This window comes from Marinobacter sp. THAF197a, assembly GCF_009363275.1.
Taxonomy (GTDB): Bacteria; Pseudomonadota; Gammaproteobacteria; order Pseudomonadales; family Oleiphilaceae; genus Marinobacter.
The window spans coordinates 3,215,359-3,443,504 of sequence record NZ_CP045324.1; the positions used below are offsets into that span (position 1 = coordinate 3,215,359).

The following is a 228,146-nucleotide window of genomic DNA, read 5'->3' on the forward strand; positions in this document are numbered from 1 at the left end:
GCTGGGCCATGGATCGCATCTCGGGCACGCGCCAGATCATGTTGAACGAACGTTCGATTTTCTGGACCAGCGAGATGACGGTGTACACCAGCAGAGCCAGGCCAACAGAGCCCAACACGCCAACTCTCATGTTATCGACAAAACCCAGGATGCGCTCTGCAACCTCCATGCCCTGGGGGCCCATCGGCTCAAAAAACTGGTATAGCAAGGGCTCCATACGCTGGTGCACACCCATCGCTTTAAGCACCGAAAAGCTTAGAGCCAGCAAGGGCACAATGCTTAGCAAGGTGGTGTAGACCAGGCTCATGGCGTGAAGGGTCAGCTGCCCGCTGATGACATCCCGAGCCACGGCATATACAGAACGCCCGGTTTTATAGAGCCAGGTCCAGGGCCATTTCTGGGGTGGATTGGGGTTGGCGAGAATCCACTTCTCCGCCGCCTGAAGCCGCTCTTTGGTTTGAATTGATGCCACGCAAGATCCTGCTTGTCAGTGTTTTCTACAGCTTATCAGCCGAAAGCCAGTAAACAAGGGGATTATGATGGCACCACCTCCTTGCCAGGCCGGCACGCTGGTGCCAGCCGCTGGCGGCAGTCCAGTCCCTGGTTAGTTGGCAACATAGTGCCGGCGCGTCCATCCCCGCATTTCGTCCAGCCGTTGCAGCCGGACAGCTGCCTGGCTAAGGGTTGGACGAATCGGCGCATCGCCTTCCAGCATGGTCGAGAAGCGGCGCGTCATCAGGTCCCAGAAACGTTTCATTTCAGGAATATTGGGCATGATTTCGCCACCACGGGCAGACCGGAAGGTGTGGTCGATAAACGGGTCCTGACTCAGCGTCTTTACTACTTCAAGGTGGGCGACCGCTCCGAGTGGTTTGTCATCATTGACTGCGTGCAGCCCCTCCTCCGTCAGCAGATAATCCTCAATAAATTGCCGGGCAAGGACCTGATTTGTGGAAACCGCACTGATGCCTGCCGCCAACACCCCCACGAAGGGCCGGCCCACCGTTCCCTCCACTGTGGGCACATCGGCAATACCTACATCGATCCCGGAGGCCCGTAGCTCGCTCCAGGCCCAGGGACCATTGATGATCATAGCCACCTTTCCGGCCTTGAAGCCTTCCATCATGGTTCCATAGTCTGAATCCCGTGCCAGCACCCCTTGCTCCAACAGCCTGCGAATGCCAGCCACGGCGCGAATCGCACCGTCTGTGGCGACCCCCACATCAGACAGGTTGTATACGTAGTCATCAACACCAAAACTGTAGCCGCCGGAACCGGCAAAGATCGGCCAGGAAAAATAGACATTGCGATAATCCCAGGCGATAGCCTGGATACCCTTCCCGGCCAATTGTCGGTGTACCTCTGCCACCTGCTCCAGAGTGGTCGGCGGTTCCGACACCAGTTCCCGGTTGTAGAGCAAGCTCACCACCTCCATGGCGATAGGGTACCCGTAAACCCGTTCACCAACCGACACCGACTGCCAGGCAAATGGGGCAATCACGTCACGGACAGCACGGGAAGGTTCAATAGCCGCGAGGTGGCCTTCATTAATCCAGCTGCCAAAACGATCGTGGGGCCAGATGATGATATCGGGCGCCTTGGCAGTGTAACCATAGTGATCATACTGGGTGGTGAGGTCATCTGGCGTCTCAACGGTCACGGGCACGCCGGTTGCGGCCTCAAAGCGCTTACCGACTTCGGCAAGCCCCTGATACCCCTTGTCGGAATTTATCCAGATCAACAGTTCGCCGCGTTCAAACGCCTGTACGGCATGGGATTGGAAAAACAGGCAGACCAACACTGCCAGAGTGGTTCGGATCATCGCGCATAGCCCTTTTGTTGTTATTCGGGTTTTGCGCCATGAAAGCAGATTGCGTCAACGATCGCGTCATACACCTGTCATGTTCGAAGGGGTGAACGAGGGGGCGTAAGTTCTCCGCCCCCGGCAGGAGCCTACCGTGCAAGATTGCCAGCAGTGATCTCCACAATCCGCTGACGGGCCTCGCGGCTGGCCCAGGCGGAGTGGGGAGTGAGAATCAGATTCGGAATATCCTCCGCCAGCAATGGATTCCCATTTCGTGGCGGCTCCTCAGTCAACACATCAAAGCCCGCCCCGGCGATCTCGCCTTTGCGCAGGGCCTCCGCCAGCGCCACTTCATCTACCAGACCTCCCCGGCTGGTGTTGATCAGCAACGCTGTGGGTTTCATCAACCCCAGTTCCCTCTTACCAATCATATTCCGGGTTTCGTCGGTCAGCAGGCAGTGCAGAGACAGTATGTCGGCCTGCGCCAACAGGCTGTCCAGCGGAACCCGGGAATAACCATCGACCTCTCCGGGCTCCTGCCCCGGCCGACAACCCAGCACAATGTTCATACCAAAGGCCTTTGCCCGTTCCGCCACGCCCTGGCCCAAGTCGCCATAACCGACAATACCCAGGGTTTTGCCCTCCAGCTCCATAATCGGGTAATCCATCAGGCAAAACATATCACTCTTACCCCAGGTACCATTTCTGGCATCCCGATCGTAATCCAGCAACCGCGTAGCCAGCGCCAGAATCAGCGCCATAGTGTGCTGGGCCACAGTGGAGCGGCCATAGTTGGTCACGTTCATCACGGTGATGCCATGTTCCTTTGCTGCCGCCAGGTCAATGTTATTCAGGCCCGTGGCCACCACCGCAATCGTCTTCAACTCCGGGCAGGCTTCAAAATGCTCGCAGGTCAGCACCACCTTGTTCACCAGCACGGTATCAAAACCCTGAATCCGCTCCACAACCTGCTCAGGCGAGGTTCGGTCATAACAGGTCAGGCCACCGGTCACCTGCTCCAGCGGAGACAGATCCACATCACTGCCAAGGGTTAGGGTATCCAGAAAGACCGCCTTCATACTTTTCTCCCAACTCATGATCGGCACAGATTAAGGTAGACTGGGTAAAACGAGCAAATTCAGGGAGGCAAACCATGGAACACGAATTCTGGCACGAACGTTGGGAAAAGAGCCAAATCGGCTTCCACGAGGGCACGGTAAACCAGTACCTGCACGACCACTGGCCGGAACTGGCCGGCCAGGGCACCGAAGCCGTGTTCGTACCCCTGTGCGGCAAAGCCCATGACATGTGGTGGCTCCACGACTGCGGCCACCCCATCATCGGCGTGGAACTCAGCGATATCGCCTGCAAAGACTTCTTCGAAGAAGCCGGCGAAAAAGCCAAGGTCCATCCGGGCGAGCCTTTCACCACGTTCAAACACGACGACCTGCAAATCTGGTGCGGCGACTTCTTCCAGCTGGTGCCCGATGACCTCAAACACATCCGCCTGGTCTACGACCGCGCAGCGCTCATCGCCCTGCCCCCGGAAATGCGCAAAGGGTATGTGGACCACCTGACCGCCATCATCCCGGACGGCACCAGAATCCTGCTGATCACCCTCGATTACGACAGCAAGGAAATGCAAGGCCCGCCGTTCAACGTCAGTGATGAAGAAGTGTTCCAGCTTTATAGCGAGGATTACGAAGTCAACCACGTACTCAAACGCGACATGGCCCACGACAACCCCTTCGCCAAGAGAAGAGGCCTGAGAAACGGCGCCGCAGAAAGCGTGTTTACACTAATAAAGAAATAAGTGGCCCACCGCAGTCCAAAAGCGGCCCCTTCGAGGTCTCGATCGACGTATGCCGGGGCAGGATTTTTTTGGGCAAACTGAATGTCTGAGCAAAGCGAGTTTCAGTTTGCCCAAAAAAATCCTGCCCCGGTGTACGTCAGCCCCCCAACCCAGGATGCCCAGAAGGCCACCAATCCGATACGCCCCGTAACATAATTTAATGAACCTTAGGTGAACCCCACCTGTCCAACCCCCGAACTCTGAACTAAGCTCAAATTAAGCAGGCCGGAAAGCTCCGGATAACGTATACCTGTTTAACAGAACCATCCCATCAACCTATCAACCAGAGCACACCGCCCGGACCGGCGGCGTTTCAGCAACGGGGATATTGCGTGAGTTGTTAAAGTGGTTTTATAACAAGCAAGAGCAAGCGAGGGGCCATCTATGAGCATTCTGCAGCACTTCAAAGACCGGTATGCATCCACTCAGGAGGAAGAATACTCCCTTGAGGAATACCTGGAGATCTGCAAAAAGGACCCAACAGCCTACAGCACCGCCGCCGAGCGAATGCTGATAGCCATAGGCGAACCAGAACTGATCGACACCTCCCGTGACCCTCGCCTGTCACGCATTTTTTCCAACAAAGTCATCAAACGTTACCCGGAATTCTCCGAGTTCTACGGCATGGAAGAAGCCGTGGAAAACATCGTGTCGTTCTTCCGCCACGCCGCCCAGGGCCTGGAAGAGAAGAAGCAAATTCTTTACCTGCTCGGCCCAGTGGGGGGCGGTAAATCCTCCCTGGCGGAAAAACTCAAGGCACTGATGCAGAAGGTGCCGTTCTATGCCATCAAAGGTTCGCCGGTCAACGAAAGCCCCCTGGGCCTGTTCGACCCGGACGAAGACGGCCCGATTCTGGAGGAAGAGTACGGAATTCCCGGCCGTTACCTGAAAAACATCATGTCGCCTTGGGCCGTCAAACGCCTGCATGAATACGGCGGCGATATCAGCCAGTTCCGCGTAGTAAAGCGTTACCCATCGGTACTCGACCAGATCGGCGTGTCCAAGACCGAACCCGGTGACGACAACAACCAGGACATCTCTGCGCTGGTGGGCAAGGTCAACATCCGCATGCTGGAAGACTTCTCCCAGGACGACCCGGACGCCTACAGCTTCAGTGGCGGCCTGTGCAAGGCCAACCAGGGCCTGATGGAGTTTGTGGAGATGTTCAAGGCCCCCATCAAGGTGCTGCATCCGTTGCTGACCGCCACCCAGGAGGGCAACTACAACACCACCGAAGGCATGGGTTCAGTCCCCTTCGACGGTGTCATCCTGGCCCACTCCAACGAATCCGAGTGGCAAACCTTCCGCAACAACAAACACAACGAAGCCTTCCTTGACCGGGTATACATCGTCAAGGTGCCCTACTGTGTCCGGGTCACCGAAGAAATCGAGATCTATCGCAAACTGTTGAAGAACAGCTCACTGTCCGGCGCGCCCTGTGCACCAGACACCCTCGACATGCTGGCCCAGTTTTCGGTGCTGTCGCGCATCAAGGATCCGGAAAACTCCAGCATTTTCTCCAAGATGAAGGTGTACGACGGCCAGAGCATCAAAGACACCGACCCGAAAGCCAAGTCCATCCAGGAATATCGGGACGCCGCCGGGGTGATGGAAGGCATGGACGGCTTATCTACCCGCTTCGCATTCAAGATTCTGTCCAAGGTATTCAACTTCGACACCACCGAAGTAGCAGCCAACCCGGTTCACCTGCTGTACGTGCTGGAAAAACAGATCGAGCAGGAACAGTATCCGTCTGAGATTCAGGAAAAATACCTGAGGTTCATCAAGGAATACCTGGCACCGCACTATGTGCAATTCATCGGCAAGGAAATCCAGACCGCCTATCTGGAAAGCTACAGCGAATACGGCCAGAACCTGTTCGACCGTTACGTGACCTACGCCGACCTGTGGATACAGGACCAGGAGTTCCGGGATCCGGAGACCGGGGAAATTCTGGACCGCGCCTCCATCAACGACGAGCTGGAAAAAATCGAGAAGCCTGCGGGCATCAGCAACCCGAAAGACTTCCGCAACGAAGTGGTCAACTTTGTGCTGCGGGCCAGGGCCAACAATCAGGGCCAGAATCCCAGCTGGCTCAGTTACGAGAAGCTGCGCAGCGTCATCGAGAAGAAGATGTTCTCCAACACCGAAGACTTGCTGCCGGTGATTTCCTTCAACCCGAAAGCCAGCCAGGAAGACCAGAAGAAGCACAAGCAGTTTGTCGAACGCATGGTCGAGCGTGGGTACACGGAGAAGCAGGTCCGCTTGCTCGCCGAGTGGTATCTGCGTGTGCGTAAGTCCCATTAACGGCCAGCGGGAGCAGTACCATGGGTATGACCCACATAGTCGACCGGCGACTGAACGGTAAAAACAAAAGCGCGGTGAACCGGGAACGGTTCCTGCGCCGCTACCGCCATCACATCAAAAAAGCGGTGTCTGAAGCGGTTCAGAAACGTTCCATCACCGATATTGAACGGGGTGAGAAGGTCAGTATTCCGGCCCGGGATATACAGGAACCCATTTTCCACCATGGCCCCGGTGGCCGGCGGGAAGTGGTGCATCCGGGCAATCAGGAATGGGTAGCCGGTGACACCATTCCCAAACCTCCGGGCGGTGGCGGCAAAGGTCAGGGGCAAGGCCAGGCCAGTCCGGACGGTGAAGGCATGGATGAATTTGCCTTCCAGATCACTCAGGAGGAATTCCTGGAATTCCTGTTTGATGACCTGGAATTACCCAACCTGGCCCGCAAGAAACTCAAGGATACTGAAGCCTTCAGTTACGTACGCGCCGGGTTCACCAGCCAGAGTGTGCCCGCCAAGCTGGATGTGGTGCGCTCCCTTCGGGGCGCCCATGCCCGCAGGCTCGGTCTCGGCGGCGCCCGAAAGAAAAAAATCAAGGATCTGGAAAAGCAGCTGGAAGCGCTGAGAAGCGCGCCTGAAGATCTGGACCCGGCATTCAGCCACGAGGACCAGATAAAGGTGCTGGAAGAAGAAATTGCGCGCCTGAAAGCCAACGTCAAACGCATTCCGTTTATCGACGAAATCGACCTGCGTTACCGCCAGCACCAGAAGCAACCGAAACCAGCCACCAGCGCCGTGATGTTCTGCCTGATGGACGTATCCGGCTCCATGACCCAGATGCACAAAGACATCGCCAAGCGCTTTTTCATCCTGCTGTATCTGTTCCTGAAGAAGAATTACAAGAAGATTGATGTGGTGTTTATCCGCCACCACACCAGCGCCAAGGAAGTGGACGAAGAAGAATTCTTCTACAGCCGGGAAACCGGCGGCACCATTGTTTCCAGCGCCCTGAAGCTGATGCACCGGATCATCGAAGCTCGATACTCGCCGGCGGAGTGGAACATCTACGCCGCCCAGGCATCGGATGGTGATAACTGGAACGATGACTCCCCGGTTTGCAGCAAGCTTCTGACCAACAGCATTCTGCCGCTGGTGCAATATTATTCCTATATCGAGATTACCCCCCAGGATCACCAGATGCTCTGGTACGAGTACGAGAAAATCCTGGAACAGTTTCCCCAGAGTTTTGCCATGCAACAGATTGCAGACCCTGGTGATATTTACCCGGTATTCCGACAGTTGTTCGAGAGGAAAGCGGCATGAGCAGCCTGATTGATCGCCCGAACGCACCGGAGAGCGAACAACCCAAGGCAGGAACGCCCATTTCCACGGGCTCGGAGTGGACCTTTGAGCTGATCCAGAAGTACGACGAGGAGATTGCCAAGTGCGCCGCCGAGTTCGGCCTGGACACCTACCCTAACCAGGTGGAAGTGATCACCGCAGAGCAAATGATGGATGCCTACAGCTCCGTGGGCATGCCTGTGGGTTATCACCACTGGTCTTTCGGCAAGCAGTTCCTGCAGACCTCCAAGGGATATCAACGCGGGCAGATGGGGCTGGCCTACGAGATTGTGATCAACTCCAACCCCTGTATCGCCTACCTGATGGAAGAGAACACCCTGCCCATGCAGGCGCTGGTGATTGCCCACGCCAGCTATGGCCACAATTCGTTCTTCAAAGGCAACTACCTGTTCCGCACCTGGACCGATGCCAGTGCGATCATCGACTACTTGGTGTTCGCCCGCAATTATGTCGCCGAATGCGAGGAGCGCCATGGCGTGGATGCGGTGGAAGAGATCCTGGACTCTTGCCACGCCCTGATGAACTATGGCGTGGACCGCTACAAGCGCCCGGCGCCCATTTCCGCCGCCGAGGAAGCCCAGCGCCAGAAAGAGCGGGAAGAATACCAGCAACGGCGCATCAACGATTTGTGGCGCACCATCCCGAAACCAGAGGAAGATGACGACCCGATCAAGCGCAAGCCCCGGTACCCGGAAGAGCCCCAGGAGAACCTGCTGTACTTCATCGAGAAGAACGCGCCCTTGCTGGAGACCTGGCAACGGGAACTGGTGCGCATTGTGCGCAAGCTGGCCCAGTACTTTTACCCGCAACGCCAGACCCAGGTAATGAACGAAGGCTGGGCCACCTTCTGGCACTACACCCTGTTGCATCGGATGTACGAGAAAGGCCTGGTGACCGACGGCTTCATGCTGGAATTCCTGCAAAGCCACACCGCCGTGGTGTACCAGCCACCATTCAACAGCCCCTGGTATTCCGGCATAAACCCCTACACTCTGGGCTTCTCCATCTTCACCGACCTGCGCCGCATCTGCGAGAACCCCACTGCTGAAGACCGGGAGTGGTTCCCGGACATCGCTGGCAAGGACTGGCTGGAAACCGTGCACTTCGCCATGCGCAACTTCAAGGACGAAAGCTTTATCCAACAGTTCCTGTCGCCCAAGGTGATGCGGGACCTCAAACTGTTCGCCATCGAGAACGATGACGAGGAAGACCACTACATGGTGACCGCCATTCACGACGACCCGGGTTACCGGCCGTTGCGGGAGAAGCTGGCGCGCCAGTACAACCTCAGTTACCGGGAACCGAACATACAGGTGTGGAATGTGAATGTGCGGGGCGACCGCTCACTCACCCTGCGGCATATTCCCGTGGACCGGGTACCGCTTGGCAAGGAAACGGACGAAGTGCTGAAACACGCCCACCGGCTGTGGGGCTTTGATGTGCACCTGGAAAGCGTGGATGATGGCAAGGTAGTTGAGGAACATCACTGCCCACCCAGAGGCGCTGAAGAGGAGTGACCACAATGGGCCACCCCTGAGATCACAAATCAGAAAGTCAATTCAATGCCCGCATAAAAAGTTCTTCCGGCGCCGGGTTCAAAGTAACCTCTGTCCTCGATGGGCCGGTTTGCGTTGGCATTAATGCGCACATTGCTGAAGTAATCCTCATCCAGCACATTCCGGACACCGGCGTAGAGATTGAGCGTCTGATTACCCAGGCGCACGGAGTCACCCGCGCGGGCGCCCAGCAACCAGTAATCGCTAACCTTGGTCTGGTTGCTGTTCTCGGCATAAAAGCTGCCAACGTACTGCCATTCCAGCGCTGCGAACCGGCCAGCCATACCCCGCCACTCCAGTTCAGACACCCAGAGCGTGCCGGGCAAGCCGGGGATCTCATTGCCATCAGCCTCATTGCCCTGTTCGTCAGTGAATTCGCGCAGCTCGTAGTCTGCCAGGGTCAGTGCTGTGGTCGCCCGCCAGGCATAGGAGATATCCCAGCCCAGGCCCAGTTCAACACCGTTGCGCCGGGTTTCGCCGGCATTTTCGTAGAAGGTACGGCCATCCAGTTCGTAGGGCAGGATTTCATCCTTAACCCGGATGGAGAACAGCGCCAGGTCATAGCTGAGCGCGTTGCCCCATAAACCACGAACACCGATCTCCCGGTTCAGCGCCTTTTGAGGTTCCACATCCGGGTTGAAGCCCCCGGCACCGGAGGGGTTGGCAAACTCGGTAAACGTGGGCGACTCAAACGCCGTGCCAACGGTGGCGTATACCTGATGCCGGGGCGCCAGGCGATAGCTCAGGCCAACCACGCCGCTGACTTCCCGGAACGTTCGGCTGCCGGAATCATCACCATCTTCAAGCCGGTCATCATCGACCGACAGGCGTAGATGATCCCAGCGGGTCCCGAGCGAAAAATTCAACCGATCCGTCAGCGCCAGATCCCCTTGGGCGAATACAGCCACATTTGTCGCGTTCTGGGTTTCTGCCTGGGTTTGCCCGGTAATCTCGCCCATGGGTGACACCTGGTAGCGCCGGCGGTCATCCGACTGCCGGTGGACATCCGCACCGGTAACCCAGGTCAAAGGTCGCCCGGCCAACTCGGAACCTTGCTGGTACTGGGAACTGATTCCGTAAAAATGGCGGTCATAGGCCACTCGGCTGGCGCCGGGAAAAGGCAATTGCTGGGCGAAATCCCGATGACTGTAAAAGGTGTTCACGGTCACCTCACCGGGCAATACTGCGGCATCCTGATACTGCAGCCCCAGGGTTTGCTGATTCACCGTCTGGCCGCTGTCCAGCCGCTTGGCCATAAAGGTGGCCTGGTTTGGGTCTTCCTCTACCTGGGCCAGGGTCAAGCCACCCGGGTCCTGGGCTTTCGGGTTATGCAAGGCGTTGAAGGTGGCGGTCAGCTCACGCTCCGAATCCAGCTCGTGGGAAATGCGGGCGTTGAACAGACCCTTTTCCGCCTGACTCTGTTCCCGGTGGCCGTTTACATTCATCCAGGACAGCGTTGCGATGGCACGGGTGTCGCCGCGAACGCCATTACCCTGAATGGCGGCCTTGCGGTAATCATCGCTGCCGCCGTCAAGGCGCAGCCGGGCACCGGGGGGCAAATCATCGCCACGGGCGGTGGTGATATCCAGCACGCCACCCGCTGCATTGCCATACTGCACAGAGGATGGGCCCCGAATAACCTCAATACGCTGGGCGGAATCCAGATCAATGGCATCAATCTGAGACTGGCCATCCGGCAAGGTATAGGGAATGCCGTCAACCTGAATGCGGATACCGCGAATACCAAAGGGCGCGCGAGCCCCAAAACCCCGGGTCGACAGTCGCAGATTCTGGGCGAAGTTATAACGGTTCTGGAAGAACAGGCCAGGCACGGTATTGAGGGATTCGTCCAGTTGCAGGCGCTGCTGGCCCTGGCGGATGGCGGGAGCGTCCACTACGCTGACCGCAGCGGGGGTATCGTACAGGTCACGAGCCAGGCGAGGTGACGTCACTTCCAGAACGATTTCCCCGATCGCCTCGTCCTCGTCCGCAACCTGTGCCGCCAGCTCGCTTGACGGCATCATGACCGACACAACTGCGAACATCATCACCAACCGCTGTGAGTAAACATGCCCCCGGGCTTCCTCATTCACTTCGCTTCCCCCCCTGCCATCAGTTGCATGATACGTACCAGCCGCGAACCCGATCACATCCGCGCAGGCCTGAGCATAACGACTAAGCTGGAGACTGAATACCCAACAATAGTTGGAATATTGTGCTCCCAAAGGCTGGCAGGTAAGTCACCATCAACAGCGTAGTGCCCATGACCAGCACCGGAAGAATGAAGCGGAAATTGCGCTGCCAGAAGGTACCATGCAGGCTCTCCGGCGATGTGGGCACACCCACCACCTGACGAGTCAGCAAATGGTTGAGCGCCACCGGTGGAGTCAGATACCCCATTTCAAATGCCAGCACGGTCATCACCCAGAAGTGAAGCGGATCAATGCCATTGTTCAGGGCGATGGGTGCCAGCGTGGCGTTCACCAACAGTACCGCGCCATAGGGGTCCATGATCATGCCTATAAACACAAGCAAAGCCATCAGCAGCGTGAGTGTCAGCCACACCGATCCCAATTGTTCAGGGAATAACTCGAGCAGGCCCGAACGTTCGATCAGGCCGCCGACACTGACGGACAGCGCCATTAACATCAGCAGGGCACCGATCAGGGCACTGGATTCGCGGGTAGCGCGCAACACAGCAGGTGAAAAGCCGCTTGCCAGCGGACCACGGGCATCCTCCGGCAAATCATCAGCGTCCGGATCCGGTGATCTGAGCACCCAACGCTCGAACGCTAGCACCAGCAGTAAAATCAACGGCAGAATGGCTGGCGCAGAGAACTCATCCAGTCCACGATTCAGCAGTAGATTCCACAGCAGAATGACGCCCGCGAAAATGGCCACGTAAGGCAGCAGTGGCAACAACGCACGCAGCATGCCGGGCACCGCCTCCCGCAGTGGGGCGATCTCTCCTTTCGACGGCCCGCCAATCAGGAACACATAAATCGCGTACACCGACGCGGTCAACAACAATACCCTGGCGCCGGCGCTGAACATTTCGTCGGTGGTCACACTGTTGTTGAGGGTGGCAACAATGACCACCAGCAGACAGGGACGCAGCATGGTTCCCATGGAGCCGGAGATCGCCGTGGTCGCCAGTGCCAGTTGCTCCGATGTACCTGCGCGCCGCAGCTCCCGGTAAAGAGTAAGGCCCGCCGCCAAAATAAAGATACCGGACGCGCCGCTGAACGCCGTGGGCAAGGCGGTGAGCAACAGCACCGCCACCCCGAGCCATTTCGGAGGCAACCGCCAGGGCCGCAGAACATTGAATACCTTCCTGGGAAGATGGGTGCGCGCCAGCAACATACCCACCCACACGTAGAGCCCAAGATTGAGGAACAATGCCGATAACTCCGCCATCATGGTGAGGTAGACGGCAATACCGTGGTAGAAGCCGTGAAACGCAAACTGGATGGAGGCAGAAATACACATGAAGCTGTAGAGAGGCACGCTCAGCATGGCCCGAGACCAGCTTCTACCCGCGGGAAGGTCATCCCTCCGCCGGCGCAACTGCCAGAGGGAAATCAGGGTAAGCGTGCCAAAACCGGCCACCCAGATATCATGCATGAACAGATGGGCCAGGGGCATGCCGGCGTCTGCCTGGGCCAGCTCCTGTTGCCGATAAAGCCAGGTAGAAGCGGTCAGCAACCCGTTGGCCACCAATTGGGAAACGGTGGCAACCCGATCATCCAGACGACTTTCTACAGGGCGAAGGGCAATGTGCTGGCGCCCCAGAGTGGCGGCCGCGGCACAGAACAGCAACATCAGCCCCAGCAGCACCCGGCGGTTTCCGGTGACCAGCAGTACAGCCTGAGACAGCCCTGTCTCTATCAGAACGAAAGCCTGAACCCCTGGACCATTGAGCGACTGTAAGCGTTCCCAATTAGCAAGACGACTCTCGCAGGCGCGGGATGCGGCCAGCACCGAAGCGCGGACCTGCTCACGGTCGATCTGTTCGCCGAACACATCGGCGAAGGGGTCGGCAGATTTTTCCGCTTTTTTAACCGCAACTGCCTGTTCTACGGCCGCTTCTTCATCGCTCACGACCTGGCAACCCGGCGCACTGACCCGGTCGATCACCCGCAGGTTGAAGTAGTCGGGCCAGGTTTCCCCGCCGATCTCCAGTAACCGCGAATGCAGGGTTTCGCCCACCGAGGCCAACAACGTCAGCACAAGAATCGCCAGCATCGGCACGCTGGCCAGGGTCATTGACCAGGTGCGACTGGCGGATACGGGGGCGGTCCGGGAGTCAGTGGTCATGACTTACTCCACCGGATTACCGCATTCCTCCCGGCTACCGTCAGCGCGGCAACGGATCTTGCGCTGCAGGGTTAACATGTCCCCGCTATAGTAGCCTTGCTCACGCAATTCCAGCCGCGCCGCCTGCATCATCGCATCGTATTCCCGGCGGTCATCAGCGGGAATCCTTATCCACCACTTGTCCGGCACCTTTTCCTCTTCCATCCGGACACGACTGATGATTTCATCCGACCCCTGGAAAAAAGCCTCCCGCACAAGCTGCGCCAGTTCATTGGGGATGACCTCGGCGCGGCCAATCAGCTGCATGGTGATATGGGTCAACGGCAGGTCGATAATGCCACCGTCCGGCTCCAGCCCCTTGTGCAGCTCCAATACCTCATAGGCTGCCAGCGGCGCTGCCAGCACGTCGACCACCCCGGTATTGAACATATTGGGGGCATTAACAATGTCAGCGACCACCGGTGTTGCCCCCACCCCGGAAATCATCTCCGCCTGGGTAGGATCGTAATCCAGCACCACCACTCGCTTGCCGGATGCCTTTGCCAGGGTATTGATACTGCGGTCGTTCACGAACACGTGGGCGGCGCCTGCCGGAGCAATCCCCATCACCACATAACCGTTGCTGACCATGCGATCCGCACTGCGGGGATCGGCCATCAGCTGCAAACCCAACTGCATTTGCTCGTGATCCGGGAAGCCGCCAATCGAATCCAGGGTGCCGGTGTATTGATTGAACAATCGCGCACGCAGCCCACTCATCAGGGCGGCGTCGCAGGTACCGGATTTGAGCTCTTCTACCATCACCGATTCGCTGGTGTAGGGCACCATCTCTACGTTGATACCGTACTGAAGAATTCTGTGCCGCTGATCCTGGGCTGCGCCATAAATAGGGCCGGAGCGCCCAAAGATATCCCAGACACATACTCGGTAGGTCCGGTCTGGATCGGGCTGCAGGCCGGTCAATTCCTGCATGGCGTTGATACGCTGTTCCAGGGGAAGGCTCTGGTCATAAACCTTTGCCCGCAAGTCTTCATTGGCCCAGGTCAGAACCGGGAGGCAAGACATCGCCAAGGTGGTAGCCAGTAAAAGACACCGGGTGATCCAGTGGCAGGAAGGGGGCGTTTGAAGGGCAAGAGGCATCATTATTGTTATCCCGAGCTGAAAATCAGTGGACTCAGGGTAACAGTGATGCCTTCATGCCCCTCTGTCTCTGGCGGCAGCGGGCGGCTGGCAAATATGTCAATCGATTGGCTGGGAGGCGGTGGTCTGCACATTGGATTTGGGAATAATGCTGCGGCCATACACCGCCAGCAAGAACCCGATGGGGAACATAAGCACACCGTATACGGCAGCGGGGATGGACATGGCACTGGATTCCAGCAGCGTCAGGGTAACCATCAGGCCAATGGTCGCGTTCTTGACGCCCAGCTCAACCGCCACGGCCAGTGACTCGCGCTGAGTCAGGCCCGCCGCACGCCCGGCAAGCAGGCCCAGAACAATGCCCACCACATTGAGCATGATGGTTGAAGGGCCAGCCTGCTTCAGCAAATCGCCAATCTGGTCCCGAACACCGAACAGCAGTGCCACAATCAGAACCGCCAGCACCACGCCCCCGAAAATGCTGACCACACTCTCAGCTTTACGTGCCAGCTCAGGCTTGCGAGTGCGCACAATCATGCCAAGAGCCACCGGGAACAACACGATGCCCACCAGCATGCCGATGGTTTTTCCCACTGGTAGCGAGATGTCCTCCGCCGTGCCCATAAAATGCTGCAGGGCCATATTGGCAAACAGCGGCAGGGTTATGATGGTGATCAGGCTGGCTACCACGGTCAGAACAATAGACAGGGCAATGTTGCCCCTGGCCAGCAAAACGAACAGGTTGGATGTGGTGCCGCCAGGGCAGGCTGCAATAATCACTAGCCCTACCGCGATGGCAGGCGACACCCCAAACAGGTAAGCCAGCGCAAACGCAGCCAGTGGCATCAGAAAAATCTGGGCGATGGTGCCGACCACCATGCCACGCGGGTAAACCGCCACCTGGCGAAAGTCCCGAACGGTCAGGGTCATCCCGATACCGATCATGATGATAAAGAGCGCCACCGGCAAACCTGCCGAGATCAGCGGGCTGGATTCCACGAAACCTCCGTCATTCTTTGTTATTCATTGTTTGCAGAGAGAAATTAGCACACTACCCGACAGATCGGCAGCGCCGGATGGCTACATTGTGTAACTGCAAAACCCCGTAAAAGCCAGAACTAAATGGGCGTTTTGATCGTGTGTTACTGCGGTAATCAGTATACTTGCATGTAACAATCAAAAAATGACTAAGTGACGGAGATACACAAGGAATGAAACGTCTCGGAACACTGGACGCCTCATGGTTGGCGGTAGAATCTGAAGACACCCCGATGCACGTGGGTAACCTGCAGATATTCTCACTGCCGGAGGGAGCCCCGGAAACTTTCCTGCGGGACATGGTGACCCGCATGAAGGAAGCAGGAGATGTCGCAGCCCCCTGGGGATACAAGCTGGCCTGGTCCGGCTTGTTTGGGCGACTGGTGGCCCCAGCCTGGAAAATCGACAAGGACATCGATCTCGACTACCACGTGCGGCACTCAGCCCTGCCCCGCCCGGGCGGCGAGCGGGAGCTTGGTATTCTGGTATCGCGCCTGCACTCCAACCCCCTGGATTTTTCCCGCCCGCTGTGGGAATGCCATGTCATCGAGGGGCTCGAAAACAATCGCTTTGCCCTGTACACCAAGATGCATCACTCCATGATTGATGGCATCAGCGGTGTGCGCCTGATGCAGCGGGTGCTGACTACAGACCCGGAACGTACCAACATGCCACCGCCCTGGACGGTACGCCCGGAGCGGCGCCGGGGCAGCAAAACCGATAAAGAAGCCAGTGTGCCGGCGGCCGTCTCGCAAGCCATGGACGCGCTGAAACTGCAGGCCGATATGGCGCCAAGACTCTGGCAGGCCGGTAACCGCCTGGTTCACTCTGTGCGGCACCCGGAAGACGGCCTGACGGCGCCCTTCACCGGCCCGGTCTCTTTGCTGAATCACCGGGTAACCGGTCAGCGCCGTTTCGCCACCCAGCACTATCAGCTGGATCGCCTGAAAGCTCTGGCGCACCAGTCCGGTGGCTCGCTGAACGATATCGTACTGTATCTATGCGGAACGGCATTGCGCCGGTTTTTGCTGGAGCAGGGCCAGTTACCCGACATACCCCTGACGGCCGGCATTCCAGTTAACATCCGCCCGGCAGATGACCAGGGTACGGGTACCCAGATCAGCTTCATGATTGCCTCTCTCGCTACTGATGAAGCCGACCCGCTGAACCGGCTTCAGCAGATCAAAACATCTACCCGACGGGCCAAAGAGCACCTGCAGAAACTTCCAAAAAGTGCACTCACCCAGTACACCATGCTGCTGATGTCTCCGTATATCCTGCAGCTGATGTCTGGACTGGGCGGGCGCATGCGGCCGGTATTCAACGTGACGATTTCCAACGTACCTGGGCCGGAGCGAACGCTTTACTACGAGGGCGCAAAGCTGGAAGCCATGTACCCGGTGTCTCTGATTGCCCACGGCGGAGCCCTGAACATTACCTGCCTGAGCTATGCCGGCTCACTGAACTTCGGTTACACCGGTTGCCGCGACACTCTGCCCAGCATGCAGAAACTGGCGGTGTATACCGGGGAAGCCCTGGATGAGTTGGAGAGCCTGATCCTGCCTCCGCCCGCTAAAACGACAAAGGAAAAACCCCAAAGAAGCAGAAAAGCGCCGAAAGCTACGGGCACCAGAAGCCAAAGCTGATCTCCGGGCAGCCCTCCCCGGCGCTAATCCAGAATCTGAAGGTAATCCTGCAAGGCGGCCGGATCGGTGAGTTCGATACGGCCGTAGGTCAGTTTCAGCAGCCCCCGCTGCTCAAAATGCTTGATCCACTGGTGCACGCCCTGTCGGGTCATGCCCATCATATTCGCTATGTGTTCCCGGGTAATACGGATAGTCACCGGCTCGGTGCCAGCGTCTCCATCGCCCTGAATCTGGGCCAGAAACAGCAACCTCCGGCCAATCCTTGCGGCAACGCCTCGAAGTGCATCGTCCTCGATAATCGACATCGCCGCCCATAAGCGGCGGCTCACCATGTCCAGAACCACCGGATAGCCGTCCGGGTACTTTGCCATCACACCCCGGAATGCATCGCCGGGCAGCTCCACCAGGGTTGTCGCTTCATGAGCCGTGGCGCCGTAAACCCTCTTCATACCGGGAGAAAAAACTGAATCGCCGAACCAGACTCCGGCGTTGAACATGATCAGAGTGGCTTCCCGCCCTGCGGAATTGACGGAACTTATCCGGACCACACCCGAAGCAATCACATTCAGAGTGGATGTGGCGGATCCCTTGTCGTAGATCGGCTCATCCGCATCGAAGGTTCGAACTCGGGCGATCTCGGCCAGGTCGTTGAACGCTCGCGCAGGGAAACCGGCAAACAAGGGACAATCAGCAAGGATCATTTTGATATTGGTCATAACGTTAATTGTAAACAATTTGACAGTCTTGGCCGATCACTTATCCCTACACTCACGGCTAACGAGGATGAACACCACAAGAACAACACCCACAGAGAGAAATGCATCATGTCAGAACAGCTCTCCATTCCGTCAAAGAAAAACAACGTCAGTGAACAAGAGTGGCAACTGCGAGTCGACCTTGCAGCGGCCTATCGCCTTGTGGCACTCCACGGTTGGGACGACCTTGTCTTTACCCACATCTCCGCAAGAATACCCGGCGACGAGCACCACTTCCTGATCAATCCCTACGGGATGATGTTCGAGGAAATTACCGCATCCAGCCTGGTACGTGTTGACCAGGACGCCAACAAAATTGACCCTGACGATTTCGACATCAATCCCGCCGGCTTTACCATCCACAGCGCCATTCATTCGGTGAGAGAAGACGCAGCCTGTGTGATGCACCTGCACACCGCCGATGGCATCGCGGTATCCGCACAACGGGATGGCCTGCTACCACTTTCCCAGCAAAGTCTGTTCGCGCTGGCCAGCCTGTCCTACCACGACTATGAAGGTGTGGCATTAAGGGAGGATGAGAAGGCGCGTTTACAAAGGGATCTGGGTGATGCGAATTTCATGATCCTGCGTAACCATGGCCTGCTGACCACAGGCACCAGTATTGCCGACGCGTTCCTGGCCATGTATATCCTGCAGACTTCGTGTCAGATCCAGATCAAAGCGCTCTCAGGCAACCAGCCACTAACGCCCATTCCACCCGGCATTGTCGATACCATCAAACAGCAAGCCGAACAGGTCACCAAAGGCCTGGGTGGCAAACTGGCCTGGCCAGGATTGCTGCGTAAGTTGGACCGAATTGACCCAGGTTTCCGGGACTGACAGGAGCTCACATGCTTGCAAACCTTGGCCTTCTGGCCGGTCTGATTCTGCTGATTGTGATGGCGTTGCGCGGAATCAACATTCTGGTCGCAGCGCTGGTCTCCAGCCTGATTGTTGCGGTGACCAACGGGTTGGGCCTATCCCCGACCCTGCTGGAACACTTTCCTTTTGGTCCGCTAGGCGCCTTCAGCTTTGCGGGCAAGTTTTTTATCCTGTTCCTGACCGGCGCCATCTTCGGCAAGATGATGGCCTCAAGCGGGGCTGCCGGCTCCATCGCCAATGCCATCACCCGCAGCCTGGGGGCAAAACGTACCATCCTGGTCACCATACTGGTATGCGCGCTACTGACTTACGGCGGTGTGGTGGTCTTTGTGGTGATCTTCACCATGTATCCGCTCGGTGTCGCACTAATGCGCGAGGCCAATCTACCCAAGCGGCTGTTCTGTGGCGCCGCTGCATTGGGCTCTGGAACATTTACCATGACCGCGCTCCCAGGCACGCCCTCCATCCACAATGTTATCGGTGCCTCAGCACTCGGCACTGACCTGTTTGCAGGCGCCCTGATCGGATTGACCGCTGGCGCTGTCATGTTTGTCTTGGGGCTGGTGTACCTGGAGCGGCAGTGGACCCGGGCTCGCGCAGCCGGAGAGGGCTACCAGGTGAATGCCCAGGACGAATACATGGAGAACATGGCGCCCGCGCTGCAGCACGGTCCCAAGTGGCAGCGTAGCATCATTCCGCTACTTCTGGTTCTGGGCACCATCATTCTTCCAAGACTGCTGACTGCACTCGGGATAGCCGATGGGGAAACGCCGTTTCTGGGCACCTTTATTGCGTTCGCCGGCAGCGAGCCGATCGTCTGGCCAAGCTTTGCATTGATGATTGGTGCAGGCAGCTGTGTGTTGCTTTTCCCTGACTTTCGCAGCAAAGCCATGGAAAGCCTTGGCGTGGGTGCTAACGATGCCATCATGCCATTGCTCAACACCGCCGCAGTGATCGGGTTTGGCAGCGTGGTGACTCAGACCACCGGCTTCAACAGCTTCGCACAATGGGTACTGGAACTGCCTCTGCCACCGCTGCTATCTGCATTTGCCTCGGTCAGTGTGGTATCGGCGATTGTAGGCTCCGGGTCTGGCGGGTTGCAGATCTTCATGCAGACTTTCGCGGAGAAATACCTTGCGATGGGTATTGAGCCCGAGACCCTGCACCGAATTGCCACCCTCGGTTCCGGCGGTATCGATTCACTGCCTCATTGCGGCGCGGTGATTGCCATGCTGACCATCATGGGCCTCAAGCACAAGGAAGCCTATAAGGACATCTTTGTGGTGACGGTCGCCATTCCAGTTATCGCCACCTTGGTAGCCATTGGCGTGGCCTCGGCAACCTAGTGTCCCGTCTCAGGCGCTGTCGCTATTCCAGTTGGCAGCGCCGACAAACACCATCTGCAGGAAACGGGTGGTGCGCTTACGCACCTGGCCTATCTGGTAGTCGTCATCTTCCGAGATGCTGAGCAGATCCGTCAGGCTGAAGGCCACGGTTCGCACTACCAGATCGCAGGTTACATCCAGATCGGCGTCACTAAGATGCTCCATTAACCTGAGTCGGCGAAGATCGTTGGCCAGCTCGCTGGCGAAGAAACGCATTTCACTGCGAATCCCCTCCTGTACCGCCCGACTTTCCCCCGCCAGGCCCTGAGCCATAAAAAGGAAGAAACTGCGGTTGGCCTGGGCATGGGCCACGAAGATACCCACAGACTCTTCAATCAGTTTGTCTGCCTGCAACACATTGGCTCGCGCTTCCCGCATCATTCGGCGCAGCACCAGGCCCAGCTCATCCACCAGCTGCAAACCCAGATCGTCCATGCTCCGGAAATGCCTGTAAAAGGATGTAGGCACCACACCGGCCTGCCGGGTGACTTCCCGAATGCCCAGGCTGGCGAAATGCCGTCCTTTACCGACCAGCGCCAGGGCGGCGCTCATCAGTTTTTCGCGGGTTTCCCCAGGCTTGCGCCTTTGCTTGTCTGCCATTCCTCTGCCCGTACCGCCTATACCAGGTTCACAAGTGTACACATTAGACCGGAGAAAGAACCACCAGGCTTGTCATTTCGAGCCAACCATCACGCCGGGTAATTGTTGAAAGTCAAACTTGTGTGTACAGTCGTACACATTAGTGAACACTTGTACACATGCAGTGGAACAAGCACCAACAAGTATGGAGAACCAATCATGCTGGCACGACTTTCAAACACCAAAGCACTTCACTGGCTTGGCCGGCAGTTACTGAACCGGGACAACCCGGCCGGCTATTTCGACCCCCTGGCCGAAGCCATCAACCCGATGTGGGTACAAGAGTACACACCGGCACGGGTAGAGAACATTATTGACGAAACAGCTGACACCAAAACCTTCGTTCTGAAGCCGGCAAAGCGCTGGGCAGGGTTCCAGGCGGGTCAGCATGTGAACATCTGTACCGATATAGAGGGTGTTCGCCGCACCCGCACCTTCAGCCTGTCCAGCTCACCGTTGTTGTGGCAATCCGAGGGGCAGATCACCCTGACCATCAAGCGCCTGCCCGGTGGGCTGGTCACCAACTGGATGCACGACGCCCTGCAACCGGGCGACGTGATTGGGCTTACAGAGGCGTTTGGGGAGTTCCTGATTCCCGAGCCGGCGCAACCCGTGCTGTTCATTGCCGGCGGTAGCGGCATCACCCCTATCCTGAGCCAGCTTCAGACCATGGCCGCAGAGGACTATCGGGCCCCCGTTACCCTGCTCTATTACGTGCGCACCCAGAATGACGTGATCGCCCGGGAAGCACTGCAGGCCCTGGCAGCACGCTGGCCTGCGCTGTCACTGACCATCATCGCAACCAATGAGAGCGACGAGCCGCGTTATCTGCGGGACAGCGACCTGGAGACCGTCGCCGGCATCAAGGCCAGAGAAGTATTCCTGTGCGGACCCAAAGGCCTGATGGACCTGGCCACGGACCTTCTGACCAAGCGCGGCCTGAAGGAGAAGCAGATGCACAGTACCTTCTTTGCGCCCCCGGCACAGGCATCTCTGGATAGCGATCAACTGGGTGGTGAGGTGACCTTTTCCAACAGCAACCTGAAAGTGGGCTCAGAAGGCGATGCCAACCTGCTGGAGATTGCCGAGGCCGCAGGCCTGAAACCCCAGTACGGCTGCCGCATGGGCATCTGCCACCAGTGCAGCTGTCGCAAAACCAGCGGCATCGTGGTCAATCGGCTTACCGGCAAGGTATCCGGCCCGGGTGAAGAGCCTGTTCAACTTTGTGTTTCGGTTCCCCAAGGGCCTGTCGCCCTGGACGTCTAACCCCATTCTTTTGTATTGCGGCGATTATTGCCGCAGGGAGTCATCGATATGAAAAAGCTTAACGAAGACCAACTGAACGAGCTGCAGAAAGATCTGGACGCCATCCGTGACGAGGTCATTGCAGACCTGGGCGAGCGGGATGCCAAGTACATCCGCAAGATCATCCGCCTGCACCGTACCCTGGAAGTGGGCGGCCGGGTGATGATGCCCTTTGGCTTCATTCCACCCGTATTCGTGGCCGCTACCGCAACGCTGGGTATCGCAAAAATCATAGAGAACATGGAAATCGGCCATAACGTCATGCATGGCCAGTACGACTGGATGAATGACCCGGCCCTTAACTCTCAAACCTATGAATGGGACACCGTTTGCACCAGCGATTCCTGGCGCCGGACCCACAACTACGAACATCACACCTACACCAATATCATTGGCAAAGATCGGGACTATGGCTATGCAGTGCTGCGCCTGAGTGATGACGTGAAATGGCACCCGGGCCACCTGTTGCAGTTCATCAACTACATCCTGCTGACCGTGCTGTTCCAGTGGGGCGTCGGCGTACACGAACTGGAGAGCGAGAAGATCCGCCGGGGTGAGTTGCGCTGGCGCGACAAGCTGCCGTTCCTGAAGGATTTTGCCCGTAAGGGCGGCCGCCAGGGATTCAAGGATTACGTATTCTTCCCGCTACTGACCCTGCCTGTCGCTCCTATCGTTCTGGCAGGCAACGTGGGTGCTAACCTGATTCGTAACATCTGGGCATCCACCGTTATCTTCTGCGGGCACTTCACCCAAGATGCGGAGACCTTTACCGAGGAAGAATGCGAGGGTGAAAGCAAAGGCCACTGGTATCTTCGCCAGCTCACCGGTTCATCCAACTTCACCGGCGGTAAGTGGCTGCACGTGTTGAGTGGACACCTGAGTTACCAGATTGAACACCACGTATTCCCCGACCTGCCGGCTCACCGCTACCCGGAGATTTCCGAGAAGGTTCAGGCAGTGTGCGAGAAATACGACATTCCGTACAATACCGGGAGCTTTGCCAAACAGTATGGCACCGTCCTCAAACGTATCGGCAAATTCTCGCTGCCGGACGTGGTAAGAACCCGATTGGAAGGAAAGCGCGAGCTTCAGGCGATCTGAAGCAAGCGCACCAGCTGTGGCCGGTGTTTATCCTGGATGACATCGGCCAGAGTGTATTTGTCGAGTGTTTCAAGGAATGCCTTCAAGGCTTCGGCAAACATGGCCTTCAGGCCGCACACCGGGGTGATCTTGCAGGCGTTCTTTGATGAAAAGCATTCAACAATGCTGAGGTCCTGCTCCGTTTCCCTGACAAGAACACCGATGTTGATCTCATTGGGCGCCATGTGCAGGCGCATACCACCTTTCTTGCCCCGAATGGTCTCGATGTAGCCTTTCTTGTTGAGCTGATGAACCACTTTCATCAGGTGATTCTTGGAAATTTCGTAGCTGTCTGCAATTTCCTGAATGGTGGCCAGACGATCACCCTGTTCAGCCAGATAAATCAGAACTCTCAAGGAATAATCTGTATAGCGGGTGATGTGCATTCATAACTCCATAAATATGACGGAAAACTTTAACAGGATGGCCTCGTGAGCAGATAACCTGCAACGCTCAGCAGGAACAGCCCCGAAACCGTCAATACAAATACCGTTGAACCCAGCCAGACCAACATGCTCCAGCTCAACGCCATCATGGCGCAGGCGAGAATCTTCGCCTTAACCGGAATGGCCCTGCGCTCTTGCCACTGGGCAATTGCCGGGCCGAAAGTCGGGTGTTCTTCCAGCCACCGGGCAAACTCCGGAGACCCTTTACTGGCAAAGTACGCCGCCAGTATGACAAACGGCGTGGTCGGCAACAGCGGAAGAACAACCCCCGCGGCACCAATCGCTACAGACATATACGCAAGTATCCGGAAACCGGTTTTACAGGGGAGTGCTTTCATGGCACGGGTCTCGGAACGATTCATAACTGCATCTATTCTACCGTGAATCAGTGTACGGGTCTGCCCAACTTGCTCAGAAAAGCCAGGCGGGCAACGTAGGCAATTTTCACCCCAACAGCGAACAACAGGGTTCCCATGTGGGCGGCAATTTGCACTGGCAGTGCCAAGGCATCGGCCAGCGGGTAAGCCAGCATCACCGTAAGCAGCAATCCCAGGAACGACACCAGAACCGCGGTATTTGATATGACCAGCCATTTCTCAAAGCGTTCCATAACGCCCTCCACCCAATTACATTTATTTCAACTGTTTCTTTAAGGCTATACCGAGCGGAACCGGAAATCAAATTCAAAAAAATATCCATATTAATCAATTATCAGAACAACTTTAACGACTTAAAACACAGACTCCTTGAACTTTATATTTGACATTCAACATACCTCTACATGAAAATCCTATTCCGTAACATTTATTTTCTGTACATGTTTAGGAGCGCGTAATCATGAACCTGACGAACCTTCCACTCGGCCAGCTGGCCCGTGACATTCTTGGGGCCTCCGCCGTGCTGCATCGCCACAAGCTCGACTTTTGCTGTCATGGTGACGCCTCATTGATGGCTGCAGCCACGGCAAAAGGACTCGACCCGAACGCTATTGCCAGCCAGCTGGGCGCCTTACAAGCCCGGACTGACGAGCCTGCGCCAGAAGAGCAAACCAGTAACGAAGCGCTGATTGAGCACATTCTTACTCGCTTCCACGATGTACACCGTGAACAACTCCCTGAGTTGATCCGATTAGCTCGGCGCGTAGAGCGCGTTCACGGCAAGCACCCCCGCTGCCCTTCAGGGCTGGGCGCACACCTTGAAAGCATGCAGAACGAGCTTGAATCGCACATGCAAAAAGAGGAACAGATCCTGTTTCCGATGATTGCCCGTGGAATCACTGGCATGGCCGCAGCACCGGTTTCGGTCATGCGCAATGAACATGAGGACCATGGTGCCGCCCTGGCTGAAATCCACAGCCTCACCTTCAACCTGACCTTACCAGAAGGTGCATGCAACACCTGGAGAGCGCTCTATCTGGGCCTGACCGAACTGGAAAATGACCTCATGGAACACATCCACCTGGAAAACAACGTGTTGTTCCACCGGGTTGATGGCTTGCTGGGGGGCGCACAACGTGGCTGACTATCGAAAACTCTGGTGGATTCTGATCGCCATTCTGGCAATCACTTTTACACTGCTTGGTTACTTTGGTCGGGAGGTCTACCGCGAGGCTCCCCCCATACCCGACCAGGTGGTATCTGCCACTGGCGACCTTCTGATGACAGAAGAGAGCATTCTTGATGGCCAGACTGCCTGGCAGTCCATGGGCGGAATGCAAGTTGGATCTATCTGGGGACATGGTGCCTATCAGGCGCCGGACTGGACTGCAGACTGGCTTCACCGCGAACTGGAAACCTGGCTGGAAATTGCCGCACAGGAGGAGTTCGGGCAGACCTGGCACAGCCTGAGCGGCCAGCAACAGAACGCTCTGCAGTACGACCTGAAAACCGAGTACCGTACCAACACCTATGATGATGCCACCGGTACCCTTCACCTCTCAGACCGGAGAACCCGCGCCATTGCTGAAACGGCCGACTACTACAGTCGGTTATTCAGCGATGCGCCGGAGCTACAATCCACCCGCGCAAGCTATGCGATGAAGGAGAACACACTGCCCAGCCCCGAGCGCCGGCAGCAAATGACGGAGTTCTTCTTCTGGACGGCCTGGGCTGCAGCAACCGAGCGGCCGGGAAGCAACGTCACCTACACCAACAACTGGCCACACGAACCGTTGATTGACAACAAGCCCAGTGGCGAGAACGTGGTCTGGTCAGTGATCAGTGTCATTCTCCTGATCGCCGGGGTAGGAGGCCTGATCTGGGCCTGGGCATTCTTGCGCAAACACGATGAAGATGAACCTGCGCCGCCGCTTAGGGATCCCATCAGCGTCCTTGCACTTACTCCCTCGCAAAGGGCACTGGGAAAATATCTGCTGCTGGTCGTCGGTCTCTTCACCTTCCAGGTCATGCTGGGTGGATTTACCGCGCACTACACAGTCGAGGGTCAGGGCTTCTATGGAATCAACACGTCGGAATGGTTCCCCTACTCACTGGTCCGCACCTGGCACATTCAGGCGGCGCTGTTCTGGATCGCCACCGGCTTCCTCGCAGCCGGCCTGTTCCTTGCGCCCATCATCAACGGCGGCAAGGATCCAAAATTCCAGAAGCTGGGCGTCGACGTTCTGTTCTGGGCACTGGTTGTGGTCGTTGGCGGCTCATTCATCGGTAACTTCCTCGCCATTGCCCAGATCATGCCCCCGCATCTGAGTTTCTGGCTGGGCCACCAGGGCTATGAGTTTGTCGACCTTGGGCGCCTCTGGCAGATCGGAAAATTCCTGGGCATCGTTTTCTGGCTGGTCTTGATGTTACGGGGCATTGTGCCAGCACTTCGCCAGCCCGGTGACAAGAACCTGCTGGCCCTGCTCACCGCCTCAGTGGTTGCTATTGGTCTGTTCTACGGGGCCGGTTTCTTCTACGGAGAACGTACCCATATTTCCATCATGGAATACTGGCGCTGGTGGATTGTTCACCTTTGGGTAGAAGGCTTCTTTGAAGTATTCGCCACGGCCGCCCTGGCGTTCATCTTCTGCAGCATGGGGCTGGTCTCGCGCACCATCGCAACGTCGGCCAGTCTGGCCTCCGCCAGCCTGTTCATGCTCGGTGGCGTACCAGGGACCTTCCATCACCTGTACTTCTCTGGCACCACAACACCGGTGATGGCCGTCGGTGCAACATTCAGCGCACTGGAAGTTGTGCCATTGGTTGTCCTTGGCTATGAAGCCTGGGAAAACTGGCGGCTGAAGACCCGCGCTCCGTGGATGGAAAATATCCGCTGGCCGCTGATGTTCTTCGTTGCTGTCGCGTTCTGGAATATGCTCGGCGCGGGTGTTCTGGGCTTCATGATTAACCCGCCGATCGCCCTTTATTACATTCAGGGCCTGAACACGACGCCCACCCATGCCCACGCAGCGCTGTTTGGTGTCTATGGGTTCCTGGCCCTGGGCTTCACGCTGCTGATCCTGCGTTACATCAGGCCGAGCATTGTCTTTGACGAACGACTGATGAAGATCAGCTTCTGGTGGCTGAATATCGGGCTCGTCCTCATGCTGTTCACCAGTCTGTTGCCCATCGGCATCATCCAGTTCCTGGCAAGTGCCAGTGAAGGCCTCTGGTACGCCCGAAGCGAAGCCTTCCTGCAGAGCGATGTTCTGCAAACCCTTCGCTGGATCCGGACTATTGGCGATGTTGTGTTTATCGTTGGGGCGCTTGGGGTCACCTGGCAGGTGGTAAAAGGCATTTTCTTCCCCAATCTGGAGCCAGCGCCCTACTCTGATGATGAGGCCATCTCCGAGCGGGCATAGAGTGTCTTGACCGTTTTCCCCGGGGCCTTTTCTGGCCCCGTTTTTTTGGTTCATACAGGGATTACCCCCCGAGAGGTATCGGACTGGGTTGGGATATCTGTGATACTTTGACTATCCTTTATACATATGACTCCAGACAGGGAAACCTGCCCATGCCGCAAGCCAAGCTGACCGATCGATTTGGCCGCACCGTCAATTACGTGCGCCTGTCGGTAACTGACCGCTGCGACTTCCGCTGTGTGTACTGCATGGCGGAGGACATGACCTTTCTGCCCCGCCAGCAGGTACTGACGCTGGAGGAGATCGCCAGGCTGGCTCGAAACTTTGTTGCCCTGGGTACGGAAAAAATCCGCCTGACCGGTGGCGAACCCCTGGTCCGCAAGGACATCCTCGAGCTGGTTCGGGAAGTAGGCACATACGGTTTGCGGGATTTTGCCATGACCACCAATGGCAGCCAGTTACCGACCATGGCGGAAAAACTGCGTCAGGCGGGCCTGCACCGGCTCAATATCAGCCTGGATTCACTGGATTCGGAAAAATTCCGCTCCATTACCCGCACTGGCAATCTGCAGCAGGTGTTGGACGGCATTGATGCCGCCCGGGACGCCGGTTTCCGTGGCATCAAGCTGAACACGGTAGTGATGAAAGGCCGCAATGATGAAGAGATTCCGGAGCTGATTGAGTTTGCCCGCAAGAAGCAGGTGGATATCAGTTTTATTGAGGAGATGCCGCTGGGCGAGATTTCGGAGCATGACCGGGGACTTGCCTTGTGTACCAGCGAGGAGGTGCGGGATATCATCCGTCAGCGCCATGAGCTGATTCCGGTGGCCAAGGATTCTGGCGGGCCGGCACGTTACTATCAGATGCCGGACAGCGATGTTCGGGTCGGGTTTATTTCACCGCATTCCCATAATTTCTGTTCGACCTGTAACCGGGTTCGGGTGACGGTTGAGGGGCGGCTTTTGCTGTGCCTTGGCAATGAGCATTCGGTGGATTTGCGGCGGGTTCTGCGCGGTAATCCGGTGACGGATGACAAGCTTCAGCAGGCGATCATTGATGCGATGGATCTGAAGCCGGAGCGGCATCACTTTTCCAGCAATGGTGAGGTTCAGATTCTTCGGTTTATGAATATGACTGGGGGTTGACCTCAGCCTGTTCAAAACCCAGCCTTCGAGTTTTGGTGCTGGAGCCGATGAGGGTAGTCCTTCCAAAAAACGCTCCTTCGGCACTTCCTTGTGGCGCTTGGGCTCCGCCATCCATGGCTCCGCACATTTTTGGAAGGACTACCCTCACCGGCTCTTTCTGACTCTCGTTGGTTCGCTCTAAAACGCCTTATTTGTTCACCGAAACCTGATCAACCTCAGCATCTCAGTGCCCATGGTGGTCGCTATGATTTACGGGTGTTGAGTTCCCTTCCTCTGTTTCGTTCTGATCATGCATAGGATCCATCTCACCCATTTCTTCCATGCCGTGCATGGTCATACCTGCGTTTAAATGCTCCAGGGTGATGTCGTCAAAGCTGAGGATTTCTCCGCCGTAGGTCGCTGCAAAGTCGGTCGCTTCGGATTCTGTTTCGAACGACGCCAAGGTCGGGCCCATGGCGCCGGTGCGTTCTGAGCCGACGACGTAGAAGGCTTCACGGGCGTCGATCAGGTGGGTGTCGTCCGGATGGTCCCAGTGGGTTTCGGCCATGTTGTGAACGTACAGGGTATGGTCCCGGTTGACGTTTTCCGGCTGCAGGAACCAGGCGAACATGTCTTTGGTGGAGCAGAACTTGCGGGTGTGTTGCTGGCGTTCGGTGAAGGCCTGGCCTTTGGGGCCGGGGAAGTTGGTGATGACCATACCGCAGACGTGGCATTCGTCGCCGGAGTCAAAGTGAACCGGGTCGGGTTTGGCGACGGCTTGCTGTTCGCCGTTGGAGCAACCCGCGAGGGTGATCGCCATCAGGGCCGCTGTAAGCCATTTGGTGAGCGGTGTGGGCATGGTTCTGTTCTCCGGTGGTATCAGATTTTTCGGTTTTTGAATAACAACAGGGCGCCAACCAGCGGTGTGGCACACCAAAGCGCCAGGCCCAGCCAGAGCCCTCCGGTGCCGATGGGCAGGTCTGAGCCCAGGCTGAGTACACCGCTAAGCTGGTTGCCGTCGCCAAAGGCGACGATGTTGAGCAAGCGGTAGATATCGGTGGGATTCAGCATCAGCAGCCATGGCAGCAGCTCCGGGTTGAGCTTGCCCTCGCTGGCAACCAGGATGCCCAGTAGCATCAGGTCAAAGATCAGCACGAAGAAGAACCAGATGGCCAAGGCCAGGCCTGCGGCGACCGGTTTCTCGCTGACTCGGACGCTGACCAGGTACGCCAGGGCGATGAAGCCCCACCCCAGCAGAACGGTTGAGCCGATGAACCGGCCCATGGCGGCCGCCAGGGCGCCGACGGCGACATCATCCACCAGTACGGCGATGGCGATGGCGGCAACGCCGAAGCCGATGAGGGTCGCCAGGGCCAGGGTCAGGCCGTGGCCGAGGAATTTGCCGAGCAAGAGCTGGTTTTTACTGAGTGGGTAGGTCATCAGCAGCAGGAGCGTGCCGCCCTCTTCTTCACCCACGATGGCGTCGTAGGCCAGCAGCAGCGCTATCAGAGGAATCAGGAAAATACCAAGGCTGGCCAGGCTGGCAATGGTGGCCGGCGTGGATGCGTAACCCACCTGCCCGGACGCCGCGGCGCCGAACCAGGCAATGCCCAGGGCCAGGGTGGCAAATACCAGGGAAATGGCTACCAGCCATCGATTGCGGAAGCTGTCGCTGAGTTCTTTACGGGCAATGGTCCAGATGGCGTTCATTGGCTGCCTCCCCGGTGGGCTAGTCCGCCCGATCCGATGAAGTGGACGTAGATATCTTCCAGGCTGGGCTGGTGTATTCCCAGGTCCGCCACCTCTCCGGAGTTCATCAATGCGTGTATCAACGCCATTTTTTCCTTGGGCCTCACATCCACTTGCAGTCGGCCGTTGTTGCTTTTCATCATCAACCCAGCCTTGGGGCTTGCACCGTCAATCGCTTTCTCCAGAGCGGTCATGGTGGTGGCCGGCTCCAGGCTGAGGGTGACCGGCATGTTGGCTTGCCGGCGCAGCGCGGGCAGGTCTCCGGCGGCTTTCAGGGCGCCATCGGTCAGAATCGCGGCGCGGTCGATATAGGGCTCTACCCCCGGCAGCACGTGGGAGCACAACACAATGCCCGTGCCCTCATCCCGCAGGCGCCGCAGCAACCGGTACAGATCGGCTGTTGCCACCGGGTCCAGACCAACCGTGGGCTCGTCCAGCATCAATAGCTTCGGCTTGCCGAGCAACGCCTGGGCCAGGCCAAGGCGCTGGCGCATGCCTTTGGAGTAGGTTTTGGTACGGGCATCCATGGCGTCATCCAGCCCGACTTGCTCCAGAAGTTCCGGCACCTGCTTGAGACTGGCCCCTTTGAGCCGGGCAAAGTGACTCAGGATTTCCCGCCCGGTCAGCTGCGGGTAGAACATCACGTTCTCCGGCAGGTAACCGATATGCTGGCTCACCTGGGGATCACCGGCTTCGCCACCCAACACCGAGACCTTCCCCTGTGTCGGTTTCATCAAACCCAGAATGAGTTTGATCGAAGTGGTTTTACCCGCCCCGTTGTGGCCAAACAGCCCAAGAATTTCCCCCGGCTCCAGCCGCAAGTCCACGCCGTGGAGCACCGTCGCCTTATCGTAGCGATGACTCACATTGTCCAGTCGAAAGCAGTTCATCGGATCTCCGATTGCAGGTGTTCGGGAATTCGCATCAACGGTTTGGGATCACTCACCCCGGCAGACTTCACCACCGGGAACGCGTCCTGCACCCAGCGCAGGGTATCCACCGCCGGGCTGAACATCAGCACCCGCGCCTCCGGGTACTTCCACAACAGGCGGTCCACGTTATCATTGGGCTCGTAGGGCACATCACCAATGCCATCCTGGTTACGATCCCAACCCAGATAATCACTCCAGAAATTCCCCCGCCCATCCTTCACCCAGGACTGGGTGCGGGTCGCGACATACTTCACCTGCCGCTCGTTGTTCACAAAGGCATTATCAAACACCTCGTTTTGCTCAGAACCGGCGGTCAGGTGAATCCCGATATTGCTGTGACCGAAATAATTGCCCTCAAAGGTGTTGTACAGCGAGTTGTAGATGAACACCGCCTTACCCTCGCCCCCGGAAATCATCACACCGCCGGTTTGCCCCTGAGACACCCCGGTCACCACGTTGCCCTTGAGAGTAGAATTGGTGATGAAATTCATCAGAATCCCGTAATTCTCATCGTTCTCCGACCGGTTATTCACCACCGTCAGATACTTGCTCTGCATCAACGCGTACCCCGTGCGAGTGCCACGGGTCAGATTGCCTTCCAGCAGATTGTGCATCGAATACATGTAGTGAATGCCGTAACGCAGATCCGACATCACGTTATTGCGAATCTTGTTGTTATTCGCCGTCTCGATATAAATCGCATCCCGGGTCTGGCGGATGTCGTTGCCCTCAATCAACGCCCCGGTGGTATTGAACAGATGAATCCCGTTGCCCCGATCCTGGGACCGAAGGCTGGTCTCGCCGCGTATCTCGTTATTCCGGACAACCACATCCGGCGTCGCATCCAACCACACCCCAAACGCCGGCCCCTGAAGCCGGTTATCCGCAACAACCGCCCCCCTCGCCTCCCGAGCCACAAAAATCCCCGCATCCAACTTATTCAGATCCTGCCCCCAGTTACGCACCACGCAACCGGAAAACGACACCCCCTCCGCCAGAATCTCCACAGCATGCCCTGCCCCGCCGGCATCAATCACCGAATCGTCAACACAGGACACAGAAACGCCGGGCACCCGGATAACCAATGGCGGAAGCTGCTCGGCAGGAAGCTCGAACGATGCGCCTGGCTCCAGGGCATCCAGCTGATCTTGCAGGTTGGCACTTGCGGTCAGCGAAATCAGAGCGACTGACAGGGCCACCCCATAACGCAAAAGTTGATACATCAATCGTTCTCTGAGCGATGAAAGTTTTCGAATCCCCGGCCCAAGGTCCGGCAATCCGAGAGGAGACTGCTTTCCAAAACTGTGCGGAGCCATGGATGGCGGAGCCCAAGCGTCACATGGATGTGCCGAAGGAGCGTGTTTTGGAAAGCAGTCTCCTCTTGGATTGCTCCTCCCAATCCAATGGGAGGAGCCGGGACTCCGAGAAAGAGCCCCGGAAAAGAGAAGGTCAGGCCTTCTCGACCAACATGCGACCACCCATCTCCATATGCAGCGCATGGCAGAACCAGTTGCAGTAGTACCAGTAAACCCCAGGCTTACCAGCCGTAAAGGTCACCGATGCCGTCTGCTGAGGACTGATCTCCATACTCACACCATGGTTCACCATACAGAACCCGTGAGTCACATCCTCGATGGAGTCCAGATTGGTCACAACCACCGTCACCTCATCACCCTCCTTGACCTTGAACTCCAGCATCCCGAACTGAGGTGCCACAGAGGTCATGTACACACGAACCTTCTTGCCATCCCGGATAACCTTGTTATCCGCTTCCAGCGTCACGCCGTCTTTCTCAGCCTGCGCACGGGTAGAGGCAAAATAAGGATCGTTCCGGTCCCAGATCTTCTTCGGACGGATCTGGTCACGGCGCACCAAAATACAGTCATGCGGTTCAGCGAAAGCCGGACCGTCGTGCACCAGCTTCATCTCCTCACCGGAAATATCGATCAGCTGATCGTTCTCCGGGTGCAGAGGGCCTACCGGCAGGAAACGGTCCTTGGAGAACTTGGACAGCACCACCAGCCACTTGCCATCGGCATCGCGTGATTCGGTCAGCGACGCGTGGTTGTGGCCCGGCTGATAGTGAACGTCCAGCTTCTGGCGGATGTAGTTCACGTCTTCGCCATTGTAGTGCTTAATCGCATCCGCAATGTTCCACTTGGCCACCTGGCTGTCGATAAACAGCGTGGTGTAGGCATTGCCGCGGCCATCGAACGTGGTATGCAGAGGCCCAAGACCCAGCTCCGGCTCGCCCACAATCGGATCACGATCACCGATCTTGTCGTCGAACAGGTCATCCAGCCTATCGATGGCAATAATAGACACCGTCGGAGACAGTTTGCCGTTGGCGATGAAGTACTTGCCATCCGGCGAGGTGTTCAGGCCGTGCGGGTTCTTCGGCACCGGAATGTAACGGGTAACGTCGGAACCCTTGCGCCCCTCTACCACCGGTACGTCGGAATCACCGATGGTTTTGAAGTTACCGGCCTTTACCGCAGCTTCAATGCGTTCAACATTGAACACCACCACCCAGTCGCGATCGTTACGCATGGTACCGGCCAGGTCTACCGCCTTCTCGGAGTTGTAGCAGGTAGAGGCTGCGTACTTGCCGGTGAAGTCCGCATCGGTGTTATCCAGGTTGCCGTCGACAATCACCTGCCAGGCTACTTCCATGGTGTCTGCGTCTACGGCCGTAAACATGGTGTAGCTATTCTCCAGGCTATAATCGCTGCCATCATTCGGCTGCGGAATTACGAACTCCGCGTTACAGAAGACGTACTTGGTGCGCGGTACTTTCTGCAGACGCAGGCCGTGAATCGCCTGGACGTTCGGGATATGCGTGACCTTGTCGGTCTTGAAGATATCCAGGCGGATACGGGCAATCCGGCTGTTGGCCTTGTCATTGATGAACAGGTACTTGCCATCGTAGTGGCCATCGTCCATGGAGACGTGCGGGTGGTGACAGTCGCCATTCAGATACAGCTTGTCTTTGCCCAGGATCTCCTTACTTTCGTCGGTGATACCCCAGCCGGTGGCAGAGTCCACGTTGAACACCGGAATCCGCATCAGCTCGCGCATGGACGGAACACCCAGAACACGCACTTCACCCTGATGCCCACCGCTCCAGAAGCCGTAGTACTCATCCAGCTCACCTGGCCCAATATGAGCCTTGTTGCGGGCGTCTCGGGCCGCGGCGGCGAACGATTCGCGGGTCATCATGGTGGTACCCAGGCCGGTTGCACCAGCCACGCCGGCAAGAGCTGCAGCGCCCATAAAGCGACGGCGGCTCAGACCACTTTCCGGCACCTCCGGCGTACCTTTGTTCAGATCATCTTGCTTACTCATAGCTTCAACTCCGTTATTGGTTATGGCGGTTTTAGCTTCTCATGGCTTTTTATGTGTACTGCTTACAGGTACTGCTCAATTCACCTGAACCACGGGAATCTCTTCCGGGTGGCCCGGTGCGTTGTGACCACGGCGTTTGCCCCGTCGCTTGACGATCAGCGGCGGACACTTGTGGTCATCGAAATAGGTCATCTGGCAATCCAGGCAGTAGTGGCATTCCATGTAATTGATGTGCCCATCCGGATGGATAGCCTGCACCTCACATTCGTGGTCGCAGAGGCGGCAGGGGTTGCCGCACTCTTTGCGGCGCTTGAGCCAGTCGAACACCCGCAACTTGGACGGCAGCGCCAGGGCGGCTCCAAGCGGGCACAGATAGCGGCAGAAGACTTTACGGGTGAACAAATTGACCACCAGCAGCAACACTGCGTAGGTCACAAACGGCCAGGTACGATCGAATTTAAGGGTAATAGCGGTTTTGAAGGGCTCCACTTCCGCCATTCGCTCGGCGGTGGCCAGAGAATCCAGCGAGACGCCAAACAGCACCAGCAAGATGATGTACTTGATCGCCCATAGGCGCTCATGCACGGCAAACGGCACGGTGTACTGCGGGACTTTCAGTTTGCGGGCAATTTCGTTGGTCAGTTCCTGCAGGGCGCCGAACGGACACAGCCAGCCGCAATACACCGCCCTTCCCCAAAGCACCACAATGCCGGCCACCACAGACCAGAGAATGAACAGCATGGGATCAATCAGGAAGGTTTCCCACCGGAAGCCGCTGATCAGGCTGTTTACAAAGGTCAGCACGTTGACGATCGACAACTGCCCCAGGGCATACCAGCCGATAAAGAACAGGGTGTAGGTCAGAAACGCGTGGCGAATCCAGCGCATCATGCGCGGCTTTTGCACCAACCAGTCCTGGAAGAACAGGATGAACATCAGCACGCCAATTCCCAGACCAATGACGATGATCTGAAACTGCTTCTGGTACCAGACCTGAACCCACATGGGCTGCTCTTCCAGCCACTCTTCCTGGGTCAACTCCGGTTCCGCACGGGTGTAATATTTGTCAGGCAGTTGGTATTCTAGGGGGAACACAGCAAATTCGCTGTCCAGAGGGCCGGTCTGGCGTTTTACTGTCAGCTCCAGGGACCAGGGCTCACCGGGGTCAAAGCTGTACTGCTGGCGAATGATGAAAATGGCCATTTCCGGCAGGCGCGGCATATCGCCCAGATACACATCGCTCAGGCGATAGTAGTCCAGATCCCGGAAGTTGAAGGTGTCTCCGAACTGGCGAATCTGCAAGCGATCAAAGATACCGCCACGCACATAGCCTGAACCACGGAAGGAGTAGGACCCGGTGGCCAGCACCGCAATGGCATGCTCGCCTTCCTTCAACTCGGACATCAACCACTCATATTGGCGATCACCCAGCAGGTTACGACCAATGGATGGCGCATCCAGGTAGGCGGCGTACAAGTCGATCAGCGCGTCATCCCGCTGATCCGGCGCGGCCGCCTCAACGCCCTCGGCAGGGCTACCAACAAAGGCGTCATCCACCTGGCCCCGGCTCAGCAACATCCGGCGAATTGAGCCGTCACCGGTTAATTCTGTCCAGGAACGTTGCCGGAAGCGGTCTTTGATCACTTCAGCCTTGGGTGGCCGTTTACCAACGCCAACGCCTTCGACCAGGCCAAGCTCCCCGCCAACTCGATGCGCCGTGCGCATAATGACTTCGTTGATGACCATGACCGTGACGGTGGCACCGGATAAACCATCTACTGCCACCCTACGTTCGGACGATTTCCCCCCAACGGTTACTCGCTGGTCAGCTTTCAGGCCGGCGTATTGGTCAGTGAACTCATGCATCTTGGCTTCGGGAATACCGATCAAGAGAATCGGTTCATCGTGATGGATCACCCGTGCGCCTTTGATCTCGCCTTCGGTATCCAGCACCACCATGGCGTTCAAGGGTTTACCGGAGTATGCCGGGGTTTGCACAAAATCGAGGGTCTGGTAGGCGTAGCCCACCAGTTCATCGCCGGCGTAGAGTTCCTGGATGGCCCGGTTGTCTTCCCGGGGCTCATAGCGAGTGACCGACGGAATGGCAACCTGGATCACCTGCCGGCCGGCAACGGGCTCGTATTCACTGAGCGACGTGGCGCTGGCAACCGATGCAAGAAGCATCAATGCCAGCATTACGAGAACAGATTCCCTGAACACTAAAACCCCCAATCCAATCGGAATACAACTAGGGTGGACAATGATTGATAAAAATCACATACCTCTTTTTGGATACGCCAGCGGCGTAACCGGACCGGACCGGTTCAGCCCAGGCTCACGGCCTGGCCGGATTGATCGAGAGGCAGGTAATTGCCAACGTTACCCATACGGATGCTCTCGACCATCATGGTCATGGGTTGCTGGGCTTCATCACTGGAGGGTTCTATGCCGCCACGGCCAGACATGGCCGCCACGAACACCATGTCCCAGTCCTGGCCGGTGGTTCTGGACTCTTCCGCCAGCACGCTGAACTCGGAGGCTTCAGATGGCGTTTTGTCAACGCAGATCACCGGAGTCAACGCCCCACCCTCACCACGTTCGAAGGCGGCCCGCTCGGCAGCAGATGCATCGTCCGGCAGTTCGACTTTGCAGAACACAAACAGGAATCGCTGAGGCTCATGTTCGTTCTGGCTGGCCTTCACAAGGTCCTGGTAACTGCTGATCATAAAAATGCCCCTGACTTGGCGAAAATTGGGAAAAAGGGCCCGGAGGGGCCGAAAACTACTGACTGATTTCAATCAGTCGCTGAGGGTCGGAAATAAACAGTTTGCTGCGGTTTACCCGGACCAGTCCGTTGGATTTGAGATCGGCCAGAATGCGTGAGAAGGTTTCCGGCTGCATGGCCAATCGCGAGGCCACCAGGCACTTGGGCAGGGGCAGTTCGACTTCGCCTCCTTCCAGGGTGCCATTAGGCAGCAGGTCGATCAGGTAACGGATCAGGCGGTCACGGGCGTTCTGGACGGTCATGATTTCCAGGTCGTGGAACCGTGTTACGGCACGCATGGCGTAATGGCGAAGCGCGGCCTGGGCGTATTCCGGGTGCCGGTCGAGCAGTTCCTGGTAGGCTTTAACCGGGATCATCAGTACTTCGCTGGATTTGAGTGCTTCGGCGTAGCAGGCGTACCTTGGCGGATCGGCGTAGATCATGACTTCAGCGAAGCAGTCGCCGGGGGCGATGCTGTCGAGGGTTCTGTCGATGCCGGAGGAGTCCAGGCGATAGAGTCTGAGGCGGCCGCTGATCACAAAGAAGAAGTGGTGCGCTGGCATGTCCTGGCGGTAAAGCAGCTGGTGGTGGCCCAGGCGCAGGCGCCGGGACTGCTGGATGAGGTAGTCCAGATCGTGGGCTTTGAGGCTGCGGAACAGGGCGTGGCTGCGTAGTGCTTCCAGGCCGTCTTCTTCATCAAGCGGTTTGTTGATGGCGACGAGTACGGGTTTGCTGTATCGGCTTTCGGCGCTTTGGGTGACGGCCATTGGGGTATCCTCTCTGCATATTCATGCATTCAATATCTTGTTTTAAATAGTAGAGGGATAGTGGTGAAAAATCGCTCCCCCGATGGGGGTATAAGGTGGGTTCTTGTTGAGTAGTTGACGTAACTCAATTATTCGCCCTGCTAACTAGTTTGGGGTTTGGAGCGCCGTCATTGGGCGGGATCAGCTTTCCAAAACACGCTGTGAATACTTCCCTGTACGCTCTGCTCCGCCATCCATGGCTCCGCAAGGTTTTGGAAAGCTGATCCCGCCCAATGCCTCCAGACTCAGGTGAAATCGCCAGGCTTTCTCCCCCGGGACGAATCCGTTTCACCAGAGTTCTTATTGCATCAACGGCGAATCCGGCAGCTCCAGGTCGACGCCTTCTATGCCGGTTTCAACGGCCAGGACTTGCAGGTACTGGCGGAAGGCGCGGCGGGTGACACTTTCGCTCAGGTATTGGCGAATCTGGGGTTTGACGTGTTCGTACGGGAGCTGTTCGCCGTCGATTCGTTGGTCTACCCGGACGATGTGCCAGCCGTAGCGGGTTTCGATGAGTTCGGGATTCAAACCTTCGGTGAGGCTGAGGACCGGGCGTTCGAATTCTTCGACGGTCTGGCCTTTGCTAATCTGGCCTAGGCTGCCGCTCTGGTGGCGGGATTCGCAGGCGGAGTATTGTTTGGCCAGTTCGTTGAACTGTGAGCGGCCGTCCAGGAGGGCGGTCAGGAGTTGTCGGCCGGCTTCTTCCTGGCGCATGCGTTCTTCGATGTCGTCCGGGGCGGCAGCCAGGAGGATGTGGCTGACGGCCATGATGGTGGGGCTGCAGAATCGGCCGGGGTTGGCGTTGTAGAAGCGTTCGCAGTCCTGTTCATCGGGGTCCGGGACGTTGAGTTCGAGTTCCAGTACCCGGGCTATGCGGTCTTCTTCGTCTTCGATGTTGTCCAGGTTCAGGCGGCTGGCCTGTTGCAGGAGTAACTCGCGGATGACGAGGCTTTTGGCGGCTTCGTGCCAGGCTTCGGCCAGTTCTTCGGCGGGGTGGTGCTGCATTTCCCGGGCGATGTCGTCTTCGTGGATCAGCGTGTCACCCACATACACCGGAGGGAACTGGTTTCTGGGTTTGCCGGCTTCGCCGACGGGGATTATTTGCATGTTGCTTCTCCAAAAAGATTCTTTGCCACGGACGGCACGGACATTCACGGACAAAGACGAACAGGAACTTGTATAAAATCATTCCTGTCCGTGTGAGTCCGAGCCGTCCGTGGCTGCTTCAGATTCAGGCGCGCTTGCGAACCACCTGGTACTTCCGCCCGAAGTACTCCACCGGCACGCTGAGCATGTGCACCAGTCGGGTGAACGGGAAGAGCACGAAGAGGGTCAAGCCCAGGAAAATGTGCATCTTGAAGATCCAGTGAGCGTCAGCGACGTAAGCCGCCACACCGCCCTGGAAGGTCAGCACCCCCTGAGCCCAGGCGGAGAACTTGAGCATCTGGGAGCCATCCAGGTGACCCATGGTGGGGATAATGGTCAGCAAGCCCAAAGTAACCTGTACCACAAGGATGCAGATAACCAGGTTGTCGGCCATAGTGCTGCTGGCACGTACTCTGGGATCAGTCAGTCGGCGCCAGGCGAGCATGGCGCCGCCAATCAGACACATGACGCCGGCGATACCGCCAACCACGACTGCCACGATTTGTTTCTGGCCCGGGGTCAGCAGCCATTCGTAGGCCCATTTCGGAGCCAGCAGGCCAACCAGGTGGCCGAAGAAGATCACCAGGATACCCACATGGAACAGCACGCTGGCCAATACCATGTTCTTCTTTCGTAGCATCTGACTGGAGTGGGCTTTCCAGGTGAACTGACCGTGGTCATAACGCGCCCAGGTGCCGATGAACAGGACGGCCAGGGCGATGTATGGGTATACCCCGAAAAACAGTGTGTTTAGATAGGACATTATCATTTCCTCCTGCGCTTACGCGCGTCCTGTCTGACGGGGTGTGGCGTCCGTCATCAGCTGATCGCTCAGGTGAATGGTCTGGGTCTGTTCCAGCTCGCGGCGGCGTTGTCCAACCACGCCACCGGTGCCGCAGGAGCTGCCCTGGTCATCCACAAATTTCACCATTTCTTCTTCCCAGACCTTGTCGAGGGCTTCCGGGGTATCGTCGCGCTCTTCCGAGGCAACGATACGGGCCAGTTCCTGACGATCCGCCTTGCGACCGGACAGCACCAGCAGTGCGTCCATGATCACGTGGTACACGCTCTCGCGCTGGTACAGGCGCTCGCCCAGCAGGCCGAGAATGTGATGGATATCTTCAAGCCAGTTCTGGATTTCGTCCCAGGGCCGGGTCGACAGGTATTCCAGAAACAGCGGCAAGTAGTCCGGCAGTTCCTTGGCGTCAATTTCCAGGCCGTTGGCGCGGTATTGCTCCATCAGGTCGACCATGGCCTGGCCGCGGTCACGGGATTCTCCATGAACGTGTTCGAACAGCAGCAGGGAGGTAGCCCGGCCCCGGTCGAAGGTGCCTACGTAGGATTCCTGAAGGTCCAACAGGTCTCCATCGCACAGTCGGTCGATGCAGGTCAGCAGCTGTTCCTTGTTCTGCCGGGGCAGCCGGCTGTCCTCCAGGACAGCGGCGACCAGGGCGTCTTTGGATTGCTGCAGTTCGTCGGTGGGGTACTCGAGTACCCGCGCCAGTACTTTCAGAAGTTGCATAACTTGCTCCTCAATCCTGCAGCTGTTTCGGGTCGACCTGCTTTACGGTCGCCAGCTTGCTGACCATGCTGGTGGTCTGCTTCTTGCCACCGAACAGGCTGAACTCGCTGTCGCCACCGTTGCAGCCGTCGCCGAAGCTGAAGCCACAACCACCACGCTCGCCGTAGGCGTCCGCATCCGGGAAAGCTTCCTTGGCCAGCTCGCGATGGCTGGTCGGAATCACGAAGCGGTCCTCGTAGTTGGCGATGGCCAGGTAGCGGTACATCTCATCCGCCTGGGCTTTGGTCAGGCCAGCTTCCTCAAGGGCGCGCAGGTCTTCTTTGCCTTCCACGGTCTCTGCACGCTTGTACAGACGCATGGCCATGATCCGCTTGAGCGCGCGAACAATGGGCTTCTCGTCACCGGCGGTCAGCAGGTTGGCCAGGTACTTGACCGGAATCCGCAGGCTTTCGATCTTCGGCAGCACGCCGTCGAACTCGACCTTACCGGCTTCCGCCGCAGACTGGATCGGGCTGAGCGGCGGCACGTACCAAACCATGGGCAGGGTGCGGTATTCCGGGTGCAGCGGCAGGGCCAGTTTCCAGTCCACCGCCATTTTGTAAACCGGGCTCTGCTGGGCGGCTTCGATCACGTTCATCGGGATGCCGTCTTTCTTCGCCTGCTCGATCACTTTCGGATCGAACGGGTCCAGGAAGATTTCCAGCTGCTTTTCGTAAAGCTCGTGCTCGCCCGGGGCGCTGGCCACTTCTTCAATGCGGTCTGCGTCGTACAGCAGCACACCGAGGTAGCGGATACGGCCGACACAGGTCTCGGAGCAAACGGTCGGCAGACCGGCTTCGATACGCGGGTAGCAGAAGATGCACTTCTCGGATTTGCCGGTTTTCCAGTTGAAGTAGATCTTCTTGTACGGGCAGCCGGAGACACACATCCGCCAGCCGCGGCACTTGTCCTGGTCGATCAGCACAATGCCGTCTTCTTCGCGCTTGTAGATGGCACCGCTGGGGCAACTGGCTACACACGCCGGGTTCAGGCAGTGCTCGCACAGACGCGGCAGGTACATCATGAAAGTGTTTTCGAACTGGCCGTAGATGTCTGCCTGCACCTGATCAAAGTTCTTGTCTTTGCGGCGCTTGGCAAACTCGGTGCCCAGGATTTCTTCCCAGTTCGGGCCCCATTCGATTTTCTTCATGCGCTCGCCAGAGATCAGCGACCGGGGCCGGGCGACCGGCTGGTGCTTCACATCACCGGCGGTGTGCAGGTGCTGGTAGTCGTAGTCAAACGGTTCGTAGTAGTCATCGATTTCCGGCAGGTCCGGGTTGGCGAAGATATTCGCCAGTACCCGGAACTTGCCGCCGATGCGGGGGCGGATTTTGCCGGAGCTGTCGCGCATCCAGCCGCCCTTCCACTTGTCCTGGTTCTCCCATTCTTTCGGGTAGCCGATGCCAGGCTTGGTTTCGACGTTGTTGAACCAGGCGTATTCCATGCCTTCACGGCTTGTCCATACGTTTTTGCAGGTGACGGAACAGGTGTGGCAACCAATGCACTTGTCCAGGTTCAGCACCATGCCGACTTGGGAACGGATTTTCATTTTACTGCCTCCTGAGCATAGTCATTGCCTTCACCGTCGAGCCAGTCCACGTTCTTCATCTTGCGGACCACCACGAACTCGTCCCGGTTGGAACCTACGGTGCCGTAGTAGTTGAAGCCGTAGGAATACTGGGCATAGCCACCGATCATGTGGGTCGGTTTCGGGCACACACGGGTGACCGAGTTATGGATGCCGCCCCGGGTACCGGTAATTTCAGAGCCCGGTACGTTCACGTTGCGTTCCTGGGCGTGGTACATCATCACCATGCCAGGCATCACCCGCTGGCTGACCACCGCCCGGGCCGCAATGGCACCGTTACTGTTGAACAGCTCGATCCAGTCGTTGTCTTCAACCCCGATGTCTTTGGCATCGTCTTCACTCATCCACACGATGGGGCCACCGCGGGAGAGGGTCAGCATCAACAGGTTGTCGCTGTAGGTACTGTGAATACCCCACTTCTGGTGCGGCGTGATCCAGTTCAACGCTTTCTCCGGGTTACCGTTGCTGCGCTGATCCTGCATGCTCTCAATCGCCTTGGTGTTGATGGGCGGGCGATACACCAGCAGGCTTTCACCGAAGGCGCGCATCCACTCGTGGTCCTGGTAGAACTGCTGGCGGCCGGTCAGGGTGCGCCAGGGAATCAGCTCGTGCACGTTGGTGTAGCCAGCGTTGTAGGACACATGCTCGTCTTCCAGACCAGACCAGGTCGGGCTGGAGATGATCTTGCGCGGTTGCGCCACGATGTCCCGGAAGCGGATTTTCTCCTCTTCCTTGTTCTTCGCCAGATGGGTGTGGTCCAGGCCGGTCATTTCAGACAGTGCGGCCCACGCCTTCACGGCAACCTGGCCGTTGGTTTCCGGCGCCAGGGTCAGAATCACTTCCGCGGCATCAATGGCGCTTTCGATCTTCGGACGACCCGCGTTGGCACCTTCCAGATGGGTGTAGTTCAACTCCTTCAGGAAGTTGACCTCCTTCTCGGTGTTCCAGTTGATGCCTTTGCCACCGTTACCCAACTTGTCCATCAGCGGGCCAAGCGAGGTGAAGCGTGCGTAGGTGTTCGGGTAATCCCGCTCAACGGTGATGAAGTTGGGCGCAGTCTTGCCCGGGATCAGGTCGCATTCACCTTTTCTCCAGTCCTTCACATCGAACGGCTGGCCCAGTTCCGCCGGCGCATCGTGCAGCAGCGGCAGGGTCACCACATCTTTCTCGACACCCAGGTGGCCCTCGGCCGCCTTGGAGAAGGATTTGGCAATGCCCTTGTAGATTTCCCAGTCACTGCGCGCTTCCCAGGCCGGATCAGTGGCGGCGGTCAGCGGATGGATGAACGGGTGCATGTCTGAGGTGTTCAGGTCATTCTTCTCGTACCAGGTAGCGGTCGGCAGAACGATGTCTGAATACAGGCAGGTGGTGGACATGCGGAAGTCCAGGGTCACCAGCAGGTCGAGCTTGCCCTGCGGGGCTTCGTCGCGCCACTTAACCTCTTGCGGCTTGGCACCGCCTTCCACGCCCAGGTCTTTGCCTTGCAGGCCGTTTTTGGTGCCCAGTAGGTACTTGAGCATGTACTCATGGCCCTTGCCGGACGAACCCAGCAGGTTGGAGCGCCAGATGAACAGGTTGCGCGGGCAGTTCTCCGGCGCTTCCGGATCTTCACTGGCGAAGGCCAGGGAGCCGTCCTTCATGGACTTGGCCACATAGTCGGAGACTTCCATGCCGGCCTTCTCGGCTTCCGCCGCGATACCCAGCGGGTTGCGGTTCAGCTGAGGTGCGGACGGCAGCCAGCCCATGCGCTCGGCGCGCACGTTGTAGTCGATCAGGCTGCCACTGAATTTGGACTTGTCCGCCAGCGGCGACAGGATTTCGTCCACACCCAGTTTCTCGTAACGCCACTGGCCGGAATGGGCGTAGAAGAAGGAGGTAGAGTTCATGTGGCGTGGCGGGCGCTGCCAGTCCAGGCCAAACGCCAACGGCTGCCAGCCAGTCTGCGGGCGCAGTTTTTCCTGGCCAACGTAGTGGGCCCAGCCACCGCCGCTCTGGCCGATACAGCCACACATGATCAGCATGTTGATCAGGCCACGGTAGTTCATGTCCATGTGGTACCAGTGGTTCATACCGGCACCCACGATGACCATGGAACGGCCCTTGGTCTTGTCGGCATTATCCGCAAACTCACGGGCAATGCGGATCACTTTCTCGGCGGGTACGCCGGTGATCTTTTCCTGCCAGGCCGGGGTGTAGGGCTTCACTTCGTCATAGGAAGTGGCGCCGTCGTCCTCGCCCAGGCCACGGCTGATGCCATAGTTGGCCACCATCAGGTCGTAAACGGTGACCACACGGCCTTCGGTGCCGTCAGCCAGCTGGACCTTACGGGTGCCCAGCTTGTGCTTGAGGATGTCCTTGATTTCCACGTGCTTGAAGTGATCGTGCTCGATACCACCGAAGTATGGGAAGGCCACGTCGACCACGTCGTCGTGCTTTTCAACCATGGAAAGCTGAAGGTTTACATCGGTGCCCTTGGCGGTCTGCTTCAGATTCCACTTGCCCTTCTCGCCCCAGCGGTAACCGATGGAGCCATTCGGTGCAGTCAGCTCGCCGGTGCTCTCGTCAATGGCGATGGTTTTCCATTCCGGGTTGTTTTCTTCACCCAGTCCGTCCACCAGATCGCTGGCCCGCAGGAAACGGCCCGGCACATAGCTGCCGTCGTCTTTTTCATCCAGCATGACCAGGTACGGCATGTCGGTGTAACGGCGCACGTAGTCGGTGAAGTATTCACTGGGTTTGTCGACGTGGAATTCTTTCAGGATCACGTGGCCCATGGCCATGCCCAGGGCGGCGTCGGTGCCCTGCTTGGGGTTCAGCCACTCGTCCGACAGCTTGGAGACCTCGGCGTAGTCCGGGGTGATGGCAACGGTCTTGGTACCCTTGTAGCGCACTTCGGTAAAGAAGTGGGCGTCCGGGGTACGTGTCTGGGGCACGTTGGAACCCCAGGCAATGATGTAGCCGGAGTTGTACCAGTCAGCGGATTCCGGCACGTCGGTCTGCTCACCCCAGGTTTGCGGGGAAGCCGGCGGCAGGTCGCAGTACCAGTCGTAGAAGCTCATGCACACGCCACCGATCATCGACAGGTAGCGGCTGCCGGCGGCGTAGGACACCATGGACATGGCAGGAATCGGCGAGAAGCCAATGATGCGGTCCGGGCCGAACTTCTTGGCGGTGTAGACGTTGGAGGCAGCAATCAGCTCGTTGACTTCGTCCCAATTGGAACGAATGAAACCACCCATACCACGGCGGGGCTTGTACTCGGCGGTTTTCTTGGGGTCTTCAACAATGGACGCCCAGGCTTGCACCGGGTCGTTGAACTGAATTCGGGCCGCACGCCAGAGCTTCATCAGGCTCTTGCGCATCAGTGGGTACTTCAGGCGGTTAGCGCTGTACATGTACCAGGAATAGCTGGCACCCCGGGGGCAGCCGCGGGGCTCGTGGTTTGGCAGGTCCGGGCGGGTACGGGGGTAGTCGGTCTGCTGGGTTTCCCAGGTGACCAGGCCGTTCTTGACGTAAATCTTCCAGCTGCAGGAGCCGGTGCAGTTTACGCCGTGGGTGGAACGCACAACCTTGTCGTGCTGCCAGCGCTGGCGGTAGCTGTCTTCCCACTCGCGGCTGACTTCATGGGTTTCGCCGTGGCCGCCCGCGAACGGCTCGCGCTTCTTCCTGAAGTAACTCAGTTTGTCGATCAAATGACTCATGGTCTCTCTCTCCGTCTGCCGGATCGTTGCTCCGATTTGAGACCATTGTGTGTGAGAAAAACCGCGAAATCTGCGTGGTTACTACCACATAACCGGGCTGTACCACCGAGGTGGTAGCAGAGCTATATCCCCGGGTGGAGAAGGGTTCTGCGCTCCTCACGACGGGTGTCGCGGGCAAACATCAGCAGGCTGCTGCTGAGCAACAGGAACAGAATCATGAACACTGCCGTGCGCACCCCCAGCCACTGGTTGACGGCACCAAACAGGACCGGCAGAACAAACGCAACGGAACAGGCGGAGACCAACAAGAAGCCTGCGAACAAGGCGGCCTCGGCACGATTGACCAGTATCACCATTCGTTGCAGGCTCCCCATGGCACTCCCCATGGCAACACCCAGCACCACGATCAAGACACCCTCAATCAGCAAAGGCAAGGCGAATTCCACGGTGATGATCTCATGTACTCCCCTGACAAATAAGGTCATGGGTGGGTAGGACAATACAGCCAGCGCCACCAGACACAGCACTAGGGAGCGCGTGGCAACCCTGGCGCTGCCAAACCGGTCAGCCAGGCCTCCACCCAGAATCTGGGCCAAGGCCCCGGGAATAACGAACCACTGGGCCTGGCGGGCGCCCGCGTCCAGGGACAAACCGAACTGTGCCGACAGAAAATCAGGCAACCAGAGCGCGAGCGCAAAAAAGCTGCCGGCAACCACACCAAAATAGGCCGTGAGCGGGAGAGAACGACCGCGCCGCAGTATTCGGACCACCTGCCCCACAGACCAGGGTCGGTCTGCGCCTGGTTCTTGGGATTCCGGATCGGTCAACATCACCAACAAGACAATCACCAACAGCAACACAATCAGGTAGGCCAGAGGCACTCCCTGCCAGGAGAACGCATCGTGAAACAGCGGTACCAGGTAATAGCTGAAGCCGGCACCGGTGACTCCCGCACCAAAAACGCCAAGCACCAGCCCCAACCGTTTCGGCTTACAGTGACTGACCACAAACTGCAGGCCGGCACTGTAGAACCCACCGGCCAGCCCCAGCCCGCCGGCAACCAGCAGGTAACCATAGAAACTATCGACTAGCAGGAGTAACCCCATACACATTGCCAACCCTGCCAGGCAGGCGAGCATCACGGCTCGGGCACCGAAACGCTGGGCGGCCAGCCCGGCCGGAATTGCCAATACGGCACTGACGGCCATGGGCGCAGCCAGCAATATGCCGAACTGCAGACTGCTCAGGGCAAGGTCGGCCCTGAGATGCACTCCCGCCACCGCAAACAGCGTCCAGCATCCGGCCGCAACAACAAAGCCTGTCACTGCCAGCGGCAGAATTACCACCAGCGATGCCAGCCTGTCATCATCCTGCTCCAGTCGGGTTTGCATCCAGTCACCTCGAAAAGCCAACCTTTAGTGTCGGCTTTTGCTCTCATAGGGGTCAAAGGCTATGATGGAGGATTAACCGTTGGGGTAATTGACTATCCTCAAGGAGGTATCGGAACCGAGGTTCCTCAGCCATAATCTGGCCTGAATATGCGCCTTTTCCAGACTCGCCAGGCAGAAAGTTTCCATGACATCCAGAAGTCCGCTAGTAAACCGACTCGCTGTGGTGATCGGCGCCATCGTGCTGACTGCTATCGTCAGCATGTCTACGACACTGGCGGTGTCCAACAGCATTGAGGGCAATGCCACGGCTATCAACCTGGCCGGAGCACTGCGGATGGGCGCCTTCCAGTTGATTGCCCGCTCCGCTACGGAAGATTTTGAAAACGGGCGGGCTACCGTATCTGCGCGCATCAATGATTACGAGGGGCGCCTCGAAGACACGGCCATTCTCCGCTCGGTTCCCGGCTCAGACGATCACCCTCTGGCCCGACAGTACCGTCAGATGCTGGCGGCATGGCAGGACGAACTCAAACCTGCCCTTCAGCAGCATGAAGTAGGCACGCCCATCACAACGGCTATGGTCCAGGCTGTGGAGGACTACATCCAGGAAGTTGACCGCCTGGTGACTATGCTGGAACAGCGCACAGAAGCACGTGTTGATCTGCTGCACCTGATTCAGATCATCAGCATGGTGTTCTCGGTGCTGATCGTGATCGCCCTGTTCTACGACCTGAAAAACCGGATCCTTCGCCCCCTGCGAAAACTCGTGGACATCGCCGGCGCTGTTGGTGAAAAAGACTTCTCCCGGAAAGCCGACCTGAAAGGTGCAGACGAGCTGGCACAACTGGGCCAGGCCTTCGACCAGATGACCAGCGAACTGGCCCTGACCTACTACGAACTGGAAGCCAAGGCCCGGCAGAAAACTGAAGAGTTGGAAGTCAGCCACCAGGCCCTGCAGGTCATGCATTCGGCCAGCAGAGACCTGTTTGCCAAGCATGATCTGTGTAATGGTGCCATTCCCATGCTGCAGGAACTGGAACTGCTGCTGGGCATTGGTCCCATCCGCCTGTTCTTGCACGACAAGGAGTCCGCAGAGCCTGTCGAGGCCATTACCACGGCCACGGACAAACGACCGTTCTACTGTCGCGACCATCACTGTAATGCCTGCCTGGTGACCCCCGAGGTCTACGATGAAATGCCATTGGAGAACAACGACGGTCGCCGTTTATTACTGCCCATCCGCACCCCCGGCCAGTTACTTGGCACCCTGGAAGTTTGGTACCCGGCTGCCAAAGGGTTGCCCGCCACCTCTCGCCGGCTGCTGGAGACCCTGACCGACCAGCTGGCAACCGCCATTTTCCTGGAACGGCAAATAACTGAGCAACAGCAACTGACCCTGGCCGAAGAACGCACGGTGATCGCCCGGGAGCTGCACGATTCACTGGCCCAGTCGTTGTCTTACCTCAAGATGCAGGTAACCCGGCTGCGCAGGCTCAATATCACGGGCGACCAGAAACCCGTTCACGATGACATTCTGGATGAGCTCAGTACCGGCCTGAACAGCGCCTACCGACAACTGCGTGAGCTACTGGCCACGTTCCGCCTGAAACTGGACACACCAGACCTGGCCACGGCCCTGCGCAAGACCATCGATGAGTTTTCCGAAAGGCTGGGCCACCCGGTGGACTTTGAATACAACCTGCCCCCACAGACCCTGTCGCCAAACGAGGAAATCCATACCCTGCAGATTATCCGCGAGGGGCTGGCAAATGCCGTCAAGCATGCCGACGCTACGGTCATCTCCGTTAAGGTGCTGTTCGAGTCTCCACAGGTTCGGGCGAGTATTCGCGACAACGGCAAGGGCCTGCCCGGCGGCGACCAGCCGGTTAACCATTACGGCCTTGTGATCATGCAGGACCGTGCCCGGACACTCGGGGGTAAGGTAAAGGTTGATAACCGGGACGAAGGCGGAGTGGAAGTGACATTAACATTCGTACCCAAAAGCCGTAACCTGATTCCTACCGAATCTTCACCGGCCTGACCCAAACACCAACATCAATGAGAGAGACCATGGCTGAGACACCCGCAAGCATACTGCTGATTGACGACCACCCCCTGCTGCGACAGGGCATCAAGCAGTTGATCGGCATGGAAGACGACATGGAAGTGATCGGCGAGGCAAGCAACGCCGCCGACGGCATCAAGCTGGCCCTGGAAACCGAGCCGGATTTGATCCTGATGGACCTGAACATGCCGGAGATGGACGGCATTGAAGCTCTCAAACACCTGCGGGACCAGAACATCAGTTCGCGTATTGTCATGTTTACCGTGTCTGACCAGGAAGACGACGTGGTTGCCGCCCTGCGTGCCGGCGCCGACGGCTACCTGCTGAAAGACATGGAGCCGGAAGATATGATCGCCCAGTTACACCAGGCGGCTGTTGGCAAAATGGTCATCAGTGACCGGCTAACGACGCTGCTGGCCCAGGCCCTGCGCTCCAACAAACCGCAGCAGTCATCCCGGCCGGACTTCGACAGCCTGACGCCGCGAGAAAAAGACATTTTGCGCCTGATCGCCGAGGGCCTCTCCAACAAGATGATCGGCCGCAAGCTGGACATCAGCGACGGCACGGTAAAAGTGCACGTAAAGCACTTGCTCAAGAAACTAAACCTGCGCTCGCGGGTTGAAGTGGCCGTTTGGGCCGTGGAAGAAGGTCTCCACAAGGGCTGAGTTAAATCAAGTCGCCGCTGGCGACCTTTTGATACTCTGGGCGGGTTGTCGTCCTGCCCGGAGTTGAACATGGCCTTTTCACTGCCTCCCATCGCGTCTTTGCACAGCCCATTACTGGAGCAATCAATCGCGGTTCTGAAAGAATACCTGCCTTCCCCGGCGCCACTGCTGGACACCATCGACCGCAACGTACCCGTCAGCTTCAAACAACTGGTTGCCGAAGCCCCGCTGAACCGCCTGTTTGCAGAAGCGCTGGCTGAGGGCGAGTTCGATGATTTTGAAGGCCGCACCATTCGGCTGGAGGTCAATGGAGGTCAACCAGGCATTACCATCGGTTTCTGGGCCGGCCGGCTTCGCGTTGTGGAAGGCCCAGGCGAAGCGACCATTCGGGGGTCCCTGGCAGCCTTCAAGACCCTGGCAGAGCGCCGGCAAGACCCGGACCAGCTGTTTTTCCAGCGGCGCCTGGTGATTGAGGGGGATACCGAGCTGGGGCTGGCTTTGAAGAATCTTCTGGATAGTCTGGAGTGGGATTTGTCACCGCGCCGCCTACTGTTTCTCGAATCAGTCTGAGTCAGCGGGCTATTGATGTGCAATTAACATGCGCATAAAATTGGCGCATCGATCTGTGCAAGGACTGAACCATGCAATCCGCCCAAGCTACCAAATCCATACGAAAGCCAACGAACCTGTCGCTAGATAGTGCCCTCCTAAAAGAGGCGAAAGCTCTGGGAATCAATGTTTCACGATCAGCAGAGGCAGGGATCGCGGAGGCTGTGAAGCTACATAAACAGCAGAAGTGGTTGAAAGAAAATGCCACAGCCCTCGCAAGCTCTAATACATACGTTGAAGCTAACGGCCTGCCTCTTGCACGGCACCGTCAGTTCTGATGGCCCGTTTCGATATCTTTGAAAACAAGGATGGAGCTGGCTATCTGCTGGATGTTCAGTCAGACCTTCTCAGTGGCTTGAACACCCGAGTTGTTGTGCCACTGCTGCCCAAATCTTCGGCGCCTTCCCCTGCCCAGAGGCTGAATCCTGTCTTTAACATTGAGGGCCAGGAGGTAGTCATGGCGACTCAGTATATGGCTGCTGTGCCTGAAGGCGAATTGCGTTTTGGCGCTGGCAGCCTTGCCGGGCAACAAGATGAAATTTCCGCGGCGTTGGACATGCTGTTTTTAGGGTTTTGAGACAGGAACTTCATGTTTTCAGTGGTTACAGGCCGTCATCAGGCCACACCGGCACACATCACGAAACAACCAAATCCATCCCCGGCCTGCCATACCAATACCCGTTGCACGGCGGCGCTTCCACCAGCTGCAGCGGATCAGTGGCTGGCACTTCCCCCCGGCGTACCTGGTCAAAGCGTTTGACTACCTCATCCATGCCCTGATGCTCCGGGCTCAAGCGCACGGTGCTCACGCCCATTCGTTCCATATCCGGCAACTCCCGCATCAGGTCATAGCGGGAGCCAGACAGGGTGGAGATGCCGTTCAGGCGGAACAACTCCTGACTTTCCCGGGATCGGAGCTCCATGCCATCCGGATGCTCCAAACATCGGAACTCGCAGTTGTCCTTGGGCAGGTTGTAATGGCGGGCAGTGAAGCAACGGGACGACCAGGCCAGCGGCAGGAAGCCCCAGGAGAATACCTCGGCGGGCAGATCCAGGCCTTCGGCCTTCAACTCCCTGATCAGCTGTTCCAGGGTTTCCTTCCCAAGCTCCACCGGCAGGTTCCAGCCCTGCAACCCCTGCCTGGCCAGGATTTTCAGGGTGGCGGTGTTGTAGATGTTCATGGACGGGCCGGTCACAAACGGAATCTTGTTGCGGATGGCCACCTGCAGGGCGCTCTGGTCGTTGGCTTCCACCAGGAAATCATCCTGTTCGCAGAACCGGCGCAGGCGGCGCAGGTCGGCTTCGGATTCAATCAGCGTGAGGGTGGAAAGCACCACGTTCTTGCCGCAGGCTTTCAGGTCCTGGGCCAGGTCAAGCCAGTCATCCGGTTTCAGTTCCCGGCGACGGGAACAGACCACCTCGCCAAGATAAATCGTATCTACCGGCCATTCAGCGGCCTTGGCGTAGAAGTCGAACACGGACTGCTTGGACCAGAACCACAGAATCGGGCCAAGGGATAGTTTCATCATGATCAGCTGAACCTTATTTCCACTTGCGGTGATAAGCGCCAATGGTGGTCAGGCCACCCTCGGACAGCCCGGCCAGCGTCTGATTCCACTGGCTCTCTACGGAAAACACGCCCGGTGTTGCCTCCAGCCGATCCAGCGCCTGGCGCCAGGTGCGGGCCACGTCGGCAATGTAGGCAGGGCTGCGTTGGCGCCCTTCGATCTTCACCGCGCTGATGCCCAGCTCTTTGAGCTCAGGCAGCAGGTCCAGGGTATTGAGGCTGACCGGCTCTTCAATGGCGTGATAGACACTGCCCTCCACTTCAAAGCGGCCCTTACACAGGGTTGGGTAACCGGCCGACTCGCCCTGGCCATAACGGTCGATCAAGACATCGTTCAGGCGGGATTCGAGACCTTGCGGGGTTTCCTGCCAGCGCACGGCTTTGGCGGGCGAGCAGGCGCCTCGTGTGTTGGGAGACTCATCGGTGAGATAGGAAGACAGGTAACAACGGCCCTCCGCCATGATGCACAGACTGCCGAAGGCGAACACTTCCAGCTCCACCGGGCTGTGTTTGGCAACGCCCCTCACCTGATCAATGGACAGTACACGGGGCAGAACCGCCCGGCGGATATCGAAGTTGTCTTTATAGAACGAGAGGGCTTCGTGGCTGGTGGCAGAGCCCTGTACCGACAAATGGCGAGGGGTGTCCGGATATTTGCTGGCGGCGTACTCCAGCAGGCCCATATCGGCCAGGATGATGGCGTCCACACCCAGATTCGCGGCGCGGTCCACCGCACCCTTCCATTGTTCCCAGCCATCAGGCTGCGGATAGGTATTGATGGCACAGAATACCCGGCTGCCCTTGGAGTGGGCGTATTCAATGCCCTCCCCTGCGCGTTTTTCGTTGAAGTTCAGGCCAGCAAACTGGCGGGCATTGGTGCTGTCGCGAAAGCCGAAGTACACCGCATCGGCGCCGTTATCGATGGCGGTTTTCAGTGCGGGAAGGCTACCGGCGGGGCAGACAAGTTCCATGGTTTTCTCCGCTGAAAGACGTGCCGGCACCATACCCGCCATGCCACTAAGGCACCTTGACCTTTGTCAGCGGAGCGGGCGATAACCGCCTTCTACCCCAAAAGCAGTACTCTACGCAGTTGCCCGTACAGGACCATTTTTTCTAACCAGGCCATACAGATAGCATTACTTTACAGGCACTTACAAAGCCCAACCTACCCCATCAGCTACCCCGATTCGTGAATACCCTCGGCTGCTACACTTGCCCACAATGGACGAATTAATTTAGTGAAGGGGATCTTCCATGTCATTCCTTAATAACCTCTCCATGCGGGGCAAGCTCATTACCCTGGTGCTACCCGCATTGCTGGTCATTGTGTTCTTTGCCGCTTTCAGCATCAGCCGTAATGCTGACGATCTAAGCAACATGCGACAACTTCAGGCCATGGTGAATCTGGCAGAACTGGGTGACCCCCTGATTGAATCCCTGCAGAAGGAACGTGGGCGATCCGCTGTTCTGCTTTCCAGTGCTGCCGGAAGCAATGGCGAACAACAGGCTCGGAGGGAACTCAATGCCCAGCGGCAAGAGACCGACCGGAGCCTGCGAGACTACCGCCTGGGCGTTCAGCAACTGGCGTCGGATTCCGAGTTTGATGGAGCCATCAATGCCAGTATTGACCAGTTTGAGCAGCAGCTTGCCGCCCTTGGCCGGCTGCGCCAGAGTCTGGACAACCGCAGCATCAGCGGTGCTGAATCCGCCAGCACCTATACCCGGATGATCATGGAAGTGCTGAACCGGGTTCCGCTGCTGGTTCGCCGGTCAACCGACCCTGACCTTACCCGGCAGATCAATGGCTACTTCGCTCTGGCTGAAGCAGCCGAGATGGCCGGGCGGGAGCGTGCCAACGGTGCGGCTCTGGTCCGTTCCGGTGACTTTGACCTGCCCACGCTCGGGCGAATCACCGGCATGAGCGGGCAACAGGATGCTTATCTGAATTCGGCCATCAGCATGTTGCCGGCGAACTCCGGCATTCGGGCCGATATTGCCCGGCTGCCAGAACTGCCAGCCAGCCGTGAGTTTCAGAACCAGCGCGAAACTCTGTTGAGCAGTCCTTCCGGCATGTATGCTCTGGATGCCAGCGAGTGGTTCAGCACCGCCACCAAGCGCATCGAAGCCATGAACGGCATCCGGAGCCAGATGCTGGCAGAGGTAGAGAGTTCCTCTGTTGAGGCCGTTACCGATGCCCGAACCGCCTTGATCGGAGCATCCGTGATTGCCGCCGGTGCCATCGCGCTTGTGATCATTCTGATGATGGTGATTATCCACGCCATTCATAATCAGGTGTCTGCCCTGTTGAACGGTGTGCGCTACGCCATGGACAACAAGGATCTGACCCAGCATATCCCGGTGTCCAGCCAGGACGAAACCGGCACTATTGCCAAGGCCGTCAACGAACTGTTCGGCCGGTTCAGCGATGCCCTGATGCAGATCGATAAGGCCAGCGTGCAACTGGCCACGGCCACCGAAGAAACCAGCTCCACCGCGGGCCAGAATTCCAGCCAGATCAAGAATCAGCAACAGCAGATTGAGCAGGTGGCGGCGGCCACCGAAGAAATGTCCGCCACCTCGGAGGAAATCTCCCAGAACACCCAACAGGTTGCAGACGCTTCCAACAGCGCCATGGAGAAGAGCCGGACCGGTGAGCAGGTTCTGCACTCAAGCGTTAAGCAAATCCGCACCCTGGCGCAATCGGTTCAGGAAGTGAATCAGGTGATCGAAGAGCTGGAGGAACGCAGCGGCACCATCAGTGAAGTGGTGGATGTCATCCGTAAAGTAGCCGACCAGACCAACCTGCTGGCTCTGAATGCTGCCATCGAGGCGGCACGGGCTGGCGAGCATGGCCGCGGCTTTGCGGTAGTAGCCGATGAGGTACGGACCCTGGCACAACAAACTCATGAATCGACCACCCAGATTGAAGACATTATTAACGGCTTCAAGAACATTACCGACAGCGCCAGCCGATCCATTGTTGCCAGCCACAAGCTTGCCAACCAGACCAGCGAACAGGCCTCTGAAATGGAGAAAACCTTCGCTGACATCCTTACCGATGTGAACAGCATCTCCGACATGGCCACCCAGATTGCCACTGCGTCGGAACAGCAGGTTGCTGTAACACGGGAGCTGGCCAGCAGCATGGAGTCGGTCAGCGAAGCGGCCATTCTGACCCTGACCGGATCACAGGAGATCAATCAGGTGACCCAGGAGCAGGCCAGGCTTGCCCGAAAACTGCAGGATCTGGCCAACGAGTTCAAAGTGGCCAGTTAAGTCTCCAGTTAAAACCAACAAGGGCTGCCATTTGGCAGCCCTTGTTGGTTCTGTTTACAGCAAACCCGGTCAGATAATCCGGGAGAACCGCTGGCTGGCGCCTTCCTTGCGGTAAAGGTCAAAGATCTGGCAAATCGCCCGGATCAGCAAGCGGCCTGCCGGCTGCACCTGCAGCACGCCACCATCATCACCAATCAGTTCGTCCTGAATCATCGGCTTCAGGCGATTCAGTTCATCCGCGAAGTACCGATCAAAGTCTTCGCTCCATTTATCTGCAAACAGTTTGCGATCCAGGCGGAACTGGCAGATCAATTGTCCGATCACCCACCGGCGAATCCGGTCATCCCGGCTCAAACCAACGCCACGAACGATCGCCAGTTGCCCCGCATCAATGGAGGCTTCCCAGGACGGCAAGTCATGGTTGTTCTGGAAATAGGCGTCGTCAGTCTGGCCGATGGCAGACACCCCCAGAGACACCAGATCGCAATCCGAATGGGTGGTGTAGCCCTGGAAGTTCCGATGCAACCGGCCTTCGCGCTGGGCCACGGCCAGGCTGTCGTCCGGCTTGGCAAAGTGGTCCATGCCGATATATTCGTAACCGGCTTCCAGCAGGCGGTTGATGGTGTTGTGCAGAATGGTCAGCTTCTGCTGCGGGCTTGGCAGAGTGTCGGCCTGAATCCGGGTTTGCGGGTAGAAGCGGTCCGGCAGGTGCGCGTAGCTGAACACGGAGAGCCTGTCCGGGGACATCTCGATCACCGATTCCAGGGTTTGTGCAAAGCTTTCCGGGGTCTGGTACGGCAGGCCGTAGATCAGATCCAGGTTAATGGAGCGGAAGCCAATGCGACGGGCTTCGCTCAAAACCGCCTCGGTCATGTCCCTGGGCTGAATACGGTTAACCGCCTTTTGCACTTCCGGGTTTACATCCTGAACGCCAAGGCTGATGCGATTAAAACCCAACTCCCACAGGGTCGACAGGGTATTCTGGTCCACTTCCCGGGGGTCAATCTCGACGCTGTAATCCCGCTCATCGCCAGACTGCAGGTTAAACAGTTCAGCGTAACCGGCCATCAGGTGCTGCATCACATCCCTGGGCAGGAACGTCGGCGTGCCGCCGCCCCAATGCAACTGTTGCACCGGGCGATCAGCCCCGAACAGTTTTGACTGGATAGCGGCTTCTTTCAGCACACGCTCCACGTAAGGCATGGCCTTGTCGCGCTTTTTGGTGATCACCTTGTTGCAGGCACAGTAGTAGCAAAGGTGCGCGCAGAACGGCAGGTGCGTGTACAAAGAGATAGGGCCACCAGACGCCTTGCTGCGGCCGGCCGCTTTCACCATGTCTTCTATGCCGTACTTCTGGGTGAACTCGACCGCCGTGGGGTAAGACGTATAGCGGGGACCACTGAGGTCATAGCGGCGAATCAGTGCCTCATCCCAGATGAAGGCGGGCAGGTTGTTTTCTGCAGCGTTGTTGGAAGCCATAGTTAAAACTCTGTCGTCAGAAAAGATCGGCAAGCCGGAAAGCATCCATTATGCCCTATCGGCCCCGAGCATCAGTTGATGCGTATCATCTGGAGTCTATCAGCATAGCCACTGAACCACCCTTGCGCCCATGGCGTATTCAGCCTACCCCTTTGGGATAATGCCAACACCGGAGCCGATGCCATGGCCAACCTGATTCTGATTCTCGGCGACCAGCTGAGCCACCAGCTTTCTGCACTCGAAGGCGCAGATAAAGACAACGATCGGGTGGTGATGGCGGAAGTCCATGACGAGGCCAGCTACACCAATCACCACAAGAAAAAGCTGATATACATTTTCAGCGTCATGCGCCACTTCGCCCGGGAACTGGAACAACAAGGTTGGCACGTGCATTACCAGCGCTACCATCCGGATAACCCGGAGAAATCCCTGGAAGCGGTTGTTTCAAAACTCGCAGCAGAGCACAGGCCCGAGAAACTGATCACCACCGAGTGCGGTGAATGGCGGCTGCACTCGCAGATCAGCCAGTGGCACGAACACCTGGGTATTCCAGTGGAGATTCGGCCAGACACCCGCTTTGTGTGCCGCAAACAGGAGTTCGCCGACTGGGCCAAGGGTCGCAAACAACTGCGCATGGAATTTTTTTATCGGGAAATGCGCAAAAAAACCGGTCTGCTGATGACACCCGAAGGCAAACCGGAGGGCGGCCAGTGGAATTTCGATTCCGACAATCGCAAGAAATGGTCCGGCAAGCCGCCAGCACCGGCGCCGTTTCGCATAGAGCCCGATTCAATAACTCGTGAAGTGGCCCAACTGGTGGAGGAACACTTTCCCGACCACTTCGGCACCACGGAAGACTTCCACTTTGCCGTTACTGCAGACCAGGCCCAGGCAGCACTGAAACACTTTATCGACTTCGCCCTGCCCTGTTTCGGTGACTATCAGGATGCGCTATCCGACCACGAAGACTGGTTGTTCCACTCCATCCTGTCGCCCTACCTCAACACCGGGCTGCTGGGCCCGACCGACGCTTGTCAGGCGGTGGTTCAAGCCTGGTATGCCGGCCGGGCGCCGCTGAACGCGGTAGAGGGGTTTATCCGCCAGATCATCGGGTGGCGCGAGTTTGTGCGCGGCATCTACTGGTTGCTGATGCCGGGTTACGCCAAAGAGAACCGACTGAACAACCAGCGCAGCCTGCCCTGGTTTTACTGGACCGGCGAAACCAAAATGCGCTGTATGCACAAGGCCATTGATGCCACCGCCCGAAACGCCTATGCCCATCACATCCAGCGCCTGATGGTGACCGGCAACTTCGCCCTGCTGGCCGGCATACACCCGGAGGAGATCTGTGACTGGTACCTGGCGGTCTACATCGACGCCTTCGACTGGGTGGAACTGCCCAATACCCTGGGCATGGTGATGCACGCCGATGGCGGCTATCTGGGCTCCAAACCCTACGCCGCCAGCGGCAAATACATCCAGCGGATGTCGGACCACTGCCAGAACTGCCATTACCGGGTGCAGGATGCCACTGGAGAGAAAGCCTGCCCGTTTAATGCACTTTACTGGCATTTTATCGACCGCCATCGGGATGACTTTGCCAACAATCCGCGAATGGCCATGATGTATCGGAACTGGGATAAACAGCCAGATGAGCGACGCAGTGCCATTCTACGCCGCGGGGAGTGGCTGCTGGCCAATCTGGAGCATCTGTAACCTGACTCAGCTTAACGGCTAAGGGATAATCGGCCGATTGGCTGCTATGCTGTAACATCAGTAAATTGTCAGCAACAAGGACGCTGGAGAGCGGCATGTCTATCAGGCCCCTGACAACAGCACTTTTTCTCGCCTTGATCCCCCTGGGCGTTTTTGCTGATCATGAAACCTTCAGCCTGTATACCTTTGATTCCCCACCCTATCAGCAGGCAAGCGCCTCACCCGGGGGCCAGGAAGTTACCGGCGAAACCGTCGATACCGTCCGATGCGCTATGGTGCATGCCGGCGCCCAGGTGCATGTTCGCTTGATGCCCCAGAATCGCGCCCGCTTTGCTCTCCAACGCCATCTGGTTGACGGCTACTTCGCCGTGGACCCATCACAGGAGCTGGATGAAGCAGCCGTGATCAGTCACCCGGTGGCGCTGGAAAAATGGTACTGGTTTTACCTTGGCACACGCCCTGACCCAGCAACCGCAAAAATAGGCGTTGTCAGCGGCAGCAACGAAGAGGTCTGGCTTAAACAAAATGGCTTTGAGCCCTTTGTCACTGTGAGCTCCACAGAACAGCTGCCCGCCTTGCTTAAACGCCAACGGATTGACATAGCACTGATGGACCAGCGGGTGATGGAGATTCTACAAACCGAAACTCCGGCACTCGGCCAAACCTTGAGCCGGGAGTTCCTCCGCTACGCGCCGCTGCATTTGTATCTGAACCCCAGATTCGTCAGTCAGCATCCGGGATTTCTGGCCCGCTTCAACCAGCAGCTGCCAGAGTGCATGGACCAGCACACACTCTTATCTGACGACGAGTATCAACACATCGCTGTGCAAGCGCGCAGGTTGATCGCCTCGCTCGGTCAGCGTATTAACCTGGCCCAGGCCATTCACCAGGGACCGAGGTTTGACACCTTCACGGAAATTCTGACTCAAGACACCCTCTGGCAGGCGCTGGCACCGGAGCAGGAAACGCCCTTGGCCTCCGAGATTCAGGCTTTGCCCGCCTCACAGGCATTGAAGCAGTGGAAAGTTGAGCAAGACGGGCTGGTCACGGAACTTCTGTTAACGGACAACCGAGGCGCTCTGGTTGCCATGAGCCAGCTGTCCTCCGATTACTGGCAAGGCGACGAACCGAAGTATCAGGAAATAGCTGAAGAAACGGAACATGGCGTGAAGCGGAAATCCGATTTGTGGATATCACCCATTCGCTACGATGCGTCTACCCGCCAGTTCCAGATTACGGTCAGCGTACCCATTCCTCTGCGGGAACCGAACAATGGCCTCGAGGGCATTCTGGCCATCGGCCTCGCCATCGAGAAAGCCCTGCACAACTACGAACGGCTGGCGCGGGCTCGCTCTGAGCAGGTCCCCATGGAGTTACCGGTAACCGAGTAACACCCTCAGGCCGGCCCCAGCTCACAGGCCAGCACCAAAGCCCAGAACTCGGAAAAGTCATTCACCACCACGTCCGGTTTGTCCGGGTGTTTGTGAGTGCCCGGAAAAATCCGGTTCAGCCAGGGCAAGTCCCACTGGGCACCGTTGAAGAACACCGACGTCATACCTGCCCGCTTCGCGGCAATCACATCGGTAGTAGAATCTCCCACGTACCACACACTCGGGTCCGGCGGGTAATCCAGTTTCTGCACCGCCAGCAGCAGCTGGTCCGGATGCGGTTTTCTGAGCGGGGTATCATCGCCGCAAACATCCACATCGAACAGGTGGGTCCAACCGGTGTCTTCCACGGCGGCCAGCTCGTGTTCAAAGAACTCCCTATCCCGGTTGGTGATCACGCCCACCTGCATACCCAGTCGTCGCAGCCCCTCCAATACTTCCCGGACTTTCGGCTCGAAGGCCTTCACCGTGCCGTAGTGATTTCGGTAGTGATGGTTAAACGCCTTGTGGGCAACCTGCTTGGCTTGCTGATCGTCCCCAAACAGCACCTCGAAAATATCGGTGCGGGAGATTTTCCGGTCTGCCTTTACCTTGGGGTGCAACTTGGCGTACTCCCGTACATAGGCCACCAGCCGAGCATCTTCCGGAGTTTTGCTGTCTTCCGGCGCCACCATCCGGTTCATCAGCCCCAGCGTGTGGAAATCCGGCAGCATATCGTCTACCGCGTGGTACATGGCGTCCAGGGTGTCCACTAGGGTGGCATGCCAGTCAAACAACACCACCGCAGGGCGAATCAACTTCACCACCGCCGGGTGCCAATCCGGCTCAATACGCGGCTCCGGCCGTTCGGGTGGCGGGAAGGGTTTCGGGCGCACTTCCGCTGGGCTGGCGGCGAACGCCTCAGGCTGTTCCCGCTCCAGCAACGCCAGCAAATCCATCAGGTCTTCAAAACTGTCGAGCACCGCCGCCGGTGCATCCCGGGAGGTGAACCAGCTCGAAATCCGGTCTGGCTCCCAGCAGGCGCCGTTGTAGAACACGCCGGACACCCCGGCACTGTGAGAGGTGAGCATATCGACGTAGCTATCGCCCACATACCAGGCCCGGGCATCGGCCGGCAGCCCCAACTTCTCCAGGGTTCTGAGAATCACCTGCGGGTCGGGCTTGTATTCGGTCACATCATCGGCGCATACCGTTGCATCGAACAGATGGTGCCATCGGCCCTCATCCACCGTTTGAAGTTCCTTGTCCAGAAACTCCCGGTTGCGGTTGGTCGATACCGCCAGCTTGATGCCCATGGCTTTCAGCGCACACAGATACTCATAGGCGCCGGGCTGAAAGGGTTTCACCTGGCCAAAATATTTCCGGTAAGCGTTGTTGTAGGCTTCGTGGGCAACCAGCTTGGCCGCTTTGTTATCACCGAAGATGGCATTGAAGATATCGGTTCTGGACACCCGCCGCTCCGCCAGAATCCTCGGATGCAGGCGCCGGAAGATACGGATGTAACGCACCAGCCGGGCATCGTCCTGCGTGCGGCACTGATCCTCCGGCAGCAACTTTTCCACCAGCCCCAGATCTTCCAGCTGCGGCAACATATCTTCCATGGCGCTGAACATGGCATCGTGGGTGTCCACCAAAGTGCCGTGCCAGTCAAAGATCAGAACCGAGGGGGGTTGAATGCCTTCGTTCAGTGTGGTCATAACAAAACCTTTGCCGTTTCAGTCACGTATATCTGCCCACATTCATTCAGTTAAAACCAAAAATCGCGAATGCACAAAAAACCACACTTGCCCGAGAAAACCTGCCCGGTGTGCCAGCGCCCCTTCAGCTGGCGCAAGAAATGGGCAAAAGACTGGGACCAGGTTCGCTATTGCAGCGAACGATGCCGCCGTAACCGGAGCCTGCAGCCATGACCACCGTGGTCTGGTTCAAACGGGATTTGCGCACCCGCGATCACGCCCCGCTGGTAGCGGCCGCCAATCTGGGTGAGCCGGTTATTGCACTGTACGTGATTGAAGACAACTATTGGCAGCAACCGGATACCAGCGGGCGCCAATGGTGTTTTATCCAGGATTCCCTGGATGACCTCGATAAGCAGTTGCGCAAAGCGGGCAACCAACTGGTAGTGTTGCGAGGGTCCGTCATCGCAGCCCTGAGAGAGCTCAAGGCAAGCCATGCCATTGAGCGTGTGTTTTGCCATCAGGAAACCGGTGGGCAATGGACCTTCGAGCGCGACAAAGCGGTTATAAAGTGGTGCTCCGACAACCAGATTGAGTTCAGGGAGTGGAACCAGTTCGGGGTGGTACGCCGGCTCAAAGACCGGGACATATGGGACAAAGCCTGGACCGAACTGATGAGGCAGCCCGTACTTGAGGCACCTGGCTCCGTGCCGTTTGCCGGCGCCATCCAAGGTGTAGCCTGGCGCGGTATCGAACCCGGCGCCACCGCAGCAGACCGGTGCCCGGATCGACAAACCGGTGGCAGCATTCGCGGCGAGACGTTACTGGCGTCGTTTCTTGAGCGCCGCTGCGTGGGTTACCAGTACAATATTTCCAGCCCCAATACCGCCGTGCGCGCCTGCTCCCGGCTGAGCCCTCATATCGCCTATGGCACGGTCAGCCTCCGAGAAATTTACCAACAGGCCAAGGCTGCCGGCATTCACCGTAATACCCTGCCCCGGAAACAGAAAAGCCTGACCAGCTTTCGCTCCCGGTTGCACTGGCATTGTCATTTTATCCAGAAACTCGAAGACGAACCGGAGCTGGAATTTCGCGCCATGCACCGGGAACTGGAGGGCATGAAAACCGGGCCGAACGATTCCGAACGGCTGCAGCGCTGGCAGCAAGGGCAAACCGGTTGGCCTCTGGTAGATGCCTGCATGCGCAGCCTGCAACACACCGGCTGGCTCAATTTCCGAATGCGGGCAATGCTGATGGCGGTAGCCAGCTACCAACTGTGGTTGCACTGGCGTGAACCTGCCCTGCACCTGGCGCGACTGTTTACCGATTTCGAGCCGGGCATTCACTATTCCCAGACCCAGATGCAATCCGGCCTGACCGGCATCAACGCCCTGCGCATCTATAATCCGGTGCTGCAAAGCCAGAAGCTGGACCCGCACGGCGAGTTTATCCGCCGCTGGATTCCTGAGCTGGCCGGCGTACCCACTGAGATGATTCACACCCCCTGGCTGATGACGCCGGTACAGAAAGCCCGCTTTGGCGGCAATACCTACACAGCCCCGGTGTGTGACCATGAGCAGGCCGCCCGGGCCGCGCGCAAGGCGGTGGGGGATTTTCGCAAGCAACACGTCAGCCGGGAAGAGACTGGCCGGGTGCTGCACCGCCACGGCAGCCGCAAGGGGCCGCATCAAGCACGGCCGAAACCGGCAAGCCAGCCGCCGGCGGACAACCAGCTATCGCTGTTTGACTGAACGCCAGGCCAGCGCCGCGATAACCGTGGCCACCAGAATGGGCCAGAACAGGCTCCAGGACTCATGAACCATGGTGGCTAGCCAGGCTTTATCCGGCACGGCCCCGGGCCAGGGCAACCACCAGAACAGTACCAGGCTGCCAGCCGTGGCCAGGCCCCAACCCAGACACATAAACGCAGGATTGCTGCCAACACTGGCAGCTGCCCGCTGCACCCACAAAAAACGCCATACCAGCAGCATGGTGGCCACAGCCCCCGCGCTCATCAGCATGGGCAGGTAGGGCGCCATGGCAAACTCGAAGTTGCCCGGCTTGAGCAGTTCCTTCATGGCCAGCTTGCTGGCAGCGCCACTGGTAAACGGCAGCCCCGCCAGCGACAGCCCCGGCAATGCGATCAACAGCCACAACAGCCATTGACCACCCCGTCCCGCCGGCAACGCCATGGCAGTAGAGAGGAACAAGCTACCTTTGGCCAGGCCATGATGCAGCACGTACAGCGCCATCACCGCAAACAGCGGGCCCGCATACTCGGTATTGGCCAGCGCTGCGCCCACCATCAGTGTCATCAGGCCCATCTGGCTAATGCTGGAATAGGCCAACACGGTTTTCGGGCGCCGCTGGCGCACACCCAGCACAGCACCACCCAGGGAACCGACAGCGCCCAGGATCACCAGCGCATTGCCCCAATCCGGCAAAGACACCTCACCAAACGGCAAAGTGACCAGCCAACCCAACAGGCCGGCTTTGATCATGGCGCCACTGAGCACCGCACTGGCTGGCGTCGGCGCGACCGGGTGCGCCAGGGGCAACCAGAAATGCAGCAGTGGCAGGCCCGCCTTCACCCCGAATCCCGCCAACAACAGGAACATGATCAACCAGCGCCGGTCGGCCTCCGCCACGGCGGCAGGCAGATCGGCCAACAAGCCACTACCGGCCTGTTGTGCGGCCATCAGAAGCCCCGACAGAATGGCCATTTCACCCACCACCGCCATGGCCAGGTAGACGCGCCCCGCGTGGTTGGCCTCTCCCGTTCCCTCGTGCACCACCAGGCCATAACCGGCAAAGGTCATCAGGGCGAAGAAGCTATAGAAGCTGGCAATATCCTGGGCCATCACCAGCCCCAGATTCCCGGCCAGGGTGAGCGCCCAGAACACACAGAAACGCCGCAGGTAATGTACCTTCAGATAGCCGACGGCGAAGACACCGGCCACCAGCCAAAGCGTTGCCGTCAGAACCAGGAATACCTGGCGCAGCTCATCCAGCCCCCACCGGCCGCCTAACAGCAGCCCCGGCAATTCAAGGGACGCGTCTGGCCCCAATGTCAGGCCTGCCAACAAGGCGGGCAAGGGCAACAAGGGCAAACAGTAACGATAAGCCTGCTGCCAATCGGGTCGCAGCGCCAGTAACAACGAGGCCAGCGGCAGGATAATCGCCAACAACAGCAAGAGGTTTGACGCAAACATCACAGCGCCACCTCCCTTGCCACAATCAACTCAGCCCAACTCAGGGGGCTGAATGGCAGGTTGGCAATCAGCCCGGCTACCAGCATAAGAGCGGCAGTAATCAACGGCGGCCATAGCAGCCAGGCGCTGGTTTCAAGGCGCCCCCAACGGCGCTCGTGGGGCCACGGCTCGCACTGTTCAGCAAACCAGAGCCGGTGCAGTATCGGGAGAAAATACGCCGCATTGAGCAGGCTGCTGATCACCAGCACCGCCACTACCCAATCCATACCGACCGCCAGTGCACCGCTGCCCATGGTCCACTTGGTAATAAACCCCGCCAACGGTGGGGCACCAATCATGCCAAAGGCGCCCAGGGTAAACGCCACCGAGGTGCCCGGCATGCGTTTGCCGGCGCCATCCAGTTCATCGATGCGGTGCACTCCGAGGGTTTCAGCGTAATTACCGGCACAGAAAAACAGGGTGATCTTCATGATGCCCTGATGCACCAGATGCACCAGGCCACCGGCCACGCCCACGGGCCCGAACAGGCACAGCCCCAGCACGATGTAGGACACCTGGCTGACCGTTGAAAACGCCAGTCGACGTTTCAGGTCAACCTGGTACAGGGCACGGGTGGAGCCATAGATAATGGTGAAGGCTGCCACGACCGAAAGCCCGGCCAGCAGCCCCATGTCTTTGGCCGCTTCCAACCCGTAGATCTCAAAGACCACGCGAATAATGCCAAAGGCACCAGCTTTCACCACCGCCACGGCATGCAACAGGGCACTGACCGGTGCCGGCGCTACCATTGCCTGGGGCAGCCAGCCGTGGAATGGTACCAGGGCTGCTTTTACCCCCAGCCCGACAATCATTAGCACGAAAATGATCGTCAGAGGCCCCTGCATGGAGGGGGCAATGTCTGAGAAGTAGCCCCCTTCCTGGAACCTGAGATCCCCCACCAAGCCGTGCAGCCAGGCAATGGCAAACAGCAAAACCGCACCACCGGTCAGGGTGTAGATAATGTAGTTACGCCCGGCTCGTAGCGCTTTGGTCGTGCCACGATGGACCACCAGCGGATAGGTGGACAGGGTGAGCATTTCGTAGAACAGAAAGAAGGTGAACAGGTTGCCCGCCAGGGCAATACCCATGGTGCTGGCCACACACAGACTGAAAAACCCGAAGAACCGGCTCCGGTTCGGGGAGTCCTCCAGATAACCCACGGCATAGATGGTGGTCAGTAACCACAGCAGGGCAGACAACCCGGCAAACAGCATCGACAGCGCATCGGCCCTCAGCACGAATTCCACACCGGGTACCATGGTGAACGCGGCCTCGTATTCGCGCCCCTGGGCCACACCCCAGATCATCATGCCCACCAGTGCGATCTTCAGGATGGCAGCGACAAGGTTGATGGTGGTCCTGAGCCTGAACCCTCTCTCCGGCAGTGCAAAAAGGACCACCGAAGCCACCAGCGACGTCATCAGCGCAAAGACCGGCATTAAAACGCTCAGATTCATGGGCCAGCCCCCTCAAACGGCAGGGACATCACCGACAACACCGGCTCCGCCACCAGGCCGAGGCCAAGCGACAGCAACGCCAGAATCATCGGTATCACCTCCAGGCTCCTGGATGGGTGATAGAACTGGTCCGTGTCTGTCGCTTCAATAAACGACGCCCGGTAAACCCGGAAGACATAGGCAGCCGAAAGCAAGCCACCCGCCAGCAAAACGCCCAGCCACCACCATTGACCACTGGCCAGGCTGGCCTGGAGGAGCAACCACTTCGCGGCAAAGCCCCCGGTAGGCGGCAGCCCCATCAACGACACCCCGGCCAGCCCGAAAGAAAACAGCGAAAACGGCAGGAACCGGCTGACACCCGCCAGGGCATCTACCCGGTTGCTGCCTACCGACATGATCAGATTGCCGGCCGCCAGGAACATCGCGGCCTTGGCCAGGGCATGGCTGACCACCTGCAGGGTAATGCCCTGTTGCGCTTGCTGGGAGATGGCCTCGGTCACGCCCCAGGTGAGCGGGAACAGCAAAAACAGATAGCCAATCTGCGCCACGGAGGAATAGGCAACCACCTGCTTCAGTTTGACCTGCCGGAACGCCAGCCAACTGCCCCAGATAACCGCCAAACTACCCAGCACTCCTATCAACTGGGCCAGTACATAGCCGCCCAAGTGGCCGCCCAGGTCCAGCCATAGCCTGGCGGCGATATAGAACGAGGCTTTGACCACTAACGCAGACAACAGCGCACTGACCGGCGACCTGGCGATGCCATGGGCCGGCGGCAACCAACCGTGCATCGGGAACAGCGCGGTTTTCAGGGCCAGGCCCAGCAGCATCAGGATCAGCGGGAAGGTCAGGCCCGACTGAACATCACCGCTATTCATCAGCTCGGTCACGCCTGCCAGCGACAGGGTGCCAAACTGGCCGTAAATCAGGGCCACACCAAGCAGGTACGCCAGGGAACCCAGCAAAGCCGCCATCAGGTAGCGAATGGCAGCCCTGAGTGCGTCCGCCTGGCCGCCCAACGCCACCAGCCCCACGGCGGCAAGGCTGATCAGCTCCAGCCCCACATACAGATTGAACAGATCGCCGCCCAACCAGACCGCATTCAGCCCGGCCCACAGAAACCAGAACAGCGGCCAGAAATATCGGTGCCACGGCTTGCCAGGGTCCAGGTAGATGCTGGCGTGCCAGCCGCAAGCGGCCGCGACCAGGGCCGTCAGCAACACAAAGGTTACCGCCAGGCCATCCACCCGCAGCTCAATGCCCAGGGGCGCCTGCCAACCGCCAAGCAGGTAAAGAAACCCGCCGTCGCTGGCCACGGCGGCCCACAAGCCCAGAGACACCAACACCTGCACCAGGATTCCAAGCCAGGTCACCACCCGGCCTTTGCTGAAATCCAGCAACAGGGTCAGCACCGCCCAGGCCAGGGGTGTGAACAACAATCCCGCCATTAACCACAAGGTCATTCGGGAGCACCCTCCCGGTTCACAGCCCGAGCCTTGGGCCGGGCATTTTCCCGGGCCGGCTCAGCCAGCGTAGTCTGGCCTGACAAATGGTAGTACCGGCGGATTAACACCACGGCCAGGGCCGTCGCGGCAATAGCCACCACAATGCCCGTGAGCACCAGGGCCTGGGGCACAGGATCTGGCTGACCGTTGCGCTGGGCCAGACCCACCATGATCAGGAAGACGCCGGAACCGATCAGGTTGAACGCCATCAACTTGCGCAGCAGGTGCTGCAGGCGTAAAAACCCGAACAGGCCAATACCACATAAGGCAACGCCAGCGAATGCATACAACAAGGCCGAGGTCATCCGCGCTCCCCTTCTTCCGGCTCTTCAGCGCCGTTAACCGGTGCCGACACAAACAGAGCCAGCAATACCATCGCAATGGAGAACGTAAGCACGGTTTCGATGACCAGGATCAGAGGTTTGTTAAAGGCTTCCGGGTACGCCAGGAATGCATCGCCAGCCATGGCACTGGCCACTGCCACCAGAAGGAATACGGAAAAGCCCAGGGCCAGCCCCAAACGCAACAACACGCCGGGGCGCAGAAACTCCATCGGAATCCCGCCAAGGCGCATCATCACGCCCGACGCCGCCAACACGGCCCCGGCCTGAAACGCTCCCCCGGGGCGGTCGGAACCCGCCCACAACAGGTAGCCGGCAAGTACCAGCATCAGCGGCACAAACCAGCGCTGCAGGGCATACAACAAGGAATCTGAAGTGCGCAGGAGAGGATCTTCCAGGGACGTCGTTTTCGCCATGGAGATACCCGCAATCCCGGCGATGACCAACACGCCGATCTCAAGTAGCGTGTCGTAACTGCGAAAGTTCAACAACACAGCGGTGATCGGATGCTCTACCCCACTGGCCTCCAGGTTCTCCGCCAGCAGTCCGGGCAGGTCGACCGGCGCCTGGGTACCGGAAATGTGCCAGACCGTGATCATCAGGGCACCGGCAAAGGCCAGACACACGGCGGCGAGGATGGTAACGCCAAAAAAACGCCTCATCCCGACGCCCCGCCCTTGTCATTGCCTTCACCACCACAACGCCGGTTGTAGCCCAAATGCCTGGCTGCATCCAGCAGCAACACGCCGGTCAGGCCGGCACCGATGGCGGCTTCTGCCAGGGCAATGTCCGGCGCCTGCAGGCGAACCCAGGCCAGTGCCATCAGCAGGCCAAAGGCGATAAACATCACCACCGCCCGAAACAGGTTTGCAGACCACAACACCCCGATCGCGGTCGACAACAGCGCCAGCACCAAGATGGAGTCCACCAGCCAGTCAATCATCAGCTGCCTCCTGAACCGCGGAATGCTCCGGGCGCACATGAACGGCGCGGGCAATCAGGTGCGCAGACGTTGCGCTGGCAGCCAGAGCTGCGGCCCAGATCAATACCATTTTTACGCCACCCGCCAGCGACGGCGCCAGTGGCAAAAGCGCCAGCACAATAAAGCCCAACCCGAGGTTGTCCACCTTGGTCAGGGCATGGATACGAGTCAGGGTGTCGGAGAATCGGAACAGGCCGAGGGTGCCCACGGCAAAAAACAGACAACCGAGAACCAACAACACCACCTGAACCGCAATCACGGCAGAATCAATCATGGCGGCCTCCGTCATCATCCACGGGCTGTTCGATGCGCACCACCCGGGTCACAAACGCCACGATCGCGAGTACCGACAACACCGCCAGTGTCAGCGCCACATCCATCAGGGCAGGCATGGATTGGGCATAGGACAGCACCAGTAACAGGGCCACGCCGGTTGTGCCAAACAGTTGTGATGCCAACATCCGGTCTGCCGGCTCCGGCCCCCGCCAGATGCGGATCAGGGCAATCAACAGGGTCAGCAACAGGAAGGCCGCAACGGCATTGAGTATCAGGGTCACTGCACCGCCCTCCCGATGTCGTTCAGGGAGAGCCCGAAAACCCGCGCCACCTGCCGCTCAGTCTCCCGCACGTCCTGCTCTACTGGCTCTCGGGTATCCAGGCAGTGCAGGGTCAATTGATCGCCCTCAAGCAAAGCGCTCAGGGTGCCGGGCATAAGGGACAGGGTGTTGGCCAGCAGCCAGCGAGGGCTGCCCTCGGGCAAGTAAAGGGTCAGGGTGATTTCACCGGGGTGAACCGGCAAGGCCGGTGACAGCAAACGCCGGGTGACATCCAGACCGGCCACCACCGAGCGGCTGAGAAAATAGCCGAGAAACAACATCAGCCCGAGGGGCCGGAGGTGATAACCGGATGGGGGAAACAGGCGTACCGACAGCCAGGTCACCAACGCGGTCACCCCCAGGCCAAAGCCCAGGGCAGACGTTTCACCGAGCGTTAGCGCCCACCAAACCACCAATAACGCAGCGCCACGGAGCAACAAACTGAGGGCGGGTAACGATGGCGCTGACTGCATAGGGTCTCCTGTCCCGGGGTTCAACAGGGTCTTGGTTCGCTAACTCCCTGTTAAAGTTCCCAAAAGCCTAACACAGTCTGCCCGCCGGCCGGAAAACAAGCCCCGCAGGCAGCCCAGTCACCCGCCCACTACCGCCGGCTTACCAACTGTAGACGCCCCGGTTCAAACCATCACGAAAAGCACTGATCACCTTGGCACCACGAAGTGTTGCGCCGGTGTAGCCGTCAATATCATCCACCACGTTCTCTGGCTCATACAACCGGAAAATCGCCTCCATCGGCTCGCCTTCCAGGCGCTCCGTGATCTGCTGATACTGACCCAATACCGGGTAAAGCTCGGCGGAACTGTCCATCTTCAAATAGTCTTCATCCCTATAGAACAGGTGGCGGTAGGACATCCCCTTGATTCGCCCGCCTTCAAGCCGGAACTGCAGGCTTACCTGAATCTGCCCACGGTCGATGAAGTTGCCCCGGTAGGTGCCATCCAGATAATTACCCGGCGCCAAACCCAGCAGCATTCGGCCAAGGCGGTCATCAACAGTCGCGGGTTTTGTGGCCGAATCTGCGGTTTCAACCGGCACTGGTGCCGGGGCGCCGCCGTCAATCACGCCGATCCGATAATCCTCCAGCCGGGCAGCGGCCCGAGGGCTGTGGGGGCGACCGTTGCCCTTATCGAGCCAGGCCGACGTTGCTTCTTTGCCGCACCAGCGGGTGAAGACCTCTTCCTCCGTGGGGTGATTCGGCAGGTACTCGGTGAGGTCGTATACCACACCGTCAATCACCTTCCAGCAGCTGCCGGCATGATTGTGTTCAGCCACATCATCGAGCCGGAAAACCGACTCACCATTTGCGTTCTCAGCGGTACCACCTGCTGTGGGTTCGGGGTTGCCCTGAACCAGGTTAACCACCACCAATGTCAGAACCACGCTGACAAAGGCAACAAATCCTGTATAGGCAATTCGGTTGCTGGTCATAGGAAATCAAACGCCTCCGTGTGAATGCGATGGGCGGGCACGCCTTCGTGCCTGAGCAGGGTTTGCAGGTGATTGATCATGCCCGGCGGCCCGCACAGGTAGATGTCCCGTTCGGCGAAATCCGGGCAGCGCTCAGCCAGATAATCCCGGGTGATCACGCCGTGTTCGTTCATGTAGTGCGTGTGAACCTCAAAGCCATCACAGGCCTCGGCAATGCGGACCAGCTCGTCCTGGTAATAGGCCCTTTCCGGCCGGTTGGCCAGATAGAACAAACAGGCATCCGGCGCCTGAACCGCACTGTTCCCAACCCTGTCCCGCGCGCCAGAGACAAACGGCGTGATGCCGATACCGCCGGCCAACCACAACTGCTTGCGCGGTTCACCGGGCAGGCCAGCACCCTTCTGCGCCAAAGCCTCATTCTCAAAAAAGGTCCCGTAAGGGCCTTCGATTCGCACCTCTGCCCCCGGCTTGATGTCCAGCAACGCCCGAGTGGCATCGCCGACCGCTTTAATGCCGATTTTTAGTTCATCATCCCCGGGGCCCGAAGCGATGGTGTAAGGGTGCTCTTCCTTGTACCCGGCCACCAGGGAAGAGTCCATCGGTGTCAGATACACAAACTGACCAGCCCGCCAGCGAATCCCCTTGCCCTTCGGGCGCAGGCGAAGCTCCACCACATCCCGGGCAAGTTTGTCGATGCCGTCTACCACATAGGGTTTCCTGGCCAGCCGGGGTGACAATAACTTACGCCAGGCGATGGCCGCCAAAGCCAGGGCCGAGAGCAACCACCAGACCCAGGCTGTAGCTGAAAGCATCAGGGTATGCACCAACGCCAGCACCAGTGCCGGCGCCGACAGCAGGTGCAGGCGTTTCCAGTTTTGATAGTGCAGAGTGCCAAAGAACCCCAGCGTGGGCGCGATGAAAACCAACATGGTGAGGAAGGCGGCCCAGCCAACCCAGACCTCCCAATGACTCAGGGGCGGGAACAGCGTGGCAACGCTGGCGCCAACAGACGCCGGCAAGATGGCCAACGCCAACAACAACACATGAGCCATCACCAGCATAAAGGCCGAGAACCCTAGCCAGCGGTGAATGGTCCATAGCCGCACCAGGCCACCAAACCAGGGATCCATACCGGGAACACGGGCCGACAAGATACCCGCCAGCAGAAACGCTGACAGGGCAAACACCCCGGCTAGCTCCGCCAGCGAATACAGCCAGCCCTGACTGCCCCAGGGCAAAACCGGAGCAACAACAACGACAGGCAGTAAAAAGAGCCCCAGCAACAACAGGTCGCCGGGGTATTTTCTGAAGGTCATAAACGCTCCATGTCAGTGAGCTATTTAACGTCCTCTCTGGCCCTGCGCCTGGTGCTCCAGCATTTGCTCCATCATCATCTGCATATGCTCCAGGCGCTGTTCCATCATTTCCATTCGCTGCTCGGGGTCCATACCAGCACCACCGGAACGAGACCCCATACCGCCTGCCTGTCCCTTCGGCTGGTTACCCATGCCCTGGCCGCCACCCATCTGGCCCTGGCGCTGTTCCATCATGCCCTGGCCCTGCCCCATACCTTGGCCCATCATGCCGCCACGCATCATCTGCATGTGCTGCTGCATGGATTCCATGTGCTTCTCGCGAATACGCTGGCGCTCGGCATCCGACTTGGCGTTGCGCATTTCCTGCATCATTTCCTGCATCTTAGACATGTTCTGATGGATCTGCTGCATCTGTTCCTGGTTCATCATGCCGCCCCGGGACATTTGCCCGGAGTTGCCCTGGGCGAAAACGAAAAGGGGCGCGGAAACCAGAACGGAACATGCGATTAACCGGGTAAACCTGTTCATGACATTCTCCTTTTCATCAATGTTGATGAGCGTCCACTACAGTTAAGACCATAAAGCTGAATCGAACCTGAAATAGTGGCCAAACCGGCTTCCTCTGTTGGTAAGAATTGACTCAGGTCATCTGCGTGCAAGGCCCCTTCGTTTCCAGAGGTAGAACAATACGGGAATGACCAACAATGCCAGCAGCATAGCACTGACCATACCACCCACCATCGGGGCTGCGATGCGCCCCATTACTTCCGAGCCCGTCCCGGTGCCGAACATGATGGGTAACAGCCCAATGATGATGGAACTTCCGGTCATCATGATCGGCCGAACCCGCAACCCGGCACCATGCAGAACGGCATGCCGGAGAGTTTCACGCCTGGGCTCAAGACCTTTTTGCTCGCAACTCTCAAGCATCGCCTGGTAAGACTGGTTAAGGTACACCAGCATGATGACCCCGATCTCTACGGCAACCCCCGCCAGGGCAATGAATCCCACTCCAACGGCAACCGAAAAGTTGTAACCCAATAGATACATAAACCAGACTGCGCCCACCAGAGCAAACGGCAGTGTGCCCAGGATCATCGCCACCTCAGCAATGCGGCGGAAGCTCATAAACAACAGTATGACAATGATCGCCAGGGTCAGCGGGACCACATAGGTCAGCCTTTCCTTGGCCCGGAGCATGTATTCATATTGGCCGGACCAGGCCACGGAGTAGCCTGCCGGCAGCTGCAGTTCATCATTTACAGCCGCCATGGCCTGTCCTACGTAGCTGCCAACATCAACACCCTCGATGTCCACAAAGGTCCAGCCATTAAGCCGGGCATTCTCACTTTTTATTGCTGGAGGGCCGTCCTCAATCCGAATGTCGGCCACATCCGCCAAGGCAATGCGTTGGCCGGATGGTGTCACGATCGGCAGCTGCCGGAGCTTCTCGGGGGAATCGCGGTAATCCTGAGGGTAACGAACATTGATAGGGTATCTTTCCAGCCCCTCGATGGTTTGAGACACGTTAATCCCGCCCACCGCCGAAGCGATCACCTGCTGAACATCGGCAATGTTGAGGCCATACCTCGCCGCCCGTAATCGGTCGATATCAGCTTGAACGTATCGGCCACCGGCAACGCGCTCGGAATACACAGATGCCGTACCGGGAACCTTCGAAAGAATGGCTTCCAGTTGCTTGCCCACTGCCTCGATGGTTGCCAGCTCAGGCCCGGCAACCTTGATGCCAACCGGCGTTTTTATCCCGGTCGCCAGCATGTCAATCCGGGTAATGATCGGCATCACCCAGGCATTGGTAACGCCGGGAAATTGGATAAGGGCATTCAATTCCTGCTTCAGTTTTTCGGTGGTCATGCCCTCACGCCACTGGTCGCGTGGCTTGAGTTGAATAAACGTTTCAATCATCGTCAGCGGGGCGGGGTCTGTCGCGGTCTCTGCCCGGCCAACCTTGCCAAAAACCGTTTCCACTTCCGGCAGCGAGGCAATCAACCGGTCGGTCTGTTGCAGCAATTCCCGGGCCTTGCCGATGGAAATCCCTGGGTAGGTGGTTGGCATATACATCAGGTCACCCTCATCCAGAGGCGGGATGAATTCGCTGCCTATCCGGGATGCAGGCCACAACCCCAACGCCAGAATCAGAACCACCACTACCAGGGTTGTCACCGGATACTTCAGGACACCCTTCAGCATTGGCAGATAGCCCGACACCAACAACCGGTTTACAGGATTTCGATGCTCCGACAGCACCTTGCCACGGATGAAGTAACCCATGAGCACTGGCACCAGCGTGACCGCCAGAGCGGCACTGGCCGCCATGGCATAGGTTTTGGTGTAGGCCAGCGGCGAGAACATTCGGCCTTCCTGGGCTTCCAGCACGAACACCGGGACAAAGCTGACGGTAATGATCAGTAATGAGAAAAACAGCGCCGGCCCCACTTCGGCCGATGCCTTTGCCACCACCTGCCAGCGGTTTTCACGGGTCAGCGGTGTACGCTCCATGTGTTTGTGCATGTTCTCGATCATCACGATGGCACCGTCAATCATGGTGCCTATGGCAATGGCGATACCACCCAACGACATGATGTTGGCATTGATGCCCTGCCAGTACATTACGATGAAGGCTGTCAGGATGCCGACTGGCAGGCTGACCATCACCACCAGTGACGAACGCACGTGGAACAGGAAGATCACGCACACCAGCCCCACAACGAGAAGTTCTTCCAGTAATTTGTTCCAGAGGTTGGTCACAGCGCGATCGATCAACCCGGAGCGGTCATACACCGTGACCACCTCGACGCCGTCCGGCAGGCTGCTCTGCAAAGACTCCAGTTTGGCTTTCACCCCCCTTATGGTCTCCTGAGCGTTTTCACCAAAACGCATCACAATAACGCCGCCGACCGTTTCGCCCTCGCCATTCAACTCGGCAATGCCCCTGCGCATCTGCGGCCCAACTTCTACGCTGGCCACATCCTTTAACAAAACGGGGGTGCCGTTGTCGTCGAGACCCAGCGGAATTGAGAGCAGGTCTTCCCGGGACTGGATATAGCCCGAGGCCCGCACCATGTACTCGGCCTCGGCCATTTCAATGACAGAAGCCCCCACTTCCTGATTACCGCGTTTTATGGCGGTTTCAATGTGGGACAAGGGAATCCCCAGGGTACGCAGCTTTTCCGGGCTCACCTGCACCTGGTACTGCTTGACCATGCCACCCACCGTGGCCACTTCCGAAACACCGGGTACCGTCTGTAACTCATACTTCAGGAACCAGTCCTGAAGGCTTCGGAGCTGGCTCAGGTCGTGCTGGCCAGTGCGGTCTACCAAGGCGTACAGATACACCCAGCCCACGCCGGTGGCGTCAGGCCCCAGTTGTGGCCGGGCCTGCTCCGGCAGATTCGGCGCCACCTGCGACAGGTATTCGAGCACCCGAGAGCGGGCCCAGTACATATCGGTGTTTTCGTCAAAGATCACATAAACGTAGGAGTCACCGAAGAACGAATAGCCTCGAACGGTTTGCGCCCCCGGCACCGACAGCATGGCGGTGGTCAGCGGGTAAGTAACCTGGTCCTCTACCACCTGAGGCGCCTGTCCCGGATAGCTGGTTTTAATGATGACCTGGACATCCGACAGGTCCGGCAGTGCATCCACTGGCGTGTTCTTCAGGGAGTACAGTCCCAGACCGGTCAGCAGCAGTGCTGCCATGACAACCAGAAAACGGTTACGAACCGACCAGTAAATCAGCGACGCGATCATCAGTGGCCCCCTTCATGCTGCATGCCATGGGCGCTGTGATCCATCTCCGTCGGTCGGGGCGACATACGCAGAAAGTCAGAGGTTTTGCTGGATTCTGAATCGATCAGAAACTGCGCCGAGGTGACCACCGTGTCGCCGGGGCTTACCCCCTGCAGAATTTCCACATACTCCTCACCTACGCGCCCAACATCGACGTTAACCGATTTGAACGCTCCTTTTTCCAGAGCCAGCACCAAACGGTCACTCTGGCCGGTACGGATCACGGATTCCCGGGGCACTAACATTCGCCGGTCACCACGCTCTCCCTGTATGTTCAGCCGGGCGAACATACCCGGGCGCAAGGCACCGTCGGTGTTATCAAAGCGCAGTCTGACCCGGGCCGTGCGGGTTGTTGTGTTGATCTCCGGATAGACGTAATCCACCTGCCCCCGCCACTGCCGGTCCGGCATATAATCCAATGTCATCACCGCCCGATCACCGGGCTTAACTGCGGCAATCTGGCTCTCGAACATCTCGCCCAGAACCCAGACCTCGTCCAGCGAGGCAATGGTCACCACCTGGTCGCCGGGTTTGATGAACATCCCTTCGCGCACATTGAGACTCTCGATAACCCCGGTCGCCGGTGCGTAGACCGTCAGTGTACGGCGCACTTCGCGGGTATCCTTCAGGCTCCGTACCAGGCTGGTTGGAACATTCAGCGCCAATAGACGCTGCTCTGCAGCACGGACCAGATTCTCGTTGCCCCGGTTCAACGCCAGAACCAGTTCCTCCTGAGCGTTAACCAGGGTGGGCGAATACAACGAGTACAAGGCCTTGCCCTGTTCAACCGGCTCCCCCTCCGCCTTCACATACAGCGCCTCAATCCAGCCCTCAACACGGGGATGCACATGGGCCATGGCGTCCTCGTTATACTGGACGTGCCCGACGGTGGTGATGTTTAGTGGCAGGCGCCCCTGGATAACCGTGCCGGTCCTCACACCCAGGTTGTTGGTCACGGCGGGCGATATCCGGACGGTGCCCGCTGGGTCATCCGCGGCTCCGCCGTCCGCATAAACCGGCACAAGGTCCATCCCCATGGGCGACTTGCCCGGTTTGTCCCTTCTGAAATCAGGGTCCATGGGGGCCACCCAGTAAAGCGGCTCCTGGGCCTGTGAATGTGCAGGATCAGCGGTGTGATCCATGCTTGCGCCAGCCGCCAGCCACCAGCTAATGCCGGCACCGGCAAAACCACCCAGCACGAGAAAGCCCAGAGGGCGAATGAAATTGGCCATAGTTGTCAGTCCTGATATCGAGTCGATGAAGAGGGTGAGGCGTTGTCCGCGCCGGCGGTGACGTAATCGAAACTGGCTTGCGACCTGGCGCGCTCGGCCACCATCTGAACCAGCTCGATGCGGGCATTCAGCTCGGCAATACGCGCACGCACGGCTTCGGCAAAATCACCATCGTCAGAGTTGTAAGCACTCAGGGCGGCTTCGGCCTGCTGCTCCATCTGAGGCAGCAGGGTTTCCCGGTAACGTGTAATGCGCTCATCCAGGCGCTCAATGCGCGCCAGTGCACTGCGGGCTGACGCCTGCAACTGGCGCAGCTGCAGCATACGTTCGGTTTTAACGGTCTCTGCCCGGGCCACGGAGGCTTTGAGGTTCCGGTCTTGGCGGTTACTGGTGAATAGTGGGAGATCAACACTGATACCGACGGAGAAAAGGTCGGCCCTGTCCTGGCCATTGGGGGCTCTATCGCGGTATCCGTACTGTGCAGACAGTGACCATTCCGGTTTGTAGGCCTGTCTCGCCAGGTCCACCTCCAGAGTCCGCACCTCAATCAGTTCATCCGTGGCACGAATCATCGGGTGGTCGATCGCCAGTGCGCTATCGACCTTCGGACTGCCGTTCGCAGACAGTGCTGTCAAATACGACGGTATGGCATCGTCAACAGCCAGGAGGTCGGCACGGATTCCAGCTATTTCGTCAACCCATGCTCCCACCCACTCCGCCAGCGCCTCACGGCTGGAACTGAGCTCTGCTGACAGCGCGGTTAGCCGGTCGTCCAGCCGGGTCAGCTCGACGGATGCGCGAATCACGTCCTGCTGCCGGGCGCTCATTGTGGCCGAGCGGTAGCCCGCCTGGGCAACGTCTTCCAACTGCTCGAACAGGCCACGACTGCTCTCGATCAGCTGCACACTTTGCTGGGCGCGCCAGACATCGAGCCACAGGTGGGTGACTGTTTCGGTCACCTTGAGTTCACGATTGTCTCGCTGGCGGGGTTGTATTGACGCCATCTGCAGTACCCTGGCTTTGGCAATCCGGCGGCTGTCCCCCCGGGGAAAGCGCTGGGTAATGCCAACGGTGGTCTGGGTCATTGCCTCTTGCCCGAGATCGAAAGTGTCTGTGGGCAGGTTTGCCAGCCCGAGCGTCAAGCGGGGGTCAGGCAGCGAGCCCTGTGCCACCGCTTCTTCCCTGAGGGCCTGTTCCTGATAAACACTGCCTTGCAGCCAGGGGTCATTCCGTATGGCGATTTCAATGGCCGACGTCAGGCCCAGCTCCTGCTGGGCCGCTGCGGGCAAGGCTGAGATGGCCAGCATCGTGGCCATGCCCAGTTTTGGAAGGTGTCTGAGATAACGCAAAGTGAATTCTCCGCAAAAGGCTGTTATGCGGAGAATGCTAGAGGGGCAACCTGAACTGTGACTGAAAGATTTATCCTAAATAATGGATTTTTTGATCTCGCTCAAAACAATCAGACACGTGCTCTGATCTGGCTATTGAATTTACATCAAACCAACGCCGAATCGTTTCATTACGAGTGCCAGGGAAACAAAACAGATCATGGTCAGCACGGCACTGACCGCCAGCGACAACCAGAATCCCAAACGGGGTAACAGGAACGGAAACAACAGAAACATCGGCAAGGTGGGCAGCACATACCAGAAGGTGTACCAGGCATGGTTGGAGATCTTGTCCGCAGGCTGATGCTCAACATACATCCAGACCATCGCCAGCACAGTCACCATGGGCAGCGCCGCAATCAGTGCGCCGAGTTTGTCGCTGCGCTTGGCAACTTCCGAAATCAGTACTACCAGGGCGGCGGTGATGGCGTATTTGGTTATAAGCCAGGTCATTGCATTGCTCTCCACGAAGCTCCAGCAGGTGAGACCCCTTCGGAACATTTTTGACATTTAATTGTTATCCGTTCGGCGAGAAAGGTATCCTCATTCGCTCAAGCAATACAACTACCGAAGCTGGGTTATCCCGACGATGCCCATGACCGAGCCAGTGCACTGACGCCCATGATCGCCACCATTCGCCACAGAACACTGTTGCCACTGATGGTTATGCTCATCGCACTGGCTGGCATGACGCTCTCCACCATTGGTGAAGCATCTTCCCATGGTATTGCCGAACTCACAGGGTTGGACGTGACTGATCATGGTGATCATTCCCACAGTCATAGCCTGGAGGATCACGGCGAGAGCTCACACGGCTCTCACCAGCACCACGACTCTGGCAACCACACCCATGAAACGGCAGATCGGCTGACCATTACGCTCACAGCTGCACTAGTAGTTTCACACCGGCAACCCCTGTCTTTCGCCGGTGCCTCGCCCCAGAATTTTCGTTATCGCCTTGAACGCCCTCCAAAACCCGCTCTGATTGCCTGATTCTCGCTGCACTGCAGCTGACTGAACGAACACAATTGGAGTCTTTATGTTGTCAACTTTGCTTGGCGGCGTTCGGCGTAGGCGTCATGCCACCGGCGGATACCGTCTGTTATGGATTGTTCTGACCCTCGGGCTATTCGGCATGAGCGCCGATGCACTCGCCCACGCCGTCGCCGAGGGCGATAAAGGTTATATCCAGGAGATCACCGGGGTTAACCTGATAGCCTTCATGTATCTGGGGGCCAAGCACATGGTCACCGGCTATGACCACCTGCTGTTCCTGCTGGGTGTCATCTTCTTCCTCTACCAGATGAAACACATCGCGATCTATGTGAGCCTGTTTGCGGTAGGGCACTCCACCACCATGCTGCTGGGGGTGTATTTCAACATTGGCATCAACAGTTACATCATTGATGCCATTATCGGTCTGTCCATCGTGTACAAGGCGCTGGACAACATCGGTGCCTATCAACGGTGGTTTGGTTTCCAGCCCAACACCAAGGCCGCCACGCTGATCTTCGGGTTCTTCCACGGCTTTGGCCTGTCTTCAAAAATCATCGAATACGACATCTCGCCGGACGGCCTGGTGCCAAACCTGCTGGCGTTCAACGTCGGGGTGGAAATCGGCCAGCTCATCGCCCTGGCCATGATCCTGATCGCCATCAGCTTCTGGCGTAAAACCGACGGCTTTTTCCGCCACGCCTACACCACCAATGTAGCCATGATGAGCGCGGGCTTCCTGCTCTTCGGTTATCAGCTCACCGGTTATTTTATCGCCTAATTCTGGAGATTCGTTATGTACAACACCAATAGACCAAACCGTGAAGAACTACCCTCCACCGCCAAACTGATTCGATCCACCATCATCGCCGCTATTGTTGCACTGGTGCTGCTGGTGACGGTGGTCATGCCCGCCGAGTATGCGCTGGACCCGACCGGTGCCGGCCGGGTTCTGGGCCTGACCGAGATGGGTGAAATCAAGGAACAGCTGGCCGAAGAAGCGGCCGCCGATGCCGCCGCGCAAATGGTGGCGGTGCAACCCCAGACAGAAGCGCCGGCGCCAGCATCGGTTGAGCCCGCCGCCACTGCCGAAGCAGCTCCGGAAGCCGAGCCTGCGCCGGAAGAGCCTGCTCCAGCAACCGCCGACGAAACCGAATGGAAAGATGAGGTTCGTTTTGTGCTGACGCCGGGCCAGGGTACGGAGTTCAAGCTCACCATGAATGAGGGCGCCATCGCCCGGTTTTCCTGGGAATCCGAAGGTGGCCCCGTTAACTTTGACACCCATGGCGATGGTGCCGGCCGGTCCATCTCTTACGAAAAGGGCCGGGGCGTTCCGGAAGACGAGGGCGAACTGGAAGCCGCCTTTACCGGCAACCACGGCTGGTTCTTTCGGAACCGCAACAACAACAATGTGACCATGGTACTGCGCACCGGCGGTGATTACGGTGAACTGAAGAAAATGCTGTAACTGGTAAAGTACGCACCACTGCGACAGCCTCAGGGACGAGGCACAAATAAACGATATTGAATAATGTAATCAAGGAAAAGGGCTAATGAGTGAAGTTTCTTTCAGGGAAGCGCTGATAGTCTGGATTAGGATCGGTCTTCTCAGCTTCGGCGGCCCGGCAGGGCAGATCGCGCTAATGCACCGGATTATTGTAGACGAGAAGAAGTGGCTGGATGAGTCTCGATTTCTACACGCCCTGAACTATTGCATGCTGTTACCCGGGCCTGAGGCTCAGCAACTTGCCACCTACATCGGTTGGCTAATGCATGGTGTGAGGGGCGGGGTTATTGCAGGCCTGCTGTTCATCATTCCCGGTGCCCTGGCGATTTTCCTTTTGTCCTGGGCGTATGTCACCATCGGTGACCTGACTCTTGTTGAAGGTGTTTTTTTCGGCCTGAAAGCGGCGGTGCTCGCAATTGTTGTTCAGGCCTTGATACGAATCGGGCAACGAGCACTCAAGGGCACCTTGAGGCCGTTCCTCGCCGTTGCCGGTTTTCTGGCCTTGTTTGTTTTCAGCGTACCGTTTCCGATCGTGGTTCTGACGGCGGGCATTACGGGCTACCTGATAGCACGTAGACTTGGGCCGGACAATACGGAGGCTAATCAGTCGTTAGTCAGCACCGAAACCATTGTGCGCCCGGGCACCCGGCGTGCCGCCCTGACCTGTCTGATACTTTGGGCACTAACCGTGTTCGGGTTGCTGGCCGCCCTGGGCTACGGCCATGTGTATTCGCAGATTGCCGTGTTTTTCTCAAAGATGGCGACAGTCACCTTTGGCGGCGCCTACGCAGTGCTGTCTTACGTGGCCCAGCAAGGGGTTGAGAACTATCAGTGGCTCCAGCCCGGTGAAATGTTGGAGGGCCTCGGCCTGGCGGAGACGACGCCAGGGCCCCTTATTCTGGTCACACAGTTCGTTGGATTTCTCGCAGCCTACCGCGATGCTGCCGGCGAGTCTGCGCTCCTCTTCGCCTCTATTGGCGCCCTGCTGACCACATGGGTGACGTTTCTGCCCTGCTTTCTGTGGATCTTTGCCGGTGCGCCCTACGTGGAGAAACTACGCGCAAACCAAGCCATTTCTTCCGCCCTTGGGGCCGTCACTGCCGTCGTCGTTGGAGTGATTGCCAACCTGGCACTTTGGTTTGCGATCAGCGCACTGTTCGCCGAGCAATTCCTCTTCTCGGAGTATGGTGTCAACATGCAACTGCCCCATCTTGCCAGCGTAGATGTGCCGATGCTGACACTCTCAGCCGTGGCGTTTCTCTGTGCGTTCCAGTTCAAAATGGGGGTTATCCCCCTGGTGAGCACATTGGCCAGCCTTGGGGCCGTCTGGATGCTGATGGCGGGCTAACCCAAGCTCGCTGCTGACAACGACAGCGGACGCCCCGGTGCAGCCTCCGGACGGAACCTGTTCAAAGGAATCCATAACGATGTGACTGTGCAGCGTCATCGTAAACGCATCGCCTTTATGATCACGAGGACAGAGAACAGAAATAAGCGAACACAAAGTCCCTATGTACTTCCGATAGGTCAGTTCAAGCCCCTTACTTCGTATTGTTCGGCGACACAGCCTATTTAACAATAAAATAATTATATCCGCATACCCCTCGCACAACCCAATCAATTTTCGGCCGTTGACAAATATCAAAAATATATTTTTTATATTTCAGCTTCATTTCAGAAACTAATGATTAACTGCATTCACCAACCAAACAGGAGGTGTAATTATGAAAAAATTATTTGTGTTTGCAGCAGCAGTTACTTTTTCAACATCCGTACTTGCAGGCAACATATCAGAAAATAAGAATATGAAGGCCACGCACAACCAAGTGATGGACACAAAACCCGTTGAAAACATTCTTCAGAATGAGGATATGCAGCGTTTACACAGGGACATGACGCTTTATGCAATTTCTGAGTTGGGTATGGAGGCTCGCGTGAAAATGATGACGAAAGAGGGCCGAGCCTATCATAAGGCACTAGAACAAAGGGAGAAAAACACCGCAGGGTAACCCCTGCGGGAAAGTCAACTCGCGGAGACACAAGCACCGGCTAACTCAAATGTTGAGCAGTCGATGCCCTGATCGCGGACAAGTAAAACACACAAACCTGAAACCGAGCTGAATTACTGAGCCTGTTTATGGCAAGAAAGGAAAATATCATGAAGAAAGCAATTATCGCTGCTATGGTGAGCTGAAAAAGATGCTTTGAGCAGGCCCTGAGCTGTAGAGGAGTAGCCTGAAAAAGTGGAAAACCTCCCGGCAACAGCATCCGGGAGGTTTTTAACGTTTCAGATCGCCTGAACAACCTCAGAAAGCATATCCCTGACCTTGCCGGCAACCTGCTTGAGTTCGTCATTATCAATGGCGGACATGGACACCACGGGGTCGATTGCGCTGACCTCCACACCCTCCGACACCTCACGGAGAATGACATTGCAAGGCAGCATGGCCCCCACCCGCGGTTCAACTCCGATGGCCTCCCACGCCATGGCAGGGTTACAGGCGCCAAGAATCCGGTACTGAGGCATATCCTTGTCCAGTTTTTTCTTCATGGTGGCTTTGACGTCGATTTCCGTCAACACCCCGAAGCTGTGGTCAGTAAGTGCCTGCCGCGTCCTTTTATCGACCTCTTCAAAATCAGCATCTTTGATCATTCGATTGATTGTGTATGACATGGTTTTCTCCAATGATTCGCATGTTTATTGCTTGAGTCCGACTTTGGCCGGAACGTCGACGTATTTTCATGACCAAAGAATAGTTCAATAGGTTAGGAATATCGAGATTCTTTGTTTTTTATTAAAATTCAGGGTCATTTCAGAAACCGATGTTTCAATAGAGCCATCAAACAACCCGGAGGTGTAATAATGAAAACGTTATTTGTATTTGCAGCAGCCGTCACGATTTCAACATCCGTACTTGCAGGCAACATGTCAGACAATAAGAACATGAAGGCCATGCACAGCCAAATGATGAACACCGAGTCCGTTGAAAAGATTCTTCAGAATGACGATATGCGGCGTTTGCACAGGGACATGACGCGCCATGCCATTTCCGAGGTAGGTATGGAGGCTCGCCTGCAAATGATGACGAAAGAGGGTCGCGCCTATCATAAGGCATTGGAGAAAAAGCAAAAAAATACCGCAGGGTAAACCATGCGGCAAAGTCAGCTCGCGGAGACGCAGGCACCGCCTGACTCGAATGCTGAGCAGCCGGCGTTCTAACGCCAGCAAGTAAACCATACCAACCTGAACCTGACTTGAATTACCGAGTCAGCTTATAGAAAGAGAGATCAACATTATGAAAAAACTAATTATCGTTACTGCAATCATGGCTGCATTTTCAACCATGGCCACGGCCGGCGGTTTGGCCGATCGCATCAATGAAGAACGCAGTTACCCTAACAAAACAGAGCATACTAAAAGCATGCACATGCACTGTATGCATGAGAAACAAAACCATGGGATGGTAAAAAAATCTCAGGCAAACCAGGATGAATCACGCGAAGTTAATTACGGAAAAGAACAATCAGAGAGAGCGCCTATTAACCATAATCATCACTAAATCGGTGCAGCGAACATCATGTTAAAACATAGCCGGTCATCTTACGAAAAGATCATCGGCTATTTATCATATAATTCCTAACTATATGTTCAGAAAAACCATTGTAACTCCATTAGCCCGACCGGCTCTAATCTCCCATATTCGCTGTCGTCGTCACCTCCGAACCACTGGGCTCCTGCCGTGAGATAAATTTCCCGTTTGAATGGCAGCGTCCATGTGGACCGGGGGTAAAGTACCCAACTGGCATCATCGGCATTGCGGATGACCACCACGCGATACTGCCAGAACGGATTTATATCCTGCCATGCCAGCAGCCCGATATAATGGCGCCCGGTATACAGTGGGCGGGTGGAAACCAGCCTCAAAAGGTCCAGGTTTCCGGGCCGTGCGGGCTGACCGTTGTAGAAATACTCCAATGCCAGGTTAAAGCCGTTGCGATACGCCCAGTTCAGATCTGCCACGCCCTGCCAGTAACCATCGCCAGTATCTGCTTCGCTCCAGACGAGTTCAGTACGCCAACCGGTGCCGGCCACTGAGCTACTGCCGCTGACACCCGCTTTGGTCGTGCCTGCAAAATCGCCGATCATCACACTGGCATCGACCCCGGCAACAAAACGCTTGGCCCTCGCCGCCGTGCTGGCCTCCTTGTCACTGTGTTGCAGTGCATGAACAGCGCTGATTCGGCCGGTTGCCCCCCAGGGGCTGTCCCATAACACGGCGTCCACGCCAATCCGTTCATCAGGTTCAAGGTTGAGGGGGCTGACAGGATTGAGGATGTCCATGGGGTTCCAGATCAGGGCGGTGGACCAGTTCACCTGTTGGCGCCCAAATCGGAAATCCCCGGCTGGCGAGCGCCACTGTATCGTGCCACGGTAGAGTTGATGACGCGCCAACACATCCCCTGACTCATAGACGTCGCCCTGAAGATCCCAGTAGCGTGGATCGGGAACCTCTCTGAGCAGGGCGAATTCCGGGCTGTCCAGAAAACTGCCTGTCACCAGCTCCAGGTCGTAGGCCGCATCCAGAACCCAGTCTTCATATCGATAGCGGGGCTCCAGACGCAGGCGGGTAAGGTTCGAGAAGTAACGATCCTCATCAACCAGCGAGCGCGACCCGGCACTGAGATTCTTGAGCGATCCGGAATGGCTGAAATCAGCCGCAGCGTTCGAAGCCAGCATCAGCCAGGCCAGGCCCACCGCCACCAGTGGAGTGCGATCAACCATGCCGAATGGCCTCAACCGGGTCCAGTCGTGAGGCCCGCCACGCCGGGTACAGCGCTACCAGCACGGAGCACAGGAACAACAGCAGGCTGGGAAGCCAGACATGATCGAAAATCAACACCGGATAGATGCGGTCGATGATACCGGGGATGGCTTCCAGAGAGCGACTGACCGAGGACAGATCAATACCGGTCTGGCCAAGCCAGAACACAAGCAGGCCGCCAACCACCGTTCCTGCCACCATACCCAACACCGCAAGAAAGAATGCCTCAAACAGAATCGTCAGCTGTAATTGTCCACCTCTCGTACCCAGTGCCAGCATGACGCCCAGTTCCGGGGTACGCTCCATCACCGACATCACCATGGTGTTCATGACGCCAATCGCGACCACCACAAAGACCACCGACAGAATGAGGTAGAAATCCACCTGGCTCATTTGCACCATCTGCACAACCACCGGCAGCAAGGTTTCCCAGTCCTGGGCCACCAGCCCGTGGTTGGTCAGAGGCGACGACTGGTTCAGGGTCTGTGCCAGGGCCACACTGTCTGAGCGATCTGACAGCCTCAGCACGATCCGTGAAACTTCGTCCTCCTGCAGGCCGCCCAGTGTTCGGGCTGTATTGATATCGATGAATGCATACTCTGTGTCGAACAGGTCACTGCCGGTGCGGTAGATGCCGCGAATGGTCTGGGCGCTGGAGGCAAGATCTCCACCAGCCAGCCCAGGACCTCCACATTGCGTTCCTGCAGCTGCTTCCGCAGGCTTCCAACCACCGCTTCGAGCTGGTCAGAGTCCTCTACGCGGGCCGCAATCTCGGTAAACCGACCTTCAAAGGCATACAGCGTCTGGGCGGATGCCAGGGGCATCTGGGCTACAAATCCATCAATACGTTTGATGCCGGTTTCGAAAACACCCACCACCTCGAACCGGTCTGCGCCAATGGAGCCGTCCGCTGCCTGAACCACCAGCACCAGCTCATCTCCCGGGGAGGTACTCAGGGCACTGGCGGCGTCCACGCCCATAACGATCTCATTGTCCCCCTCCAGATAGCGCCCGTGGATGATCGACCGATCAAGCCGGGTTACCTGCGGCTCTGTTGTGCTGTCGACCCCCATCACCTGCAAGGCCCGTGACTGGTCGGCATGGCTGGCCAGCGCATTGCCCGTCACCCTGGGCGTGGTCGCTGCGACACCGGTTACGGAGGACATTTCCTCAGCAAGGTTCCAATGCTCGGCAACGGCAATGTTCATTTCCCGGTCGTCGTGAAATCCGCGCTGGTGCACTTTCAGGTCGCCGGTTACATAACCGGTCATGTTGTTGATCATCTGGGCATTGATGCCATCGATAAAAGCCCAGAGAAACACCAGACCTCCGACGCGCTCGCTCCATCACCATCGGATCGTGGGTGGAAAACACAAAGGTAATACCGCGCTCCGAGTTCAGACCCCGCATCAGGTCCAGCAGGGCCGCACCGGTCGCGGAGTCGAGATTGGCGGTTGGCTCATTGGCCAGGACAATCGCAGGCTTACTGACGATGGCCCTGGCCACCGCGACACGTTGTTGCTGGCCGCCGGAGAGTTCATGGGGCAGACGCTGTTCCATCCCCTGCAGCCCGACCTCCGCGAGAATGCGCCGGGCCTCGGCCCGTCGTTCCCGAAACGGAATGCCGCGAAGCATCAGCACGTACTCCACATTCTCCTGAGCCGACAGCACACCGATGAGGTTGTACTCCTGGAATACAAAGCCAATTTCCCAAAGTCGCAGAATGGTGCGTTGCTTGCGGCTGAGCCCGGTGATTTCCTCACCCGCCACCTGAATGCGCCCCGTATCCGGTTCATCCAGGGCCCCGATCTGGTTTAACAGGGTCGTCTTGCCCGAACCCGATGGCCCCACCAGCGTTGTGAACTCACCGGGCTCGATCGCCACGGATACATCGTTCAGCGCCTTGACGGCGATGGAATCCTGCTGATAAATCCGCGACACATGCTGGACATTGACGATGCTCATAGCGGAGCCTCATTCCGGGTTGCGCAGGCGACGCAATGAGAAAAGCGCCTCGTCTACAGGAATATCGAATTCAATGGATTCAATGTGGATGATCGTTCGGGACACGGGAATAGCGTCCGCGCGGATCTCGAATTCAAGCTGGCTCCAGACCACCGGCGCGTCGGGCCGTGGTGTTGAGACGACCCGGTACACCGGCACCTCGCCTGAATCATCGACCCCGGCAACCTCATGGGTGTAGTCGTCGACAAAGGAGCTATCCTTGACCAGATCATCATTGCTGAAGTTGGACCCCATCCATGGCTGCAGCATCATTGACGGCGGGATCTTGATCGTGCGATCAACTTTGGGAAGGTAATTCCACATGGCATCGCCGATTCTCAGCGAGCCAACGCCAGCCTCTTTTTTCGGTGAGTGAATCCGGATCAAGGTGTGATCGGGCCGATTCATCCAGGCTTCCAACTGCAGCTCCCGAGTCCAGTAGTCACTCTCGATACGCATGGTGGAGCGGCCGTGACTACTGTCTGACCAAAGCAACTGCTCCATGCGTTCAATTAAAGAAACCGCCGAAGTCGTGCTCGCCAGAAGAGGGGCAGAAAACAAAACAATTAGAAGAAAGCAGGAAAGCCTGTAATGAATCACAGATCGTCCATCCGTCCTATTTGCCGGGCCAGGCGCATAGACTCGTTCGTTTCCATCTCCAGTAGTCCTTCCAGCAACTCTCGAGCTTCCGGGATTTCCGCTTTACCCAAAAGATTCTTGTACAGATTCATGACTTGCTCATGGAAATCCATAACCTCGCGGTAGATTCCCTGGAAATCCAGTTTGGCGTATGGCTCGTCGCAGGTGCGGTGTGTTTCTATCGGATTGTGTCTGAGGTAGTCATAGACCCGTGTTTCCAGTGTGTTACTGGCACTCTGACCCTCAAACTCTTCGACGATCCGTGCAAGTTCCGATTCGTGAGATGCAAGATACTCCAGTAACACTCCTGCCCTTTCCTCCTCATGCCGCGTGGCGCAGTGCCCGAGACACTGGGCCAGATGCGTGTGCAGGTCTCGGGTCCACTCGATCAACTCACCAAAGCTTTTGATATCCATGATGGCTTACTCTCCTTAAGTTGAACGCACGTCGTTGCGATGCCAATTCAGCGCCCTGGCCATGAAGCTAAATCCGTTGTCGAAAATCCCGGAAACTTGGGATAAACCGTGGTGTTTTAGCCGCATAGTCGCGCCACGCCTCCCCAAACTCTTTCTCGATATCTTTCTCCTCATGAATGGACAAACGTGAGTACATCCATAGGAGTACCGGAAACATTGCCAGGGTAAGCAGCGTCGGCCATTGCAGGAGAAAGCCAAACATGATCAGTGCAAACCCGACATATTGCGGATGACGAACCCAGGCATAAAGCCCACTGGTGGCGAGTTTGCTCTCTTTCTGAGCGGTGTACAGTGTGCGCCAACCGGCCGCGATCAGATGTAGGATCGTAAAAAAGTTGGTAACTAAAAGTCTCTCCAGGGGGCGTATTTTCCCCTCAGAACCGATGCGATGGAAATAAAGTCGGTAACTTTGAGGTAGGTTTAACTAGAATGGCTGCCCCCTGCATAATAATAAAGTCAGTAACTATTAAAAGCCTGACTGGCACCAAATTCCAATCCTATTCCGTTTTTGCCTCTCAGCTGAGTCTTATTGCTCGCCTCCGTTCCTTTCCATCATGAAGGCATGTTCCACGTGTGATCCATAGCTGAAGGGCTGAAGGAAATATTGGGGATGACGCATTTGAGTGACTTATGTCTGCACGAGTGTCTCCAAAGATCTAGTGGTTTGATCTCAACCTTTCAAAAATCTTTGGAACTGCAAGTGGAGTTCGGGGGCAGAAATTGCCCCCGTTTAAAGTTTCTATCTCGTTTTTACCAGATAGGGTTCTATTGCGGCTTTTAGCTCTGGTGATGGAGCCTTGATTACCAGCTTCTCCATTGGGAGTTCGTGAACGACCATTAGCGATAACGCTTGATGGTCAAGAACGTGGATCGTTACTCGGTTACCCAGGTTATCCTTCGTCGCGGTGGCCAATTGGTTTCTTCCACTTGGTGTGAGTTTCAGCCAAAGTGTTCCTTCCGAAAGAACGGCTGCCTCAATCGCGTCCCCAGTCAAATTGATTGTGACCGCATCGCTCTCTTGAGCATGTGCTTGCTGCGACTGAGTACTACAAGCCGATCCGATAATGACGAGAGTCAAAACAAACAGTCTTAGAAGCATGGATTGGGTGGCATCCCGTCAGTCCAGGTAGATTCGATGCCATATGAAACTATGAATGCATCGGAATTGGTCGATACCTCAAAATTCCATCCCATAGGCTCGTCCCCACCGTTTACAAAAGTGAAGGTGACGCTCTGCTGAGGCAGAATAATCGACTCCTTCGTTTGTCCAAGCGGGTCAGTATCCTTGACAGATATTGTCGTGCCAAGAAGGTTCTGGTTAGTGAATGTCAGTTTAACCGCCTGGCCAAATGATCCACTGATCGTAGCATCGCCGGTCAATGCACCACCTTGTCCTTCGACGGGCACAAATTGCTCTGTACGGAGGACCTGCACGGCGTCCACGGCCAGGGCCGAGTCTACGATCGTATCCCCTACATCCTGTACTTCATACGCTAGCTGTACCGTCGTGCCTACCAGCCCGGAAAGATCCGTGTTGTAATTGATCTCAGGCGTAGCCCCGTTATACCCAAGCAGACCTGATGACCAGGTAGAACTGTTGACGTTTCCGTTCGCTATGATTTCGACCTTACCGGGCGCAGTTAAACGTGCGAGATAAGTGTCATTATACTCTGTACCGTAGTATTGCGGCCACTCGTTAGAAAGAAACCGAAGACGGCCAGAGACTTGCTCGTAAGCAGGTGGAACAACAAACGCCTGACTCAAGGTACCCTTTGCTGATTGCGAGCCAGCATTGCTGACAACAGCCGCTTGGGTTACCGGACAGCCAGCTGCAGCTGCGCTTTGCGCACCGGCGAGAAGCATCACTGCTGTGCAAGGGATCACGACGCTTAACTTTGGCGCCACTTTCTTCATGATATCCATATTACTCAATCTCCCTTAGTTGCCTGAGTCCGGTGTGGTGAAAACAAGGTTTCGGTCAATGAGGGTGACTGAGCCTTCCGTAGACCATCCTTCTAGGCCATTCTCGAAATTGCTATTCAGGAACTCGGCATTTACAGTCTGAGGCGCAGTTATTGTCAGGTTGCGCGTGATCTGGGAGGAGTAACTCGACAGGACTCCAGTGGTGGATCCGCTAGCACCAGTATCGTTTTTGAAGCCAACGAGAATCAGAGTTCCATCTCCATGGACATTCGTCAGTGCAAAAGATCCATCGCTTGACGAGATTGTTGAGTATTTTCGGTCAGTATCGGGAAAGATAGCTGTTACCAGAGCGGCGGGAGCAGGCAGCCCAGATTCATCATAAACAGTTCCGTAGATGGCACTGCTACCTGCGGGGTCAACAGTAACGAGTACAGAAGATGTGTTTTCGGTTTCAAGCAAACTGCCTTGAGCGCTGCCTGTTCTTCCATCCTGAGTTGTTACGTCTACAACGTAAACTCCAGCTTCCGTTAGATCTGAGATTGAAAACAGACCATTGCTATCGGTGGTGGCTGTGAACGTAGATCCCGACTCGATAAAGCTAACGTTAACGATTGCGCCGCCGATAGGTGCCTTATCGTTGAAGCCGAACACACCGCCATTTATAGCCAATGTCTCTGGTTCAAAGTTACCAGAAATAATGGAAACGACTCTCTCGGCTTCAGATATCAATGCAGCCGCGTAACTCTCCCCAATAAATTTTCCGCTTCTCTTACTAACGCCTGCGATATATTTTTCCAGCTCTTGAATCGCCTTATCGTCAGCCTCTTTTGCGTAGTGCTTTTCAGCATTAGCAACACGGTGGCAGAGCCCAGTTTGAGGGGGATTCCCCACGGCTGGGTCTAACGTCATTGTTGCAAGCTGACGAAAAGGTTCTGGAAGAGTCTCACAAGCAGCAGTTCCGTTGTTGCTCGCATGTGTCTGGATGGATATGAGTGCAATGGATAATAAAGACGCGAATAAGACAAATAGTCTTAGCATTTAAAGCCTCCGTGTTTTCGTTTAGTCCCTAACGGCTACCACCTTCTGAAAGGCGTTGAAGCAGTGCCGTCGTGGGTAAAATACTAGGAGAGGATTTCAGCTTCTGTGTAACAGTGCGTACTTATAAAGTTATTTTTTGTCGAGCCGACTCCAAAGGCATACCAGCATCGAATCCCATGAAGCGGCATTCGTTGATCCGGTTACTCTCTTCATTTTTTGATGAGCGGTTTGACCAAGCGGACACCGGAAACGAGTTACCAACTCTATTAGTAAGTTACCAACTTTATTATGTTGTTACCGACTTTATTACGATCCCACATCAGATAAAATCCACCCGCAATGAAAGCGGTACTCAGCAAATGGAATGGCCCGAAGTGGGGAGAACCCTGCCACCCAAACAACATTTCCAGTAAATGCCCGCTGTCATGGGAAAACCAGTCAACATCTGGGTAGCTGCTTTGTAACCAGCCCGCAAGGAAGTAAATAGTTACTAATGGGTTCGAAAGTAAGCGAACATCATTTATAATGTAGGCTCCGTTCGCCAAGCTTATCGGATATTTACACACATGCGCCACGATGACGGTCGTAAACTTGATCACAAAACATTAGAAGCCATTCGCGTTCGCGCCGTTCAACGGGTCATGGATGGCGAGAGTCCAGAAGTCGTCATCAAAGCGCTGGGGATGAGCCGAGCACGAATCTATGAATGGCTGGCTGCCTACCGCGAGGGTGGCTTTGACGCGCTCAAGGCCAAGCAGATTTCCGGTCGTCCCAAGAAACTGAGCGGTGCTCAGATCCGGGAGCTGTATATCTGGATAACGACCTTTACGCCGGACCAGTTGAAGTTTGATTTTGCCCTGTGGACTCGGGGCCGAGTGCGTGAGCTCATCCGGCAAAAGTTCAACGTCCGGTTAAGCGATGTCTCGGTCGGTCGTCTGCTTCGAAACCTGGGGCTGACGCCTCAGAAACCCCTGCATCGGGCCTACCAGCAAAAGCCAGAGGCCGTGAAACAATGGAAAGAAGAGACCTACCCGGAAATTCGCAAGGAAGCAAAAAAAGTCGGCGCCACCATCTATTTCGGCGATGAAGCCAGCATTCGGTCTGATTATCACAGTGGCACCACCTGGGCACCCAGGGGTGAAACTCCGATCATCCGTAATACGGGCAGTCGCTTCAGCATCAATCTGATCTCGGCCATCTCGCCTCGCGGCGAGCTTCGCTTTAAGACCATTCAGGGCAACATGAACACCGATGCGTTTCTTGGTTTCCTCAAGGCTCTGGTGCAAGACGTTGACAAGCCGGTTTTCCTGATCCTCGATAACCACCCGGTTCATCATGCTCGTCGGGTTCGAGACTATGTTGAGAGTCTCGACGGCAAGCTCAGGTTGTTCTTCCTGCCGCCGTACTCGCCGGAGCTGAATCCTGACGAGTCTGTTTGGGGCTATATCAAATACCATCACGTCGGTAAAAAGATCATTAACAGCAAAGAACAACTTCGGAGCACTGTTTACCGGCAGCTTCGACGTTTGCAAAAATTGCCACGACTATTGAAATCGTTTTTTGGCCATCCGGATTTGGCTTATATCTCCGGGCAATGTTCGCTTACTTTATTTCGAATTAGTAACGGGAAACCGTACATTTCAGTAAACAACGCGACCAGAAACGCACTAAAGGCACCAAACGAGCGCCAGTCGCGCTTAGTTTTAGGCTTGAAAAAGCTGAACGCAAAAAAGATAAAAACAGCAGAGTTCAGGACGACGAGACTCCAGAGCCCGTAGTCAGTTGCTTCATTGCTCATGGTGATCTTCCTTTTTCGGACCATGTTGATGTCCGGAATGGCCTCCGTGCATAAATATATGCATTAGCGGGCACAGCAGGAGAATCAACCACGGCAGTGCGCCGAGAATATGAACCTTGTGCTCGCCCCAAAGGAGAACCAGAGCAATCACACCGAAGAAAGAAAGCGTAATCCAATATCGACGGCTAAATTCCATAACGAATTCTCCTGAAGCTGTGACAAGCAATTTTTACTTACCAGCTCCTAAACCCAAGTGATAAGTCTAGGTAATCACAGAAGTCTGAATTCAAACTGAACACTTCAGTCAGCTTGGAAAAAGAGTTGATCTCAATCAATTCCTGGACGAACTTCGCGCACCCTCCCGCCTTCGCCCGGTGCTTTCATGACGATAATCAGACCAATAATTGTGATACTAATGCCGGTGATTTCCACAACAGTGAAGGTTTCCCCAAACCACAGTAGCCCGATAACAACACCTATGGCCGGCGTAAGAAAGGTAAACGAATTGAGACTGTTCAAAGGAGCGCTTGCCAGCAGGGCATACCACAACACGACCATCAGTGCCGTAGCGGGAATGGACAGCATTAAAGCAGCGGTGGCAAACGACCAGGTCCAGTTAATGTCCATGCCTTCGCCCAGGATGACAGAAGCAAAACCCAGAAAAACTGAACCAATTACAAGCTGAATGCCCATTGACCAGTAGATATCATCGCTGCCGGCCTGGTATTTAAGCAGTACGTTTCCAATGGCAGTACCAACGGCGCCACCAAGAATATAAACCGATCCTATGAATCTGGAGTTACTTACTTCCATGTCAGGCGCTGCGAGCACCACAACACCGATAAAGCCAATGAGTAATCCGGCAAACAGACGCCCGCTCACAACTTCCCTGATGAAAAAATAGGACAACACAGCTGCAAAAAGTGGTTGTGCGTTTGCCAAAACGGTTGCAAGCCCGGGGCCCAATTCTCCGGCTCCGAGAAACATCCCGCCAAGCCCCATACCGGTGTAACTGAAGCCGATAGCCGTCAACACAAAAAACTGTCGGGGGGGAGTATCGGACGCGACCGCCCCTTGCAAGGGCGATCAGAACCAGGCAGATACCCGCCAGCAATGCCCGTAACGCCGCAAAAAGCAAGGGTGGCGCGTCTGGAAGACCCACCACGATAAAGGGAAAGCAGATTGCCCATAACACCGTGACAAGCAACATGCCGACAATTGATCGTATCGACATCAACTGACCCGACGCCAACCACGGTTCACCATGTTAGCGGCGCACTTTATCGTAACGCCGACGCAGCAACATCGAATTACCAATGACGGACAGCGAGCTGGCGGTCATTGCCACCACACCGATCATCGGGTGCAACAGCCCCGCCGCGGCGATAGGAATAGCCGCAGCGTTGTATCCACTGGCCCATAGGAGGTTCTCAACGATCTTTTTGAAGGTCGCACGTGACAACACCATGGCGTCGACAACACCGGACAGTTCTCCACGAACCAGAGTGACGTCAGCAGCTTCGATAGCTACGTCCGCGCCGGCGCCTATGGCAATGCCCACGTTTGCCTGTTTCAGCGCCGGGGCGTCGTTGATGCCGTCACCCACCATGGCGACGTGGTTGCCGTATTTTTCCTGAAGTTCCCGAATGGCGTCCACCTTGCCCTCGGGCAACACGCCGGCACGCACCTCATCAATACCGACTTCTTTGGCCACGGCGTTGGCGGCCCGCTCGTTGTCACCGGTAATCATGACGACGTGCAGCCCTTGCTCGTGCATGGCTTTGATCGCCGCGACGGATTCGTCCTTGAGCGTGTCGGCAACCGCGACAATGCCGCAGGCCTGACCGTCGCGGGCGACAATGACGGCGGTTCTGCCCTTGCCCTCCAGGTCCTGAAGCGCCTGGTCCAGGGCGTCCAGCCCTTGCACACCGCTTTCTTCCAATAGCAGACGGTTACCGATCAGCACCGTCTGACCCGCCACGGTTCCGGACACGCCCCGGGCACCGGTGGACCGGAAGTCAGATACATCACCGGGCTTTACGCCCCGCTCCCGGGCGCCGTCGACGATCGCTCGGGCGATGGGGTGTTCAGAGGCATTCTCTACCGCAGCCGCAAGCTCCAGCAGTTCGGTTTCCGTTATCCCCGAGGCGACGACGGTTTCCGTGAGTTTTGGCTCTCCCCGGGTAATTGTTCCGGTTTTATCCAACACCATGACCTTGATGTCCTTGAAGGTCTGGATAGCCTCTCCCGAGCGAATCAGGATGCCGCGCTCGGCACCAATACCTGACCCCACCATCAGGGCCGTTGGCGTTGCCAGTCCCAGGGCGCACGGGCAGGCAATCACCAACACCGCAATCGCCGCCAGGATCGCCAGCACCGGCGTCGCCGCCGCCGGATCTACCCAGGGCAGGAATCCGGCACCCCATTCAAGGATTGGGCGCAGGGTATCAGCGGCGAACAGCCAGACCACAAGACTGCCCAGGGCAATAACAAGAACCAGCGGCACGAAGCGACCGGTCATGCGGTCAGCAAACTCCTGGATTGGCACCCTGGAGCCCTGAGCCTCGTCGATCAGTTTCACCACCTGGGCCAGGAAGGTATCACCACCAACACGGGTAGCCTTGACTCTCAGGCGACCTTCCTTGTTGATGGTGGCACCAATAACCGTGTCTCCCGTGCTTTTGTATACCGGGACAGACTCGCCAGTGGCAATGGATTCATCCAGATGACTCTCACCATCCACCACTTCACCATCAGTGGGCACCTTGTCACCGGGCCGGACAATCATGATGTCGCCTGGAGCCAAATCCTTCACGGGAATTTCGACCTCTTCCCCTTCCCGTTCCACGCGCGCGGTCTTAGCGCCGAGGGTGAGCAATTTCCGGATGGCCTCCGAGGCCTTGCCCTTGGCTTTTGCTTCCAGGTACCGACCAAGCACATGGAAGGTCATGATGGTGGCAGCCATCTCGATGAAGGAGGTCATCGGATAGACAAAGCCCACCAGGCCAATGATGAACGGTGGCAGGCTGCCCATGGATATCAGCACATCCATGTTGAAGGTGCCGTTCTTCAGGGAGCGCCAGGACGCCTTATGGGTAGCGGCACCGCCGAAGAGAAACACCACGGGGAATGCCAGCACGACGACAATCGCCAGATAGCCCGGGATGGGCTGCCAGAACATATGCGGCATCATCAGCAGCATGATCAGCGTGGTCGGTACCGCAGCAATCCAGAGCCTTCGCAAGGCAAGCTTGAGGTAAGCCTCCTCGACGGCTGAGTCTTCTTCCTGGTTGGTGTCTCCCTCCAGCGCAACAGCGGCAACGTCGTATCCGGCGCCCTCGATCAGCTTCTTCAGCTCCTGCTCTGCAGGACCCGCCGGGCCGACCACCACGCTTACGGTGTGGTTGGCGATATTGGTTGAAATGGTCTGCACGCCGTCGTGTCGCCCAAGTGTGCTTTTGATGATGCCTGCGCAGTGATCAGACCCCATCCCCGGAACAGTCACCTTGAACGTTCTGGTGCCAACCTCTCTGACGGAAGCCACATCGTAGCCAGCCCCCTCCACTGCCTTTCTTACAGCATCTCCGTCAGGGCCAGACGTGAAGGAGCGTACACTCACCCTGTGCCTGGCTATGTTGGTTTGAACATTACTGACTCCGTCCAGGCGACTGATCGTCTTGTTGATAATACCGGCGCAGTGGTCTGATCCCATTCCCGGCACAATCAACTCAAGTTCTCTTTGTCCCTGCGGTGCCTGATTTTTCGCCTTGTCCATCAAGACCTCCCTTCGCCGTCTTTGTTGCTTGGCCAGTCTCCAAACGCAATGATGTACAACAGAATCAGGTTCACTATCGGTATCAATATCAGGATACCCATCCACCCCGGATATCCCGTGCGCTGGCAAATGCGCCAGGCCGGAATGACAACAACGATGGCAATCACCAGCATCCACAGCCAATGCCCTGCCCACATGGTGTGGCCAAACATATTATCTTCCATCATGGTCCTGCCCTCCTCGTTGTATCCTGGTTATTAGTGGTTATGTTCATGAGGCTTCTCATGTCCCGATTGCCGGGAATTCTCAGACTTTTTCAGGAAGATCTGCTCGACTACCGCGATTGCAATCATGGTGACAACTGCCACGCCGATAACGAACGGATCGGTATTCAGTTTGACCCAGACAAAGCCTCCAAGGACGAGCAAATCCAGCAAAATGGCGATAGCTGGCACCCACGCTTTGGCCTGCACATCTTCGCGCAAATAGCGAAGTACGCCCCAATGGATGGCTATGTCCATGATCAGATAGAACACAATGCCCAGCGCCGCGATGCGGGAGAGGTCAAAGAATGCGGTCAGAATCAGCCCCAGAGCTACAGTGTAGACCAGTGTGTGCTTCTGGATGCTACCCGGCATGCCGAAATGCCGGTGAGGAACCAGTTTCATTTCCGTCAGCATCGCGAGCATCCGGGATACCGCGAAAATGCTGGCCAGAATACCTCCGGCGGTAGCCATCATGGCAATGGCAACGGTGAACCAGACAGCGTATTCCCCCAGTGCCGGGCGCGCGGCAGCGGCAAGGGAGTAGTCTCGCGTTTCGATAATTTCAGCCAATGACAGGTTGCTGGCGACAGCAAATCCGACCAGCGTGTAAATCACCACGCAGGCCGCAATGGAAATAACAATGGCGCGCCCCACGTTTCGCTTCGGGTCTTTAACTTCCGAGCCACTGTTGGTGATGGTGGTGAAACCCTTGAAAGCCAGAATCCCGAGCGCAGTAGCTCCCAGAAAATTACCAGCAGCTCCAGCGTCGCCCGGGCTCGAGAAATCGACCGAAATGCTGTCGGCAATCCACAAACCAACCAACCCAAAAATCAATATGCCGCCGATTTTCAGGACCCCGATAAAGGAAGCCACGCCCTGAATCATCCGGTTGCCCTGAAGATTGACAAGAAATGCCACCAGAATCAGTGATACCCCCAAAATGGGAACCATTCCCCCGCTTTCATCGCCTCCGAAAAGCTGCATGGTGTAGGAGCCAAACGTGCGCGCGAGAAAGCTCTGGGCAATCACCATGGAAAAATACATCAGCAAGGCATTAAACGCGGTTGGCAGCCGATTGCCGTAGGCCTTGTGCAAGTACATGCCAATACCGCCCGCAGACGGCCAGGTATTGGAGATTTTAATATAGGAGTAGGCGCTGAAGCTGACAATCACCGCCGCTGCAAGGAACGCGAGCGGGAACAGAGCACCCGTCATTTGTGCCATTTGCCCGGTCAATGCAAAAATACCGGCGCCAATCATGACACCGGTACCCAGCATGACCGTACCCGCCAGCGTGAGGCTGCCTTTTTTGTAGCGAGTGACTCTGTCCTGTTCCTTGCTCATTTAGCCTCCGGTCACTTTTTCATCGGTGGCATTTTCGAACAGCAGACAGGTACATGCTTGGCATTGGCCCGGACGTTTTCATCTGTAAAACGATATCCAGCCAGTTTCCGGCGAGTCCACCACCCGGGCTTCAGGCCGCCGCCATGAGCCCCAATCAACTCAATCAACTCGTCAGTAGAGTAATGTGTGCCATCATAGGTGACATGCAACTGGTTGCCGGATTTGCGCTCGGCAAAATCGACGCCGGGGTTATTGTTGAGCTCTTGGATGAGCTCTTCCCACTGCCGCTCGCCAAGGCCTTGTACTGTCAGTTTCCTGTGCATCAGAAACTGTTCTTGACTGGTTGCTTTGTGTGTTTTTGTCATCGGGCTGCACCTCTACACCAGGTTAATTCCTTTTATTACAGCACCCCAACCTGAACTAAAACTGAAAAGAGACGAAGGATTTCGATGGAACTGACATACATCAAATAGTAGATGGAAAACGGGCTCCAGGAATTCCCGGAGCCCGTTAAAACGGTGATCAGAAGGCCAGTCTCGCCCCAACCACCGCGAACCAGTCTTCGGTACCTCCGCCACTGGCGCGAGCGAAATCGGCTGTGTCGCCGTATTTGCGCTCATGGACCACGCCCACATAAGGTGAGAAAGAGCGGTCGATCAGGTCGTAACTCAGCCTCAAGCCCATCTCGGTGGAGTTTATACCCTTACCCACGCCAATCTCCCGGTCTTCCGAGAACGCCAGCAAGGTTTCGAAGGTGGCAGAGACAATCCAGTAATTAGTGATCAGCAGCTCGTACTCAGCCTCAAAATCCACCGAGGCGTCGCCCTCATCACTGACATACAGGTTGGTGTCGATCTCGAACCAGTAAGGCGCCAGACCGGTCAGCCCGATCACACCGTAGACCCGGTCCGGGCCTTCCGGTGTATCGATGCGAATACCTGCCTTGGCATCCCAGAACTCACTGATCGGAGTCTGGGCCAGAAACTGGTTTTCCAGGGTTTCCCACGCGTTGTGGGCTTCCTCCCACTCCCCCGTGAACTGCCACCGGAATTTCAGCTCGTCACTGCCGTACCAGGCATCGGATTCAATCACCGCCAGCTTTTCATCGGAGTCGCTGTAGCGGTACTCGAATTTTTCGGCACTGACACCCCAGAACGCGTTAACGCTGTTCGCATCAATCGCCTCGTCTGCCAACACGACGGCAGGACCCATCAGTGTCAAAGCAGAAATCCGGGCGAGCCATGGGTTACACGTTCTCATGCGTCACCTCCCTTGGCCTGTGCATCGCCAGAGGCGACTTCTTCATCCGGGCCGCCCTCAACCACAATCTTGCGGAACATACCGGCCGCTGCGTGATAGGAGAGATGGCAATGGAACGCCCACTCACCCGGTGCATCCACCTCGGTTTCCATATACACCGTGGTAGCCGGCGCCACGCTGATCACGTGCTTGATCGGATTCCACTTACCGGCCCCGACATCCAGGATTGACCACATGCCGTGCAAGTGCATCGGGTGCGTCATCATGGTTTCGTTCACAAACTTGAACCGGACCCGCTCTCCGTATTGCAGCACCACTGGGTCAGCATCCTCATACTTAACGCCGTTGATGCTCCACTCGTAACGCTCCATGTTGCCAGTCAGGCGCATTTCGATTTCACGGGTCGGCTCACGCTCTTCATAGAGCGGGCTTTGAGCCCGGAGATCGGAGTAAGACAGAAACTTACCGCCATTACTGGCCGTTGGAAGCAAGCCACTGCCGCTGGCGTAGAAGGGGTCTTCCGGCATTCCAGCACCATGGGCCGAATGATCCATGCCACCCTGACTCATGGAGTCGTGGTTCATGGAACCGTGATCCATGCTGCCGTGGTTCATGCTGCCGTGGTTCATGTTGCTGTGATCCATCGCCCCATCGCTCATATTGCCATGGTCCATACCGCCATGATTCATCGAGCCGTGGTCCATATCGCCATGGTCCATGTGGCCGGCCATATCCGCCATGGTCAGCATCGGCGCTTTGCGCAGTTCCGGCACTTCAGCCACCATGCCCTCGCGGGGTGCCAGCGTGCCACGGGCATAGCCGGAGCGGCCCATGGACTCGGCGAAGATGGTATAGGCCTGCTCGTCACGGATGTGCACAATCACATCGTAGGTTTCTGCCACACCAATCCGGAACTCGTCCACATTCACCGGCTGGACGTTATTGCCATCGGCCTGGACCACCGTCATCTTCAAGCCAGGAATACGAATGTCGAAGTAGGTCATAGCGGAGGAGTTGATAAACCTCAGGCGCACCCGCTCACCGGGCTTGAACAGCCCCGTCCAGTTCTGCTCCGGCCCTTTGCCATTGATCAGTCCGGTGAAGCCCTGCACGTCTTCAATATCCGCTTTCATCATCCGCATCTGGCCCCACATCCTGCGATCACGCAGGGTTGCCATGAAGCCTTGCTCACGGGATTCGGTAAAGAAATCCATCACCGTTTGCTGCTGGCGATTGTAGTAGTCAGGCGACGACTTCAGATTCCGCATGATGCGGTCACCGGAATGCGGGTGCTTGTCGGTCAGCTGCACCACGTACTCGCGGTCATATCGGAACGGCTCCCGACCTTCAGGCTCGATAATGATGGCCCCGTAGGCGCCATTCGGTTCCTGGAAACCGGAGTGGCTGTGGTACCAGTAGGTACCTGCCTGCACCACTGGGAATCGGTAGGTAAAGGTTTCACCCGGCTGGATGCCGGGAAAGCTGATGCCAGGCACACCGTCCTGCTCAAACGGCAGAATCAGGCCGTGCCAGTGTATCGAGGTGGTCTCTTTCAGGTTGTTGGTGACGTTGATCACCACGTCCTCGCCCTCTTTGAACCGGAGGGTCGGGCCAGGCGAGCTGCCGTTGTAGCCAATGCCTTCCTTGACGAAATCGCCGGTATCGATCTTTACCCGGTCAACCGTAAGGTCATACTCCCCTGCCATACCGATGGCTGGCAAACCCAGCGCCAGGGCGACTGCTATCAGTCGTCTCGTCATATCTCTACTCCTGTTACTGTTGGAACCTTACGTCACCGTACATGCCTGCCTGGTAATGGCCGGGCACGTTGCAGGCGAACTCCAGGGTGGTGTCACCGGAAAAACGCCAGATCAGTTCACCGCTCTGGCCCGGCTCCAGCAGTACGCTGTTCGGATCGTCATGCTTCATGGAGTGCCCGCCCCCCATATCCATTTCCATCATCTGGTGGTTGATGGTTCCACCCTGGATAACCCCGTGCTCCACCATCATGACCATTTCTTGCTGATGGGCTTCGTGCATATCGGCCGTTCCGATATTGAACTCGTGCACCAACTGGCCGTGATTTTCCACCACGAAACGCACCACCTCACCTTTCTGAATGTCGATGGTTTCCGGCTCGTAGTAGTTGTCATACATAGCCACCGTGACGGTGCGAGTGGCTTCCGAAGCGTTTGCCGGTTCGCCAATGGCAGCGCCAGAGCCGTGTCCATGCCCGTGGCCATGGGTGCCGGCGCCAAAGGCGGTAGCAGAAAGTGACAAAGCGGCCGCCGCAGTGATGAACTTTGTTATTCTCATCAGAATGTCTCCTGTATTGTGACTGGTGTGAAATGCATGCCGGGAGTGAGCAACATTCCAGTGCAGAGTGAACAGGCGATACCATGGCCCACCAACCTGAATTCTTTCTGAAAAAGCCGATGAATTGCTGTTCAGGCTGAATTCAGGCTACTGCGGCATAGTACTTCGGGGTACAACAGGAACCGCTGCAATCGAGGCGAGTGAGATGAGATTACTGTTGGTAGAGGATGACCGCTTATTGGCTGATGGCCTTTCACGTCAGCTCGAAAAATCAGGCTTCAGTGTCGATATCGCGCGAACAGCGAAAGAGGCTGGCATTCTCGGCTCACAGGAGAGCTATCGCGTGTGTGTGCTGGATCTGGGCCTGCCAGATGGCAATGGTTTAACGGTGCTCAAACAATGGCGCGCTCATCGCATCAATTTTCCAGTGCTGATTCTGACCGCCAGAGGCGATTGGCAAGATAAGGTTGACGGCCTGAAAGCAGGTGCCGATGACTACCTGGCCAAGCCGTTCCAGACGGAAGAACTGGTCGCCCGCCTTAATGCAATTATCCGGCGCGGCGATGGGCGTGTTTCCTCTACCGTTAAAGCTGGCCGGTTTGAGCTGGATGAAAACCGTCAGAGCCTGAAAATGCAGGATGGCACCGAACACTCGCTCACCGGTACCGAGTTCCGCCTGCTCCGATGCCTGATGAACCGTCCGGGGCATGTCTTTTCCAAAGACCAGCTCATGGAACAACTTTATAGCCTGAACGACAACCCCAGTGACAACGTCATCGAAGCCTACATCCGCCGATTGAGGAAACTGGTCGGCACCGAAACCATTGCGACCCGGCGGGGCCAGGGATATCTGTTCAATGATGCCGAACACTAACCCCCTGTCCGTCAGAACCACCCTGCTAACGCTCCTGTTACCATCAGGCATTGTGTTAATGGCACTGGCGTGGGTCGTCCATGGCCTGTTGCTGGACCGCATGTCGCGGGATTTCGTAGAGGGCAGATTGCACGACGAAGTTGCCTTCCTGGAACTACAGGTGCGTCAGTCCAAAGGCCAACTGGACGCCCTGCAGACCGGGGACTATTTCGAGGAAGTTTTCCACCATGCGTTCGCGCTACATTCCCCCACCGTAACCACGGTTTCTCCGGAATCCTGGCGCTCTTTACTGGAGCCGCTGCTGGAGACCGAGCAGCAAGGGAGCATCCGGGTTCAGGGCTCCGGAGCGGCCGGTGCACCATCAGACATCCTTGCTTATCGCCGACAGATCACGGTTGATGGCGTGCCCTATGTCATCATCGTGTCAGAAGACATGGACGCGCTCAGGTCCAGCCAGGCGGAGTTACACGCATGGACGGCCATCGTATCGATTCTGCTCATTCTGTTACTGGTTGCCGTCATCTGGGTTGGTATCGCCCTTGCCCTGAGGCCAGTGGCCTCGCTGCAGTCTGCGCTGACACAACTGCAGGGCGGCACCATTTCACGCATTGATGTTCGGGCGCCAGAAGAATTCCGTCCCCTGGTAAACCAACTGAACCAGCTGCTGGATTCGCTGGATCAGCGCCTGGAGCGCTCCCGGGACGCCCTGGCCAACCTTTCTCACAGTGTTAAAACCCCCATTGCTGCGGTCCGTCAGATACTTGAGGACGACAGCCGCCCCCTGGATACAGCCTTAAGGGACGAAATGGCGCGTCGGCTCGGTGACATCGACAAACAGCTTGAAACCGAGATGCGCCGGAGTCAGTTTGCCGGGCCTCAGGTCGGAAAAAGTGCGTTACCCGTCAAGCAGGCCAGGGATTTGTTGTGGATGCTGGGCCGCTTGCACCCGGAAAAATCGTTTGAGCTGACGACTGATTTAACAGACGAACACCGTTGGCCGGTTGAAGAGCATGACCTGAATGAAGTGTTCGGCAACCTGCTCGATAATGCCGGCAAATGGGCCACCCACAGCATAGAGCTGTCACTCGGTGAGTCAGCGAACACCGTGAGGATGGTTGTGACCGATGATGGCCCGGGGGTCGCTGCGGAAAACCTGTATCACCTTGGTAGCCGGGGGCTCAGGCTGGATGAGCAAACACCCGGCCATGGTCTGGGGCTGGCCATTGTCCGGGATATCGTGCAGCGATATGGCGGCCGGGTAAACTTCAGCGATGGCGCAAAAGGTGGCTTGAGCGTTGAAGTAGAGCTGCCGCGAAAGTCATAGAGGGGCCAAAGTATGATGATCGGTGAACTGTCAAAGACAACGGGCCTTGCGGTTGAAACCATTCGCTACTACGAAAAAATCGGCCTGATGCCCGAGCCAGGCCGCAATGCCAGCGGCTATCGCCAATACCGGCGCGATCATCTCGATCGATTGCTGTTCATCAAACGCTGTCGCAATCTGGATATGACCCAGGACGAAATCCGGGAACTGATCCAGCTTACCAACCAGCCCGAGGCGGACTGCGGCGAGGTAGATGCCTTGCTTGCCAGACACCTGAACCATGTACGGGAGCGTCTCGCGGAACTGACCCGGTTGGAGAAGACGCTGGAACGACTGCAAAAGGCCTGCTCTCGGGGGAGAACAGTCAGCGAATGCGGGATTCTGGATGGTCTTAACTCAGAAATCGGCCAACTTGAAGATAACCACCATGCTAACCACGTTCCCGGCACCCATGGAAAATAATCTCAACTGAATAGTTGACCCTGTAGCAACTTCAGGGTTTTCAATAGAGACAACCTGATTCAAAGGAGGTCTCTGATGGCATGCAGCTGTTCCGCACCGAACCCCCAAGGCCCGGCTCCGGGCTTTCGCAAAGCGCTCTGGATTGCCCTGTGGGTGAATCTTGCCATGTTCTTCGTGGAAGGCCTGGCAAGCCTTCAGTCCGGCTCCGTAGCACTCATGGCGGATGCCATCGACTTCTTCGGCGACAGTGCCAACTATCTTTTGTCCCTGAGTGTTCTCAGCATGGGCATGCTCTGGCGAGGGCGGGCCGCATTGGTCAAAGGGTTGACCATGGCCACCTTTGGGCTTGTGGTCTGGGGCCGCGCCATTTGGGTGCTGCAAAGTGGAGCAACGCCGGAGCCACTGACCATGGGGCTGGTCGGGTTACTGGCCCTGGCGGCCAATGTGGGTGTCGCCGTTATGCTGTTCAAGTTCCGGGAAGGTGATTCCGATATGCGCTCTGTCTGGCTCTGCAGCCGTAACGATGCCATCGGCAATCTGGCGGTAATGGGCGCAGCACTGGGGGTGTTCGGCACCGGATCCGCCTGGCCGGATCTGATTGTGGCGGGCATTATGGGCACCCTGGCCCTGACCGCAGGTATCAGCGTGGTTCGCCATGCCCGGTCAGACATCGCCAATGCCCGAGCTGCAAACCGGCTGGTCGCCCAGGAAAACTGAGGCGATCAGTAGGCCTGGAAGTCGGTCAGCCGGTAGGAAAATTCATCATCGGCGATGAACGGGCTGTAGTCGACTTCCAGCGATGCCGGAAAGCCATAGTGCGGATCGTATTCCACCACCAGTTTGTCGGCGCTGCCCCGGGCCTGCTCTATCAGATCCAGCAAACCCTCGATGGTGAGCCTGCGCTCATCCAGAATATCCGGGTGGTTGAGGGGTTGCTCCAGTCCCTCAATGTCGATCACCTTGCCTTCCCTGACCGTCACACGCATCGGTTGCAGTAGGTCCGGCGGGCAGAAACAGGTTTGTTCGATCGTGACCTCGTAGCCCTTTACGCCCTGGGACTGCCAGAGGGCCCTGGCCTCTTCAATAGTGCTAGCCGGGCCCACGTCTGTGTCTTTACCCGCACCTGCGCAACCCGTCAGCAGCAAGGATAGAACGACTGCACCAAATACCGGAGCCTGTTTCACACTGCCCTCCTGCGCTGACGCCATTTCAGGGCGCCTGCTGCGGCAGCCATAACCAACCAGCCAAGCCCGACACTGCCACCACCGCTACCGCCTCCGGAGTCCACTGAGGTGTTATTACCTGTCTGATCCGGGTCGGCACGAACGATTGTGCCGCCGTCGCCCGTTTGCTCACCGCCGCTATCCGGCTCTGATTCAGTGGCTGGTTCCACGGTAAATCGGCTCTCCAGCCGATTATTCTCCGGGCGGACATCCAGCACCTCGCCATTCAGGCTGATGAGGGCTACCCTCTGGGCAATAACCAGCTCCTCACCGGTGCCGGACACGCCCTGAACAACCAAGGCCATGTCGCTGGTACCGGGAATAATGTCTTTGCAAAGGTAGGTGCTTCCGTCCGTTTCACAGGCAGCGCCATCAATGGTCACCAGTTCAAACGCCGCGCCTTCGCCATCGATCTCACCGGAGACTTCCAGCCAATCCGCAGATTGGGAGGCTTGCTCGTAGGCCACCTCAAAGTAGGCAACGAAATTCTCGGCGGCAGCCAAAGCCTCAGGATTAGATTCGCCCTCAGCCAGGGAGACATCCGCCGGGAAATTGAAGCACTGGTCCAGGGAGGTGCGGTTGTTGATGGTGGATATAAAGCTGGATTCTGAGCAGGAAGAAAAACTCGTGGCGTTCTTATTGGCCCAGGAGCTCATGATGTAGCCGCCCTCACAACTGTTGCCGTCGCCGTCATGACCAGAACCCAGGTTGTGTCCAAGTTCATGGGCCACCACCACAGCGGTCAGCACATTCGAGTCAAAGGCATTGGTCACCCCGGTGCCATAGCCATGGGCACTGCACAAGGTTCCGACCCAGGCCAGACCAGCCGTAGAGCCATCGAAGTCTCGGCCACTGATCAGGTGAAACAATGCCCTCTCGTTTTGCTGAAAAGGCAGGCTACCATCGGCAACCTTGGCTCGAACATCATTCAGGAGATCACTGGCGCTGGTTGAGGTCGTGAACACTTCCGACTGCAGAAACGTCATGCTAAGGGTATCCAGCCCAATGCCCAGTTGCTCGAAATAGAACCCCTCCACCATGTTCAGAATACTGAGCGCACGGTCCTCGTAATCGCCCGGGAACCGGTCCTGAAACTGCCTATCAAACGCCACTTCCAGCTCCAGCAGCAGGCAGGCACCGGCCACCCGGTTCTCGCACAGGCTGTCGTAACTGGCAGACACCGCCTGCGCCATCATTGGCGACATGATCGAATCCGGGGAAATTTCGGCTTCGGTGTGGGCATGGTCCAGGCCACACTGGGGAACGCTCTGGAAGCTGAAACTCTGATTCGCCAGCTGATTGCGGGCAGAGTCGCCGCCAACCGAATGCATTCGCCCGAATACATAGGCCAGCCCCTCCCAACCGCCGTCGAGGCGCGAGACCCGTACCCAACTTTCCGGGTCTTCGGCCACCTGTCCCCGGTAGTGATGCCCTTTGGTCTGTTGCGCCAGGGCCGAGGCCAGCCGTTCATTGCTGGTCAAGGCAACATCGTAGCTCTGGCCATCAATCCACAGTTGCAGTGAATCGGTTGATTCTGCGTTGGCCGGCAAGGCCATCAGCAGGAGCACCATGGTGGTCATCAAACGGAACTTACGTATCACGGGGAGGATCCCTTTCTGTTCAGACTTCAAGATTTCGCGCAAACTAGAGACAGTAGAACCGGGAGGCCAGCCAGTTACCGTAACGGTCTGTATTTATGAGGAGTGTGTCCCACTTGGGGTATCGAACGGTTAACAAGCCCGCGCTGGCACTGATGGCCCTGCTGGCCATTCTGTGCCTTGCGCCGGCCAGCAGCCTTGAGTGGCGGCCAGACCTTGCTCATTCCGGCGAATGGTGGCGACTGGTCACCGGCCATCTGGTTCATTTGAACGGTTGGCACCTGGTGCTCAACCTTGCGGGGCTTGCCCTGGTGCTGGCCCTCTACCCACGCTTTCTGCCACTACTAACCCTGTCCATCGCCCTGATCTGGCTGGCAATTTTTATTTCCCTGGGGCTTCTGTTACTGCTGCCGGAGCTGCCCGGCTACCGGGGCTTTTCCGGCTGCCTGCACGGGCTGGCGGCGCTCCTTGCTGTCCGTAGTTTTAGGGAAGATTGGGTGTTGTCGGCCAGCATTCTTGTCTTGCTGGCCGGCAAACTGGTGATGGAGTCTGCCGGGCTGGGCCTTGCCGATACCGCCAACTTCATCGGGGGGCCGCTGGTCTGGCAGGCTCATGCGCTGGGTTTCGCTGGCGGGATAGTATTTGCTGGCCTGGGCTTGCTTACGCTCCGAACGCCAAGGCAATCATCACCGGAATAAAGCCGAGCGCAAACAGCGTACTGAGCAATGTGGTGCCTGCCGCCTGCCGGGGCGCGGCATCCAGCAGGGTCGCGATCACGACCGTGTTCGCGGCAATCGGGGTGATGGAAATCAGGAAAATGGCCTGGTGCACCGCCAGGTCGTAGATGCCCAGCAGATGGGCATCCAGCCACCAGAACGCCAGCGCCAGCAAAGGCCAGCTGACGAACTTACCAAAGAAGGCCAGGCCGGTGAACGCCGGATTGCCGGCCAGGCCCCGGAAACTCAGTATGCCCATGCCGATGATCATCATGCCCAGAATACTGTAGGCGCCGCGCAGGTTATCGAACAACGGCACGAACGCCTCCGGAATCGACACCCCCAACAGATTCAACGCCACTGCTGCGACAAACGCATACACCGACGGCAGTCTCGCCACCCGCACCAGTGCATCGCGAATGCTGTACTTGCCCCTTGCCGCCAGATAGAAGCCTACCGAATTCTCAAACAGCGTGGTGCCCAGCATGCACACGATATAGAGGGCCAGCCCCTGCTCTCCGAACAACAGCAAAGCCACAGGAATACCGAAGTAACCCGTGTTGCCGGTACCCACCGATAACGGGATAACAGGTGCACTGCCATCGGTCAGTAGTTTGCGAGCAATGGCCAGGTGAATCAGGGCAATCAAGGTGCAGAAACCGAATACCAGGGCGGGCAACAGAATGACCTGGGGCGTCAGCGGTGCCGCCATGACGCCTGAGAACACTACCGAGGGTGTCACGATGTAAAGCATGATCCCAGCGATATGTTTTCCACTGGCCTCCAGATAGCGCCCGGCAACCCAGCCGAGAGCAACGGTGACATACAGGGGAAGGAGTTTGATAAACAAAGCCAGCGCGGCCGCCATGGCGCCTCCAAAAGACGATTTTTTTACCTCAAGCGCAGCAGTCTACCACCTACCCATGAAGAGGTAACTCCCCGGCGCAATGGAGAAATCGGCGACCTTCTTTGATAATCATCAATAGCATTACCAATACATCTTTATATCCTAGCAGGGCAGTCAGGTATTCCAACAAGCAAGGAGTGAGACCAATGGCCGAGCGCTTTACCAAAAGCATGGCCAGGAACATCTATCTGGGGGGAAGTGCATTCTTCGTCCTGTTGTTCCTGGCCCTGACTTTTGACACACAGGTCCGGGCTATGCCCGAGCGGGATAACCGCGATCAGCTCACCGAAGAGGTGGTGCGCGGTAAACACATCTGGGAGAACAACAACTGCGTGGGTTGTCACTCCATCATGGGCGAAGGTGCCTATTTTGCTCCGGAGCTGGCCAACGTGTTTGACCGCCGTGGCGCGGGAGACACCGAGGTCTTCAAGTCCTATATGCGGGCGTGGATGAACGCCATGCCTACCAACATCCCGGGCCGCCGCCAGATGCCGAACTTCAATCTGAGCGATGAAGACATCGATGCGTTGTCTGCCTTCCTGGAGTGGACATCCAAGATCGACGACAACAACTGGCCACCCAATATCGAAGGCTGAGGGAACAAGCATGAAATACGAATCTCAAAGGGTCTCCATGCCCTACTTCATCTTTGCCCTGATCCTGTTTGTCGGCCAGATCGTGTTCGGCCTGGTTCTGGGGCTTCAGTACGTCGTCGGTGATTTCCTGTTTCCGGAAATCCCCTTCAACGTGGCCAGAATGGTGCACACCAACCTGCTGATTGTCTGGCTGTTGTTCGGTTTCATGGGCGCCACCTACTACATGGTGCCGGAAGAAGCACAAACCGAACTGCACAGCCCGTTGCTTGCCTGGATACTGTTCTGGGTGTTTGCCGCTGCCGGCACCCTGACCATTCTTGGCTACCTGTTCGTGGACTATGCCCGCCTCGCGGAGCTGACCTTCAACGAATACTTCCCCACCATGGGGCGGGAGTTTCTGGAGCAGCCAACGCTTACCAAGATAGGTCTGCTGCTGGTCATCCTTGGCTTCCTTTATAACGTCATCATGACGGCTCTCAAAGGCCGCAAAACCGTGGTCAACATCATCCTGATCACCGGCCTGATCGGCCTGGCCGTACTGTGGCTGTTCGCGTTCTACAACCCCAGCAACCTGGCCACCGACAAATACTTCTGGTGGTTTGTCATTCACCTGTGGGTAGAAGGCGTGTGGGAACTGATCATGGGCGCCATCCTGGCCTATGTACTGATCAAACTGACCGGGGTAGACCGTGAAGTGATCGAGAAGTGGCTGTACGTGATCGTTGCCATGGCGCTGATTACCGGCATCATCGGCACCGGCCACCATTTCTTCTGGATCGGGCCGCCTGAATACTGGCTGTGGCTGGGTTCGGTGTTCTCGGCACTGGAACCGCTGCCGTTCTTCATGATGGTGGTGTTCGCCTTCAACATGATCAACCGTCGTCGCCGTAATCACCCGAACAAGGCCGCCATGCTCTGGGCCATGGGCACCACCGTGATGGCGTTCCTGGGCGCGGGCGTGTGGGGCTTCCTGCATACCCTGGCCCCGGTGAACTACTACACCCACGGCAGCCAGATTACCGCAGCCCACGGCCATATGGCCTTCTACGGTGCCTATGTGATGATTGTACTGACCATCATCTCCTACGCGGTACCCATCATGCGTGGCCGCCCCTACGGCAACAGCAACACCGCGCAGGTGGTGGAGATGTGGGGTTTCTGGCTGATGACCATCTCCATGGTGTTCATCACCCTGTTCCTGACCGCCGCAGGCGTACTGCAGGTGTGGCTGCAGCGCATACCCGATAGCGGTGCTGCGCTGTCCTTTATGGCCGGCCAGGATCAGATTGCCCTGTTCTACTGGATGCGATTCGTCGCTGGCGCCTTCTTCATGGCAGGCCTGGTCGTGTACCTCGGCAGCTTCTTCATCAAGGGCCAGGCAAGCCCGGAAGAGGAAGTGCGTGGTCCTGCGACTGCTGACGCCTGATCAAGGCAGATCGCCGGGGCCTTCGGGCCCCGGCTAACTCCCTGAAATCCTGGACAACCCGAGTGCATGCGCAAACCGTCAATCCCAAAGACACCCTGCAGCAGAAGCGGCTGATCACCCGCACCGCCTTTTTCCTGCTGTTCCTGCTTGCGCCGGCCCTGAACATTTTCCGATACGACCTGACCGAAACCCGGTTTATTCTGCTGGGCTTTCCCCTGTCGTTTAACCTGAATCTCGACTGGGTAGCCCAAAGCACTCCGGCTGAAGTCGCCGGCCAGATCCTGTTCTGGTTTGTGCTACCGATTCTGATACTGGTCCCCCTGGTGCTCTGGATATCCCTGAAATGGGGCCGTATCTACTGTGGCTGGCTGTGCCCTCACTTCTCAGTGGTGGAAACCATCAACAACCTGATGACGCGCATCACTGGCCGCCCGACCCTCTGGGAGGCGCTGAAAAAAGGCAACACCGGCAAGGCCCTGCATTGGGCGGGCCTGACCCTGGTGTGCGCAGCCATCGGCTTTTCCTGGGCCCTGGCCCTGTTGTCTTACCTGTTGCCGCCCATCCCGCTTTACATCGACCTGGTGACCGGCCAGCTCAATCTCTACCCGGTCATCTTCCTGGCCGTAGCCACTGCCGTGTTTACCATTGATGTCCTGTTTGCCAGGCACCTGTTCTGCAAATATGGCTGTGCCTTTGGCCTGGTACAGAGCATTGCCTGGATGGCCAACGGCAAAGGGCGCGTGGTGACTTTTGATACCGAACGGGCAGCCGCCTGTCGGGATTGCACCAAGGCCTGTGATGAAGCCTGCCCCATGCGCCTGCCTACCCGCAGCCACAAACGGGCCAAGTTTTCCTGCACCCAATGCCTGCAATGCGTGAGCGCCTGCCGCGAGGTGCAAAAAGACAACCCGGAAGGTTCCCTGCTGACCTGGGAACCCGGAACCCCTGGCAAGCAGACCGTGTTGATTCCGGTACGCCAGATACATTCCCCTCCGCGCCAATCCCGCGCCTGATTCAGGAGTCGATATGGAAGAGTGGGTCGGATTAAAGTGGCACGAATACGTTACTCGCCAGGCCATGGGCGAGTTCCCTGAACACACGGTGCATCTGAAAGACGAAGCGCGCACCCTGGGGGTGCTGTTCCGGGCCATGGGCGGCGACCCGGCTCTGAGCCTGGTGACGGCCGAGCCCCGGCATTTCCAGATTCGCCGGCGGTTCGTGCAGAAACTGGCCGGCACCCACCGCAAGTTTGAACTGGCCTGGCGGGATGAAGAAAGCCTGCGCCTGCCGGAACAACTGGCCCTGTTTCCGTCCCGAAAGATCAACCGGGAACTGTACCTGTGGCTTGCGGCCCTGGCCTCACTCGGAGAGATACATCACCACAGCTGGCTGCAGGGCAACCAGGCCATGGTTCAACAACTGCTTGGCCAATGGCCGGGGCTGGAACCCATGTACCAGCGGCTGGTTCGCCACACCCTGCAGTGGCGACCTCGCCCGGACACACTCCGGGGCAACGAAGCGGAGCGTGAAAAAGCTATTCGCCAGGCGCTGATTCATCCCGGCAGCGTGACCGACCTGCCCGATGCCCTCACCGATCCCTGGCCGGTGGTGCTTTGGCTATACCCGATACTGGGTCGCGGCAAACTGAAAGGCCAGATCATTGGTGACGACAACACCCAGTCCAAATCCGGCGGTATGGCGAAGAAACGCAAGCGCCGCCGCGCCGAACGGGTGGATGCCTTCGATAAAGACCAGGGCATCATGCTGTTCCGGCTGGAAAGCCTGTTCTCCTGGTCCGAGTTCATACCCGTGGACCGGGCCGGGGATGACAGCGAGGAAGACGATGCGGAGTCCGTGGCCGATGACATGGACATGATCTCCATTTCCATGGACCGCAGGGAAGCGTCTTCGGCCATCAAATTTGACCTGGACCTGCCCTCGGAAGAAAACGACGACCTGTTCCTGGGCCCGGGAATCCATTTGCCCGAATGGGACTGGCGCCGTCAGGGTTTCCGGGACAACTTTTGCTGCCTGCAGCCGCTGCTCAGCCGGGATGCCGTGCCCTCGCCATTGCCGGAACGCCTGAAGTCGCCAGCCCAGACCCTGCGCCGGCAATTCAGCGCCCTGAAACCCCTGCGCCAATGGGAACGACGCCAACGGGAAGGCGAAGAGCTGGACCTGGATGCCTGCCTGGAGCGAGTGGTCCAGCAAAGACGCGGGGCCGGCGACATGGACCAGAAGCTGTTCCGCCAATGCAAACAGAACCAGCGTGACCTGGCCTGCCTGGTACTGGCTGACATCTCGCTGTCGACCGACACCTACATCAACAACAATCAACGGGTGATCGACATCGCCCGGGATGGCCTGCAACTGCTCAGCGAAGCCCTTACCGCCAGCCGCGACCCGTTTGCCCTGTTTGCCTTCTCATCACGGCGCCGGGACCACATCCGTTTTCATCACATCAAGGGCTTCGATGAGCCCTACAACGACACCAGCCGCGGGCGCATACAAGCCCTGGAGCCCGGCTACTACACCCGCATGGGCGCAGCCATCCGCCAGTCCACCAAGCTGCTCCGTGCCCGGCCGGAACACCAGAAAATCCTGCTGTTGCTGACCGATGGCAAACCCAACGACCTGGACCTCTACGAAGGCCGCTACGGCGTGGAAGACACCCGGATGGCAGTACAGGAAGCCCACAAGGCCGGCCTGACCCCGTTCTGCGTCACCATTGATGAAGAGGCCAACGAATATCTGCCCTACGTGTTCGGCAGCACCAACTACGTGGTCATCAAAGACCCGACCCAACTGCCCGCGCAGCTGCCCAAGCTGTACCTGAACCTGACCCGATAACGGAGGATGTGATGGCTGACAGTCAGGCCGCCCGATCACCGCACCTGCCCGGCGACCTCGCCGTGTGGTTCTTCATCTTCGCGGAACTGGCCGTGTTCGGCATCCTGTTCATCGGCTACGGCGTAGCCCGCAGCCTCGACCCGGCCACCTTCGCCGCCGGCAAAGAAGCCCTGCACCCCTGGACCGGCCTGCTCAACACCATCGGCCTGATCACCGCCAGCTACCTGGTGGCCCTGTCGGTTCACCGCCTGCGAGACCGCAAACCCGGCGTAGCCATGCTGCTGTGGGCTGGCATCGCCGCCTCCTGCATCTACACCTTCGGCAAACTCTGGGAGTACGCCGACCTGTACAGCAACGGCTACAACCTGGGCACCGACACCTTCTTCATGTTCTATTTCTTCCTCACCTTCTTCCACTTCATGCACGTGGTACTGGGCCAGATCGTCCTGGTGGTATTAGCGGTGAAAGTGAAAAAAGGCGAATACAACGGCGATGACATGAACGGCATGGAATCCGGCGCCTCTTACTGGCATATGGTCGACCTGGTTTGGCTGGTGCTGTTCCCCATGTTGTACGTGTTGGCGTAAGGAGCCCAAACCATGTTCGCGGTTTACATCATCCTGATGCTTTGCACCATGGCGCCGGTGATCGCCATGCAGCTGGGGGCCGATTTTACCGGTCTTGTCTGGCTGGTGTTTGTGCTGGTGCTGGTTAAAGCGCTGTTACTGGTTGATCACTTCATGGAAATGAAACACGCACCGTTCGGCTGGCGATTGGCGTCGCAGGGCTGGGCGGTTGTGGTTGTTGCAGTGCTTGCGGGGATTCATTTTGTTGCCTGAGCTTATGGAGTAAGCCACAGGCCGGTGGGGAAGGCTTTCCAAAACACGCTGAGACTACGCGGAATCCCCTGACGCGGTCTGAAGGCCAGGCTGGGTAGGGCTTTCCAAAACCTTGCGGAGCCAGGGGTGGAGCGCGAAAGCGCTTCACGGGCTGGCCATGGATGGCCTGCCCAGGACCCTCAGCGCGACGCAGGAGCAATAAGCACTGAGGGGCGGAGCAGAGCGTACAAGGATGTATTCACAGCGTGTTTTGGAAAGCCCTACCCAGCCTGGCCCACCGCAGTAATCAGAAACCTACAACAGGCGCCGCGGAAAATAAGGCGGCTTATCACCAATAGCCTGAGCCAAGGCAATCATTCCCCAAAGTACAAACGATGTGTGAAGAACGATGGCCCAGACGATGGCGAAGGTCCAGAAGCTGCCGGTATTGCCGTGTATCAGCCAGGCAATCAGGACACCAGAACTGATCAGCACGGCGCCCAGTATGGACATATAGACACCCGCCTTGCTGTGGGCCCGGCGTATCGGATTATCGTCTCCAGACTTCATCGCAATCGACAACAACACTAGAAAACCAATCACCGGCAACGCCAGCAAATTCAGCAGATACCAGATCACCGGGGCAACCGCCCACGGAGTTTCACTCTTCTGACTGGCCGAATAAGGCATACACCACCTCCATGAGTGCATTGACAGTCACCGCGTCGTCCGACAACGGTTCGATAAGACCAGCGCGGCAGGCTTCAATCGCCGGCACGCCGGAGCGGATCAGATAGGCAGTGTGAATCAACAACCGGGTCGACGCCGCCTCCTCCAGGTCGTGATCTTTCAGCTTGCGCAGAGACGCCGCCAGGCTCACCAGCTGCTTCGCCAGGTCTGAATCACACCCGGCCTCCTGCTGCACAATCACCTGTTCAGTTTCCGGCTTCGGATAATCAAAACTCATGGACACAAACCGCTGCCGGGTGCTCGGCTTCATACCCTTGAGCAGGCTCTGGTAGCCCGGATTGTAAGACACCACCAGCATGAATCCTGGTGCCGCCTGCAGCAGTTCGCCGGTGCGTTCGATGGGCAGTTCCCGGCGGTCATCGGCCAGCGGGTGCAACACCACCGTGGTGTCCTTTCGGGCCTCCACCACTTCATCAAGGTAGCAGATACCACCTTCTCGCACCGCTCGGGTCAGGGGGCCGTCCTGCCAGTAAGTGCCGTCCGGGCCGATCAGGTGTCGGCCCACCAGGTCTGAGGCGGTGAGGTCGTCATGGCAGGCGACGGTGTACACCGGCCGGCCCAGTTTTTCGGCCATGTAACGGACAAAGCGTGTTTTACCGCAGCCCGTCGGGCCTTTAATCAGAACCGGCAAGCCGTTATCGGCAGCGGCGCTGAACAGTTCCACTTCATTGCCTACTGGCTGGTAGAAAGTCATGGAGCACTATCCTTTTCTTGCGTGGATTCGGGTGGCACAAAACCGGACACCCATTCCGGGAATAACTGGAACACCTGCCTGTCATCGGATCTCTGTATTCGGGTCAGCGCCGCCAGGCAAAGATCGATCTGGCTAACCGAAGCCTCCGGCGCTGTTTGATACCAGCCGGCGCCCTCTACAGGTTGGCCTTGCCAGGTAACCGCCAACCCTTGCGATTCCAGCAATCCCGATACAAACCCCAGTTCCGAAGCCGCCGCATGGGTGTTGTTGTGTAGCAACAACCCAAGCGCCGAACTGAAATCTGCCGCCAAGTATCGCTGGCCACGGTCAGGTGTAACGCCCTGGCTAGCCAGCGCCTGTAAGGCGGCGGCTCCGCCGACCGGATCAACCCCGGCCACCAGGGATACATCCCGCCCGTTCAGCTCCGCCAGGGAGCGAACCCCCGAGGTTTTCCGGGTAACCCACACCGGCACCGGGTTCTGTCCTGCCGGGTTGACGGCTTTGAGGACCGGCTCACCTCCAACAGGTTGTACGGAGAAAACCAGTCCCGGACGCTCTGCCAAACCCTCGAATTCTGGTTCAGCCACGGCAATTACCACACTCGCATCACACCCTTGCCGGTCGAGATAAGCCTGCAAACGCTTTTGCGCCACGGTGTACGACGCCAACTCCGAATGCACTCGCAACTCCAGCGCTTCACCGCCAAACGCTGGCGCCACAGGCGCAAAGCCGGTGGCGATCAACGCCGCGCACCAGCCCCATTGGAATTTACAGCCCCAGCGCATGGGCCCGACTGGTAAAGAAAATACCTGACGGCTTACGGGCCGGCAGGGTGGCCACTTCCTCCAGCGTGCGGGTGCTGTAAACGGTTATCCGGTCGCTGTCCCGGGACGACACCCAGACTTCTTCACCACGGGGCGTAAACTCCATGTGCAGAACGGATTTTCCAGGCTCAAGGCTGCGGACGATCTCCCGTGTCTGGGCGTCAATCACCTGTACCACATCGTTATCCGGGTGAGAGAAGCTGACCCAGATCTGCCGATTGTCCGGGCTCGCCATCACAAACACGGGCTGACCTTGCACCGGAATGCGTTGCACCATGCTCCAGTCATTCATCGTCGCCACCAGCACTTCATGGCGACCAACCGCCGGCACAAACGCGTGGCCATCGGCGATGGCCCAGCCTTCCAGGTGGGGCATCTTGTACACCGGCAGGCGCTGCTCGCCCTTGCCGTAATCCGGCAGAATGCTTCGCACGCCCTGCTCCGGTGCCCACAGGTCCATCATGGACAAGCCGTCTTCACCAAACAGGCCGGCAATGTAGTAACGGCCATCGGGAGTGATTAGAGCATCGTAAGGTTGCTTGCCCGCCGGGTGGCGGGAGACGGCCGGCGGCTGCGAAACCATATCCACCGTCCAGATTTCGCCGGCTTCAAACAGGCTGAAAACAAACTGATTGCCCGGAGCGTCAACCAACCCTACAGTTTTGGACTGGTCCTGCTCACCGCTGGCGTTGGTGTAGGTTGCCGGCAGGGTCAGTACGTTTTCGAGGGTGCGGCTATCAAAGATGTTCACGCCGCCAGGTTCGTAATTGGACACCGCCACATAACGGCCATCCTGTGAAATGGCGCCGCCGATGCTGTTGCCAGACTGAATCACCCGTTTGACGATAGTCTGGGTCAGCAGGTCAACCTTGGTGAGCCCACCATCGCGACCGAACACATAGCCATAACGGGCATCACGGGAATACACCACCGAGGCATGGGACAAATCACCCAACCCCTCAACCCGGCCGAGAATTTCGTACTCCGAGTGATCAATGACCAGAACGGAGCCTGTGGCCCGCTCAATGATCAGGCCCAGGTCACCGGTGCCCCGCAGGTGGTCTGCCGATGCGGAAGTCACCGACTGGCAGCCCGTGAGTACGGCCAACATCAATAACGGTAGCGTCAAACGAAGCAATGCTTTCATGGCAGTTCCTTGGTTAGTGACGAGGGTGCATTCACCCGCTTCGTCAGTCACTCAGTAAAGCACCGGACTTCAGCTGCTCGCTGATCCAGTCAATCTCGTCATCCGTTAGCAGCGCCTTCCACGGCGGCATAGCCGTGCCGGGTACCCCTTCCCGGATGATGGCTGCAATCGCAGCTTCTGGCAGCATGGCCAGATCGTCCGGGCGCAATGGTGGCCCCAGGCCTCCACGCATGGTCAGGCCGTGGCAGGAACCGCAATCCTGAATCACAAAATTGGCTAGCACTTGCTGTTCTGCCGGCTGCCCGGCAAGCACGGGTAGCGCTGAAGTCATAAACATCACGAGCACTGAGCGCTTCACCTTTGATGGCCACAAGATACTCATTTCACCACCTCCCCCTGCCTGAAATTCCATGCTGAGGAACACCCAACTCCTTAACCTTGATATTGATTAAATTTTTCCTTCCCGGCCAGAGATCTTTGGGCATACCCACCTAGGGGTACTCTCTTGAAAAGATGCAAACCCGTGACATTAATCAATGTTCAGAAACACCAACAGGAGAAACCTAGTAAGCACTCTTGAATACCAAGGAGAGAACCTGATGAGAGTGACCGACATGATGATCAAACCTCTGGCCTTTGCCGTGGCCATTACGTCTATGGGCGTGATGACGGCGCAGGCACAACCACACAAGAACGTTGATGAAGCCTCCGTAGCCTACGAGGGCACCCCAAGCTCAATCGATGCCGCGTCTGCCAAAGTCGTCCGCACCCCTGGCGCGCCTGACCTGACCGACGAAGAGTTCGCCCGCGCCAAGCAGATTTACTTCGAGCGCTGCGCCGGCTGTCACGGTGTGTTACGCAAAGGTGCCACGGGCAAGCCGCTGACCACCGATATCACCCAAGACCGGGGCATGGATTACCTTAAGGCCCTGATCAGCTACGGCTCCCCAGCCGGCATGCCGAACTGGCTCACCTCCGGTGACTTCGATGAAGAAACCGTCGAGCTGATGGCCAAGTACATCATGCACGAGCCACCCCAGCCTCCCGAGTTCGGCCTGGCCGACATGAAGGACACCTGGGAAGTGGTGATCCCGCCCGAGAAACGCCCCACCAAGCAGATGAACAAACTCAACCTGGAAAACCTGTTCAGCGTGACCCTGCGTGATGCCGGCGAGATTGCCCTGATCGATGGCGACACCCATGAGATCGCCAAGATCATCAAGACCGGTTACGCCGTGCACATTTCCCGCATGGGTGCTTCAGGACGCTACCTGTTCGTGATCGGCCGTGACGCTCTGGTGAACATGATCGACCTGTGGATGGAAGAGCCGGAAACCGTCGCCAAGATCAAGGTCGGCATGGAAGCTCGCTCGGTTGAAACCTCCAAGTTCAAGGGCTGGGAAGACAAGTACGCCATCGCAGGCACCTACTGGCCACCCCAGTTCGTGATCATGGACGGTGAAACCCTGGAACCCAGGAAAATTGTCGGCACCCGGGGCATGACCGTGGGCGACCAGGAATACCATCCGGAACCGCGTGTTGCCGCGATTGTGGCCTCCCACGCGCACCCGGAGTTCATTATTAACGTCAAGGAGACCGGCAAGATTCTGCTGGCCAACTACGAAGATCTGGACAACATGACCATCACCTCTATCGATGCAGCCAAGTACCTGCACGACGGAGGCTGGGATGCCAGCATGCGTTACTTCCTGACCGCCGCCAACAACTCCGACAAGATCGCCGTTGTGGATGCCCAGGACCGTAACCTGGAGGCTATCGTGGACGTTGGCAAAATCCCCCACCCGGGCCGTGGCGCCAACTTCGTGGATCCAGAGCACGGCCCTGTTTGGGCGACGTCTCACCTGGGTGACCCGACCATTCAACTGATCGGTACCGACCCGAAGAATCATCCGGACAAAGCCTGGAAAGTGGTTCGCACGGTCAATGGTCAGGGCGGTGGTTCCCTGTTCGTGAAAACCCATCCCAAGTCCAGGAACCTGTGGGTAGATACCGCCCTGCATCCGCTGGAAAGCATCAGCCAGAGCGTGGCGGTATTCGACATCAACAACTTTGATGCCGGCTACGAAGTACTGCCCATTGCCGAGTGGGCAAATCTGGGTGAAGGACCAAAGCGGGTTGTTCAGCCTGAGTACAACGTGAAGGGGGACGAGGTGTGGTTCTCTGTTTGGAATACCCAGGACAAGAAATCCGCCATCGTGGTCGTGGATGACAAGACCCGCAAGCTGAAGAAAGTCATCGACGACGAACGCCTGGTAACACCGACCGGCAAGTTCAACGTCTACAACACCCAGCACGACGTGTACTGATCCCGGCCCCGGCCCGGAGGAGCTATCTGATGAGACTGGATATGGCAGACAGACAACTGATCGACAGGTACCAGCGTGACCTGCCCGTCAGTGAACGCCCCTACGAGGACATGGCCCGGGAACTGGGCCTGACTGAAGCAGAGGTTATCGAAAGACTGTCTACCCTGCAGGAACAGCAGGTGCTCAGCCGGGTTGGACCGGTGTTTGAACACAGCCAGGCGGGCGCGAGCCTGCTGGCTGCCGTGGCGGCACCCGATGAACAGATGGATCTGGTGGCCGCCCGGATCAACCGTGCCCCGGGGGTAAACCACAACTACGCCCGGGAGCACACCTACAACCTCTGGTTCGTGATGACAGCGCCCAATGACGACATTCTGGAAGAGCGTCTGGACGAACTGGAACACCAGTTGAAGCTACCCATGCTGAGACTTCCGATGGTTGAGGGTTACCACATCGATCTTGGCTTCGATATCGACTGGGAGGCGCTGCCATGAACCTGCCCGCCACCCGCCAGGATCAGAACTACCTGTTTGACACCCAGTCCATCAGCGCCTGGGGCTTACTCAGGCTCCGGGAGCAACTCGAAAACGGTCTGCCACTGGCCCCAAGGCCTTACCTGACCCTGGCCGAGCGCACCGGGCTAACCGAACAACAGGTCATGCAGGCGGTCAGCCAATGGCAGCAACAAGGACTGATAAAACGCCTTGGCCTTGTGGTGAAACACCGAACCCTGGGTTACCGCGCCAATGCCATGGCCGTCTGGAACGTGCCAGATGATCGGGTATCCGAGCTGGGCAAAGCCCTGGCCGCGTCACCGGTCGTCACCCTGTGCTATCAACGCCCACGGCGCCTGCCAGACTGGCCCTACAACCTGTTCTGCATGATTCACGGTATTGACCGAAACCGTGTTCAGAGCCAACTCCAAAAGCTTGTTCATGAGCATAGGCTGGAAGACATCCCCCATGCCGTGCTGTTCAGTAACAAAGCCTACCTCCAGCGCGGAGGGCGCTATGTCAGCGACCGCTGAGCAACACCGCCATAGCGAAGTGCCAAATTTTACGCCGGTCGAGCGGGCGATCATCAACCGCCTGCAAACGGGGCTGCCGTTAACCAGAACGCCCTATAAAGACGTGGCCGAGGAAATCGGCATCACCGAACAGGATTTGCTGGGCCACCTTAAGGCTCTGCTCGCCAACGGCACCCTGACCCGCTTTGGCCCCATGTTCCACGCTGGCGAAATGGGTGGCGGCCTGACCCTCGCCGCCATGCGCATTCCCGAGCACGACTTTGAGCGAGTAACGGAGCAGGTGAACCGTTTCGACGAAGTGGCCCACAACTACCGGCGCGAGCATGAGCTGAACATGTGGTTTGTGCTGGCCACCGAAACCCCCGAAGCCATTGCCGACACCATCAGCCGGATTGAAGACCTCACCGGCTCCCCGGTTTACAACATGCCCAAGGAGCAGGAGTTCCATGTCCACCTCCACTTCCCGATCTGACTATCGGCTCTGTGAACGGGATCGGCAACTGATCCTGGCCACCCAGGGTGGCCTGCCTCTGGTGCCTGACCCCTGGGCCGAACTCGGGCGCGAGCTGGCCATACCCGCCGATGAAGTACTTGCCCGTTTTCAGCGCATGCAGGAGAACGGGGTCATCCGCAGGGTGGCCGCAGTGCCAGACCACTACCGACTGGGGTACCGCTTCAACGGCATGACAGTCTGGGACGTGACTGACGAGGCCATATCAGCCATGGGTGAACAAGTGGGTGAACTGCCCTTCGTCAGCCATTGTTACCAGCGGCCCCGACACCTGCCCTACTGGAGTTACAACCTGTTTGCCATGGTCCACGGCACCAGCCGGAATGAAGTGGAAAGCAAGGCTGGGCAAATCCGGGAACTGCTGGGCGACACCTGCTCCGGACACACCATTCTCTACAGCTCGGCCATCCTGAAGAAAACCGGACTAAGGCTTCGAAAACAAGCAGATAACCGCTAGCAAGTACCCCCTCAAGTACTCCATCAAAGGTATGGATACCCAATGCCCGGAGGGGGATAGTGAAAAGGGCAGAGAGCCGGCAAAGGCCCGCCCGGAGAGGCAAGAAAGCCACTCCCGATGAGAGAGAAAAACTATGTTTCGCATGACCCGCTACATCAAGAGCCTGATGAACCCGGCACCGGTGCGCCCGGTGCCCAAGCCCAGTGGCCCGGTGGTGATCTGGAATCTCATCCGCCGCTGTAACCTCACCTGCAAACACTGCTATTCGATCTCCGCAGACATCGACTTCAAGGGCGAACTCAGCACCGACGAAGTCTACACAGTGATGGACGACCTCAAAGCCTTTGGGGTGCCAGTGCTGATTCTCTCTGGCGGTGAGCCCCTGATGCGCCCGGATATTTTCGACATCTCCCACCGGGCGAAAGAAAAAGGCTTCTACGTCGGCCTGTCTACCAACGGCACCCTGATTACCGAAGAGAACATCGGCAAGATCAAAGACGTGGGTTACGACTACGTGGGCATCAGCATCGATGGCCTGGAGGCCACCCACGACGAATTCCGCCAGAAGAAAGGCGCTTTCAAAGAGTCCATGCACGCCGTGGCCCTGTGCAAACAGGCCGGCATTAAGGTGGGCCTGCGCTTCACCCTGACCCAGGACAACTACCCGGAACTGCCCGCCATGCTGGAGATGCTCGAAGAGCACCAGATCGACAAGTTCTACCTGTCGCACCTGAACTACTCCGGCCGCGGCGGCCGCAACAAGAAGCGGGACGCCTGGTACGACATGACCCGCGAGGCCATGAACCTGTTATTCAACCATTGCCACGACGAACTCAAGCTGGGCATAGAGCGGGAATACGTCACCGGCAACAACGACGCCGACGGTCCCTTCCTGATCGAGTGGGCCAAAGAACACTACCCGGACCAGGTAGGCGCCCTCACCCAGCGACTGACCAACTGGGGCGGCAACTCCTCCGGCGTGAACATTTCCAATATCGACAACCTGGGCGTGGTCCACCCGGACACCTTCTGGTGGGACCACAACCTGGGCAACGTGCGGCAAACCCCGTTCTCGAAGATCTGGTCTGAAACCACCGACCCGCTGATGCAGGGCTTCCGCCAGCACCCGCGCCCGGTTAAAGGCCGCTGCGCCGACTGCAAATACCTGAATATCTGTAACGGCAACACCCGGGTACGGGCCTATAACGTGTCCGGCGACTTCTGGGAAGAAGACCCCGGCTGCTACCTCACCAACGAAGAAATTGGTGTGGTTGGAAACCTGGCCCGACGAGTGGCAGCCCCGATTGACGAAATTCCGGTTCACAACCTGTAAGGAACACGCCATGAACACACATCCACGGAAAAAGTGCCTGGTGGAATTCCAGCTGGCGGAACAACCCTTGCGGGCGGGTGAGGTGGCCATCGTCGGCGCCGGCCCCGGTGACCCGGGACTGCTGACCCTGCGGGCCCTGATGCTGATCCAGCAGGCAGATGCCATTGTCTACGACCGGCTGGTCTCACCCCAGATCATGGAACTGGTCAACCCCCGGGCCGAGCGCATCCACGTTGGCAAAGCCAGCGGCTGCCACTACGTGCCCCAGGAAGAAACCAACGAACTGCTGGTGCAGTTGGCCATGAAGCAGCGCCGGGTAGTCCGCCTGAAAGGCGGCGACCCCTACATCTTTGGCCGCGGGGGCGAAGAGGCCGAGTTCCTGGTGGAGAATGACATCGACTTCCAGGTAGTGCCCGGCATTACCTCTGCCGCTGGTTGCGCCTCCTACTGTGGCATCCCCCTGACCCACCGGGACTACTCCCAGAGCGTGACCTTTGTTACCGGCCACCGCAAAGCCGACCATAGCCTGGAACTGAACTGGCAGGTACTGGCTGCGCCGGGCCAAACCCGGGTGTTCTACATGGGATTGCACAACGCCCCCACCATTGTCCGGGAACTGACTGCCCATGGCCTGTCCGGGCAGTGCCCGGTGGCCCTGGTAGAACGGGGTACGACTCCGCTTCAGCACATGACCGTCACCACCCTGGACAGCCTGGTGGAGACCATTGCCCGGGAAGACTTCCAACCACCCACGCTGATTATCGTAGGGGAAGTGGTGCAGCTGGCGGAAAAATTGGCCCGCCCGGCACAAGCCGGCTGGAACAGTGCCCTGACTGGCCCGGCGGCAACCGTCGCCCGCAGACCAGCCTGAACACCTCATGCTGAACAAACTGAACCGGGAGCAGTTGCTGGTGAACCTCAACAAACCGCGCATTCAACTGACCAAAGCACTGGTGATTGCCACCGCTCTGATAGCAGGCCCGGTGGCCAGCGACACCGTAGACACAGACACCCTGTACCTGCGGCACTGCGCCGCCTGCCACGGCACCGACCGCCTCGGCGGCATGGGCCCTGCCCTGTTGCCAGACAACCTTTCCCGGCTCAGAAAGACCGACGCCGAGAAAGTCATCCGCAAAGGCCGGCCCGCCACCCAAATGATCGGTTACGAAAGCATCCTCAACGACCAGCAGATCTCAGCCCTGACCGAGTTCATGTACCAGGCGCCGACGCACCCGCTGAAATGGGGCGAAGCGGAAATCCGCAACAGCCGGGAAGTCACCCATCCGGCAGGCTCATTACCCGACGACCCGGTTTTTGAGGCCGACCTGATGAACCTGTTCCTGGTGGTGGAAATTGGCGACCACCACGTCACCCTGCTGGATGGCGACGAAATGGAACCCATTCACCGCTTCCCCAGCCGCTTCGCCCTGCACGGTGGCCCCAAATACAGCCCCGATGGCCGCTACGTGTACTTCGGTTCACGGGATGGCTGGATCACCAAATACGACATCTACAACCTGAAAGTCGTGGCGGAAGTCCGCGCCGGCATCAACATGCGCAACATCGCCGTCTCGGCTGACGGCCACTACGTGATGGCCGCCAACTACCTGCCCCACACCCTGGTACTGTTCGACGCCGGCAACCTTGAGATGCTCGACGTCATTCCCGTCGACAATGAGTCCGGTGACACCTCCCGGGTCAGCGCCGTGTACACCGCACCGCCCAGGGGCAGCTTCATCGCCGCCCTGAAAGACATACCCGAAGCCTGGGAAATCACCGTTGAAAACCGCAAGGCCAACGTGCGCCGGATGACCACCGACACCCTGCTGGACGACTTCTTCTTCGACCCCGGCTACCAGCACCTCATCGGCGCCGCCCGCGACGGCAAGCACGGCGTGGTCATCGACCTGGACACCGGAAACACCTCCGCCGAACTGCCGCTACCGGGCATGCCCCACCTAGGCTCCGGCATCACCTGGGAACACGAAGGCCGCCGCGTAATGGCCACCCCCCACTTCCGTGCCGGCGCCATCTCCATCATCGACATGGACACCTGGCAGGTGATCAAAACCCTGGACACCGAAGGCCCGGGCTTCTTCATGCGCAGCCACGAAAACTCCCGCTACGCCTGGGCGGATGTATTTTTCGGCCCCAACGCCGACAAAGTCCACATCATCGACAAACAAACCCTGGAGATCGTCAAAACCCTGCAACCGGAACCCGGCAAAGTCGCCGCCCACGTGGAATTCGATCGCCATGGTGAAAAGCTTCTGCTAAGCATCTGGGACGACGACGGCGCCATCATTGTTTACGACGCCGATACTCTGGAGGAAGAGAAGCGTATTCCCATGAAGAAGCCATCAGGCAAGTACAATGTCTGGAACAAGATCAATTACGAAGAAGGCACCAGCCATTGATGGATAGTGTTTTGCGACAGTCTCAAAGCTCGAATGCACGCACGGAGGAAGATCGAGGGGCGGCCTCACAAAACTGTGCGGAGCCATGGATGGCGGAGCCCAAGCGTCACAAGGACGTGCCGAAGGAGCGTGTTTTGGGAGGCCGCCCCTCAATCTTCCGATGTTTGGGCCTGTCTCCGGAGACGTACCACCTGTGGCTTGCTCCACAAACGACGGCTTATCGATTCAGTCAAATATCCTTAATGATTTAAGTCATTTTGGATGTTTGTTTTATGGTAGGATAATTGACCTACGCCAATGTCGCGAAGGTTAGATTATGAACAGCAGTTTCAGGCCACCCATGGCCTCCGCACCCTGTTTGCTGGGGGATGAGACCAACGACATCATCCGCTACGACACCGCCCCGGCGGAAGTGGCCCTGCTGAACGGCCTGAGCCATGCCTTCGGGATCTGCCTGAACGAAAAACAGGACACCCCCGAAGCCCTGTTCCTGAGTGACCTCGCCCGCCTGTTCCACCAGAAACGAATCGACGCCGAAACGCCACTGGAAAAGCACGACCGCCCCTGGGCCAATGTATATCTCATCCAGTACGGCATCCTCAGGCTGTTCAGAGAATCCCCGACCGGAAAAGTCGCCATTCACCACTTCTTCACAGAAGGCGACCTGATCTGGCCGGTGTTCGGGCGCAGCCGCACCGTGCGCAATACCCTTTGCCTCACCAGCGTATTACCCGCCACCGTCTGGGTTGCCGATTTCGCAGCCTTCCGTTCTGCCATCCAGAGCCACGGTGACGGCCTGTGGGCGAGGTTTGCGCTGGTGCTGACTGAGGAAATGGCAGAGCTCACCAGTATGCGGGAATATCGCAAACACACTATGTCTGCCAAAGAACGCTACGCCCTTCTGGTGGACGAATACCCGGAGTTGATCAAACGGGTACCGGATAACCAGCTTGCCTCGTGGCTTGGTGTTGTACCCGCCACTTTCTCCCGACTGAAAACTGCAGCAAAGGCTTGAACCGGCCAATTTGAGACATCACGCACAAAGTTGCCCAATGACCGCCATGCCAAGGGCCTGAGACCCGTAAACGTGCAAATTATGCCATTTTGACGCGGCCCTTTGCTGATCAGGCCAATAAACCTCTCCTCCACATACGTAACATCCTGTTCCGTTCCGTAAACAAATACGAAAAGTCGTAACATGGGGTGTTGCACAATGAAGTTGCAGTCAAGCCGTCTGCCGGTTGCTTCAGTTAAAGGACTACTGGCAAGTTCCATTGCAATCATGCTGACCGGGTGCCTGAGCACAGGAGGTGAAGCCACTTCCAACGATGCCACGGGCTCAGCCAGCGGTTCAGGAGATCAGGGCGAACGCGCGTTCTCCACAGTAAACGTCGCCTTTGACCCAGCCAACCAGGTTCTGCCATTTCCCACCAACCTGCTGTTCGAGGCCGATGCTTCCGCTGCGAAAGACGGCACCATCAACGCGCCGGTAGCCGACCCGGAGGCTTCTTCCGCCGCACTGGTCCAAGGCTTGAACGAACTGGACGGTTTTTCCACCATCGCCCCCTGGCGGGTCGCCTTTACCGGTGATGTGGATGCCGCCAGCCTGCAGGCAGGCGACACCGTTCGGGTTTTCCGGATGATCACGACGGGTGCCACCTATCCGGAGCGGGTTCAGCCCACAGCCGTAGACCGTGAGCTGGAACCGGAAACCGATTACCGAGTGCAATACAACGCCGAGGCGCGTGAGCTGTTGATCATTCCCACTCGCGCCCTGGACAAAGGCACCAGCTACACCGCGGTGATTACCAAGGGCGTGCTTGACCCGGAAGGCGCCCTGGTTGGCAGCCCACTGCAATGGTCCATTGCCAAGGGCACCAACCTGCTGGACCAGTGCGACAGCCCGGACCGGTCCGACCCAGCCCTGTTGCAGTGCACCACCAACCCGGCCATCGCGCCGTTGGTGGACGACAGCCGTTTCGGCCTGAGCCGGAATGACCTGTTGCTGGGCTGGGGTGTGACCACGCAGCAGCAGGATGACACCTTCCTGGCGGCCGCCAAGGCCATCAAGAATAATCAGCTTTCGATGCCTGGCAATGGCGATACAACCTGCCAGACCGCCATCTGTTTTCTGACCATTGGCTCGCTGCTCGGCCAGGACGCACCAAAAGCACCGGGTGACAAAGCCATTGTCTACCCGGGCACGATTCAGCTGCCATCCTTCATTGCAACGCCTGAAAATACCGATATCTGGGGCAATACCCCGGCAACCGACGACGTTGTCCTGTCAACCAAATGGACCTGCGAAGCCGGCAGCTGCAACTCAGACGATGCCCGCGGCCTCAGCAACGGTGATGATGCCCAGGCACCACAACTGACAACCTGGAACACGGTTCCCGTGGTACTTGCCGTGCCAGACCCAAGCGCATCCGGGGTGCCGGCGCGCCCTGCGGGTGGTTACCCTCTGGTGATGTTCCAGCACGCCATCCAACAGGATCGAACCAATGCCCTGGCCATTGCTTCTGAGCTGGCCCGAAAAGGTTTCGCGGTGATTGCCATCGACATGCCCCTGCACGGGCTGGTGCGTAACCAGTTGCCGGCTGATGACAGCCGGTTGGCCCTGCACGCCGCCAACCTGAACGACCAGCTTTATAACTCATCGCTGAACGCCGCCAGGGACATCATTCCCCTGAAAATCGAGCGCACCTATTATCTGGACCTGACTGGCGGTGAAGACGACACAGCCGATGGCGTGATTGACGGTTCCGGCGCTCACTTCCTGAATCCGTCCCAGCCGCTCACCCAGCGCGACACCCTGCGCCAGGGTGGGCTGGATCTTGTATCCCTTGCCCATTACATTCGCAGCGGCCAGATGAGCCAGTGCGGTATGGCCGATGCCCTGTTCGGTGAAGCGGGCCTGCTGAAAACCTGCAACGCCAGTCGCTTTAACGTCAATCTGTTCAACCACGTCAACTTTAACGAAATCCACTTCCTCGGCCATTCCGTGGGCAACATCGTTGCCGCACCGTTCCTGGCCCAGGACCCGGACATTCGCTCCGTTGCCATGCTGACTCCCACTGGCGGCATCATGGAAACCCTGGCTGCCTCTGACACGATCGGGCCTCAGTTGGCCGAAGGCCTGGCGGAATCCGGTGTATTCCCGGGCACCGAGGACTACTTCCGGTTCTTTGCGGTGGTGCAGGCCGCCATCGATTCGGTTGACCCGCTCAATCACGCCCAGGCCATCGCCAACCCGATTGATGACAATGGTGAGAGTTTCGTCCGCTCGGTATACCTCTCGCAGGTGGTCGGCAACGATGGTGGCGATCCCAGCCCGTCTGACCTGGTGTTGCCACCATCGGTTGGCCAGAACGCGCCGCTGGCGGGCAGCACGCCGCTGGCCAACGCCATGGGGCTGGAGTTTGTCAGCCAAGGCAACCTGAACAATGGCAAGGTTACCCCTTCAACCCAAGCCGACGGCACCACGCCGCAGGGCCTGCAAATTGCCGTACCGTTCCGTTTCGGCGCCCATTCCTCGCCGCTGCTGCCAGACACCCTGGTAGACGACCCGCGCAGCGATGATCCCGACGCCACCGTGGCGCTGCCAAACGGCGAAGAGGTCCACTTTGAAATGCAGATGCAGGTGGCGGACTTCTTCAACACCCCGTCTGAACTCACCGTTATCGAAGAATTTATCGACGTTCGTCTCTGACCCGTTAACAGGACAGTATTATGTTTTCTGCAAACATTCCGCTGCGGGCATGGCTGCCCGTAGCCATCATGGCTGCTTCATCGACTGCACATGGCGCTGGTCTGGAACTGACCCAGCACGGCACCAAGGAAACAGGCCATGGCTTTGCCGGCACTGCGGCCCTGCTGGAAGATGCTTCGGTGGTTGCCCACAACCCCGCCGGACTGCTTCGGCTGACCGGTACACAGACCAGTCTTGGCGTCAGCGCCATCTACGCCGACCTGAACTACAACGTGCGCGTGCAGCGGGAAAAAATCGAGCTGCCCTACGGCCTTGATCCAACACCGGTGAGTGGCCCGGGCAATGCCACCAGCAAGGAAGTCTCCATCGCGCCACACCTGTATCTGGCGCACCGGATCAGTGACGATGCCGCTGTGGGCGTCGGCATCTATGCACCCTTCGCCTCGGGCAGTGATTTTCCCGCCGGTTGGGCTGGGCGCTATCATTCCGAGGAAACCTCCCAGACTACGGTCAATATCAACCCGGTGTTCGCCTTCCGCGCTACCGACACAGTGACCGTTGGTTTTGGTGGCTTCATCCAGATGTATGACGCCAAGCTCACCAATCAGATTGATACCGGTTATCTGGTGGCGGAAGCCCTGGTGGATCGAGTTCGGGAACAGGAAGGCGAAGCCGCTGCCCGCGCCACGGCGGAAGATGCCGTCGCCCGCATTGGCTCCCAGTTCGATATCGAGAACGACATTGAAATCGACAGCATGGCCTTCGGCCTGAGCTTTGGCTTGTTGTGGGAATACAGCGACCGAACCCGTTTCGGGCTGAATTACCGCAGTCGCACCGAGCACGTGGCCACCGGCCAGGCCACGCGTAAAGAAGTGTTTGACCCGGAGTTCCGGGAACGCCTGGTACAGACGGTTCAGGGCTTCGCCAACATAACCGAGGAAGATGCCCGGGATGCCGTTGCCTCCGCGTTCGATGAGCGTGGCGCCCTGGGCGGCGACCTGGAATCCACCATCACCCTGCCCGATGTACTGACGCTGAGCGCATTCCATCAGTGGACAGACCGCATAGCGGTGATGGGCAGCGTCACCTACACCAACTGGAGCGTGTATGACGAACTGCGTTTATCATACGTAGACACCTCTGCCCGGGGTGGCTCAGACATTACCGAAAGCGGTGACGATGTGCGCCGGCGAGATCTGGTTCAGCCACTGGAATTTGAGGACAGTTACCGTTTCGGCGTTGGTGCCAGCTATGCATGGGATGACCGGTTAACCCTCCGGACCGGCGCCAGCTTTGACCAGAGCCCGCTGCGCAACTCGGATTTCCGCACCCCGCGGGGGCCGGATAACGACCGCTATATCGTCGGCCTGGGGGCCAGCTACCAATGGTGGGACAACCTGTCAGTTGATTTGGCCTACTCCTGGATTCGAATCACTGAAGGTGATGTAACCGCAGTGGAGAACCCGGCGGGCAGCAATCATCGGGCTATCGGCACCAGTGAAGGCACACTGCACAACCTGGCGGCCCAGGTGAACTATCGGTTCTGATCGCGCCACAAAAAAACCGCCTGAAACAACAAGGGCAGAGGTCACCCCCTGCCCTTGTTCGCGTTTAACGAATCACAAATCCGTTAATCAGCCATGCAGCTTTACTGCCAGCTCCGCCACATGCTTGCCCTGATAGCGGGCAATGTTGAGTTCTTTTTCACTAGGCTGACGTGAACCATCTCCGCCAGCAATAGTGGAGGCACCATAGGGCGTGCCGCCATTGACTTCGGAGATGTCGAAGAAGTCCGGAATGCCGTAACCCAGCGGCACGATCACCATGCCGTGGTGCGCCAGCGTGGTCCAGAAGGAGCTGATCGTGTGCTCCTGCCCGCCACCGGTGCCGGTTGAGGTAAACACACTCGCCACTTTTCCGTGCAGCTTGCCTTCGGCCCACAAGCCGCCGGTCTGGTCCAGGAAGGTGCGCATCTGACCGGCCATATTACCGAACCGGGTCGGCGTGCCGAAAATAATGGCGTCATAATCCGCCAGCTCGGCCGGGGTGGCCACCGGGGCTGCCTGATCGGCCTTGCCGCCGGCATTCAGGAATGTCTGGTCTGCCATGGTCTCCGGCACCCGCTTTACCACCACATCGGCACCTGAAACGCTTTTTGCACCCTCAGCCACGGTGTTGGCCATGGTTTCCATGTGACCATACATTGAATAATAAAGAACCAGTACTTTCGCCATCGGATAATCTCCTTGTTCGCTATGAATGATCACAGCGTAACGGGCCGGGGCAAAAGGTGAAAACGGAAGATTTCCGGCAGGTTATTCAGTTTTTCTGAACATGGTCACAGGATGTTCATGGCATTTGTTTGCGTACACGTGTACGCTGAGCTGGGTTATACTTTCAGCTCGTACAGACAACCTTAGATGAACGCACCTATGAACCAAGCCCAGACCACGGCAGAATCCCTCCATAACCGCATTGAGGAGTGGATTAACAGCGCTACCCACGGCCTCGGCGCTGTTCTCAGCGTTATCGGCACTGTCGCCCTGATAGTGGGTGCCAGCCAGATGGGGGATGTCTGGAAGATTGTCAGCTTCAGCGTGTTCGGGGCCTCTCTGATTCTTCTGTATATGGCCTCTGCGCTATACCACGGCACCCGCCATCCGAAGCTGAAAACCGCATTCAAAACCCTGGATCACTGCGCTATCTTTCTGTTGATCGCTGGCACCTACACACCTTTTTTGCTGGTCAATCTGCGCGGCGCCACCGGCTGGACGTTATTTGCAGTCATCTGGTCCCTGGCGCTGACCGGAGTGGTGCTGAAAGTGATCTTCAAGAACCGCTTCAAGCTGGCCAGGGTGGGCATCTACGTGGCCATGGGCTGGCTGATCATCTTCGCCTCATCCGATCTGGTTGCCAACCTGAGCGAAACCGCCCTCTACCTGACCATCGCCGGGGGCATTGTCTATACCGCCGGCGTGGCGTTCTATCTGGCCGACCGCATTCCCTACATGCATGCCATCTGGCACCTGTTTGTCATCGGCGGCAGCGCCTGTCATTTCAGCGCCATCTATTTCGGTGTTCTGCCCCACACGGTCTGAAAAAGACGCCCACCGCATGAGTGCTTCGCAAAGCCCCAGACGAATCCACGCCTTCTGGCTTTTCTTTCCCGCTGCCGCTCTGTGGGCCGCCATAGTGGTGCCGCTATCATTGTTTGCAGTGATGTCCGGAACCGGCTGGCCACCGGGCCTGTTGGGTGCCGGCCATGGGCACGAACTGATTTTTGGCTTTGCCCTGGCTTTGATTGCCGGTTATACCCTCGGCCCGCAACCCTGGAGAGTACTCGCGCCGCTGTTTGGCCTCTGGCTGGCAGCCCGGTTCAGCTGGCTGCTGGCACCCGAGTGGCTGGTCAGTCAGCTGCTCAGCCCGGCCTTTGCCCTGTTGCTGGCCTGGCAGGTAGTGCCGCGTTTTCAGGCTGCCAAGAAATGGCGCAACAAAATTGCCGGGCCGCTGATCCTGGCTCTGTGCCTGCTGGCATTGGCCTATGCCTTGGCTGAGTGGATGCCAGTGGCGCTGACCCAAAGAAGCCTGATGGAAATCGCCATTCTGGGCCTGCTGTTATTGATGACATTTATGGGGGGCCGAATCATCGCGCCGGCGGTGGCTGGCACGCTCGAGAAACAGGGCATTCCTCTGGAAGCCAGGGTCCAGCCAAAGATTGAAGGCGCTTTGCTGATCGTGCTCCCCGTGGCCATGGTTTGCCTGCCGTTTCCGGGCACCCGGCCGGTTTCCGGCGCCCTGCTGTTGCTGGCCTCTATCCTGATCCTTGTCCGAACTGTCCGGTGGAAGCTCTGGCGCTGCACCGGCAGGCCGGACCTTCTGGTCCTGGCTCTCGGCTACCTCTGGCTGGCCGTGGGGGCCGGCGTTACCGGGGCACACCTGCTTGCTGGACGCTCATTAGTACCAGCCCTGCACCTGATCACCGTTGGCGCCCTGGGCACCCTGTCTGGCAGCGTCATGCTGAGGCTGGCCTGGCAACGGGCATGCCGTACCTTCCCCCCAGCCTGGCAGGTACTGGCGCTGGCGGGTGCCATGGCACTCGCCGCCATCAGCCGCTATCTCACCGGCGACGCGCCCTATGGTCACCCGGTTTTGCTGTGGCTGGCCAGCGGCGTCTGGGCCCTGGCTTTTTCCGGTTTGGCTTATCAGTTACTGATGCTATTCCAACGCAGTAAACACAAGGCAAACCATGCCTGACAAGGCCTGGAAATGATTGGCTACCTCTACTGCACCAATTGCCTCCGGGCCTACCACCGATGAAGTACTACCACCCCAACTATCTGTTTTTAATGAATTTATAGAAGACCCAAACATCATCAACAAAGGGGCAATTTTCGAAGCACTCGCACGGCAGATTTTCCCTGACATTTATCAAGAATGGTTCCACGCCTTCGTTTGCACAATAGGCGCATCGCCCGTAAACCACGACGACCGTGGCTCCGGCATGTTGTCACCAAGGAGCAAACACCATGGCAAAAACCAACGCAGACATTGAACACTGGGATGTCGAAAACGAGGAATTCTGGGAACGGGAAGGCAAGAAAGTCGCCTCCCGTAACCTGTGGATCTCCATTCCCAGCCTTTTGATGGGCTTCGCCATCTGGCTGATGTGGGGCATGATCACCACGCAGATGATCAACCTGGGATTCCCGTTCTCGGTTGAGCAACTCTTTACCCTGACCGCCATTGCGGGCCTTTCAGGTGCAACGCTTCGTATCCCCGCCTCTTTCATGATCAAGATTGCCGGGGGGCGTAACACCGTATTCCTGACCACCGCTCTGCTCATGATCCCGGCATTGGGCACCGGCATTGCGCTGATGAACCCGGATACCCCCTTCATTGTGTTCCAGGCACTGGCACTGTTGTCTGGCATTGGTGGCGGTAACTTTGCCTGCTCCATGAGCAACATCAGCTCGTTCTATCCGAAGAGCAAGCAGGGTTATGGCCTTGGCATGAATGCCGGGCTTGGCAACTTCGGCGTGACCACCATGCAGATTCTGATTCCGCTGGTGATGACCGTTGGAATTTTCGGCGCCCTTGCCGGCGCCCCCATGGAACTGCAAAGTCCAAGCGGCACGCTGATCGGCCGAATTGAGGCGGGTACCGACACCTGGATCCAGAACGCTGGCTTCATCTGGTTGGTTTTCCTGATCCCACTGGCCTTTGCTGGATGGTTCGGCATGAATAACCTGAAAGTGATCACGCCGAACCCGGGCAACCCGATATCCGCTTTCGGCAAGATCCTTGGTCTTTATGGCGTTGGCCTCTTGACCTCCCTTGCCGGCGTATGGGCATTAGGCATCCTCAACATGTGGGTGGCACTGCCGCTGACAATTATCCTGACCTTGGTGTTGCTGCGACTGATCCCTGGTGATATCAAGCCCAACATCCAGAAACAGTTTGCCATCTTCAGCAACAAGCACACCTGGTCTATGACCGTGCTGTATATCCTGACGTTCGGCTCATTTATCGGCTTCTCTGCCGCCCTGCCGCTGTCTATCAGCGTTATCTTCGGCAACATGATGGAAGTGGCAGCGGATGGCAGCGTTACCCGGGTGGCAAATCCTGACGCTCCGAGTGCCCTCACATGGGCTTGGATGGGGCCGTTTGTGGGTGCCTTGATTCGCCCCGTAGGTGGCTGGATTTCAGACAAGATGGGCGGTTCCATTGTCACCCAGATCATCTCTGTCGTAATGGTGGTTGCCTCAGTAGCCACTGGTTACGTGATGATGCTGGCATACAACTCAACCGACCCTAACGCCTACTTCCCGATTTTCCTGGTGCTGTTTATCCTGATGTTCGCCGCCAGCGGCATTGGCAACGGCTCTACCTTCCGCAGTATCGGTGTGATCTTCGATCAACAGCAGAAAGGCCCGGTGCTCGGCTGGACCTCTGCAGTTGCCGCTTACGGCGCCTTCATCGCACCGCGGGTGATGGGGCAGGAAATCCAGGCAGGCACCCCGGAAGTCGCCATGTACGGTTTTGCCGTGTTCTACGCAGTTTGCCTGGTGGTGAACTGGTGGTTCTACCTGCGCAAGAACGCTTACATCAAGAACCCGTAATTGCACCAACCAACGCGTTAGACCTCTGCTTGCCGGCCCCACAAGGGCCGGCTTTTTTGTGCCCAGACATCTGCGGTCGAGCGCTGGCACCCGGACCAACAACGCCCACCTGAAGCCTCTGAGGAGCGCCGGCAGCATCGCAAAACCGCCCCCTACCACCCCTGCACACCTCAAAAACACACGACCAGCGCAGTCGTACCACCCTCTGGAAGCCATGGCAGACCATCACCACATCCAGTCCATCCAACCGCTGATCAAGATGCAGGGTCGCTCGAAAAACGCTGACCATCCGTTTATCACAAGTACAAAAAAGCCCGCCAGGATTGCTCCGTGGCGGGCTTGGATTGCTCGAGCTTTAAGGCATTACTTCGCCCCAAGCAGTGCCGCTCTCTGGCGCTCTTCCTCTTCAATCTGAAGGTCCACAGAAGATACATGGTACTCATCAGAAAACGCGCTCTCAGGCTCCTTCAGCCAGAGGATACACAGCACCCAGCTGATGAACGCCCCGGCAGAGATAATGAAGAAGAACTGAGACGGTGTTACGAAGGTGAAGATGGTCAGATAGACCACCGCTCCGACGTTACCGTAGGCCCCCGCCATACCAGATATCTGCCCGGTCAGGCGGCGCTTGATGGACGGAATGATACCGAAGGTGGCGCCCTCTGCACCCTGTACGAAGAAGGAGGTGAATACGGTGATTCCCACAGCGATAATCAGCGGCCAGTTGGAGTTGAGCAACCCCATCAAGGCAAAGCCCAGACCAATACCAAACATATAGCTGAGCATGACAAACCGCCGATTGCCCATACGGTCAGACACCAAACCACCCATCGGGCGAGCCAGCAGGTTTACGAAGGCAAATGAGGCAGCAATCAGGCCAGCGGCCGTCGCACTCAGGCTCCAGGTTTCCTCGAAGAACATTGGCAGCATGGAGACCACCGCCAGCTCGGCACCAAAGTTAGCGAAGTAGGTACTGTTCAGGGCAGCCACGCTGCTGAACGGGTATTTATCGTCTTCCGGAACACCTTTTTTCAGGATCGGAATGTTAACCCGCAGAATCTGAATGATCTGATAGCAAACAATGGCGAAGATCACGGCGTAGCAGATAGCGGCACCCATGGGGCTCAGGTAGCCCAGGTTCTGGATGCGCCACACCAGGATGGCCAGCACGCCGATCAGTGGAATAGTCCACAGGATCAGTTTAACCAGGTCTCCCCAGCTACTGACTTCCATGGCAGACGCCTTGCGGGGCTTGCGGTGCACGGTGCCTTCCGGACCATCGGTAATGGCAAACCAATACCAGATGCCGTAACCGGCCATCACAATGGCACTCTGGGCAATCGCCCAGCGCCAGCCATCATCGCCACCATACATGGTGATGGCGATGGTCGGCAGAGACATCGCCGCCGCCGCAGAACCGAAGTTACCCCAGCCGGCGTAGAAGCCCTCGGCAAAGCCGATGTCCTTCGGCTTGAACCACATGGCGGTCATGTGGATACCGACCACAAAGCTGGCACCGATAGAGCTCAGCACCAGACGACTGATCAGCAGCTGGGCCATGGTGTTACCGAAGGCAAACACCAGGGCGGGAATGGCCATCACCACCATCAGCACCGAGAACACGCGGCGCGGCCCAAACCGGTCCAGAGCCATGCCGACGATAATCCGGGCCGGAATCGTCAACGCCACGTTACAGATGGCGAACAGGCGTAGATCGTCTTTGGTCAGCCAGTCGACGCTTTTGAGCATACTGGATGCCAGGGGCGCCATGTTGAACCAGACATAAAAGGTAATGAAGAATGCAATCCAGGTCAGGTGCAGTGCCCTGATCTCCGGATTACGGACGCGGAAGACGTCAGCGACTTTCATTTTGAGCCTCCGGGGCTAGCAACAAGGGGAAAAATAATCCCAGCCACTTCAGCGGCTGGGCAGAATCAGGAGTGGGCACTGGACACGGCGGGCCAGAAACGAGCTGACGCTGCCGAAGGTCATGTAGTCCAGTTCGTCCACGAAATAGGTCAGGGAGCGAGCGATAAAGCCGCCATCAGGCTCGTGGCTGTGGCGGGCCAGTACCAGCATGTCGGGCCGTACTTTTTTCTCAGCTGCGAACAGCAGCATCTTGCGGGCATCACCATCCAGCAGCATGGTTTCTGCTTCCACGCCCTGGCTCTGGCACACTTCCAGCGCCTCCTTGAGGTGGCCCTTGAGCTCACTCACCTCTTCCTGGAACAGGTCTTCGTTACTGGATGTGATATCCCGGGGATTTTCTGCCACCGCCACCAGAGTCAGCCTGGGGGACAGTGCGCGAAACATGGTGATGGTCTGGGCCAGGGCCAGCCTGGCGTTTCTGGAACCATCGTAGGCAATCATGATGTTCATGGGGTTCTCCGAGGCATTTGCTGCCGGCGGCACCCGGCAGGACTTTGACTTTCCTCAGCATTACCCCACAGCGCGCGGGCCCCATAATTGACGTACATCAAGAGGTTCTTCGGGTACCCCACCAGAGAAACCCCGCAGCTATCCCCTTCCGCGTTATAGCCCCAGAACCCGTACCACCACTGCACCCAGCAGGAGGTACCTCCAATGCACCAGAAGCCAAACCAACATATTTGATATCGTTTACCTGAAGCCATTCACACCGTTCGAGAGCGGCCATGACCACCACTCCGACACCCAAAGACCAGTACCGGGCGCTGGGGTTATCCACCTTTGCGTTCACCCTCTGCTTTGCGGTCTGGACCATCTTTTCCATCATCGGCATCCGTATCAGCGAAGAGCTGGGCCTGACCGACACCCAGCTTGGCCTGTTGATGGCCACACCGATTCTGACCGGCTCTATCAGCCGCCTGTTTCTGGGCATCTGGACAGACCGTTACGGTGGGCGTTGGGTATTCGGCATATTGATGCTGACAACGGCAGCCTGTGTTTACCTGCTGACCTTTGCCACCACCTACCCGATGATGCTGCTCGGCGCCCTGGGCGTGGGCCTCGCCGGCGGCGCGTTTATCGTGGGGGTTGCCTACACCGCTGCCTGGTTCGAGCCCTCCAGGCAAGGCACAGCACTGGGTATTTTCGGGGCGGGCAACGTGGGGTCGGCGGTCACCAATTTTGGTGCGCCTTTCCTGCTGGTTGCCTTCGGCTGGGAAAAAACCGCCCAGATCTACGCCCTGGTGCTGGCACTGATGGGTGTTTTCTTTATTGTGTTGGCGAAAACCGACCCCCTGGCAAAAGCACGGGCCAACGCCGAGCAAAAATCCTTTGCCGAGCAAATGGCGCCATTGAAAGAACTCAGGGTCTGGCGCTTCGCGCTCTACTATTTCTTTGTTTTTGGTGCCTTCGTCGCCCTTGCGCTCTGGCTGCCCCATTACCTGATCGGCGTTTATGGGCTGAATATCCAGACCGCCGGCATGATCGCCGCCATGTACACAGTGCCCGCCTCCCTGTTCCGCATCCTCGGCGGCTGGCTATCTGACCGTTACGGCGCCCGCCGGGTGATGTACTGGACCTTCACGGCCTCAGTGATATGCACCTTCCTGCTCAGCTACCCGCCAACGGAGTACGTTATCCACGGCATTGAGGGCGACATCCGCTTCAGTTTCGAGATCACTCTGGCGCTGTTCGTGGTGCTGACCTTCGTGCTCGGGTTCTTTATGTCCCTGGGCAAGGCGGCCGTGTATAAACACATCCCGGTGTACTACCCTATGCATGTTGGCGCGGTAGGCGGTGTGGTCGGTATGATTGGCGGGATCGGCGGCTTTCTGTTGCCACTGGCGTTCGGTGTGCTGAACGACATTACCGGCGTCTGGCAAAGCAGTTTCATGCTGATGTTCATCATTGTCGCCACTGCCCTGGCCTGGATGCACTATGCGATTCGCAAGGCGGAACGGGCCGAGTGGGCGGCCCATGAAGAACGCACAGACCTTCCGGAACTGGCCTCGCCGCAACTGTTCTACCCACTCAGCCGGCAGCACCAGGAGGCACCGCTGGTGAAGCCGCCACAACAGCCCTGACAACGAGAGACCTTGCCCATGGCCAAGTGGCTGGCAAAAACAGAACCGTCAGAATGCAGTATTGACGACTTTGCTGCCAAGTCCGGCGGCAGCATTCCGTGGGATGGCGTGCGGAACTACCAGGCTCGCAATTTCATGGCACAGATGGCAGAAGGTGATGAGGTGTTTATCTATCACTCCAGCTGCAAACACATTGGCATTGCCGGCATCGTCACCGTGACCCGCAGCGCCTACCCGGACCCCAGTCAGTTTGACCCGGAATCGCCCTACCACGATTGCAAAAGCACGCCGGAGAAACCCCGCTGGCAGGCGGTGGATATGGCCTTTGAGCGCAAACTACCACGCCTGATCCCACTGGATGAACTGAAAGCCCTGCCGGGGCTCGACAACCTGCCGCTGGTGAAGAAAGGCAGCAGATTGTCGGTAATGCCGGTCAGTGATGAGGAGTGGCAGATCATTCTGCAACAGGTGGCATAGCCACCTGTTGCTTTGAATGGCCGTTCCTCACTCGTCGTGAGGAATTGGGTCTGGGCTTCTGTCCCAGCCCACCAATGCCAGGGTAGCCACAACACCCAGAAGCAGGCCTTGCCAGGGCTCGAAGAACGCCAGGGCCGCGCCAATCAACACTACGGTACCCCGTGAGGCGTTATCCCTCGGGATCGACATGGCAATGTAAGCACAGGCGAAGCCGGTGAGCACCAGCGTCAGGGACAGCGCCACACCCAACAGGGGCTTGAGCCCGGTCAGTAATGGCAGCAGGAAGTAAATGAACGGCAGCCCCATCAGGTAATAAGATGCCAGCCCACTGTGCAGGCTGTTCATGGACTTGGGCCCCTGCTTCCAGCGTTGGACCACGATAACGTGCACGCCGGTCCAGACCGCGCCCTGAGTGGGGAAGAACGGTGCCACAATGCCCATGATGGCGTTGCGGATGGACAGGGAAAAGTGGGTGCGGTTCAGGTTAATGTCGATGTGCTCGTCCTTGCGGACTTTCAGACCTTCCCGCAGCACTTCATTACCGGTAACCAGGTCACCGAACAGGATGATATAGGCAATCAGGGCCAGCGGAATACTCTGGATAATCATCTCTCGTGACGGCCAGCCATTGACCAGTGGCGATGCCTTGGCCAACGCCTCTCCCAATGGCGGCACCACAAAGCCCCACTGGATATCAAAGCTCACCTCACCCACCAGCGGCCCGATAATCGCGGCTGCCAGAAAGCCCGGCAACAGCCCCAGTGCACCCAGGATGAAGAAGAACCGGCTTCGTGCCTTCAGTTTTTGCATCGGCACCGAGAAGGTGAAAATCAGGCAAATGGCACAAGCCAGGCCAGTCGCAATCGGCTGTTCCAGCAGGAAACGCTCGGCGTCGTCCACGAACACCCGCTTGAGGGCGGCGATGGAGGCGCCCAGAATAATGCCCGCTTTCAGGGTGTCAGGTAGCCAGATAATGAATCGCCGCCCCAAGCCGGTAATGCCCAGCATCAGAACCAGAGCGGCAAACACCAGGCTCAGGGCGGTCATGGCCTGGAACCGGCTGACCGGGTCGTCGTAGCCACCGATCACAAATGCAAGAATTAACGGCAAGGCAGGCGTAATCCAACCGCCCGCGTAGGGTTCGCCGAAAACAATGACTGCCGAAGCTATCAAGGAAGCATGAATCATGGAAAGCGCAACCGCCTCCTCAAAACTCAAACCGAAAAAGGCTGTCATCACAGGTATCAAAGCCAGGCCGGTCGCCGCAGAGACAAAGAGCCCCTGCAGAAACTCCGACCAGCATAACCGGGTATGGTAGAACGGCACGCGGAAGGTAAACGGGCCCCAGCGCCAGCCGGCTAACTCAGGTCTTTCTGCCATGGGAAGTCACTCTCTTGTATTTGTTGTGAGTCACCTGATTATGGAAACCCTTTCCTCATAGCACGAATGAATAATTCTGATCATGTGAAATAAGCACTGTTTATAAAATGCATGCATCCCTCACAGGCCAATGCTGATCAACATTCAGGCTACCCAATACCCTCTGAGCGCTTTAGAATCCGGCTCCTCGCGAACTTTCTGGAGTCTTTGTCTGCCATGTCCTCCGAACTAAGCCCTGTTTCCGGTTTTGAACAACTGCGCCGCATTGAGTCCAGCAAACTCTTTCAGGGCGCGGTGATTGCCATCATTATCCTTTCAGCGCTGACCATCGGTGCCAAAACCTACGATGTCCCGCCACTGGTGGAGCGAAGCCTTAGCGTGCTGGACAATGCCATCACCCTGTTCTTCCTGGTGGAGATCCTGTTCCGCTTTGGCGTCTGTCAGAACAAAAAACGCTTCCTGTTCGATGGCTGGAACCTGTTTGATACCCTGGTGGTGATCGGCAGCCTGATTCCGCTGGATAACGCCGAAGCGGTGCTGCTGGGCCGCCTGCTGCGAGTGTTCCGGGTGCTGCGACTGGTTTCAGTGGTGCCTGAGCTGCGCTTTTTGATCAATTCTTTGCTCAAAGCCATCCCCCGCATGGGCTACATCGCCCTGCTGATGTTCATCATCTTTTACATCTATGCGGCCATGGGCTCCATGTTCTTTGCCGATATTGACGAGTTCCTGTGGGGGGATGTGTCCATTGCCATGCTAACCCTGTTCCGGGTAGCCACCTTTGAAGACTGGACAGACGTGATGTACGACACCATGGAGGTGTATCCATTAAGCTGGATTTACTACCTCACCTTCATATTCCTGACGGCGTTTGTGTTTCTGAACATGATGATCGGGGCAATACTGGAAGTAATGGGCGAAGAACAGAACGCCAAGGAAGCCGAAAAAGCCCACGACGAGCGAGACGAGATCGCCCGCCAGCTCCAGGCTGTTCAACAACAGCTCCAGGAACTGACCAGGCAGATCAGCGAAAGGAAATAAGGCGTTTTAGCCGAAGAACGGTTTGGCCATGGCCAGGTGAAGAATTGCGAGCACCTGGGCCAGGGCCAGAACAGAAGCAACAATCCGCACCGGTTTGGCCACAGTGGTTTTCAGAGCAAATACCCCGGCAATGATGTAACCAATCAGCAGCACGATCTTGGCGATCAGCCAGCCCGGCATGGCGTGGATGTAACCGACCACAAACAACAGGGAGATGGCAGACACCAGAAGAATGGTGTCGTTGATGTGCGGAATGAAACGCAACGGAGTATGACGCCAGCCCGGTCGACCCGCCGCATCAAGAACCAACCGCAGGGCGAACAGAATAATCGTCAGGTAGGCGGTGGCCATGTGCAGCATCTTCAGCAATACGTAGGCACTCATAGAACATTCCTTTCCTAATCAAAATGATGCCCGCATTGTACGCAAAATACCCCGAAGCAGGTATGGTTTCTCGACCTCATCACCTTTAACATATACTGCATATACATGTATTTGGGAGATTAGTTATGCAGTCCATTCCAGCCTCTCCTGAGCGCGCCTCCGCCAGCGTCAGCCAGCTCTTCAGTTACCCGTTCCGGATTTTCTTTCTGTCTATGACCGTACTGGCTATTGTCGCCATCCCCCTTTGGGTGCTGGAAGTGACCGGTACGGTACGACTGCCCCTGGCCATGCCGGGCCTGTTCTGGCATCAGCATGAAATGCTGTTCGGTTTCCTGTCTGCTGCCATTGCTGGCTTCTTGCTGACCGCCGTGTGTGTCTGGACCCAAACCGACCGAACCCACGGAGCGCTTCTGGCAGGGCTTTGGGGCGTCTGGCTGGCTGGCCGCCTGCTCCTGGCCTTTGGCGGCAACCTGCCGGAGTGGCTGGTACAGGGCGTTAACCTCGCCTTCCTGCCACTGGTGATGATCGATGCCGGCTGGCGCGTATGGAAAGCCCGGCAGAAACGGCAGGTGATGATTCTGGTAGTACTGGGGCTGCTCTGGCTGATGCAGATCGGCTTCGTAACCCGGCTGGATATGGCCTTCAGCTATGGCGCACTGATCATGGCCATGGCCCTGATCAGCATCATTGGCGGGCGCATCACACCAGCCTTTTCCGCCGGCTGGCTGCGCCAGAGAGGAGGCAACGCCGAGGCCGTCAAAATGATTCCGGCCCTGGATATGGCGGCGGTGTTCTCCATGATCCTGTTGATGGTTTCGCTGGTTACCGGGTGGCAAACGGTAACCGCCATACTGGCGGTGGTGGCTGCCGTGCTGATGCTGGTTCGCCTGGCAAACTGGAAAGGCTGGCTGGTGCGCAGTGAACCCTTGTTGTGGATACTGCACCTGTCCATTCTCTGGGTACCGGTGGCCTTGCTGTTACTCGCTGGTTCTTTGCTGGCAGGCTGGCCAAGCAATGCCTGGACCCACGCCGCGGGTACCGGCGCCGTTGGCTGCCTGATTCTGGGCGTGATCGCCCGGGTCTCCCTGGGTCACACCGGCCGCCCACTGATTTTACCCAAAGGCATGGTTCTGGCTTTTGTGGCGGTTCAACTGGCGGCGGTTATTCGAGTTATCACGGCTTTCGATGTCATTCCCTGGCACCCGGGCATCGGCACCAGTACCGCGCTGTGGGTGATCGCCTACGCTATCTTCCTGATTCGCTACACCGGTGTACTGGCAAGCCCCAGGGCCGATGGCCGAGAGGGGTAAATAGATTCAAACCTGGCCCGCGCCCGGCGGAAACGGTCCGCCGGGAAATGTATGCTGATGCCTTCCAGGGCGGCCATCAGCATTTCGATGTGGGCATCCCACCCGGCACAGGCAATGGGCACCAACTCATCATCCGGCAGCAGCAGGGTCAATGTCAGACGCGTGCCCTCTCCCTCCGGCTCAAGGCGCCACTCCAGCGGCCGCTCCGGTGCATCGCCGGCGCTCCAGGAGTAGGCCAGCAATCGGTTTGGCTCGCAGGCTGTAATCTCACAGTCAATGGGGGTGCCACTGTTACCGAAATCCAGCTGCACACGGCCACCACGCTTCGCTTCCAATACACCCGGCGCCAGCCATTGGGCCAGGCAGACAGAGTCCGTCAGCATTCTCCAGACTGCTTCCGGCGAGTGGTCAAGAGCCCGCACAAGCGTGGCAGTAACCCGGCCGTTCACCTGTACCAATTGGCCGTCAATGGTTTCCTGATCCATCCTGTCGTCTCCTTATAAATAAGCCCGTTTTCCTGAAACCAGGCTATCAACTGAAAGCAAAACCCATAGGCGCGACCAAAGTAGCAAGCCTCCCGTGCGAGTACCTTGATGACCATCAAAACAGGATTTCTGCGAACTATTTCCAAACCAAGGGGAACTTCACGCCGGCTATCATCCACTAAAGGTCAATAGCTCTTCTGGCGATAAGCGCTAAAGTAGAAGAAATGATTCTGCAACAGAGACACAGGCAATATGTATCCTGATCACTTTGACAAAGAAGACCTGATCCGCTGTGGTCACGGCGAATTGTTCCCGGGCGACATGCGCCTGCCCATCGATGAGATGCTGATGGTAGACCGCATCACCCACATTGCGGCAGACGACGGTGAATTCGGCAAAGGCAGCCTGGTGGCCGAACTGGACATCAACCCGGACCTCTGGTTCTTCAAAGTGCATTTTCAGGGCGACCCGGTGATGCCCGGCTGCCTGGGCCTGGACGCCATGTGGCAGCTGGTGGGGTTCTTTCTGGCCTGGACCGGTGGCGAAGGCAAAGGCCGCGCCCTGGGTGCCGGCGAAGTGAAATTCTTTGGCCAGGTGTTGCCGACCAACAAAAAGGTTACTTACCGCCTGGACATCAAACGCCTCATCCGCCGTAAGCTGACTATGGCAATTGCGGATGCCCGTATGGAAGTCGACGGCCGGGAAATCTACACCGCCAAAGACCTTCGGGTTGGCCTGTTCACATCTACTGATGACTTTTAGGAGTTAGCACGATGCGTCGCGTTGTTGTAACCGGCATGGGGATTGTCTCCAGCCTCGGAACCAACCAGAAAGAAGTAGCCCAGTCCCTTCGGGAATCCCGCTCCGGCATCGCCTTCAGCGAAGAGGCCAGGGACAACGGCTTGCGCAGCCACGTTGCGGGCAAGATCGACCTGAACCTGTCGGAACTGATCGACCGCAAGATCTGGCGCTTCATGTCGCCGGCGGCTGGCTACTGCTACCTGTCAGCTAAAGAAGCCATCGAACAGGCAGGCCTGACCGACGAACAGATTCGTGCCAACAGCACCGGTGCGGTATTTGGTACTGGCGGCGCCTCCACCGTGGAGCTTCTGGACGCCATCGACACCCATCGCGACAAAGGCATTCGCCGGGTTGGCCCTTATCGGGTGCCCCGCACCATGGGTAGCGCGATCAACGCATCCATTACTACCGCGTTCGGTATTACCGGCATCAACTACGGCATCACCTCTGCCTGCGCCACCAGTGCCCACTGCATTGGCCACGCGGCAGATCAGATCGCCCTGGGCCGTCAGGAAGTCATGCTGGCTGGTGGTGGTGAGGACATTCACTGGACTCTGAGCCTGATGTTCGACGCCATGGGCGCGCTATCCACCAAGTACAACGACACACCGGAACAGGCCTCCCGCACCTACGATGCGGACCGCGACGGCTTCGTTATTTCCGGCGGTGGCGGTGCCTTGGTACTGGAATCCCTGGAGCACGCAGAAGCCCGCGGCGCCACCATCCTGGCGGAACTGGTTGGCTTTGGCGCCACCTCAGACGGCGCCGATATGGTCGCCCCGAGCGGTGAAGGTGCGGTTCGCTGCATGAAGCAGGCCATGGCGCAGGCTGGCGGTGAGATCAAATACATCAACACCCACGGTACCAGCACCCCGGCCGGTGACATCACCGAGCTGAAAGCCCTGAAGGACACCTTTGGTGACAAGATTCCGCCACTGAGCTCCACCAAACCCCTGTGTGGCCATGCCCTGGGTGCCGCTGGCGTGCATGAAGCCATCTACACCCTGATCATGCAACGGGAAGGCTTTATTGCTCCGTCTGCCAACATCCAGAACCTGGACGAAGGCGCCGAAGGCTACCCCATCGTTCGGGAACGCCAGGACAACCAGAACCTGGACCTGGTGATGAGTAACAGCTTCGGCTTTGGCGGCACCAACGCCACCCTGATCTTCAAAAAAGTCTGATCAGGACAGCCTGAGCGAGCGATATTCAGCCGGCGGAGTGCCCATCCAGCGCTTGAACGCCCGGCTGAATGCGCTGAGTTCCGAGAAACCAAGCTGTTCGGCAATCTCTACCAGCGGCTTGGTTTTATCTTTCATGTAGGTAATGGCCTGCTCACGGCGCACCTGCTCCAGCAACGACGCAAACGTCAGCCCCTCTTGCCGCAGCTTCTTGTGCAACGTGTAGCGGCTCATATTCAGCTGCCCTGCCACCGTCTCCACACCCACCTTGCCACGCGCCAACTGAAGCCGGATCAGCACACTGACCCGATTACTCAACGAACGCTTTGAAACCTCAGGCCCCAGAGGCTCCGATGCCATGCCAATTCCCCCTGCCATTCTGTTTTAATCCACTGTGAAAGTTTGTCAGCGTACACATGTTAGCCGAGATCAATCAATACGACCTTTGAGCAAGATCAATGGCGATGCACTCAGTTTAGGGCAAAATCCACATTTTTCATGATGCCCTTCCTGCAACCACTGATTACCAGAACCACCCGGAGCCCCCATGACCACCCCGGAACTGCTCGCGCCCGCCGGCACCCCCGAACACCTTGAAACCGCTTTCGCGTACGGCGCCGATGCCGTCTATGCCGGCCAACCACGGTACTCGCTGAGAGTAAGGAACAACAGTTTCAAAGACGTTTCAGCCCTCGGCGCCGGCATCGAGCGGGCCCACGAACTGGGCAAACAGTTCTACCTTGTATCCAACATAGCACCCCACAACGACAAAGTGCGCAGCTACCTGCGAGACCTCGCGCCAGTGCTGGAGCACAAACCAGATGCCCTGATCATGTCTGACCCAGGCCTGATCATGCTGGTGCGGGAACACTGGCCCGACCAACCGATTCACCTCTCAGTACAGGCCAACGCCGTAAACTGGGCCACCGTTGAGTTCTGGCGCCGCCAGGGCATCAACCGGGTGATCCTGTCTCGGGAACTGGCCCTGAACGAAATCCGCGAAATCCGCGAAAAAGTCCCCGAGATGGAACTGGAAGTGTTCGTACACGGCGCGCTGTGCATGGCCTACTCAGGCCGCTGCCTGCTGTCCGGCTACATGAACCACCGCGACGCCAACCAGGGCGCCTGCACCAACGCCTGCCGCTGGAACTACAAACCGGTACAACACAGCCACGACCAGACCGGCGACCTGATCGCCACCTCCGCCAACGCTGTGGAAACATACGAACCCAAAGAAATCCTCCTGGAAGAACCCAACCGCCCCGGCGGCTTCATCCCCGCCTACGAGGATGAACACGGCACCTACATCATGAACTCCAAAGACCTCCGCGCCGTCCAGCACGTCGCCGAACTGGTCAACATGGGCGTACACTCCCTGAAAATCGAAGGCCGAACCAAAAGCACCTACTACGTGGCCCGCACCACCCAGGTCTACCGCCAGGCCATCAACGACGCCCTCGCCGGCAAACCTTTCGACATGCACATGATGAACGAACTCGAAGCCCTCTCGAACCGCGGCTACACCGAAGGTTTCCTCCGCCGCCACGTACCCCAGGAATACCAGACCTACGAACAGGGCTCCTCCTACCTCGGCACCCAGCAAGTGGTAGGCACCATTACCGATGCGGATGACCGATGGCTCACCATCGACGTCAAAAACAAATTCGCCCCCGGCGACCAACTCGAACTCATCACCCCGTCCGGCAACCTGCGCTTCAGCGCCAACACCATGGAAAACCGCCACGGCGAAGCCATGGACTACGCCCCAGGCAGCGGCCACATCGTTAAAATCCCCAGGCCGGAGAGCTTGCCGGAGAAGCTGGACTTCACCTATCTGACCAAGATTTTCCCAGAGAACACTGGAGGTTAACCCATCTCCAGGGCCATCTTGAGGCAGCGGCCACCACAATATACGCGGAGTCGGGCGGGTAGGGCCTCCCAAAACCTTGCGGAGCCAGGGATGGCGGAGCAGAGCGTACAAGGACGTATTCACAGCGTGTTTTGGGAGGCCCTACCCGCCCGACGTCCTGCACCATAAAAGCAGGCCAGCAGCGCCACTCTCCAGCACCAAAGTCTATCAAGGCAATAACCGCCCCCTTAGTGCCCCGAGGGCCGATTAAGGTATAATCCCTACACAACCGATTTAATACCTGACTAAATTACTCTGGTATTGTATAATCGCTCGCCAGAAGCAACGGGAAAACGGCCAAAAAAGCCCGCCCCGTCATCCAAAAACCGATTGCAGGGCGTACTCAAGGACACGAGCGACCACTGCAACGCCAGCAAACAGATGACATCCGCCGACACCACCCAGCCAAAGGTATGCTCGGCGAAACACAGGGCACCATGCCCAAGATGAGAGAATTACGGAGCGACGATCATGGCGACCACCGACAACGAGGTGAAAGAGCTGATCAAACGGGAATACGAGCACGGATTCGTCACTGAAATTGAATCCGACACCTTCGAACCCGGCCTCAATGAAGATGTAATCCGCCGCCTGTCTGAAATCAAACAGGAACCGGAATTCATGCTCGAATGGCGCCTGAAAGCCTATCGTCGCTGGCTGGAAATGGACGAGCCGGAATGGGCCCACGTGGATTTCCCGAAAGTGGACTACGATTCCATCTCCTATTATTCGGCGCCCAAGAAAAAAGAAGACATGCCCCAGAGCCTGGACGACGTTGATCCGGAGCTGCTGCGCACCTACGAAAAACTGGGCATCCCCCTGCACGAACGGGCCAAGCTGGCCGGCGTTGCGGTTGATGCCGTCTTCGATTCCGTCTCGGTAGCCACCACCTTCAAAGAACCGCTGGAAAAAGCCGGCGTGATCTTCTGCCCCATCTCCGAAGCGGTGCAGAAATACCCGGAACTGGTGAAAAAATACCTGGGTAGCGTTGTCCCGGCCGGCGACAACTACTTCGCCGCCCTCAACTCCGCCGTGTTCTCCGATGGCTCCTTCGTGTACATCCCGAAGGGCGTTCGCTGCCCCATGGAGCTGTCCACCTACTTCCGCATCAACGCGGCCAACACCGGCCAGTTCGAGCGCACCCTGATCATCGCCGAAGAAGGCAGCTACGTGAGCTACCTGGAAGGCTGCACCGCCCCCATGCGGGACGAAAACCAGCTGCACGCAGCGGTGGTGGAACTGGTCGCCCTGGACGACGCCCAGATCAAATACTCCACGGTACAGAACTGGTATCCAGGCGACGAGAACGGCAAAGGCGGCATCTACAACTTCGTCACCAAGCGCGGCGCCTGCATCGGCAAGAACTCCAAGATCTCCTGGACCCAGGTAGAAACCGGCTCCGCCATCACCTGGAAATACCCGAGCTGCGTACTGCGCGGTGAGAACAGCGTTGGTGAGTTCTACTCCGTCGCCCTCACCCACAACTACCAGCAGGCCGACACCGGCACCAAGATGATTCACCTTGGCAAGAACACCAAGAGCACCATCATCTCCAAGGGTATCTCCGCCGGCCGCAGCTCCAACGCTTACCGCGGCCTGGTAAAATTCGGCCCGGGTGCGGAAGGAGCGCGCAACTTTACCCAGTGCGACTCTCTGCTGATCGGCGACCGCTGTGGCGCTCACACGTTCCCGTACATCGAAAGCAAGAACAAATCGGCCATCGTGGAACACGAAGCCACCACCTCCAAGGTCAGCGACGAGCAGATGTTCCTGTGCCGTCAGCGTGGTATCGACCCGGAGCAGGCAGTGTCCATGATCGTGAACGGCTTCTGTAAGGAAGTGTTCAAAGAGCTGCCGATGGAGTTTGCGGTGGAAGCCGGCAAGCTTCTGGAAGTCAGTCTTGAGGGTTCTGTGGGCTAATCTTTATGGCCCCGCTGGCCTTGGTGGGGGTCAGCAAGCCGGGTGGTACTTTCCGGGACACGCTGTGAATACGTCCCTGTACGCTCCGCAAAAACATCCATGTTTTTGAGGGTCCCGGAAAGTACCACCCGGCTCGCTGCCGCAGACACTGGGCGGGCACCTGCACGAACGAAGCAAATGCAACAAAGCCGTTATAGTTTGGACGGCCGAGAAATAAGTATCGCGGAAGCCGTTGGGCAGGCCCTTCCGGGATCGTCAAAATCAAGGATGATTTTGTCGAGCGTACAGGGACGTATTCACAGCGTATCCCGGAAGGGCCTGCCCAACGGCTGACTCACCCATGGTCAGGGCTACCGTGAGAGGGTGGGGCAAAGAATTCAGACGGTTAAAAAGAGAGAAGCGTACAAATGCTGAGCATCAAAAACCTGCACGCCTCCGTTGAGGGCAAAGAAATCCTCAAAGGCATCAACTTGGAGATCAAAGCCGGGGAAGTTCACGCCATTATGGGCCCGAACGGTTCCGGTAAGAGTACCCTGTCACAGGTTCTGGCAGGCAACGACGCATTTGAAGTTACCAGCGGCGAAGTCACCCTCAATGGCGACAACCTGCTGGATCAGGAAACCGAAGAGCGCGCCCGCGAAGGTATCTTCCTGGCGTTCCAGTACCCGGTGGAAATCCCCGGTGTCAGCAACCTTCAGTTCCTGCGCACCGCCGTAAACGCCATGCGCAAGCACCGGGGTGAGGAAGAAATGAACGCCGCGGAATTCATGAAGCTGGCCAAAGAAGTCTCCAAACAGGTAGACCTGGATCCGGCCTTCCTCAAGCGCGGCGTCAACGAAGGCTTCTCCGGCGGCGAGAAAAAGCGCAACGAAATCATGCAGGCGCTGCTGCTGCAGCCGAAACTGGCCATTCTGGACGAAACCGACTCCGGCCTGGACATCGACGCCCTGAAAGTGGTGTCCGATGGTGTTAACGCCCTGCGCTCAGAAGATCGCGCTATTTTGATGGTGACCCACTACCAGCGCCTGCTGAACCACATTGTGCCCGACTACGTGCACGTGCTGGCCGGCGGCAAGATCATCAAGTCCGGCGGCCGTGAGCTCGCCCTGGAACTGGAAGAGAAAGGTTACGGCTGGTTGGGCATCAAAGACGAAGACACCAGCAACTGATCAGGAGGTCGCGGAATGAAATCAGCACCCACGCTTTCCAGCGCCTTCCTGCACCCGGCCGGGCAATCTTTGCCGGAGCCGTTGCTGGCGCTGCGTAAACAACGGGCCAGCGCACTGGTGGACATGCCACTGCCGACCCGAAAAACCGAGAACTGGAAGTATTCCAGCAAGTACCTGAAGCTGGCCGACGATATGGCCATCTCTTTGCCCGCTGAAGGCAAAGGCGGCAACAGCCTGGCGGTGCCGGGTTACAAGGTTGTTTTCAATAACGGTGTGATGATCCCGGAAGCCAGTGAGTATCCGGACCTGAACGGCATCATCATCCAGAGTTTCAGTGATCTGGATGAAGACGATGCCAAGGCGGTGTCATTGCAATTGGGCTGCACCCTGGACCATGATCAGGCGCAGTTTGCCCGCGTGAACGGCGCCCGTTTTGAGGACGGCCTGTTGATTCGCCTGAAGCCGGGTGCCGTGCTCGACCAGCCGCTGTTTGTGATCCACGAAACCACCGCTGATGCCAGTGGTTCGGCCTATCCGCGCATATACGTGGAAGCCGGCGCCAACAGCCAGATGACGCTGGTGGAAGAATACATTTCCAGTGGTGATGCAAGCGCCCTGGTTAACACCGTTACCGAATTCAACCTGGCCGATGGCGCCAACATCACCAGCATTCGCCTGAACATGGAAGGCGAAAACGTTCAGCACATTGGCGCTACCGGCGTTCTGCAGCAACGCAGCTCCCGGTTCGAAAGCCACTGCGTGGGCTTCGGCGGCCCACTGCGTCGGCACGACCTGCAGGTTCGCCTGGAAGGTGAAGGGGCCGAAACCAAGCTTAATGGTGTGGTGGTTACCCAAGGCAAACAGCATTACGACAACCACACATCCATTGACCATGTGGCTGCCCACTGCAACAGCGAAGAGACCTACCGCAATATTGCTGCGGACCAATCCCACGCTATCTTCAACGGCCGGATTCATATCCACCAGGACGCCCAGAAGTCCAACGCGGATATGAACAACAAAAACCTGCTGCTGTCTAACGGTGCAGAGATCGATACAAAGCCGGAACTGGAGATCTATGCGGACGACGTCAAGTGCGCACACGGCGCCACCATTGGCCAGCTGGATGAAACCTCGGTGTTCTATCTGGTATCCCGCGGCATTGGCCGCCGGCAGGCCAACGTGTTGTTGACCATGGCGTTTATCAATGAGCTGGTGCAGCAGATTCCGGTGGAAGCCGTGCGCGAAACTGCCCAGGCGCGGCTCAACGATTTCTTTGAGCAAACCTTTCAGGAGGCCTGAGGGCATGACTGACCTGTCCGTGGTAAAGAACACCAACTCCCCGGCGTTTGATGTAGAAGCCATCCGCCGAGACTTCCCGATCCTGGCACAGGAAATCAACGGGAAGCCGCTGGTGTATCTGGACAACGGCGCTTCGGCCCAGAAGCCGCAGGCGGTGTTGGATGCCATGGATCGCTACTACAGGGAAATGCACTCGAACGTGCACCGGGGCGCCCATACCCTGGGGGACCGCGCCACAACGGCTTTTGAAGGTGCCCGGGAAATCGTGCGGCACTTCCTGAACGCTCCCAGCACCAAAGAAATCATCTGGACCCGGGGCACCACGGAGGCCATCAACCTGGTGGCCAATGGCCTGGCTCCGCGCCTGAAAGCCGGCGATGAGATCCTGGTCAGTCATATGGAACACCACGCCAACATCGTGCCCTGGCAGATGATCGCCGAGCGCACTGGCGCCAAAGTGGTCCCTGTGCAGGTTACCCCCGAAGGCGAGCTTGACCTTGATTCATTCAACAGCCTGCTGAACGAGCGCACGCGAGTATTGGCCCTTACCCACGTGTCCAACGTGCTGGGCACAGTAAACCCGGTGGCGCCACTGATCGAACAGGCGAAGAAACAGGGCGTGATCACCCTGATTGACGGCGCCCAGGCCGTGCCCCACTTCAAGCCGGATGTGCAGGCGCTGGGTTGCGATTTCTACGTGTTTTCATCCCACAAACTGTTCGGCCCCACCGGCATCGGTGTGCTGTATGGCCGTGCAGAACTGCTGGAAGAAATGCCACCTTATCAGGGTGGAGGCGAGATGATTGAGCGGGTGTCGTTCGAGCGCACCACCTGGAACGTTCTGCCCTACAAGTTTGAAGCTGGAACTCCGGCAATTGCCGAAGCCGTCGGCCTCGCGGCCGCGATAGACTACCTGGACAGACTAGACCGCCAGGCCATGGAAGCGGCAGAAAATGCCCTGCTTATCCGTGCCAACGAGCTGGTAGAGACGGTTCCGGGCATGGAGATTATCGGCACCGCGAGGCAGAAAGTACCGGTAATGTCCTTCAAGATTGCCGGCCTGCACCCAAGCGACATCGGCACCCTACTGGACCAGCAAGGCATTGCCATCCGCACCGGTCACCACTGCGCGATGCCACTGATGGATTTCTACGGAGTACCCGGTACAGCCCGGGCTTCATTTGCGTTCTACAATACGCTGGAAGAGGTCGAGAAACTGTTTACCGGCCTGCAAAAGATCCAGCGCCTGTTTGCCTGAGGAGGTGGAAACATGTCAGCCGAAGTCTTCACCCCAAATGATGTGAACGTGACCATGACTCCGACGGCGGTCAAACACGTTCGCAAACAACTGGATAAAAAACCGGAAGCCAAGGGCATTCGCCTGGCCATCAAAAAGAGTGGCTGCTCCGGCTTCAAGTATGAAACCCAGTGGGTGGAAACCCCGGAATCCGATGACCGTATTTTTACCATCGACGGTGTGGACGTGTTCGTAAAGCAGGAACACCTGCCCCTGGTGAATGGTATTGAAATCGACTTTGTCACCGAGGGCGTGAACTCGCTGTTCCGCTTCCGCAACCCGAATGCTACGGCAGAATGTGGGTGTGGCGAGAGTTTTACGGTGGCTTGAAATACAAATTAGCCACGGACGACACGGACCATCACGGACGGAAAGATAAAGGTTTTTCTAGTCCGTGTTCGTCAGTGCCGTCTGTGGCCAAAAGAGCTTTAGAAAGGCTGATAGAGCATGCAAGAACGCGAAGTCGTACTGACAAAACGCGAAGTGGAAGCCCGGCTGGTGCCTTCCGGTACGGAAATCATGATTCCGTCGGACACCTTCGTGACCATCACCCAGTCCCTCGGTGGCACCTTTACCGTAGCGGTGAATGGCAACCTGGCTCGCATTGAAGGTCACGACGCAGACGCCCTGGGTAAGCAGCCCCTGGAAAGCAGCTTTGAGACCCCGGAAGACGGCACCATCAACGAAAACCAGGTGTGGGAAGCCCTGCGCAACTGCTATGACCCGGAAATCCCGGTGAACGTGGTGGACCTGGGCCTGATCTACAACTGCAAAATCGAGAACGGCACCGAAGACGGCAACCACATTCACATCACCATGACCCTCACCGCCGCGGGCTGTGGCATGGGGCCCGTCATCACCAACGATGTGCAAACCAAGGTGGAGCATGTCCCCAACGTCGACAAGGTAACGGTTGAGCTGACCTTTGATCCGCCCTGGAACAACGATATGCTCACCGACGAAGCCAAACTCGAACTGGGAATGCTATGACCGCCAGCAAGGAACAATTTCTCGACAACCCTCTGGGGGTAAAAACCACCCTGGAAGACGTTCTGGACGCCTTTGAGTTTCTGGACGATTGGGAAGAGCGCTACGCCTACATCGTCGACCTGGGCAAACAGTTGCCGGCATTCCCGGATGACGAGCGGACAGAAGAGAATTACGTGCATGGCTGCCAGAGTCAGGTGTGGCTGGTTCACCATCACGATGAGGACAGCGGCAAACTGTTCCTGCTGATCGACTCAGACGCCATCATCGTGCGCGGTCTGGCGGCCATTATACTGGTAGCCCTGAACGGCAAGACACCGCGAGAATTGTTGGCCACCGACATCGATGAACTGTTTGAACAACTGGACCTGTTCCGCCATATCTCCCCGACACGGGGTAACGGCCTGCGGGCTATGGTCGGGAAGATCCGGGACATCGCGGCGGCCGAGGCCGCCTGATCTCACCAGATTATCGCCATATCGTCTCTCTGGATATTTACCTGGCCACCGGTCACCGGCAGGCGACCGGTGCTGAAATCCGGGTGGACGTTATCGAGGGTAATGGACACCTTCGCATCCGTCAGCTCCGGTGTACCATCCAGTGAATCGAAATAGCGCTGACTACGGTAGATATTGAGCTCGTCGCCCGGCCGCAATCCGGCTGTCGCGCCGGAAGCCAGGGTCACACGATTGCTCTCCACACGGGTCACCCGGGCCATGAACGGTTGACACGCCAGCGCATTGTTCACGGCTATCGCCATGTCATCAATCACGCCTGACACCGCCTGCCCCCACTCCGATTTTTCAAAGCCGGCCGAAGCAAAGCTCCCCGTGCCAGCACCTTTCGGATCCCAGCGGGCAGAAGTTTCAAAGCGCTGACGAAACACTGGCGAACCGCTGAAGCCATCGAACACCATCACTTCTGCTTCAAAGCGGCGACTGGTATCCACCAGGCCAATGCCACGCTGCATGCGATTGACGATGGAACTGCCCCAGGCGTTTGGATCTGCTACCCCAATATCGCGAATCACACCCGACACCACGAATTGTGCTCCCAGTTCCCGGGCCAGCTGGACCACATTAGTCAAATGATTCGCCGCCAGATTCTGGCGCGAGGTCGGTGCGTCCGGCAGCTCGCTAAACAATTGCAACGAGGTAGACCCAAGCACCTGCATTCTGCCCTGAGACTGCAAGCGGGCAATCAGTGCCTGCGGCAATTTCTCGCCGGCATCATCGAGCCCCGGGTTTCCTCCCTGCTGTGGCCGGACAATCGGAAATCCTGTCACTGCAACTCGCTTGCGCAGCCCGGAGGCTTCTCCGGCCTTACAGCTTTCGGTACCAGCGGCATCCGCCATCTCGGCCCGCACCACCACCCGCAAAAGGTTGCCGCTGCGGTATTCATCCACGATGGTGGCATTGCGTAACTGGGCAGTGGCCGAAAGCCGGGTTCGGGACTGTGTCAGCTCACCGTTCTCAAGAGTATCCTGGGTGCTTACGCTGGCCTCGTACTGCAGGGCGAGATCGCGCATGGCCGCCTGCCGGGCCTCGGCACGGGCCTGGTCCAGATTGTTCTCCCGGATATTGGCATGGCCTACTCCCTCAAGCACCGCGGCACTGACCACGCCCGAGCAGACCCAAAGCAACACTAGAACAAAGGCTTTCATACTTCTCCCGCATTCCGCCAAGGCATTAGCGGATTAATCCAGATAATAGAGTGACTGGGTGCGCCGGGTTTCCACATCCCCTACCCGGTCGTTCTGGCGCGGCATGGGGATCATGCATTGGTCCTGAACCTGATCATCCACCACCCGTGAAACGCACTCGCGAAACCTTGGTTCCAGCTTGAGTTCCATCACTGTCTCAATCACACCATCGCTGTGCTCGTTCACCGCCACCATCCGCGCACCGCGTATGTAACTGTCTACATAGGTGCGGAAGTTGTCATTGTTAACGACAAAATCATTCACCGTGGAGCTGCCGTAAATCACCGTACCGTATACCCGCTCAGCCAGGTTCCGATAGGCGTCCAGCTGCGAAGCGCGCCGGGCCATCAACCGCTTTCGAGGATTTATTCGGTCTTCACGGACATCCTGGTAGGTGCCAAAACCACTGACCCGAACCGTGATGGGTTCAAATTCGGTACGGGTATCCTGCGAGCTGTTCTGATAGCTGCCCACCGGCGCGCAGGCTGCCAATGTAAAAACCAGAACAGGCACGAGAGTCCATCGCAGTGTCATTATCTTGTCTCCGGAAAACACTTTTGCAGCATCCATGAAAAAATCACGCCAGCATCCGCAACCCAATGATTTTACGTGCTTTTTTAAAAGCCAACGATCTTTCTCCCATGTGAAAGCGGCAACAGTCTGCCTTCGTTTACAGTTCGGGAACAAACCGTTACCCGTTGTGAGCTGCTTCACGAATTAAACTCGTCTAACCTTTCAAGTGCTTAATTGTTTGTACCTGCATATAACAACTCAGGACTGTTCATGAAAACAAACCGCCTTTGCAAATTGTCCCTGGCCATCAGCCTTTCCCTTGCCACCACCACTGCCCTTGCGAGCCCTCAGGCACCCATGTCTGCGCGCTCGTTCGCCATGGGCGGAACTGGCGTCGCCGTAGCACATCCCTCTGCTGCCCCCCTGGCCAACCCGGCCATGATGGCGGCACCCCAGCACGACTGGGCGGATGATTTCGGCCTGATGCTGCCCTCGGTCAATGCACGATTTGCGGATGAAGAAGAAGTTGTTGATCAGATTGATGATATTCAGGACACAATTGATGAACTCGAGCAATCCATCAACAGCCTGAATCAGGGATCTGCCCAGGACAATGCCGGAAAGCTGCGTGAGCAGCTTCAGAATTTCGACCGTGATACTGTCCGAGTGAATGCCGGTCTCGGATTGGCCGTTGCTCTTCCCGGGCCTAGCCTGTCGGTTGGAGTGATGGCGAACGGCAACCTGACCGCAACCGTTCGAGGCGAGTACAGCGAAAACGATGACGCCCGATTGGCAGCTGTCGAAGCCGGAATCCTGACACCTGGCATTACCGACGAACTGGAATCCAGAGGCAGCATCCTTGCCTCTGCAGTTGCAGAGGTTGGTTTGAGTTTCGCCAGGTCCTTCGAGCTCAATAACGGCGAGCAGCTTCAGCTAGGCATAACCCCCAAGTACGTCGAACTCCGTACCTTCCAATACACCGAACGAGTCTCAAGATTCGACGAAGATGATTTCGACGCTGACGAGTTCGAAACCGACAAAAGCGGCTTCAACCTGGACATCGGTGCCGCCTATGCCTTCGGCGAAAACCGCGAGTGGAATGCAGGCATTGTTGCCAGAAACCTGATACCCATGGAGCTGGACTCTGCCCAGGCTCGAGGCGAAGAGAAACGCACCCTCGAACTCAACCCCATGGTTACCGCCGCCATCGCCCACAAGAGCGACTACCACGTTGTCACTGCCGAACTGGACCTGACCAAGAAAAAAGCCTTCGGCTTTGAAGACGATACACAATGGCTGGCTGTCGGCGCCGAATTCGACGCCTGGCGTTACGCCCAGCTGCGCGCCGGTATCCGCCACAACCTGGCCAGCAACAGCGACAACGACGGTATTGAAGAAGATACCCAGTTCACCGCTGGTCTGGGCCTGAATGTTCTTGGCGCCCGTCTGGATATTGGCGCCCTGTACAGCAGCGCTGATGTGGGTGCCGCGATCGAGCTTGGCACCTCCTTCTGATATCGCCGTAGTTCCAGAGCCCGGCCTGCCCCGCAAGCCGGGCTTTTTTGTGCCTCACCGTGTCCTTGCCACTCAAAGTCACGGTTGGGGTTTGCCTACGGCAGACTGTGGCCGGATAATCTACCGATCTGCACCCACACACCAAAGGAAACCCCAGCTCCATGCAAACCTATCTGGTAGGCGGCGCCGTTCGGGACAAACTGCTCGGCCTTGAGGTAAAGGACCGTGACTGGGTCGTGGTCGGCAGCACACCAGATGAAATGCGAGCGAAAGGTTTCAAGCAGGTAGGGGCCGATTTCCCGGTATTCCTGCACCCGAAAACCGGTGAGGAGTACGCTCTGGCCCGCACCGAACGCAAGCAGGGCCGGGGCTACCATGGGTTTACCGTATACAGCGCCCCCGATGTCACCCTGGAGCAGGATCTCAAGCGCCGGGACCTGACCATCAACGCCATGGCAGAAACCGAAGATGGCGAGTTGGTCGATCCTTTCCACGGTCACGGCGACCTCGAGCAAAAAAAGCTTCGCCATGTGTCCGAAGCCTTCGCGGAAGACCCCCTGCGCATCCTGAGAACCGCCCGGTTTGCCGCGCGCCTGCAACCTATGGGCTTTACCGTATGCCACGAAACCAGGGCCCTGATGCAAGAGATGGTCAATGAAGGCGAGCTGGCGGATCTTGTCCCGGAGCGCGTATGGCAGGAGGTTCAGCGAGCACTGCATGAGAAAGCGCCAGGTGTCTTTTTCGATGTGCTCAAAGACGTTGGCGCACTGGAAGTTCTGATTCCAGAACTCGCCAGCCCGGGCATTCTCCAGCACGGGCTTCAGGCCCTGCATTGCGTGCACCGAAAAAACGGCAACACGTCACAGCGCTTCGCCGCATTACTGTGCGCCGTGCCGGAAGCCGCCGCTGTCGCTCGCGCAAAAGCCATGAAAAGCCCGAATGACTGCAAAGACATGGTGCACCTGGTCTGTCTTTACATGGAGCACCTGGGCGATCAGAGCCCGCAGGTCCATACGCCGGAGCAAGCCCTGGCGTTGTTGGAGAAAGCGGACCTCTGGCGCCGCCCGGAGCGCTTTATTGACTTGCAGGAAACCCTGGCGTGCGCCGTTAGCCCCGGCCAGTCAGACAGCCTTGACCGGCTCAACCTGGCCGCACGACACGCTTCAGCGGTCAACCCGCAAGACCTGATAAAACAGGGCCACAAAGGAAAAGCCCTGGGCGATGCAATCCGCAACGAGCGGCTGGCACGTATCAAACAGGCATTGACCAACTGACCAGAGGAATTCTGTATGGCAGCTCCTGTTGTTCTGATCACCGGCGCCGCCCACCGTCTCGGCGCCCGTACCGCGGAGGTCCTGCACGCCCGGGGCTGGAATGTGGTCATCCACTATCGTTCGAGGGCGGACCAAGCGGCCGAACTGGTGGACAAACTGAACCGGGAACGGTCTGACTCAGCCACCTCGATACAGGCAGACCTGACAGACATGGAACAGGTTGCCAGCCTGGCCAAAACCGCCTGCCAACATTGGGAGCGCCTGGATGGCCTGGTCAACAACGCCTCAGTCTTCTATCCCAGAACTACCGAAGACTCTGGCGAAGACGACTGGAACGCCGTCATGGGCGCCAACCTGAAAGCGCCATTCTTTCTGCTCAAGTATTGCTTGCCGGAACTGAAAAAAAATAATGGAGCCGTGGTCAACCTGATCGACATCTACAGCGAAAAACCGCTGAACGATCACCCCCTGTATTGTGCCAGCAAAGCGGGCCTGGCCGCCCTCACCCGATCCTGGGCCAAAGATCATGCCCCAGGGATCAGGGTAAACGGTGTATCGCCTGGCGCTATCCTCTGGCCAGAGGGCGAGGCCGAAATCGACACGGTTTACCAGCAGGCCATTCTGGACAAAACACCTCTGGCCCGTACCGGCAACCCCGACGACATTGCCGGTGCCATCGCCTACCTTTTGTGCGATGCCCCGTTCGTGACCGGTCAGATTCTTTCCGTCGACGGCGGCCGCAGCCTGAATATGTGAATCAGCACCGGTAGGCCGAATCAACCCATACCTTGGTTGTTTTGGCCGAGCCGGGCTTTCCCGCTACAATGCTTGCCATCTTGTATTCACACGCCGGCAGGCATCTTCCTGATCCTGCCCTTTGCAACGGAGAATTCCCATGCGTGATGTCGTGATTGTTGCCGCAAAACGTACCGCTGTTGGCAGCTTCGGTGGCGGCTTGTCCAGCCTGCGGGCCGACCAACTCGGTTCCGCCGTGATCAAGGCGCTGATGGAAGAAACCGGCGTGGCCGGCGAGCAGATCGGTGAAGTAATCCTGGGCCAGGTACTGACTGCCGGCTGCGGTCAGAACCCTGCCCGCCAGGCAGCCATCAATGCCGGCCTGCCAAGCTCCACACCAGCGATCACCATCAACAAGGTATGTGGTTCCGGCCTGAAAGCGGTTCACATGGCGGTGCAAGCCATTCAGTGCGGCGATGCCGAGATGATTGTCGCTGGTGGCCAGGAAAGCATGAGCCAGGCGCCACACGTTCTGCCCAATAGCCGTAATGGCCAGCGCATGGGCAACTGGAGCATGGTCGACACCATGGTGAACGATGGTCTGTGGGATGCCTTCAACGATTACCACATGGGCATCACCGCCGAAAACATCGTGGAGAAGTACGGAATCAGCCGGGAAGAGCAGGACGAATTCGCCGCGGCCTCTCAGCAAAAAGCCGTGGCTGCCCAGAACGCCGGCTATTTTGACGGCCAGATTGTTCCGATCACCATTCCCCAGCGCAAGGGCGACCCGCTGGTGATCAGCAAAGATGAATGCCCCCGCGACGGCGTAACCGGAGACAGCCTTGGCAAACTGCGCCCGGCGTTCAAGAAAGACGGCTCAGTGACCGCCGGCAACGCCTCATCCCTGAACGACGGTGCCGCCGCCGTGATGGTGTGCAGTGCCGAAAAAGCCAAAGAACTGGGCCTGACCCCGCTGGCCACCATCAAGGCCCACGCCAATGCTGGTGTTGACCCCACCATCATGGGTACCGGCCCGATTCCCGCCAGCCAGCGCTGCCTTGAGCGGGCCGGCTGGACGGCCGCAGAGCTGGACCTGATCGAAGCCAACGAAGCCTTCGCGGCCCAGGCCATCTCGGTCAACCGGGACATGGGCTGGGATACCAGCAAGGTCAACGTAAATGGCGGCGCTATCGCCATCGGCCACCCGATTGGCGCTTCCGGCTGCCGTATTCTGGTTACCCTGCTGCACGAAATGGCACGCCGCGACGCCAAGAAAGGTCTGGCGACTTTGTGCATCGGTGGCGGCATGGGCGTTGCCCTGGCAGTGGAACGCTAAGCCCGGTGCTGCACGTTGTACTCTATGAGCCGGAGATACCGCCCAACACCGGCAATATCATCCGGCTCTGCGCCAATACCGGCTGTCAGCTGCACCTGATTGAACCGCTGGGGTTTTCCCTGGAGGACAAACAGATGCGCAGGGCCGGGTTGGATTACAGCGAGTACGCCACCGTGAAGATCCACCCGGATTACGCCAGCTTCCTGGAAACCGAGCAGCCTGCGCGACTGTTCGGGCTCACCACGAAAGGCAGCCGTCATTATCACGAGGCCGATTTCCAGGATGGCGACTACCTGATGTTCGGGCCGGAAACCCGAGGGCTGCCAGCAGACGTTCGGGAAGCCCTGCCAGAACAGAACCGGCTGCGGGTGCCCATGCGCCCGGAGAGCCGCAGCCTGAACCTGTCCAATACCGCCGCCCTGGTGGTTTATGAGGCCTGGCGGCAGACCGGATTCAACGGCGCCGTCTGAGCACTCCCGCTGGCAAGGGGAATGACCAGCGGATAGCCCTCAGGGAGTTGAATGACCCGGGCCCGATAGCCGTAAACCGCTTTCAATAGTGACGGCGTCAGAACCTCACTGGAGCCTCCTTCATGAAAGCAGCGGCCGGATTTCATGACCACCATTCGGTCTGCAAACTGAGCCGCAAGATTAAGGTCATGGACGATGGCCAGCACGGCGACTCCGTGCTCCCGGGCCATTGCGCCCACCAGCTCCAACACCATCTGTTGGTGCGCAGGGTCCAGTGCCGACGTGCACTCGTCCAGCAATAACAGTCGATCCTGCCGGGTATCCCATATCTGCCCCAGCACCCTGGCCAGCTGCAACCTCTGCTGTTCCCCGCCGGACAATCCCGGCACCAGCCGATGCCTCAAATGCTTGATCTCCAAAGCTTCCATCAGAATTTCTGCCACGGAATCCGCGCATCGACGGGTTGAGGCCGGGCGACCAAGGGCCACTACTTCCTCCACCGTCAGTGGGAAGTTAACCTCAACACTCTGGGGCATAATCGCCCGATGGCGTGCCAGCTCACCCGGGCACCAGCCGCCAATTTCGCGGCCGGCTAGACGGATCTGGCCCCGGTACGGCAATTCTCCAGCCAGTGCTTTCATAAGCGTTGACTTACCCGCACCATTCGGCCCCAGCAGCATCAATACTTCACCAGCAGACACCGTCAGATTGATATCACTGACAATCTCCGTTCCTGCCAGCGATACACTCAAGTTCTGAATTTCCAGGACCATCACATCACCTTTCTCCGCATGAGCAAACCCAGGAAAAACGGACCTCCGATCAGAGACATCATCAGCCCGATGGGCAACTCGGCGGGTGCAACAACAACGCGCGCGATGGCATCAGCCGCAACCAACAGAGTTCCCCCCATCAGCGCACTGACTGGCAACACCACTCGATGACTCGCCCCCAGCAGCTGCCTTACCAGGTGCGGCACAACCAATCCGACAAAGCCGATCAGTCCGCTCACAGCCACGGCTGCGCCAACACCCAGCCCGACAACCAGTATCGCTACCTTCTTAACGGTGGCTGTTCGATACCCCAAGTGGCCCACTACCGATTCGCCCAACAGAAACGCGTCCAGTGGTCTGGCCAGCCAGGGTGCTGCCATTAAAGCCAGGATCATGAAAGGTGCGCCCAAAACAAGATCGTCCCAGGCAGCATGGCCAAGGCTTCCCATTGTCCAGAACGTCAGGGATCGTAATTCCTCATCGCTTGCGTAGAACGTCAGCAAACCGGTTGCTGCGCCCGCCACTGCGTTAATGGCAATACCCGCCAACAGAAGCGTTGCCACAGCCGTCTGGCCAGCACGACTGGCAATTCGCCAGGCCAGAATGACGGTGCCACTACCGCCGGCAAACGCGGCCAGGGGCAACGCCCACTGCCCCGCCAGGGTCACCCAACCACCAAGGGCCGTCCCGCCAAGAACGATGACGGCAATGGCGGCCAGTGACGCACCAGCGGAGACACCAATCAGGCCAGGATCTGCCAGGGGGTTTCGGAAAAGTCCCTGTAGGATCGCGCCGGAAACCCCCAATACAGCTCCAACCAGAAAGCCGAGTAGAAACCGGGGTAACCGGACTTCCAACACAACCATAGCCGCTACCGGATCCGAAGCTTCCCGGCCGGCAACTACCTTGAGAATATCCATCAGTGCAAGGTCGTAGGCACCACTACCAATCGATGCCAGGGCCGCAACCGCCAGAAGAGTTCCCAGCAACAAGAGCGCCGGCGCCAACGGCAAACGACCGGAATGGTCACGGATCATTGGCGGCTATTTCCCTTTGGCCGGGCAAGGCATCGTTAAGCGCCGCCATCGCTTCCGGCAAGCGAGGGCCGAAGCCAAGCAGGAACATACTGTCGGCCACCAGCCGATGCCCGGACTGCCATGCTTCAAGGCGCTCAACCTCGGGCCACCCCGCAATGTCGAACTGGCCCGGAGTGGATTCCGCAATTACCACCGCATCAGGGCGGGAAGCAAGAATCGCCTCCCGGTTGGCCGGTTTGTACCCTTTAATACCCTGGGCGGCATTTTCGGCCCCGATCAGTTCAACCAGAGCATTCGCTGCAGTATCCGACCCGGCCAACATGACCGAGTGGTTGCCAGCGGCGAGGATGAACAGGATTCTGGGCTGGTAATCACGGTTTCCGGTGTTCTGTTGAATCCGGCGGATATCCGCCTCGACGCCAGCCACCAGAGCCTGCGCTTCCTCGGCTGCCCCGAGCAGCTCGCCAACAGACAATATGCGCTCCAGCGCTGCCTCCGCGGTCCACCGCGACGGCAGTTGCGCAACCCGAACCCCGGCGCGCGCGAGGCGCTCAAGATTCCTGGCGGGCGCAGCCTGCTCTGAGGTAATCAGCATATCCGGCTTCAGTGCCAGAACGCCCTCGAAAGGCAAAGCGCGCAGATAACCAACCTTGGGTAACTCAGCCGTTTGCTCCGGATAACCGCTGGTGGTATCCACTCCAACCAGGCGCGACTCCTGCCCAAGCCGATAGACGATTTCGGTGATGGCACCGTCTGCAGTCACCAGGCGGCTCGGTTCGGCAAACACCGAGCCCGATGCCAGCGACAATCCAATCAGAATGAACAGGGGCCACCGCAGCCTCATGACAAAGCCTCAAGCGTTGCGACCTGTTCACGCCAGAGTTCGGATTCCGGAATGCCGGGTTTACGTTCACCAAAAACCGTCAGGACCAGTTCTCCGTCTCCATTGAAAGCTTCCACAGATGTGATCAGACCATCGGTGGACGGACGTCGTACCAACCACCAGCGTTTGATACCGTCGGTATTAGCATGCAGGTTGAAGCCCGGATCCAGTACGTTCATCCAGGGGCCAGTGCGGCGAACATTTGTGACACACCCGGTAAAGATCTGGACAATCCCGGGATTGCCAACAAAGAACATCGCCGGGCATTGGTTGTCTCTCAGCAATCCCAGCAACCGATCCAGCACATTCTGATCCCCTGACTGCAGCTCCGTGGCCCACTCACCACGCACCAGCTCGAGCGCTGTCAGGCGGTCAGCACCGGCACGCTTTAACAGGGCGCCAAAATGATGGACATCCTTGAGTTTCTCCCAGCCGGTGCGCAGCGCATCAACATCCACGGTTTCCGGGGACGAACGCTGCAATGTCTCTCGCCGGCCTACCGGTTTAAAGGCTTCCTGGCGGGCTGCTGTAAAGCGTTCGACCATTTTTTCCCAGACATCCGCATCGGTCGTGTCCACTCGATAGATCTTGTGAATGGCCGTGCCGTACTGGTCGAAAAACTGAAGGCTTTCCCGTAGCCCGGACCGCACCTGCTCCAGTACCCGGTAGCCCCAGGCCCAGTGTTTGAAAAACACCCGTATGTCAATCTCTCCAACCGCCAGCCCCATAGCTCCAGAGCCGCCGACCGTGAAGTCTCTGAAGCAACCGGTAACTTCATGAACTACCTCGTTGTTGCGGGCAAGAATCATCACCGGTCCGACCTGCTCCAGGGCTCCAAGGATCTGACTAAACTCGTTTACGAGTGGAACGACGGCATCACGCTCCCGGAGTCGTACAAGCGCCATTTCGCTGACCCCAAGCCGGTCTGCGACCTGGCGGATCCTGAGATTCGGCTCCTGTTGTCTGATGGCTTCCCATCGGGCCGACAGGTTGTCCGGCACACTGACTGAATCGGCTATTGCCTGTTGCATGACTTACTCCTCGGCTTGCTGAAGTTCCACCGGCAACCAACGCACCGTAGGCTGCCCGCTGTTTCCGTTCTGGTCGTAGTATCCGACGATCTGCAACGCCCAGACCGTGGACTCAGGATCATCAGCCTCAGCCTTGATCAGGAAGGTTCGGAAGTTGGGCCAGATCTTGTGTTGGTTGGTCAGGTTGTAGGCGTACCAGGTGTTATCCGTGAATACCCCGCCGGTTGAGTCCGTGTTGTAGAGCTGGGGAACACCCGGATCGCTGTCATTGGCGGCAAGTTCGCTCCAGGTCATCGGGTCGGAGGCCCCGCCTTTGCCGGCGCCAGAAACACCGCTGTTGGATTTCAGGTACCAGTCCCGACCAGAGAAGCCGACCTGGACGTCCCAGTTGTCGCTGGTGTCACAATCAACAACGGCATCTGAGTCAAAATCGAAGCATACGTCGCCGCCGTCATAGCCTGCAGGGGGGGTGAAAGTGACTGGTATGGTACTGAATTGCGACGCGCCAGAGGCCTGCACGTCAAACTCCAGTGTAAAATCCTCAATACCTTGTCCTTCGCGGGTCGGGAAATTGAAGTCGACAACCCGCATTCGGGCATAGCTATTTCCCTCGGCAGAACGCACCAGATAGCCAACATCGTCTGCCTCGCTGATCACGCCCGTGGCAAAATCATATTGAGACCAGGTATCTGAGGCCCCAAATGCACTGGCAAAGGCATCCTCCTGCCAGCTAGCCGGCTCTTCAAGAATGCCCAGCAAGTGCTCCTGCTCGGAGTTGGCGGTCGCGTTGGTGAACATATTCGCGACGGGGTCGCCATTACCATCGTAAAAATCGTCCTGGGCAATAGCCAGAGCGCCGACAACGCTGCCGGTTCCGGAAGCACCGCTGTTCACCTTGAAGCTCAGACGGTTGGCGGCAATGTGCCAGTCGCCACCTTCCTCCACCATCGCTCCGGTTTCCAGATTGAGGTAGACGGTCTCCGTTGCCGCGGGCAGCAACTGCTCGGAAAAATCGCTGACATTATCTGCATCGTCCTCCTCGATGGAGTTGTCACTACCTCCACCACAGGCCGTCAGAGCCAGGGTGGCCAGCACAACAGCCAGAGGCCTGTTATCGAAAAGTTCCATGGATGTCTCCTTCATATGTTTTTCGGGTGTTCGGGCATCATTGGCCAAAGGAAACCGTTAGCCCAGCGTAGAGGAAACGCCCGGCAACCGGTCTGAAATCTTCACTGGCATTGGAAAAATCACGCTGTTCGCCGCTAATGTTCTCGGCTCCGGCGAACAATCGAAGCTGGTCGGAGAACTGGTAGTTCAGCTTCAGGTCGGCCGTTGCATACCCGGGGGACTGGGTTCCCGAGGCCGCATTCACGAACTCTTCACTCTGGTACCGAAGCCTCGCACTCCAGGACAATCCGGGCAGCCAAAGCGGACCATCCAGCCCGAGGCGTGCCTGATGCCTCGGGCGGCGATTAAGCTCATCGCCTGTTGCCACGTCTTCGGTTCGGGTCAGGGTATAGCCGGCGGTGAGTCGCCAGTGCTCAGAGGGTTCCCAGCCAGCCGTGGTCTCGAATCCCCAGGTCCTTGCCTCGGCAAGGTTTTCATAGGAGAAAACCTGAACTCCGTCGTTCCGCGCCTCGGTAGCCTCGGCATCCGGCGAGGTCTGGATCAGTTGCTCGATGTCATTAAAGAAGGCGTTGGCTTCCAGCCATGCAGACCGGTTCCAGGACAGGCCTCCTCCAAACTGGTAGCTGACGGATTGCTCCGGCTCCAGATCAGGCGTCCCCTGCACGATGTAGCCAAGCTGACTGTGGTCAAAAGTGAAGTGCCGCTCCTTGAGATTCGGCACCCGATATCCGGCGCCGACACCACCGCGGAGGAAGCCGGTCAGAGAATCAGTCCGGATCAGGTCGTAGCGCGCATTGATCTTGGGGGCGGTGTGGGTTCCGAAATCGGAGTCATTCTGGAAACGGACGCCGGGCACCAACTCAAGATTCGCGGTGGGCATCCAGGTGTCTTGAACCCAGACCTCCTGGCTCTCACGCTGTCGGCGAGGCTCAGCACCCAGTTCGGAAGCGCCGTCCTTGGTCTGCTTGAGGGTTTCGCGGTTAACATCGACACCAGCCTGCAAGTGATGACCGAGCCCCACCGGCTTGCCCAAATGGGCAGAAAAACGAGACAGAGTAGATTCGGCACGACGGTCATCAAAGACACTGCTGGCCGTGTATTTCAAGGTATCGTCGTTGAGGGTCTCATGGACAGCGGCCCAACCGGCACGCAGATCTGAATTGCGACCATGGTCGCCAGCCAGGGTATAGCGGGTGCGAGTGACTGTTTCATCCTTACCCTGATTGATAAAAAAAGGCGGGTTGCGTTCGGTAAACCGTGACCCGGACTCCTCTTCGAATCGGGCGACCGCAGCGCTCAGCCGGTGGTTGCTGTTTGGAAACCAGTCGGTGCGGAAGCTAAGGTCGGTTCGGTCGTATTCATCGCCCGGTCGTGCCCAGGTCTCTGGCTGCGGGTCGATGCCATCGGAATGCTGGTGTGATGCGGATAATCGAAGGGCCAGCTGTTCATTGCCACCCTGGACCGAGGCTCGGGCCGAATATCGCGCGGGGTCGGCGTCACGCCCAGAAGGGTTCTGATCGCCATAGGTACCGACGTCGGCGCTGAAATGACCAGAGAACCCGGAAGCTGGCGGACGGGTGATGATGTTGACCACCCCACCGATACCGGCACTACCGTATTGAGCAGACACAGCTCCCTTGACCACTTCGACACGCTCGATATCAAGGACAGCCAACTGACTGACATCAACGGATGAACCGGTCGTCGCCGTCATCGGCATACCATCGATCAGCACCAGAACCCGGTCAGCCTCAATTCCCTGCAACCAAACCTCATACCCGGGTTTCCCGTGAACTTCCCGCAGCTGAACCCCGGGCACGTTCTCCAGCGCTTCTTTCATGCTCCGGGCGTGAGTTTTCTCAAGCTCCTTCGCGGTGACGACCTCGGTGCGCACAGGAGTGTCCAGCAACTGACGCTCCGCTCTCGTTCCAGTGACAACCAGCTCATCCAGATACAAGGCCTCGGCAATCAGATTGCGGGAACCTCCCAAAAGCACAAGGAACAGCAACCATCGCCCGAGATCACATTTCGAATTCAACATACTACACACCAATAATCGTAATGCGAACGATTATTGTTTTGTTTCAGCTAAAGATCAACCCCTTTGGTTGATGAATATCAAGCGCGCACAAAAAAACCGGCCTCAGCCGGTTTTTCATATTTCCAGAAAACCAAACGTTTAGTGAGTCTGCTCTTCCTTGGCCTCACCTGCCGCCTCTTCCTGCTTGCGCTTCAGCGCCTGGGCGTAAATCGCGTCAAAGTTCACCGGCGCCAGCATCAGGGCCGGGAAGCTGCCCTTGTTGACGATACCGTCGATGGCTTCGCGGGCGTAGGGGAACAGAATCGTCGGGCAGTACGCGCCCAGCATCTGACCGAGCTGCGGGCCTTCAATGCCAGATACCATGAATACACCGGCCTGCTGGATCTCTACGATGTAGGCAACCTTCTCACCGACCTTGGCAGTCACGGTCAGCGACAGCACCACTTCATACTGATTATCACTGATCTTGTTGTGGGCGGTATTCAGATCCAGGTTCACCTGCGGCTTCCACTGCTCCTGAAACACCAGGGGAGCATTAGGAGATTCAAAAGACAGGTCCTTCACATAGATGCGCTGAAGGGCAAACTGGGGTTGGTTCTGGTTTTCGGTGCCTGCGGCTTGCTGATTCTCAGCCATGATCAGTCCTTTCGTTCTGGTAAAAAGGGCAACAGCCCGTTGTTATGGTCACGTGAGCCGAAACAGTCTACTGCGTGGTCCCGGCAGGTAATGTGAAACAGTGCGACAGATCGGCAATCAGATCAAGCCCTGTTACTTTTTCACCAGCGGCAGATTGCTGGCTCTCCAATCGGTGATACCGCCATTCAGGCGAACCACGTTGGTATAGCCCTCAGCATTCAGCTGCTTGACCGCCATGGCTGAATGCTGGCCCATTTTGTCCGCCACAATAATCTGCTTGTCTTTGAACTTGCTCAATTCGTTGGCACGGCTCTTGAGGCTGTTCAACGGGATATTGATGGAGCCGGTAATGCGACCTTCGCCAAATTCCTTGCGGTCTCGGATATCCACCACTACCGCCTCATCCTTGTTGATCAAAGTAACGGCACCCTGAGCCGAAATTTTGGTGCCACCCCGCCGGGATTCCAACACCAGAATGGCCACCAGGAATGCCACGAACAGTGATACCAGAATGTAATGATTGACTACGAATTCAAACAAGCGGTCCATGAAACTACCCTGAAAATTTGATTTGGCGGGATTATACACACCCGTAACGACTCAAAGAAGGCAAGCGTCTTTGCCGGCAGGCTGCAAACCCGAGCCTCAAACCATAGTGCCAATGCATGATACCGATGTGCGCCCTTACGTGGCCTGCGCAAATGAAAACGGTTACAATCTGACCCACTTTAAATCCGCTACTTTCGCAATCAACCGGACGAAATGATGACCGAGACGCGCAAGCCCACTGCACTGATTATTCTCGACGGCTGGGGCCACCGGGACCCGGCTGAAGACAATGCCATTTCTAACGCCCAGACCCCGTTCTGGGACAAGCTCTGGCAGAATCAGCCCAAGACCCTGATCAACACCTCAGGGATGTTTGTGGGGCTGCCCCAGGGCCAGATGGGCAACTCCGAAGTAGGCCACATGAACCTGGGTGCCGGCCGGGTGGTCTATCAAAGCCTGACGCGTATCGACAAAGACCTTGAAGACGGCAAGTTCCAGAGCAACAACGCCCTGTGTAACGCCATTGATAAAGCCGTAGCCAATGGCAAGGCCGTTCACATCATGGGCCTGCTGTCCCCCGGCGGCGTACACAGCCACGAAGACCATATGCTGGCTGCCGCAGAGGTTGCCGCGGCCCGTGGTGCCAAAGAGGTGTACATTCATGCGTTCCTGGACGGCCGTGACATGCCCCCGCGCAGTGCTCGCCCGTCCCTGGAAAAAGCCGCAACCAAAATGAAAGCCCTGGGCGTTGGCCGGGTGGCGACTATCGTGGGCCGCTACTTTGCCATGGACCGCGACAACCGCTGGGATCGGGTGGAAGCCGCTTACAACGCCATGACGTTGGGCGAGGCGGAATTCACGTTTGAAGATCCGCTCACCGCGCTGGATCAAGCCTATGAGCGGGGCGAAAACGACGAGTTCGTAAAAGCCACTCACATTCGCGCCGAAGGCCAGCCGGAAGGCACCATCAACGACGGCGATTCGGTACTGTTCATGAATTTCCGGGCTGACCGCGCACGGGAAATGACCCGTACCTTCGTGGAACAGGACTTCGACGGTTTTGACCGCCGAAAACACCCGGCACTGGCCGACTTTGTGATGCTGACCGAGTACGCGGCAGACATCAAAACCTCCTGCGCCTACCCGCCGGAGCAGCTGAGCAATGGTTTGGGTGAATATATGGCCGCGCTTGGCAAAACCCAGTTGCGCATCGCTGAAACCGAAAAGTACGCCCACGTCACCTTCTTCTTCAACGGCGGCCTGGAAACCCCGTTTGAGGGCGAAGACCGCATTCTGGTGCCGTCCCCGAAAGTCGCCACCTACGACCTGCAGCCGGAAATGAGCGCACCGGAAGTCACCGACAAGCTGGTCGAAGCCATCAAGAGCGGCAAGTACGACTTGATCGTATGCAACTACGCCAACGGCGACATGGTTGGCCATACCGGCAAACTGGACGCCGCCATCAAAGCCGCTGAGTGCCTGGACCAGTGCGTGCAGCGAGTGGTGGAAGCCCTGGACGAGGTGGGCGGTGAAGCGCTGATTACCGCCGACCACGGCAACTGTGAGCAGATGACCGACCCGAACTCAGGCCAGCTGCATACCTCCCACACCATCGGCCCAGTGCCGCTGGTCTATACCGGCCACCGCAAGGTCACTCTCAAGGATGACGGCAGCCTGTGCGATATTGCACCGACCTTACTCGCCCTGATGGGCGACGAAAAACCAAAGGAAATGTCCGGGCACAGCCTGGTCGATTTCAGCTGATCCGGCTGCCGGAATACGTGTTCACGCGGCTCGCCATACTGGTGCTGGCCCTCATGCTGGGGGCCACGCCACTGCATGCCCAGCAGGAAGTCACGCCGGCCCAGGTCGAAGCGCTTAAAAAGCGTATCGCCACTATCGACAAATGGCTGGTCAGCGCCGAGAAGAACCGGTCCGACCTGGAAAAGCAGCTGGTTGCCACCGAACGCAGAATCAGCGACCTGACCCGTGAGCGCCGCGAACTTCGGGCCCGGGCGGATGAACAGCAACAACGGCTTGGCGAACTGCAAACGCAGGAAAACGAGCTGGCCGACACCCTCGACAAACAACGGGACAGCCTGAAGAAACAAATACGCGCCGCCTGGATGGAAGGCGATGCACCAGCCCTGAAAGTTCTCCTCAATGAAATCGAGCCGGGCATGATCGCCCGCACCCTGACCTACTACGAATATCTCAGCAAAGATACCGTTGAACGGCTGGAAGCCTTCCTGGCCAGTCTTCAGGAACTCAAAGCCGCCCGCGCGGCCGTCCAGGCCAGCCGGGTGGAACTGGCGAAAACCGAAAGCAATCTTGAACAGCGCCAGAAGCAACTGGCAGACACTCGCAAGGAACGGGAACAAACCCTGGCGGCCCTGAATGCCGATATCCGTACCCGCCGAGGCGAGAGGGATGATCTGGAGGCAGACCGCAAGCGTCTGGAGCGGCTGCTGGAAGAGGTTCAGGAAGCCATTGCCAGCATTCCCGCCCCCAACGAATCGCGCCCCTTTAAATCGTTGCGCAACCGCCTGCCATGGCCGGTTCAGGGCCGGGTTGTGAGTAACTACGGCGCAACCTACGCCGATGGCAAGCTTCGCCGTAATGGCCTCATCATGAACACCTCGGAAGAAGCCGAGGTCAAAGCCGTACACTACGGCCGGGTCGTCTTCGCCAACTGGCTTCGCGGTTTTGGTCTGATGACCATCATCGACCACGGCGACGGATATATGACATTGTATGGTCATAGCAGCAGCCTGTTCACCGCCCCCGGGGACTGGGTAGGTGCTGGCGAAACCATTGCCCTGGCCGGGCGCACCGGAGGCACGGAAGATCCGGCGGTGTATTTTGAAGTGCGCCAGAACGGCAAACCGGTCAACCCCCGCAGCTGGCTTGGCAAACCCTGAACCAAAGGGCTGACAAACACCGCGCCGGGCGCCATACTGTCTGGAGCCTAGCTGGTCCAACTTGCGGAAACACAACAGGATATGTGAATGAAACGGGTTAGAAGTACTCTCCAGATCTCACCACTACGTGCCATCGCACTTGCGACCTGTTGTCTGGCCGCCCCCGGACTGGCCCTGGCACAAGACCAGGAAGCCCAGACCCAGCAAATTCTGGAAGGCATCCAGAACGGCGAGCGGGTACAGATTCAGCTCCCTGACCCGGAAGAACAACTGCCCCTGGATGACCTGAGGAAGTTCACCGAAGTCTTCAGCCGTATTAAAGCCGCCTATGTGGAAGAGGTGTCAGACCGCAAACTCCTCGAAAGCGCCATCAAAGGCATGCTGTCTGACCTGGACCCCCACTCTACCTACCTGGCCCCCAAGGATTACGAGGAACTGGAAGAAAGTACCTCGGGTGAGTTTGGCGGTCTGGGCATTGAAGTGGGTATGGAAAACGGCTTTGTAAAAGTCATTGCCCCCATTGACGACACCCCCGCTCACAAAGCCGGCGTACTGGCAGGTGACCTGATCATCAAACTGGACGAAAAGCCGGTCAAAGGCATGTCGCTGGAAGAAGCGGTCAAGCTGATGCGCGGCAAACCGGGAACGGTACTGACCCTGACCATCATGCGGGAAGGCGAGAGCGCCCCGATCGAGATCGACGTTACCCGCGATGTCATCAAGGTAACCAGCGTTAAATCCCGGATGATTGAAAATGGTTACGGCTATGTGCGGATTACCCAGTTCCAGGCTGAAACAGGACGGCAGTTCCGCCAGGCCCTGACCAAACTGGAGGAAGAATACGGCGGCGACCTGGATGGCCTGATTATCGACGTTCGCAACAATCCCGGCGGCGTATTGCAGGCAGCCGTCGAAACCGCAGACGCCTTGCTGGATGAAGGGCTGATTGTTTACACCGAGGGGCGCATCCAGAGCTCTCGGCTTCGATTCAGCGCCAAAGCCGGCGACATTATGGAAGGCACCCCCATCGTTGTTCTGATCAACGGCGGCTCGGCCTCCGCATCCGAGATCCTCGCCGGTGCGCTGCAGGACCACGGCCGTGCGGTGATTATGGGCACCAAGTCGTTCGGCAAAGGCAGCGTGCAAACCGTTATCCCGTTGGACGAAACCCACGCCATCAAGATGACTACCGCCCGTTACTACACACCGGAAGGCCGTTCAATCCAGGCTACCGGTATCAAGCCTGACATCGAAGTGCGCCCCGCCGAGCTGACCGAACTTGACGGCCGCCCCTTCTTTACCGAGGCAGATCTGAGCGGTCATCTGCAAGGTCAGGATGAGGAACAGGAACGCCTGGAACGGCAGCAGCAAGCCGAAACTCCGGCTTCTGCAGCTGAGCGCGATTACCAGCTGCGTTCCGCGCTAAACCTGCTGAAAGGCATGAACATTCTCAACCGGCGGGATCAGGGCAAAAATAAGTGACGCTATTGAAAACCGTTGTTCTGCTGGCCGGCTTGATGGTCGGGCCGGCAGTCTTTGCCGCGAGCCCCGGGGGAGATCAGTATCCCCCGACGATTGCTATTATCATCGATGATATGGGCCATAACCTGTACGAAGGTCAGCGGCTGGCGCAGATGGAACAGCCGCTGACACTGGCCTTCCTGCCCTTCCGCAAACACACTACCTCTCTCGCCAAGCTCGCCTATCAGCAGAACAAGGAAATCATGCTGCATGCGCCAATGGCCAATACCCGGCACTTTGGGCTGGGGCCTGGGGGGCTGACACCGGATATGGACGAAGCGACCCTGACCAAAACTCTGAGGCGCTCGCTGCAATCCATTCCCCATGTCAGCGGGGTGAACAACCACATGGGCAGCCTGCTTACCCAGCAATTGCAGCCTATGGACTGGGTAATGAAAGAGCTTTACCGATACCCGGTGTATTTTGTTGACAGCCGTACCATCGCCAACTCAATCGCAGGGCAAGTCGCACAGGCCTACCAGATTCCCAGCCTGACCCGGGACGTATTCCTGGACCACGAACAAACCGAAGAGTTTGTGGACCAGCAGTTCCAGCTTCTGATCAAAACCGCCAAAGAAAAAGGCACAGCCATCGGCATCGGCCACCCCCACAAAGTGACTGTGGATTATCTGGAGAAGCACTTGCCGAAACTGGATGAACAGGGCATTGCCGTAGCAACCGTGAGCGGCATCTGGGCCATGCGTAATGGCAACCGGGAGATGTTTGCGGAAGGCGAGAAGCAGGCCATTCGGCCTGCCTATGCTAAAGGGGATTAATCCCGAACTTCGATACCCTGTGCCTTCATAAAGGCCTTGGCCTCGGGAATGGTGTGCTGGCCGAAGTGGAAAATGGAGGCTGCCAGTACCGCATCTGCACCACCCTGAGTAACGCCATCCGCCAAATGCTGAAGCTCACCCACACCACCTGAGGCAATCACCGGCACCGCCACGGCATCACTGATGGCTCGTGTCAGCCCCAGATCAAAACCGATCTTGGTGCCGTCGCGGTCCATGCTGGTGAGCAGCAACTCACCGGCACCCATATCCACCATCTTTCTGGCCCATTCAACAGCATCCAGCCCGGTGGGCTTACGACCACCATGGGTAAAGATTTCCCAACGGGGCTCTTCGCCTTCTGCACTCACGCGCTTGGCGTCAATGGCCACCACGATGCACTGGCGACCGAAACGTTCGGCAGCTTCCTTCACAAATTCCGGATTGAATACCGCCGCAGTGTTGATGGATACCTTGTCAGCACCGGCATTCAGCAGCTTACGTATGTCGTCTACAGTGCGCACGCCGCCGCCCACGGTCAGCGGGATAAACACTTCTGCCGCCATGCGCTCTACGGTTTCGTAGGTGGTGTCGCGGCTTTCACTGCTGGCGGTGATGTCCAGGAAGGTGATTTCGTCCGCGCCCTGTTCGTTGTAGCGGCGCGCCACTTCAACAGGATCGCCGGCATCGCGGATATCGACAAAGTTGACGCCTTTAACCACGCGGCCTTTGTCGACGTCCAAGCAGGGAATGATGCGTTTTGCCAGTGCCATGATCTGTCCTCAGTTTTTCAGGCTGTCGCAGTAGGCTTGCGCTTCGGCCACATCCAGTGTGCCTTCGTAGATGGCACGGCCGGTGATGGCACCGATGACGCCTTTGTCGGCTACAGTCGCCAGGCGTTTGAGGTCGTCCATGTTGGTGACGCCGCCGGAGGCGATCACCGGGATACCGCCCTCTTCTGCCAGCTTGGCGGTGGCTTCCACGTTCACGCCCTGCATCATGCCGTCACGGGCGATATCAGTGTAAACAATGGAGGATACGCCGTCGTTGGCGAAGCGCTTGGCGAGGTCTACCGCCATAACTTCGGAGACTTCGGCCCAGCCGTCGGTGGCTACGCGGCCGTCTTTGGCGTCCAGGCCGACGATGATGTGGCCGGGGAACTCTTTGCACATTTCGGTGACGAATTCGGGCTCTTTAACGGCCTTGGTGCCGATGATGACCCACTGCACGCCGGCCTTGAGGTATGCTTCGATGGTTTCGGCGGAGCGGATACCGCCGCCGATCTGGATGGGCAGGTTCGGGTATTTTACGGCAATGGCTTTGACAATTTCGCCGTTGACCGGTTCGCCGGCGAAGGCACCATTGAGGTCGACCAGGTGCAGGCGGCGGGCGCCGGCGTTGACCCATTTGGTGGCCATGTCGACGGGGTCGTCACCGAATACGGTGGAGTCTTCCATGCGGCCTTGGCGCAGTCTTACGCATTTGCCGTCTTTTAAATCGATAGCGGGGATGATGAGCATTTTGTTCTTCCTATTCAGAAAGTCGGGCAAGGAGTTTGGCGCTCGCACTCTGGAGCAGGGAGGCCTTTCAGGGACACGCTGTGAATACATCCCTGTACGCTTGACTGCAGCATCCCTGCTGCAGACAGTCCCTGAAAGGCCTCCCTGCCCCAGAGCGCTACTATGTGCTTGCCTGCTTACTTTCCAGTCCAGTTCGTGAAGTTTTCCAGCAACTGCAGGCCTGCCCGGGCGCTTTTCTCCGGGTGGAACTGCGCTGCAAATATGTTGTCCCTTGCCACCGCTGCCGCCAGGTCGACACCGTAACGGGTGCGGCCGGCCATGTCGGCGTTGCCTTCGGCTTCGGCGTAGTAGCTGTGCACAAAGTAGAAGCGGTCGCCGTCCGGGATGTTGTGCCAGAGCGGGTGGTCTACGGTGTGGTACACCTGGTTCCAGCCCATGTGGGGCACTTTCAGGCGTTCGCCGTTTTCGGTGAGGTTGTCACCGAAGTAGCGGACTTCGGACGGGAACAGGCCGATGCCTTCCACGCCGCCGTTTTCTTCGCTGCGGGCCATCAATGCCTGCATGCCGACGCAGATGCCGAGGAACGGGCGGTCCTGGGAGACTTCTTTGACGAGTTCAACCACGCCCAAACGGTGCATTTCGGCCATGCAGTCGCGGATGGCGCCAACGCCGGGCAGGATCACCCGGTCGGCTTCGCGGATTTTGGCGGCATCGTCTGTAACCAGCACGGTGCAGTCCGGGGCCACGTGCTCTACGGCTTTGCGGGCGGAATGCAGGTTGCCCATGCCGTAGTCGATGATGGCGACGGTCTTCATGGTGGTTCTGTTCCTTTCGGTGACCGGTTACAGGGCGCCTTTGGTGGACGGGGTGATACCCGCCATGCGCTCGTCCATTTCAATCGCCATGCGCAGTGCGCGGCCGAAGGCTTTGAACACGGTTTCGATCTGGTGGTGGGTGTTCTTGCCCTTCAGGTTGTCGATGTGCAGGGTCACCATGGAGTGGTTCACGAAGCCCTGGAAGAACTCGGCAAACAGGTCTACATCAAACCCGCCCACGCTGGCGCGGGTGTAGGGTACGTCCATGAGCAAACCGGGGCGGCCGGAGAGGTCGATAACCACGCGAGACAAAGCTTCGTCCAGGGGCACATAGGCGTGGCCGTAGCGGCGGATGCCCTTTTTGTCGCCAACAGCCTGTTTGAAAGCCTGGCCCAAGGTGATGCCGATGTCTTCCACGGTGTGGTGGTCGTCGATGTGCAGGTCGCCCTTGCAGGTGATGTCCAGGTCTACCAGGCCGTGGCGGGCAATCTGGTCCATCATGTGCTCAAGGAAGGGCACGCCGGTGTCAAAGCAGGCTTTGCCGGTGCCATCGAGGTTGATCTCGACAGAGATCTGGGTTTCAAGGGTATTTCGCTCTACCCGAGCCTTGCGTTCAGCCATGGAGACTCCGTCTAGAAAACAGGCTTGCTACTGTAAACATTCAATTCGCAGATTATACCTGTTAACACAGCCGGAGTCCCGCAACCGCATCAATCGCCCTGATAGCTCAGAACGCGTTCTTCAGGTTGTTCATGTAGGTGTCTACAAGGCTGTTGAACTCGTGCTTGATGACCGGGCTGATGGCCAGTTTGAGCAAGCTGGGCAGGGGCACTGTCAGTTGGGCGCTGGTCTGGAAGCGCACTTTGGTTGAGTTGTCGCCGTTGGCAGTGAGAGTCCAGGCACCGCTGACCACGCCATTACCCTCACCTTTCACCGGTTCCCAGGTAATCTTTCCGTTGTCTTTGTCTGCGTGATAGGTGCAGGCATACACAGACTGGATGGCGTGCTTGTCGACACCCACTTTTTCCATTTCCCAGCGGTAGGCGTTACCACCGAGGTCAACCAGTTTGTCTACTTTCGGGAAGTGGCTGGCAGATTTGGGGACATCTGCCAACAGATCGAATACTTCGTTATAGCTTGCCGGAATCTCCAGGTCCCGGTTCAGCTCAATCGATACGGTAATGGCCACAGCCGACTCCTTCTTATGCTTATTTATGTGCCGGGCGTTCGCGCCGGCCTCGGAAAAGAGGGTATTTTGAACCAAGACTAACGCATTGTCATATTCCTGCACTGTTAATTTACTAACCCTGCGTTATCCTTTGGGTTATTCATCCGTAATAGTCAGGTACCACACCCTGCCGGGAAGACAAGGAACTCGTACCATGAAAGTTATCCGCTATGCGCTTTACGCCGTGATCGCCCTGATCGTGCTGGCCGTCGCCGCTGTTGCCATTGCCGTTGCCGTGATCAATCCGAATGATTACAAACCCCAGATTGAGGCTGCGGTTGAGAAGCACACGAACCTGGACCTTATCCTGGAAGGCGACATTGGCTGGTCTTTTATTCCTCTGGGCCTTGAGCTGAATGATGTCGAGGCCACCCTGGAAGGCGAGCGCCTGGTTGCGCTGGAGCGGCTGGTTGCCCAGATCGATTTCTGGTCGCTGATTGCCATGGCGCCGCGAGTGAACACCTTCCTGCTGGATGGCCTGGATGCGCGACTGGTGGTGAATGAGCAGGGCGAAGGTAACTGGACGCGCATCATGCCCGAAGGTGAACCCGCCGAGGCGCCTGAACAGGCGGCCGCGGAGCCAGACACAGCATCCGAGGAAGCCGCGGGCGGCGAGATGCTCGACTTCAACGTTGAAAACATCGAAATCACCAACGCCCGGGTTCACTACAACGACCTGAGCACCGGCCAGTCCGTGACCCTGGAAGATTTCACGGTTTCCGCCAGCAATATCACCCTGGGCTCGGAATTCCCCCTCGATATTCGCTTCAAGGTGGAAACCGCCCAACCGCAGTTTGCCGTTGATGGCAGCATCAGTGCCCGCGTGAACGCTAATCAGGCCCTGAACGAGTTTGCGGTATCCGGCCTCAAGGCCGTCTTTGACATGAACGGCGAACCTTTCGGTGGCAAATCCGTGAAGGCGGAAGTGGCCGGATCGCTGCAGGCCAACCTGGAGGAGGAATCCGCCTCTCTGAACGACTTCACCGCGAGCTTGGCTAACCTGAAGCTGAGCACCAACCTGAATGTTCAAGGCTTTGGCGATCAGCCGGCACTGGATGGCCGCCTGGAGATTGCCAGCTTCTCGCTCAAGCAACTCATGAGCAATCTGGGCCAGCCGGCAATAGAAACCGACGATCCGGATGTGCTCAAAGCCATTGCACTGTCCACCAACCTTGGCGGCCAGCCGGGCACCGTTGCCCTGAGCGACCTGAAAATCACGCTGGATGACACCACCTTCAACGGTGGCGGCAGCTACAACCTGACCAACGGTGGGCTGACCTTCAACCTGCAGGGCGACAAGATCAACGCCGACCGTTACCTGCCGCCAGCTACCGATGAAGATGAAGCGGCACCGCAGCAAACCGCCGAAGCGGGCCCGGAGGGCGACCTGTTGCCACTGGAAACCATTCGCGACCTGCTGCTGGATATCGATTTTGGCCTGGGCGAGCTGATCATAAGCAACCTGACTATCAACGAGATCAAGGCCAGCACCACCGCCAAAGACGGCCTGCTGCAAGTGGATGAGTTCAGCGGCAAGCTCTATGACGGCAGCTTCGGCGCCAACGTCACCATCGATGCCCGTACCGACAACCCGAAATGGAGGGTTCGCTCTGACGTGACCAGCGTTAAAACACTGCCCTTGCTCACCGACCTGGCAGAAGTGGACATGCTGTCTGGCGCCGCCAACCTGAACGTAGCTGTCGACACCAACGGCAACCGCGTCTCTGCCCTGCGCAGCAATGCCAAAGGCGAGATCAGCTTCAACCTGGCCGAGGGCATGCTGCGCAATATGAACCTGACCCGTATGGCCTGCCAGGGCATTGCGTTGGCCAACCAGGAAACTCTGGGCACCACCGACTGGGGCACCCACACACCCTTCAACGATATGCGCGGCACCCTGAAAATTGATGGCAACACTCTGAACAACACCGACCTGGTTGCCGCACTCGCCGGTATGCGCCTGGAAGGCGACGGCACGGTAGACATGGAGCAGAGCCAACTGGATTACGAACTGGGACTCAGAATCGTGGGCGAGATTCACCGTGACAATGCCTGCCGGGTAACCGAATACGTACAGAACGTGGTGATTCCGGTGGAATGCCGCGGCAATTTTGTTGAGAACCCCGCAGGCCTGTGCTCCTTTGATGGCTCACGCTTCCGGGACACCCTGAAAGACATTGCCGCCAATGCGGCCCGAGCAAAGGTTCGGGAAGAGACAGATCGCGCCAAGCAGCGGGCCGAGGAGAAGGCTCGCGAGGAAATCGACAAGCGCCTGGGCGAAGATGGCGAGCGTGTGCGGGATGCCGTTCGGGGGCTGTTCAACCGATGAGTGACCGGTTCGCCGACCAGCTACTGGCGTGGTACGACCAACACGGCAGGCACAACCTGCCGTGGCACCATAACCGCAACGCATACCGGGTGTGGGTCTCTGAGATCATGCTTCAGCAGACCCAGGTCACCACGGTGATTCCCTACTTCGAAGCTTTCATGGCGAGTTTTCCAGATGTGCACGCCCTGGCCGCAGCACCGGAAGACGATGTGCTCAGCCACTGGTCTGGCTTGGGCTACTATGCCCGCGCGCGCAATCTGCACAAAGCCGCCAAACAGGTGGTTGAGGAATTCGGGGGCGAGTTCCCCTGCGACCAGGAGCAACTCGAATCCCTCACCGGCATTGGCCGTTCAACCGCCGCCGCCATCATTGCACAGGCCTTCGGAAAACGGGCCACCATTCTGGACGGCAACGTAAAACGGGTTCTCGCCCGCTATCACGCCATACCCGGGTGGCCGGGGCAAACCCAGGTGCTCAACACACTCTGGGAACACGCCGAAACGCATACGCCCCAAGATCGCGCCCGGGACTACACCCAGGCCATCATGGACCTGGGCGCCATGGTGTGCACCCGCAGCAAACCCGCCTGCGACACCTGCCCCATCAGCGATGGCTGTGCAGCCAAGGCACGCAACGAGGTGAAGCTTTACCCAGGCTCAAAGCCGAAAAAAGCCAAACCGGAAAAAACCACCTGGATGCTGATCCTGGAAGACGGCGAAGGCCGCATCCTGCTGGAGCGCCGGCCACCCAGCGGCATCTGGGGCGGCCTGTGGAGCCTGCCGGAGCTGGACCCGGCCTACGGCTCGGAAGAACTGCAGGACGCCTGTGAGAAAGAACTGGGTATCACCTGCCAGGACCCGGACCTGATCAGCGGCTTTCGGCACACGTTCAGCCATTACCACCTGCACATCCAACCCGCGCGACTGCCAGTCATAGACGTGTCCGGCATTGCCGATTCTGACAGGCATCGCTGGCTACATCGCGATGAAGCATTGTCTCTGGGCTTACCTGCCCCCATTCGCACCCTGCTGACAGAACCGGAGCAAGCGGCCCTGCTCTGACCCCAGCAATTGCCGATGCTCAAGTCACACCCGGAATTGATCTGTTATCATTCGCCAAACTGAACATCAACACAGGAGCCGCCATGAGCCGCACCGTATTCTGCCGCAAATACCAGAAAGAAATGGAAGGCCTGGCCATGCCCCCCATGCCCGGCCCCAAAGGCCAGGAGATCTATGACAACGTCTCCAAGCAGGCGTGGGAAGAATGGCAGAACCAGCAGACCATGCTGATCAATGAAAAGCACCTGAGCATGATGGATCCGAACAACCGGAAATACCTTCAGGCCCAGATGGAACGCTTCTTCAACAACGAGCCGTTCGACAAGGCTGAAGGCTACGTTCCACCGGAAAAATAGCCAAACTGATCAAGGCCTGAACAACCGGAAAAGATTCTGAAAATTTTTGCCGGGCGGCCTTGACTACCCAACCCTAAACCGGTTTAATAGCGCCCCGTTGCAGCACATAGCTCAACACGCCCGGATAGCTCAGTTGGTAGAGCAGAGGATTGAAAATCCTCGTGTCGGTGGTTCGATTCCGCCTCCGGGCACCATTAAGAATTCTGACAAAACCCGCCTTGTGCGGGTTTTGTTGTTTATGCCCTCTCCGTTTCTTCCCGACTACTTCACCGCATCCCGCAAGAACGACAACTCCGCCGCTATGTAATGGCCAATCATACTCGCCAGCCCGTCCGCCATTTCATCGAAACTGACCATCGGGTCCGGGTCAGACAAATGACGGATAACGGCGAATATGCCGCCATTAATTCCAATGTAGGTGATCGCTGGAATGCGGCTAACCCGAAGGGTTTCCGGGTGCTCCATCAAGTAGCGCATGATGACGTTATTGAGCACCTTGTAGAGCGGATCCAGGTGGAGCTCAAAGTCCACCGCCATGGCGTATCGCACACACTTGAGGTACCGGCCATCGTCCTGCTCAAGAAAACTCCGGAACTGGTTCAGCAATGTGCGAATGGCCTCATCAATGGGCATCTGTACCAGGGTTGGCGTTAAGGGCTTGATCATCGCCGCTGTGTCGGAGATGAAGCGTTGGCTCATGGCGTTGAAGATGGCCTGTTTGTTCTCGAAGTATTCATAAAGCGAACCTACCCCTACGCCTGCTATCTCAGCGATGTGTCGTGTTGTTGTGTCAGCCGGCCCGCGCTGGCTCAGGGCAATAAACCCGGCTTCTACGATCGCGTCCACCGTGGCGCGCGAGCGATCCTGTTTTGGTTTCCTGGGCATAATTTTCCGAATTGAATCCGAACAAGCGTTCGCTCTAATCTGCAGTCAGCTGGGCGCAAACACAAGCAGGGCAAGGCTTTCAGGCCTATTCGGCACTGGTTTTGTCCCTTTCAGGCGGCACAAGCCCTGGCAGCGTCACACTTACATCAAAACTGCGGAAATCTTCATGTTCAAAAATTCTCTGACTAAAAATGCCCGTGCAGTCATCACTGGCGCTGGCAGCGGCATCGGCAAAGCGCTGGCACTGGAGCTCGCCCGGCGCGGGGGCCTTGTGGTGTGCTCTGACATCAACCTGGACGCCGCGGAACAAACCGCCAGCGAAGTCCGCCGCCTCGGTGGCCAGGCATGGGCGGTCGCCTGTGATGTCAGCAAGCTGGAACAGGTGCAGGCGCTGGCTGATAAAGCCGACGAGTTGCTGCCGGAACCGGTCAACCTGGTGATTAACAACGCGGGCGTTGGCGTGGGCGGTAAAACCATTGGCGAAACGTCTATCGAAGACTGGGAGTGGACGGTCAACATCAACCTGTGGGGCGTGGTCTATGGCTGCCATGTATTCGCGCCCCGGCTGCGCCTGCAGGAGCAGGCCGGCATTATCAATGTGGCCTCAACCGCCAGCTTCTCCGCAGCGCCGCTTATGGGGCCATATAACGCCACCAAAGCGGCCGCGCTGGCGATATCAGAAACCCTGGCGGCGGAACTCTCCGGCACCGGCGTCAGCGTCACCGCACTGTGCCCTACCCTCGTGAAAACCAACATCTCGGCCAACGGCCGCATACAGGGCGAATCCAATGACCTGTTTAACCGGCTGATGGACCGCATCGGCATGTCCGCCGACAAGGTTGCTCGCATGGCTCTGGATGGCCTGGATAACAAACAGCTGTACGTCATGCCACAGGTCGATGCCCGCATGATCTGGCGAATCAAACGTCTGCTGCCGAATTCCTATGCCGCGATCACGGGGCTTATTAATCGCCGGATGACGTCCAAGTTCGTCTGATGACAGGCCTTAACCCTCCCCACAAGCCAGGAGACTGACATGGCAAAGATTGATCTCGATAACATGCTGGAAAAGATCAAAAACACTCAGTGGAGCCTGTCGGATGTCGACTGGGATGCTCCGGGCGCTGAGCTGATTACCCCTGAACAGTGGCCAAAACTGAAGGCTTTCATGGCAGACCTTATGTGGATCGAGCACGTGGGTGCCAGGGCCTTTGCCGCCATGGCCAAGAAAGCGCCCGACGACACCCTGCGCCAGATTTACACCTATTTCCACGCCGAAGAACAGCGCCACGCCAACGCCGAAATGGCCTTAATGAAACGCTGGGGCATGCTGGAAGATGGCGAATTGCCGGAGCCAAACAATAACCTGAGGCTAGTCATTGAGTGGCTGGACAGGTTTGCCGATGATCAGCCGGTCTATGTGCTGGGCACCGTGGTACCCATGCTGGAAATTGCGCTCGACGGCGCACTGTGCAAGTTCCTCCTCGATACGGTAGACGACCCGGTGTGCCATCAAGCCTTCGAACTGATTAATGGCGATGAGGCCCGCCACCTTGGCGTGGGTTTCACCGTGATGGAAATGCAGGGCCATGGCAAAACCTATATCGAGCTTATACGGATGACCGCGCAGCTGATGGACCCGAGGCTGATCTTGGGCATTGCCTCTTATTTTCCGCTGCTTAACAAGATGCGGGACAACATTGTCGAAATGGGCTTGCCTGAGGAAAAGCTGTACGAAGCCATGCGCAAGTTCGAGAAGATCGGAGGGCGCACCGGGGACGGCCGAAGGAACCCCTGGTTCCAGATCATCAAGCACCACGGCAGGTTCGTGGTCGACCGAAAAAAACGCTTCTACCACGCGCCCATTGATGCCCTGGTGAAGGTGGCCGACGTCATCCCAAGAAAGGCGTTTCCGGCCGTACCCAGCTGGGTCAAAGAGATTACCTACCACCCGACCGCCTGACCACCGTTTACGAGATTACCTGATGAAGAACAACCAAGCGCTTCCTCAACAGCAGTCGCCTGCCGACGCATTGATCATTGGGGCCGGCTTTGCCGGCCTGGGCACCGCCATTCGCCTGCAACAGCAGGGCATTCGCAACATCACCATTCTGGAGCGATCAGACGATGTTGGAGGCACCTGGCGAGACAATCAGTATCCGGGAGCTGCCTGTGATATTCCCTCCAATCTCTATTCTTTCTCGTTCGCCCAGAACCCGAACTGGTCCCGTAGTTTTTCAGGAAGCCAGGAGATTCTGGAATACATTCATCATCTGGTGAATCACTTCAACCTTCGGCAATACATCCGGTTCAACCAGAATGTCAGCAACCTGGCCTGGGACCAGGACAAGGGCCTCTGGCAGGCAACGACCACGGATGGCGATGTGTTTTCAGGGCGCACCGCAGTGATGGCCCAGGGGCCGCTTTCCAACCCCGGTTGGCCCGGTATCGCCGGCCTGGACGAGTTTGAGGGCAAGAAGATACACAGCGCCGCCTGGGATCACGATTACGACCTGAAGGGAAAGCGCATCGCGGTGATCGGCACGGGTGCCAGCGCCATACAGATCGTACCGGAGCTGGCCAAATGCGCCGGCAAGCTGACGGTATTTCAGCGCACTCCGCCGTGGATCATGCCACGGCCGGACTTCACCACACCGGACTGGAACAAGACGCTGTTCCGCAAAGCGCCCGTGAGTCAGACCGCCGTCCGCAAGGCACTCTATCTGGCCCATGAGTCCATGGCCTTGGCGGTCATCTGGAACTCGCCGCTGACCCGTTTTGCCGAACGCCTCGGGCGGTGGCACTTGCGCAAACAGGTGCCAGATCGCTGGCTACGCCGGCAACTGACCCCGGACTATCGCCTGGGCTGCAAGCGCATTCTGGTTTCCAACGACTACTACCCGGCCCTGCAGAAACCGAACACCAAGTTGATTACCTGGCCGATAGACCGGATAAGCCAACACGGCATCCGCACCGTGGAGGGCATCGAACACCAGTTCGACTGCATTGTGTTTGCCACCGGCTTCGAGGTGAGTAACGCAGGTACACCGTTCCCGATTACCGGCATCGACGGACGGTCACTGAATGAAGAATGGAACCGAGGCGCCCAGGCGTACAAGAGCATCAACGTGTCGGGCTACCCCAATCTGTTTTTTACCTTTGGGCCAAACTCCGGACCAGGCCATAACTCTGCACTGGTCTATATGGAATCCCAGATGGATTACATCGTCCGGAGCATTCGCACCATCAAGAGCCTCAAGCTCAAAGCCCTGGATGTTCGGCAATCGGCGCAGGACGACCACAACCGAAGCATCCAGAGCCGGCTGGCCAAAACCAACTGGAATTCCGGATGCCAGAGTTGGTACCTCACCGAGGATGGATTCAACGCGACGATGTACCCCGGCTTCGCAACACAATACGCGAAGCAGATGGCCGATCTGGAACTGAAGGATTATCGCCTGCTGGCAGAAGAGGCCGCGAGCGAGACCGTTTAAGGCCGCCCGACAGCCTCCTGAACCCCGGCACCCGGATACAACCACGCAATCAGCAAACTGACCAGGCTTGATGCCAGCAAGGCGCCAAGGAACGGCGCCAGCGTTGGAATGCTGTCCGGAAAACTCGCCGCCAGTGCACCGGCGGTGAAGCTCCCCTGGCTCACCCAGCCGGGAAGCACGGCACCGAGCAACCCTGCTACGCCACCGGCCACCGCAGCCAGCGGCGACATACGGCGCCACAATCCCAGCAAGACCGGCACCACAATCGCCGCACAGAGCAAGTCTGCGATCAGGAACAGCCGCAGCACTGAGAAGCCCTGAAGGGCCACCCACACCACCGGCACCATCAGTATCACCGTTGCCCAGCGGGCGGCGCGCACGGACAGGCCGCGCCTTCCCGAACTGGCCACCGCCATGGAAGCAATGGCGTTCTGCAAGGTATCGACACTGGATGCCACCAGCGTCACGGCCAGAACCAACGCCGGCAAAGCAAGCCAGGCCGGTGCGGCGGAGAGTAATGCGAAGAATGGAATGGGAGGCTCGCCCAGCGGTAACCCATGCATGGCCGCCAGCATCCCCAGGCCGCCAATGGCCATGACCACCAGGAAGGTGCTGACGCCGCCCAACCCCGCGCCGCGCCCAAGGGCACGGTCCGTTTCAGCAGCCCACACCCGCTGCCAATACCCTTGATGAAACAGGTTCGCGGCGGTCACCGCAATCACCAGAGTGAGCGCGACAGAAATCGCACTGCCAACCGGCACCGAAGGCATGACCGCCTCCGTTGGCATGGAAGGCAGCCAGTACCAGGCCACGCCACCCACAAGCAGCAACAGGGCCAACAACAACCAGGCCTGCCAACGGTCCGTAGCCAGGCTCGCCCTCAAGCCGCCGACAGAGGTATAAATCAGTGTGACCAGCGCCACACCGAGAATCACCAAAGCGGGCGGCACATCGGAAAGCAGCGCGGCAATGGCGCCGATAGCGGTGAGTTCGGCCGCCAGGAAACACGCCATGTAGGCTACCGACACCAACGACACCCAGCGTCTTACCCCGGCGCCATAGCAAGCCTCGGCGAACTCGCCGATACTCCGGCCTGCCGGTAACCGCTTACGGATGGCAGGACCATAGAACCCCAGCACCAGAAACGGTAACGCAGAGCCAACCGCATAACCCGCCAGCGCCACAGGCCCTACAAACGCGCCAATTTCCGGTGGCGCAAAAAGAATCCACGCCCCCATGCCGGAAGCAAGGAACGACAGCCCGATGGCCTGTGCACTCTGAGAATTTCGGGCGGTAACATAGTCATCCAGCAGACCATCCGCCCGCCGTGCCCGCAGGCCAAGAACAGCAAACCCGAGGAGCGCCGCGCTGAGCACGGCAACCGTTAGATAGAACAAGTCGCACTTCCTCCGCCGGTATTAACCGGATCAGGTTCCAGGGTCGGCGCTTGGCCCTCTCAGCCCCCGCATCGGCGGTGGGACTCCCCTGGCGACGAGTAAATGAAATGTTAAGCCAACTGTTGGATTATCAACAGTTGGCAGGCACGAGTGTAAAACCGATACTACTCGCTTACAACGGTCACGGGGACAGCCTGACTGATTCAGTACGCCAGTACCGGCAACCACCCGGCCAGTCCCATGAAGTGGAACAATACTGTCACCACACCGAAAACCAGCACCAGTGCGATAGCTGCCTGCCCACCCGGCGCCCTGAAGCCAACATCCCCACCTGCCAACGTTCGTGATTTACGGGCCAGAAGCGCGGGAATGATACAAGCCCACACAGCCGCTGCAGCACCGGCATAGCCGATAGCGAGCACGAAGCCGAAAGGGAACAGCAGTGACAGTACTAGCGGTGGCATAAAGGTGATTGCCCAGGTTTTGGTGCGGCCCTTTCGGTCGTTCGTGAAACCGAACAAGTCAGCCATGAAATCGAAGGTTCCCAGCCCGACACCGACAAAGGATGAGAGTATTGCCGCTGCAGAAAATGCGCTGATGGTGTTCGCCACCCGCTCCGAATCGATGGCAGACCCAAGGGCCGCCAACAGAGCATCCACGTTACCACCCTGGGCAACGACCGGCCCGAAATCCGCGCGGGGCAGATTGCCGAAAATGCTTACCAACCAGGCGAGATAAAATGCCAGCGCAATCGAAGTGCCACCGAGAATCGCCTTCTGCGCCTTTCTCTCCTCGCCATAATAGGCCCGCATCGAAGCAACGGAATGGTGGTAGCCAAAAGACGTCAGCGCCACCGGCAACAAAGCCAGAGCATAGGGCGCATAGTGGCCCTGCTGGCTAGCAGTATCGTACAGAACACTGAAATCAATTCGGGCGGCAAGGCCGGATACCCCCAGCACAAAGCTCAGCAACATAAAGGTAACCAGCACCACCGACAGCCGATCCACCGCCCGGGTTGAATGCCAGACCACCAGAGAAAACACCGCAACAAAGGCAACCGAGGCCAGCTTGCTGCTGAGCCCGGTCACACCCTGAATAATCAGCCCGGATGATGTGATGTAGGCATAAAGCAGAATACCGCCAACAAAGTAGACCATCAGGTTACTGAAAACATTCACTCGCGGCCCAAGCATGGCTTTGGTGACGGTATTGAACGACGCCCTCAGGTCATGGTGTTTCAGCGCCTCCAGCAGCATCCAGCCGGATAGCGTCATCACCACCATGGTGAGCAGCAATGCAAAGCTGGACCACAAAGTCCAGGCGCCGGCTCCGGAGCTGGGCAAGCCAAGCATGCCAGCCCCAACACAAACGCTGGCGATAATACAGGCGCCTCCAATCGCGGAGGGCGTGCGCGCGGAGGCGACGCTTTCTTCCATATTTGAAGCCCAGTTACTACAGCTTTAACGAATTTATCGGCCAGGCCAGGAAGGCCATACCATCGGGATGGCAGAGGGCCTTGGCAGGGTTTTCGCCGGGGTTTTCCAGCCGGAGAATTAGCGCAAGGTCTTCAGTGCAGCGGCCCACTTGGCCAGTTCCGTCAGCATGGGAGACGCTGAACCGGTATGGTGCTGGGTCGGCTGGAATTTGCGATTGTCATCCAGCAACTCCCAGGGCATCTGCACCATCACGCTCTCAACCATCGGCATCATCTTCACCGTGGTGACCAGTTGCTTGGCCATTTGCGCAGAACGGAGGCCGCCGGAGACACCGCCGTAACTGACAAAGGCACAAGGCTTGTAATTCCACTCGTTGTAAACGTAGTTAATCGCATTCATGAACGACGGCGGCGGGCAGAAGTTGTATTCGGGAATCACAAACACGTAGGCATCTGCCTTGGCGACGCTCTCAGACCAGGCCTTGGTGTGGTCATGCTGGTACTGTTGCTGCCGGGGATGGTTAGGTTCGTCATAAACCGGCAGGTTAAACTCCGCCAGGTCTACCAGCTCGCTGGCAAAGCTGCCCTGCTCGTTGGCAAAACCGTTAAACCATTCGGCGATGGATGGGCCAACACGGCCGGGGCGGGTGCTGCAGATGATGGTTTGTAGCTTGAGAGGCATAGCAGGATTCCTTTTGCTTAATTGACAGACCGCCAATGCAGTCCAGGCAAGATACCTGCCCGGACTGCATTCGTTGAGATAGCCATCAGTCTAGCGCCAGATGCCCACTGTGGGTAACAGAAGCTTTTGTCGCATTCATTCAGTTTTACTGACTCACGGACTTAATACCCACCAGCACATCGCCAATCACATGATCAATTACCACGATAGGTTGAGAATCCATAAGGGCTCAGCAGCAGCGGCACATGGTAGTGATCCAACGCGGCATCCATGGTGAAGACCACTGGGATTTCCGGGAAGAAGGTGCTGGTGTTCTGTTTTGCAAACCAGTCACCTGTTGCAAACACCACTCGGTAGGTTCCCTCAACCAGGCGTTCTCCATCCGGATACAACTCTCCAATACGGCCTTGTTCGTTGGTTACCGCCTGATTCAACTCAACCCACTGGCCGCTCTCTTTGCGCTCCAGGGTGACAGTCACATCCGGTGACGGCAGGCCGTTTTCGATATTCAGAACGTGCACGCTCAACGGGTTACCCGCCGCAAACGCCATGCTGGAAGTACCGGCAATCAACATACCCGCAACAACAGATTTCATAGAAAACATACTGTTTACTCCTCGAATGCATTCAGTTTTTCAGGGTTTGGATAGCTGCAACAGCGCAGCCTTCATCAATGGCAGAACCACCGGCACCGGCTACGCCGATAGCTCCAATGACTTCGCCGCTCAACCGCACCGGCACTCCGCCACCGAGCAATAGAAGTTCGCTCACGGTCGCCAGGTTCTCGGATTCCGGATTGCCTCTGGCAATATTGGAGAGCTCACGACTGGCCGTTTTGGTGGACAGGGATGTAAATGCTTTGCGCTGGGCGGCCAGAGTATTGTGTGGCCCTATGTTGTCGTCTCGCTGGAGCGCGACGAGATTCCCACCACGATCTACAACCGCCACCACTGCCGTTCGGTTATCGGCATGGCAGGCGTCCAACGTGGCCCCAATCAGATAGTTCGCAAGCTCCAGAGACATGTTCTGCTGATGCAGCGGCTCGGGCTCAGCAAGAGCTGCGCTGGATGCCAACACAAGTCCAGAGATCAGGCCTTTTCCTATTGTGTGTCTTTTCATTGGGTGTTCTCCGCTTCGGTTTCGTAGCGCAGAATGGACGACCAACGGGAACAGAATGCGAACAGCTTTATTAACTTTTATTCACTGAAATACAGCTTCGATTTCTCCAATCTTTCGTACCCTGACGCAGTAATCTCGCGTCTGATTTCCGGAGGCCCGATGCGTATTCTTGTCGTTGAAGACGAAGTGAAAGCAGCAGAATACCTGCGCAAAGGCCTCACGGAGTCTGGATACCTGGTGGAAGTCGCCAATACCGGGCTTGATGCAAGGCATTTGATCGAAGAGGAGAACTTCGATCTGGTCGTTATGGACATCATGCTTCCGCAACTGAATGGCTGGCAGTTACTGGAGCTTCTCAGGAAACGTTCCAACACGCCGGTCCTCTTCCTGACCGCCCGAGACTCAGTAGAAGATCGGGTTCGCGGCCTGGAATCAGGAGGCGACGACTACCTGGTCAAACCTTTTTCTTATGCGGAGTTTCTGGCGCGCGTTCGTTCGCTCTTGAGACGAGGCGGACCTACCAGGGAGCTGGACCATTTGGTGGTAGCAGACCTGGAGCTGGATTTAACAAGCCGCACAGTCACACGAGGCGGCAAAACCATAGCCCTTACCCCTCGGGAGTTTTCGCTTTTACACCTGCTACTTACCCATCAGGAACAGGTTCTGGCCAGAACCGATATTGCCACCCAGCTCTGGGACATGAACTTTGATAGCGACACAAAAGTTGTCGACGTTGCGGTCAGGCGGCTGAGAGCAAAGGTTGATGATGGCTTTGCCTTGCGGCTTATCCATAACGTCCGGGGAGTCGGTTACGTCCTCAGGGCAGGGGCTCACTCGTGAGAAATCTCCCGCTCAGCCAGCGATTGGCACTGATGTTTGCCGCAATCTGCTTGCTCACTCTCAGCTCTATCGGCTTTTTTCTGTACTCCTCCCTGGCAAAAGAGCTTGCCTGGCGGGACGATCAGACGCTGCTCGGGCGCCTGGAACGCATGGAGGCACTGCTCAATAGCACAGAATCGGTCTCCGAGCTCCAGGACCAACCCCAGCTTTATGCCAATATGCTCGGCAATACAGACAACGTTCTCTGGGTGATCAGCCAACAGGGCAACACACTGATTGAAATCAATCCGCCAGGCCTGCCTGTCCCCTCCCCTGCCCAGCCGGGTTTGGTCCGTTTTTACACAGGAGAAACGCCGCTTCGTTATCGGGCGGCAACCGCTACCATTCGCATAGCCGATCAGGAACTCACGCTGGTGGCGGGCAGAACCCTGAGCGAGAGAGATCGAATGCTGGCGAGTTATCAATGGACACTCTGTTGGGCCATTGCCCTTGGCACAGCCATCGTCGCGCTGCTCGGGTGGCTGATCAGTTACCGGGCACTCGGCCCGGTAAAGCAAATGTCCGACACCATTGCCCGTATTCGATCAAACACTCTGAACATGCGTTTACAGGTAGCCGATCACGCTCCCGAAATCCGACAATTGCAGGCTCGCCTGAACGCCATGATCGACCGTCTGGAAAGCGGCTTTGACCAGCTTGCTCGATTTTCAGAAGACTTGGCTCACGAAATGCGCACCCCGCTCAATAATCTGATCGGGCATACCCAGCAGTGCCTGTCGAAGCCTCGAAGCAACGAGGAGTACCAGGCGTTGCTGCTGTCGAACCTGGAAGAGCACGAACGCCTGGCTCGGGTTATCAACAGCATGTTGTTTCTGGCGCGAACAGAACAATCCGAAATAACTCCGGACCAGCAAGCGTTTGCCATCCAGCCAGTGGTTGACCAACTGATAGGCTATTTCTCGGGGGTCGCTGAAGAGGCTAGTACTACGCTGACCAACAAAACCGAGGGCACCCTGGTCGCATCGAGCGAGCTGGTACAACGGGCACTGGCAAACCTGCTGGATAATGCGCTGCGATATGGAGAAAGTGGCGGCTCCGTAGAGATTCGAAGCCACAAGGAAGACAGCTCTATACACCTGACGGTCTTCAATACCGGTGATCCAGTCGCTGATGACGACCTGCCTCGGCTGTTTCACCGATTCTATCGTTGCGACCCGGCGAGGCAGACGATGGCAGAATCCGGAGGGCTCGGGCTCGCTATTGTCTATGCAATCATGAAGCATCATGGCGGCCATGCGACTGTTCGCAATGTTCATGGCGGCGTAGAAGCTGAATTGATATTCCCAGTGTTGCCTCAATAAGACTCAGCAGGCCGAGTAGTTCATCGCCCATCTTCACCAGAAAGACGGCGGTCCACCCACCGATGGTAGAGTTGAGCAAGCGCGGGCCGAATGACCGGCAAGCTAATTAACCAGGCCACCGGTTTCAGCAACGGCACCCGAGACATCAGCAAGATGTAGGCATCCATTTCCCTATGGATGGTGCCGTCACCATCTTTGACGTGCAGCTCTCTAAGGGCCTTGTCCGGATCTATACCCTGCTGCCGCAGCTCTTCGTCACGGCCGGTAATATCCAGCCACTCCACAGACTCACCGGTCCGCCCCGCCAGTTTTTCATACCAGCGGCGATCCTTGATGCAGGCCGGGCAGGAACCATCATAGAATACCAACAGTTTGTCCTGGGCATGCGTCATAACGCCTCCCTTTTGTTAAAACTATGGCAACGCCCGGGGCTCGCGCCCCTTACTTTCGCTCAGAGGTGAGCTGGAACAGAAACTTGTCCAAATCCCTCACTTCCTCCAGACAAAGGCTATGTTCCATACCATAGCAGTAATACTCCGGCTCATACCCAAGATCCTGCAGCTTTTGCTGCGCCGCAAGGCCCAGATGCTCCGCTACAATCGGATCAAATTGGCCGTGCCCGATGAAAATCGGCAGTTTTCGATTGGCTTCACTTAACTGAATGGAGTCAGCCGTAGCGAAGTAGGTAGACAGCGCAAACAGGCCACCCAGCCGCTCCGGGTAACTCAGCGCCAGCTCATAGGCCACAGCGCCACCCTGGGAGAAACCACCCAGAATAATGCTCTCGCTGGCAATACCCCGCTCCCGTTCCTGCTGAATAAGCTCGGCCACCATGCCGGCAGAAGCACGTAGTTGCTCAGTGTCTACCTTACGGTCCACATCCATGGCCAGGATGTCGTACCAGGCGGGCATGACCATGCCCGCGTTGATGGTGACTGGCAATTCAGGCGCATGCGGAAATATAAAGCGCACAGCCTGCTCCCGGGAGAAACGAAATTCCGGAACTACGGGTTCGAAATCATGGCCACTGGCGCCCAGGCCATGTAGCCAGATAATGGTGATTTGGGGGTTGTCGCCGGTATCGATTTGCAGGGTGTTCAGGGCTGTCATCGGGCCTCCGGAAGATCAGGTAATAACCGGCGACTTTAACATTTTCTGAGTCAGCGAGCCCAAAGATCCTTGCGGATGCTCACCCACAGCTTACGAAACTCGACAGCGGCCGGGCTATTTGGCGCCAGCAGCTCAAGCGGCTGTCCTTCCTCTCCCATGCGTTCAACCGCACTGGCATAGGGCACCGCCGCTGGAACTTGGTGCCCGAACAACTCACTCCCTTGGGCCAGTATCTCCCTGTGCAAATTTTTGCGCCGGTCCACCATTGAGAAAAACGGCCGCAGCTTCTTGCTCCCCAGCTTCTTGTCTTTCACAAACTCCCGTAACTGGTTCCAGCTGTTTAGTGACAGCCAGGTCGGAACCATGGGCACGTAGACCTTGTCCGCCACCTCCAGTACCTGTTCGGTCAGCCGGGAAAGCGTTGGCGGGCAGTCCAGGATAACCAGACTGGTATCCTCTGAAAGCGGTGCCAGCAGATCCTTCAGGGCGTTGTGCCCTTCTTCCTGCTCCAGCTTGATATCGAAGTTACGAAAGCTGCTGTGGGCGGGAATGAAATCCAGGTTGGGGTAGACGTCTTCGTGGATGAAGCGGGCGATGGGGGATTTGCCTTCCAGCAGTTTGGACAGCTTGCGGCCCTTGACCATCTCGGCGCCGGCCAGGTAGAAGCTGGCAGCTCCTTGCGGGTCCAGATCCCAAAGCAGGGTGCTGATATTCTCGCGGCTGGCCAGGTAGGCCATGTTGACGGCAGCGGCAGTTTTACCCACGCCACCTTTGGGGCTATAGAAGGCAATTATTCTCATGACGGAGGCTCCTGCCGTGTCTGGTGTTAACAAACACTACAGGATAACAGCCACCCGCGAGGCTTCTATGAAGCTTTTATGACAGAGTAATCGCTGGACCGGGTGTGTCGCGGGTAAGAAGGGCTTTCGTAAAACCACGCTCACGCGGCTTTGCGGAAGCCCTCCATCCGCACGGCCTTGTCCCGGTTGCGCTTGTATTTGGTTTTGTCTTCAACCACCCGCATCTGATATTTTGGCGTTCTCAGTTCTCGTTGCACAGCGCTGTGCTGTGTGGCTTTCGCCTGTTTCTTCGCCATTTCGGTTTCTCCTCGTTTGGCTACGTTTTCACGGTGCGTATGATACCACTTTCCTGACTTTCGTGAGCGTAAGCAATGACACTCACGGTGTGGCTCACATTTCTAGCCGCAGCGGCCCTGACCAGCGTCAGGCGTCCTGGAAAGACCTTTTGATCATAGGTAGTTCTGAGTAATTGTGCGGCCACCGCGATTGCCGTCAAATACTCCGACATCAACCAGGTAGCCAACAACATGCTGATTGCCTCTCTCGCCATTCTTGCCGGTCTTGCCCTTCTGGTCTGGAGTGCAGACCGCTTCGTTGAGGGTTCGGCCGCTGCGGCTGGCCATTTCGGAATGCCACCGTTACTGATCGGTATGGTGGTGGTTGGCTTTGGCACCTCGGCACCCGAAATGGTGGTTTCAGCTTTGGCGGCAACCCAGGGAAATCCTGGGCTGGCTCTGGGTAACGCCTATGGCTCCAACATCACCAACATCGCTCTGATTCTGGGCATCACCGCTGTGATTGCGCCCATCGCCGTGCACTCGCAGGTCATGCGCAAGGAATTGCCGATTCTGGCACTGGTCACCCTGGCGGCCGCCTGGCTTCTGTTTGATGGCGAGCTGAGTCGGCTCGATGCTGCCGGCTTGCTCGTACTCTTTGCTCTTCTGCTTGGATGGAGCATCTGGTCTGGCATCAGGAAAACCAATGACACCTTCGCCACCGATATGGACGCCGAACTTACCGCCCATGCCATGCCCATCCGCAAGGCTGCCGTCTGGCTGCTGGTTGGACTTGTCCTGCTGATTATCAGTTCCCGCATTCTGGTCTGGGGGGCGGTCGACCTGGCCACCCGTTTCGGCGTGAGTGATCTGGTGATCGGCCTGACCATTGTGGCGATCGGCACGTCGCTTCCGGAGTTAGCGTCCTCCATCATTGCGGCCAGAAAAGGCGAGCACGACCTGGCACTGGGTAATATTCTGGGTTCCAATCTGTTCAACACCCTGGCGGTGGTCGGTATTGCTGGCTCCATCGCACCCATGGCCGTGGCGGACGAGGTATTGATGCGCGACATTCCCGTGATGGTAGGCCTTACCCTTGCCCTGTTCGTACTTGGTTACGGCTTTCGGGGCCCCGGGCGCATCAACCGGCTGGAAGGGGGCGGATTGCTGGCCGTCTTTATTGGTTACACGGTCTATCTGTTAACCACCGCCTTTTAAGACAACAACCCCGGGGTCAGCAACCATTTACTGACTCCCGGATACTGCGCCAGGTCCAGCACAAATTCCTGCCCCCGCGCCGCACTTTTCAGGCGACAGTATTCCGGGGCGTCATCCGGGCGCCAGCGCTCCGGATTGTGGTGGTAACTCAGGGGTAAGCTATCGGTCCCTGGCATGAACGCGACCGGCAACCGCCAGTCCGTGACATTGGCCGCCTCCAGCGCCGTTAATCGATGCCGATCGTCCGGAGCAGACACCACACCGGCAGCCGGTAATTCCCCAATCAGGCCGGGAATCTGCAGCCTGTCACCACTGACATACAGGCTGTTGTGGGCGGATCGCCTACCGTGCAGATGCGGGTGGTAGGCCGCCCATTCCGGCATAGGCGCCGCCTCGTAAACTGGCCAGACGCCTCCCACCTGCAACCAGCCCCAGATGGCATGGTATGGCCGGCTTTGCGGTACAAAGCGCCAGCGCCTGCGATACCGCTCCACCTGCCGGAACAAAGCAAAGAACAGAAACAGATCACCGGGCCCCACACCGTGGTTGGCGAGGTGCGCCTGGGCCGAGCCGTGCTGGCCAAGCACCGGGCGCCAGCCTGGCAGCCGGGGATAGGCGCCCTCGATCAGGTCCGGGTCCAGGTGGGCGCCTTTACGGGAGAAGCCGGAACGGCCGGTCAGCTGGGATACCAGGGGGCCAATGCTTTGGCCGTCGTATTGAATCTGGCTATAGCGGATGGGCGATTGATCATCCGGTATCGGAAGTGCCAGAGTACGTCCGTCCGGAAATACAGGGTTCGGGCAACCACCGGCAGAACTGTCGAAGCCTTTTCGGCTCAGGATAAGTTTCATAGCGGTGCATTATTGTCGAAAGCTACACCAACAAAAAGGGCCTGTCAGATATCACTGGCAGACCCTTCACTGATCACCCGTTGGCAGACATCAACGGACTGCGTCGACGACCTCATCCACCTGCAGGCGAACACTCTGCAGGCCACCACCTGAGAGGTACCAAAGGCCCGGATTCAGAACCACCACCCTGGTCGAGGCGCCGGCCTGATTCAGGGTAGATTGCAAGGCCTGCGGCGCCAGCGGTTCACCACCAATAGCGGCACTACGATCGACCACCAGCAGGGTATCCGGCGCCATATCAGCCAGGATGTCTGCTGTCACCGGGTAGAAGGTGCGTTCGCCTCGCGTGACCGGTTGTACAGCATCCGGAACGGTGGCGGCAGTCAGGTCCAGCAGCTCATAAACAACGGGCTCGCTTCGCAGGGACAGGTTACCGTCGTTGTGGGTGACCACTGTCACGGTGCTGCCTGCAGGCACAGCAGCTTTCTGTTCAGCCACATGCTGCCAGAGTGCATCCAGTTTGATACCGGCGGCCGCCTCCAGGCCGTAGTAACCGGCCAGGCTGGTGACCCGTGCATTCACTGCTTCGCGATAATCACCTTCGGGGAGGGTGACATCCCGCACCGGGGCCAGCCGGGCCACTTCCACCTGCAACTCTGCCCCTTGGCGACCGGTCATCAGCACCAGCCCCGGGGTCAGTTGGCCTATCAGTTCCTGGTCTGGCAGTTTCAGACTACCGGCGTCAGGCAACCTGGCCTGCATGCCCTCCAGGTATTCCGGCAGGCCCTGATGGGGCAACGCAAGAATCTGGTCATCCACACCCAACTCAAGAAGGGTGTCCAATGCGCCGTGGTCGTAGCTGATGACCGTGGGGCCATTAGCATTGTCACTTGCCGCACAACCCGCCAGAGCAAGGGCAGCAACAGTCGCAGTCAGTATCGTTACAGGGTTGGTCATGGTCGTTCCTGAAATCTATTGGCCTTGAATTCCTGCAAGGTATTCAAACCCAAGGCGTTATGGGAATGGTTATCAATTTCAGGAAAGTTACCACAGGCCCGGACTTCAAGTACCGGCATGATGCGTTCCGGTTTCCGGAACAACCGGAGGCTTAGAGAACTCCCGGAGCCATTCATCCGGCACGTTTGCTCGCAGGTGAGCCATGAACGCCCTCACCCTTCTGGGTAAATGACCGTGAGGATACAGCAGGGTGACTGGCAGCACCGGCCCTCGCCACTCAGGCAGGCACAATCCGAATTGCCCAGGGTGAGCTTCCAGCCGGCGATCGGCCAACCAGTGAGGAATCAAGCCCAGGCCCCGGCCAGCCGCTATGGCATCGCCCTGAACACACGACTGATCAACGGTAAACGCCCGCACAGGCATGGCGAGCGGGTAGGTACCCAGCTTGGGATGACGCAAAACCAGACCCGGCCCCGGCCCGCCCAGCAGGTCAACCCACTGGTGGCGATCAAGTTCGCCGGGAGACGCCGGCACACCATATCGCTCGAAATAGTCCGGGCTGCCATAGATACCCTGGCTAAGGCTCCCCAAACGCTCCTGTCTCAGAGTGGTTTCTCCAACCTCTCCGAGCCATAAACACACACCATCTTCCAACTCACCGGGAACCTCCTGCTGGGTACCAATAGCCACCCGCACATCGCCATGCTGTTCTAGAAACGATCGCACCACACCGGAAAACCAACCACGCACGAAGGCTTCATGGCACCTTAGCTCCAGTGTACCGCTGACATCCTCCTTCAATTCATCCAGCGCCTCCCGGCCCTGGGAAACCAACTCAAGAATCTCAACGCTGTAACGGTAAAACACGCGCCCCGCTTCGTTAGGCACAATACGCCGGGACTGCCTCAGCAACAGTGGCTGCCCGACGGCCTGTTCAAGTTGGCGAATTTTCCGGCTGAGCGTCGATTTCGGCAGCCCCAGGTCTTTGGTACTGGCCGTCAGGCTGCCTGTTCGCACCACTGAGACAAATGCTTCCAGCTCTGAGAGGTCATACATTTTTCTGTTCCACATTGCGAGACCAATTGCCCCAATCTACTGTTAAAATAACAATGAGAAACATTATCATTATTTTAAGGCACGCTTTGCAAGCAACCCTTTTCGGAGCCAACAGATAAAAGCCACTTTCAAATACTTTAATGCTCAGGCCGCTTGTTCTGCGGCCTTCTCCCGGGCTACGGCTGCCGGCGCTCCTAATGACAACAAAACCGCACCTACCGAACAGGCCAGCATACTCAGGGTAATAGGCAGCAAAGCCTCGCCACCAAAGGCCGATGACAAGGCACTGATCGCACCGGCCAGAGTGAACTGGGACGCCCCCAGCATAGCCGCGGCCGTACCCCCCATGTGGGGAAAGAATTCAAGGGCGTTGGCCATATTGTTCGGCACAATCCCGCCCTGGCAACCTACCGCAGCGATGATAAATCCGGCTACCGCCCACAAGGGCCCATCCAGCAACACCACCGACACCAGACCCACCAGCATCACGAACTGGATGATGACCTGCACCCTTAACAGCACCACGGAAGAAAAGGTGCGCAGTAGCGGCCGGTTAATCAGGTTGAGCGCTGCCATCACTCCGATATTGGCGGCAAACAGAATGGAAAACGTGCTGTTCGACAGCCCAAACCACTCCTGATAGATAAACGAAGAATGGGTGATAAACAGCATCATGCTGCTGAAACACATCACCTGGATGCCGACAAAACGCATGGTCGTGCGATGCTTGAGCACCAGCACATAGTTGGTCACCAGTGTTTTGACCGGCGTGGTTGCCCGGGGCCGGGGTTTGAGCCGGGGAAACAAAGCCAGTTGCAGGACCACGGCCAGGAAGAACGCGTAGGCCGCCAGGAATACGTAGATCCAGTGCCAGTCACCCAGCGCCAGCATGAGGGCGCCAAGAGACGGAGCCGCCGCAGGGGCAATAAACATGATCAGCCCGATCAACCCGAACAGTCTGGCTGCTTCCTGGCCACCCACCTGATCTCTCACAATAGCGGGCACCGACACCGCACAGAATGCGCCGCCAATACCCTGGACCACCCGCCAGGCAATCATGCTGGACAGGTTATCCGCCAGCGCTATCATCAGGCTGGCCAGAGCAAACACCGCCAGCCCGATAAACAGGATGTTGCGGCGGCCATAACGGTCAGATAACGGCCCGCCCACCAGTTGGGCCATGCCCAGAGTTGCCACATAGGCGCTCAGCGTTAGGCCCACATCGGCATGGGGAATGGCAAAATCCCGGGCAATGGCCGGAAATGCGGGCAGGTAGGCATCCAGGGCCAGGGGCCCAAGTGCGACGGTCATACCAAGCAGAAGTGCAAGCTGAAAATGCGACAAGATCTACCTCCAGAGACAAGGTAGATAGCTAACAATAATTATGATCGCCTGGCAATCAGCGCTTTCCGAAAGCCACCTAATTCAGCACACACTCATGACTGTAAGTCTGGCTCAGTTCCCGGCGCCGCTGCCGTAGACTGTTGCCCCGATCATTGCCATAACCGGCGCGAAGCCTAGCCTGTAAACGGTCCAGTTGCTTGCGGTACTGCTCGCACTGCCGGGTACGGACTTCCTCCGCCTGCTGAGATTTGGCGTAACGATTCTTGCTGTTGGGCGAGAGCAGCTGGTCTAACTCTTTGCGGTTCCGGGTTACCCGGTCAGACTGCCGGATATTCTCTACCATCGGCATGGTGGTGGTTGGCCGCACCTGCACCCGATGGTGCTCGTCCAGCATCGGCGGCGTGTCGGAAAAGTGAATGGAGCCGTTGGCATCGGTCCAGCGATAGATTTCCGCCTGAGTCGGCAGCGAGAGGAAAAGACATAGGCAAAACGGCAGGGCCTTGATCCTTGGCATGGGTTCACATCCTGTGAAGTTGTTGGTGCTCGAGTGTGCCGGTGCCAGGCAGAAACCTGGCACCGAGTCAGACTATAACCGATGACGAGCGGTTTTGCAGGAACCGTGTCACCGGTCCAGCAGCTCGATCCAATGCTGAACGGGCACGTCTGAGCGGGACTCCAGATGCAGCTGACAGCCGATATTGGCGGTCACAATCCGCACCGGGTCATCGATGGTCAACGCTTCCAGCTTGTTACTCAGCAGCTTCTGGCTCATCTCCGGCTGGGTGATCGAATAGGTTCCCGCCGAACCACAGCAAAGATGCTTGTCTTTGGTGGCGGCCAGATCAATGCCGGCACGGGTCAGCACCTGCTCCACCACACCGTTTTGCTTCATGGCGTGCTGCAGGGTACAGGGGCAATGGAATGCCACCTTACCTGCCTGGGCACTGGCTTTCAGAGGTTCCAGATCCTCTTTCAGCAAAAAGGCGCCGAGATCGGTGCACAGTTCGCTTACCCTGCGCGCCTTGTTGGCATACACCGGGTCTTCCCGGAGCAGATGACCATAATCCTGCACCATGGCGCCACAGCCAGACGCCGTCATCACGATAGCTTCCGCCCCCGCCTCGATGGCCGGCCACCAGGCATCGATGTTCCGGCGCATCTGCTCCAGACCGCGCTCGTGCTCGGACAGGTGGTAATTCACCGCGCCACAACAGCCAGCCTGGGGCGCTTCCACCAGGGTAATGCCCAGCTTATCCAGCACCCGGGCTGTCGCCGCATTGGTGTTGGGGGCCGCCGAGGGCTGCACGCATCCGGCAAGCCCCAGCACAATGCGGTTGTGGCTTGAAGCCGGCCAGGGGCTGGCCTGACGGCGTGGCGGCACCTTGGTACGGAGCTTTTCCGGCAGCATCGGCCGGAATGCCTGCCCGGCCCGCAGCAGCAAGCCGAACAACCGGCGATTGGGCAGCACCCGGGTGAGCGCCCAGCGCAGCCATTTTTCTTTCGGCTTGCGGGGCAGCTCCTCCTCCAGCAAGCCACGGCTGATATCCACCAGGCGACCATACTGAACACCGGAGGGGCACGTTGTCTCGCAGCTGCGGCAGGTCAGGCAGCGGTCCAGGTGCTCCCGGGTCTTCTCTGTCACTTCCCCGCCTTCCAGAAACATCTTCATCAGGTAGATCCGGCCCCGGGGGCCGTCTCGCTCGTCGTTCAGTTCCTGATAGGTGGGGCAGGTTGCGGTGCAAAAACCGCAGTGCACACAGGCCCGGAGGATTTCTTCCGCCTCCTGGCCTTCGGATGTATTGGCAAATTGCTGAACCAGATTCGTTTGCATGATTACAACCAACTATAAAGGCGGCCGGGATTAAACAGGCCGTCGGGGTCAAACGAGTTTTTTACGCGGCGCTGAATGGTTTTCAGCGCTTCTGGTGGCGATTGCATCACCTCGCCCCGGCGGTCGCCGCCGCGGAACAGGCTGACCTGACCACCCGCTGACCGCGCCAGCTTTTCCATGTCGGCAAGGGTGGCGTCACCACGATACCAGCGCTGGCCGCCCACCCAGTCCATCAGCCAGGGGCCCGGCAGATCCTCGGTGGGCGCGGTTGATCCCACTGAAAAGCGCCAGAGGGGCGTCTCGGCATCGGAGAAGAACCCATGCTGCATATCCCGGACCTGCTGCCAGAAGCGGTCGCCGTCTTCCACGGCCTCACCAGACCATTTCTCGGCGGTCGCCTCAACAGCCGAACGTGCGCCAGACAAACGCAGGTACACCTTGCCATCCACCCAGCAGGCGCCGGTGATGGGCTTGGGCTCGCCGGCCCGGCGGTTCATGTAGTCGATCACCTCATCCATGGCCATATCCTGGACCAGGGTGACGGAAGCCGCCGGTTTCGGCATCACTTTCAGGCTGATCTCAGTCATCACGCCCAGAGTACCCATGGCGCCAGCGTGTAACCGGGACACATCGTAACCGGCCACGTTCTTCATCACCTGGCCGCCAAACCTGAGGTGTTCACCCTTGCCGTTCAGTAGCCGAATGCCCAGCACCTGATCCCTCACCGATCCTGTCCACGGGCGGGCGGGGCCGGACAGGTTGCAGGCCAGCGTGCCGCCAATGGTGGAGGCTTCGCTGAAACGAGGCGGTTCAAAGTGCAGGCACTGGCCTTCTGCCGCCAGCGCTTCTTCAATATCTTTGAGGGGTGTACCGGCCCGCACCGTCAGCACCAGCTCAACCGGGTGATACTCCACAATGCCGGTGTGACTGGCCAGGCTCAGGGTCTCGGCGTCTGCGCTTGGTTCACGGCCCATGAACGCCTTGCTGCCGCCGCCAACAATATTCAGCTTGTTCCCGTTCTGCCGGGCCTGAAGCACCTGCTCCTGCAGTTGTTGAATCTGATCAGCCATGGCTGGCACCCGCCTGTTCGTGTTTGTGTTGCTTGTGTTCAATAGAGCGATATTCCTGGCAGAACCGCAGCGTAGGCACCCCCTTGCCCGGATTCAGGATGCCAGTGGGGTCGAAGGCCGCTTTCACATCGTGGAACTGCTGCAATTCTTCATCGTTGAACTGCACGGCCATCTGGCGGATTTTCTCCACACCTACCCCATGTTCGCCGGTTATGCAGCCACCCACTTCCACACACAGAGACAAAATGGCACTACCGAAGGCCTCGGCGCTCTCGAACTCGCCGGGCACATTGGCATCAAACAGAATCAACGGGTGCAGGTTGCCGTCGCCGGCGTGGAACACGTTGGCTACCCGCAAGCCGAACCGCTCAGACATGGCCTCCATTTCCAGAAGCACCTTGGCCAGGTGTCGGCGCGGAATCGTGCCGTCCATGCAGTAGTAGTCAGGCGAGATTCGACCCACCGCCGGGAATGCTGATTTACGACCTTTCCACAACAGCGCACGCTCCGCCTCGCTGGAGGACGTGCGAATGGACGTGGCGCCCAGTTTCCGGAACACCGCTTCTGCCTCGGCAATGTGCTCGTGCACCTCTTCTTCGGTGCCATCCACTTCGCACAACAGCAAGGCTTTGGCATCTCTCGGGTAGCCAGCCTGGCAAAAATCATCGGCGGCAATGATGGCGTGGCCATCCATCATTTCCAGCCCGCCGGGTATGATGCCGTGGGCGATCACGCCACCGACGGCATCGCCGGCTTTCTCAATACTGTCAAAGCCTGCCATGATCACCTGGGCCACTTCCGGCTTGGGCAACAGCTTAACCTTCACTTCCGTAACCACACCCAGAAGGCCCTCGGAACCGGTGAGCAAGGCCAGCAAGTCCATACCACAACTGTCCAGCCCGTCGCTGCCCACCGTTACCCGGTCGCCTTCGGCGGTGACAATCTCCACACTGAGAAGGTTGTGGACCGTCAGCCCGTACTTCAGGCAGTGCACGCCGCCAGAGTTTTCCGCCACATTACCGCCGATGGTGCAGGCAATCTGGGATGACGGGTCCGGCCCGTAATAGAGACCATGCTGTGCCGCTTCTTCACTGATGGCCAGGTTACGAACTCCGGGTTGCAGCCGGGCCGTCCGGGCCAGCGGGTCAATTTCCAGAATACGGTTGAACTTGGCTAGCGACAGCACCACGCCCTCTTTGTGGGGCATGGCACCTGCGCACAAACCTGTACCGGCGCCGCGGGCCACCACGGGCACACCCTGCTCATGGCAGATTCGCATGACCCGCTGCACCTGCTGTACGGTCTCTGGCAGCACCACCAGCATGGGCATTTCCCGGTACATGGCCAGGCCATCGCACTCATAGGGCTTCAGGGTTTCGTCATCGGTAATGACAAACTCCGGGTCGATAAAGGCCCGGAGCTGTTCAGCCAATTCCGTTTTAGTTAACCCCGATTTGGTGGCATGTGATGTGGTTGTCATAACGTTCTCTGATTGTTATTGGCGCTGTTGTTCAAAGTAGTCGATACCCGCCTGAGCACAATCCATGTCCTGCTGCGGGGTGCCTGAGCTCAGACCAATCCCGCCGACCACCTCGCCATTCACCAGTACCGGCAAGCCCCCGCCCACCGTACTTAAACGGCCACCCACTTCGGTATGAATACCGAAGGCCAGATTGCCAGGCACGTTGGCCGCGTTGTATTCGTGGGTGGCTTTGCGCGCGGCGGCGGCCGTAAAGGCTTTGTCCTGGGCGATAATGACACTGGTGGTCTTGCCACCGTCCATGCGTTCAAACGCCACCAGGTTGCCGGATTCGTCCACTACCGCAATGCACATGGGTACACCGATGTCACGGGCCTTTTCGCTGGCGCCCCTGATCAGGAGCCGGGCATCCTCAAGATCCAGGCGATGGATGGTTAACATGGCTTCAACCTCGCTGACGTACAATTTCAGAATCTACAAACCTCAGAATACTCGCCATCAGCACAGAGATCGTCTATCGTTTTAGCAACTGGTCCTACCAGTTTGTTAAATCCCGAAACATGGAATAATTCGTAACCTCCCGCCATTCATGAAGTTTGGCGGTACAGGCAGCCTCAGCAAAAACGGATCCGTACAACCCGAAACTGGTCAGACCAGTAATAAGATCATGGGCATATCCAAAGAAATTTCCTATAAGCTTGAACACCTGATTCTGGAAGGCGGCCTGGCGCCAGGGCAGAAAATCCCCTCGGAACGGCAGCTATCAACCAAACTTGGGGTATCCCGATCGGTGGTGCGCGAGGCCCTGCATGAACTGCAGGCCCGTGGCGTCATCGAAACGCGCCACGGCAAGGGCTCGTTTGTTGCCAGCATCGTGCCGGAATCCGGAGTGCAGGGCGCGAACAGCCCGTTGATGTACCTCTATCAGGGCCATACACGCACCCTCTATGACCTGCTGGAAGTGCGAGAGCAGCTGGAAGGTCAGGCGGCCTTTCTGGCCGCGCAACGTGCTACCAATCTGGACCGGCATCGCCTCACCCGGGCGTTCCGGGCACTGGAAAGCACAGACCCATTGAGCAACGCCCGCCCCGACCACGGCTTTCACCATGCCATTGTGGAGGCGTCCCACAATCCGATTCTGGTGCACATTCTGAGCGGCCTGAAGAACATGATGCTGCTGACCGTTCAGGCCTCGGTATCCAACCTGAACCCGAAAGAGGACATGCGCCGGAAAATCATGGGCCAGCACCGGCAGCTGTACGAGGCCATCATGGCCGGCAAACCGGACCAGGCACGCAAAGTGGCCACCGCCCACGTTCGCTTTGTGCGGCAAACCATGAAAGAAATGGAGAAAGAAGGCGATGAATTGCTGCGAATACCCGCCCCGGAAGATCTCGCCGATCTGCTGGGCGATTCAGGCTCACCGTGAGGTTAAAATTGTTTGCATTGATCATTGATTAGGCCAGAATGACCAACAGGCAAGTGCTTCGATTTTCACCAAAATCCAACAAAGCGGTATTGATTTCCACGGCAACAGTCCGTAAAACATGCGCTTTTGTATGACAGCCTCAGGAGTACCCCATGGCGGAATCAGCGCCTCTGATTTGCAGGGACATCCACAAGACCTTTGACAAACTCGAAGTTCTCAAGGGCATTTCTCTGGAAACCCGCAAAGGCGACGTGGTCTCGCTGATCGGCAGCTCAGGCTCTGGCAAGAGTACCTTCCTGCGTTGCATCAACCTGCTCGAAACCCCGACATCCGGCGACATTATCGTGCACGGTGACCCAATCCGGTTCAAAAACAACCGCAAGGGCGAGCGAATTCCGGCAGACAATCGCCAGGTGGAGCTGATCCGCGCGCGGCTGTCCATGGTTTTCCAAAGCTTCAACCTGTGGTCCCACATGACGGTGCTGGAGAACATCATTGAAGCACCGGTAAATGTTCTCAAGATCCCCAAGAAAGAAGCCATTGAGCGGGCCGAGGCCTACCTTAACAAGGTGGGCATCTACGAACGCAAGGATTACTACCCGGCCCAGATGTCCGGCGGCCAGCAGCAGCGCGCAGCCATCGCCCGTGCCTTGGCCATGGAGCCGGAAGTGATGCTGTTTGATGAACCCACCTCAGCGCTGGACCCGGAGCTGGTAGGTGAGGTTTTGAAGGTTATGCAGAGTCTGGCCGAGGAAGGCCGCACCATGATTGTGGTCACCCACGAGATGGCGTTTGCAAGGGATGTGTCCACTCAGGTCCTGTTCTTGCATCAGGGCGTTATTGAGGAGCAGGGTTCGCCGGACAAGGTCTTTGACCACCCGGATTCCGAACGCATGAAGCAATTTCTTGCTCCCAAGTTCTGAACTCCGGTGCTATCTTGAAACCGGAGACGGAATAGAAACTTCCATAAAGAATAAAGCCCTAACGGCAACTTACTGGAGAAGTGACACATGAAAAAACTGATTGTTGCAGCAAGCTGTGCCCTGGCCATGATCGCCGGCACCGCTCAGGCTCAGGACCGGAACCTGCGCATTGCATTTGATATCCCCTACGAGCCGTTCGAATACCGAGACGAGAACGGCGAGCTGACCGGTTTCGAAGTGGAACTGGCTACCGCCATGTGTGAAGAACTGAACGCCAACTGTGAATTCGTCATCCAGGCGTGGGACGGTATGATCCCGGGCCTGCTGGCTCGCAAGTTCGACCTGATCATGTCATCCATGTCGATCACCCCTGAGCGCGCCGAGCGTGTACTGTTCTCCGAGCCGTACTACATCACTCCGGGCGGCTGGTTCGGCCCTGACTCCTTCAACACCGACGTAACCGACATGGACGCCATGAAGGGCAAAAACATTGGTGTGCAGCGTGGCACCACCATGGACACCTACGTAACCGAGAACATGGGCGGCGTGGTTTCCATCAAGCGTTATACCACCGCTGAAGACATGGTTCTGGACCTGGAAGGCAATCGTCTGGACGCGGTCTTTGTTGATTACCCGGTGGGTGAGCAGACCATCCTTAACCGCGAAGGTTACAAAGAGGTCGGCGAACCGGTAAAACTCGGTGACGGTGTGGGCGTTGCCATGCGCAAGCGTGACACCCAGCTGGCCACAGATATCAACGCCGCGCTCAAGAAGCTGAAAGAAGATGGTACTTATGATGCCATCATGGAGAAGTACTTCAGCTACGACATCAAGATTTAAACTGACCCCGGGAGCAGCCTGTTGGCTGCTCCCCGCTTTCCGGAATTCCCCATGCTTGATCTGAAAGGCTACGGCCCGGCCCTCGCCGAGGGGGCGGTGGTCACCATTGAGCTGGCCTTCCTCTCGCTCGCTCTCGCCCTCACCCTGGGGTTGCTTGGCGCCTCTGCCAAACTCTCTGGCAACCGGGTACTGACCGGCGTGGCAACCGCTTACACCACCCTGATTCGCGGCGTGCCCGATCTGGTGATGATGCTGTTGTTCTACTACGGCGGCCAGGTGGCGGTGAACGCGCTATCCGATTATTTATGGGAAACCCGGCAAATCGACTTTTTCTTCCAGTTCGATCCGTTCATCTCTGGCGTGGTGACCATCGGGCTGATCTTTGGTGCCTATATGACGGAAACCTTCCGGGGCGCTTTTCTGGCGGTAGACACCGGCCAGATCGAGGCCGCCAAGGCCTACGGCTTTTCCCGCTGGCACACCTTCCGGCGGGTGATGATTCCGCAGATGCTGCGCCATGCCCTGCCTGGTATCGGCAATAACTGGCAGGTGCTGTTGAAGACCACCGCTCTGGTGTCGATCATCGGCCTGACCGATATGGTGCGGGTGGCGGAAGAAGCCGCCAAGGCCGAGCGCATGCCGTTCCACTTCTTTATTCCGGTGGCGGCAGTTTATCTGGCGCTGACGGCAGGCTCTGAGTTGTTCATCAAGTGGCTCGACAAGCGGGCCAATGTCGGCGTGGTTCGGGGGAATTGAGGATGCCTGATTTCATTGCCGAATGGTTGAATACAAACGATATCTTCAATGCCATGACCATGATGGAATACTGGGATGGCATGGTGACCACTGTGCAGCTGGTGTTTCTGTCGCTGGTGATTGGCCTGGTGGTTGCAGTTCCCCTGGCGATTCTGCGTACGGTGCGCAATCCGTTTGTGTCTGGCCCAATCTGGCTGTACACCTATTTGTTCCGGGGCACGCCGCTGCTGATTCAGCTATACATTATCTATTACGGCGTGGCGCAGATTCCGGGCATTCACGAGACCTTCTGGTGGACGATTTTCCGGGAGCCTTTCTACCCTGCCCTATTGGCCTTTACGCTGAATACGGCGGCCTATACCACGGAGATTATCCGGGGGGCGATTGTGGCAACGCCCAATGGCGAGATTGAGGCGGCCAAGGCCTATGGCATGAACTGGCTGTTGCGGATGCGGCGGATTATTCTGCCCAATGCGGCGCGGCGGGCGGTGCAGGCTTACTCGAATGAGGTGATTTTTATGCTTCATGCGAGTGCGATTGCCAGTGTGGTGACGATTGTGGATTTGACGGGGGCGGCGCGGAACATTTATTCGCGGTTTTATGCGCCTTTTGAGGCGTTTATTTTTGTGGCGCTTTGCTACATGGCTTTGACGTTTATGCTGGTGTTCGTTTTCCGCAAACTGGAAAATCATCTTTTGCGGCATCAGAGGCCGATAAACTCCTGAGTTGTTGCTTTTGGTGCACGGCCAGCCGGCGGGGCAGGCTTTCGGTTTTGGTGCCAGGCCAGCTGGCAGGATCTGCTTTCCGGGAAACGCTACGAGCACATCCATGTGCGCTTCTTTCAGGCCGTCCCTGGCCTTCAAGATTCCCGGAAAGCAGATCCTGCCATCTGTCCCCGAACTCTGAGAGGGCTTTCGCGAAGCTCTTTTCTAAGGGGAATCTATGAACGTTTCAAACTCACTCTTTGACTTCCACCCCGACTGGCTGGCCCATACGCTGGCCAGCGCCTCTTCCGATTTACCCGAAACCAAACACCAACTCCCAGACGGCACGCAGGTTTCCCGTAAGGCCAATGGTGTGTTGTGGCTCACACCTCCAGCGAGACGGGAGAATCCGAACAAGGAGGCGTTGATTATCTCGGCCGGAGTGCATGGTAACGAGACCGCGCCGATTGAGGTGTTGAACGGGTTGGTGTCGGAGTTGTTGGCTGTGCAGTGGCAGTTGGCTTGTCCGGCGTTGCTAATGTTGGGGAATCCGGTGGCGATGGTGGCCGGGGAGCGGTTTGTGGATGTGAACATGAACCGGTTGTTTAACGGAGCTCACAGCAGGCCGGAATATAAAGGCCTGCCGGAGGCGGCGCGGGCTCGGTTTCTGGAGGAGATGTGTCGGCAGTTTGCGATGGTGCATCAGGGGCTGGCGTTGAGTCACTACGATTTGCATACGGCGATACGGCCGTCGATGCGGGAGCGGTTTGCGCTGTATCCGTTTGTGGAGGGTCGGTCGGTACCGGCGGAACAGTGTGAGTTTCTGCTGGAGGCGGAGGTGGAGACGCTGTTGCTGCAGCACCGGGAGTCGACGGTGTTTTCGTCGTTCACAGCAACGCTGCTGGAGGCGGAGAGTTTTACCGTTGAGCTGGGCAAGGTGGAGCCGTTTGGCAAGAATGATTTGCGGCGGTTCAGGGGCATTGAGCGGGCGCTTCGGCGGCGGTTTTGTGGCCAGCCGGCACCTGCGGTTCAGGCGCCATTTGATCATCTGACCGTGTTCGAGGTGGTGCACGAGATCCTGAATACCGGGCCGGCATTCCGGTTTCATGTGCCGGATGATGTGGCGAATTTTACTGAGTACCAGCCGGGCACGGTGATCTGGGAAAACGACGAAACCCGTTATCAGGTGGGCACGGCGCCGGAGGCCATTGTGTTCCCGAACCGGGCGGTGCCGGTTGGCCAGCGGGTGGGTTTGATGATTCGGGCTAAGGGAAGTTTTGGGGCCAGGTAGCTCGCTACCCGGCCCCGGTCTGGCTCAGGCCGGGGCGTTTTCCGGTTCGGCCACTGGCAGTTTGATCAGCTTGGTGCACACAGACGGGATCACCAGCAGGGTCAGTACCGTTGAGGCCAGCAGGCCAGAGATAATGGCCCAGGCCATGGGCGGCCACAGAGTGGAGCTGGAGAATGCCAGGGGCAGCAATCCGGCAACCGTGGTGGCCGTGGTTAACAGGATCGGCCGGGTTCGGCGTTCAACGGCGGTACGAACGGCATCGCGGATGGCCCTGCCCCGCTCCAGTTCCCGGTCCATCACATCAAGCAGCACGATGGCGTTGTTCACCACAATTCCTACCAGCGCAATCACTCCCAGCAGCGACTGAAACCCGAACGGCGAGCCGGATAACACAAGCCCGGGGAATATTCCCACCGTCGCCAGCGGCACGGTCAGCAGGATCACCCCCACCCGGCGGAATGAATTGAACTGCAACAGCAGGAAGAACAACAGCAACAAAATGCCGATGGGCGCGGCTTTCAAAAGCGCTGTGTTCGCATCGTTGGAGCCTTCGGCGTCGCCGCCCATCTCCAGTCGCGTGCCGGCGGGCAACGGCTGCTGCTCCAAAGCGGCATTCAAGCCACCCAGGGCCTGGCTGAAGCTGTAGCCGTCTTCCAGGTTAGCAGTCACAGTGTTCACCCGAACGCCGTTGCGCAGGTATCTTGCAGCCGGCTCCCAGGTGGTTTCCACGGTGGCGACAGCGGATAACGGCACAGCATCGCCCCGGTTGTTGTAGATGTTGACGGACAGCAGCCGGGACAGCGACAGGGAGGTACCCTCGCGGGAACGCAGGATCATGGGAATCGGGTCATCTTCCTGACGATAACGCTCGGCCACCGCACCGAAGCTCTGGCCGTAGAGGCTCTGGGCGACATCCGCCCGGCTCAGGCCATAACGGGCGGCAGTGGCGTCGTCCACGTTAATGGCAATGCTGGGCACACCGATATCCAGGTCGTTACGCACGTCCACGGTACCTTCAATACGCCTCAGCGCGGAGAACACCTGCTCCGTCGCCCGGGTGCGGGTGGCGTCGTCGGCATGGTAAACCCGGACTTCCACCGGTGCTGTCCGGGGTGGCCCCTGGCCCAGAATGCCGGCCGAGATATCCACTTCCGGCATGGTTGTCGCCGCTTCATCTCGCACCCAGTGAATAAGCCCGGTGGTGTCGGCCAGTGTCGGCGTGCGGATAACCAGCCTGGCCCGGTTAGGCGACTGGGGCGAGCGCTGAAGGTTGTAATAGAACGCCGGGCCTGTGAAGCCAACGAACCGGTGCACCTCCAGTGCTTCCGGCTGGGTGCGGATGGCCCGTTCCAGGCGCTCGGCAATTTCCGCCGTGCGGGCCTGGTCGGTGCCCTCCGGCATGTACAGCTCCACGATCACCCGGGGCCGGTCCGCATTGGGGAAGAACTGTTGCGCCATGAACGGGGTCATGGAAAGACTGATGGTCACCAGCCCTGCGCCGAGGATAATCAGGCGACCGGGATACCGGAACACCAGCCCGCCCAGAAAGCGGGCGAGCCCGATCAGTCGATCACCCTGCACGTTTTTGCGGGGCTTGAGGAAACGGGCCGCCAGCAGTGGCACCGCCGAAATGGCCAGAAGGTAGCTGACCGACAGGGTAAGCATGATCATCACCGGCACACCCCGTGTGAAGTCTGCCGCGCCACCCTTGGCCATCAGCAGCGGTGCAAAAGCCGCCAGTGTGGTACCCGTGGACGCACCCAGCGGGCCCGCCAATTCGCTCACCGCTTGTTTCAGGGCATCAAGGCGCCGCATGCCTTCGTCCAGGTGCCCCTGAATGTTTTCGACAATGACAATCGCGTTATCGATCAGGATGCCCAGGGAAATCACCATGCCGATCACCGCAATCTGGTGCAGCACCCCGCCGCCCAGGTCGTACAGGCCCACGCTGATCAGCGCCACCATCGGCAGTATCGAGGCCACCAGCAGACCCATACGAATGCCCATACCGGTGAACACCACGGCAACGATAATCAAAACCGACAACACCAGGCTCCAGGTCAGGTTCACCAGGCGTTCGGCTACCTTGTCTGGCTGGAAGAACACCTCCCGGATTTCATAGGGTTCGAAATCGCCCCGAACCTGCTCTACCCTCTCGCGGATACGCTCGCCAAAGCGAATCGCGTCGGTACTGCCCTCCTCCATGATGATGGACAACAGCACCACTCGCTCACCATCAAACCAGGTTTCCGGTTGACGGGGCTCCGCCGGGCCTCGCCACACTTCGGCAGCCGCGGCCAGAGGCACCTGGGAGCCGTCCGGCAGTTCGATAGGGGTTGCGCGAATATCATCTATGTCAGCGAATTCGGTGTTGGGCAACACAGACAGCCGTTTACCATCCACCACCACAAAGCCGCCAGGAATGGTCTGGTTGCGCTGGGCCAGGGTATCGAGCACCCGTTTTGGGGAAATGCCCAGGCGGAACAGCGCGGCGTCGTCCAGGGCCAGGGTGATCTGTTCGTCGGCATCCCCCTCAAGCTCGATGCGGGAAATGCCGGGAATATCCGACAGGTTCTGTTTCAGGCGTTCGGCCGCTGTCGAAAGTTCGGTTACCGAGGGCGAGCCACCCACGGCAATCACCACGGCGGGAATATCAATCAGCCGATCATCCAGGGTCATCTGGCCAACATCGTCCGGAAAGTCCTGCCGGGCCCGCTCCATGGCCTGGCGTACACGGTCCCAGGCGGGGTCGGTATCGTAGATATGGTCCCGGAGTTTGAGGCGGGAAAGCGCCACGCCGGTGCGAGCGGTGCCGAAGCTGAAATCCAGCTCTTCCACCTGGCGCAGTTCATCGGTCAATGGCCGCAATACCAGGCGCTCAACCGCCTCGGCACTGGCACCGGGGTAGCTGACCGTAATCATGCCGGCACGATAGGGAAACGAGGGATCTTCCTGCCGGGGCATGGTGCTGTAGGCCACGATGCCCAGCAGGCACAGCATGGTCACCACCATGCCCAGCAGGCGTTGATAGTTCAGCAGTTGGCGGGCCATCAGCGAATCTCCACCCGGTCACCATCTACCAGCCGGGTGGTGCCGGCGTAAACGACCTGGTCACCCGCCTGCAATTCGCCCGGGTGCACCATCACCCGCTCACCTATTACCCGGTCGATTTTAACCGGCACCTGCCGCGCAATGGCGTCATCCACCCGGAACACACTGGTGCCCGAGTCATTTCGCACCACCGCTAGCAAAGGCACGGTTATGGCGGAGGCCCGCACCGGTGTGATACCCACCTCGACCGGTTCGCCGGAACCCAGGGACTGGGGAGGCAGGCTCACCAATACCGGGTGCAGCTCACCCCGAATGGAACTGCCCTGGGCAATTTCAATGACGGTGCCGGTTTCCGCGTCCCGGTTGCGATCCTGCACGGACCAGACCGGCAACTCCTGCCCCACGCGTACGTGGCTGAGCAGATGGGCAGGCACACGCACCTCCACTTCCCGCCCCAGCGGCGACGACAAGCGAATCACCGGCTGGCCGGCAGATACAAATTCATCACGCTCCACCAGCAAGGCTTCCACCTGACCGGCAAACGGCGCTTTCAATACGCTTTCTTCCAGCAAGCGGGTGGCTTCCGCCAGTGAGGCTTCCGCTGTGGCCATACTGGCTCTCAGGGAATCCCGACGGGCGGCGATCTGTTCCAGGTTCTGTTCCGACACCACACCGCGCTGGTGCAGCCGGCTGGAACGCTCCCATTCCCGCTGGGCCTGATCAAACTGGGTTTTCAGCTCTTCCAACCGTGCAGCGGCAGAATCACGGGCCGGTTCCAGGGCGGGATTGTAGAGGCGTGCCAGCACATCCCCCGGTTTCACATTCTGCCCCAGCTCTACCGGGCGCTCCCGGAGGGTGCCGCTGAGCTGGAACGTGAGGGTGGCCCGTTGGGCCGCCCGGACAATGCCGGAGAACCGTAAGGGGATTTCTTCCACCTGTCCGCCGGTCACCTCCGCCACACGCACAGACACCACAGCCTCCGAGGGGGCATCGGCAGTGCCACCACGGCAACCAGAGAGAACCAGAACCACCAGCGCCAGGCTGGCAAAGGAGAATGGCGCACCGCGCTTGATGAGAGACATGATATTCAGCCCCTTTCCCTGAAAAGATTGATTGTTGGCCTCCGTTCCTTCGGAAACCGCCGATTATTTTCCGACATCATGTCATTCTTTGACAAATTGTCAATAATCGGTTTCCATTCACTTTCAGGTATCATGCAGCCATCGCACAGGAAGCCGGGAACACCATGAACGAACCCCTGAAGTCACGACGGGAACGGGAAAAACAGGCAAGGTACGACGCCATTCTGAATGCCGCTGAGCTGGTGTTCTCCGAGAAGGGTTATGAGCGCACTTCCATGGACGACATCGCACGCACGGCAAGTCTGAGCCGGGCACTGCTGTACGTCTATTTCAAGGACAAAGCGGCCATTCAGCGCGGGATCATGCTGCGGGCAGGCCAAAGCCTGGTAACGCGTTTCGAAAACGCGCTTGGTTCGGCGGAGACAGGTCTGGCGCAGATCCGCGCCATGGGGGAGGCCTACTATCGCTTTTACCTGGAAGAACCGGATTATTTCTCGGCGCTCACCAAGGCGTCTACCGCCATCGCCGATGCCGACGAAGAGCAGACCCGGGAAATGCTCTGCTCCAAGAACGAGCTGATGCAGTTGATGACCGCCGCTATACACACCGGCCTGGAAGACGGCACCATGAGCCGGGAGCGCATCAGCTCACCGGCACAAACGGCCCTGTACCTGCGGGGCGCCCTGCACGGCGTGATCATGCTGTGCCAATCAGAAGCCACTCAGGCCGGCAGCTTTCCCGCCGATGCCCTCATTCGCCACACCATGGATATGCTGACCCGCTCCATCGCCAGCCAGTAGCGCGCCGCTCTCTACAACTGGAAATCGTAAATGGAACCCAGCCCCAGAATACCGGTGAGTTCATCCAGGGCCTTGCGGACTTCCTCCAGCAGCATCGGGTCTGCCAGGTCCTGTTGGTCGAGCTCACTCCGGTAATGGGCATTCACCCAGGCTACCAGCCGGTAATAAAGCGCATCGGTCAGAATTACGCCCCGGTTGATGGCGTGTAGCTCCTCATCGTTCAACACCACCCTCAAACGCAGGCAGGCGGGCCCACCTCCGTTTCTCATGGACTGCTTCACATCGAACACTTCGACGCTGGTGATGGGGCCATCGCCTTTGACCAGCTGATCCAGGTAACGGCTTACGGATGGCACTTCCCGGCACTCACCGGGTACCGCCAGCAACATGCCGTCCGGGGTATTCAGCAGCTGGCTGTTGAACAGGTACGAGGCCACGGCGTCTTCGATGGGCACCTCATTGGCAGACACCCGAACGGCCTCAAGCGCAGCCCCAGTCAGCCGGTCGCTCAGTTCCGCCAGCACCCGGTCTTCCTCCAGAAACGCCAGTTCGTGGTAGAACAGGCAGTTGCCGTTGCCTACCGCAATCACATCGTTGTGGAACACGCCGGCATCAATGGCGGCAGGGTTCTGTTGGGCAAACACCGCGTGGCGGTCGCTCAGCCCATGCAGCCGGGCGATGGCCCTGGAGGCTTCCAGGGTTTGCCGGGCCGGGTATTTGACCGGCGCCGGGGCCTGCTCGTTGAAGGCTATCTGGCCATACACAAACAGTTCCACACCGGGTTCACCATAACGGCTGCACAACCGGGTATGGTTGGCCGCGCCCTCATCCCCGAAGTGGCTAACCGAGGGCAAGGCCGGATGGTGGGCAAAGTAGCTTTCGTCCGTAAAAATGGCTTTCAGGGCGCGGCCGGTCACCCGGTGCTCGATGGACCGGTGAAACTTGGCGGAGAGATTCGCCGGAGTGAAATGTACCCGATGGTCTTTGGTATCGGCACTGGGGGACACCGTCGCCGCATTGGCGGTCCACATGGCAGATGCGGACGACACCGCGGCCAGAATGGAGGGGGCTGTACTCGCGGCCTGCTCCAGCACCTGCCGGTCATTACCGGTAAACCCGAGGGCGCGCAGTGTTGGCAAGTGTGGCCGTTCATGGGGCGGCAAGACGCCCTGAACGTAGCCCCGATCGGCCAACTGCTTCATCTTGGCCAACCCTTGCAAGGCAGCTTCTCTGGGATTGGCCACCGAGTTCACGTTGGATTTCGACGCCACATTCCCCCAGGACAACCCTGCGTAGTTATGGGTGGGGCCCACCAGCCCGTCAAAATTCGCTTCAACCGCGTGTTTCACCATAGCAGGCTTCCTGTCAGTCAAATGTCAGGCCGGGCGCCAGGGTATCTGGCATTTCACTCTTGCCAGCCTCCAGCGAGGCCATGGGCCAGGCGCAGTAGTCCGCCGCGTAATAGGCACTGGCGCGATGGTTGCCGCTGGCGCCCACACCACCAAACGGTGCCGCACTGCTGGCCCCGGTCAGCGGCCGGTTCCAGTTCACAATGCCCGCGCGCACCTCTTCCACCAGCCGGTTATACAGCTTGCGGTCGTCACTCAGAATGCCCGCCGACAACCCGAAACGGGTGTTGTTGGCCAGCTCCAGGGCATCGTCAAAACTCTTGTAGCGGTATACCGTCAGCAGCGGGCCAAAGAATTCCTGATCCTTCAGCTCCACCTCCGTGGCATCGACAATACCTGGTGACAACAAGCCTGTACCCGGCTTCAGCTGTTTCATCTCAAGCAGGGAACTGGCGCCTTTCTCCAGCATATCGCCCTGGGCCTGCAGCAGCATCTCAGCCGCCTGTGCAGAGATGACCGAGCCCATGAACGGCTGGGGCTCCGCATCAAAATCGCCCACCTGAATACGGGAGGCAACGTCTACAAGCCGGGCCAGGAACTCATCCCCTTTCTTGCCTTTGGGAACCAGCAGCCGGCGTGCACAGGTGCAGCGCTGGCCGGCCGACAAAAACGCAGACTGGATGGTGTGATGAACTGCACCGTCTACATCCGCCACGTTCTGAACGATCAACGGATTGTTCCCGCCCATTTCCAGCGCCAGAATTTTCTCTGGCTGGCCGCCAAACTGTTCGTGCAACAGATGACCAACATTGGAACTGCCGGTGAAGAACAGACCGTCGATCATCGGGTGGCGGGCCAGGCATATGCCGGTATCAGCGCCGCCCTGGACCAGGTTGATCACACCATCCGGCAGGCCCGCCTTTTCCCAGAAACGCACGGTCATTTCGGCAACGCCCGGTGTCAGCTCACTGGGCTTGAACACCACGGTGTTGCCCGCCAGCAGCGCCGGCACAATGTGGCCGTTCGGCAAATGGCCAGGAAAGTTGTAAGGGCCGAACACCGCCACCACGCCATGGGGCCGATGCCGCAGTACCGCATGTCCTCCGGCCACATCCGATTCTGAGTGCCCGGTACGCTCGTTGTAAGCCCGGATGGAAATAGGCACCTTGCCGATCATGGCCGCCACCTCGGTGCGGGATTCCCACAGCGGCTTGCCGGTCTCCAGGCCAATCTGGTGGGCCAGGGCCTCTTTGTTGGCCTCCAGCTGCTGGGCAAACGCCTCCACCACCGCCTGGCGCTCGGCAAAACTCTTCCGCCGCCAGGCTGCAAATGCAGCCCGGGCCTCGCGAACGGCGGCGTCTACATCTTCCAGGTTAGCGCCGTTGCCGTCCCAGACAGTCTCACCCGTGACCGGCTGCAACGATTCAAATGGCTGCCCGTGGCCCTGAATCCACAGCCCGTCTATAAAAAGATTGCCTGACAGGTTTGCCATTATTCCTCACCTCCAATTAGGGAATTTGTCAGCGGCTTCAGCGCTAATCCTGACCATGCCGGTTACGATAATGGCGCACCCGGTCGAGAATTTTCTCGTCCTCACTTTCCTGGCCCTTCAGTGTATGAATGGGTGACAAAGCGCTTTCCTTCAAGGGCGCAAGGCGAACCGGATCTCCGGACTCGATCAGCAGGGCTTCCGCCACGTCGCGGGGAATACTCACGGTATCCGGCCCGATACATTCCATAGGCAGGGTGGTCACCCTGAAGTCCCGGAACGACCGGTTTGAAATCATCACGCGCTGTTCCGGTGGCACGTCCAGGTTCATGGGTTTATTGACCACCATGGCGTGGCGATTGATGGATTCCCGAACGGTTCGGATGTTGTTCACGAACGCCTCCACCGCCGGCCCGCCATCAAAAATATCCACCATGCCGTTAAAGTTGAAGCCCTCTGCCTGCAACATTTTCAATGCCGGCCGGGTATTATCATGCACCATGCCGATGACCGCCCGCGCCTCTTCCGGCAGCATCGGCAGGTAGATCGGGTACTTGGGCATCAGCTCGGCAATAAAGGACTTGTTGCCAAGGCCAGAGAGCATGTCCGCCTGGCTGAATTCCATGTCAAAGAACTTGCTGCCAAGGGCATCCCAAAGCGGGCTGCGACCGTCTTTATCAGACACGCCACGCATCTCGGCAAAGACTTTTTCCGAGAAGTGCTTGCGGAAGTCATCGAGGAACATGAACCGGCAGCGGGATAACAACAAGCCATTGCCTCCTCCCTGATAACCTCCGGCCAGCAACAACGAACAGATTTCGGTGGTGTCGGTCATGTCGTTGGACAGGTGCAAGGTGGGAGTGCGCACATGCACGCCCAACTCCCGCGAGGCATTCACCGTAACGCTTAGCCGGTAATTGTAGAACACCTCTTCCAGGCCTACGCGGGCTTCAATGCCGCTGATGCCAACGGTTTTTCCGCTTTGGGTCTCTTCCAGGGCAAACAGGTACAGCCCGGCCTCCGGGGCACAACGCTGGTTGAAGGATTCCCGGGTGCGCTCGATCTTGCGTTGCAGCAGTTCCCGGTCTGCTGGCAGGGTAGTCAGACCTTTGCCAGCGTTCTGGGCCATGCCGTAAAGATCATCAAGATCGTTTTCCTGCAACGGGCGAATCAACAACATGTTACGCCCTCCCCTGAGCTGGATTGATCATAATGGCGAGATCCTTACCCGGTCGCCGGCGCTCCGGTCCAATGCATGCCAGGTGCTGACCGGTACCTTTACGTCGTCCGCCAGGGTCTCAGACACCGGAGTCAGCAGGCAGCGGAAGTCTTGCCCTTCTCCCGCTGAAATCAGGCAGGTTTCCCCATCGAGACCCTCGCTACCGTGAAGCGTTTTCGGTTGGCTGGTCACAACGGTTTTCAGTGTGTCGGTTCGGGCTTCCAGCACCGGGCCGCCATCAAAGATATCCACGTAGCAACCGGGCAGGAAACCTTCCCTTTGCAGCAGGTCGTAATTGGGTTTGGTCAGCGGGTGAGGTTCGCCCAGTGCTTGTTGAGCCGCCTCACTCAGCAGCGTGACATAGATGGGGTTCGGGGGCATGAGTTCGGCAATGAAGGTTTTGCTGAGCTGGCCGGAGTGCTGGTCGGCGGTTTCGAAATCCATGTTAAAGAAGTGGCGGCCAAGGCTGTCCCAGAAGGGCACTTGGCCGCCCTCATGCTGTATGCCCTGGATTTCCACCACGGTGCGATTGGTGAACCATTCCCGGTGGCTGGCGATGAACATCATGCGGGCGCGGGAGAGCAGCTCAAAGGCCGGGGTGTTTCGCAGGTCCGGTTTGAGGGTGAAGGCGCACAGCAGGGTGAGGTCGGTGAGGGCGTGGCTGGGGTACAGCACTTCTACGCGCCGGGAGACGTTGAGTTCGTGGGAGGCGTGGATAAGGTAATCGCGGCGGTAGTTGTAGAACGGTTGGCCGTTGCCTGCCCGGGTGTCTATGCCGGCGGTGCCGGCGAGTTGGCCGGTGTCTGTGTCTTCCAGTACGAAGAGGAGTCTGCGTGGGGTATCGGTTTTGTTGGCGAAGCTGGCCTGGGACTGTTCGAGTTTTTTGGTCAGGGCGGCTTGGGTATTGGGCAGGGTGGACGACAGCCGGCCGCTCTGGGCGTTGGTCAGGTCCAGAATCTGTTGCAGGTCATCCAGTTTGGCTGGTCTTACTTGCCACATGCTTTACTCCTGCTGGCGTTCGGCGACCGGCACTGCACCGGGAACCCTTTTCCGGAAACCGCTACGAGCACATCCATGTGCGCTTCTCTCAGGCCATCCTTGGCCTTCGAAATTTCCGGAAAAGGGTTCCCGGCCCAGCGCCTACTCTTGTGGCAGCCGTCAAAAAACTTCTTATGAAACGACTTTCTTTACTGCCGCCTCAAAACGCTCCAGCGCTTCATCAATATCCGATTCCGGAATAATTAGCGAAGGCGCCAAACGAACCACGTTCGCACCGGCGACCAATACCATCACGCCCTCATCCAGGCCGGCGTTGAGAAAGTCTTTGGCTTTGCCCTGCCACTTCTCGGTCAGCACACACCCCAAGAGTAGACCAGCGCCGCGTACTTCGGAAAACACGCCGTAGCGTTCGCCGATGTCCATCATGCCTTTGCGCAGTTTTTCGGAGCGGGCTTTGACGCCTTTCAGGATTTCCGGCTGGCTGACGGTGTCGATTACTTTCTGGGCGACGGCGCAGGCCAGGGCGTTGCCGCCGTAGGTGCTGCCGTGGGTGCCTACACCGAGGCTTTTGGCGGCTTCGGCGGTGGTGAGCATGGCGGCTACCGGGAAGCCGCCGCCCAGGCCTTTGGCGCTGGTGAGGATGTCGGGCACTACGTTGTACATCTCATACGCGTAGAGGTGGCCGGTTCTGCCGACGCCGCTTTGTACTTCGTCAAACACCAGCAGGGCGTTGTTGTCGTCGCAGAGCTGGCGCAGGCCTTTGAGGAATTCGGGGTCTGCGGGCATTACGCCGCCTTCGCCCTGGATGGGCTCAACCACGATGGCGCAGGTTTTTTCTTTGGAGACCAGCGCTTTCACAGAATCCAGGTTATTGAATTCGGCGTGGTGGATGCCGCCGGGGGCCGGTTCGAAGCCTTCCAGGTATTTCGGCTGGCCACCGACGCTGACGGTGAACAGGGTGCGGCCGTGGAAGGAGTTGGTGAAGGAGATGATTTCGTTTTTCTCCGGGCCGTAGTGTTCCCAGGCGTAGCGACGGGCCAGTTTGAAGGCGGCTTCGTTGGCTTCGGCGCCGGAGTTGGCGAAGAATACCCGTTCTGCGAAGGTCTGGTCGCACAGGGTTTTGGCCAGACGCAACGCGGGTTCGTTGGTCATGACGTTGGACAGGTGCCAGATTTTTTCGGCCTGTTCCTGCAACACGCCCACCAGGCCCGGGTGGCAATGGCCGAGGCTGGTGACGGCAATGCCGCCCTGCAGATCCACAAACTCTCGCCCTTCCTGGTCCCACACGCGGGAGCCCTCGCCTCGTACCGGGATGATGTTACCGGGGGCGTAGTTGGGCACCATTACTTCATCAAACAGTTCGCGGGAGACAGGTTCTCTGTTCATGGATCTCTCTCAGTGACTCATTGCTAAGTGACAGGGTGAATGCCCCCATAATACGCCACTCACGGCATAAGAACAGCCGGTTGCGTCAAAGGTGGTAGTTCGATGATTCGATACGGCTTTTTGTCACGGCCCAGCAGGGCTTTGACCAGCAGTTTGTAGGAGTCGAGATCAAAGGTAACGGGGTCAGCCCCCGGTTCAAAGTCGTTCAGTTCCGCCTCGCTGTTCAGGGTGGCGATGTGCACCCAGTTGTAGACAACCAGAATATCGGTGCGGTCGGTGTCGCGGTTATCTTCCACCAGGGCAACAGGCCCGGGCCAGGGCCAGGTTTTCAGGCGCAGGTTGTGGAAGGCGATCTGCATTCTCAGGTTGTAGCGGGCGGGGTCTTCCGCGCCTTCGCAGGCGCCTTTGCATCGGCCCAGGCTACGCTGGAAGCATGGGCCGGCACCGGCAGGCTCCAACCCAAGCAGTTTGCCGCACAGGTCGTTCTTGCCGGCAATGCCGCGGATGGCGCCCAGCGCATCGCGTTTGCTGCGGAACAATCCGAAGTAATCGCTGAGCTGGTCCGGCACCACTTTTCGCGCCAGTCCGGCCTGCAAATAGCCTTCTTTATTGGTTGTCAGTGCGATGCTGACCAGGTTCTTAGCAGCACGGGAGCGGCGGTTATAGAGCGGGTTCAGGCTTTTGATCTGTTTCAGTTCCAGCAACAGAGCGCCCAGCTCACCGGCGGTTTCCGTAAACTCCACCCGGCGCAGGCTTTCGGACATGCGCAATCCCCGGGGAGACTGATGATCTCCGGCGAAATGTGAGGCCACCCGCTGGGCAATGTTGGTGCTTTTGCCCACGTACAGCAGCGCGTCGTTGTCACCATAAAACCGGTAAACACCCGGCCCCTGCGGCAACTCCGCGAAGATCTCCGGCGGCACGTTAGAAGGCGTGCTCTGGCGTTGCAGTAGTCGCTGGATGGCCTGGTTCACTGTGTCGGTGTCATGTTCAACCAGAGCATGCTCGAAGAACGCCAGCATGGCGGAAACATCGCCCATGGCCCGATGACGCTCCACCTGCGGCAGGTTGTGGCGGTTGATCAGGGCATCCATATTGTGGCGGCTGTGTTCCGGATAGAGCGCCCGGGACAGCCTGACCGTGCACAACACCCGGGCGCTGAATGCTCGCCCCAGTTTGCGGAATTCAGACTTAATGAAGCCGTAATCGAAGCGGGCGTTGTGAGCCACAAAAATCACGCCGGCCAACTGTTCTTCCAGCTCATCGGCAATCTCTGAGAATAGCGGAGCGTCCGCCACCAGCTCGTTGCTGATACCGGTCAGGCGCTCGATAAAGCCGGAGATCCGCGTTTCCGGGTTCAGCAGGGTCTGCCATTCCCCCACCACGTCACCGGCCCGCCAAAACCGGATACCGATCTCGGTAATCCTGTCTCGCTGCGGATTGCCACCGGTGGTTTCGATATCAAGGAAAGCAAATGTTTCGTTACTGAGAAGCGCAGGTTTCTTTGTCATCTGAGGTATTACGACCATTTGGCAGGGCCGGATGCCAGCATTGCCGCACCATCGAGCTATAGACATTCGTCTAAATAACCACCAATTATGTTTGAATTGTCACAGATTCGTAACTACCTTGTTTTTGGGTCCAGCAACAATAAACGTGTGGAGACAACAACGATGCAAAGCAATAAGTTAAGAATGGCAATCCGTGCAACGGCGGCAGTGGCTGTGTTTGGCGTAGCTGGCCAGGCAAGTGCTGTTAGTTTCAGTGCGGGTGATTACGACGTAAGCGTTTACGGTTACGCTCGTATGAATGCCAGCTACGACGTGGATAGCGATCAGGCACTGAGCACTCGCTCAGGCTCATTCGAAGACCTTGCCGGCAACGATAACGCACCTGACGGCCATTTCGGCGCGGATGCGGTTCAAAGCCGCCTCGGTTTCAAGACAGTATCACCGGAAGGTGTAAGCGTTACCGTTGAGGGCGACTTCCGCCCGGGTAACCTGCGCCTGCGCCACGCGTTTGGTGAATACAATGGCGTGTTGATGGGCCAGACCTGGTCTAACTTCAACAGCTTCGTCGGCAATACCTCAACTCTGGATTTTGACTCTCTGCCCGGTTTGGCAGGCCTGCAATTCCGCGTGGCCCAGGCTCGCTATACCACTGGTCCGCTGTCGTTCTCACTGGAGCAGCCGCAGAACAGCTTGATTGACCCTGCAGGTGACGACGCCGCCGATGATAAAAAAGACGGCATGCCGGCCATTACTGCACGCTTTGAGGAATCTCAGGGTGGTCTGTCCTACAGTGCTGCAGT

Annotated in this window: 215 protein-coding genes, 1 tRNA gene, 4 pseudogenes and 1 riboswitch (2 of these 221 only partly in view); of the genes and pseudogenes, 96 read left to right on the forward strand and 124 right to left on the reverse strand. The window is 57.9% G+C overall.

The features are described 5' to 3' along the window. The 3 genes from FIV08_RS14930 to FIV08_RS14940 all read right to left on the reverse strand — a co-directional run. Positions 1-472, reverse strand: the 5' end (the start) of a protein-coding gene (locus FIV08_RS14930; protein WP_152438915.1) for a YihY/virulence factor BrkB family protein. Its footprint begins 887 nt before the window's first position; only the first 472 of its 1,359 coding nucleotides appear in the window; the start codon lies at positions 470-472; its stop codon lies beyond the left edge, outside the window. A gap of 132 nt (positions 473-604) precedes the next feature. Next, the gene (gene malE, locus FIV08_RS14935; RefSeq protein WP_152438916.1) at positions 605-1,822 is read right to left on the reverse strand and encodes a maltose/maltodextrin ABC transporter substrate-binding protein MalE; all 1,218 of its coding nucleotides are present in this window, start codon (positions 1,820-1,822) and stop codon (positions 605-607) included. Between the two features lie 131 nt (positions 1,823-1,953). After that, a complete protein-coding gene (locus FIV08_RS14940) occupies positions 1,954-2,883 on the reverse strand; it encodes a D-2-hydroxyacid dehydrogenase (protein WP_152438917.1) in 930 nt (309 codons plus the stop codon). 74 nt (positions 2,884-2,957) lie between these two features. Between FIV08_RS14940 and tmpT the strand changes: the two genes are divergently transcribed. From tmpT to FIV08_RS14960, 4 genes are all read left to right on the forward strand, one after another. Next, the gene (gene tmpT, locus FIV08_RS14945; protein WP_152438918.1) at positions 2,958-3,617 is read left to right on the forward strand and encodes a thiopurine S-methyltransferase; all 660 of its coding nucleotides are present in this window, start codon (positions 2,958-2,960) and stop codon (positions 3,615-3,617) included. Between the two features lie 423 nt (positions 3,618-4,040). Beyond that, positions 4,041-5,963 carry a PrkA family serine protein kinase gene (locus tag FIV08_RS14950; protein WP_152438919.1) on the forward strand — a complete coding sequence of 641 codons (1,923 nt, stop codon included), beginning with the start codon at positions 4,041-4,043 and terminating at the stop codon, positions 5,961-5,963. A 26-nt stretch (positions 5,964-5,989) separates the two neighbouring features. Next, entirely contained in the window at positions 5,990-7,279 is a 1,290-nt protein-coding gene (locus tag FIV08_RS14955; protein ID WP_228715558.1) for a YeaH/YhbH family protein, read from the forward strand. Beyond that, complete coding sequence (locus FIV08_RS14960) at positions 7,276-8,835, forward strand: SpoVR family protein (RefSeq protein ID WP_152438921.1); 1,560 nt, start codon at positions 7,276-7,278, stop codon at positions 8,833-8,835. Before FIV08_RS14955 ends, FIV08_RS14960 begins: the two co-directional genes overlap by 4 nt. A gap of 29 nt (positions 8,836-8,864) precedes the next feature. On the opposite strand, the gene FIV08_RS14965 is transcribed toward FIV08_RS14960, so the two are convergent. The 4 genes from FIV08_RS14965 to FIV08_RS14980 all read right to left on the reverse strand — a co-directional run bounded on the left by FIV08_RS14965 (position 8,865) and on the right by FIV08_RS14980 (position 15,330). Further along, positions 8,865-10,967, reverse strand: coding sequence for a TonB-dependent receptor family protein (locus FIV08_RS14965; protein ID WP_228715432.1), 2,103 nt, complete (start codon positions 10,965-10,967; stop codon positions 8,865-8,867). Positions 10,968-11,049: 82 nt separating this feature from the next. After that, on the reverse strand, positions 11,050-13,191 hold the full coding sequence (locus FIV08_RS14970) for a TRAP transporter large permease subunit (RefSeq protein ID WP_216646152.1): 2,142 nt from the start codon (positions 13,189-13,191) through the stop codon (positions 11,050-11,052). 3 nt (positions 13,192-13,194) lie between these two features. Further along, positions 13,195-14,334, reverse strand: coding sequence for a putative solute-binding protein (locus tag FIV08_RS14975; protein ID WP_152438922.1), 1,140 nt, complete (start codon positions 14,332-14,334; stop codon positions 13,195-13,197). A 96-nt stretch (positions 14,335-14,430) separates the two neighbouring features. Continuing rightward, positions 14,431-15,330, reverse strand: a complete 900-nt coding sequence (locus tag FIV08_RS14980; RefSeq protein WP_152438923.1) for a bile acid:sodium symporter family protein — start codon at positions 15,328-15,330, stop codon at positions 14,431-14,433. A gap of 212 nt (positions 15,331-15,542) precedes the next feature. Between FIV08_RS14980 and FIV08_RS14985 the strand changes: the two genes are divergently transcribed. Further along, positions 15,543-17,015, forward strand: a complete 1,473-nt coding sequence (locus tag FIV08_RS14985; RefSeq protein WP_228715433.1) for a WS/DGAT/MGAT family O-acyltransferase — start codon at positions 15,543-15,545, stop codon at positions 17,013-17,015. 23 nt (positions 17,016-17,038) lie between these two features. On the opposite strand, the gene FIV08_RS14990 is transcribed toward FIV08_RS14985, so the two are convergent. Further along, a complete protein-coding gene (locus FIV08_RS14990; protein WP_152438924.1) occupies positions 17,039-17,731 on the reverse strand; it encodes a Crp/Fnr family transcriptional regulator in 693 nt (230 codons plus the stop codon). A 108-nt stretch (positions 17,732-17,839) separates the two neighbouring features. On the opposite strand from FIV08_RS14990, the gene FIV08_RS14995 reads away from it, so the two are divergent. Together FIV08_RS14995 and FIV08_RS15000 are read left to right on the forward strand one after the other, a co-directional pair. Continuing rightward, positions 17,840-18,610, forward strand: coding sequence for a class II aldolase/adducin family protein (locus tag FIV08_RS14995; protein ID WP_152438925.1), 771 nt, complete (start codon positions 17,840-17,842; stop codon positions 18,608-18,610). Between the two features lie 11 nt (positions 18,611-18,621). Beyond that, positions 18,622-19,998, forward strand: coding sequence for a GntP family permease (locus tag FIV08_RS15000; RefSeq protein WP_152438926.1), 1,377 nt, complete (start codon positions 18,622-18,624; stop codon positions 19,996-19,998). A gap of 9 nt (positions 19,999-20,007) precedes the next feature. Here FIV08_RS15000 and FIV08_RS15005 read toward each other — a convergent pair whose 3' ends face one another. Further along, entirely contained in the window at positions 20,008-20,637 is a 630-nt protein-coding gene (locus FIV08_RS15005; protein ID WP_058092709.1) for a TetR family transcriptional regulator, read from the reverse strand. A gap of 198 nt (positions 20,638-20,835) precedes the next feature. Here FIV08_RS15005 and FIV08_RS15010 point away from each other — a divergent pair, with 198 nt between their 5' ends. Both FIV08_RS15010 and FIV08_RS15015 read left to right on the forward strand, forming a co-directional pair. Further along, positions 20,836-21,942, forward strand: coding sequence for a ferredoxin reductase (locus FIV08_RS15010; protein ID WP_152438927.1), 1,107 nt, complete (start codon positions 20,836-20,838; stop codon positions 21,940-21,942). Positions 21,943-21,990: 48 nt separating this feature from the next. After that, positions 21,991-23,082 carry a fatty acid desaturase family protein gene (locus tag FIV08_RS15015; RefSeq protein WP_058092707.1) on the forward strand — a complete coding sequence of 364 codons (1,092 nt, stop codon included), beginning with the start codon at positions 21,991-21,993 and terminating at the stop codon, positions 23,080-23,082. Here the strand turns inward: FIV08_RS15015 and FIV08_RS15020 are convergent. The 3 genes from FIV08_RS15020 to FIV08_RS15030 are packed head-to-tail and all read right to left on the reverse strand — an operon-like array spanning position 23,070 to position 24,177. Further along, positions 23,070-23,507 (reverse strand): RrF2 family transcriptional regulator, encoded by a 438-nt coding sequence (locus FIV08_RS15020; protein ID WP_058092706.1) that lies wholly within the window; start codon positions 23,505-23,507, stop codon positions 23,070-23,072. The two genes, FIV08_RS15015 and FIV08_RS15020, sit on opposite strands and share 13 nt — an antisense overlap. Positions 23,508-23,536: 29 nt before the next feature. Next, positions 23,537-23,929 (reverse strand): YbaN family protein, encoded by a 393-nt coding sequence (locus tag FIV08_RS15025; RefSeq protein WP_228715434.1) that lies wholly within the window; start codon positions 23,927-23,929, stop codon positions 23,537-23,539. A 23-nt stretch (positions 23,930-23,952) separates the two neighbouring features. Continuing rightward, a complete protein-coding gene (locus FIV08_RS15030) occupies positions 23,953-24,177 on the reverse strand; it encodes a hypothetical protein (protein ID WP_072676454.1) in 225 nt (74 codons plus the stop codon). A 227-nt stretch (positions 24,178-24,404) separates the two neighbouring features. Here FIV08_RS15030 and ytfE point away from each other — a divergent pair, with 227 nt between their 5' ends. From ytfE to moaA, 3 genes are all read left to right on the forward strand, one after another. Further along, positions 24,405-25,088: an iron-sulfur cluster repair protein YtfE gene (ytfE, locus tag FIV08_RS15035; protein ID WP_152438928.1), complete on the forward strand. Its 684-nt coding sequence runs from the start codon at positions 24,405-24,407 to the stop codon at positions 25,086-25,088. Continuing rightward, positions 25,081-27,366 carry a nitric-oxide reductase large subunit gene (locus FIV08_RS15040; RefSeq protein WP_152438929.1) on the forward strand — a complete coding sequence of 762 codons (2,286 nt, stop codon included), beginning with the start codon at positions 25,081-25,083 and terminating at the stop codon, positions 27,364-27,366. The genes ytfE and FIV08_RS15040 overlap by 8 nt, the downstream gene beginning before the upstream one ends. Positions 27,367-27,518: 152 nt before the next feature. After that, positions 27,519-28,511 (forward strand): GTP 3',8-cyclase MoaA, encoded by a 993-nt coding sequence (gene moaA / locus FIV08_RS15045; RefSeq protein WP_152438930.1) that lies wholly within the window; start codon positions 27,519-27,521, stop codon positions 28,509-28,511. Positions 28,512-28,734: 223 nt separating this feature from the next. Here the strand turns inward: moaA and FIV08_RS15050 are convergent, their stop codons facing one another. The 14 genes from FIV08_RS15050 to FIV08_RS15115 form a co-directional block, all read right to left on the reverse strand. Beyond that, the gene (locus FIV08_RS15050) at positions 28,735-29,349 is read right to left on the reverse strand and encodes a nitrous oxide reductase accessory protein NosL (RefSeq protein WP_152438931.1); all 615 of its coding nucleotides are present in this window, start codon (positions 29,347-29,349) and stop codon (positions 28,735-28,737) included. Between the two features lie 20 nt (positions 29,350-29,369). Then, positions 29,370-30,200 carry an ABC transporter permease gene (locus FIV08_RS15055; RefSeq protein ID WP_152438932.1) on the reverse strand — a complete coding sequence of 277 codons (831 nt, stop codon included), beginning with the start codon at positions 30,198-30,200 and terminating at the stop codon, positions 29,370-29,372. Then, positions 30,197-31,129 carry an ABC transporter ATP-binding protein gene (locus FIV08_RS15060; RefSeq protein ID WP_152438933.1) on the reverse strand — a complete coding sequence of 311 codons (933 nt, stop codon included), beginning with the start codon at positions 31,127-31,129 and terminating at the stop codon, positions 30,197-30,199. The genes FIV08_RS15055 and FIV08_RS15060 overlap by 4 nt, the downstream gene beginning before the upstream one ends. Beyond that, a complete protein-coding gene (locus FIV08_RS15065) occupies positions 31,126-32,394 on the reverse strand; it encodes a nitrous oxide reductase family maturation protein NosD (RefSeq protein ID WP_152438934.1) in 1,269 nt (422 codons plus the stop codon). The genes FIV08_RS15060 and FIV08_RS15065 overlap by 4 nt, the downstream gene beginning before the upstream one ends. A gap of 226 nt (positions 32,395-32,620) precedes the next feature. After that, positions 32,621-34,516 (reverse strand): TAT-dependent nitrous-oxide reductase, encoded by a 1,896-nt coding sequence (gene nosZ / locus FIV08_RS15070; RefSeq protein WP_152438935.1) that lies wholly within the window; start codon positions 34,514-34,516, stop codon positions 32,621-32,623. Between the two features lie 75 nt (positions 34,517-34,591). Continuing rightward, entirely contained in the window at positions 34,592-36,712 is a 2,121-nt protein-coding gene (nosR, locus tag FIV08_RS15075; protein ID WP_152438936.1) for a transcriptional regulator NosR, read from the reverse strand. A gap of 128 nt (positions 36,713-36,840) precedes the next feature. Then, positions 36,841-37,242, reverse strand: coding sequence for a ribonucleotide reductase subunit alpha (locus FIV08_RS15080; protein ID WP_152438937.1), 402 nt, complete (start codon positions 37,240-37,242; stop codon positions 36,841-36,843). A 55-nt stretch (positions 37,243-37,297) separates the two neighbouring features. Further along, a complete protein-coding gene (locus FIV08_RS15085) occupies positions 37,298-38,047 on the reverse strand; it encodes a Crp/Fnr family transcriptional regulator (protein ID WP_152438938.1) in 750 nt (249 codons plus the stop codon). Positions 38,048-38,386: 339 nt separating this feature from the next. After that, positions 38,387-39,193 (reverse strand): peptidylprolyl isomerase, encoded by an 807-nt coding sequence (locus FIV08_RS15090; RefSeq protein WP_152438939.1) that lies wholly within the window; start codon positions 39,191-39,193, stop codon positions 38,387-38,389. Between the two features lie 124 nt (positions 39,194-39,317). Continuing rightward, positions 39,318-39,995 (reverse strand): respiratory nitrate reductase subunit gamma, encoded by a 678-nt coding sequence (narI, locus tag FIV08_RS15095; protein ID WP_152438940.1) that lies wholly within the window; start codon positions 39,993-39,995, stop codon positions 39,318-39,320. 18 nt (positions 39,996-40,013) lie between these two features. Beyond that, positions 40,014-40,754 carry a nitrate reductase molybdenum cofactor assembly chaperone gene (narJ, locus tag FIV08_RS15100; RefSeq protein WP_152438941.1) on the reverse strand — a complete coding sequence of 247 codons (741 nt, stop codon included), beginning with the start codon at positions 40,752-40,754 and terminating at the stop codon, positions 40,014-40,016. Between the two features lie 10 nt (positions 40,755-40,764). Then, positions 40,765-42,342, reverse strand: a complete 1,578-nt coding sequence (gene narH, locus FIV08_RS15105; RefSeq protein ID WP_138435260.1) for a nitrate reductase subunit beta — start codon at positions 42,340-42,342, stop codon at positions 40,765-40,767. After that, on the reverse strand, positions 42,339-46,082 hold the full coding sequence (locus tag FIV08_RS15110; RefSeq protein ID WP_152438942.1) for a nitrate reductase subunit alpha: 3,744 nt from the start codon (positions 46,080-46,082) through the stop codon (positions 42,339-42,341). Before FIV08_RS15110 ends, narH begins: the two co-directional genes overlap by 4 nt. Before the next feature lie 122 nt (positions 46,083-46,204). Beyond that, positions 46,205-47,473 (reverse strand): MFS transporter, encoded by a 1,269-nt coding sequence (locus tag FIV08_RS15115; protein WP_152438943.1) that lies wholly within the window; start codon positions 47,471-47,473, stop codon positions 46,205-46,207. A gap of 184 nt (positions 47,474-47,657) precedes the next feature. On the opposite strand from FIV08_RS15115, the gene FIV08_RS15120 reads away from it, so the two are divergent. The 5 genes from FIV08_RS15120 to FIV08_RS15140 all read left to right on the forward strand — a co-directional run bounded on the left by FIV08_RS15120 (position 47,658) and on the right by FIV08_RS15140 (position 51,389). Beyond that, the gene (locus tag FIV08_RS15120) at positions 47,658-49,514 is read left to right on the forward strand and encodes a histidine kinase (RefSeq protein WP_152438944.1); all 1,857 of its coding nucleotides are present in this window, start codon (positions 47,658-47,660) and stop codon (positions 49,512-49,514) included. A 29-nt stretch (positions 49,515-49,543) separates the two neighbouring features. After that, positions 49,544-50,203, forward strand: coding sequence for a two-component system response regulator NarL (gene narL, locus FIV08_RS15125; RefSeq protein WP_058092689.1), 660 nt, complete (start codon positions 49,544-49,546; stop codon positions 50,201-50,203). A gap of 69 nt (positions 50,204-50,272) precedes the next feature. Further along, on the forward strand, positions 50,273-50,773 hold the full coding sequence (ubiT, locus tag FIV08_RS15130) for a ubiquinone anaerobic biosynthesis accessory factor UbiT (protein WP_152438945.1): 501 nt from the start codon (positions 50,273-50,275) through the stop codon (positions 50,771-50,773). 71 nt (positions 50,774-50,844) lie between these two features. Beyond that, on the forward strand, positions 50,845-51,090 hold the full coding sequence (locus FIV08_RS15135; RefSeq protein ID WP_152438946.1) for a type II toxin-antitoxin system CcdA family antitoxin: 246 nt from the start codon (positions 50,845-50,847) through the stop codon (positions 51,088-51,090). Further along, positions 51,090-51,389 carry a CcdB family protein gene (locus tag FIV08_RS15140; protein ID WP_058092676.1) on the forward strand — a complete coding sequence of 100 codons (300 nt, stop codon included), beginning with the start codon at positions 51,090-51,092 and terminating at the stop codon, positions 51,387-51,389. Before FIV08_RS15135 ends, FIV08_RS15140 begins: the two co-directional genes overlap by 1 nt. A 58-nt stretch (positions 51,390-51,447) precedes the next feature. Here FIV08_RS15140 and FIV08_RS15145 read toward each other — a convergent pair whose 3' ends face one another. Both FIV08_RS15145 and ubiU read right to left on the reverse strand, forming a co-directional pair. After that, entirely contained in the window at positions 51,448-52,341 is an 894-nt protein-coding gene (locus FIV08_RS15145; protein ID WP_152438947.1) for a U32 family peptidase, read from the reverse strand. Positions 52,342-52,354: 13 nt separating this feature from the next. Beyond that, the gene (gene ubiU / locus FIV08_RS15150; RefSeq protein WP_138435244.1) at positions 52,355-53,350 is read right to left on the reverse strand and encodes a ubiquinone anaerobic biosynthesis protein UbiU; all 996 of its coding nucleotides are present in this window, start codon (positions 53,348-53,350) and stop codon (positions 52,355-52,357) included. A gap of 283 nt (positions 53,351-53,633) precedes the next feature. Between ubiU and FIV08_RS15155 the strand changes: the two genes are divergently transcribed. Further along, complete coding sequence (locus FIV08_RS15155) at positions 53,634-55,655, forward strand: methyl-accepting chemotaxis protein (protein ID WP_152438948.1); 2,022 nt, start codon at positions 53,634-53,636, stop codon at positions 55,653-55,655. Between the two features lie 69 nt (positions 55,656-55,724). Here FIV08_RS15155 and hemN read toward each other — a convergent pair whose 3' ends face one another. Beyond that, a complete protein-coding gene (gene hemN, locus FIV08_RS15160; RefSeq protein WP_152438949.1) occupies positions 55,725-57,134 on the reverse strand; it encodes an oxygen-independent coproporphyrinogen III oxidase in 1,410 nt (469 codons plus the stop codon). Between the two features lie 183 nt (positions 57,135-57,317). On the opposite strand from hemN, the gene FIV08_RS15165 reads away from it, so the two are divergent. Continuing rightward, complete coding sequence (locus FIV08_RS15165; protein ID WP_152438950.1) at positions 57,318-58,850, forward strand: cryptochrome/photolyase family protein; 1,533 nt, start codon at positions 57,318-57,320, stop codon at positions 58,848-58,850. Between the two features lie 95 nt (positions 58,851-58,945). Beyond that, complete coding sequence (locus FIV08_RS15170; RefSeq protein ID WP_216646153.1) at positions 58,946-60,241, forward strand: transporter substrate-binding domain-containing protein; 1,296 nt, start codon at positions 58,946-58,948, stop codon at positions 60,239-60,241. 5 nt (positions 60,242-60,246) lie between these two features. Here FIV08_RS15170 and FIV08_RS15175 read toward each other — a convergent pair whose 3' ends face one another. Beyond that, a complete protein-coding gene (locus tag FIV08_RS15175) occupies positions 60,247-61,935 on the reverse strand; it encodes an HAD family hydrolase (RefSeq protein ID WP_152438951.1) in 1,689 nt (562 codons plus the stop codon). A 69-nt stretch (positions 61,936-62,004) separates the two neighbouring features. Here FIV08_RS15175 and FIV08_RS15180 point away from each other — a divergent pair, with 69 nt between their 5' ends. Both FIV08_RS15180 and FIV08_RS15185 read left to right on the forward strand, forming a co-directional pair. Continuing rightward, positions 62,005-62,148 carry a DUF2256 domain-containing protein gene (locus FIV08_RS15180; protein WP_106694711.1) on the forward strand — a complete coding sequence of 48 codons (144 nt, stop codon included), beginning with the start codon at positions 62,005-62,007 and terminating at the stop codon, positions 62,146-62,148. Then, positions 62,145-63,665 (forward strand): FAD-binding domain-containing protein, encoded by a 1,521-nt coding sequence (locus FIV08_RS15185; protein WP_152438952.1) that lies wholly within the window; start codon positions 62,145-62,147, stop codon positions 63,663-63,665. Before FIV08_RS15180 ends, FIV08_RS15185 begins: the two co-directional genes overlap by 4 nt. Here the strand turns inward: FIV08_RS15185 and FIV08_RS15190 are convergent. From FIV08_RS15190 to FIV08_RS15265, 16 genes are all read right to left on the reverse strand, one after another. Then, positions 63,648-65,126, reverse strand: a complete 1,479-nt coding sequence (locus FIV08_RS15190) for a complex I subunit 5 family protein (RefSeq protein WP_152438953.1) — start codon at positions 65,124-65,126, stop codon at positions 63,648-63,650. The two genes, FIV08_RS15185 and FIV08_RS15190, sit on opposite strands and share 18 nt — an antisense overlap. Continuing rightward, positions 65,126-66,622, reverse strand: a complete 1,497-nt coding sequence (locus FIV08_RS15195) for a complex I subunit 5 family protein (RefSeq protein ID WP_152438954.1) — start codon at positions 66,620-66,622, stop codon at positions 65,126-65,128. Before FIV08_RS15195 ends, FIV08_RS15190 begins: the two co-directional genes overlap by 1 nt. Continuing rightward, positions 66,619-68,085 (reverse strand): complex I subunit 5 family protein, encoded by a 1,467-nt coding sequence (locus FIV08_RS15200; protein ID WP_216646154.1) that lies wholly within the window; start codon positions 68,083-68,085, stop codon positions 66,619-66,621. The genes FIV08_RS15195 and FIV08_RS15200 overlap by 4 nt, the downstream gene beginning before the upstream one ends. Then, positions 68,082-68,432 (reverse strand): cation:proton antiporter subunit C, encoded by a 351-nt coding sequence (locus tag FIV08_RS15205; RefSeq protein WP_082780619.1) that lies wholly within the window; start codon positions 68,430-68,432, stop codon positions 68,082-68,084. Before FIV08_RS15205 ends, FIV08_RS15200 begins: the two co-directional genes overlap by 4 nt. After that, positions 68,429-69,130 carry an MnhB domain-containing protein gene (locus FIV08_RS15210; protein ID WP_152438955.1) on the reverse strand — a complete coding sequence of 234 codons (702 nt, stop codon included), beginning with the start codon at positions 69,128-69,130 and terminating at the stop codon, positions 68,429-68,431. Before FIV08_RS15210 ends, FIV08_RS15205 begins: the two co-directional genes overlap by 4 nt. Then, positions 69,127-69,411, reverse strand: a complete 285-nt coding sequence (locus FIV08_RS15215) for a Na(+)/H(+) antiporter subunit B (protein ID WP_172972283.1) — start codon at positions 69,409-69,411, stop codon at positions 69,127-69,129. Before FIV08_RS15215 ends, FIV08_RS15210 begins: the two co-directional genes overlap by 4 nt. Then, positions 69,404-69,724: a cation:proton antiporter gene (locus FIV08_RS15220; protein ID WP_152438956.1), complete on the reverse strand. Its 321-nt coding sequence runs from the start codon at positions 69,722-69,724 to the stop codon at positions 69,404-69,406. Before FIV08_RS15220 ends, FIV08_RS15215 begins: the two co-directional genes overlap by 8 nt. Next, positions 69,717-70,007, reverse strand: coding sequence for a monovalent cation/H+ antiporter complex subunit F (locus tag FIV08_RS15225; protein WP_072676421.1), 291 nt, complete (start codon positions 70,005-70,007; stop codon positions 69,717-69,719). The genes FIV08_RS15220 and FIV08_RS15225 overlap by 8 nt, the downstream gene beginning before the upstream one ends. Then, positions 70,004-70,519 (reverse strand): Na+/H+ antiporter subunit E, encoded by a 516-nt coding sequence (locus FIV08_RS15230; protein ID WP_138435233.1) that lies wholly within the window; start codon positions 70,517-70,519, stop codon positions 70,004-70,006. Before FIV08_RS15230 ends, FIV08_RS15225 begins: the two co-directional genes overlap by 4 nt. 139 nt (positions 70,520-70,658) lie before the next feature. Further along, positions 70,659-71,492 carry a cytochrome b5-like heme/steroid binding domain-containing protein gene (locus tag FIV08_RS15235; protein WP_152438957.1) on the reverse strand — a complete coding sequence of 278 codons (834 nt, stop codon included), beginning with the start codon at positions 71,490-71,492 and terminating at the stop codon, positions 70,659-70,661. Continuing rightward, a complete protein-coding gene (locus FIV08_RS15240; RefSeq protein WP_152438958.1) occupies positions 71,489-72,808 on the reverse strand; it encodes a ferric reductase-like transmembrane domain-containing protein in 1,320 nt (439 codons plus the stop codon). Before FIV08_RS15240 ends, FIV08_RS15235 begins: the two co-directional genes overlap by 4 nt. A gap of 24 nt (positions 72,809-72,832) precedes the next feature. Then, a complete protein-coding gene (locus FIV08_RS15245) occupies positions 72,833-73,336 on the reverse strand; it encodes a hypothetical protein (RefSeq protein WP_172972284.1) in 504 nt (167 codons plus the stop codon). A gap of 117 nt (positions 73,337-73,453) precedes the next feature. Then, positions 73,454-76,579, reverse strand: a complete 3,126-nt coding sequence (locus tag FIV08_RS15250; RefSeq protein ID WP_152438959.1) for an efflux RND transporter permease subunit — start codon at positions 76,577-76,579, stop codon at positions 73,454-73,456. Further along, complete coding sequence (locus FIV08_RS15255) at positions 76,579-77,850, reverse strand: efflux RND transporter periplasmic adaptor subunit (RefSeq protein ID WP_152438960.1); 1,272 nt, start codon at positions 77,848-77,850, stop codon at positions 76,579-76,581. The genes FIV08_RS15250 and FIV08_RS15255 overlap by 1 nt, the downstream gene beginning before the upstream one ends. A 5-nt stretch (positions 77,851-77,855) precedes the next feature. Next, a complete protein-coding gene (locus FIV08_RS15260; RefSeq protein WP_228715435.1) occupies positions 77,856-79,199 on the reverse strand; it encodes a TolC family protein in 1,344 nt (447 codons plus the stop codon). A gap of 141 nt (positions 79,200-79,340) precedes the next feature. After that, entirely contained in the window at positions 79,341-79,691 is a 351-nt protein-coding gene (locus tag FIV08_RS15265; RefSeq protein WP_058092654.1) for a DUF3147 family protein, read from the reverse strand. A gap of 168 nt (positions 79,692-79,859) precedes the next feature. Between FIV08_RS15265 and FIV08_RS15270 the strand changes: the two genes are divergently transcribed. The 5 genes from FIV08_RS15270 (at position 79,860) to FIV08_RS15290 (ending at position 83,747) form a co-directional block, all read left to right on the forward strand. Continuing rightward, positions 79,860-80,231 carry a hypothetical protein gene (locus tag FIV08_RS15270; protein ID WP_152438961.1) on the forward strand — a complete coding sequence of 124 codons (372 nt, stop codon included), beginning with the start codon at positions 79,860-79,862 and terminating at the stop codon, positions 80,229-80,231. A 142-nt stretch (positions 80,232-80,373) separates the two neighbouring features. Next, positions 80,374-81,012 (forward strand): HupE/UreJ family protein, encoded by a 639-nt coding sequence (locus FIV08_RS15275; protein WP_323847484.1) that lies wholly within the window; start codon positions 80,374-80,376, stop codon positions 81,010-81,012. Positions 81,013-81,027: 15 nt separating this feature from the next. Continuing rightward, positions 81,028-81,699 carry a hypothetical protein gene (locus tag FIV08_RS15280; RefSeq protein ID WP_061333247.1) on the forward strand — a complete coding sequence of 224 codons (672 nt, stop codon included), beginning with the start codon at positions 81,028-81,030 and terminating at the stop codon, positions 81,697-81,699. A gap of 85 nt (positions 81,700-81,784) precedes the next feature. Beyond that, on the forward strand, positions 81,785-83,086 hold the full coding sequence (gene chrA, locus FIV08_RS15285) for a chromate efflux transporter (protein WP_152438963.1): 1,302 nt from the start codon (positions 81,785-81,787) through the stop codon (positions 83,084-83,086). A 376-nt stretch (positions 83,087-83,462) separates the two neighbouring features. Further along, positions 83,463-83,747, forward strand: a complete 285-nt coding sequence (locus FIV08_RS15290) for a hypothetical protein (RefSeq protein WP_061333249.1) — start codon at positions 83,463-83,465, stop codon at positions 83,745-83,747. 278 nt (positions 83,748-84,025) lie between these two features. On the opposite strand, the gene FIV08_RS15295 is transcribed toward FIV08_RS15290, so the two are convergent. Next, a complete protein-coding gene (locus FIV08_RS15295; protein ID WP_152438964.1) occupies positions 84,026-84,412 on the reverse strand; it encodes a DUF302 domain-containing protein in 387 nt (128 codons plus the stop codon). 189 nt (positions 84,413-84,601) lie between these two features. Here FIV08_RS15295 and FIV08_RS15300 point away from each other — a divergent pair, with 189 nt between their 5' ends. Together FIV08_RS15300 and FIV08_RS15305 are read left to right on the forward strand one after the other, a co-directional pair. Further along, positions 84,602-84,886 (forward strand): hypothetical protein, encoded by a 285-nt coding sequence (locus FIV08_RS15300; protein ID WP_061333250.1) that lies wholly within the window; start codon positions 84,602-84,604, stop codon positions 84,884-84,886. A gap of 148 nt (positions 84,887-85,034) precedes the next feature. After that, entirely contained in the window at positions 85,035-85,298 is a 264-nt protein-coding gene (locus tag FIV08_RS15305) for a hypothetical protein (RefSeq protein ID WP_072676413.1), read from the forward strand. 89 nt (positions 85,299-85,387) lie between these two features. Here FIV08_RS15305 and FIV08_RS15310 read toward each other — a convergent pair whose 3' ends face one another. The 9 genes and pseudogenes from FIV08_RS15310 to FIV08_RS15355 all read right to left on the reverse strand — a co-directional run bounded on the left by FIV08_RS15310 (position 85,388) and on the right by FIV08_RS15355 (position 92,641). Beyond that, the gene (locus tag FIV08_RS15310) at positions 85,388-86,521 is read right to left on the reverse strand and encodes a hypothetical protein (protein ID WP_072676412.1); all 1,134 of its coding nucleotides are present in this window, start codon (positions 86,519-86,521) and stop codon (positions 85,388-85,390) included. Next, positions 86,514-87,089: an ABC transporter permease gene (locus FIV08_RS15315; protein ID WP_152438965.1), complete on the reverse strand. Its 576-nt coding sequence runs from the start codon at positions 87,087-87,089 to the stop codon at positions 86,514-86,516. Before FIV08_RS15315 ends, FIV08_RS15310 begins: the two co-directional genes overlap by 8 nt. A gap of 642 nt (positions 87,090-87,731) precedes the next feature. Continuing rightward, positions 87,732-88,526: an ABC transporter ATP-binding protein gene (locus FIV08_RS15325; RefSeq protein WP_228715436.1), complete on the reverse strand. Its 795-nt coding sequence runs from the start codon at positions 88,524-88,526 to the stop codon at positions 87,732-87,734. Between the two features lie 9 nt (positions 88,527-88,535). After that, positions 88,536-89,024 (reverse strand): outer membrane lipoprotein-sorting protein, encoded by a 489-nt coding sequence (locus FIV08_RS15330; protein WP_227510252.1) that lies wholly within the window; start codon positions 89,022-89,024, stop codon positions 88,536-88,538. A 137-nt stretch (positions 89,025-89,161) separates the two neighbouring features. Then, positions 89,162-89,620, reverse strand: a complete 459-nt coding sequence (locus tag FIV08_RS15335) for a hypothetical protein (protein WP_058091917.1) — start codon at positions 89,618-89,620, stop codon at positions 89,162-89,164. 67 nt (positions 89,621-89,687) lie between these two features. After that, positions 89,688-89,996 (reverse strand): annotated as a pseudogene (locus FIV08_RS15340) (methyltransferase family protein); the annotation flags it as partial. A gap of 423 nt (positions 89,997-90,419) precedes the next feature. Then, positions 90,420-90,779 carry a hypothetical protein gene (locus FIV08_RS15345; protein ID WP_058091916.1) on the reverse strand — a complete coding sequence of 120 codons (360 nt, stop codon included), beginning with the start codon at positions 90,777-90,779 and terminating at the stop codon, positions 90,420-90,422. Continuing rightward, positions 90,770-91,603 carry a hypothetical protein gene (locus tag FIV08_RS15350; RefSeq protein ID WP_058091915.1) on the reverse strand — a complete coding sequence of 278 codons (834 nt, stop codon included), beginning with the start codon at positions 91,601-91,603 and terminating at the stop codon, positions 90,770-90,772. The genes FIV08_RS15345 and FIV08_RS15350 overlap by 10 nt, the downstream gene beginning before the upstream one ends. A 15-nt stretch (positions 91,604-91,618) precedes the next feature. Continuing rightward, the gene (locus tag FIV08_RS15355) at positions 91,619-92,641 is read right to left on the reverse strand and encodes a carboxypeptidase-like regulatory domain-containing protein (RefSeq protein ID WP_058091914.1); all 1,023 of its coding nucleotides are present in this window, start codon (positions 92,639-92,641) and stop codon (positions 91,619-91,621) included. A gap of 566 nt (positions 92,642-93,207) precedes the next feature. On the opposite strand from FIV08_RS15355, the pseudogene FIV08_RS15365 reads away from it, so the two are divergent. After that, positions 93,208-94,158, forward strand: a pseudogene (locus tag FIV08_RS15365) (IS630 family transposase); the annotation flags it as partial. A gap of 98 nt (positions 94,159-94,256) precedes the next feature. Here the strand turns inward: FIV08_RS15365 and FIV08_RS19845 are convergent. From FIV08_RS19845 to FIV08_RS15415, 11 genes and pseudogenes are all read right to left on the reverse strand, one after another. Beyond that, a pseudogene (locus FIV08_RS19845) lies at positions 94,257-94,439 on the reverse strand (isoprenylcysteine carboxylmethyltransferase family protein); the annotation flags it as partial. Then, positions 94,429-94,635, reverse strand: coding sequence for a DUF2933 domain-containing protein (locus tag FIV08_RS15375; protein WP_058091913.1), 207 nt, complete (start codon positions 94,633-94,635; stop codon positions 94,429-94,431). The pseudogene FIV08_RS19845 and the gene FIV08_RS15375, both read right to left, overlap by 11 nt. A gap of 131 nt (positions 94,636-94,766) precedes the next feature. Next, positions 94,767-95,474, reverse strand: coding sequence for a DMT family transporter (locus tag FIV08_RS15380; RefSeq protein ID WP_267313109.1), 708 nt, complete (start codon positions 95,472-95,474; stop codon positions 94,767-94,769). A 67-nt stretch (positions 95,475-95,541) separates the two neighbouring features. Continuing rightward, a pseudogene (locus tag FIV08_RS19910) lies at positions 95,542-95,673 on the reverse strand (EamA/RhaT family transporter); the annotation flags it as partial. Between the two features lie 33 nt (positions 95,674-95,706). Continuing rightward, the gene (locus FIV08_RS15385) at positions 95,707-98,214 is read right to left on the reverse strand and encodes a heavy metal translocating P-type ATPase (protein ID WP_152438967.1); all 2,508 of its coding nucleotides are present in this window, start codon (positions 98,212-98,214) and stop codon (positions 95,707-95,709) included. Beyond that, positions 98,214-98,441: a hypothetical protein gene (locus tag FIV08_RS15390; RefSeq protein ID WP_058091911.1), complete on the reverse strand. Its 228-nt coding sequence runs from the start codon at positions 98,439-98,441 to the stop codon at positions 98,214-98,216. Before FIV08_RS15390 ends, FIV08_RS15385 begins: the two co-directional genes overlap by 1 nt. Positions 98,442-98,471: 30 nt before the next feature. Continuing rightward, positions 98,472-99,824, reverse strand: a complete 1,353-nt coding sequence (locus FIV08_RS15395; RefSeq protein ID WP_152438968.1) for an APC family permease — start codon at positions 99,822-99,824, stop codon at positions 98,472-98,474. A gap of 11 nt (positions 99,825-99,835) precedes the next feature. Beyond that, positions 99,836-100,189, reverse strand: a complete 354-nt coding sequence (locus tag FIV08_RS15400; protein ID WP_058091910.1) for a hypothetical protein — start codon at positions 100,187-100,189, stop codon at positions 99,836-99,838. 157 nt (positions 100,190-100,346) lie between these two features. After that, positions 100,347-101,084: a copper resistance protein B gene (locus FIV08_RS15405; RefSeq protein ID WP_083557511.1), complete on the reverse strand. Its 738-nt coding sequence runs from the start codon at positions 101,082-101,084 to the stop codon at positions 100,347-100,349. After that, positions 101,081-102,844, reverse strand: a complete 1,764-nt coding sequence (locus FIV08_RS15410) for a copper resistance system multicopper oxidase (protein ID WP_152438969.1) — start codon at positions 102,842-102,844, stop codon at positions 101,081-101,083. Before FIV08_RS15410 ends, FIV08_RS15405 begins: the two co-directional genes overlap by 4 nt. Before the next feature lie 13 nt (positions 102,845-102,857). After that, positions 102,858-103,400, reverse strand: coding sequence for a cupredoxin domain-containing protein (locus FIV08_RS15415; protein WP_152438970.1), 543 nt, complete (start codon positions 103,398-103,400; stop codon positions 102,858-102,860). 205 nt (positions 103,401-103,605) lie between these two features. On the opposite strand from FIV08_RS15415, the gene FIV08_RS15420 reads away from it, so the two are divergent. The 4 genes from FIV08_RS15420 (at position 103,606) to FIV08_RS15435 (ending at position 106,777) form a co-directional block, all read left to right on the forward strand. Then, positions 103,606-104,274, forward strand: a complete 669-nt coding sequence (locus FIV08_RS15420; RefSeq protein WP_152438971.1) for a response regulator transcription factor — start codon at positions 103,606-103,608, stop codon at positions 104,272-104,274. Further along, positions 104,258-105,598 (forward strand): sensor histidine kinase, encoded by a 1,341-nt coding sequence (locus FIV08_RS15425; protein ID WP_152438972.1) that lies wholly within the window; start codon positions 104,258-104,260, stop codon positions 105,596-105,598. The genes FIV08_RS15420 and FIV08_RS15425 overlap by 17 nt, the downstream gene beginning before the upstream one ends. Before the next feature lie 12 nt (positions 105,599-105,610). Then, a complete protein-coding gene (gene cadR, locus FIV08_RS15430; RefSeq protein ID WP_152438973.1) occupies positions 105,611-106,060 on the forward strand; it encodes a Cd(II)/Pb(II)-responsive transcriptional regulator in 450 nt (149 codons plus the stop codon). Between the two features lie 75 nt (positions 106,061-106,135). Continuing rightward, positions 106,136-106,777, forward strand: a complete 642-nt coding sequence (locus FIV08_RS15435) for a cation diffusion facilitator family transporter (protein ID WP_152438974.1) — start codon at positions 106,136-106,138, stop codon at positions 106,775-106,777. A gap of 5 nt (positions 106,778-106,782) precedes the next feature. Here FIV08_RS15435 and FIV08_RS15440 read toward each other — a convergent pair whose 3' ends face one another. Both FIV08_RS15440 and FIV08_RS15445 read right to left on the reverse strand, forming a co-directional pair. Further along, a complete protein-coding gene (locus tag FIV08_RS15440) occupies positions 106,783-107,268 on the reverse strand; it encodes a DUF6174 domain-containing protein (protein ID WP_152438975.1) in 486 nt (161 codons plus the stop codon). Then, complete coding sequence (locus FIV08_RS15445; protein WP_228715437.1) at positions 107,241-108,884, reverse strand: M12 family metallo-peptidase; 1,644 nt, start codon at positions 108,882-108,884, stop codon at positions 107,241-107,243. Before FIV08_RS15445 ends, FIV08_RS15440 begins: the two co-directional genes overlap by 28 nt. Positions 108,885-108,997: 113 nt before the next feature. Here FIV08_RS15445 and rrtA point away from each other — a divergent pair, with 113 nt between their 5' ends. Then, a complete protein-coding gene (gene rrtA, locus FIV08_RS15450) occupies positions 108,998-109,579 on the forward strand; it encodes a rhombosortase (protein WP_172972286.1) in 582 nt (193 codons plus the stop codon). Here the strand turns inward: rrtA and FIV08_RS15455 are convergent. Then, entirely contained in the window at positions 109,542-110,465 is a 924-nt protein-coding gene (locus FIV08_RS15455) for an AEC family transporter (RefSeq protein WP_152438977.1), read from the reverse strand. The two genes, rrtA and FIV08_RS15455, sit on opposite strands and share 38 nt — an antisense overlap. A gap of 185 nt (positions 110,466-110,650) precedes the next feature. On the opposite strand from FIV08_RS15455, the gene FIV08_RS15460 reads away from it, so the two are divergent. From FIV08_RS15460 to FIV08_RS15485, 6 genes are all read left to right on the forward strand, one after another. Further along, the gene (locus FIV08_RS15460) at positions 110,651-111,100 is read left to right on the forward strand and encodes a c-type cytochrome (protein WP_072676399.1); all 450 of its coding nucleotides are present in this window, start codon (positions 110,651-110,653) and stop codon (positions 111,098-111,100) included. A gap of 10 nt (positions 111,101-111,110) precedes the next feature. Beyond that, positions 111,111-112,526: a cbb3-type cytochrome c oxidase subunit I gene (locus FIV08_RS15465; protein ID WP_072676398.1), complete on the forward strand. Its 1,416-nt coding sequence runs from the start codon at positions 111,111-111,113 to the stop codon at positions 112,524-112,526. Positions 112,527-112,588: 62 nt separating this feature from the next. Next, entirely contained in the window at positions 112,589-113,539 is a 951-nt protein-coding gene (locus FIV08_RS15470; protein ID WP_152438978.1) for a 4Fe-4S binding protein, read from the forward strand. Positions 113,540-113,552: 13 nt separating this feature from the next. Continuing rightward, positions 113,553-115,376, forward strand: coding sequence for a nitric oxide reductase activation protein NorD (locus tag FIV08_RS15475; RefSeq protein WP_152438979.1), 1,824 nt, complete (start codon positions 113,553-113,555; stop codon positions 115,374-115,376). Positions 115,377-115,387: 11 nt separating this feature from the next. Then, positions 115,388-115,963 carry a cytochrome c oxidase subunit 3 gene (locus tag FIV08_RS15480; RefSeq protein WP_152438980.1) on the forward strand — a complete coding sequence of 192 codons (576 nt, stop codon included), beginning with the start codon at positions 115,388-115,390 and terminating at the stop codon, positions 115,961-115,963. Between the two features lie 12 nt (positions 115,964-115,975). Then, a complete protein-coding gene (locus tag FIV08_RS15485; protein ID WP_152438981.1) occupies positions 115,976-116,215 on the forward strand; it encodes a cytochrome C oxidase subunit IV family protein in 240 nt (79 codons plus the stop codon). A gap of 294 nt (positions 116,216-116,509) precedes the next feature. Here the strand turns inward: FIV08_RS15485 and FIV08_RS15490 are convergent, their stop codons facing one another. Genes FIV08_RS15490 through FIV08_RS15510 form a run of 5 tightly spaced genes read right to left on the reverse strand, consistent with a single transcriptional unit; the run spans position 116,510 to position 119,991 of the window. Continuing rightward, positions 116,510-116,884, reverse strand: coding sequence for a hypothetical protein (locus tag FIV08_RS15490; protein WP_152438982.1), 375 nt, complete (start codon positions 116,882-116,884; stop codon positions 116,510-116,512). Next, positions 116,856-117,638 (reverse strand): CbbQ/NirQ/NorQ/GpvN family protein, encoded by a 783-nt coding sequence (locus FIV08_RS15495; RefSeq protein ID WP_152438983.1) that lies wholly within the window; start codon positions 117,636-117,638, stop codon positions 116,856-116,858. Before FIV08_RS15495 ends, FIV08_RS15490 begins: the two co-directional genes overlap by 29 nt. Then, entirely contained in the window at positions 117,635-118,423 is a 789-nt protein-coding gene (locus FIV08_RS15500) for a PhnD/SsuA/transferrin family substrate-binding protein (RefSeq protein WP_152438984.1), read from the reverse strand. Before FIV08_RS15500 ends, FIV08_RS15495 begins: the two co-directional genes overlap by 4 nt. Next, complete coding sequence (locus tag FIV08_RS15505; protein WP_152438985.1) at positions 118,407-119,609, reverse strand: cytochrome D1 domain-containing protein; 1,203 nt, start codon at positions 119,607-119,609, stop codon at positions 118,407-118,409. Before FIV08_RS15505 ends, FIV08_RS15500 begins: the two co-directional genes overlap by 17 nt. A 43-nt stretch (positions 119,610-119,652) precedes the next feature. Further along, positions 119,653-119,991, reverse strand: coding sequence for a c-type cytochrome (locus tag FIV08_RS15510; protein WP_228715438.1), 339 nt, complete (start codon positions 119,989-119,991; stop codon positions 119,653-119,655). A gap of 217 nt (positions 119,992-120,208) precedes the next feature. Here FIV08_RS15510 and FIV08_RS15515 point away from each other — a divergent pair, with 217 nt between their 5' ends. The 11 genes from FIV08_RS15515 (at position 120,209) to FIV08_RS15565 (ending at position 132,940) form a co-directional block, all read left to right on the forward strand. Beyond that, complete coding sequence (locus FIV08_RS15515) at positions 120,209-121,936, forward strand: nitrite reductase (protein ID WP_152438986.1); 1,728 nt, start codon at positions 120,209-120,211, stop codon at positions 121,934-121,936. 29 nt (positions 121,937-121,965) lie between these two features. Continuing rightward, positions 121,966-122,430, forward strand: coding sequence for an AsnC family transcriptional regulator (locus FIV08_RS15520; RefSeq protein WP_152438987.1), 465 nt, complete (start codon positions 121,966-121,968; stop codon positions 122,428-122,430). Then, the gene (locus FIV08_RS15525) at positions 122,427-122,963 is read left to right on the forward strand and encodes an AsnC family protein (RefSeq protein WP_152438988.1); all 537 of its coding nucleotides are present in this window, start codon (positions 122,427-122,429) and stop codon (positions 122,961-122,963) included. The genes FIV08_RS15520 and FIV08_RS15525 overlap by 4 nt, the downstream gene beginning before the upstream one ends. Then, on the forward strand, positions 122,947-123,435 hold the full coding sequence (locus FIV08_RS15530; RefSeq protein WP_152438989.1) for an Lrp/AsnC family transcriptional regulator: 489 nt from the start codon (positions 122,947-122,949) through the stop codon (positions 123,433-123,435). Before FIV08_RS15525 ends, FIV08_RS15530 begins: the two co-directional genes overlap by 17 nt. Beyond that, positions 123,410-123,931, forward strand: a complete 522-nt coding sequence (locus FIV08_RS15535; RefSeq protein ID WP_152438990.1) for an Lrp/AsnC family transcriptional regulator — start codon at positions 123,410-123,412, stop codon at positions 123,929-123,931. Before FIV08_RS15530 ends, FIV08_RS15535 begins: the two co-directional genes overlap by 26 nt. Before the next feature lie 133 nt (positions 123,932-124,064). Beyond that, positions 124,065-125,264, forward strand: a complete 1,200-nt coding sequence (nirJ, locus tag FIV08_RS15540; protein WP_152438991.1) for a heme d1 biosynthesis radical SAM protein NirJ — start codon at positions 124,065-124,067, stop codon at positions 125,262-125,264. Positions 125,265-125,274: 10 nt separating this feature from the next. Then, entirely contained in the window at positions 125,275-126,135 is an 861-nt protein-coding gene (gene cobA, locus FIV08_RS15545; RefSeq protein WP_152438992.1) for a uroporphyrinogen-III C-methyltransferase, read from the forward strand. A 7-nt stretch (positions 126,136-126,142) separates the two neighbouring features. Then, entirely contained in the window at positions 126,143-127,681 is a 1,539-nt protein-coding gene (locus tag FIV08_RS15550; RefSeq protein WP_228715439.1) for a nitrite reductase, read from the forward strand. Between the two features lie 316 nt (positions 127,682-127,997). Then, entirely contained in the window at positions 127,998-128,696 is a 699-nt protein-coding gene (locus tag FIV08_RS15555; protein ID WP_152438993.1) for a Crp/Fnr family transcriptional regulator, read from the forward strand. 198 nt (positions 128,697-128,894) lie between these two features. Then, entirely contained in the window at positions 128,895-131,393 is a 2,499-nt protein-coding gene (locus FIV08_RS15560) for an Ig-like domain-containing protein (RefSeq protein WP_172972287.1), read from the forward strand. 20 nt (positions 131,394-131,413) lie between these two features. Beyond that, positions 131,414-132,940, forward strand: a complete 1,527-nt coding sequence (locus FIV08_RS15565) for an OmpP1/FadL family transporter (protein WP_152438995.1) — start codon at positions 131,414-131,416, stop codon at positions 132,938-132,940. A gap of 87 nt (positions 132,941-133,027) precedes the next feature. Here FIV08_RS15565 and wrbA read toward each other — a convergent pair whose 3' ends face one another. Beyond that, on the reverse strand, positions 133,028-133,627 hold the full coding sequence (wrbA, locus tag FIV08_RS15570; RefSeq protein ID WP_152438996.1) for an NAD(P)H:quinone oxidoreductase: 600 nt from the start codon (positions 133,625-133,627) through the stop codon (positions 133,028-133,030). 198 nt (positions 133,628-133,825) lie between these two features. Between wrbA and trhA the strand changes: the two genes are divergently transcribed. From trhA to FIV08_RS15585, 3 genes are all read left to right on the forward strand, one after another. Further along, complete coding sequence (trhA, locus tag FIV08_RS15575) at positions 133,826-134,491, forward strand: PAQR family membrane homeostasis protein TrhA (protein ID WP_152438997.1); 666 nt, start codon at positions 133,826-133,828, stop codon at positions 134,489-134,491. A 16-nt stretch (positions 134,492-134,507) separates the two neighbouring features. Continuing rightward, complete coding sequence (locus FIV08_RS15580) at positions 134,508-135,647, forward strand: NnrS family protein (RefSeq protein WP_152438998.1); 1,140 nt, start codon at positions 134,508-134,510, stop codon at positions 135,645-135,647. 272 nt (positions 135,648-135,919) lie between these two features. Further along, on the forward strand, positions 135,920-137,512 hold the full coding sequence (locus tag FIV08_RS15585) for an antiporter (RefSeq protein WP_138435438.1): 1,593 nt from the start codon (positions 135,920-135,922) through the stop codon (positions 137,510-137,512). A 363-nt stretch (positions 137,513-137,875) separates the two neighbouring features. On the opposite strand, the gene FIV08_RS15590 is transcribed toward FIV08_RS15585, so the two are convergent. Then, positions 137,876-139,381: an MFS transporter gene (locus tag FIV08_RS15590; protein ID WP_058092619.1), complete on the reverse strand. Its 1,506-nt coding sequence runs from the start codon at positions 139,379-139,381 to the stop codon at positions 137,876-137,878. 48 nt (positions 139,382-139,429) lie between these two features. Continuing rightward, a complete protein-coding gene (locus tag FIV08_RS15595; protein ID WP_061332956.1) occupies positions 139,430-139,891 on the reverse strand; it encodes a universal stress protein in 462 nt (153 codons plus the stop codon). 275 nt (positions 139,892-140,166) lie between these two features. Between FIV08_RS15595 and FIV08_RS15600 the strand changes: the two genes are divergently transcribed. Both FIV08_RS15600 and FIV08_RS15605 read left to right on the forward strand, forming a co-directional pair. Continuing rightward, complete coding sequence (locus tag FIV08_RS15600; RefSeq protein ID WP_152438999.1) at positions 140,167-141,522, forward strand: MFS transporter; 1,356 nt, start codon at positions 140,167-140,169, stop codon at positions 141,520-141,522. An 18-nt stretch (positions 141,523-141,540) separates the two neighbouring features. Further along, positions 141,541-141,999 carry an EVE domain-containing protein gene (locus tag FIV08_RS15605; protein ID WP_152439000.1) on the forward strand — a complete coding sequence of 153 codons (459 nt, stop codon included), beginning with the start codon at positions 141,541-141,543 and terminating at the stop codon, positions 141,997-141,999. 27 nt (positions 142,000-142,026) lie between these two features. Here FIV08_RS15605 and FIV08_RS15610 read toward each other — a convergent pair whose 3' ends face one another. After that, positions 142,027-143,379 (reverse strand): hypothetical protein, encoded by a 1,353-nt coding sequence (locus tag FIV08_RS15610; RefSeq protein WP_061332959.1) that lies wholly within the window; start codon positions 143,377-143,379, stop codon positions 142,027-142,029. Positions 143,380-143,595: 216 nt separating this feature from the next. Between FIV08_RS15610 and FIV08_RS15615 the strand changes: the two genes are divergently transcribed. Beyond that, positions 143,596-144,417 carry an ion transporter gene (locus FIV08_RS15615; protein WP_106694665.1) on the forward strand — a complete coding sequence of 274 codons (822 nt, stop codon included), beginning with the start codon at positions 143,596-143,598 and terminating at the stop codon, positions 144,415-144,417. A 6-nt stretch (positions 144,418-144,423) separates the two neighbouring features. Here the strand turns inward: FIV08_RS15615 and FIV08_RS15620 are convergent, their stop codons facing one another. Continuing rightward, positions 144,424-144,801, reverse strand: coding sequence for a SirB2 family protein (locus tag FIV08_RS15620; RefSeq protein WP_152439001.1), 378 nt, complete (start codon positions 144,799-144,801; stop codon positions 144,424-144,426). Positions 144,802-144,926: 125 nt separating this feature from the next. Between FIV08_RS15620 and FIV08_RS15625 the strand changes: the two genes are divergently transcribed. Continuing rightward, on the forward strand, positions 144,927-146,111 hold the full coding sequence (locus tag FIV08_RS15625) for an NnrS family protein (RefSeq protein WP_152439002.1): 1,185 nt from the start codon (positions 144,927-144,929) through the stop codon (positions 146,109-146,111). Here FIV08_RS15625 and FIV08_RS15630 read toward each other — a convergent pair. After that, on the reverse strand, positions 146,063-146,596 hold the full coding sequence (locus FIV08_RS15630) for an SRPBCC family protein (protein WP_152439003.1): 534 nt from the start codon (positions 146,594-146,596) through the stop codon (positions 146,063-146,065). The two genes, FIV08_RS15625 and FIV08_RS15630, sit on opposite strands and share 49 nt — an antisense overlap. A 252-nt stretch (positions 146,597-146,848) precedes the next feature. Between FIV08_RS15630 and fabA the strand changes: the two genes are divergently transcribed. Both fabA and fabB read left to right on the forward strand, forming a co-directional pair. Continuing rightward, complete coding sequence (gene fabA / locus FIV08_RS15635) at positions 146,849-147,358, forward strand: bifunctional 3-hydroxydecanoyl-ACP dehydratase/trans-2-decenoyl-ACP isomerase (protein ID WP_061332961.1); 510 nt, start codon at positions 146,849-146,851, stop codon at positions 147,356-147,358. A gap of 11 nt (positions 147,359-147,369) precedes the next feature. Continuing rightward, positions 147,370-148,581, forward strand: coding sequence for a beta-ketoacyl-ACP synthase I (fabB, locus tag FIV08_RS15640; protein ID WP_152439004.1), 1,212 nt, complete (start codon positions 147,370-147,372; stop codon positions 148,579-148,581). Here the strand turns inward: fabB and FIV08_RS15645 are convergent, their stop codons facing one another. Continuing rightward, positions 148,582-148,938: a helix-turn-helix domain-containing protein gene (locus FIV08_RS15645; protein ID WP_072676369.1), complete on the reverse strand. Its 357-nt coding sequence runs from the start codon at positions 148,936-148,938 to the stop codon at positions 148,582-148,584. Between the two features lie 187 nt (positions 148,939-149,125). On the opposite strand from FIV08_RS15645, the gene yegQ reads away from it, so the two are divergent. From yegQ to FIV08_RS15685, 8 genes are all read left to right on the forward strand, one after another. Beyond that, positions 149,126-150,448, forward strand: coding sequence for a tRNA 5-hydroxyuridine modification protein YegQ (gene yegQ, locus FIV08_RS15650; protein ID WP_152439005.1), 1,323 nt, complete (start codon positions 149,126-149,128; stop codon positions 150,446-150,448). A gap of 510 nt (positions 150,449-150,958) precedes the next feature. Beyond that, a complete protein-coding gene (sufB, locus tag FIV08_RS15655; protein WP_152439006.1) occupies positions 150,959-152,407 on the forward strand; it encodes a Fe-S cluster assembly protein SufB in 1,449 nt (482 codons plus the stop codon). A 407-nt stretch (positions 152,408-152,814) separates the two neighbouring features. Then, the gene (gene sufC, locus FIV08_RS15660) at positions 152,815-153,576 is read left to right on the forward strand and encodes a Fe-S cluster assembly ATPase SufC (RefSeq protein WP_152439007.1); all 762 of its coding nucleotides are present in this window, start codon (positions 152,815-152,817) and stop codon (positions 153,574-153,576) included. A gap of 15 nt (positions 153,577-153,591) precedes the next feature. Then, positions 153,592-154,878 carry a Fe-S cluster assembly protein SufD gene (gene sufD / locus FIV08_RS15665; RefSeq protein WP_152439008.1) on the forward strand — a complete coding sequence of 429 codons (1,287 nt, stop codon included), beginning with the start codon at positions 153,592-153,594 and terminating at the stop codon, positions 154,876-154,878. Positions 154,879-154,882: 4 nt separating this feature from the next. Then, entirely contained in the window at positions 154,883-156,136 is a 1,254-nt protein-coding gene (locus tag FIV08_RS15670) for an aminotransferase class V-fold PLP-dependent enzyme (RefSeq protein WP_061332968.1), read from the forward strand. A 12-nt stretch (positions 156,137-156,148) separates the two neighbouring features. After that, positions 156,149-156,505, forward strand: coding sequence for a HesB/IscA family protein (locus FIV08_RS15675; RefSeq protein ID WP_061332969.1), 357 nt, complete (start codon positions 156,149-156,151; stop codon positions 156,503-156,505). Between the two features lie 117 nt (positions 156,506-156,622). Further along, complete coding sequence (gene sufT, locus FIV08_RS15680; RefSeq protein ID WP_152439009.1) at positions 156,623-157,165, forward strand: putative Fe-S cluster assembly protein SufT; 543 nt, start codon at positions 156,623-156,625, stop codon at positions 157,163-157,165. After that, the gene (locus FIV08_RS15685; RefSeq protein ID WP_058090504.1) at positions 157,162-157,620 is read left to right on the forward strand and encodes a SufE family protein; all 459 of its coding nucleotides are present in this window, start codon (positions 157,162-157,164) and stop codon (positions 157,618-157,620) included. The genes sufT and FIV08_RS15685 overlap by 4 nt, the downstream gene beginning before the upstream one ends. A 2-nt stretch (positions 157,621-157,622) precedes the next feature. On the opposite strand, the gene FIV08_RS15690 is transcribed toward FIV08_RS15685, so the two are convergent. Together FIV08_RS15690 and FIV08_RS15695 are read right to left on the reverse strand one after the other, a co-directional pair. Further along, positions 157,623-158,825, reverse strand: coding sequence for a flagellar assembly protein T N-terminal domain-containing protein (locus tag FIV08_RS15690; protein ID WP_152439010.1), 1,203 nt, complete (start codon positions 158,823-158,825; stop codon positions 157,623-157,625). Between the two features lie 33 nt (positions 158,826-158,858). Then, on the reverse strand, positions 158,859-159,398 hold the full coding sequence (locus FIV08_RS15695; RefSeq protein ID WP_152439011.1) for an LPP20 family lipoprotein: 540 nt from the start codon (positions 159,396-159,398) through the stop codon (positions 158,859-158,861). Positions 159,399-159,647: 249 nt separating this feature from the next. On the opposite strand from FIV08_RS15695, the gene traF reads away from it, so the two are divergent. The 5 genes from traF (at position 159,648) to trmL (ending at position 164,710) form a co-directional block, all read left to right on the forward strand. After that, positions 159,648-160,892, forward strand: a complete 1,245-nt coding sequence (gene traF, locus FIV08_RS15700; protein ID WP_152439012.1) for a conjugal transfer protein TraF — start codon at positions 159,648-159,650, stop codon at positions 160,890-160,892. A 161-nt stretch (positions 160,893-161,053) separates the two neighbouring features. After that, positions 161,054-162,166: a multifunctional CCA tRNA nucleotidyl transferase/2'3'-cyclic phosphodiesterase/2'nucleotidase/phosphatase gene (locus FIV08_RS15705; protein WP_152439013.1), complete on the forward strand. Its 1,113-nt coding sequence runs from the start codon at positions 161,054-161,056 to the stop codon at positions 162,164-162,166. Between the two features lie 15 nt (positions 162,167-162,181). Further along, positions 162,182-162,922, forward strand: a complete 741-nt coding sequence (locus tag FIV08_RS15710; protein ID WP_152439014.1) for a pteridine reductase — start codon at positions 162,182-162,184, stop codon at positions 162,920-162,922. Positions 162,923-163,061: 139 nt separating this feature from the next. Then, positions 163,062-164,240, forward strand: coding sequence for an acetyl-CoA C-acetyltransferase (locus tag FIV08_RS15715; RefSeq protein ID WP_152439015.1), 1,179 nt, complete (start codon positions 163,062-163,064; stop codon positions 164,238-164,240). A gap of 5 nt (positions 164,241-164,245) precedes the next feature. Next, entirely contained in the window at positions 164,246-164,710 is a 465-nt protein-coding gene (gene trmL / locus FIV08_RS15720) for a tRNA (uridine(34)/cytosine(34)/5-carboxymethylaminomethyluridine(34)-2'-O)-methyltransferase TrmL (RefSeq protein ID WP_152439016.1), read from the forward strand. Here the strand turns inward: trmL and FIV08_RS15725 are convergent. The 8 genes from FIV08_RS15725 to FIV08_RS15760 all read right to left on the reverse strand — a co-directional run bounded on the left by FIV08_RS15725 (position 164,668) and on the right by FIV08_RS15760 (position 172,788). Further along, on the reverse strand, positions 164,668-165,483 hold the full coding sequence (locus FIV08_RS15725; protein WP_152439682.1) for a heme ABC transporter ATP-binding protein: 816 nt from the start codon (positions 165,481-165,483) through the stop codon (positions 164,668-164,670). The two genes, trmL and FIV08_RS15725, sit on opposite strands and share 43 nt — an antisense overlap. Beyond that, positions 165,483-166,520 carry a FecCD family ABC transporter permease gene (locus FIV08_RS15730; protein WP_061332978.1) on the reverse strand — a complete coding sequence of 346 codons (1,038 nt, stop codon included), beginning with the start codon at positions 166,518-166,520 and terminating at the stop codon, positions 165,483-165,485. Before FIV08_RS15730 ends, FIV08_RS15725 begins: the two co-directional genes overlap by 1 nt. Next, positions 166,510-167,364 carry a heme/hemin ABC transporter substrate-binding protein gene (locus tag FIV08_RS15735; protein ID WP_227510221.1) on the reverse strand — a complete coding sequence of 285 codons (855 nt, stop codon included), beginning with the start codon at positions 167,362-167,364 and terminating at the stop codon, positions 166,510-166,512. Before FIV08_RS15735 ends, FIV08_RS15730 begins: the two co-directional genes overlap by 11 nt. Then, complete coding sequence (locus tag FIV08_RS15740; protein ID WP_061332979.1) at positions 167,361-168,434, reverse strand: hemin-degrading factor; 1,074 nt, start codon at positions 168,432-168,434, stop codon at positions 167,361-167,363. Before FIV08_RS15740 ends, FIV08_RS15735 begins: the two co-directional genes overlap by 4 nt. Before the next feature lie 3 nt (positions 168,435-168,437). Next, positions 168,438-169,562, reverse strand: a complete 1,125-nt coding sequence (locus FIV08_RS15745; protein WP_061332980.1) for an HmuY family protein — start codon at positions 169,560-169,562, stop codon at positions 168,438-168,440. A gap of 37 nt (positions 169,563-169,599) precedes the next feature. Further along, positions 169,600-171,603, reverse strand: coding sequence for a TonB-dependent receptor plug domain-containing protein (locus FIV08_RS15750; RefSeq protein WP_152439017.1), 2,004 nt, complete (start codon positions 171,601-171,603; stop codon positions 169,600-169,602). Between the two features lie 138 nt (positions 171,604-171,741). Continuing rightward, positions 171,742-172,239, reverse strand: a complete 498-nt coding sequence (gene secB / locus FIV08_RS15755; RefSeq protein ID WP_058090491.1) for a protein-export chaperone SecB — start codon at positions 172,237-172,239, stop codon at positions 171,742-171,744. Between the two features lie 132 nt (positions 172,240-172,371). Continuing rightward, a complete protein-coding gene (locus FIV08_RS15760; RefSeq protein WP_061332982.1) occupies positions 172,372-172,788 on the reverse strand; it encodes a rhodanese-like domain-containing protein in 417 nt (138 codons plus the stop codon). A 216-nt stretch (positions 172,789-173,004) separates the two neighbouring features. Here FIV08_RS15760 and gpmI point away from each other — a divergent pair, with 216 nt between their 5' ends. The 4 genes from gpmI (at position 173,005) to FIV08_RS15780 (ending at position 178,006) form a co-directional block, all read left to right on the forward strand. Further along, positions 173,005-174,552: a 2,3-bisphosphoglycerate-independent phosphoglycerate mutase gene (gene gpmI, locus FIV08_RS15765; RefSeq protein ID WP_061332983.1), complete on the forward strand. Its 1,548-nt coding sequence runs from the start codon at positions 173,005-173,007 to the stop codon at positions 174,550-174,552. A gap of 53 nt (positions 174,553-174,605) precedes the next feature. Beyond that, positions 174,606-175,709, forward strand: coding sequence for a murein hydrolase activator EnvC family protein (locus tag FIV08_RS15770; protein WP_061333004.1), 1,104 nt, complete (start codon positions 174,606-174,608; stop codon positions 175,707-175,709). Between the two features lie 87 nt (positions 175,710-175,796). Continuing rightward, positions 175,797-177,191 carry a S41 family peptidase gene (locus tag FIV08_RS15775; RefSeq protein ID WP_061332984.1) on the forward strand — a complete coding sequence of 465 codons (1,395 nt, stop codon included), beginning with the start codon at positions 175,797-175,799 and terminating at the stop codon, positions 177,189-177,191. Between the two features lie 35 nt (positions 177,192-177,226). Beyond that, the gene (locus tag FIV08_RS15780) at positions 177,227-178,006 is read left to right on the forward strand and encodes a divergent polysaccharide deacetylase family protein (protein WP_152439683.1); all 780 of its coding nucleotides are present in this window, start codon (positions 177,227-177,229) and stop codon (positions 178,004-178,006) included. Here the strand turns inward: FIV08_RS15780 and hisF are convergent. The 5 genes from hisF to FIV08_RS15805 form a co-directional block, all read right to left on the reverse strand. Further along, positions 178,003-178,776 carry an imidazole glycerol phosphate synthase subunit HisF gene (gene hisF / locus FIV08_RS15785; protein ID WP_152439018.1) on the reverse strand — a complete coding sequence of 258 codons (774 nt, stop codon included), beginning with the start codon at positions 178,774-178,776 and terminating at the stop codon, positions 178,003-178,005. The genes FIV08_RS15780 and hisF overlap by 4 nt on opposite strands. Positions 178,777-178,785: 9 nt before the next feature. Beyond that, positions 178,786-179,523, reverse strand: a complete 738-nt coding sequence (gene hisA / locus FIV08_RS15790) for a 1-(5-phosphoribosyl)-5-[(5-phosphoribosylamino)methylideneamino]imidazole-4-carboxamide isomerase (RefSeq protein ID WP_152439019.1) — start codon at positions 179,521-179,523, stop codon at positions 178,786-178,788. Positions 179,524-179,699: 176 nt separating this feature from the next. Beyond that, positions 179,700-180,338: an imidazole glycerol phosphate synthase subunit HisH gene (hisH, locus tag FIV08_RS15795; protein ID WP_152439020.1), complete on the reverse strand. Its 639-nt coding sequence runs from the start codon at positions 180,336-180,338 to the stop codon at positions 179,700-179,702. A gap of 27 nt (positions 180,339-180,365) precedes the next feature. Then, the gene (gene hisB, locus FIV08_RS15800; RefSeq protein WP_058090483.1) at positions 180,366-180,959 is read right to left on the reverse strand and encodes an imidazoleglycerol-phosphate dehydratase HisB; all 594 of its coding nucleotides are present in this window, start codon (positions 180,957-180,959) and stop codon (positions 180,366-180,368) included. 106 nt (positions 180,960-181,065) lie between these two features. Then, positions 181,066-181,527, reverse strand: a complete 462-nt coding sequence (locus FIV08_RS15805; RefSeq protein WP_152439021.1) for an SRPBCC family protein — start codon at positions 181,525-181,527, stop codon at positions 181,066-181,068. 193 nt (positions 181,528-181,720) lie between these two features. On the opposite strand from FIV08_RS15805, the gene FIV08_RS15810 reads away from it, so the two are divergent. The 4 genes from FIV08_RS15810 (at position 181,721) to FIV08_RS15825 (ending at position 185,506) form a co-directional block, all read left to right on the forward strand. After that, a complete protein-coding gene (locus tag FIV08_RS15810) occupies positions 181,721-183,895 on the forward strand; it encodes an AsmA family protein (protein ID WP_152439022.1) in 2,175 nt (724 codons plus the stop codon). Beyond that, entirely contained in the window at positions 183,892-184,956 is a 1,065-nt protein-coding gene (mutY, locus tag FIV08_RS15815; protein WP_152439023.1) for an A/G-specific adenine glycosylase, read from the forward strand. The genes FIV08_RS15810 and mutY overlap by 4 nt, the downstream gene beginning before the upstream one ends. Positions 184,957-185,039: 83 nt before the next feature. After that, positions 185,040-185,312 carry an oxidative damage protection protein gene (locus FIV08_RS15820; protein WP_058090480.1) on the forward strand — a complete coding sequence of 91 codons (273 nt, stop codon included), beginning with the start codon at positions 185,040-185,042 and terminating at the stop codon, positions 185,310-185,312. A gap of 118 nt (positions 185,313-185,430) precedes the next feature. Further along, positions 185,431-185,506, forward strand: a tRNA-Phe gene (locus FIV08_RS15825). Between the two features lie 67 nt (positions 185,507-185,573). Here the strand turns inward: FIV08_RS15825 and FIV08_RS15830 are convergent. Continuing rightward, entirely contained in the window at positions 185,574-186,197 is a 624-nt protein-coding gene (locus tag FIV08_RS15830) for a TetR/AcrR family transcriptional regulator (protein WP_152439024.1), read from the reverse strand. A gap of 166 nt (positions 186,198-186,363) precedes the next feature. Here FIV08_RS15830 and FIV08_RS15835 point away from each other — a divergent pair, with 166 nt between their 5' ends. Genes FIV08_RS15835 through FIV08_RS15845 form a run of 3 tightly spaced genes read left to right on the forward strand, consistent with a single transcriptional unit; the run spans position 186,364 to position 189,691 of the window. Then, positions 186,364-187,194 (forward strand): SDR family NAD(P)-dependent oxidoreductase, encoded by an 831-nt coding sequence (locus FIV08_RS15835; RefSeq protein ID WP_152439025.1) that lies wholly within the window; start codon positions 186,364-186,366, stop codon positions 187,192-187,194. A gap of 39 nt (positions 187,195-187,233) precedes the next feature. Further along, positions 187,234-188,160: a reductase gene (locus FIV08_RS15840; RefSeq protein WP_106694099.1), complete on the forward strand. Its 927-nt coding sequence runs from the start codon at positions 187,234-187,236 to the stop codon at positions 188,158-188,160. 22 nt (positions 188,161-188,182) lie between these two features. After that, positions 188,183-189,691, forward strand: a complete 1,509-nt coding sequence (locus FIV08_RS15845; protein ID WP_152439026.1) for a flavin-containing monooxygenase — start codon at positions 188,183-188,185, stop codon at positions 189,689-189,691. On the opposite strand, the gene FIV08_RS15850 is transcribed toward FIV08_RS15845, so the two are convergent. The 5 genes from FIV08_RS15850 to FIV08_RS15870 form a co-directional block, all read right to left on the reverse strand. Beyond that, positions 189,688-191,088, reverse strand: a complete 1,401-nt coding sequence (locus FIV08_RS15850) for a sodium:solute symporter family transporter (protein WP_152439027.1) — start codon at positions 191,086-191,088, stop codon at positions 189,688-189,690. The genes FIV08_RS15845 and FIV08_RS15850 overlap by 4 nt on opposite strands. Then, positions 191,078-191,188: riboswitch (TPP riboswitch) on the reverse strand. (Overlaps the previous gene by 11 nt.) A gap of 103 nt (positions 191,189-191,291) precedes the next feature. Beyond that, positions 191,292-192,524, reverse strand: a complete 1,233-nt coding sequence (locus FIV08_RS15855; protein WP_152439028.1) for an aromatic amino acid transporter — start codon at positions 192,522-192,524, stop codon at positions 191,292-191,294. 117 nt (positions 192,525-192,641) lie between these two features. Further along, positions 192,642-193,205, reverse strand: a complete 564-nt coding sequence (locus FIV08_RS15860; RefSeq protein WP_152439029.1) for an NADPH-dependent FMN reductase — start codon at positions 193,203-193,205, stop codon at positions 192,642-192,644. 194 nt (positions 193,206-193,399) lie between these two features. Then, on the reverse strand, positions 193,400-193,810 hold the full coding sequence (gene uraH / locus FIV08_RS15865; protein WP_152439030.1) for a hydroxyisourate hydrolase: 411 nt from the start codon (positions 193,808-193,810) through the stop codon (positions 193,400-193,402). A gap of 22 nt (positions 193,811-193,832) precedes the next feature. Then, a complete protein-coding gene (locus tag FIV08_RS15870) occupies positions 193,833-194,324 on the reverse strand; it encodes a GlcG/HbpS family heme-binding protein (protein WP_152439031.1) in 492 nt (163 codons plus the stop codon). Positions 194,325-194,483: 159 nt separating this feature from the next. Between FIV08_RS15870 and FIV08_RS15875 the strand changes: the two genes are divergently transcribed. Further along, the gene (locus FIV08_RS15875; protein ID WP_152439684.1) at positions 194,484-195,164 is read left to right on the forward strand and encodes a heavy metal response regulator transcription factor; all 681 of its coding nucleotides are present in this window, start codon (positions 194,484-194,486) and stop codon (positions 195,162-195,164) included. Continuing rightward, a complete protein-coding gene (locus tag FIV08_RS15880; RefSeq protein WP_152439032.1) occupies positions 195,161-196,525 on the forward strand; it encodes a heavy metal sensor histidine kinase in 1,365 nt (454 codons plus the stop codon). Before FIV08_RS15875 ends, FIV08_RS15880 begins: the two co-directional genes overlap by 4 nt. Before the next feature lie 20 nt (positions 196,526-196,545). Here the strand turns inward: FIV08_RS15880 and FIV08_RS15885 are convergent, their stop codons facing one another. The 4 genes from FIV08_RS15885 to FIV08_RS19750 all read right to left on the reverse strand — a co-directional run bounded on the left by FIV08_RS15885 (position 196,546) and on the right by FIV08_RS19750 (position 198,731). Then, positions 196,546-196,917 (reverse strand): thiol-disulfide oxidoreductase DCC family protein, encoded by a 372-nt coding sequence (locus tag FIV08_RS15885; RefSeq protein WP_152439033.1) that lies wholly within the window; start codon positions 196,915-196,917, stop codon positions 196,546-196,548. 49 nt (positions 196,918-196,966) lie between these two features. Then, a complete protein-coding gene (locus FIV08_RS15890) occupies positions 196,967-197,635 on the reverse strand; it encodes an alpha/beta hydrolase (protein ID WP_152439034.1) in 669 nt (222 codons plus the stop codon). A 50-nt stretch (positions 197,636-197,685) separates the two neighbouring features. Then, on the reverse strand, positions 197,686-198,435 hold the full coding sequence (locus FIV08_RS15895; RefSeq protein WP_152439035.1) for a ParA family protein: 750 nt from the start codon (positions 198,433-198,435) through the stop codon (positions 197,686-197,688). A gap of 140 nt (positions 198,436-198,575) precedes the next feature. Next, complete coding sequence (locus FIV08_RS19750; RefSeq protein WP_172972288.1) at positions 198,576-198,731, reverse strand: hypothetical protein; 156 nt, start codon at positions 198,729-198,731, stop codon at positions 198,576-198,578. A gap of 231 nt (positions 198,732-198,962) precedes the next feature. On the opposite strand from FIV08_RS19750, the gene FIV08_RS15900 reads away from it, so the two are divergent. Continuing rightward, positions 198,963-199,928: a calcium/sodium antiporter gene (locus FIV08_RS15900; protein ID WP_152439036.1), complete on the forward strand. Its 966-nt coding sequence runs from the start codon at positions 198,963-198,965 to the stop codon at positions 199,926-199,928. On the opposite strand, the gene FIV08_RS15905 is transcribed toward FIV08_RS15900, so the two are convergent. The 9 genes from FIV08_RS15905 to FIV08_RS15945 form a co-directional block, all read right to left on the reverse strand. Continuing rightward, complete coding sequence (locus FIV08_RS15905) at positions 199,925-200,779, reverse strand: hypothetical protein (protein WP_152439037.1); 855 nt, start codon at positions 200,777-200,779, stop codon at positions 199,925-199,927. The genes FIV08_RS15900 and FIV08_RS15905 overlap by 4 nt on opposite strands. Before the next feature lie 90 nt (positions 200,780-200,869). Next, positions 200,870-201,736 (reverse strand): ABC transporter substrate-binding protein, encoded by an 867-nt coding sequence (locus FIV08_RS15910; protein WP_152439038.1) that lies wholly within the window; start codon positions 201,734-201,736, stop codon positions 200,870-200,872. Between the two features lie 105 nt (positions 201,737-201,841). Further along, the gene (locus FIV08_RS15915) at positions 201,842-202,792 is read right to left on the reverse strand and encodes a LysR family transcriptional regulator (protein ID WP_152439039.1); all 951 of its coding nucleotides are present in this window, start codon (positions 202,790-202,792) and stop codon (positions 201,842-201,844) included. 144 nt (positions 202,793-202,936) lie between these two features. After that, complete coding sequence (locus tag FIV08_RS15920; protein WP_152439040.1) at positions 202,937-204,136, reverse strand: multidrug effflux MFS transporter; 1,200 nt, start codon at positions 204,134-204,136, stop codon at positions 202,937-202,939. A 76-nt stretch (positions 204,137-204,212) separates the two neighbouring features. Beyond that, positions 204,213-204,650: a DUF4124 domain-containing protein gene (locus FIV08_RS15925; protein ID WP_152439041.1), complete on the reverse strand. Its 438-nt coding sequence runs from the start codon at positions 204,648-204,650 to the stop codon at positions 204,213-204,215. 108 nt (positions 204,651-204,758) lie between these two features. Further along, entirely contained in the window at positions 204,759-205,967 is a 1,209-nt protein-coding gene (gene glcF, locus FIV08_RS15930) for a glycolate oxidase subunit GlcF (RefSeq protein WP_152439042.1), read from the reverse strand. 2 nt (positions 205,968-205,969) lie between these two features. Further along, entirely contained in the window at positions 205,970-207,037 is a 1,068-nt protein-coding gene (gene glcE / locus FIV08_RS15935) for a glycolate oxidase subunit GlcE (protein WP_152439043.1), read from the reverse strand. Continuing rightward, positions 207,030-208,517, reverse strand: a complete 1,488-nt coding sequence (locus FIV08_RS15940) for an FAD-linked oxidase C-terminal domain-containing protein (RefSeq protein WP_152439044.1) — start codon at positions 208,515-208,517, stop codon at positions 207,030-207,032. The genes glcE and FIV08_RS15940 overlap by 8 nt, the downstream gene beginning before the upstream one ends. Before the next feature lie 15 nt (positions 208,518-208,532). Continuing rightward, complete coding sequence (locus tag FIV08_RS15945) at positions 208,533-208,958, reverse strand: GlcG/HbpS family heme-binding protein (RefSeq protein ID WP_152439045.1); 426 nt, start codon at positions 208,956-208,958, stop codon at positions 208,533-208,535. Positions 208,959-209,184: 226 nt separating this feature from the next. On the opposite strand from FIV08_RS15945, the gene FIV08_RS15950 reads away from it, so the two are divergent. The 6 genes from FIV08_RS15950 (at position 209,185) to FIV08_RS15975 (ending at position 214,460) form a co-directional block, all read left to right on the forward strand. Then, entirely contained in the window at positions 209,185-209,946 is a 762-nt protein-coding gene (locus FIV08_RS15950; RefSeq protein WP_152439046.1) for an FCD domain-containing protein, read from the forward strand. A 152-nt stretch (positions 209,947-210,098) separates the two neighbouring features. Beyond that, positions 210,099-210,869, forward strand: coding sequence for an ABC transporter ATP-binding protein (locus FIV08_RS15955; protein WP_152439047.1), 771 nt, complete (start codon positions 210,099-210,101; stop codon positions 210,867-210,869). An 87-nt stretch (positions 210,870-210,956) separates the two neighbouring features. Continuing rightward, positions 210,957-211,709: a transporter substrate-binding domain-containing protein gene (locus FIV08_RS15960; RefSeq protein WP_152439048.1), complete on the forward strand. Its 753-nt coding sequence runs from the start codon at positions 210,957-210,959 to the stop codon at positions 211,707-211,709. Between the two features lie 51 nt (positions 211,710-211,760). After that, complete coding sequence (locus FIV08_RS15965) at positions 211,761-212,465, forward strand: ABC transporter permease (protein WP_072676328.1); 705 nt, start codon at positions 211,761-211,763, stop codon at positions 212,463-212,465. Positions 212,466-212,467: 2 nt separating this feature from the next. Beyond that, positions 212,468-213,190 (forward strand): ABC transporter permease, encoded by a 723-nt coding sequence (locus FIV08_RS15970; RefSeq protein WP_061330597.1) that lies wholly within the window; start codon positions 212,468-212,470, stop codon positions 213,188-213,190. Positions 213,191-213,407: 217 nt separating this feature from the next. Further along, the gene (locus FIV08_RS15975; RefSeq protein WP_152439049.1) at positions 213,408-214,460 is read left to right on the forward strand and encodes a succinylglutamate desuccinylase; all 1,053 of its coding nucleotides are present in this window, start codon (positions 213,408-213,410) and stop codon (positions 214,458-214,460) included. A 24-nt stretch (positions 214,461-214,484) separates the two neighbouring features. On the opposite strand, the gene FIV08_RS15980 is transcribed toward FIV08_RS15975, so the two are convergent. Together FIV08_RS15980 and FIV08_RS15985 are read right to left on the reverse strand one after the other, a co-directional pair. Further along, a complete protein-coding gene (locus FIV08_RS15980) occupies positions 214,485-217,511 on the reverse strand; it encodes an efflux RND transporter permease subunit (protein WP_152439050.1) in 3,027 nt (1,008 codons plus the stop codon). After that, entirely contained in the window at positions 217,511-218,593 is a 1,083-nt protein-coding gene (locus FIV08_RS15985) for an efflux RND transporter periplasmic adaptor subunit (protein WP_152439051.1), read from the reverse strand. The genes FIV08_RS15980 and FIV08_RS15985 overlap by 1 nt, the downstream gene beginning before the upstream one ends. 164 nt (positions 218,594-218,757) lie before the next feature. Here FIV08_RS15985 and FIV08_RS15990 point away from each other — a divergent pair, with 164 nt between their 5' ends. Next, positions 218,758-219,393: a TetR/AcrR family transcriptional regulator gene (locus FIV08_RS15990; protein WP_058090451.1), complete on the forward strand. Its 636-nt coding sequence runs from the start codon at positions 218,758-218,760 to the stop codon at positions 219,391-219,393. Between the two features lie 11 nt (positions 219,394-219,404). On the opposite strand, the gene astB is transcribed toward FIV08_RS15990, so the two are convergent. From astB to FIV08_RS16020, 6 genes are all read right to left on the reverse strand, one after another. After that, the gene (gene astB, locus FIV08_RS15995) at positions 219,405-220,745 is read right to left on the reverse strand and encodes an N-succinylarginine dihydrolase (RefSeq protein WP_152439052.1); all 1,341 of its coding nucleotides are present in this window, start codon (positions 220,743-220,745) and stop codon (positions 219,405-219,407) included. A 13-nt stretch (positions 220,746-220,758) separates the two neighbouring features. Then, positions 220,759-222,234, reverse strand: a complete 1,476-nt coding sequence (gene astD, locus FIV08_RS16000; RefSeq protein WP_152439053.1) for a succinylglutamate-semialdehyde dehydrogenase — start codon at positions 222,232-222,234, stop codon at positions 220,759-220,761. A 43-nt stretch (positions 222,235-222,277) separates the two neighbouring features. Then, a complete protein-coding gene (gene astA, locus FIV08_RS16005) occupies positions 222,278-223,411 on the reverse strand; it encodes an arginine N-succinyltransferase (protein ID WP_152439054.1) in 1,134 nt (377 codons plus the stop codon). A gap of 27 nt (positions 223,412-223,438) precedes the next feature. Then, on the reverse strand, positions 223,439-224,449 hold the full coding sequence (locus tag FIV08_RS16010) for an arginine N-succinyltransferase (protein WP_152439055.1): 1,011 nt from the start codon (positions 224,447-224,449) through the stop codon (positions 223,439-223,441). Between the two features lie 171 nt (positions 224,450-224,620). Beyond that, entirely contained in the window at positions 224,621-225,835 is a 1,215-nt protein-coding gene (locus FIV08_RS16015; RefSeq protein WP_152439056.1) for an aspartate aminotransferase family protein, read from the reverse strand. Positions 225,836-225,894: 59 nt separating this feature from the next. Beyond that, entirely contained in the window at positions 225,895-227,346 is a 1,452-nt protein-coding gene (locus FIV08_RS16020) for an exonuclease domain-containing protein (RefSeq protein ID WP_152439057.1), read from the reverse strand. A gap of 162 nt (positions 227,347-227,508) precedes the next feature. Between FIV08_RS16020 and FIV08_RS16025 the strand changes: the two genes are divergently transcribed. Further along, on the forward strand, positions 227,509-228,146 hold the 5' portion of the coding sequence (locus tag FIV08_RS16025; protein ID WP_172972289.1) for a porin. Its footprint extends 508 nt past the window's final position; 638 of the gene's 1,146 nt are visible here — the first part of the coding sequence; its start codon is at positions 227,509-227,511; its stop codon lies beyond the right edge, outside the window.

What these genes read in the sequence shown, in the direction of transcription:
- nosR (WP_152438936.1), bottom strand. Translation starts at nt 36,712, where the DNA reads ATGCTGGCATTGATGCTTCTTGCATCGGTTGCCAGCGCCACGTCGCTC.
- FIV08_RS15840 (WP_106694099.1), top strand. Translation starts at nt 187,234, where the DNA reads ATGGCAAAGATTGATCTCGATAACATGCTGGAAAAGATCAAAAACACT.
- FIV08_RS15425 (WP_152438972.1), top strand. Translation starts at nt 104,258, where the DNA reads ATGATGCCGAACACTAACCCCCTGTCCGTCAGAACCACCCTGCTAACG.
- FIV08_RS14985 (WP_228715433.1), top strand. Translation starts at nt 15,543, where the DNA reads ATGAAACGTCTCGGAACACTGGACGCCTCATGGTTGGCGGTAGAATCT.
- FIV08_RS15625 (WP_152439002.1), top strand. Translation starts at nt 144,927, where the DNA reads ATGCAGTCCATTCCAGCCTCTCCTGAGCGCGCCTCCGCCAGCGTCAGC.
- FIV08_RS15155 (WP_152438948.1), top strand. Translation starts at nt 53,634, where the DNA reads ATGTCATTCCTTAATAACCTCTCCATGCGGGGCAAGCTCATTACCCTG.
- FIV08_RS15050 (WP_152438931.1), bottom strand. Translation starts at nt 29,349, where the DNA reads ATGCCCACACCGCTCACCAAATGGCTTACAGCGGCCCTGATGGCGATC.
- FIV08_RS15460 (WP_072676399.1), top strand. Translation starts at nt 110,651, where the DNA reads ATGGCCGAGCGCTTTACCAAAAGCATGGCCAGGAACATCTATCTGGGG.
- FIV08_RS15310 (WP_072676412.1), bottom strand. Translation starts at nt 86,521, where the DNA reads ATGGTTGATCGCACTCCACTGGTGGCGGTGGGCCTGGCCTGGCTGATG.
- yegQ (WP_152439005.1), top strand. Translation starts at nt 149,126, where the DNA reads ATGACCACCCCGGAACTGCTCGCGCCCGCCGGCACCCCCGAACACCTT.
- moaA (WP_152438930.1), top strand. Translation starts at nt 27,519, where the DNA reads ATGCCGCAAGCCAAGCTGACCGATCGATTTGGCCGCACCGTCAATTAC.
- FIV08_RS14990 (WP_152438924.1), bottom strand. Translation starts at nt 17,731, where the DNA reads ATGACCAATATCAAAATGATCCTTGCTGATTGTCCCTTGTTTGCCGGT.
- FIV08_RS15690 (WP_152439010.1), bottom strand. Translation starts at nt 158,825, where the DNA reads ATGAAAGCCTTTGTTCTAGTGTTGCTTTGGGTCTGCTCGGGCGTGGTC.
- FIV08_RS15490 (WP_152438982.1), bottom strand. Translation starts at nt 116,884, where the DNA reads ATGCCTTATTCGGCCAGTCAGAAGAGTGAAACTCCGTGGGCGGTTGCC.
- FIV08_RS15735 (WP_227510221.1), bottom strand. Translation starts at nt 167,364, where the DNA reads ATGAGGCTGCGGTGGCCCCTGTTCATTCTGATTGGATTGTCGCTGGCA.
- FIV08_RS15235 (WP_152438957.1), bottom strand. Translation starts at nt 71,492, where the DNA reads ATGACCAGCAACCGAATTGCCTATACAGGATTTGTTGCCTTTGTCAGC.
- fabA (WP_061332961.1), top strand. Translation starts at nt 146,849, where the DNA reads ATGTATCCTGATCACTTTGACAAAGAAGACCTGATCCGCTGTGGTCAC.
- FIV08_RS15780 (WP_152439683.1), top strand. Translation starts at nt 177,227, where the DNA reads ATGGTCGGGCCGGCAGTCTTTGCCGCGAGCCCCGGGGGAGATCAGTAT.
- FIV08_RS15455 (WP_152438977.1), bottom strand. Translation starts at nt 110,465, where the DNA reads ATGGCGGCCGCGCTGGCTTTGTTTATCAAACTCCTTCCCCTGTATGTC.
- FIV08_RS15200 (WP_216646154.1), bottom strand. Translation starts at nt 68,085, where the DNA reads ATGACCTTGTGGTTAATGGCGGGATTGTTGTTCACACCCCTGGCCTGG.
- FIV08_RS15565 (WP_152438995.1), top strand. Translation starts at nt 131,414, where the DNA reads ATGTTTTCTGCAAACATTCCGCTGCGGGCATGGCTGCCCGTAGCCATC.
- FIV08_RS15705 (WP_152439013.1), top strand. Translation starts at nt 161,054, where the DNA reads ATGCAAACCTATCTGGTAGGCGGCGCCGTTCGGGACAAACTGCTCGGC.
- FIV08_RS15290 (WP_061333249.1), top strand. Translation starts at nt 83,463, where the DNA reads ATGAAAAAATTATTTGTGTTTGCAGCAGCAGTTACTTTTTCAACATCC.
- FIV08_RS15510 (WP_228715438.1), bottom strand. Translation starts at nt 119,991, where the DNA reads ATGAGTATCTTGTGGCCATCAAAGGTGAAGCGCTCAGTGCTCGTGATG.
- sufT (WP_152439009.1), top strand. Translation starts at nt 156,623, where the DNA reads ATGCAAGAACGCGAAGTCGTACTGACAAAACGCGAAGTGGAAGCCCGG.
- FIV08_RS14950 (WP_152438919.1), top strand. Translation starts at nt 4,041, where the DNA reads ATGAGCATTCTGCAGCACTTCAAAGACCGGTATGCATCCACTCAGGAG.
- FIV08_RS15170 (WP_216646153.1), top strand. Translation starts at nt 58,946, where the DNA reads ATGTCTATCAGGCCCCTGACAACAGCACTTTTTCTCGCCTTGATCCCC.
- nosZ (WP_152438935.1), bottom strand. Translation starts at nt 34,516, where the DNA reads ATGAGTAAGCAAGATGATCTGAACAAAGGTACGCCGGAGGTGCCGGAA.
- FIV08_RS15375 (WP_058091913.1), bottom strand. Translation starts at nt 94,635, where the DNA reads ATGGAATTTAGCCGTCGATATTGGATTACGCTTTCTTTCTTCGGTGTG.
- FIV08_RS15305 (WP_072676413.1), top strand. Translation starts at nt 85,035, where the DNA reads ATGAAAAAACTAATTATCGTTACTGCAATCATGGCTGCATTTTCAACC.
- FIV08_RS15970 (WP_061330597.1), top strand. Translation starts at nt 212,468, where the DNA reads ATGCCTGATTTCATTGCCGAATGGTTGAATACAAACGATATCTTCAAT.
- FIV08_RS15515 (WP_152438986.1), top strand. Translation starts at nt 120,209, where the DNA reads ATGAGAGTGACCGACATGATGATCAAACCTCTGGCCTTTGCCGTGGCC.
- FIV08_RS15060 (WP_152438933.1), bottom strand. Translation starts at nt 31,129, where the DNA reads ATGAACTGCTTTCGACTGGACAATGTGAGTCATCGCTACGATAAGGCG.
- FIV08_RS16015 (WP_152439056.1), bottom strand. Translation starts at nt 225,835, where the DNA reads ATGAACAGAGAACCTGTCTCCCGCGAACTGTTTGATGAAGTAATGGTG.
- FIV08_RS15435 (WP_152438974.1), top strand. Translation starts at nt 106,136, where the DNA reads ATGGCATGCAGCTGTTCCGCACCGAACCCCCAAGGCCCGGCTCCGGGC.
- FIV08_RS15175 (WP_152438951.1), bottom strand. Translation starts at nt 61,935, where the DNA reads ATGACCACACTGAACGAAGGCATTCAACCCCCCTCGGTTCTGATCTTT.
- FIV08_RS15295 (WP_152438964.1), bottom strand. Translation starts at nt 84,412, where the DNA reads ATGTCATACACAATCAATCGAATGATCAAAGATGCTGATTTTGAAGAG.
- FIV08_RS15390 (WP_058091911.1), bottom strand. Translation starts at nt 98,441, where the DNA reads ATGATGGAAGATAATATGTTTGGCCACACCATGTGGGCAGGGCATTGG.
- FIV08_RS14940 (WP_152438917.1), bottom strand. Translation starts at nt 2,883, where the DNA reads ATGAAGGCGGTCTTTCTGGATACCCTAACCCTTGGCAGTGATGTGGAT.
- FIV08_RS15000 (WP_152438926.1), top strand. Translation starts at nt 18,622, where the DNA reads ATGCTTGCAAACCTTGGCCTTCTGGCCGGTCTGATTCTGCTGATTGTG.
- tmpT (WP_152438918.1), top strand. Translation starts at nt 2,958, where the DNA reads ATGGAACACGAATTCTGGCACGAACGTTGGGAAAAGAGCCAAATCGGC.
- FIV08_RS15110 (WP_152438942.1), bottom strand. Translation starts at nt 46,082, where the DNA reads ATGAGTCATTTGATCGACAAACTGAGTTACTTCAGGAAGAAGCGCGAG.
- FIV08_RS15530 (WP_152438989.1), top strand. Translation starts at nt 122,947, where the DNA reads ATGTCAGCGACCGCTGAGCAACACCGCCATAGCGAAGTGCCAAATTTT.
- FIV08_RS15525 (WP_152438988.1), top strand. Translation starts at nt 122,427, where the DNA reads ATGAACCTGCCCGCCACCCGCCAGGATCAGAACTACCTGTTTGACACC.
- astA (WP_152439054.1), bottom strand. Translation starts at nt 223,411, where the DNA reads ATGTTGTTGATTCGCCCGTTGCAGGAAAACGATCTTGATGATCTTTAC.
- FIV08_RS15185 (WP_152438952.1), top strand. Translation starts at nt 62,145, where the DNA reads ATGACCACCGTGGTCTGGTTCAAACGGGATTTGCGCACCCGCGATCAC.
- FIV08_RS15180 (WP_106694711.1), top strand. Translation starts at nt 62,005, where the DNA reads ATGCACAAAAAACCACACTTGCCCGAGAAAACCTGCCCGGTGTGCCAG.
- FIV08_RS15955 (WP_152439047.1), top strand. Translation starts at nt 210,099, where the DNA reads ATGGCGGAATCAGCGCCTCTGATTTGCAGGGACATCCACAAGACCTTT.
- FIV08_RS15870 (WP_152439031.1), bottom strand. Translation starts at nt 194,324, where the DNA reads ATGAAAAGACACACAATAGGAAAAGGCCTGATCTCTGGACTTGTGTTG.
- FIV08_RS15210 (WP_152438955.1), bottom strand. Translation starts at nt 69,130, where the DNA reads ATGAGGCGTTTTTTTGGCGTTACCATCCTCGCCGCCGTGTGTCTGGCC.
- FIV08_RS14995 (WP_152438925.1), top strand. Translation starts at nt 17,840, where the DNA reads ATGTCAGAACAGCTCTCCATTCCGTCAAAGAAAAACAACGTCAGTGAA.
- FIV08_RS15025 (WP_228715434.1), bottom strand. Translation starts at nt 23,929, where the DNA reads ATGAATCGTTCCGAGACCCGTGCCATGAAAGCACTCCCCTGTAAAACC.
- FIV08_RS14960 (WP_152438921.1), top strand. Translation starts at nt 7,276, where the DNA reads ATGAGCAGCCTGATTGATCGCCCGAACGCACCGGAGAGCGAACAACCC.
- FIV08_RS15940 (WP_152439044.1), bottom strand. Translation starts at nt 208,517, where the DNA reads ATGACAACCACATCACATGCCACCAAATCGGGGTTAACTAAAACGGAA.
- FIV08_RS15010 (WP_152438927.1), top strand. Translation starts at nt 20,836, where the DNA reads ATGCTGGCACGACTTTCAAACACCAAAGCACTTCACTGGCTTGGCCGG.
- FIV08_RS15385 (WP_152438967.1), bottom strand. Translation starts at nt 98,214, where the DNA reads ATGGACAAGGCGAAAAATCAGGCACCGCAGGGACAAAGAGAACTTGAG.
- sufD (WP_152439008.1), top strand. Translation starts at nt 153,592, where the DNA reads ATGAAATCAGCACCCACGCTTTCCAGCGCCTTCCTGCACCCGGCCGGG.
- FIV08_RS15645 (WP_072676369.1), bottom strand. Translation starts at nt 148,938, where the DNA reads ATGGCATCGGAGCCTCTGGGGCCTGAGGTTTCAAAGCGTTCGTTGAGT.
- FIV08_RS15560 (WP_172972287.1), top strand. Translation starts at nt 128,895, where the DNA reads ATGAAGTTGCAGTCAAGCCGTCTGCCGGTTGCTTCAGTTAAAGGACTA.
- FIV08_RS14955 (WP_228715558.1), top strand. Translation starts at nt 5,990, where the DNA reads ATGACCCACATAGTCGACCGGCGACTGAACGGTAAAAACAAAAGCGCG.
- FIV08_RS15675 (WP_061332969.1), top strand. Translation starts at nt 156,149, where the DNA reads ATGTCAGCCGAAGTCTTCACCCCAAATGATGTGAACGTGACCATGACT.
- FIV08_RS15090 (WP_152438939.1), bottom strand. Translation starts at nt 39,193, where the DNA reads ATGCAAATAATCCCCGTCGGCGAAGCCGGCAAACCCAGAAACCAGTTC.
- FIV08_RS15890 (WP_152439034.1), bottom strand. Translation starts at nt 197,635, where the DNA reads ATGACAGCCCTGAACACCCTGCAAATCGATACCGGCGACAACCCCCAA.
- FIV08_RS15695 (WP_152439011.1), bottom strand. Translation starts at nt 159,398, where the DNA reads ATGACACTGCGATGGACTCTCGTGCCTGTTCTGGTTTTTACATTGGCA.
- FIV08_RS15055 (WP_152438932.1), bottom strand. Translation starts at nt 30,200, where the DNA reads ATGAACGCCATCTGGACCATTGCCCGTAAAGAACTCAGCGACAGCTTC.
- FIV08_RS15400 (WP_058091910.1), bottom strand. Translation starts at nt 100,189, where the DNA reads ATGACAAAAACACACAAAGCAACCAGTCAAGAACAGTTTCTGATGCAC.
- hisA (WP_152439019.1), bottom strand. Translation starts at nt 179,523, where the DNA reads ATGCTCATCATCCCCGCTATCGATTTAAAAGACGGCAAATGCGTAAGA.
- FIV08_RS15775 (WP_061332984.1), top strand. Translation starts at nt 175,797, where the DNA reads ATGAAACGGGTTAGAAGTACTCTCCAGATCTCACCACTACGTGCCATC.
- FIV08_RS15595 (WP_061332956.1), bottom strand. Translation starts at nt 139,891, where the DNA reads ATGAACATCATGATTGCCTACGATGGTTCCAGAAACGCCAGGCTGGCC.
- FIV08_RS15605 (WP_152439000.1), top strand. Translation starts at nt 141,541, where the DNA reads ATGGCCAAGTGGCTGGCAAAAACAGAACCGTCAGAATGCAGTATTGAC.
- gpmI (WP_061332983.1), top strand. Translation starts at nt 173,005, where the DNA reads ATGACCGAGACGCGCAAGCCCACTGCACTGATTATTCTCGACGGCTGG.
- FIV08_RS15895 (WP_152439035.1), bottom strand. Translation starts at nt 198,435, where the DNA reads ATGAGAATAATTGCCTTCTATAGCCCCAAAGGTGGCGTGGGTAAAACT.
- chrA (WP_152438963.1), top strand. Translation starts at nt 81,785, where the DNA reads ATGAGTGAAGTTTCTTTCAGGGAAGCGCTGATAGTCTGGATTAGGATC.
- FIV08_RS15580 (WP_152438998.1), top strand. Translation starts at nt 134,508, where the DNA reads ATGAGTGCTTCGCAAAGCCCCAGACGAATCCACGCCTTCTGGCTTTTC.
- FIV08_RS15875 (WP_152439684.1), top strand. Translation starts at nt 194,484, where the DNA reads ATGCGTATTCTTGTCGTTGAAGACGAAGTGAAAGCAGCAGAATACCTG.
- FIV08_RS15975 (WP_152439049.1), top strand. Translation starts at nt 213,408, where the DNA reads ATGAACGTTTCAAACTCACTCTTTGACTTCCACCCCGACTGGCTGGCC.
- hisH (WP_152439020.1), bottom strand. Translation starts at nt 180,338, where the DNA reads ATGAAGACCGTCGCCATCATCGACTACGGCATGGGCAACCTGCATTCC.
- FIV08_RS15505 (WP_152438985.1), bottom strand. Translation starts at nt 119,609, where the DNA reads ATGAAAGCATTGCTTCGTTTGACGCTACCGTTATTGATGTTGGCCGTA.
- FIV08_RS15015 (WP_058092707.1), top strand. Translation starts at nt 21,991, where the DNA reads ATGAAAAAGCTTAACGAAGACCAACTGAACGAGCTGCAGAAAGATCTG.
- FIV08_RS15250 (WP_152438959.1), bottom strand. Translation starts at nt 76,579, where the DNA reads ATGATCGCGTCGCTGATTTACTGGTCGGTTCGTAACCGTTTTCTGGTT.
- glcF (WP_152439042.1), bottom strand. Translation starts at nt 205,967, where the DNA reads ATGCAAACGAATCTGGTTCAGCAATTTGCCAATACATCCGAAGGCCAG.
- FIV08_RS15590 (WP_058092619.1), bottom strand. Translation starts at nt 139,381, where the DNA reads ATGAAAGTCGCTGACGTCTTCCGCGTCCGTAATCCGGAGATCAGGGCA.
- FIV08_RS15685 (WP_058090504.1), top strand. Translation starts at nt 157,162, where the DNA reads ATGACCGCCAGCAAGGAACAATTTCTCGACAACCCTCTGGGGGTAAAA.
- FIV08_RS15465 (WP_072676398.1), top strand. Translation starts at nt 111,111, where the DNA reads ATGAAATACGAATCTCAAAGGGTCTCCATGCCCTACTTCATCTTTGCC.
- FIV08_RS15420 (WP_152438971.1), top strand. Translation starts at nt 103,606, where the DNA reads ATGAGATTACTGTTGGTAGAGGATGACCGCTTATTGGCTGATGGCCTT.
- FIV08_RS15820 (WP_058090480.1), top strand. Translation starts at nt 185,040, where the DNA reads ATGAGCCGCACCGTATTCTGCCGCAAATACCAGAAAGAAATGGAAGGC.
- FIV08_RS15965 (WP_072676328.1), top strand. Translation starts at nt 211,761, where the DNA reads ATGCTTGATCTGAAAGGCTACGGCCCGGCCCTCGCCGAGGGGGCGGTG.
- FIV08_RS15135 (WP_152438946.1), top strand. Translation starts at nt 50,845, where the DNA reads ATGCAATCCGCCCAAGCTACCAAATCCATACGAAAGCCAACGAACCTG.
- FIV08_RS15190 (WP_152438953.1), bottom strand. Translation starts at nt 65,126, where the DNA reads ATGTTTGCGTCAAACCTCTTGCTGTTGTTGGCGATTATCCTGCCGCTG.
- FIV08_RS15750 (WP_152439017.1), bottom strand. Translation starts at nt 171,603, where the DNA reads ATGTTGAATTCGAAATGTGATCTCGGGCGATGGTTGCTGTTCCTTGTG.
- FIV08_RS15600 (WP_152438999.1), top strand. Translation starts at nt 140,167, where the DNA reads ATGACCACCACTCCGACACCCAAAGACCAGTACCGGGCGCTGGGGTTA.
- FIV08_RS15195 (WP_152438954.1), bottom strand. Translation starts at nt 66,622, where the DNA reads ATGAATCTGAGCGTTTTAATGCCGGTCTTTGCGCTGATGACGTCGCTG.
- FIV08_RS15405 (WP_083557511.1), bottom strand. Translation starts at nt 101,084, where the DNA reads ATGAGAACGTGTAACCCATGGCTCGCCCGGATTTCTGCTTTGACACTG.
- FIV08_RS15715 (WP_152439015.1), top strand. Translation starts at nt 163,062, where the DNA reads ATGCGTGATGTCGTGATTGTTGCCGCAAAACGTACCGCTGTTGGCAGC.
- FIV08_RS15230 (WP_138435233.1), bottom strand. Translation starts at nt 70,519, where the DNA reads ATGCAGTCAGCGCCATCGTTACCCGCCCTCAGTTTGTTGCTCCGTGGC.
- FIV08_RS15475 (WP_152438979.1), top strand. Translation starts at nt 113,553, where the DNA reads ATGGAAGAGTGGGTCGGATTAAAGTGGCACGAATACGTTACTCGCCAG.
- astD (WP_152439053.1), bottom strand. Translation starts at nt 222,234, where the DNA reads ATGGCAAACCTGTCAGGCAATCTTTTTATAGACGGGCTGTGGATTCAG.
- FIV08_RS15280 (WP_061333247.1), top strand. Translation starts at nt 81,028, where the DNA reads ATGTACAACACCAATAGACCAAACCGTGAAGAACTACCCTCCACCGCC.
- FIV08_RS15215 (WP_172972283.1), bottom strand. Translation starts at nt 69,411, where the DNA reads ATGATTGACTGGCTGGTGGACTCCATCTTGGTGCTGGCGCTGTTGTCG.
- glcE (WP_152439043.1), bottom strand. Translation starts at nt 207,037, where the DNA reads ATGGCTGATCAGATTCAACAACTGCAGGAGCAGGTGCTTCAGGCCCGG.
- FIV08_RS15585 (WP_138435438.1), top strand. Translation starts at nt 135,920, where the DNA reads ATGGCAAAAACCAACGCAGACATTGAACACTGGGATGTCGAAAACGAG.
- FIV08_RS15630 (WP_152439003.1), bottom strand. Translation starts at nt 146,596, where the DNA reads ATGGATCAGGAAACCATTGACGGCCAATTGGTACAGGTGAACGGCCGG.
- ubiT (WP_152438945.1), top strand. Translation starts at nt 50,273, where the DNA reads ATGGCCTTTTCACTGCCTCCCATCGCGTCTTTGCACAGCCCATTACTG.
- FIV08_RS15335 (WP_058091917.1), bottom strand. Translation starts at nt 89,620, where the DNA reads ATGGATATCAAAAGCTTTGGTGAGTTGATCGAGTGGACCCGAGACCTG.
- trhA (WP_152438997.1), top strand. Translation starts at nt 133,826, where the DNA reads ATGAACCAAGCCCAGACCACGGCAGAATCCCTCCATAACCGCATTGAG.
- FIV08_RS15725 (WP_152439682.1), bottom strand. Translation starts at nt 165,483, where the DNA reads ATGGTCCTGGAAATTCAGAACTTGAGTGTATCGCTGGCAGGAACGGAG.
- FIV08_RS15065 (WP_152438934.1), bottom strand. Translation starts at nt 32,394, where the DNA reads ATGTATCAACTTTTGCGTTATGGGGTGGCCCTGTCAGTCGCTCTGATT.
- FIV08_RS15670 (WP_061332968.1), top strand. Translation starts at nt 154,883, where the DNA reads ATGACTGACCTGTCCGTGGTAAAGAACACCAACTCCCCGGCGTTTGAT.
- FIV08_RS15440 (WP_152438975.1), bottom strand. Translation starts at nt 107,268, where the DNA reads ATGGCGTCAGCGCAGGAGGGCAGTGTGAAACAGGCTCCGGTATTTGGT.
- traF (WP_152439012.1), top strand. Translation starts at nt 159,648, where the DNA reads ATGAAAACAAACCGCCTTTGCAAATTGTCCCTGGCCATCAGCCTTTCC.
- FIV08_RS15165 (WP_152438950.1), top strand. Translation starts at nt 57,318, where the DNA reads ATGGCCAACCTGATTCTGATTCTCGGCGACCAGCTGAGCCACCAGCTT.
- FIV08_RS15845 (WP_152439026.1), top strand. Translation starts at nt 188,183, where the DNA reads ATGAAGAACAACCAAGCGCTTCCTCAACAGCAGTCGCCTGCCGACGCA.
- secB (WP_058090491.1), bottom strand. Translation starts at nt 172,239, where the DNA reads ATGGCTGAGAATCAGCAAGCCGCAGGCACCGAAAACCAGAACCAACCC.
- FIV08_RS15140 (WP_058092676.1), top strand. Translation starts at nt 51,090, where the DNA reads ATGGCCCGTTTCGATATCTTTGAAAACAAGGATGGAGCTGGCTATCTG.
- FIV08_RS15020 (WP_058092706.1), bottom strand. Translation starts at nt 23,507, where the DNA reads ATGCACATCACCCGCTATACAGATTATTCCTTGAGAGTTCTGATTTAT.
- FIV08_RS14975 (WP_152438922.1), bottom strand. Translation starts at nt 14,334, where the DNA reads ATGATGCCTCTTGCCCTTCAAACGCCCCCTTCCTGCCACTGGATCACC.
- ytfE (WP_152438928.1), top strand. Translation starts at nt 24,405, where the DNA reads ATGAACCTGACGAACCTTCCACTCGGCCAGCTGGCCCGTGACATTCTT.
- FIV08_RS15500 (WP_152438984.1), bottom strand. Translation starts at nt 118,423, where the DNA reads ATGCGCTGGGGCTGTAAATTCCAATGGGGCTGGTGCGCGGCGTTGATC.
- FIV08_RS15910 (WP_152439038.1), bottom strand. Translation starts at nt 201,736, where the DNA reads ATGACCAACCCTGTAACGATACTGACTGCGACTGTTGCTGCCCTTGCT.
- FIV08_RS15330 (WP_227510252.1), bottom strand. Translation starts at nt 89,024, where the DNA reads ATGCGTATCGAGAGTGACTACTGGACTCGGGAGCTGCAGTTGGAAGCC.
- FIV08_RS15620 (WP_152439001.1), bottom strand. Translation starts at nt 144,801, where the DNA reads ATGAGTGCCTACGTATTGCTGAAGATGCTGCACATGGCCACCGCCTAC.
- FIV08_RS15555 (WP_152438993.1), top strand. Translation starts at nt 127,998, where the DNA reads ATGAACAGCAGTTTCAGGCCACCCATGGCCTCCGCACCCTGTTTGCTG.
- FIV08_RS15945 (WP_152439045.1), bottom strand. Translation starts at nt 208,958, where the DNA reads ATGTTAACCATCCATCGCCTGGATCTTGAGGATGCCCGGCTCCTGATC.
- narL (WP_058092689.1), top strand. Translation starts at nt 49,544, where the DNA reads ATGGCTGAGACACCCGCAAGCATACTGCTGATTGACGACCACCCCCTG.
- FIV08_RS15985 (WP_152439051.1), bottom strand. Translation starts at nt 218,593, where the DNA reads ATGTCTCTCATCAAGCGCGGTGCGCCATTCTCCTTTGCCAGCCTGGCG.
- astB (WP_152439052.1), bottom strand. Translation starts at nt 220,745, where the DNA reads ATGGTGAAACACGCGGTTGAAGCGAATTTTGACGGGCTGGTGGGCCCC.
- cadR (WP_152438973.1), top strand. Translation starts at nt 105,611, where the DNA reads ATGATGATCGGTGAACTGTCAAAGACAACGGGCCTTGCGGTTGAAACC.
- FIV08_RS15245 (WP_172972284.1), bottom strand. Translation starts at nt 73,336, where the DNA reads ATGAACAGGTTTACCCGGTTAATCGCATGTTCCGTTCTGGTTTCCGCG.
- FIV08_RS15270 (WP_152438961.1), top strand. Translation starts at nt 79,860, where the DNA reads ATGATCGCCACCATTCGCCACAGAACACTGTTGCCACTGATGGTTATG.
- hisB (WP_058090483.1), bottom strand. Translation starts at nt 180,959, where the DNA reads ATGGCTGAACGCAAGGCTCGGGTAGAGCGAAATACCCTTGAAACCCAG.
- wrbA (WP_152438996.1), bottom strand. Translation starts at nt 133,627, where the DNA reads ATGGCGAAAGTACTGGTTCTTTATTATTCAATGTATGGTCACATGGAA.
- uraH (WP_152439030.1), bottom strand. Translation starts at nt 193,810, where the DNA reads ATGTTTTCTATGAAATCTGTTGTTGCGGGTATGTTGATTGCCGGTACT.
- FIV08_RS15745 (WP_061332980.1), bottom strand. Translation starts at nt 169,562, where the DNA reads ATGGAACTTTTCGATAACAGGCCTCTGGCTGTTGTGCTGGCCACCCTG.
- FIV08_RS15275 (WP_323847484.1), top strand. Translation starts at nt 80,374, where the DNA reads ATGAGCGCCGATGCACTCGCCCACGCCGTCGCCGAGGGCGATAAAGGT.
- FIV08_RS15915 (WP_152439039.1), bottom strand. Translation starts at nt 202,792, where the DNA reads ATGTATGACCTCTCAGAGCTGGAAGCATTTGTCTCAGTGGTGCGAACA.
- FIV08_RS15005 (WP_058092709.1), bottom strand. Translation starts at nt 20,637, where the DNA reads ATGGCAGACAAGCAAAGGCGCAAGCCTGGGGAAACCCGCGAAAAACTG.
- FIV08_RS15855 (WP_152439028.1), bottom strand. Translation starts at nt 192,524, where the DNA reads ATGGAAGAAAGCGTCGCCTCCGCGCGCACGCCCTCCGCGATTGGAGGC.
- FIV08_RS16020 (WP_152439057.1), bottom strand. Translation starts at nt 227,346, where the DNA reads ATGACAAAGAAACCTGCGCTTCTCAGTAACGAAACATTTGCTTTCCTT.
- FIV08_RS15080 (WP_152438937.1), bottom strand. Translation starts at nt 37,242, where the DNA reads ATGATCAGCAGTTACCAGGACCTTGTGAAGGCCAGCCAGAACGAACAT.
- FIV08_RS15770 (WP_061333004.1), top strand. Translation starts at nt 174,606, where the DNA reads ATGCTGGGGGCCACGCCACTGCATGCCCAGCAGGAAGTCACGCCGGCC.
- FIV08_RS15860 (WP_152439029.1), bottom strand. Translation starts at nt 193,205, where the DNA reads ATGCCTCTCAAGCTACAAACCATCATCTGCAGCACCCGCCCCGGCCGT.
- FIV08_RS15610 (WP_061332959.1), bottom strand. Translation starts at nt 143,379, where the DNA reads ATGGCAGAAAGACCTGAGTTAGCCGGCTGGCGCTGGGGCCCGTTTACC.
- FIV08_RS15345 (WP_058091916.1), bottom strand. Translation starts at nt 90,779, where the DNA reads ATGCTTCTAAGACTGTTTGTTTTGACTCTCGTCATTATCGGATCGGCT.
- FIV08_RS15960 (WP_152439048.1), top strand. Translation starts at nt 210,957, where the DNA reads ATGAAAAAACTGATTGTTGCAGCAAGCTGTGCCCTGGCCATGATCGCC.
- FIV08_RS15950 (WP_152439046.1), top strand. Translation starts at nt 209,185, where the DNA reads ATGGGCATATCCAAAGAAATTTCCTATAAGCTTGAACACCTGATTCTG.
- FIV08_RS15900 (WP_152439036.1), top strand. Translation starts at nt 198,963, where the DNA reads ATGCTGATTGCCTCTCTCGCCATTCTTGCCGGTCTTGCCCTTCTGGTC.
- FIV08_RS15410 (WP_152438969.1), bottom strand. Translation starts at nt 102,844, where the DNA reads ATGACGAGACGACTGATAGCAGTCGCCCTGGCGCTGGGTTTGCCAGCC.
- FIV08_RS15980 (WP_152439050.1), bottom strand. Translation starts at nt 217,511, where the DNA reads ATGGCCCGCCAACTGCTGAACTATCAACGCCTGCTGGGCATGGTGGTG.
- FIV08_RS15740 (WP_061332979.1), bottom strand. Translation starts at nt 168,434, where the DNA reads ATGCAACAGGCAATAGCCGATTCAGTCAGTGTGCCGGACAACCTGTCG.
- FIV08_RS15615 (WP_106694665.1), top strand. Translation starts at nt 143,596, where the DNA reads ATGTCCTCCGAACTAAGCCCTGTTTCCGGTTTTGAACAACTGCGCCGC.
- FIV08_RS15115 (WP_152438943.1), bottom strand. Translation starts at nt 47,473, where the DNA reads ATGCAAACCCGACTGGAGCAGGATGATGACAGGCTGGCATCGCTGGTG.
- ubiU (WP_138435244.1), bottom strand. Translation starts at nt 53,350, where the DNA reads ATGGAACTTGTCTGCCCCGCCGGTAGCCTTCCCGCACTGAAAACCGCC.
- narI (WP_152438940.1), bottom strand. Translation starts at nt 39,995, where the DNA reads ATGTCCTATCTAAACACACTGTTTTTCGGGGTATACCCATACATCGCC.
- FIV08_RS15355 (WP_058091914.1), bottom strand. Translation starts at nt 92,641, where the DNA reads ATGCTAAGACTATTTGTCTTATTCGCGTCTTTATTATCCATTGCACTC.
- malE (WP_152438916.1), bottom strand. Translation starts at nt 1,822, where the DNA reads ATGATCCGAACCACTCTGGCAGTGTTGGTCTGCCTGTTTTTCCAATCC.
- fabB (WP_152439004.1), top strand. Translation starts at nt 147,370, where the DNA reads ATGCGTCGCGTTGTTGTAACCGGCATGGGGATTGTCTCCAGCCTCGGA.
- FIV08_RS15415 (WP_152438970.1), bottom strand. Translation starts at nt 103,400, where the DNA reads ATGAGAATAACAAAGTTCATCACTGCGGCGGCCGCTTTGTCACTTTCT.
- sufB (WP_152439006.1), top strand. Translation starts at nt 150,959, where the DNA reads ATGGCGACCACCGACAACGAGGTGAAAGAGCTGATCAAACGGGAATAC.
- FIV08_RS15730 (WP_061332978.1), bottom strand. Translation starts at nt 166,520, where the DNA reads ATGATCCGTGACCATTCCGGTCGTTTGCCGTTGGCGCCGGCGCTCTTG.
- FIV08_RS15145 (WP_152438947.1), bottom strand. Translation starts at nt 52,341, where the DNA reads ATGATGAAACTATCCCTTGGCCCGATTCTGTGGTTCTGGTCCAAGCAG.
- FIV08_RS16010 (WP_152439055.1), bottom strand. Translation starts at nt 224,449, where the DNA reads ATGTGGCAAGTAAGACCAGCCAAACTGGATGACCTGCAACAGATTCTG.
- FIV08_RS15395 (WP_152438968.1), bottom strand. Translation starts at nt 99,824, where the DNA reads ATGAGCAAGGAACAGGACAGAGTCACTCGCTACAAAAAAGGCAGCCTC.
- FIV08_RS15760 (WP_061332982.1), bottom strand. Translation starts at nt 172,788, where the DNA reads ATGGACCGCTTGTTTGAATTCGTAGTCAATCATTACATTCTGGTATCA.
- FIV08_RS15990 (WP_058090451.1), top strand. Translation starts at nt 218,758, where the DNA reads ATGAACGAACCCCTGAAGTCACGACGGGAACGGGAAAAACAGGCAAGG.
- FIV08_RS15205 (WP_082780619.1), bottom strand. Translation starts at nt 68,432, where the DNA reads ATGACCTCGGCCTTGTTGTATGCATTCGCTGGCGTTGCCTTATGTGGT.
- FIV08_RS15220 (WP_152438956.1), bottom strand. Translation starts at nt 69,724, where the DNA reads ATGATTGATTCTGCCGTGATTGCGGTTCAGGTGGTGTTGTTGGTTCTC.
- FIV08_RS15350 (WP_058091915.1), bottom strand. Translation starts at nt 91,603, where the DNA reads ATGGATATCATGAAGAAAGTGGCGCCAAAGTTAAGCGTCGTGATCCCT.
- FIV08_RS15030 (WP_072676454.1), bottom strand. Translation starts at nt 24,177, where the DNA reads ATGGAACGCTTTGAGAAATGGCTGGTCATATCAAATACCGCGGTTCTG.
- narJ (WP_152438941.1), bottom strand. Translation starts at nt 40,754, where the DNA reads ATGCAACTTCTGAAAGTACTGGCGCGGGTACTCGAGTACCCCACCGAC.
- FIV08_RS15710 (WP_152439014.1), top strand. Translation starts at nt 162,182, where the DNA reads ATGGCAGCTCCTGTTGTTCTGATCACCGGCGCCGCCCACCGTCTCGGC.
- FIV08_RS15480 (WP_152438980.1), top strand. Translation starts at nt 115,388, where the DNA reads ATGGCTGACAGTCAGGCCGCCCGATCACCGCACCTGCCCGGCGACCTC.
- FIV08_RS15325 (WP_228715436.1), bottom strand. Translation starts at nt 88,526, where the DNA reads ATGAGCATCGTCAATGTCCAGCATGTGTCGCGGATTTATCAGCAGGAT.
- FIV08_RS15120 (WP_152438944.1), top strand. Translation starts at nt 47,658, where the DNA reads ATGACATCCAGAAGTCCGCTAGTAAACCGACTCGCTGTGGTGATCGGC.
- FIV08_RS15830 (WP_152439024.1), bottom strand. Translation starts at nt 186,197, where the DNA reads ATGCCCAGGAAACCAAAACAGGATCGCTCGCGCGCCACGGTGGACGCG.
- FIV08_RS15085 (WP_152438938.1), bottom strand. Translation starts at nt 38,047, where the DNA reads ATGGCCGTCACCCAAAGCGCCGAAAGCCGATACAGCAAACCCGTACTC.
- cobA (WP_152438992.1), top strand. Translation starts at nt 125,275, where the DNA reads ATGAACACACATCCACGGAAAAAGTGCCTGGTGGAATTCCAGCTGGCG.
- FIV08_RS15535 (WP_152438990.1), top strand. Translation starts at nt 123,410, where the DNA reads ATGTCCACCTCCACTTCCCGATCTGACTATCGGCTCTGTGAACGGGAT.
- FIV08_RS15905 (WP_152439037.1), bottom strand. Translation starts at nt 200,779, where the DNA reads ATGAAACTTATCCTGAGCCGAAAAGGCTTCGACAGTTCTGCCGGTGGT.
- FIV08_RS15265 (WP_058092654.1), bottom strand. Translation starts at nt 79,691, where the DNA reads ATGACCTGGCTTATAACCAAATACGCCATCACCGCCGCCCTGGTAGTA.
- FIV08_RS15240 (WP_152438958.1), bottom strand. Translation starts at nt 72,808, where the DNA reads ATGACCTTCAGAAAATACCCCGGCGACCTGTTGTTGCTGGGGCTCTTT.
- FIV08_RS14970 (WP_216646152.1), bottom strand. Translation starts at nt 13,191, where the DNA reads ATGACCACTGACTCCCGGACCGCCCCCGTATCCGCCAGTCGCACCTGG.
- mutY (WP_152439023.1), top strand. Translation starts at nt 183,892, where the DNA reads ATGAGTGACCGGTTCGCCGACCAGCTACTGGCGTGGTACGACCAACAC.
- FIV08_RS15255 (WP_152438960.1), bottom strand. Translation starts at nt 77,850, where the DNA reads ATGGCCAATTTCATTCGCCCTCTGGGCTTTCTCGTGCTGGGTGGTTTT.
- sufC (WP_152439007.1), top strand. Translation starts at nt 152,815, where the DNA reads ATGCTGAGCATCAAAAACCTGCACGCCTCCGTTGAGGGCAAAGAAATC.
- FIV08_RS15885 (WP_152439033.1), bottom strand. Translation starts at nt 196,917, where the DNA reads ATGACGCATGCCCAGGACAAACTGTTGGTATTCTATGATGGTTCCTGC.
- FIV08_RS15495 (WP_152438983.1), bottom strand. Translation starts at nt 117,638, where the DNA reads ATGACTTTCTACCAGCCAGTAGGCAATGAAGTGGAACTGTTCAGCGCC.
- narH (WP_138435260.1), bottom strand. Translation starts at nt 42,342, where the DNA reads ATGAAAATCCGTTCCCAAGTCGGCATGGTGCTGAACCTGGACAAGTGC.
- FIV08_RS15520 (WP_152438987.1), top strand. Translation starts at nt 121,966, where the DNA reads ATGAGACTGGATATGGCAGACAGACAACTGATCGACAGGTACCAGCGT.
- FIV08_RS15925 (WP_152439041.1), bottom strand. Translation starts at nt 204,650, where the DNA reads ATGCCAAGGATCAAGGCCCTGCCGTTTTGCCTATGTCTTTTCCTCTCG.
- FIV08_RS15550 (WP_228715439.1), top strand. Translation starts at nt 126,143, where the DNA reads ATGCTGAACAAACTGAACCGGGAGCAGTTGCTGGTGAACCTCAACAAA.
- FIV08_RS15300 (WP_061333250.1), top strand. Translation starts at nt 84,602, where the DNA reads ATGAAAACGTTATTTGTATTTGCAGCAGCCGTCACGATTTCAACATCC.
- hemN (WP_152438949.1), bottom strand. Translation starts at nt 57,134, where the DNA reads ATGGCTTCCAACAACGCTGCAGAAAACAACCTGCCCGCCTTCATCTGG.
- FIV08_RS15810 (WP_152439022.1), top strand. Translation starts at nt 181,721, where the DNA reads ATGAAAGTTATCCGCTATGCGCTTTACGCCGTGATCGCCCTGATCGTG.
- FIV08_RS19750 (WP_172972288.1), bottom strand. Translation starts at nt 198,731, where the DNA reads ATGGCGAAGAAACAGGCGAAAGCCACACAGCACAGCGCTGTGCAACGA.
- nirJ (WP_152438991.1), top strand. Translation starts at nt 124,065, where the DNA reads ATGTTTCGCATGACCCGCTACATCAAGAGCCTGATGAACCCGGCACCG.
- hisF (WP_152439018.1), bottom strand. Translation starts at nt 178,776, where the DNA reads ATGGCACTGGCAAAACGCATCATTCCCTGCTTGGACGTCGACAAAGGC.
- FIV08_RS15835 (WP_152439025.1), top strand. Translation starts at nt 186,364, where the DNA reads ATGTTCAAAAATTCTCTGACTAAAAATGCCCGTGCAGTCATCACTGGC.
- FIV08_RS15485 (WP_152438981.1), top strand. Translation starts at nt 115,976, where the DNA reads ATGTTCGCGGTTTACATCATCCTGATGCTTTGCACCATGGCGCCGGTG.